The sequence below is a fragment of the Vibrio tetraodonis genome (genome assembly GCF_003350295.1).
GTDB lineage: Bacteria > Pseudomonadota > Gammaproteobacteria > Enterobacterales > Vibrionaceae > Vibrio > Vibrio tetraodonis.
The window spans coordinates 1-230,686 of record NZ_QLYY01000006.1 but is presented as its reverse complement, the minus strand read 5'-3'; the positions used below and the strand labels follow the sequence as shown (position 1 = coordinate 230,686).

Genomic DNA, 230,686 nt, shown 5'->3' with positions numbered 1-230,686 from the left:
TATCTTTAAGTATTTCGGGGTAGACTTCAATAATATGACTCACTTTGTTCGATGTAGAATGGATGGTATAGCCTAGGTAAAATATCGATAACGCCAAAACAAATTGAACAACTATTGCGATTCTTGTAACCATGCCTTCCCCCATATTCATTGTGCATCGATAAAAGCAAAGTTTAGATATAAGATAAAAAAAGAGAGACAAAAGCCGCCTCTTCTTAACTTCATATATATTGGTGTCTAATCACCTTTATATATGCAACCTGCCGTGCACGTTTCCTTGATTTCTACTTTACTTAACATTGGTAGTAACGGCTTCACTTTATCCCAAATCCACTTTGCTAGTACTTCACTAGTTGGGTTCTCTAATCCCTCGATTTCATTGAGATAGTGATGGTCGAGCTGATCGTATATAGGATTAAAGATACTTTTAACTTCGGAAAAATCAATCAACCATCCAGTGTGCGGATCAACCTCACCGGTAAGGTAAAGACGAACTAAAAAAGAGTGGCCATGTAAACGTCCACACTTATGCCCTTCTGGGACATTGGGCAGGTGGTGCGCTGCTTCAAACATAAACTCTTTATACAACTCAGTTTTCATTCTGGCTCTCGGGCAATACAAAAGACATGCAATACTAAGGAAATAGTATAGTAGTGACAAGTTTTGCCAACCGATTTACAGGATTATTTCTTCAATGCCATTTGAGCAATGGGTGTACCAGCTGGTGAGTTGCTATATTTATGCACTTTTTACTTCACTTGCGGCGAATTAAAGGTTGAAGCCTTAAATTTGAAAGGTAATATGTGGTACTTAACATATACAGTTCTGTGTTACCTGCTTTTCATTGATGTTTGGCGTCTAAAACACCGGATTGACTTTTTACTTACTGGAGAATATTTACAACATGACTTACGCGCCTGTATCCGACGTATTACGCGGAAAGCTACCAGTGGACAGTGAAGTAACTGTCCGTGGCTGGATCCGTTCACGTCGCGATTCCAAAGCTGGAATCTCTTTTCTTGCCATCTACGACGGCTCTTGTTTCGACCCGATTCAGGCCGTGGTCCCAAATAATCTCGATAATTACTCTGAAGAAGTCCTCAAACTTACCACAGGCTGTTCTGTCGAAGTCACTGGAAAAATAGTCGAGTCTCCCGCGAAAGGACAAGACTTTGAGCTGGCAGCAACCGCCGTACAAGTGGTTGGGTGGGTGGAAGATGCTGACACTTATCCAATGGCAAAAACTCGTCACTCAATCGAGTATTTGCGTGAAGTCGCCCATTTGCGCCCAAGAACGAACGTTATAGGTGCTGTGGCAAGAGTACGTAACTGCTTATCTCAAGCCATTCACCGCTTCTACCATGAACAAGGTTACTATTGGGTTTCAGCTCCGCTTATTACTGCCTCAGATGCTGAAGGCGCTGGTGAAATGTTCCGCGTTTCAACTTTAGATATGGAAAATCTTCCTCGTAATGATGAAGATCAAGTCGATTACAATGAAGACTTCTTCGGTAAAGAGACATTTTTAACCGTATCAGGTCAGCTAAATGCCGAGGCCTATGCGTGTGCCTTGAGCAAAGTATATACGTTTGGTCCTACATTTAGAGCAGAGAACTCGAATACGAGTCGACATCTAGCGGAGTTTTGGATGGTAGAACCTGAAGTCGCATTTGCAGACCTTGAGGATATCGCCAAGCTTTCCGAAGATATGCTGAAATATGTCTTCAAAGCAGTTTTAGAGGAGCGTCGTGACGACCTTGAGTTCTTTGCACAGCGTATTGATAAGGCAGCCATTTCTCGTTTAGAGGCATTCGTTGACTCTGACTTCGCTCAAGTAGATTATACAGATGCCATTCAAATTCTCCTCGATTCTGGTCGCGAATTTGAATTTCCTGTTGAGTGGGGAATCGATATGTCATCAGAACACGAGCGCTATCTAGCTGAAGAGCACTTTAAAGCGCCTGTTATTGTGAAAAACTATCCGAAAGACATTAAAGCTTTCTACATGCGTTTGAACGATGACGGTAAAACGGTCGCAGCAATGGATGTACTAGCGCCAGGTATCGGAGAGATTATTGGTGGCTCTCAACGTGAAGAGCGCCTAGAAGTACTAGATTCACGTATGCGTGATATGGGAATCGACCCAGATCATATGGGTTGGTATCGAGACTTGCGTCGCTACGGTACAGTTCCTCATGCTGGTTTTGGCCTAGGGTTTGAGCGATTGGTTTCATACGTAACAGGTATGGGCAATGTTAGAGACGTTATTCCATTCCCACGGACACCGCGCTCAGCAAGCTTTTAAAGGCGTATACAAAAAAACCTCCCGAGGGAGGTTTTTTTATTTCATTGGACGAATAACATCAGCATTATGTGAAATTCTTTCGGTCCAAAGCTGTAAACGATGGTCAAATTTGGCTTCAGCATGGTCATGGTCTAGTGCACCGACTTGTTTTCGAGCAAAACCACCCAAATACCATTCAAGTACATAATTTTCTTTCGCACCCTTTGCAAAGAAAGGGTTGTAAGAGGATTTCGCGGCTAATACTTCCCCTGCGTAGTAATAAACTTCCTTATCCATGAGCCGACCAGTCCTGCTTTTTTTTGTAATTTTCAGCATGGCGTTTCTTACATGGCTATCACAAGCTTCGTATGACTTAAGCTTGTGTTGATTTAGATAAATCATTGGGTACGTGTCAAACGAGATCCGCATTAGCGAAGTTCTATCTCTGAAAGAAACCATTGGCTAGTGAAGCGCTATGGATGCTATGTGCGATACAGTGTTTAACTTTAGTGGGCACAAAGCTAACACCATTGATATGAAGTTACAATTGGCATGATAAAATAAGAGAAATAATCACAAAAGATCATATTTATGACTCAGTGATACTTTTAATTTAACCTGCAAAAAAGTCAAGTAATTACTCTACAAAATCAAGATGACATATTTTTAGAAAAACTTTAAGCTTCTGAGCTTTAAAGCATAATACACAGGCTAATGCGAATGGGACTGATAGAATGAGAATATCAGCCCCTTGGGGGTAAGTAACTAAAGCATAACCAATTAACCATTGCTTACTCTTCGTATTATTACGAGCTTTCTTCCTCTTTTATTGCATACCTAAAACCAAAAATACAAAGAAAGAGTAATACAAAGGGAATAGCAGCTGCTGTGTACTCAACCCATACTAGGCCAGCAAAAGACTTAGCCAAAATCAAATGACCAAAGATGAGCAAAAAAGCGCTTATCATAGCAACAGTAAATAACAGGTACTGACGGGTGTAATTAGGTGTAATCATACATACTTCTCTACGCTGAATAACTGCAACCATTGCAACACAAGTTCGGCATATTCAATCAGTACAGTTGCCCCAATAAATACACAAACAGTTGCTTATTTGTTGACCTCCATCGCAATATGTTTAATCGCTTTAGCTAGCTCTGGTGTCATCTCATAAGAAGTATTTAAGCGCATACAATCTTGGAACTTCTCTCTGGCACTGAAAAGGCAACCATAGGCGATAGTGATCCCCTTCATTTGTAGATTTCGATACATTCGATAAGTATCAATTTTTTCCCCTAGCTTAAGCCATATAAAATAGCCTCCTCTGGGAAGAGTCAATCTAACATTAGCTGGAATGTGGCGTTGAAGCACTTCAATAAAAGTCTGTTGACGATAACTTAACTCTTTACGAAGTTTTCGATAATGGCTGTCTAAGCTTTCATACTGCAAGAAATGAGCAATTCCCTCCTGCACCGGCACGCTTCCTGAAAGCGTTGATACCAATTGGGCTTTTTGCAACTGCTGATGAAGCTTTCTATTTACTACCCAACCAATTCGATAACCTGGACACAATGATTTAGAAAAAGAACCGCACAGGAGTACCCTATCTTCTTCGTCCCAATACTTGAGAGGAATTGGGCGTTGTTCACCAAAATAGAGTTCTGAATAAACGTCATCTTCCACCACAGCTAGGTGATATTTCTGCGCTAACTCAATAATCTTTCGTCGTTTTTCAGTCGATAAACAAGTACCTGTTGGGTTATGAAAACTTGGCATAAACCAGCACGCTTTTATGTTGTTCTGGCTGATTACTTTTTCAAATTGGTCAACAAGTAATCCTTCCTCCAAGTCGACAGGTACTTCAATGGCCTTAAGCCCCAACCTCTCGATGGCTTGTATTGCACCATAAAACGCAGGAGCTTCAATCACTACCGAATCACCCGGATGAGTAACAACTTGCAAGCTTAGATTTAGGGCTTCCATCGCTCCAGATGTGATGACAATGTCATCATGAGAAACCGATAGTCCTTGATTAATATATCTCTGCGCAATATGGCGCCTCAAGGATTCATTACCCGGAGGCATGTTATTAAACACGCTGTGAGTTGGCATTTTACGCCCTGCGCTTGCCAAATGGCGATTAAGTGACTGCAGTGGAAAAAGATCGGGATCCGGGAAAGCGCAGCCCAGGGCTACGCCGACGTTAATATTACTTTGCAAAAACTCATAGAGTTTGTCGTTATATTTAGGCCTAATGAATTTCTCACAACTTTCTAACGGCACTCTATCCATGATTGAAGTGACAAAAAAGCCAGATTGTGGTTTTGCGACCAGCCACCCCTTAGATTCAAGCAGTTGGTATGCTTGCAAAACAGTTGATGCGCTGACCGAGCAGTTACGGCTGGTCACTCTGACAGAAGGGACTTTCTCCCCTGCACGCCAAATTCCACTTTCAATCTGTAATTTGAGTTGTTCCGCAAGCTGCTGATAGCGAGTCATATGTCCCTCACCCTTCAATCAAAAAGCATAATTTAATTATGCACTTAGGCAATCACACTAAGGCTTTAGCCTAATAGATCAACATTTACATGTCCCTCGCTATATAAAGTGTGAGGCCATCGACACTGATAGTAGGTATTAGCAATGTAGAAAGGATACATTCGCGCTTATGTCAGTTATATCTGCTAGGTTTGATTAATATTGCATTTTTTTACGGCGTCTATTCCACTCGCACTATTTTATAACGTCTATTATAGCTTTGGACTAGAGAATAACTTTAAAGTGATCCTAGGGATGACTTTGTTTGGCTTCTTATCCGGTCTAATACTACAACTGTCGAGCAAGATCGAACATTTTTCCGAGATGAAAGACAATGCTGAAATATTCAAACTCAGTGGACAGCGCCAATCTATCGTTAAGCAAATGGGTATCATGATTACAGCATTAATCATTACTTTAACAACTTTGCTCAGTATGGTGGCGGTAAAAGATATTTTTTGGCTAGAACATAATCCCGAACGCTTGCTCGATGGCAGTGGCACAATCAGCGTTCTCAAAGAGTTTTTATACATTTCGGTAGTAATGCTATGTTACGTTGTAACTATACTCATACTTTGGGCAAAACTAGCTCGTCAGATTCTACTCTCTCAAGAATCTTCATTACTTGAAGTGACCAAAGGAAACATTGAAAAACGTTTGCCTGTTTTTGAGCATAACGAGCTTGGCTCCATGGCCTCACTGACTAATCATATGCTTGACAGCTTGCAATCGAGCCAAGACGAGGTAAAAACAACGAGAGACGTGGCGATTGTTTCTTTATCGGCATTAGCTGAATCTCGAGACAACGAGACCGGGGCACATATTCTACGGACTCAAGAATATGTGAGAGCTCTTGCCACCTATCTCAGTCAGTTTGATAAACATAAACAACTGCTAACACCCAGTTATATAGAACTGCTTTATAAATCCGCGCCCTTACATGATGTGGGAAAGGTCGGTATACCTGACAATATCTTACTTAAGCCGGGTAAATTAACCGAAGAAGAATTCGAAATCATGAAAGGGCATCCAGAAATAGGTTCAAATGCTCTTTCTATTGCAGAAAAGCACCTTGGAAGCAATTCATTCCTGCGTCTTGCGAAAGAAATCTCCCTCACACACCATGAAAAATGGGATGGTAGTGGATACCCAAAATCGCTTGCTGGAGAAGAAATACCTATTTCTGGGAGACTTATGGCAATTGCAGATGTTTACGATGCTCTCATTTGCGAGCGGATATACAAGAAAGCTTTCCCTCACGAAACAGCCAAAGCGATTATCATAGAGGGGCGAGGATCTCACTTTGATCCCGAAATTGTTGATGCATTCTTAGCCATCGAGCAAGAGTTTATCGATATTGCTGATAAATACAGACGTATTGAGAGGGAAGAAAATGCTCAAGCCGAGGAAGAAATGCGTGCTCAGGCCTATAAAAACTTTCATGTCTATCCCTTTGACACAGACTTGAACGTCTCTGTATTTTTGCGATTTTAGCCCTACTCCAAGGGTAACCAGACAAAGTTAGTTGAATTATGCATTTTATTGCTCTCCAATCTTGTTTCCACAAGCCTACATAAGGTATAAATAAGCACACTATTACTATCCCTTCCTTCGATTAACACGGATGACCATTATGTTTGAAAAAGTCGCTGCTGCACCTGCTGATCCAATTCTCGGACTAACAGAAGAGTTCAAAAATGACTCTCGTGCAGACAAAATTAACCTCGGTGTCGGTATCTACAAAAATGAGCAAGGTGAAACTCCTGTACTAACAACAGTCAAAAAAGCAGAAGCCGCTTTGCTAGAAAACGAAAAGACTAAGTCTTATCTGACCATTGAGGGGACAGCTGAGTATGGTCTGGCAGTACAAAAACTCTTATTCGGTAGTGACGCTGATATCGTAACGAATAAGCTTGCCAAAACAGCGCAAGCTCCTGGTGGTACTGGTGCATTGCGCGTCGCAGCTGAGTTCATCAAACGCCAACTAGGTGACGTGAAAATTTGGATCAGTAATCCTACTTGGGCCAATCATAATGCCGTGTTTACCGCCGCTGGTTTAGAGACTGCCCAATATAGCTATTACAATGCGCAAACAAAAGACAAAGACTTCTCTGCCATGCTAGCAGATTTGGAACGCGCAGAAAAAGGTGATGTTGTTCTTTTACATGGTTGTTGCCACAACCCGACGGGTATTGATCCTACAAGCGAAGAATGGGAAACCCTAGCTAAACTCATTTCCTCTAAACAGCTCCTCCCACTCTTTGACTTCGCCTATCAAGGTTTTGCTATAGGCGTGGAAGAAGATGCCGAAGGGCTGCGTATTTTCTCTAAACATAACAGAGAAATTTTAGTCGCAAGTTCATTCTCTAAAAACTTTGGACTTTATAACGAACGTGTTGGTGCCTTCACTCTCGTCGCTGAATCAGAGTGCGTTGCAACAACAGCATTCTCTCAAGTGAAAGCAATCATACGTTCAATCTATTCAAATCCTCCAGCTCACGGCAGTGCAGTCGTTACCCACATTCTAAATAACCAACAACTACGTGCTGAATGGGAAGCCGAGGTGAAAGAAATGCGCGACCGTATTCAGGACATGCGAGAACTTTTCGTAACAACACTCAAAGAACGAGGAGTAAGTGCGGACTTTAGTTTCATCGAGCGTCAAAATGGTATGTTCTCATTCTCAGGTCTGACAAAAGAGCAAGTTACTCGCCTCAAAGACGAGTTTGGCATCTATATTGTTGGATCTGGGCGTATCAGTGTTGCAGGCATGACTCGTTCAAATATGCTGCCACTTTGTAAAGCAATAGCAGCTGTTCTGTAGACAAACATAATGATAAGAGCCAGCTTAAACTGGCTCTTATCATTACTCGTGAAAGTAGCAAATCAATACATGTACTTCAGACTAATACCCATTTCATTTGTTGTCGTCTCACCATAGTTCTTATGGGTGTAAAGCCCTGCAATAACGAACATTTCATTTATTTTGTAGCCAGCACGCATATTAAAGATATCCTCATCCAAAATATCACTACGTCTTAACTCCCCTGTTAATGAAATTTGCCAATCTTGGTTTACTTCATACTTCAGACTTATATCGCCGCCCCACATAAAATCATTATCGCTAAAGAGCTTCTCATCGGTCGTGTCATTGGTCTTAGATGACCAAACATAGCCTATTTTTACACCAGCAATGATGTCCCACTTGTCTTCCAGCGAATAGCTCAATGCCATACCAGGAAGCAAAATATAATTTTCAGTTGTTGTGTTGTCATTGGGATGAATAAACCTTGCCTCATAATCAATGGTGGCAAGGATTTGATCTTCAACAATCCTTTTCCCTCCAACGGCCAAGGACGTCACACTGCTGTTCGTACCAAGATCATCGTTAAGAGAGCCCGCCGCCAAATCCGCATAGAGATAATTGTAATTGAAGTTGTTACTGGCGTTGGCATTGGTAGGAAGGAGAAATAGAGCCCACCACAATGTCACAGAAAGTCTGGTAAAAGAAAGTTTGTCATCCATGGGCACCTCTACAACACAAGTTAACCACGCCATGTACTTGATAGAAGACATTGCCAAAACATGTCAGCTTTATCTGTGTTGATAGTATAGCCCACTGACTGAAGCTGATGGTCTGTTTACAGAATCACAAGTATTGAAAAGCCCGTTTTTCTTCTCTTATAATAACTTCGAACTGAGCCACCACTAGCGAACATCAACAACTCTACTCGCCTTCTTGTATTGTATCCGCCAGCCAGACCACCTCGGCAGCTCCCACCTTTTGGGATCACTTTTGCGAAGTCCAGATTGGTATTTGACATGAACCAATTTCTTGTTTGGAAAATATTCAACGGTTAAGTTTAAATCACCAATAAAGAGCTCAAATGGGAATTTGGATGCAAAATCTTCATATTCCCACGCAGGAACGCCCTCAAATGGGAAGTCATCATAATTGAACAGTTCTAAATCCGATAGGTCAGTCAACTCAAGTTCCTCTAACTGACCTAAAAACCAGGACTCAAAACTAAGAGCTTCCACTTCTTTTGATAGCGATTTATTTGCTATAGCTTGATACAACTTCCAGTGCTCAATCTCTTCATTTCGTTGTTTAGCAAAGCCCGGTAGTACTTGTTCCTGCTTAACCGCTTCTAGTAGTATTTTGCTCGCAGCCTCTCCTTCCGCTAATTGGATTTTTGTGGCAACGCTACGTCCGGCATACATCAACTGCATTTCAACATGTGGTACGTCATCATGTGACACAATATTACCTTCTGCCCATTCGCCAATATTGAGCTTTTCAAATATGGCCAACCTCACCGGTAGAGTGTGGGTTGCAATATTAAGTGTCTGCTTTACTCCTCGCCCCGGTAAGCTATGAGTATCCATAACCAAAGTCGCCTCTACTCTGTCTTGTAGACGACTATTGCGGCCCAGTGTAATCTCCATTTGACCGTTAGAGAATGCATCTCGACGCTTTTGACGACGCACAAATAGAAGCTCTGGGTGTAGCTTTCCAATAGCTTCAACGAATTCTTCATGGTCAAAACGAGAAGCAACCTCAAGTTTGGGTAACTCAAACACGACTCTCATTTGTTCAGCGAGTTTTTGAGCTTCCTTTAACACTTGTTGATCAATAGTCACACCAGTAAAAGTCCCCCCTCTTAACACTCGGATCATCAACTGGCCATCACTACCCAAAGGCTCTTCGTTAGCAAGCTGCTGCTGCAATTCTTCAGCAGGAGAAATTCGACATATAGTCCCGGGTGTTGCTAATACAGAAGTTAGATCCACCATTGCTTCCTGAAGGTTACGTTTTGGCATACGAGTAGCAAGATCGGCATACAATGCGTCAATCGGAAGTGGATACAAACGCTGCCCATGTTGTGTTGCGTGCCCCTGCGAATCTATTGCGCCCATCTTTTCAAGCATGGTATGTGCTTGATGGAGCGATTTCTCGGGTAAAGAGTCTAAAAAGATCAAATCGGATAATCGGTATCCACAGCATGCGGCTGCAAGCATGGGCTCACTGAGAGCTTCGCGATGAAGCTCTGGTGGCGTTACCTCAACTAGTGCTGCGTGTTCGCCATACAGTCTTATACATAATCCATCCATGACTCTTCCTGCACGACCACTGCGTTGCCGGGCACTTGCTTTAGAAATATGCTTCAAACACAAAGTAGTCTTGCCATTTCTCTGCTCTGTTCGACGCTCTAACCCCGAGTCTATTACTGCGACAACATTAGGTATAGTTAACGACGTTTCAGCAACATTGGTCGCTAAGACAATTTTTTTTCGGCTCTGAGGCGTTAGGGCAAGATCTCTTTGTTGATCGGTTACTGATGCATGAAGCGGAGCGACTATCACATCCGACATATTTGAAAGCACACTTTGGCATTGAGCAATCTCCTTACGACCGGGTAAAAAAACCAGAATATCGCCATCTATATCCATTAAATATTCGACTTCCTTTTTTACTCTCAACTCTAGGTTTCTGCCGTCTGGAAGTTGGCGAGAATCTCCACCTCGGTATTCGATTGACACGCGGTAACTTCTTCCCGTCGACTGCAATCGCTCGGCATTCAGATAATTTGCCAGCTTCTGTCCTTCAATTGTTGCCGAGGTAATAACTAGCCGGTGGCTATTGTATTCTTTCAGCAGCGCAACAAGTAAATCTGTATCCCAACGGCGTTCATGAAATTCATCCACAATAACGATGTCAAAATCAGAAAGCTTATTTTCAGCGAGCCAACGTAGTGCAACCCCCGGGGTGACAAAAATAATCCGGCTATCATCAGTAGAGCAATTTTCAAGCTTAATGGAGTAACCCACTGATTGTCCGACAGACTCGTTTTTCTGCTCTGCAACATACTGCGCAAGAGACGTACAAGCTATGCGCCGTGGCTCTACCACTAGTACTTTTCCCTCCGTTTGAGCCCAAACGGGTAACCTCGTCGATTTGCCGGAGCCTGTTTCGGCTTCTACTATCATATTGTGAGTAGATAAACGGTTGAGAAAGTCAGATTTAAGGATATCTATGGGTAAGCTGAGCATAGTGCGCATCGAGATCTTGGAAAAGGTGGAAAGTATATACTTATTCTGGTCCATAATGCAGGAATATTCGGTTTACAATAAGGTTAGTAATCCCTATCATTTTCTGGTTCCCGTTCCTTAAGACCCTACATTTTATAGGCAAGTGATGAATAACGATAAACGCCCCTTATACATTCCGTACGCTGGTCCAGCCCTTCTCAGTACGCCGCTTCTCAACAAAGGCAGTGCCTTTACCGCCGAAGAACGTGCGTCTTTCAATCTAGAAGGCCTATTACCGGAAAAGACTGAAACTATTCAGGAGCAGGTGGAGCGCGCGTACCAACAGTACCAAAATTTTGAAAGTGATATGGCCAAGCATATTTATCTGCGCAATATCCAAGATACAAACGAGACTGTATTCTATCGGCTACTACAAAATCATGTATCTGAAATGATGCCGATTATATACACACCCACTGTTGGTGCAGCATGTGAGAATTTTTCGAATATCTATCGCAGAGGTCGAGGCCTCTTTATCTCATACGCAAATCGAGACAGAATCGACGACCTACTAAACAATGCCTCAAACCATAATGTAAAAGTCATCGTGGTGACTGACGGCGAACGTATCTTAGGTCTAGGTGACCAGGGCATAGGCGGCATGGGAATTCCAATAGGTAAACTGGCACTTTACACTGCTTGTGGTGGTATCAGTCCCGCCTACACACTGCCTATCGTGTTGGATGTAGGTACAAACAATCCACAACGTCTTGCAGATCCAATGTATATGGGCTGGCGCCACCCTCGCATAACAGGTGAAGAATATGATGGCTTTGTAGAAGATTTTATCCAAGCCGTCCATCATCGCTGGCCCGAAGCTTTGATCCAGTTTGAAGACTTCGCTCAAAAGAATGCGATGCCTTTACTGGAGCGCTACAAAGACCGTATTTGCTGTTTTAATGATGATATTCAAGGCACGGCAGCAGTCACCGTTGGTTCACTCTTAGCGGCTTGCCAAGCAGCTGGAACTAAACTTTCAGAGCAACGCATCACTTTCCTCGGCGCAGGTTCTGCTGGCTGCGGAATAGCAGAAGCCATCATAGCTCAGATGATTTCCGAAGGCATTTCAGATCAGCAAGCTCGATCTCAGGTATTTATGGTTGATCGCTGGGGTCTGTTACAAGAAGGCATGCCTAATTTGCTCGACTTCCAACAGAGATTGGTTCAAAAGCACAGCGTAACCGACAAATGGGAAGTTGAAGGAACTGGGTTCTCTTTGCTCGATGTGATACGAAATGGACAGCCAACCGTACTAATCGGGGTATCTGGTGCACCAGGTTTGTTTAGCGAAGATGTTATCAAGGAAATGCATAAGCACTGTCCTCGCCCAATTGTTTTCCCGCTCTCAAATCCAACCAGTCGAGTTGAAGCAACTCCTCACGATATTATTGAATGGACGAATGGTGAAGCACTTGTTGCCACAGGAAGCCCATTTGATCCCGTAGTACATGCAGGCAAAACTTACCCTATTGCCCAATGCAACAACAGCTACATTTTCCCCGGTATTGGCTTGGGAGTCTTGTCTGTACAAGCCAAACGGGTTACAGACGAAATGCTGATGGAGTCAAGTCGTGCACTAGCAAAATGTTCTCCAATGGCAGTCAACGGCCAAGGCGCTCTACTACCACCATTGGAAGCCATTCATTCAGTATCGAAGAAGATCGCCTTTGCGGTGGCCAAAAAAGCCATAGAAGAAGGTGTAGCATTAGAGATTCCGGACGATGCATTGGAAGAATCCATTGAACATCACTTCTGGCAACCTGTATACCGCAAGTACAAACGCACTTCATTCTAAATTCTTAACGGTACGAGCCCCTGGCAACAGGGGCCTTTATATATGATGTTTTTTGACTTTTTTGCCCCTGCGGGTCAATACCTTCTGCCCTACTTAAATGAAATATCCATTGCGCTGATAGCTTGCCTATTGGTTGTATTCGGCGGTGAAATCAATACCTTACTTAGAAGAGTTCTTCGTAACCAGCACTTCTTAATGCGAACGGCAGCTTTTATTTTAATCAATGCATTTGGATACGGTTTAATTATCGTAAAAGCAACACCTTACCTAACTCGGACATTGCATAGCTTAGATACAGGCATCATGTTCTCTATTGTTGTTGTATGCTTTATATTTATCGGCTCATGGGCGCAACGGAATCGACAAATTTAGTGAGAAGGCTTTTCCATCAACCTAAACCCTCGGACCATTATTTGGCATACTTGCTAAAGGGGTTCAAGTGCTTGCCAATTATTTTGGTTTTAGGCTCCGCAGTACTTTTTGCTATCGATCGTTGGGTCTCTTATCAAACCAGAGATCAGCTATATAGCGTTTCAGAGGAAATTGGCAAGTTTGATGTAGCTGTTGTACTCGGTACCAGCAAATATCTAGGCAAGGTTTTAAATGATTATTACAGTAATCGAATCGATGCAGCGATAGATTTATACAAAAGAGAGAAGGTTGATAGCTTTCTTCTTAGTGGTGATAATGCCCATCGTTCCTACAATGAGCCTTGGACCATGAAAAGAGATTTGCTCAAAGCTGACATTCCTGAATCGAGCATTTTTCTTGATTACGCAGGTTTTAGGACTCTTGACTCCATTGTTCGAGCTAAAGAAATCTTCGAAACTGATAACTTCTTAATCATCACCCAAAAATTTCACTGTGAGCGCGCACTGTTCATCGCTAATTTTCATCATATCAAGGCTAAGTGTTTTGCCGTTCCCGGACCTAGCGCGCACTCGGGATACCAAATCAGGCTACGTGAGGTTTTTGCCAGAGCAAAAGCCGTTCTTGATCTTTATATCATGCGTGAACGACCCAAATTTCTTGGCCCCAAAGAACCCATACACGGGGATGACGCGGTTCAAAACTTTAATAACTGAACGAGCAGCTACATACTTACCCCTAAGTTCTATGGCTTGACTGAAATTATTTTCAATACTCCAATCAGATAAACTGAAATTACACTTAAAATAAAGAGCAATGTCTATGTCTTCCATCGCGAAAGGTACATTAAAAAAAATGCGTGCCTCACTAGATGAACAGGTTCACTATCAATTGCCTGTAGGTGAGCAAGTTATAAATCTAAAGCCATTTATCGGCAAAACTCTTACTCTAACCCATACTGGCAATATATTTTGTTGTTCATGCGGCAAGAAAACGAAGAAAAGTTATTCACAGGGCCATTGTTTCGTATGCATGAAAAAGCTTGCTAGCTGCGATATGTGCATAATGAAACCAGAAACATGCCACTATGACCAAGGCACTTGCCGAGAACCCACTTGGGGTGAGGAAAACTGTATGGTCGACCACTATGTGTATCTGTCTAATACTTCAGGCGTCAAAGTAGGCATTACCCGACATACACAAATCCCCACTCGATGGATAGATCAGGGGGCTACTCAAGGATTGCCAATATTTAAAGTCCAAACCCGCCATATATCCGGACTCATTGAAGTTGAGATCGCCAAACATATTGCCGATAAAACCAATTGGAGAACCTTACTCAAGCAAGATGGCGAACCTTTAGCCCTAGAGCAAAAATTCTCTGAGCTTTTGCCTTTAATTGAACCCAAAATAGAAGAAATCAGACAAAAACTTGGTGAAGATTCAATAGAAATACTTGATGGTGCAACCACGTCAATCGGTTATCCAGTGCTTAAGCACCCAAGTAAAATCACATCACACAACTTTGATAAAGATCCCCAAGTCACGGGCGTACTTCAAGGTATCAAAGGGCAATATATGATTTTTGACACCGGAGTCATCAATATTCGTAAATTCACTTCCTATGAAGTGGAAATTTCCGACTAACGGTCACAAACAAAAAGCCCTTATGCTTACCATAAGGGCTTTGTTGATATTGAGTTAACTTAAACCCTTTATCTGCTTAATCTAACGGACTCAGGATATACCTATAAGACTCTGTATCTTGCCCAAAGGACTCATTGATGCGGACTTTAACCTCCTCTATCGAAATATCGGATATGACGCCCTTAGTCCCAACCAACGTATCTTTACCTAAGTCGTTTACCATGTATAGGGCTCTCAACCAAGCAGTGCTATCTGCGCTACCGATAATATCTTCGACTTTGGTATAGAGCTGCTTTTTAGCCACTTTTAATTCTTCTCTTGTAATTGATTCTCGAAGATCGCGTACAACTTTGTCTATAGCCTTTTCTACTTTAGGTAAATCCTCTACCGCCACTTGAGATTCAATTGCCCAATCAGTCACAGTTTGATTAAAGCTCATATTTGAATAACTAGCCGGAGAATAATCTAGGCTCATTTCCTCTCTAACATAATTGTGCAAACGATCTGCCAATATGTGTTCTATGATCTGGTCGACGATATCAAGCCTCGGATTTTGCGGCCTCGCCTGTTTGTTATGGATTCTTAACACAAATCCACCCTTCCTTTCATTATTGATAGCAAGGTTAATTCTAGTGTCTGGTCGAGAATTATAATCTATCTGATATGCTGGCGTATCTACAGTATGTAAGGGTAATGTTGCTACATAGTTATTTATTGACTCTGTTATATCAGTAGGCTTCATATCAGCTATGATCACTAGCTTATTGTTGCGTGATTGTCTAAATAGCTGTTCAAACGCTTGCTGAACCTGATCAACGGTTACCTTATTAAAGTCTTGAGCGTAGATTGGGAAATAAGCACTACTCGGAGCATAGGTATTGGTTGCAATTGCATCGTACCACTGCCCTAGGGGGGATTTGAGGTATGAGAGCGCTTGATCCGCAGACTCTCGTTTTATCGCATCGACTTGCTTGGGATCAAACTTGGGGTATGCAATGCTTGTGTACAAATACTGAAGCGCTTTATCAAGGTTTTTGCGAGGGACATGAATGGAAAATCCATGCTCTGTACCATTAATAAAGCCCTGTATATCAATCGAATTTTTACGCGTAAACGCTTTCATTTGTGGACCATCAAAGTTACCAACGCCACTTCGAGCAATGACAGGCAACAAGATTGCAGCTGCGGGTAATAAATCTCTATCTAGAACCGTTAAGCCTCCAGCTGACATATAAACAAGATTAACAAAGTCACTCTTCACATCTGGATCTAACAATACTTCTACGCCATTGTCTAAGGTCCAAAGATCTTCGCCGTTCTCAAATTCAACCGAGTTAGGCAATGGACTGGAGGATATCACCTCAGCCAATCCATTAATGTCAAAATTAATTTGGTTATTTACCACTCCTGTCATTCGATACATGCTTTTCCACTCTGGTAGCGCTTGCTCAATATGCTCGACGGATTCCTCTGCACCTGCACCAACGAACATCCCATAAGAAGAAGATAGCATATTGTAAAGGTACTGATTGACCGTATTGATATCTGCACTTTGAATCACATGCTCAAGATTGAGTTTATAGTCTTGGCGTGATTGAGTGGGCTCACCAGTTATTCGCTCACGATTTTTTTCAAAAACAAAGTTTTCTGGAGAGTAAGTTTGCCAATATTCATCAGCACGGTCCAGATGGTTCTGATAACTAGCAAGTACTGAATCTAATTCAGATTGACTAACACCATGATCTCTTAGAGAGGCCAATGTTGTCAAAAATAGCGGCTGCACTAGGTTTCTATCATGCCCAGAAAACGCGATTCCAACTTCATAAACTTTCAGGTTTTCCAAACGAGACGTATCTGAATAAATTGTCTGTAGTGGCAGTGCTTGCTGGTCATATACTGCGCCCAATCGAATACTTATTAACTCTGCTACGATAGCGTTAAGAGCACTGTTTAAATTCTGTTCTTGGTTTGTTACTAGGTTGCTACCTCGATCAAACCTTAAACCCAATAAAGCAGATTCTCCATCGGCAACCCTAGCGATAAAATCATCTTTTTTTGCTTTCAGAGGTGGTAATTTAGGAGCTTGCTCAGAGTTAGTCGCTATCCAATCAGAAAACAACTTTTCAACTGCAGCTTTGGTTTCAGATCGTTCGATATTACCAGCGATTATTAGTTCAGCATTTTGTGGTTGATACCATTTGTTGTAAAAAGTTTTTAACGAATCAGACGTCGCTGCTTGAATCATTTCCGTTGTCCCACCCGGCGATCTTTGAGCCTGCACACTTCCTTTTATCAGAAAGTCATAGTATTTATCGCTAAAAGACTGATGTTCGGGGCTTCGATACCGATTTTCTGACAATAAGATACTTTTTTCTTTATCTACCTCCTCAGTCGAAAAAGTGACTCTACTTGCGACATCTCGAAGCCACAGCAACGCGGTATCAAATTTCTTTTTATTAGGTAGGTTTAGTTTATATACTGTCTGCCCATAAGACGTATAGGCATTCACACCATGCATTTTCTCTGCACCGGTCGCATCGATCAATCTTTCAATCTCTGCGGTCGTAAAATTTTCGCTCCCCTCAAAAGCAAGATGCTCAACATAATGAGCATATCCTAATTGATTAGGTTCTTCTGCTCCCGAGCCAACTTTGATCAACAGTTGCATGGATACCTTATTTGAATCCATGGGGTAAAGGTAGTACTTCATACCATTATCTAGAATTCCCGAAGACCAGTTAGTATTCGGTTGAATGGGAGGAGACTGAGAAGGAGTATTCTGGGCACATCCGACAAGCAGCAGCCAACATAGGGCAAACGTTTTTTTCATTATGTTACTTCTTTGTTTTCTATTCACACGAAATATACCGTCAAGAGCATCAATGTGGATAGTAAATAATTGGAATATGTGTAACAAAAATAACTCCCACCCAAAGACTAACAAACCATTAACAAATTCAATGCTTTGAATTTGTGGCCAGCGGCAGCTAAATTGAGTAGTGCACCTTAGATGTGCTTCAATATAACTAATAAGTGAGTAGAAACATGACGTCGATTAATAACAACAAAGTTGGCTTTGTCTCTTTACTGAAAAAAAGTGCTACTATCACAATTTGTAGTACTCTTGTTGCCTGCGCTGGCAACCCCTATGTCAGAAATGCAGAGCGAAATGATGTAATTACCCTCGGAGATTCAATCTTCGACCTTTCTGGTGAACTTCAGCAGTTTCTTGAAGGGCCTGATATGGCCAATACTACATTTCGCGATTACACATTAAGTGGTGCCAAACTTACCGGAGGTATTGTCTCAAAACCCGTAGTAGAGCAGTATCAAGATGCGCAAACCGACGATTCAAATATCAACATAATCGTGATGGATGGCGGCGGTAATGACATCTTGTTACCAGCGATGATTTTTGATCCCTATGAATGCAAAACCACTTGGTATCGGTCAGAACTTAGCGAAAAATGCACCAGTTTGGTTGATGACGTCTATGTTGATACTGTAAGCCTTCTCAATCAAATGAAACAGAATGAAGTTCAACAAGTCATTTACTTAGGCTACTACTATACGACTGGTGAAAAAACAGATCTCCACCAAGCCATCGATTATGGCGATGAACGACTTGCCGATGCATGTAACAATACAACCGTATCCTGTCAGTTTATCGACCCTAGATCTGCAATCAATTCAAATGATGTATTACCTGACAATATACACCCAAATACTTCTGGCTCTCAAAAGCTAGCTCAGCTTATCTGGCCATACCTTGAAACCGTTCTGTAAACCAAAGACAGCACCTAACCCATAACTATCATGGGTTAGGTGCCTTTAACCATAAGGAAAAGTTCATGAGCAAATGGGTATGGGTTTACACTATCAGTGCCTTAGCTGTCTTGGGCGTTTGGTTCCTTCCTATAACGATACCAAACCCGGTAGACTCCTCGACCGAAGAAGTCATGATTCCATCTATAGAATTTCAGCAAGAAAATGGCCCTCTCACTCTACATGTTGATAACACTGAACTGGTAAAAGAGCTAGCTCAAAAATTACGCCAAGAATTAGGCGAAAGTATCTCGCATATTGAAGTACATATAGGTCTGGAGGATTTTCGCCAATATCTGCGCCAACAATACCAGGATAATACCGATAGCCTATTCCGCTCTGTCATAAGACAAGCCTTCCCAGCCTATGCTGAGTCTATTTTTGCTAATCTCTCACTGATGGAAGAATACGAAAGTTGGCTGCTGACAGAGATGAAGTCTCTACTTGGTATGAGTTTTGAGCAAAAACAGGTTGCTATTTGGGCAAAACGCCGTGAGCTTTTCGCTTCAGATGCCGATATTATTTGGTCTGCAGAACTCGCCGAGCGTGAACAGAGAATGGCCGATACGCAAAAATCCATCGAACTCTTAAATCATGCCTACGATATGGAGATAAATCAGCGTTTATATGCACTCAAAGCAACAGTAGAAACCAATTTCTCGGAGCAAGTCGGAGGTAATATATTAAGTCCAGCCATGCTGGCTAGTACATTTTTTAGTCTTGACTCGGTGCAGCAAGACCTAGAAAAAATGTCACCTTATGAACGCTCACAGCAACTTGCAAATATACGCAGAGATCTCGGGTTTAGCGAACGGCAAATAGAAAAAGCGGCGCTAAAAGATGAAAAAAACGAGCTTAGATGGCAAGTGGGTTATCAGTATATGGGCGAAAGACAGGCACTGCTAGATAGCCTGACTGGAGAAGAGCTTGACACTGAACTCCATCATTTAAGAATTAGCTATTTTGGTGACGAAGCGTCGACACTTGAAAAAGAAGAGCAGCAAGGGTTTTACCGATTCAAGCGCCCAAGGGTTTACGGCAGAAACTAGACCTTTTCTGCCGCTAACAGTCTATCGCTTAATAAGGCTTTAACTCTTCTCCTCGCACGGTAACACGATGCAGTCGACGTGGCTTATCACCATAATCTGTCACAGCAAAATGCTGGGTGGATACGTTGTCCCATATTGCTACAGACCCAGGCTGCCAAGAAAATCGAACCTGAAATTCTGGCAGTCTTGCACGCTGATAAAGCTTATTTAGTAAAGAGTCACTTTCCTCACTCGAGAGGCCATCAACCTCACGGGTGAACTGTTCGTTAACATACACTGTTGGGTTTTCCGTTTCAGGGTGACGAACAATAAGAGGGTGTGTTACAGGTGGGTACTGGGTAGATATTTTCGCGACACGACTCTGGCCATCTTCGCCTACTGAGTCATAACGACTTCCTTCAAACGCATGTAAAGCATGAGTCGCCGTTAACCGTCTAAGTGCATTTTGTTCATTCAGCGTCAAACTTAGCCATACTGCTTCCATTGATGTCCAAATGGTATCACCACCAGCCTCTGGACATAACTGTGCATGCAAGATAGAACAGCGACAAGGGATTGATTGCCAGGTCAGATCTGTATGCCAATAACTTTTGCTTGGAGGACTACCTGGTGAAGTTTCGATCACCACAACTTGTTCTTGCTCTTCCAAGTGAGGGAAAAACGGATGGACAGGTTCAAGTTGACCAAATCGCTTAGCAAAGGATATATGCTGCTCTGGTGTCATGCTTTGGTTATGGAAAAATAGTACCTTGTAATCAAGATAAGCTCGATAAAGCGCATCAAACTCACCATCATTTAGGTCAGCAAGCTCAACGCCTTCAACCAAAGCACCGATGTGAGGTGATAAAGGAGTTATATTCACATTACATCCTTATTTTCTATGATTCTGAACTAGACCCTACTAAAGCATTATTTATTACAACATGGCTATCCATTTTGGGTTAGTCATGAAATGGCCGAATGATCTAACAGACTATCGAAATACTTGTTCAAGTAACACTTGTCACTTGTATGAGCAAAGCGATATCGTTTGCGTTCTAAGCTATAACCATTACTTACATTTAGGAGCCTTGATGGCTCTTTCATTGTAAGCCCATATTCCATACAATCGAAGAGTATTGTTTAGTCTAATGATCAGCGGAGCACTAATGAGCGAAATCAAACACAGCAAGCTTCTTATTCTTGGTTCAGGCCCTGCGGGTTACACAGCAGCTGTATACGCTGCAAGAGCAAATCTAAACCCTGTGCTTGTGACTGGTATGCAACAAGGCGGTCAGCTTACAACGACAACAGAAGTCGAAAACTGGCCAGGCGATCCTGAAGGGCTAACAGGACCAGCGCTGATGGAGAGAATGAAAGAACACGCTGAGCGCTTCGAAACAGAGATTATTTTTGACCACATCAACCAAGTGGACTTAAGCCAACGCCCTTTTAGATTAAAAGGGGACAGTGGTGAATACAGCTGTGATGCACTTATTATCTCCACTGGAGCTTCGGCAAAGTATCTCGGCCTAGAATCTGAAGAAGCATTCAAGGGACGAGGCGTATCTGCCTGTGCAACTTGTGATGGTTTTTTCTATCGAAACCAGAAAGTGGCCGTTGTCGGTGGCGGTAATACTGCAGTTGAAGAAGCTCTCTATCTTTCAAACATTGCTTCTGAGGTGCACCTAATCCACAGACGAGACAGCTTTAGAGCTGAAAAAATTCTTATACGTCGATTAATGGACAAGGTAGAGAATGGCAATATTGTTCTTCATACCGACAAAGTGCTAGAAGAAGTGGTCGGTGACGATATGGGCGTCACAGGGCTTCGCATCAAAGATACCAAGTCTAGTCAGGTTGAAGAACTTGACGTAATGGGAGCCTTTATCGCCATCGGACATCAGCCAAACACAAGTATTTTCCAAGGCCAGCTTGAAATGAAAGATGGTTACATCATTGTTCAATCCGGACTCAATGGTAACGCAACTCAAACCAGTGTTCCGGGTGTGTTCGCCGCTGGGGATGTAATGGATCACACTTATCGTCAAGCCATAACGTCGGCCGGAACAGGATGCATGGCAGCACTCGATGCTGAGCGATATTTAGATGCCCTTGCAGAAGGTAAATAATATTTTTCACTTTTGAGTCAAAACCTGAAAGCCTTATGGTATGACCATGAGGCTTTCTTTTGTATAATCGCCTTCTTAGAGTCATCAAAAATAATTATCATTAAGCCTCATAATGGACAAAAATAAACAGCGCAGCTTGAACAAATGGCTCAAGCAGCAGAGTAAGCTAGCAAAACGCTGGCTCATTACTGCTGTTGGTCTAGGTATTCTTTCAAGCCTATTTTTACTGGCTCAAGCCGCTTTATTGGCGACTATCCTTCAGCAATTGATCATTGATCAGGTTCCGAAGCAGCAACTCATTCCACTCTTTTTCGCGCTTTGTGGTGTCATAGGTATTCGAGCTTTATGCTCTTGGGGCCGAGAACTCGCTGGCTATCGCTGCGGTGAACAAGTTCGTCTCTATATTAGACAGTTGATCCTCGATAAACTGCGAGAGCTAGGTCCAGCCTATATCAAAGGTAAGCCTGCCGGAGCATGGGCAACCCTATTACTGGAACAAGTAGAAGATATGCATGACTTCTTCGCTCGTTACCTACCCCAAATGTCGCTCGCTGTTATCGTACCCGTAGTGATTCTAGTCATGGTTTTCCCTGTTAATTGGGTCGCAGGTTTAATCTTTTTGATCACAGCGCCACTGGTGCCATTATTTATGGCTCTAGTCGGTATGAAGGCCGCCGATGCAAACCGTAAAAACTTTAAAGCGCTACAACGTTTGTCAGGTCATTTTTATGACCGATTACAATCAATGACCACCATCCGATTGTTTGATCGAACTCAAGCCGAAACAGAAGTAATGCGAGGGGCCTCCGAAGTATTTCGCTCTCGTACTATGGATGTTTTGAAAATCGCATTTCTGTCTTCTGCCATCCTCGAGTTTTTCACATCAATTTCTATCGCCCTCACTGCTGTCTACTTTGGTTTTGCCTTTATTGGAGAAATCAATATTGGCGACTATGGGTTAGGAGTCACTCTCATGGCAGGATTATTCATATTGATCCTAGCGCCTGAGTTTTATCAACCACTGCGTGATTTGGGGACATTCTATCATGCAAAACAACAAGCAGTTGGGGCTGCCGACAGCATAGTCGAGTTTTTAGAGACGGAAGCAACCAGCGTACGTTCAGGTAATAATAAGTTAAGTGTCACGGATGGCGTAACTATTTGTGCCAACAACTTAGAAGTCTTTTCACCGCAAGGACAAAAGCTACTTGGCCCGATAAACTTTGAGATCAAATCAAACCAGCACACGGCTTTAGTTGGCCCAAGCGGTGCGGGAAAGACAAGTTTGATCAATGCCATATTAGGGTTTCTGCCCTACGAGGGATCGTTGACGATTAACGGGGTGGAAAGAACACAACTGGATCTCGCTGATTGGCGGGACAAGATCAGCTGGGTGGGTCAAAACCCTCTACTAGTCCATGGCACTATTCGCGAAAATATTACATTAGGCAAAAATGATGTCAGCGAAGACGAGATTCAGAATGCACTAAAAGAATCTTACGCATCAGAATTTGTTGAACAACATGGACTTGACTACCCAATTTCAGATCGTTCAGGCGGCCTATCCGTCGGACAAGCGCAACGAGTTGCTCTGGCGAGGGCCATGATGCAAAACGGCAACTTTTGGCTACTGGATGAACCAACAGCAAGCTTAGACGCTCGCAGCGAAAGATTAGTGATGAAAGGCTTATCTAATCAAATTGAAGGCAAAACCTCATTAATGGTGACTCATCAGCTTCAACCACTAAAAAACGTCTCTCAAATCTTAGTTATGGAAAATGGTTTAATCGTCCAACAAGATAGTTTCAGCGTACTGAGTAATCAAGAAGGCCTATTCAAGCAGATGCTTGCGGCCAATCAAGCACTTTGTGACACTAGTAAGGGGAATCTCGATGCGTGATTTAGTACCCTATCTAAAGCTTTATAAGAAACATTGGTTCGGTTTGTCGCTCGGTATGCTACTGGCATTACTGACACTACTTGCTTCCATTGGTTTGCTGACTCTCTCTGGGTGGTTTTTGTCTGCAGCAGCCGTTGCAGGGTTAACCATCGCGCGCGAAACCTTCAATTATATGTTACCTGGCGCCTTTGTTCGTGGCTTCGCTATGGGCCGTACAGCAGGACGCTGGGGAGAGCGAGTCGTCAGTCACAACGCTACCTTCAAACTGTTGACTGACTTACGTATCTTTTTCTTCTCTCAGCTTGCTCCATTGATCCCAGGGAAAGTTTCTAACCTAAGAGATGCCGATATACTCAATCGCCTCGTTGCTGATATCAATGCAATGGATCATGTGTATCTCAGGCTGATAAGTCCTATGATTGTAGGTTCGCTGGGCATATTTGGGCTTACTGCACTTATCAGCTGGTTTGATACCAACCTCGGTCTAATACTTGGCGCCATTTTGATTAGCCTACTCTTGATTTGGCCTGTTTTGTTTTACAAACTCGGCAAACGAAATGGACATGAGCTTACCAACAATAAAGCAGCTTTACGTATAGCTACCTTGGATTGGTTGCAAGGCTATAGTGAGCTTACTCTTTTTGGTGCAGAGGAACGTTACCGAAATGCTATCTATACCATTCAAAAGCGCTTGCTAAATAATCAGCGTTTCAACGCCCATTTCACTGGCATTGCTCAGACATTACTCATTCTCGCCAATGGTTGGACGATTGCCCTTATGCTGTGGCTTGCCGCTGATGGTGTGGGCGGTCAACTGCCTAACCCAATGATTGCACTCATTGTCTTTGCTACTATGGCGAGTGTTGAAATTCTCATGCCCATTGCAGGCGCGTTCCAACACCTTGGACAAACCATCACTTCAGCTCGTCGGCTCAATGAGATTGTCCTGTCGACTCCTGAGGTAGTGTTCCCATGCGAGCCGACACAAAACGCACCATCATATTCCATCGAGTACAAAAATGTTTGTTTCCAATATCCAGACAGCGGAGTCAATGTACTCGATGATGTAAACCTTGCTATACCGGCAGGACAAAAAGTCGCCATCGTAGGTCAAACAGGTTCAGGTAAGTCAACGCTATTACAGTTACTCAATCGATTCTGGGATGTCCAAACAGGAAGTATAAAAGTCGCGGGACAACCTATTACTGACTGGAGTGAAAGCCAGCTTCGTAAAGCTATTTCAGTAGTCAGTCAAAGAGTGGACATACTCAATGGTACCCTGCGTGATAACCTACTTATGGCATCACCTGATGCGACTGACGAGCAATTGCACGAGACCTTATCAAAGGTTGGTCTATCCAAGCTTATCAGTGAACAAGGATTAGATAGTTGGCTTGGAGATGGTGGAAGACAGCTATCTGGCGGAGAAAAGCGCAGAATTGGCATTGCTCGTGCGCTATTGCATGATGGCCCTATTTTGCTTCTTGACGAACCGACAGAAGGTCTGGATAAGCAAACAGAGCATCAGATTATGCAGTTGTTCAATCAACACTTTGAAAATAAAACGGTCGTATTTATTACTCATAGACTGGTTGACCTCGACAAGATGGATGCAATTTGCCTGATTGAGCAAGGCAGAGTCGTTGAATACGGACCCCATATAAAACTAATGTTAGATAAAGGCCGCTATTTTGAGCTAAACCAAACGCTTTAAAGGCAATGATTGGGAATTTCATAAAATGGAACTAGACATTTACCAGGTTGACTCATTTACAAGCGAAACTTTTAAAGGAAATCCAGCTGGTGTGTGTATAACACAAAAACCACTAAGTAATGTCTAAATAAAATATAAAAAAAGCAGCGTACGCTGCTTTTTTTATGTTTCCGATTTAGCGCTGTTTATTACGAGCTCCCTGCTCACCTGCGCTTCTTCGAGTCTTTCTTCGAGCGGGGTTATTACTGCGACCACCACTGTTTACTCGCTCTTCATGGCGTTTTACCGCACGGCGGATCTTCTGGCTACGAGAGCGCTCACGCTTACGTGACGTATTGGCTTTATTTTCGTCCAATAATGTTTCTTTCTCTGGACGCAGTTCTACAAGCTCACGCAAGTAGTTTACCTCTTTAAGATCAAGCTCCATCCATCCCCCACGAGGCAACTTCTTATCAAGGAAAATCTCCCCGTAGCGAACACGCTTTAAGCGGCTAACTGTGCAATCCTGAGATTCCCACAAACGACGTACCTCTCGGTTACGCCCTTCATTGATGACAACGTAAAAGGTGTGATTCATTCCATCACCACCCGCATAAACCACATCTTCAAAACGTGCTGTGCCATCATCCAGTTCTACGCCACTTACAAGGTTACGGACTTTCTTCTCATCAACGTCACCAAAAACGCGAACCAAATATTCACGTTCGACTTGACGACTGGGATGCATCAATCGGTTTGCCAATTCACCATCGGTAGTAAACAGAAGTAACCCAGATGTATTCGCATCTAAGCGACCCACAGAAATCCAACGAGAACCACGAATCTTCGGCAGACGGTCAAAAACAGTGCGACGGCCTTCTGGGTCATGACGAGTACAAAGCTCTCCCTCAGGCTTATAGTAAGCGAGTACACGACAAATCACTTCTTCCTGCGCTTTGGCAGAAACAATATGTCCATCGATACGAACGACAGCATTTTCATCTTCTAGTCGCTCACCAAGTTTAGCGACGACTCCATTCACACTCACGCGACCTGCTTTGATTAAAGCTTCGAGCTCGCGTCGTGAACCATGACCTGCTCTCGCGAGTATTTTCTGTAATTTCTCGTTCATTCATCTACCTATGTGTCGTCTTCTCAGACGTCGATTCTACATTGCGACCTAAAATCGCGGCCGCGTATTATCGCAAAATCCTGTAAGGAACGCATGCTTTATTTTTACTTTTGATAGCTAACATATTAGAACATGTTACCTTTACACTCAGCTCTTGTGTACAAGGGTGCGACACAAGAGCATTAAGGTATCTAACATTACTCAAACGCAGTTGGATCGCCAGAACCCACGCGAGCAATAACGGGCTCATCTTCACTAAAATCAACAACCGTTGTCGGCTGCTCACCCAAGTAACCACCATTTAAAATACAGTCAACAGCATGTTCAAGCTTGTCTCTAATTTCTTCTGGGTCAGATTCGGTAATGTCATTGCCAGGCAATATCAGCGATGTGGACATTAATGGTTCACCTAAGGCTTCCAGTAAATCGAGTGCGATTCGATTGTCTGGTACACGAATGCCTATGGTTTTACGTTTACTGTTCATCAAACGTCTAGGTACTTCCTTGGTCCCCTTAAAAATAAACGTATAAGGACCAGGAGTATTATTTTTTAACAGACGAAAAGCACCATTATCTATACGCGCATAGATAGAGAGCTCAGATAAATCACGGCATAACAAAGTGAAGTTATGCTTTTCATCCAATTTGCGGATCTTGCAGATCCTTTCCAACGCTTGTTTGTTCTCTAATTGACAGCCAAGCGCATATCCCGAGTCTGTGGGATAAATAACAACACCACCATTACGAATGATGGCCACAGCCTGATTAATCAAGCGAGCCTGAGGGTTTTCTGGATGCACATAAAAAAACTGGCTCATTATAATTCCTCATCACTGAGTCTCTCGACTCTATAATTTTTATTAATGCTATGGTCATACGACCGCGTAAATTTACAGTCGGACATGAAGTTAATCTGTGACTTCATACTTTAGCTTGGAAAGTCTAGCTACTTATTGGCAGATTGGCATATCTTTCCATACTGGTTCGACACCCGATGGTAACCATAGGTTTCTGCCCAGTTCTGTCCAAGGAGAAGGATAATGAAAGTCGCTTCCCTGAGAAGCCAATAGATTGTATTGTATCGCATAATCTGCCAGATTACGCCTTTCTTGTTGCCCTTGCTGTGGCAGAGCAACTTCCATGGCATCTCCTCCAGCGTCAGAAAAAGCGCCAATTAATCTTTTGAGCCACTTAGCGGTCAAGTTGTAACGCCCTGGATGGGCAAGCACCGCTAGTCCTCCAGCTTGATGTATCGCATCGACAGCCTCGTTGATAGAGCACCAATTCGGCGGCACATAACCCGGGTTATTACGGGTTAGGTATTTTTTAAATACTTGCTGCATTGTTTTGGCATAACCGTTATCAACTAGCCATTTCGCAAAATGAGCGCGGGTAATCGACGCCTCTCCAGCAATAGCCTTAACCTCTTCATACACCCTATCGTTTGTTGCCTTAGCCAAACGCTCGGCTATTAACTCAGCACGAACTTTACGATGTTGCTTCTGTTTGTCGATCAATTCGCTCAATTGCTTAGACTCAGGATCAATATCAAGGCCAACAATATGAATATCTTTATTTTGCCATACCGTCGATATTTCTATCCCATTAATAATGGTGATGGGTAACTGATTTGTGTCCACATAATGATGCGCATGTTTCAGGCCATCTACTGTGTCATGATCCGTTATGGCCAATACATTAATATCGAAGTCGATGGCTCTGTCTATTAGTTCGCTTACTGATAGCCGTCCATCTGAGGCAGTCGTATGGCTATGTAAATCAATTTTCATAAACTTACTTTTTTAGTTGACTTTTTATGCATGAACTAGTTTACTAGTACACAAATACAAAGTGTGTCATTTAAGGCTTACCATGTTACAAGAGTTTAACCCAAACCAAAAAGTGAATCTTGCAAAGAAAGGACAATTTGATCTTTCTGCAAACCTTTCTTGGTGGCGTACTTGGGTTATTGCTAGGTGGGCTTATACGTACTTGTGATTTACTAAATAAATAGTATCAAGCCCGCTTTTAAAGCGGGCTTTTTTTTTGTCGAATATACTGCAGTTAACTGATTAGACAACAACCAATTCGGTCAAATTCAACATTGGGTGAACCTTTTGTTTGTGCGACTATGTGAGGCGGGAAGAAGAAATGAACAATATGAAAGGAGGTCTTGTGAACAAGGCCATTGAGATCAAAAAGCTGGGTGACTTAAAGGTCATTCATGCTAACGCACCCTACACACTAGACCCAACTCGTCTGTTTCACACTCTGTGTGAAAACAAAACCGATAGCTTACTACTTGAATCTGCAGAAATTGACTCTAAACAGAACTTAAAAAGCTTGTTAATTGTCGATTCAGCGGTCCGTATTATCTGCTTTGGGCATACTGTCACCATGCAAGCGCTGACCAATAACGGTCGTTCATTACTGGCGCATTTAACCCAGAATATCCACACTAATATCACTCACGTCTTTGATGGTGAGAAACTCACCATAGAATTTGAAGAGCCATGCAACACGCTCGATGAAGACTCTCGACTACGTGAAGCTTCTTCCTTCGATGCGCTTCGTCTGATACAGCATAGTTTCGACATCAGCGAACAGGATAAAAATGCGGTCTTTCTTGGTGGCTTGTTTGCCTATGATTTGGTCGCAAACTTCGAACCTCTTGGTGGAACATCAAGCGAAAACCGATGTCCAGACTACGTATTCTACGTCGCAGAAACGCTTATTGTGGTCGATCACCAGCGCCAATCGTGTGATATACAGGCAAGCTTATTTGCAGGATGTACAGAAAAAGACAAGCTAGAAGCACGTATACAAGATATCCAGCAACAGTGTGCGGACCTAAAGCCATTAGCCATCGCCGATAAACACAGTAATATTTCACCTCAACCTAGTGTTAGTGACCAAGATTTTTGCCAAATTGTTCGTGATCTCAAGCAATATGTGGTTAAAGGTGACATTTTTCAGGTTGTCCCTTCTCGCCGCTTTACTTTGCCTTGTCCATCTCCTCTTATTGCCTACAAAGAGTTAAAACAAAGCAACCCCAGCCCATATATGTTCTACATGCAAGATGAGCTATTCACTTTGTTTGGTGCATCGCCTGAAAGCGCCCTTAAGTACGAAACTGACACTAACCAAGTGGAAATTTACCCGATTGCAGGCACACGAAAAAGAGGCAAAAAGCCGGATGGCCAAATTGATTTTGACCTAGATAGCCGCATCGAACTCGAACTGCGCAGCGACAAAAAAGAAAATGCCGAACACATGATGTTGGTTGATTTGGCACGAAACGACGTTGCACGTATCTCGCAAGCAGGTTCACGTCATGTGGCTGACTTATTAAAGGTGGATAGATATAGCCACGTAATGCATTTAGTCTCTCGCGTTGTAGGCCAACTACGCGATGACTTAGATGCACTGCATGCTTATCAAGCCTGTATGAACATGGGCACTCTAACTGGCGCGCCTAAAATCCGGGCTATGCAGCTTATTCGCGACGTAGAACAATCTCGCCGTGGTAGTTATGGCGGCGCAGTAGGTTATCTAACAGGTGAAGGCACATTAGACACCTGTATCGTTATCCGCTCTGCTTATGTTGAAGATGGAATAGCACACGTTCAAGCAGGTGCTGGAGTCGTATTTGATTCTGACCCTCAAGCAGAAGCCGATGAAACTCGCAGTAAGGCACAAGCCGTGATTTCTGCTATTCAAGCAGCACATATGGAGCACTAAGCAGATGGCTAATATAGTATTTATTGATAACTTTGATTCATTCACCTACAACCTAGTTGATCAGTTCCGCTCTCTAGGCCACGACGTCACCATTTACCGCAATAGCCTGTCTGCTTCAACCATTGAGGCTGCGGTAGAAAAACTTGATAACCCTGTTCTGCTCCTCTCTCCTGGACCCGGAGCACCCTCAGAAGCAGGCTCAATGCCAGAGGTGATCAATAACCTCAAAGGTAAAGTGCCTATGATAGGGATTTGCCTTGGTCATCAAGCGATTGTTAAGGCGTATGGCGGTCAAGTCGATGGGGCTGGTGATATTGTCCATGGTAAAGTGTCTATGATGGACCACCAGCATCATGCCATCTATAAGAATTTACCTTCTCCCATCGCAATCGCGCGCTATCACTCCCTTGTCGCAACCTATGTACCAGAGTCATTAACGGTTACTGCAGAAGTTGATGGTTTAGTCATGTCTGTGGTGCAAGAACAAGATAAAGTCTGTGGATTTCAATTCCACCCCGAATCAATAATGACCACACAAGGTGCTACCTTGTTGGCTAATGCCATTGAATGGGCATTAGAAAGCTCAGATACACACGCATTGCAGCAATAGGGAAAGAGACATGGATAATATAATTAGTAAACTCTACCAACAGAACTCTCTGACCCAAGAAGAAAGCAAGCAGCTGTTTGATTTGATTATTCGCGGCGAACTGGACCCGATTTTGATGGCTTCGACACTCACTGCGCTAAAAATCAAAGGCGAGACACCCGATGAAATTGCTGGCGCAGCAACGGCATTGCTTGATAATGCAAACCCATTTCCTCGTCCCGACTATGATTTTGCAGATATTGTCGGCACGGGTGGCGATGGCCACAACACCATTAACATTTCAACCACAGCAGCCTTTGTTGCAGCGGCTTGCGGCCTAAAAGTTGCCAAACATGGCAACCGCAGTGTTTCGAGTAAATCCGGCTCTTCGGATTTGTTAGATTCGTTTGGTATTGACCTTGCGATGAGCGCTGAAACAAGCCGCTCTGCAATGGATAACTTAGGCGTAGCTTTTCTCTTCGCCCCTCAATATCACAGTGGGGTTCGCCATGCGATGCCCGTTCGCCAAACAATGAAAACGCGAACTATCTTCAATATTCTTGGTCCACTTATTAACCCCGCTAGGCCAAACATTGAGCTTATGGGTGTATACAGTGAAGATTTAGTTAGACCGATTGCTGAAACCATGCTCAAGATGGGTATGAAACGAGCGGCAGTGGTACATGGTAGTGGCCTTGATGAAGTTGCGATTCATGGTCAAACCACTGTGGCAGAGATAAAAGATGGGCAAATTATCGAGTATACTCTACTCCCAGAAGATTTTGGTCTCGCCACGCACCCGTTAGAAGCGATAAAAGGCGGCGCTCCCGAGGAAAACAAAGCCATCATCACTAATATTCTAACGGGCAAAGGCACAGATGCTCAAATCGGAGCGGTCGCAGTTAATGTCGCTCTCCTGATGCGTCTTTTTGGTCATGACAATCTGAAACAAAATACCAAGCAAGCTACTGATATCATGAATTCAGGCAAAGCGTTTGAACTCGTGAAACAGTTATCAGCCCATAAATAAGTACTCTAGGATAAGGTAAAAATCCATGACTCAAACACAAGATAAACTTTCTGAACATATCTCCATTAAAGAAGCTCAAATGGCGGAAGTATTGGCAAAAATTATCCGTGATAAATACCTGTGGCTAGAAGAACACAAATCGTCTTTACCTCTATCTGAGTTTAAAGAGGCACTCACGCCATCTGATCGCAGCTTTTATCAAGCTGTGAGCGGTGAGAAAACCGCATTCATAACCGAATGTAAAAAGGCTTCGCCTTCCAAAGGGCTAATTAGAGAAGACTTCGACCTTGATTACATAGCCTCTGTTTACAATAAGCATGCAGACGCTATTTCAGTACTGACTGACGAAAAGTATTTTCAAGGCAGTTTTGATTTTCTGCCACAGGTAAGAAGTCAAGTTTCACAACCTGTATTGTGTAAAGATTTCATCATCGATGCTTATCAGATCTACCTTGCGCGCCATTACTCAGCCGATGCTATTCTGCTTATGTTGTCGGTACTTAACGATGAGGAATATAAAGCACTCGCCGCCGTCGCCCACTCTCTCAATATGGGTATTTTAACTGAAGTCAGTAATGAGGAAGAACTTCAGCGAGCTGTCGAACTTAATGCAAAAGTGATTGGCATTAATAATCGCAACTTACGCGATCTGACAACCGATCTTAACCGCACCAAAGAGTTGGCACCCAAAATCCGAGAGCTAGCACCACAAGCGACCATAATTTCGGAATCTGGCATCTACACACATCAGCAAGTACGTGACTTGGCCATGTTTGCCGATGGTTTTCTTATCGGTAGTTCACTAATGGCTGAAGATAATCTTGAATTAGCAGTACGCAAAGTGACACTCGGTGAAAATAAGGTCTGTGGTTTAACCAATCCAGATGATGCTGCCAAAGCTTACCAAGCCGGCGCCGTCTTTGGCGGATTAATTTTCGTCGCTAAATCTAAGCGCTGTGTTGAGCTTGAAACTGCTCGCCAGACAATGTCTGGAGCCCCTTTGCAGTATGTGGGTGTATTCCAAAACCACACAGTTGAAACAGTAGCAGAAACCGCCAATCAACTGGGGTTAAGTGCCGTTCAATTGCATGGCGATGAAGACCAAGACTATGTTGAAGCCCTGAGTAATCAATTGAGCGAAGGTATAGAGATTTGGAAAGCTTACGGCGTTAATGATGCCTTACCTAATATGCTTAAAGCACCTGTCGATCGTCACTTGCTTGATACTAAAGTAGGAGCGCAAACTGGGGGCACTGGCCTTGTTTTTGACTGGTCTCTGATTGAAAACGCCCAACAAGTCATGCTAGCAGGTGGTATTTCGCCTTTTAATGCTAAAAAAGCCGCTGAACAAGGCTGCTTAGGTTTAGATCTAAACTCAGGCATTGAAGTCTCTCCAGGTAAAAAAGATGGCGAGAAATTGCAGCAAGCATTCCAAGCGATTCGTAACTACTGAGTCGCTAATAAGAATTGAGCCTATAACAAATAACGATTGTGCTGGGGTTTAAAACGACGCCAGCCAAGATTAAAGGAATAGAACCATGGCAAAACTTGATGCCTATTTTGGCGAATATGGTGGTCAGTATGTGCCCCAGATCCTTGTACCTGCATTAGAGCAGCTTGAGCAAGCCTTCATCGATGCCCAAGACGATCCCAACTTTCGTAGTGAGTTTATGGGCCTACTGCAAGAATATGCGGGTCGCCCTACCGCTTTGACCCTAACACGCAATTTAACAAAAGGGACAAAGACTAAACTTTACTTAAAGCGTGAAGATCTTCTCCATGGCGGCGCACACAAAACCAACCAAGTACTTGGCCAAGCCTTGCTTGCTAAGCGTATGGGCAAGAACGAGATCATAGCCGAAACCGGAGCGGGCCAACATGGCGTAGCCACTGCCCTAGCCTGTGCCTTATTGGGCCTAAAATGTCGAGTGTACATGGGCGCAAAAGACGTAGAACGTCAAAGCCCTAATGTGTTTCGAATGAAGTTGATGGGAGCAGAAGTGATCCCCGTTCACTCAGGTTCCGCCACACTAAAAGATGCGTGTAACGAAGCCCTTCGCGATTGGTCAGCAACCTATGAGCAAGCCCATTACCTACTGGGCACAGCAGCAGGGCCGCACCCATTCCCAACCATAGTACGCGATTTTCAACGCATGATTGGGGAAGAGACCAAAAACCAAATTTTGGCCCGTGAAGGTCGCCTGCCAGATGCCGTGATTGCCTGTGTGGGCGGAGGCTCAAACGCCATTGGTATGTTTGCAGACTTTATCGAGGAAGAAGATGTTCGTCTAATTGGGGTTGAACCTGCTGGCAAAGGCATTGATACCGACCAACATGGCGCGCCACTAAAACACGGGAAAACAGGCATCTTCTTTGGTATGAAAGCGCCACTGATGCAAGATAGCAATGGCCAAGTCGAAGAGTCTTATTCTGTTTCTGCTGGCTTAGACTTCCCATCTGTCGGGCCGCAGCACGCGCATTTAAATGCGATTGGTCGCGCCGAATATGACAATGTTACCGATGATGAAGCCTTAGACGCATTTCAGGAGTTGGCTCGCAGTGAAGGTATCATCCCTGCTCTTGAGTCTTCTCACGCTCTTGCTCACGCCCTTCGTATGGCTCGTGAGAACCCAGAGAAAGAACAATTATTGGTTGTTAATCTATCAGGACGCGGCGATAAAGATATCTTCACCGTACATGCTATCTTAGAAGAAAAAGGAGTGATCTAATGAGCCGTTACCAATCAATGTTTGCGCGCTTAAACGAGCAAAACCAAGGCGCATTTGTTCCTTTTGTTACGGTTTGCGACCCTAACCCAGCTCAGTCGTTAAAAATAATGGAAACGCTGGTCGAAGCGGGAGCAGATGCACTCGAACTCGGTATTCCTTTTTCCGATCCTTTGGCTGATGGCCCTACCATTCAAGGAGCGAATATTCGTGCGCTTGAATCTGGCGCGACCCCAGAGATCTGCTTTGATCTGATCGGAGAAGTTCGTGCCAAGTACCCTGATTTACCAATCGGACTGCTCATGTACGCAAACCTTGTGTTTGCACGCGGCATTGATAACTTTTATCAACGCTGCGCAAATGCAGGCATAGATTCTGTATTGATCGCCGATGTACCCACAAACGAAAGCGCCGAATTTGTAGAAGCTGCGGCCAAACATGGCATTGAGCCTATTTTTATTGCGCCGCCTACCGCCTCAGACGACACCTTAAAATCAGTAGCGGAATTAGGCAGCGGATACACCTACTTGCTCTCACGCGCTGGAGTGACAGGGGCTGAAACAAAAGCCAATATGCCAGTCAGTGATTTACTCGACAGGCTCAATCAATACGATGCCCCACCCGCCCTACTCGGCTTTGGTATCTCAACACCAGAGCAAGTAAAGCAAGCTATTGATGCAGGTGCCGCAGGCGCGATTTCAGGCTCAGCAGTGGTCAAAATCATAGAAACACACACAGAAGCCCCAGAAGAGATGCTAGTGCAGCTATCTAAGTTTGTTTCACCGATGAAAGCAGCCACCAATAAATAGTACTCCTGCGAGAAAAAGATAACGTGCCCTAATAAATTGGCAGTGCTGATATAGCGGCAATGCCATTTTTAAATTTAAAATGCCCCTTTTCGTGTTAGGTGTCGAAATGGGGCAAAGCCCATCGGGTAGATTTGGTATAAAAAAACTAATAGTTAGTCAAAAGCAAATTCTATCCCTGACAATTCCTCATCCCCAAGGGTTGAAGGTAGTTGATTAAACTAGCAACTATAATTTTTTCTTCTTTAAGAGACGACTTAAAAAAGTCAGCTTAGAAGGCGGTATTGTAAGAACCGTCACTATCATCAATGCTAATGCAATATAGCGATACAAATCCGTATAGGCAGAGTTGTCTGTCTCGAATAAGAATAACCAGTTTCTTACAAAGGTTTTATCGAACGTTAAAGTATAATGCTGACTACCGAATTGACCCAAAACAAAAAGATAGACAATAAATACAATGACTTTATCTTTGCGAAGATACAGTTCAGATAGATAGTGACATATAATCACACCGAGTAGACTGACAAATACGTACAGCCAAATGGACATTATTCGTCACCTTCAAAATAGGGGTTTATGGCAGATTCAGCGGTTACTGTGTTACTTAAAAATTCAAAGCCCAGAGCTCCTTTTGACATCGAACGCCATCCTTTGGCATAGTCTCGTTTAGCGTATCTAAATAGCATAAGCTGTTCAGAGTCTGGCATATTCGTCCATTTTTCAGCTACTCGCTTTTTGGAGATAAGGCCATACCCACTTGTAGCAAGATCAACAATAGCATAAGCTGCGTCACCATCTCGTTTATTTAACCCGAGAGATGCTGCAGCTTTGTGATATTGCTTGCGTAACATACTATTACTGTTTCCATATTTGCCAGTGTACTCTCCTTTCCAGTTTTGAACTATGTTCCCTGTCATATTGTATGAATTCTCATAGATGTTGTTACCACCATGTGCCATCATGGTTGTACCTACTGTACTACACCAAGACGCCCCCGCGATAGAAAAAATAGAGCTGGTAACACATCCTCCATAACCGACCGATAATTGCCCAATACCTGCCACTAAGCCTATACCATACTTACCTAATTCAAAGGCCTGATCAATTAGGCTTTGACGTTCTCGTCTTGCTAGTCGGACAACCCTATCTCCAACTAAAATACCACTCTCGTAGTCTCGTAATAAACATTTTCCAAGAAAACGATATTGATCTCGAAACTCATGCTGAATCGTAGGATCAGACAAGTGCGTCTGACTGTATGTATTGGCTTGTTGTAGAAGCCCACGGACAATCATTTTCACCTCATCATCGCTGATTTCACCTCGACTTGAACTCATCTCTCAACCTTATCCCTAGCTTCTGAGAATGCTTGAAGCCATGAGGAAAAGGCCCCAGTATTTGCTCCTATGTGTCTCCAACTGATATCTCGATATGAGATCAGCATTGTTTCATTCATTTCGTTATCATTGAAGTCAATCACATGTGGCATATGTGTCGATACAGAACGTATGAGCGCACCTGTCAGCTTAATTTCGTAAAAAAGTTCGCTTCCACCTTTGGGGCTTGGTCGATAGAAAGTTAAGCAACATTTTAATTCATCACCGTCGGAACATGCCTGAGCCAGCATCGGACTTGCTTTGTCTATCTTTTTAACTATTTGAATTGGGTTATGAATGGAATTGTTATCATAAGCTATTGAATGAGAAAAAGATAAAACAGTGATTTGATCTTCATGACCTGATTGGTAGCTATTCCCCATAGAAAGAGGGGTGTTGCAAGCACTAGATAAACATCCGTTGTTGATGCTCTCGATTGAAAGAAAAGCTCTTGTTGACATGTTCTACCTCCGATAAAAAAGGGAAGGGTAGCAAACTAGGTGCTCACGTTCACTCCTGCATATTACCCAGGTAAATAGTTGAAATATAGAGCCTTATGTTCTTTATGACTGCATAATAGAGTGGAAGGATAGATTTAGTGTCAATATTGTCTGGCATATTCACAGATAGAGCCGTTTTGGATAAAAATAACTTTTTTACTACGTGATATCGATAGAAATAAATGGGTTAAATATCACGATAATTAACACTATCGGGAATCATGAAATTGTCCCTTTTCAAGTTGTAACTCGTGATTGCAACTGCATTTTTATCACTATGAAGTCTATATAATTTCTAGCTAATAACTTCCATCGCTAGGCGAGCACTATAAATGACGCATATTTTGAAGGCAAAAATCAAAAACTTTAAGAAATTCCGAGAGTATGAGATCTATTTTGATCCAAAAAGAAACATTCTGATTGGGGATAATGAAGCAGGGAAGAGTACTATATTGACGGCTATTGAGCTTGTATTGAGTGGCAGTAGAAGCAAGGTAGAGAGTTTGGGCATCGAAGCTTTGCTTAATGCCAGTGCTGTTTCAGAATTTCTAGCGAGTGAGAAAAATATAGACCGCCTTCCTACTCTTCACATTGAATTATTTCTAAACGAAGCAGATAACCCAGACCTTAACGGTAGAAACAACAGTGATGGAACTTATGCTGACGGGCTTCAATTGATCTGTGAGCCGAACGAAGAGTTAAGCGCAGAGATACGGCAAGTTTTGGATACTGAAGGTGATAACTTTCCATTCGAATTTTACGTCGCCAAGTTTATTACGTTCAATGGGGACGCATACTCCAGTTATCGGAAGTTTTTGCGCTTTTTGTCTATTGATAGCACTCAAATTAACAACGAGTACGCAAACAGTCAATATGTAAAAGCCATGTATGAAACAACCGTGGAGCAACCTGTACGTTACAGTCTAAAGAACGAATACAGACAGCAAAAAAATGCCTTCAGGGATACTCAACTGAATGTGATAAATGATGCTATAGAAGGTTACGATTTCGCTATCCGCTCTGGATCTAAGTTCAATTTGGAAACAGACCTAACCCTCACAGAAGAAGGGATTCCCATTGAAAACCGTGGTAAAGGAAAACAATGCTTTATTAAGACCGCGTTTGCATTGAGAGAGCGTGATGAAGGCAAGACAATAGATGTCTTATTACTAGAAGAACCTGAGAACCACCTAAGCCACACCAGCATGTATAAGCTAATTAGTCAGGTAGAGAAGGCTCATGATAATCAGGTCATAATTGCTACCCATAGTAGCCTAATCAGCTCAAGGTTAGACTTAAGAAAGTCAATCTTGCTGAATAGTGCAGCAACCAGACCTGCTATATTAACTGATCTTACGGGGGACACAGCTAAGTTCTTTGCGAAAGCTCCTAACCATAACATCTTAGAGCATGTCCTTTCTGAAAAGGTAATCCTTGTTGAGGGTGATGCGGAATATATTCTAATGGAGTGCTTATACGAGCGCACTAAAGGTCATCTGCCAAGCGACGATGGAATTCATATTATCTCAGTTGGTGGTACTAGCTTTAAACGATATATGGAAGTTTCTAAGCTGTTGAACATTAAGACAGCGGTAATCCGTGATAATGATAGTGACTATCAGAAAAACTGTGTAGATAATTATCATGATTATCAGGCAGATTGCATATCCGTATGCGCTGATACAGATAATACAAGAACCACTTTTGAAATATGCATGTATCAGGATAATAAAGAAATTTGCGACGACTTATTCTCAGGTGGAAGGATTCAATTAGAACCGCAAGAGTATATGTTGAAAAACAAAACTACCGCAGCATTTAGGTTACTTAAGGAGAAGGCGAACGAAATCACGGTGCCTTCATACATTAGAGAGGCTATAGAATGGATAAGCGAGTAGTACTTGCAGTCGCAGGATCGGGTAAAACACAGCATATAATTGATAAATTAAACATAAATAGTCGTGCGCTGATTGTTACTTACACTGTAAATAATACTACTAATCTAAAGAAACGAATTTTAAACAAATTTGGGGTCATGCCTAAAGGTGTGCGTGTTTACACCTATTTCTCATTCCTAATATCGTTCTGCGTGCGTCCAATAGTTGGTAACGACATGAAGATAAAGGGGGTTAGCTATAGTGATCCGCCTAGATTTGCGAAACGCAACACTCATGAGCATTACGTCAGTCAAGGAGACCGACTTTACCATAACCGTATTGCGAAGATGATGATGGATTGTGATGGTGTATCTGACATCACTGAGCGTATTGAAAAGTACTTTGATTTCTTCTGCGTAGATGAAGTTCAAGATTTCGCAGCTAATGACTTCAACTTGCTTTGTCAGTTGTCGAAAATGGATGTGGAGGTATTATTCGTTGGTGACTTTTTCCAACATACTTTTGATACTAGCCGAGATGGTAATATTCAAAAAAGTCTACATAGCAACTATGAAGCATATCTTCCCAAGCTCAAAGATTCAGGATACACAATCGACTTAGATACACTCTCCCACAGTTATAGATGTAGCCCTACAGTTTGCAGATTTGTTACCGAGCAAATTGGCATCACAATAGGCTCCCATCGGCAAGATGAGGTCAATATTGCCCTAATTGATGATACTGAACATATTGAGAGGTTATTCTCCGACGATTCCATCGTTAAATTATTTTTTAAAGAAAGCTACAAGTACGTTGGAAGGACTGACAATTGGGGAAATACAAAAGGCTTGGATGATTTCGCGGACATCTGCATAGTTCTAAATCCGACAACATTCACAGCCTATACAAAAGGACGATTGACTACTTTGGCACCATCGACGTTAAATAAGTTATACGTAGCTTGTACAAGAGCTAAAGGTAATGTGTATTTTGTCTCACAACGTTTGTTAGACGAGTACAAATGTTAAACCAGCCCTGTCTTTTGACCTAAAGGCTAAGTTAGCGTTTTGTACCTAACTTAGTTTTGTCCAGAAACGAGCTAGCGTTCGTGGCTAGCCCAGATCGCGGCTAGCTCATTTTTGCCCTTTTCTTCCCAGAGTGAAATTCATTCATAAGCTCTGAATATTCGTTTCCTTTCTAAAATTATTCGCTATTTTGCAATCTAAAACCCCTTTTTGTCTTTCTTTAAGGTGTTGATTTTTAATTGAATTATGATAAAAGAATTACATCATGGCCGGATGCAAAACGGCATTTAGTCGTCGAATAAGCCTCAGGTATCAAGGAGGATGAATGAATCGTAGAGAAAACAAATGTCTCATAGCATCTTCAGGGTGTTGTTTTTTAGCCGCATTGGCTCATTTGGGATGTATTGTATTTGGAGCTGATTGGTATCGACTGTTAGGGGCCGGAGAAGCGATGGCACAAATTGCGGAGCAAGGACTTTGGTACCCTACACTTATCACGCTTACAATAGCAGCAGCTTTGTGTGTCTGGGGTACTTTTGCCTTAGCAGTAGCTGGCGTAATAAGGAAACTTCCATTTACGCGCTCCATTTTAGTTGTGATTACCAGTGTTTTTCTCCTGAGAGCCTTCTCCTTTTTTGCACTAATGCCAATGTTTCCAGATAATTCCTTGACTTTTTGGCTGGTAAGTTCAGGTATCTGTTTGTTTATACGCAGTTTGTTTGCAGTCGGTACAAAACAAGAGTGGTCGAGGCTAACTCAGGCAAATGCCTAACAAACCGCTCAGACATGATTTAATCCTAAGATAGCTCTTAGCCATCTTATAAGTCCTACATACTCTTATGGTGTTTTGTTAGCTCAATACACCAACAAATTGGTTATCAATAGTAAGACATTTTGTGCCGTGATTCTCAATAACATATTTTACATAAGTTAAGCGTTATTAATTGCTAACAGTGAGTCAAACAGATACCCCAAAAGAGAGTACTATGACTGCATTACCTTGCTGAGGGTATTTCTTACCTTGAATGATAGTTAATAAACTCAATATGAATCTCAAACGTTATAATATTACCAATATCTGTTTATTTATTTCCTGCGTTATTATCTGGTCAACGTCGTGGTTGGCTATAACAACACAGATCTCTAACACGGCCCCAGCCGTGTCTTTATTCTGGCGGTTCTTTCTTGCTTTTATTACTTTGTGTATTGTCGATTTCTTTCACTCTTCTCAGAAAATCAATAGCAAACGAGCATTGTTCGAGTCAGCATTGATTGGCATCAGTTATTATTTTTTAGGAATCTGGCTAACGTATGAAGCAACCTATTATATCCCTAGTGCATTCTTGGCATGCTTAAGTACCACAGCGATTTTCTTCACACTTTTAATAAAAAAGATTTTTTGGCAACAACCACTTCTCAAGGTGATGATATTAGGTGCACTCATTTCAACTACTGGGCTAACAATATTCTTTTTTGACCAGCTCTCATCGCAAGAGGGGGCAAGCAAAGGTGTCGCACTTGCTCTATTAAGTTTCTTTTTAATTGCTGTAGGCTCAGTAGTCACTGAACGGGTTAATAAAAAATATCAACTGTCATCGATTAAGATTAATAAAATCGCGATTTTTACTGCTTGTATTGCTTTCATGATTACTTGCGTATTTCAGAATCAGTCCCTATCAGTCCCGTTGTCAGCTGAGTTCCTGCTTCCATTATTCTACTTGGGTATAGTCTGTTCAGCGCTAGCTTTTGTCTTGTTTACTAGTATGGTCTCGAGAATGGGGACTGAATACGCTCAATATGTTGTGTTTATTTACCCACTTGTGGCAACTTATATCGCGTATGCTGTAGGAGAAATCAGTCTAAGTCTTAATATGGTGCTAGGAAGTGTTCTCGTCATCATTGGATTTGCGGTTGGAATGCATAAGAAACCAAGTAATTCACCCCAGCAGCAAAAAAGAGAGCTTGGTGAAGCGAAAAGCCCAAGCTGAATATAGAAAAAGCAACGCCTCTATTGGGCGTTGCTTTTGTTCCACTCATTGATATTTCGCCACCCCAGACATAAAGTTGATGATGATTTCACAAGCAACTTGGCTTGTCATTGACTGATTATCAAGCGGTGGACTAACTTCTGTGATGTCCATACCTGCAAAAGAGAAGCTCTCGGCTAACTCAAATATTGTGTCACTCACTTCCCAAGGCATTAAACCAGAAGGATTGGGCACACTAGTTCCTGGTGCCACAGACTGATCAAACACATCTATATCGACCGAAAAGTAAATTGCATCCACTTTCCCATCAAAATGTTGAATAATTTTTTTGAGTAGCTCTCCCCTTCCCTTGCTTCGAATTTCATAGGGTGTAACAACAAGTACACCTCTATGCTCAAGATCTCGTAGATATTGTTCAGAATAGATATTGGCATTAATTCCTATTTGTGCAACGGCTTGATAATCGATGATATCTTCGAGCGTTTTTACCCAGTGGCCTGAGTGCTCTTTCCCTTTAACGGGCTCTCGACAATCAAGATGTGCGTCAAATACAACAAGTCCGACTCTATGATTATATTTGTGTAGAATTGCGCGAAATATTGGGTCTGTGATTGAATGATCTCCGCCGAGTATAATAGGCGTAACATGAGATGGAGCAGACAAGACTGCCTCTTCAATATTTCCATGTGAGCACACAATATCATTCGATATGTCCACAGTACCCAGATTTTCTAAAAGATAGCTAGAGAAGTCGACTCGTTTATCGATACAATACGTCGAATACCCGTCCAGTTGTTCTAAAATGGCCTTTGGTCCAAATCGAGTTCCTGGCCGGTAACTGACGCAGTAATCAAAAGGAATACTCAAAAATCCAAAAACACGTCCTTCTGTTGATGGTTGGTTGAGCCATAAATCTTTTATCCATGTCACTGTAGCATCTTGTACTACACAGTTGCTTGTCGAATCTAACATAGTTACCTCAAAGAAAATTTCAATTGACCAGCAGCATTTTTTGCAATTTGATAGGCATCCTCAGCACTGTCACCCTGTGTGATAACTAACGCAAGAATGTCCCCGTTGTTGCCAATGCCATCAATCGGATCTCCCGCTAATTTTCTTGGTACAACATGATGCACGCCCTGAATTTCAAATAACTCACCGAGATTATCGAAAGAATGAAATATCCCGTTTTCTTGGGTTGTGACTGCCACCCAACCTGTACCTCTTTGTAGAGACTCAGGTAAAGATTCGAACGTATCCATAGCCACATCAACTACTAAATGAGCGGGATTATAGCCAAGAGCCAGAGGCATTGCGTGGCTGCCAAAGTTGTCACCTATGAGTCGAGGATTCACTTCCAAAATCTTCACTTGGCCATTCACAACCCGACATTCGGTATGAATAACACCGCAATCAATATTTAAACAATCCAAGGCGCGAAAAACCTGTTCATGAAGCTGATTTGCATACTCTCCTTGAAATGGGAACATTACCCCTACTTCAGCAAAACCTTCATCCGGGTTCGGCTGATTTTCTTTGTAAGTTACACCCAGAAGGTATCTTTGAGTACCTACCCCTTGCACGGACTCCACACTGAACTCTTGCCCAACTAAGTACTCTTCAAGGAGGACTTGATCAACCAATTGATAATCTGAAAGCTGTCCTTTTAGTTGATTAAAAGACTCAAAATAGTCGCTCAGATCTTCAACACTATGGATAAGTTTAACGAGAATGGAATCATTTCCGTTACTCAACTTGGCAACAAAAGGAAAGCCCTTGTCATCGGCAAATTCTACCGCATCATCGAAACAGTCAACCACTTTGAAATACGGATTGACGTCTGGATAAGCCTTCTCCAGAGTTTGACGCATTAAATGCTTGTGCCTAACACCGTTTGCAGCGTCGTATGACATGGATGGCAAGTGCAACAACTGGGCTGCAAAACAAGCTTGCGGAACATGGAGATCTGAGGTCGTTGTTATACCATTAATCGGGTGTGTTTCGTTCAAGCTTAATATTGCATCCCGTATGGCGTGCTCTTCATGAGTGTTACAAATAATAATTTTATTTGCATAGCTTATAATTTCTGGCGAATACAAATGACGGCTCTTTGTTAGCAATGTTATAAAATAGCCCTGCTCTTTGGCATATTTAAAACTAGCTTCCCCTGCACCGGAGGGAGAAGATTCTATAAATGTTATATGCATTATCTTTACCTATAACGAATTACTATAATCGGACATCTTTTGGGATTGTGCTCTGCTGCTCAACTTGCCTAATCGGAAACATTGAACACTGCAATTTGCTGGCTTTCACGCCATTGTTCAGGAATATCTTTAAGCTTTCTGTCTATTCCCTTAGACTCGACACCTTTCCATACTCTCTCTCGAACAAGGCAGTATCCATCTTGAGGGTGTTTTCGAATCGCTTTTGCCAACCTTGAATCCCACACTTCCTCCAGGGTCTGCTTGCCTATCGAACCTAGCGGTCGTCCCAAGCCATTACAGTCGTATACTTCACCATACAAGTTAACAAACAGGCCAAGGTTAACCTGACGACATTTATAACCACCAGCCATCGGCCGACTCATATCGTATACCAATCCATACTCTTGATTATCAATATTCCTTATCATATTCAGCAGCTCATCTGAACGCTTCCACTCCTCTTGTCTTGTTCTTTTGTCCGCCATTCCTTCGGGAATCAAAGTGCTTATATAGTGATGAATATTGTTATCTCGGCACCAACGATGTGTTTCTGCTATATCTTCATCTTTATGGCGTCGACTTACCACCATATCGATTGCTATTCGAGTCGGAATTGATTTATTGAATCCTCTAGTAATGAGCTTTTCCAGTACGACTTTAGCCTTATCGGTATACCCCTTTACACCAACCAACTTATCATTTACTTTCGATTCAAATGTAGTGAACTTTAAGAAAATGGAAGCATTCAGATCATAAAGTCTGTCGATGGATTCATCATCAAGCAATGCACCATGTGTAAATATCACTGGTGTCATATCGAGTGAATGAATATATTCCAAAATTTCCCAAAAACTGGGGTCTAAACTTGGCTCTCCAGCACCTGGAATTTCAACTGTTTTGGCTCCGAGTTTATATGCCTGGTATATTACCGATTTTCTTTGTTCTGTTGTCAGAGGATTGCGGTCTTTGTCATCGAACCTATCTGGTGTTCTATCACAGTAATAACACTTTAAGTCACATTCGTTTGTTAAATCCAAGTCTAAATGAAGTAACCTGTTCTCCTTCATACTTTTGTCCGTTAAGAGCGCATCATAGTCTGTACCGGCAAGCCAAAGATTCTCAATTCTTTCTTTCGCTGCGGTTAAATGTTTTTTCTCATATTCCATCATATCGGCAATAGCTCATTGTTTATGATTTGAAATGCCACATATAAAACGTCAAAAGTGGCACGCGCATATACTATCTTTCAGAATTTCTTGAACTTTGTGTTTATAGATTTAAATCATAACTGTACAATTTTTAATATTATCTTTAGTGCTTCCAATATTTATATTTATCAATTTTTAAATAGGTTTCCTACAAGTCGATTTAGGGCTTTGTTTATACTACTGACTATTTAAGAAATTCAGGATTACTCCTAATTTAAAAGCCATACAAAAAAAGTGGTTATAAGATTAAATTTAGAATCAATAGAAAACAATATGCATAATGTTTTTTTGTGATGAGGTTCTGTTAATCCATTTAAACTTCTAGGCAAAATAGTAAAGACAATGAAAATAGTTGTGCATGGAGAAATTTAAGGCGTGTTAGTACATATTAATGCAGGCTTAATCTTTCCTGTACCTTCGACATACAGTCGTATCAAGCTTTGTTAAACGCTTTACAAGTGAATCACCTATATCATCAGACAAACCTACAAGCCTGAATAAATCAGTGGTTTGGACAAGGTAACGAAACTTGGCCGTTTGGCTGAGTAAAATAAGAATCGTGATGGGACGTTCCTACGGAGAAGGTTCAGGTCTTTCGTTTCGCCCTAACAAAGTTAATCGGAACGCCCAACATTCATCAGAAACCGTAATGTTGAGCTGCACAAATCCTTCACAGGTGGAATTGTCAAAATAAAAGCTTGGCCACAAACAGCCAAGCTTTTATTTATGCGTCGATGTTATGAAAAGTGAATATTACAAAAAGTGGATGGTCGCATTCAAAGAGAAATTAGTAATATCATCTTCTTTCAGACCAAATACATTGTAACTTGCACCAAAAGAAATCGGTACAGGTCCAGGGGCAAAGTACTCGGCACCGACACCATAGGTCACATCGACCTCATCTTCATCAAAGCTACCATCGGCTTTCAGATTGTACGAATGCACACCCGCCTTTCCGTACACATGAAGGGGACCGAAATCAATGCTTGGCTTTACAGCAAAATAAATAGCGCTACCCGTTAGGTTAGTTTTAATGCCATTGTAGTCAACGCGATCGAACTTACCGAGATCTTGATAACCCGCTTCAATGCCGATAAAAGGCAACAGGCCCGTTCCGACATGAACATTATAAGAAGTCGTCGACTCTCCGTTTAAGTCTGTTTGTCCAACGCTAGCCCCGCCGTAAATCAACGAGTCTGCCGATACCGCTGCTGAAGCACTTAGCAATGCCAGCGCTAATAGTGATTTTTTCATAGTTAGCCTTCTCTATTATCCTTGACAGAAACTGCTGCGGCAATCCTCTGCCTTCCCAGTCAAAAACTTTACTCTGTACTACAACTAAGCAATTTACATACCTAAAACGCTAGTGAGCACTTATTCTCGCTAGCACTCACTGATCGCATTCTTGACTCTTTTATCCGATACCGGATATGGCGTGCCTAACTGCTGAGCAAAATAGCTCACGCGAAGCTCTTCAATCATCCAGCGAATTTGCTTCACCTTCTCAGGCACCATTACCCCTTTAGGAACCTTATTTAATAGTTCCTTGTATTCATCTGCAACAGACTCAATCTTAAGCATATGTAAGCGATCTTTGTTTGGATCGATTGGCAATTTCTCCATACGCTTCTCGATCGCCTGCATGTAACGAAGAATATCGGGTAACCGCTTCCAACCGCATTCTGTCGCAAAGCCTTTGAATATAAGCCCTTCTATTTGCGTTTTTATATCAGATAAGGCGAATGCCATGGAGAAATCAATTTTCCCTTTCAACTTTTTGTTAATATTGAAGGCAGTCGTCAAAATTACTTCCACTTGTTTAGCAATCTCAACAACGGTATCGCCAAGTTCAGCACGGACATGCTCTTTGAGTTTTTCAAACGCCTCAGACTGCCAAACCAGACCACCTTGCTCTTCAATTAACTTATCAACACCACAAGCGATACAATCATCAATCAAGTCCAAGACTTTTCCATAAGGGTTGAAATAAAGTCCCAGCTTGGATTTGTTCGGCAAGTTGCTGTGCAGATATTTAATCGGTGACGGTACGTTGAGTAAAACAAGTTTACGCTGCCCAGCTTGCATCGCTAAATGTTGCTCATCAGCGGTTTCAAACAACTTAATTTCAACGCTGTCTTTTGCATCAACAATCGCAGGAAAGGCTTTAACGTCATAGCCACCACGCTTTTGTTGGTAGACTTTAGGCAGTTCCCCAAAGCTCCAAGTCTTTAGATCTCTTTGCTCAATATCATCGTCAGCCACTTTTGACAGTGTCTCCTGAACCTTGTCTTTTAGGCTCTCTTTCAAAAGGTAGAGATCGCGATTTTCTTTGAGCTTACGGTTTCTATGGTCAACAGCACGAAATGTAACCTTAAGATGATCGGGGACCTGTTCAAGGTTCCAGTCTTCACGCAGCACTTCAACACCTGTCATACGGCGTAACTCTTTTTCTAGCGAGTCCAAAAGCGGGCTTTCCATTGCAATGGCTCGGGCGAGAAACGCATCGGCGTAGTTTGGCGCTGGAACAAAGTTCTTACGTAAGGTTTTTGGCAGCGCCTTAATAAGGCTGACTACCAATTCATGTCTTAAGCCCGGAATTTGCCAATCAAAACCAGCAGGTTCAACTTGGTTAAGAACAGGCAGAGGCAGATGAACTGTGACACCATCATTATCCTCGCCCGGTTCAAATTGATAGCTGAGCTTGAGTTTTAACCCATTCTGATACCAAAAATTAGGGTAATCCAATTCCGTTACATGGCTGGCATCTCCCTTGAGCAACATCTCTTTTTCAAAATTCAGCAGCTCACTATCGGTCTGCGACGCCTTCTTCCACCAAGAATCAAAGTGCTTTCCAGAAACGACCTCTGTCCCGATACGCTGATCATAAAAGTCGAATAGCTCATCATCATCAACCAATATATCACGCCGACGAGATTTATGTTCTAGCTGCTCCACTTCCTGTAATAACTTGCGATTAGTCTTAAAAAAAGCGTGCTTGGTTTCCCATTCACCTTCAACCAAGGCACTGCGAATAAACAACTCTCGGCTAACGCTTGGGTCAATGCTGCCGTAATTGACTAATCGCTTGGGCACAATTGGCACACCGTAGAGCATGACTTTTTCATGTGCCATTACTGCTGCTCGTTTCTTCGACCAATGGGGCTCGCTGTAACTTCTTTTAATTAAGTGTTTAGCCAGTGGCTCAATCCATTCTGGTTGCACTTTAGCAATGATACGGCCCCATAGTTTGGAGGTTTCGACCAATTCCGCCGACACTATCCATTTGGGCTGCTTTTTAAATAACCCCGAAGCAGGAAAGATATGAAAACGCGCATTACGTGCACCTTGATACTCATTCTTCTCCTGATCTTTAACACCAATATGGGATAAAAGGCCGACAAGAATCGCACTGTGAACACTTTGATAACTGCTCGGCTCTTCATTGAGCTTGTACTCCATCTCTCGCATTGATTGATGGATTTGAAAGTAAACGTCCTGCCACTCTCTGACTCTGAGGTAGTTCAGGTAATCTTGCTTGCACTGCTTGCGAAATTGATTTCCCGACAGCGATTTTTGCTGCTTTTGTACGTAATCCCAAAGATTGACAAAGGTTAGAAAGTCAGACTCTTCGTGGAAGAAGCGTTTGTGTTTATCATCCGACGATTGCTGTTTATCGCTTGGTCTTTCTCTTGGATCCTGAATGGATAGCGCCGCCGCAATAATCATCACCTCTTTCAGGGCACCATATTTTGGCGCTTCAAGTACCATCCGCGCCAAACGAGGATCAATGGGTATCCGTGCAAGTTGCTTACCGATTGAGGTAAGACGTTTTTTGGCGTCCTTGGCACTTTCATTAATAGCACCAAGCTCTTCTAACAAACGCACACCGTCTTGGATATTGCGTTTATCTGGAGCCTCAACAAATGGAAAAGCTTGAATATCGCCAAGACCCAGTGCCGTCATCTGCAAAATAACCGACGCTAGGTTGGTTCGCAGTATTTCAGGATCAGTAAACTCAGGACGAGATTCAAAGTCTTGTTCAGAGTAAAGGCGGATACATATCCCCTCTTCAACACGGCCACAACGACCTTTACGCTGATTCGCACTTGCTTGCGATATAGGCTCGATGGGAAGTCTTTGCACCTTGGTTCGATAGCTATATCGACTGATTCGAGCTGTTCCAGGATCAATAACATATTTGATACCCGGAACCGTTAAAGAGGTTTCGGCCACGTTAGTGGCTAATACGATTCGCCGCCCTGCATGAGGCTGAAAAATCTTATTCTGTTCGCCTGCAGAAAGGCGAGCATAGAGGGGAACAATTTCCGTACTCTTTAAATTCCGTTTACTCAGAGCATCGGCAGTATCACGGATCTCGCGTTCCCCATTCATGAAAATGAGAATATCGCCTAGCCCTTCATCGCATAGCTCATCTACCGCCTCGAAGATGCCTTCTAGCTGGTCTCGATCAACATCATCGTCTCCACTCAGTGGACGGTATCGAGTTTCAACAGGATAAGTTCGGCCCGAGACTTCAATAATCGGCGCATCGTCGAAGTGTTTTGAAAAACGCTGCGGATCAATCGTCGCCGATGTGATAATGACTTTTAAATCAGGGCGACGAGGCAAGAGCTCTTTGAGATAACCTAGAATAAAATCGATATTGAGGCTTCGTTCGTGCGCTTCATCAATAATGATGGTGTCATACTGATTTAAAAAACGGTCGTGCTGAATTTCAGCAAGCAAAATACCGTCTGTCATCAGTTTGATCTGAGTTTGGTCTGAGATTTGATCGTTAAATCGAACTTTATAGCCGACAAAATCACCCAACTTAGTGCCCATTTCCTCAGCGATTCTGCTCGCCACAGACCTTGCTGCCAGGCGTCTGGGCTGAGTATGACCAATCAAGCCATATTGCCCTCGTCCAAGTTCAGCGCAAATCTTAGGCAACTGAGTGGTTTTACCTGAGCCGGTTTCCCCAGCAACAATCACAACTTGATTGTCTTGTATTGCCTGAGCGATGTTGTCCCGTTTCTGGCTAACCGGTAATATCTCTGGATAGTCGATGTTAGGTTTGAAGCTCGCTCTTTGCTCTGCTTCCATTATTGACTTAGCAATATCCAATGCAATTTCATCAAACACAGCATGACGTGGCTGCTCTTTTTTTATTTTACTCGCACCAGAGATACGCTTACTAAGGCGAAACCTATCTCTTAACATGCATTGATTCAAAGCGCTGCGCAAAGAAGAGGGTGTATTGGCTTGTACTGTGTGCTCTGCGGTAGGGCGTGTTTTGGGCTGTGACGATGTCAAAGCGTTACCTATTCTTTTTACTCCATAAAACTGAGCACATGGTACCACAACGGACAATAAAAATACCCCAAACCAATGGGATTAAAGAGACAATAAGATTGGCTTACCTATAACGTTTAGGATCAGAACTCAAATTGAAAATAAATCGTGTTGTAATTACTTCCACCCTTGATTCGGCCATACTGGGACGCTTGCTCAAATATTGCGCTTCTGTGATGAAGTGAATACCCAAACCACACTTTGTTGAGCTCAGAATAACCGACCAGATCTCCTAGATTCACATCAAGTGATAAATCCAAGTAATTGAGGAGATTACTGGCGTTGTAGCCTTTTTCATCCATTTCTGTCTGCTCTATGTAGGTAATGCTATCAATAAAAGACATACCTTCAGCAAAACCCAGCCGCCATTTAAAAGGCCATTCAATCGTGTAATAAAATTTAATCGCCGCAATATATTCTGTACTGGCAGATTGCACTTCAGAAGACCAATGGTGAGCAATACCTGGTGTGAAATACACATCGATCGGTACGCCGAACAAATTATCTGTTAGCGGGTGACCATAAAACACAGAACTCATTTGGTTGTTATATTGATCAGATTGAGTGTCTAGCGTGAGTATTTCACCTATGTTTGACGGCGTAGCCCAGCCATGAGCCAAGCGTATGTACTTAGAGTTGCTTAGTGGTTCTGTCGAGTCATGAAACTTATTATTAAATATACCAAAGCCAACAAACACCTCACCCTGATATCTGTCGTCAACCGTCGAAGAGTCGTAAGCGTTGCTGTCAAGACGACGAACACTGGTTGAGCCCAACAAATAGAGGTTTGAGTACAAGTGATAACGGGCATCAACCCCTATTCTAAAATCGATACCTGCGCCGAGTTTTTCATCCTCTGAAGCCGAAAAAGTATAATACTGAGTATTAAAGTCAGCATCTTTATACCTGAGCTCGGCAAAGGGACTCACCTGCCAATCTTGGTTCTCATACTCTCCTTTAAGGGCAAAATTGGCATGAAACCGAAACTCATCGTCTGTCATTAACTCAGTGTTGACTCGCCACGTATCGTTAAAGGCATACCCCAACTGGGCGCCAAAATCGACCGCATCACCGCCGTTGGCATTTTGGGCAGAAGCAGGAATATCAACAAACCTTAAGCGCATTAGCGCGTTAAACTCTAGAGTCTCATCTTCTGATTGCCAAAGATAAACACCACCTTGTAATCCATCAATAAATACCTGCTGATTATCAAAGTACATCATGGGAACAAAGGAGCCGACAGCTTGGTCATTATCAGGCGTCACAAAAGGAATCGATGCCGAGCGGTAAACCGCAGCAATGCCCCAAGTTTGATCTTGTGCAAAAGAAAAGCTGGTAGGAGTTGTTATTAAAATCATCAGCGCTGAATATGTCTGTATGCCGTTCATTTTTATGCCTTAAAATTACAGAGCAGACGAAATTGTACAAAGCTGATAAAACTAAATGCGTTTTTACTTATCGCTTAATACAATTCACCATTACTATAAGAGTATACCTTTACTTAAAATTGAAAAAATCGTGAAAGCTTCAGACTTAAAGAAAATTATCGACTCACTCGATGAGACTCAAGACCCAGAGCTGGTAACTGGCGATATATGGCTGCCAGAGCGTTTGGTTAGCACTCAGCTTGACCAAGAAATGTTATTCCTTGAATTCGACAATGCTCCAGAAGAAATGCAAGGCGATGAGGAAGGACGCGGCTTTGTTGAGCATGAGATTGATATGATTCGTCAAAGATTTGAGCACATTATCGATGAAAGTTCCGATACAAAAACTAAAGCAGATGCTATGCTGGCCCTATTTCTTATGGGCCATGAAATGTCGAGCTCTGAAATCATAGAGATCCTAGAAGACCCAGAAGTACCTAAGGACCCAACAGATATTTAATGAAGACAGAACATGAACTCCCTTTTCTATTGGCTGGCCCAATCTTAAGAAAGTCCTCCGCCAAGGGTTTGGTTTTTTGGCTTGTGACTAGCGAACCACTGCAAGGACAGTTTTCACTCAATCATGAACCCGATCGTGGTGTTATTTTTGAACAGTCGCTTGAACAATGCCATCAAATTAAGGTTGGAGAGCATTGCTATGTCACTCTGGCTCATTTCGAGCACCACTTTCCAACCAATGTTGCGCTAAGTTACGAGTTCCTTACTCAAAATGGCCCACTCAGTCAGTTATATCCGCATTTACTGCATGATAATGAGCAAGCACTGACTTTTAAGATTTCCACTAAAGCGGACTACGTTTTACACGGCTCATGTCGTAACCCGGATCATCCCAGTAAAGATGCTCTGGTCGCTATGGATACTAAGCTCGCATCGCAACCTTTGGGCGAGAGAGCCGATATGCTGATGATGAGTGGTGATCAGATATACGCAGACCACGTATCAGGCCCTTTGCTTGACGCCATACTTCAGACTATCGAGTTATTAGGATTACCCGACGAAACCTTTCCTGACGGACCACTCAGCTCTGCCAAAGATTTATATTTACACCCAGATAGCTTTTATGGGCGAGATAGCATACTTCCTCACCACTTTGGCGAAGAGACTTGGATCCGCAAATTCTTACCCAAACGGCATATTCCCATATTCAGCGCGCGTGAAAGTGAAAACCACCTCATCACATTTGCTGAATACTTTGCCATGTATTTGCTAGTCTGGTCCCCTACTCTGTGGCCATGCATCAATCGAGATCGCCTCAGCGACCAAGCCTTTACCCCCAATGGCAAAACGATTTCTGAACATTATCAGCAAAAATGGCAAGGCGAATACGAGAGACTGGGGGCTTTTATCGAAGGACTGCCTAAAATCCAACGACTTTTTGCTCATATTCCCACCTATATGATTTTCGATGATCACGATATAACCGATGACTGGAATCTTACTATAGGATGGGAGCAAGCGGCCTACACTAACCCGTTTTCGCATCAAATCATTGGTAATGCCCTGATTGCTTATTGGCTTTGTCAAGGTTGGGGGAACGAGCCTGATAACTTCAATCAGGAATTTTTATCTCTTGCTCTCGGGTATTTCAAACAGCCGACTGAGCAACACCATAGAGATCTTATCCGCTACTTATACAGTTTTGAACGCTGGCATTACACAATTAATACCTCACCTAAAGTGGTGGTACTTGATACTCGTACTCGTCGCTGGCGCTCTGAGTCCAAGATGAACAAGCCCTCTGGCTTAATGGATTGGGAAGCCCTTATCGAGTTTCAACAAGAGTTGATGTACCAAGATAAAGTCATTGTGGTCTCTGCTGCCCCTATTTTTGGCGTTAAATTCATAGAAGCTTTACAAAAAAGCATGACCATGATGGGCCAACCCTTAGTGATTGATGCAGAAAACTGGATGGCGCACAGAGGCAGTGCCAATACCCTACTAAGTATTTTTACTCACACCAAAACGCCGAGCAATTTCGTTATCCTCTCCGGTGATGTGCATTACTCTTTCGCTTATGATGTTAAGCTTCGTTTTCGTCGCTCTAGCCCCAACATTTATCAAATTACTTCGAGTGGCTTTAAGAACCAGTTTCCAGAGCCCTTACTTGGATGTTGTGATCATATAGACAGAGTGCTCTACTCACCTAGCTCACCATTAAACTTCTTTACCAAGCGTAAACGGCTCAAAGTTAAAAAACGCCAACCAAATATTGATGGGTCTCGATATCTAGTCAATGCCAGTACGGTTGGGGAGTTAAAGCTTGATGAGCATGGTAAGCCCAAACGCATCTCGATATTGACTGGTGAAGGCAATGAAATCGACTTTCCGCCACTGGATGAAAAGTCATCTTTTTGTCAAAGCACTTGTGCTCATCGAGAATAATCACTATCTATAGAAATAACACAGAATTTCGAGGCAGATAACATGTTGAATTCCATATCGGCGCTTTTTAAGCAGTTAGTCGAGGGAAATGACCTCAGCAAACATGACAGTGCGGACCCAAATCTAGCAATGGCATGCTTGCTGTGTGAAGTTGCCAATGCTGACCATAAAACGGATGAGGCGGAAACTCAGGCTAAAAATACCTTACTTGCTCGTTTGCTGGATACGAGTAGTGAAGAGGCCGCAGAACTTATAGCACGTGCGCAAGCTAAAAGCCGTCAATCCGCATCACTCTACGAATTTACTTCTCAGCTGAGGGAATTAAGCCAAGCAGCACGTTTTGATCTGATTAAATCGATGTGGGAAGTCGCCAATGCCGATGGTGAAATAGACCCGCTAGAAGACGCCGTCATTCGCAAAACTGCTGAGCTTATTTATGTCGACCACAGCGAATTTATTCGCGCAAAACTGCAAGTCCTAGAAAACCAAAAGCCCTCACCCAAAAACTAACAAAACTCAATGAACCCCAAATGCTGGCTTTGGGGTTCAATAGACAAGTCAAAATCAGTAAGCACTTTCTCGCTCAAGCAACATAAAACCATCCATCTCTGAGCTGATTTCAAGGTAGTGCTCCTGCTCATATTTATTGAGTAGTGCGAGAATCGCCGCCATGCTCTCAGGAGTCACTTCACCACTGATTAACCAGGGTGTAAAGTGCGTTTGAAATGCTTTAATCACATCGGTTTTGTTCTCATCCGTTACTTGGAGATATCCGTAATACTCGATAGCTCTATAGAAAATGTCCGGATTGACAGGTTGGGATACAAGCTTGCTGTATTCTCTCAAGTAATCATCACTGTTATACCATGCCCCATAACCTTTGCTGTAGACGTACTGCCAAGGAAACTTAGGTCCAGGATCGCTTTTTCTCGTTGGCGCAATATCCTGATGAGCGACAACGTTTACAGGCTGAATATCAGGATAAGTCTGATAAATTTTATCCAGCACCTTAATCAAATTTTCTATCAATTTTGGTGGGTAATCAGGATACAAACACGTCATGGTCTGAGTCGGGGTTCCTGGATTTTCCAAACGATGACAATCCACCTCGTAGACTAATTCAATGCCGACTGACGTGTCATTAAGACCACTCCTTCCGCGCCAAAAACTTTTCCCTGCGTGCCATGCGCGCTGGTTAAGTTCAGCAAGCTGATAGATGCTTTTTTCAGTGACCACAAAGTGGGCGCTGACATTGGCTTCAGGGCTACTAAAAAGCTTGAGCGTTTTTTCTTCTGTCTCTTGGGTGTAATGGATAACAATAGACTGAACCCTATCATTTTTATTCGGTGTCTCCAAACTAACAAATGATGAGCAAGCAGACACACTCATCAGGCCCGTTAGGCAAGCCGTTCTCGTTATTAGTTTACGCATTGATTTTTTTGCCATCATTTCTTTTTACTCATCGGGCCAGGTTCATTCACCCATCTATGAATTACAACCCTTACTTATAGTCGATTCGCCTATCAAACTCTATAAAAAGTATAAATATCATTAAACAAATCAACACACATTCTCTTAGAGATTAACTTTGCATCAAATAACAGTAAAATACGATTTTTCACTACCCGTTGATTACCCTTCCTGTTACCGTAAAACCAATATTAGTCACTTTTGGTAGTATGAAATGGATAAAAAGTCTCTGAATGTAGCCATCGTGGGAGCGGGTCTCAATGGGCTTGCCTTAGCCCTATCTCTGCGTATGTTTGGTATTGAGGCTAGCGTTTATGAAAAGTCTGATAAACCGCGCATTGATGGGACTGGTATCATCATGTGGCCGGAAGGTATGCAAGTTCTTGCTTCACTAACCGACGCCGCCAAAGTAAAGCGCATTGGTAATACGGTCGATCTTCTCACTACCGCGACGTTTAATGCTGAAGTGCTAAACCAGCTTTCAATGCAACAAGTCAACGGCAAAGTAAATGCAGATGTTGGTCTATTCCACCGCCGCGACCTTTACCAGCTGTTACTCGACGCCTATGGCGAAGAGAACATAATCACAGGGCAACATTGTACCGTTGAAGATGACACCATACTTGTTAACGGTGAACCATTGGTTGCGGACGTTATTGTCGGTGTCGATGGGGTATTTTCTCAGGTAAGAAAATTTGTTGATTCTAATGTCATTCTTCGCCAACCTGGCGTGTATTGTTGCCGAGGCATGGTTGATTACCACAGTCCTTCGCTGAGCGATGAAGAATGTTATGTATTTGCTGGAATGCAATCACGCATTGTGACCTACACCTATAATCGTGAAACACAAGGCAAGTACTGGTTTGCAGCCTGCAAAATGGAATCTGGTGAAACATTAGACAAACAAAAAATACTCGAACACTTTGCTCACTACTCGCCTTATCTACTAGACATGATTGCCCAAACACCTGACGAGCAAATTATTCCCTCATCTCTGGTCGATATCGCCCCATTTGAACAATGGTCACGCGAGAATGCCGTACTGCTTGGTGATTCGTGCTGCGCCGTTTTACCCACCATGGGCATCGGCTTTAGTCTTGGTATCGAGAACGCCTTTATTCTCGCCCAAAGCTTAGCATCGAACTTTTTTGATATTCCGAAAGCGTTCGAACGTTACCAGCATAGAGCACAGAAACGCTCCCATGATTTGCAAAACATTACTCACCGCCTCAGTGAACTAACTTATACAGAGGCATTCAATCCAGAAGAAGTTGCTGAGCTCTACCAGCGCTTTACCCAAGTCAACAGTCAGTCACCGTTTTAAATAACTAAAGCACACTTGGTGGCAGCAATACACTCAAACACCCTGTGTGCTTTATTGTCTTCACATCAGACCGCTTCTTTGCTGCTAATAAAAGAACCCTATTCAGCTTAACTCGCTCACCCATAGGCCCATATATGGTTCTTTTCACCATTTATAAGCTAACTTTCTTTTTGCCTAGTGATATAGTAGTTAGTCTATTCAACTGTAAGGAAAGAGATAAATGGACAAGTTTCTAAAGCGACTGGCTAGCACACCCAACGAGGTTATGTTTGAACAGTCAATACAGGTGATCGACGAACACTTTGACTTTCACCCAGTCAGCTTTGTAAACGGAGAAACTCAAAATCAAGCGGGGCAAAACAATGGCTCTTGTAAGATCTTTGCCTTCGCACAACTGCAAGGCTTAGATGAATCATCAACCTTGGCTTGTTTCGGCGAGTTCTATCGTGACGATGTGTTAAATAATCCAAATGGCACCGATCACGCTAACATACGTAATTTTATCCAACACGGCTGGGCTGGCATTCACTTTGATGGTGTTGCATTGATTGCAAAGGAATCCATTTAAGCAAACTCAGTTAAGCCTGTGCATTATAACAAAAATCACCAGGCGCTTAATTAAAAGAAAGTCTGGTGATTAGTGAATGCTTCGAAGGTATATAATGAGCTTAAAGTCTCTGTGGCTAACGCGGGCACGGACTCTTTATCCTTTCTCAATCAGAATGAGTCGACAACCATTGAAGTCACCTTTGGTTAGCTCGAGCATATCTGATTATCTTTCGACAACCCTGAAATAATCAAGCCAAATCACTCTTTTCTACTGAATCCCAGTCAATCATGTCAAAAACTGCGACTGGTTTAGTTTGAGTCCCCGGACACTTAAGCAACTGTTCAGCATTGTCTCGCCATGTAGGCAAAACATTCTCTTGAATCCATACTTTTGCGCGCCCCAAAGCTTGCTCCCCCATTCCGAATAATGGTATTGAAGCGTCTTCGTCAGCTCTATTATTCTCATCAAAAAAAGACCCTGTCGTAGCCTCAATTATCGACTTAAGCACCGCGTAATTATCATGATTTCGACTCGCATGGTCTTTATTATCACCAAACCCAATATCGTTCAGCAGATGTTGAGTAACATAGTATGGTGAACATACTATGCCTTCATCTCTTGTGTTGTAGCCTGGTGCAATAAGGTTCTCAACATCAATATGCCTGACTATTTTATCGTCGAATGTTAGATTCTCAGGTTTAATGTCGTGGAAATAAATAGATTTGTCGTGCAAGTTTTTTAGGTCACTTAACAACGTTTTAAATGCAAGAATCTTCACAGATTTACCTTCATCGATGAGAGAGGCGACTTCCCTTCCACCATTTTGTGCAATCATGGTCGTAGGATTGACGTACTGAGCCTTACATATGGATTCGTAACCTTGCAAAGTACTATTGGCTAATTGGTTGTAGCTTCGCTGGTTAAGATTTTCATCTAATCTGTGAATATGAAGTTGAACAAATTGGTCATCTCTTCGTACAAGCTGCTTAAAGCCACCCTTTCCTCCTTTCTGGAAGTTATCTGGCGTTCGGCTAAGAAACTGGCCTTTCTGATCATAGAAATAACTTCTACTTGCTTTTGAATTAGTTAATGTCTTAATACCAAGCTCATTCCCCGCCTTAGCTTCTTTTCTTTGCTTATATGCTTTGAATGTCTCTCCAATTAAGTTAGCGGCATGTTTTTCTTGATTGATTTTGTTGAGTGAGCGAGATGCATTGGCCTCTAATTTAATATTTTTTATCGGCTTTTCTAGCTGACCATTGAATTTACGAATAAGATATCGAACGCTAGGGACATCACCCTGGTTAATAAAAACGTTAGAGCATTTTTTGATAGTTATACTTCTCGTTATGTCTTGAAATTGAGGCACTCTGGCTGCCATAGATGTCGATGTTATTTTCATACTGAGATCGTGATTAAGTTTTTGGTGACAACAATTATTACTATAAAACTATCAATGCCCACGCGACTTTTCATGAGTTTTAATGCCAATCTCTACCGCATAAATAAACGCAAATTGGAATATTTTGTCACTTTTAGAACAAATCACATCTCTAGCCAAGATCTTTCATCCTGTTTAAAACTCCGCCCTGCCGCCCATAACACACCACATAATCTTTATTTGGATAAATTCTGCTAGCCCAAAAATGACAAGTCTTTGGCGAAGGAGAAGAGAACGGTTTAGGGCACATACTTAAGAGCTCAAACAATTAGCGACAAAGGTGGGTTATATAAAGTGCTTTGGATCCTCAGATGGTTGTTATGGAACAACTTTCAATGATGACCATCTAGCTAACCAGCCTTTTGAATGTACTCGACTCCATGGGTATGCTGATTGATGACTCTAATTGAGTCGTCACCATGGCTGATCACCTCTCCTGTCGTAGCGTACTTGGGAATCGACCGCCAGTGTTCGTTGTTGTCTAATATTTCAAGTAATTCGACGCCATCTAACACTGGCATTTTTAAATCGGTCAGAATAAGGTCAAACTGGGCTTGGTCCATTTTATTTAACGCATCGGCACCATTTTGCGCGGTTGTAATCTTACACCCCAATGCAGAGAGGAGAGCGGTCAAAGATTCTCCGACCGCCACATCATCATCCACAAGCAAGAGTAAATAAATCACATAAGTATTGGTATACAAATCTACAAGACTAAACGTTTTTTGTTCGCGCTTTATTTTAAAAGCGCTGAGCATTCTTCGTAAGAAGGGCTATCTCCTCTTTGAATGCCCCATAACTGCTTTGCAGCATAATAAGAAAAGCTGGTATCTGCAGAAGCTCTCTTCTGTCTCTCATGTTTTTTTTCCACATGAATGGCTTTCATTTCTTGAGCTTGGGCACCAGATATCTTTCTTGAAGTCGCACAGATACTGGCGAGCCCTTCATAAGCATAGGCATTAACTTCTGACATATTAATGCCCGCTAGCCCGTTAGAGGTGTACAACACACTGCAAGTTACAATCAGCACCTTCAGACGCATAAACACCATTTCCACCTCGTAAGCATAATCGTCACATACAGCCATTAACTTGACGTTATTAATGGCTACCAGCGATACGTTATTAGTGCTCAATACACGACAAACACACCTATAGTGACCGAAAGATTAATAGATATAAATGTAAGTGTAGTTGCTATCTGAAAGAGCGATTAATATTTAGAAGAACAAACCGACTTAGGCGTTGGCAGGATTGAGACACAGCGTAACAAGCAGCGCTGAGAACTCAACCCTGCTTCACCCCTCAATCAATAGTGTGTATTAATTTTTGTAAGATAGTTTAAATCAAACATTAGAAGTAGGTTTTATGTTATTGATTAATATAAATAGATCAATCAGCGATTATAGCGACTCAACTTTCTTTTCACCATTTATCATTGAGGCCAAATGCGGTAAGCTAGTTTTTCGGCCATTGGGGATAGTTGAACTTGCTGACTCGATTTTCATCATATATAGTTGCGCTTTTTTGCTTCACATTTATCAGTGTCAGCGTCGCTTTTGCTTCTCAGCCCACTCAAGAAGCTTTGGTCATAGTGCCAGATAGTTCGCTTACCCATGAAATAAAATGCCCCGCCGAAAATCAAAGTCACAGCAAAACCAATGCAGCACACCACTGCTGCGCAGCCTTTTGTGCTCTAAAAGAGCCCTATCTCACTGAGCTCAAATTGACAGATACTCGTCAAAGTTCTCTCGCTTTAATCAGACCAGACAAATCAGAAAAAGCGGTGGCCCGTATACAAACCTTGTTTCGACCTCCTATTGCTTAGTTCTTAATCATTTACTCATTTATTACCGACTACAATAGTCGGAGTCATTTGTATTTATTAGGAATTATTTGATGAAAAAGTTATTTGCTTTACTTACAACCGCTATTATTTCGCTCAGTACTCAGGCAGCAAAGTTTGATGAAGGCACATATTATGAAGTGCTAAAAACAGAAAAATCAGCCACACCAAAAGTGACCGAGTTTTTCTCTTTCTACTGCCCACATTGTTACAACTTCGAACCAGTTATCAATCAAGTGAAAACTTCACTTCCCAAAGATGCGCAGTTTGAAAAGGTTCATGTCGCGTTTATGGGTAAAGACATGGCTATTCCTATGGCTAAATCCTATGCCACTATGGTAACTCTTGGGGTCGAAGATAGTATGGTACCAGCGATGTTTAAACAAATTCATCAGCTGCGCAGCGCACCAAAAAATGAAAAGGCTCTGCGACAAATCTTTCTAGATAATGGAGTAGATGCGAAAAAATTTGATGCGACTTATAACAGCTTTGTGGTTAGCTCGATGCAGAAAAACTTCGATAAGCAGTTTGAGAAAAGTACCTTAACTGGCGTTCCCGGTGTTCTGGTCAACGACAAGTACATAGTCAAATCAGAAAAAATTAAATCAATGGAAGAATACAGCCAGCTGATTAACTACCTACTGACATTGTAAAGATAACCGAAAACAAAATAAGGTCAACGTACAACCCGTTGGCCTTCATTGCTACACTTATCAAACTCTCCAGTCTTCAATACTCATATAATTAGAATCAAACCCTTGTGTCATCGAGCTAAGCTGAAACATTGAAATACCTGTCAATCTGAAACCGAATGAAAATCTGTGAGTGTTAGACAGAACACAGTGCCAAAGGCGAAATCCATCGACCTGCACATTTCCGCAATAAAATGCTCTAATATTCCAACCTTTTTTGTCCCATGAGGTATATATTCTCCCGTCCGCATCTACATAACGAAAGAAAGATTTTTGGTCTTCCGGCGTATAAACAAAATAAATTCTGACAGGTGCTAAGGACGCGCTTTCATTAGTGTGCCATGACATCATTCCATCATCAGGAGGATAAATAAATGAGCCTGAGTTTTCGATTAACTCTATATCTGGAAACGCCATGGATAGAGTAGATTCTATCAAAGACACTGCTGGATGATTAACTAGGTGGTAGAGATGGTTATGGTTGCTCAATACAACGTCTTTACTCTTCATAGCCAAGGCAGACTTCAAACAATCTTCTTGTGTGTACCAAGAGTAAGGACGCAGCTTAGGCTGTTTATTATCCACGGCATTTTTGATGATATATGGTGTATCGCCTAATTTTTTCGTAACACTTCTATTGAACTGCTTAAGTTTGTCACGGCTCCAACCTTGCATGTCCACGACCTGCACCGAGCCACGACCTCGAAGTAAGTCGACATGGATTGAATCAAATGCCACCGCCAACTCATTCATAGTCTTTGCGTCGAAATAACCCTCTCCTAAATGTAAATAATAAGGTTCCTTTTGCATCAAATCTCCCTTAGTATCAATGAGATTGTAGTAAAGAAACCCTTAAGCTAGTTGGGCTAATTGGGTCAATCTTCAGTACTAGAATCAAAGCTTGTATAAGTCATTTTAGCAGCGGCTAGCAAAGAAGATCGTTCCTTTGCATACATAGAAAACTCGTATTTCCTAATCGGAGAAAGTAGCATTGTCACTAGAAAAATTTGCAGATATTTATCATAGAGCGAGTGAACGCAAAGGTGGAAAACAACAGCTTGAATCCATGCTTTCAAGCCCACTGAGTCAGCAGCAAATCGCTAACATTGCTAATGATCGCTGGCTGGCGGCTTTCAGTATGAAGGTTTTTCAAAGTGGCATCTCATGGAGTGTGGTGAGAAAAAAGTGGCCGCATTTTGAAGAGGTTTTCTTTGGTTTTTGAGGTTGAACCTTTACTTATGCTCTCTGAAGAGCAATGGGACAAAAAAGCATCCGATAAACGTATTATTCGCCATCAGGCCAAAGTAAAATCAATCTGTGAAAATGCCCAAATGATCCATGAAGTGACACTAAAACATGGTTCATTTGGTAAGATGGTCGCCAAATGGCCAAGCGACGAAATCACTGAACTATGGCTCTTTCTTAAAAAACATGGCTGTCGACTAGGTGGTAATACTGGCCCCTACAGCCTCCGTCAAATGGGCATCGACACCTTTATTTTATCTGGCGATGTTGAATCTTATCTAAGAAGCTATCAAATTATTGAGGGCGGAAAAGACACTAAACGCTCTCTCAAAGCGATAAACCAAGCCTTTGCACAATGGCAGCAAGAGAGTGGCCGTAGTCTAACTCAAATTAGTCAGATCATCGCTTTCAGCCTTGGGGATAACCAGGTTTAACCGTATTAGGTGAGGTTAGAAAGGACTTTATCGCACAAGCGTCTGAGAGAAATTAACTCATCGGCATCGAGATTGATTTTGCACAACATATTGCTCGGGACAGATTTGGCTTGTTCTTTAAGTGCTCGACCTTGGTCAGTTAGGTTGAGTACTCGTACCCTCTCGTCTTCTTCACTTCTTCCTCTTGCGACAAAACCCTTAGCTTCTAGGCGTTTGAGTAATGGCGTTAAAGTTCCAGAATCAAGATGTAACCGACTGCCTAAATCTTTAACACTGGCCCCATCTTTCTCCCACAACAGCATCATGACCAGATATTGCGAATAGGTAAGATCTAAGCTCTCTAATAAAGGTCGATAAGCTCTGGTCACTGAGTTAGCTGCGCTATAGAGAGGAAAGCAAATCTGCTCACTTAAAAGAAGCATGGATTTATCTGAGGTCGGTTTAGGTTTGTTGGGTGTGTTCATCGTCTATTTTCATTGTGCACAACATGGTTGCATTATAACTAATTTTTGACGGCTGGTGGCAAACTTATGTGAGTTATAGCCAATAATGCCGACCAAAGTAGTCGGCATTTTTACCTTCACTCAGTTTTATGAATATTCAGCACGCAGCTTTTTAGCTGCAGACACCATGTTATTCAGTGAAGCTTCCGTTTCAGCCCAGTTTCTCGTTTTTAAACCACAATCAGGGTTTACCCATAAGCGTTTAGCTGGGATTTTCTCCGCTGCTTTGTTAATCAAGCCTTCAATCCATTCTTTACTGGGGATATTTGGAGAGTGGATATCATAAACGCCTGGGCCAATCTCATTAGGATAATTAAACTCCTCAAACGCTTTGAGTAGTTCCATATTCGACCTCGACGTTTCTATGGTTATCACATCAGCGTCCAAAGCTGCCACAGAATCAATAATTTCGTTAAATTCGGAGTAACACATATGAGTATGGATTTGGGTTTCTGAGCTTGCTCCTGCCGCAGAGATTTTAAAGGCGTCGACTGCCCAATCAAGGTATTCAGAATGGGCACGCTTTTTCAGTGGCAGACCTTCGCGAAATGCGGGTTCATCGATTTGAATAATATTGATCCCCGCCGCTTGTAAGTCTGATACTTCATCTCGAAGCGCCAGCGCTAACTGATTAGCGATCTCTTTACGGCTGATATCTTCCCTAGGGAATGTCCAACATAAAATGGTCACTGGACCAGTAAGCATGCCCTTCATTTTCTTGGACGTCAGTGACTGAGCATACTTTGACCATTCAACGGTAATTGGTTTTTCTCTTTCGATATCTGCAACCACAATCGCTGGCTTTACACATCGAGAGCCATAACTTTGCACCCAGCCAAATTGCGTAGTCTGGAAACCAGCCAAGTTTTCTGCAAAGTACTCCACCATATCATTTCGCTCAGCTTCACCATGAACCAAGACATCGAGATCCAAGGCTTCTTGACGCAGTACCGCTTCTTTTATGTGACCTTGTAACGCGACATTATAGTCCGATTCGGACAATTTCCCGGTACGATAAGCACTACGTTGTATCCGGATCTCACTCGTTTGTGGAAACGATCCTATTGTGGTCGTCGGAAACAAAGGTAAATCCAGCGCTTTACTTTGGGCAAGCGCACGCTCCTCATAAGGAGCACTTCGCCGAGCAAAAGCTTTGGTTATTTGATTAAGACGCTCTTGAACTTCTGGTTTATTAACATGCGTTGCGTCTCTACGAGACTTTACTGGCACACTGTAGCTGTGACAAGCTTCAATCGCTTGTTGGTCGCCATCAAGCGCTTTAGCTAATAGAGCCACCTCAGAGACCTTTTGTTTTGCAAAAGCAAACCAACTACGCACCTCTTCAGATAGTGCGGATTCCAAGTCAAGATCCACAGGGGAGTGAAGTAATGAGCATGAACTTGCAACCCATAGGCGATCGCCTAATTTGTTTTTGATGGGCTTTAATCGCTCTAGCTGAGCGGCAAGATCTGCGCGCCATACATTTCGGCCATTCACCACTCCAGCAGAAAGCACCCACTGCTGGGGAAGTTTAGACACAAGCTGATCGAGCTGCTTAGGAGCCGCAGAGAGATCCACGTGCAAACCATCAACATCGAGTTCCACAACGTTATCAAGTGAATCTTCTAATGAATCAAAATAGGTGGTCAAAAGTACTTTCACATCGCAACGGAGGACTTGGTAAGCAAGCTTGAATGATTTTAACCATGGTGTCTCAAGCTCTAAAGATAAAATCGGTTCGTCTATTTGAACCCACTCAACGCCTTGCGCAGCAAATTTAGACAATATGGTTTGATAAGCAGTAAGAATGCGTGGTAGCAAACTCAAACGATCGAATCCGTCCTCAACTTCCTTCCCTAAGTAGAGGTAACTTATAGGGCCAAGCAAAACAGGTTTAACCTTATGACCTGCTTTAGTTGCTTCACTCACTTCTTCAAATAGCTGAGGCCAACTGACTTCAAACGTATCTTCTTGACTAAATTCAGGAACAATATAGTGGTAATTGGTGTTAAACCATTTGGTCATATCCGAGGCTGCTGCGCCTTTCTCACCCTCTTTTTGTTGGGAGCGTCCTCGCCCAACTCGAAACAAAGTATCCAAGTCAGGAAACCCAGTTTGGTGCCGCTTTGGGACGTGGCCAAGCAGCAAGGTGGTGGTTAATACATGGTCATACCAAGCAAAGTCCCCAGCAGTGACATAACTGAGTTCAGCATCAGACTGTGTTTGCCAATTCTTATGCCTCAGTTCAGAACCTACCGCTTTTAAAGCCGCTTGATCAATGTCGCCACGCCAATACTTTTCAAGCGCAAATTTAAGTTCACGTTGCTCACCTATTCTTGGATAACCTAATATATGCGTTGTTGTCACCATCTTACTCGTCCTTTTATATTTGAAGTTTTTAAACGGGTGAGATTGTTTACAAAGCTCAATCTCATTCATCATCACCCTTGGGGTTTTGTATAGAACACCTAAAGGCGTCTAGATGGCTAAACTATCTCGTCAAAGTAGCAAAGTGACAATCTCCAATTATTCAACTTGTTTATGAAAAAAATTCATGTGTAACACAGCTCGTTCAATTCAGGGATAAACACGCAAATGCAAATAAATAGACGTCTAGATGTTTACACATCTTTTTTTAAAGCGTAGATTAGTTATATTCACACAAAACTCGCGTAACTGAAGAAAGCTAATGATAGAGTTTAAGCATCTGAAAACAATTGTAACTTTGAGAGATACAGGCTCACTCACTGCAACGGCGACAGCATTACACCTGACACAGTCAGCACTCTCTCATCAGATAAAAGATCTTGAGGCAAGACTCGGGGGACAGCTCTTTTTACGCAAAACTCGCCCAGTTAAGTTTACTTCTGAAGGCAAGATTCTACTCGACTTAGCTGACCAAATTCTGCCTCGGTTAGCCAAAGCAGAAAATGATTTGGCCGGTTTGAAAGAAGATGTCAATGGACGATTACATATGGCCATTGAATGTCATTCTTGTTTTCAATGGCTAATGCCAGCTCTTAGGGATTACCAGCAAACGTGGCCAAGCGTGACGCTAGACTTTTCATCAGGCTTTGGTTTTGAACCCCTTCCAGCATTACTCAGTGGGGAGTTGGATTTAGTCATAACTTCAGATATCCAACCCCGCTCGGAAGTCCACTACGAGCCTTTGTTCGATTTTGAAATGCGCCTTATCACCGCAGTAAATCACCCAATAGCAAATAAAAACTGTGTTCAAGCTGACGATCTAAAACAAGAAACTATGCTCTCTTATCCTGTGCAAAAGAATCGCCTTGATGTGGTCAAACACTTCCTCCAACCAGCAGGAGTAGAACCGGCTAAATGGAAACAAGCCGATAACACGTTAATGCTGGTGCAAATGGTATCCGCAGGACTTGGTGTTGCAGCCCTGCCTAACTGGGCGATTCACGAGTTTTCTCGTCAAGGGTTGATCAGCAGCTTACCGCTTGGCAAAGGGCTATGGCGCCGTTTATTCGCTGCCACTCGTCAATGTGAAAAAGATAAACGTTATTTACAGGCGTTTTACAGCACTGCAAAGCAGCAATCTAAAAACCACTTGGAAGGGATCAAACCTGTTTAGCCATAATGTATAGCGGTCTTTGGTTGGTTTATCTGTCGAACGACTTAAATTGATTAGTCAAAGGGTCATAGTGATAGCCTAAACTGTCTAACTTGTCAGTCACAGTATCGGTATCCATCTCATACATAACTATCAACTCTTCAAAGCTATTGCATTCAAGCCTTAGCTTTTCGTTAACAATACCAAGCAAGATATTGCTATCCAATCTAGCGACATTACTTAGGTCCATAACAACGCCCCAACACTACTCCTATTCCTGTAAGCTTAGCGTCAAATGGGCAAAATAAGAAATAGGCATCAGCTACAAGACAATAAACTGCTCAATGAAACTCATAGACACCAGCATAGTAATAAACGCCACCCAAAGCTGAATTTTATGCACTGTTTTCGAGAGCAAAATATGCCAACACCAGATCAGAACCGCGGTAATCATTAATGCGAAGCCACTTAGCAACATATTAGTATGTTCAGCCAATAGATTTGGATCTATCTGAGCACTTTTGGCCAGTACAACAATGCTCAATAGCATAGCTGAAACTATACCTGTAACTGGCAAGATACGGTGAAAGGCCTGTAAGCGTGTTTTAGCAATAGTGAGAAGGAGATGAGAAAATAAAGCGCCAAGCAAAAATATCTCTATGACCTTCAAGGCGGAGCCAGCAATACTGGGCTGCTCGCTAATCACTATGCCGACATAGGCAAAAGCAAGACCATTGGCGAGGTACATCAGCCAAAGAGGTCCTTGCACACGCGTTTTTTTGGTTTGAACTTGCGAGTAAAAGTACAGGATGGCGAATACCAGCATTATCGCTTCAATTTTTAGCGATGCTACCGCAAGCCATAGAAGCGCTACAACTGGTAAAACTTTATGAATTCGCCCTCTTTGCCCAGGACAAATATCCCCTTTAACCAAAATAAGAGTTAATACTAATTGGGCACCTAAAAGCATAGGAGCAAGAAGGGATAATAGTTGCTGAATCATCACTGCGAGAATCGTCGGTATAATATCTTGGTGCGAATAGTAGCAAAACTATAGTGCTTTCGGCTACTGGTGTCACCTTTAGGCAAAAGCAAAATAAAACTTTACATTTATCCTATGAACTAAAACTTCAACCTTCTCGGCACTTTGCGTAACAGGCTTGCTAGGGTAGATACACAACGAACAAGTCGCTATAATTCGCGCTCCTTGAAGTAGAGACAATAATATGTACGCTAAGACCACTCCTATTCATGAATACAAAAAATACTGGGCTGAATGCTACGGTACCGCTCCGTTTCTCCCAACAAGCCGCAAAGAAATGGATGCATTAGGATGGGATAGCTGCGACATTATTATCATTACAGGTGATGCTTACGTTGACCACCCAAGTTTTGGTATGGCGATTATCGGTCGATTGTTAGAGGCTCAAGGTTTCAGGGTTGGTATCATAGCGCAACCAGAATGGCACGACAAAGAAGCATTTACAAAGCTTGGCCAACCAAACCTATTTTTTGGCATCACTGCAGGCAATATGGACTCAATGATCAACCGCTACACGGCAGATCGAAAGTTACGTCATGATGATGCCTATACTCCAAACAATGAAGGCGGAAAGCGACCAGATCGAGCGACTCTTGTTTATTCTCAACGTTGCCGCGAAGCTTATAAAGGCGTTCCAATTGTACTTGGTGGTATTGAAGCAAGTCTGAGAAGGCTAGCTCACTATGATTACTGGTCAGATAAAGTGCGCCGTTCTATTTTGTTCGATGCCAAAGCCGATATTCTTTTATTTGGCAATGCCGAACGAGCATTAGTTGAAGTAGCCCATAGGCTCGCTGATGGTGAGGATATCGCCAGCATGACCAATATACGTGGTACAGTTGTAAACTTAGCTTCAGAGCCTGACGGCTATAAGATTATCGACTCTTCTCGGATTGAAAAACCACGTAAAGAAGCCTTTATTCCGCCCAACCCTTATGCTGTTGAAGAAAAATGTGATATCAAAGCCAAGGATAAAGACGAGCAAGCAAAGCCAATCACAATTCGCCCCTCACGTCACGATGCTGCGACAACCGCGGTACGTATCCCGAACTTCGAGAAATTGAATAACGATCGTATCCTTTATGCCCATGCAAGTCGTATTATGCATTTAGAAACCAACCCTTATTCGGGCCGTGCCTTGATACAACGTCATGGTGATCGCGAGTTGTGGGTCAATCAGGCTCCGATTCCTCTCTCTATTGAAGAAATGGATTATGTGTTTGGATTGCCTTATGCGAGAGTACCTCACCCTCAATATGGGAAAGCAAAAATTCCTGCCTATGACATGATCAAAACGTCCGTTAACATCATGCGTGGCTGTTTCGGTGGCTGTTCGTTTTGTTCAATTACTGAACATGAGGGCCGTATAATACAAAACCGCTCTCAAGAGTCGATTCTAAATGAGCTGGAAGAAATCCGAGACAAGGTCCCGGGCTTTACCGGTACCATTTCTGATCTCGGCGGCCCGACTGCTAATATGTACCGTTTAGGCTGCAGTGATCCTAAAGCAGAGGCGAATTGTCGACGCCCATCTTGTGTCTTCCCAGGAATTTGTAACAAGCTCAATACAGATCACAAACATACCATAGACCTGTATCGCGCCGCTCGTAAGGTCAAAGGCGTTAAAAAAGTCATGATAGCATCAGGTGTTCGCTACGACTTAGCTATTGAGTCACCTGAATATGTCAAAGAACTAGTTACCCATCATGTGGGCGGCTATCTAAAGATCGCTCCAGAACATACCGAAAAAGGGCCGCTTAACTTAATGATGAAACCAGGAATGGGGACATATGATAAGTTCAAAGAAATGTTCGAAAAGTACAGTGCTGAAGCCGGAAAGAAGCAGTATCTGATCCCTTATTTCATTTCCGCACACCCCGGCACAGAAGACGAAGATATGCTTAACCTAGCTTTGTGGCTTAAGAAGAATAACTTCGAATGCGATCAGGTACAGAACTTCTACCCTTCTCCTATGTGTAATGCAACCTCTATGTATTATTCAGAAACTAACCCACTCAAACGCGTAAAGTATAAACAACGCGAGGAAGTGCCTGTAGCCAAAGGAGAACGACAACGCCGATTGCACAAAGCATTACTGCGCTACCATGATCCAGCGAACTGGCCAATCATACGTGAAGCGTTAATCAAGATGGGCAAAAAACATCTGATTGGAGATAAGCCGAGTTGTCTGGTACCAGAAGAAGATGTGCAAACCTTAACACCCGCACAACGTAGAAAGTCTGGCCGTCATGGTGCAAACCGGTTTGCGACTAAACACACCAAAAGTCAGCCTGGATTTGAAAAAATGCATGGTAAAGGGGCTAAGCCTAAAGGTAAATTTGGTTCTGGAAACAAGAATAGCTCCAATAATTGTCAGAATGATAGTAATACGAAGCGCAACAAGAAAAGAAGATAAGAGCGGTCGATACTGAACTTGAATGAAGAGCACTTGATAACAGAATCTCGTGCTCTAAATTTGATGGAGGTTTAAGCGTTATCTGCCGCAAAATCTCTCATAAACTCAACCAAGGCTTTTACACCTTCTATCGGCATTGCATTATAAATTGACGCCCGCATTCCTCCTACAGCCCTATGCCCTTTAAGCGAAACTAAGCCTCTCTCAGAAGCTTGTTTGAGAAACGCTTCATCCAATTCAGGTTTTGCAAGTTGGAAAGGGACATTCATCCGCGACCGATTTTGAGGGTGTACATTATTACTATAAAACTCTGAGCTATCGATATAATCATACAGAATTGTGGCTTTCTCGATGTTCATTTGCTCGATGGCACTTACCCCGCCCTGCGCTTTAAGCCACTTAAAAACCAGCCCAGATAGATACCAAGCAAATGTAGGAGGAGTATTAAACATTGAGTCTTTTTCTGCCAAAACCTTATAGCTAATAAAACTAGGTAAAAGGTCGTGAGCTAAATCAAGTAAGTCATCACGCACAATAGCAATACAAATACCTGCGGGGCCGATGTTTTTTTGGGCTCCCGCATAAATAACACCATATCGTGAAACATCTATCTTACGCGAGAGTATATTAGAGGACATATCAGCCACAATAGGTAACTTGGTATCGGGCAGATCAGAGATTTCAATCCCATCAATGGTTTCATTAGGGCAAAAGTGGACATAAGCAGACTCAGGATCAATCTTCCAACCCGAAGCTTGTATCACTGCCATTCTGCCTTCTTTTGTGGTTTTTGCATCAACAAGGTCTACTTGGCAGTATTTTTTTGCTTCTTTCACTGCGCTTTGAGCCCAGTAGCCCGCATCAACATAGGTTGCTTTTAGTGAGCTTCCAAGTAAGTTTAGAGGCACTGCTGCAAATTGTGCGCGAGCACCGCCTTGGCAGAATAATACTTTATAATTGTATGGAATATCGAGTAAATCCCTTAGGTCCTGTTCTGCTTCTTCGGCCACTTGAATAAACTCTTTGCTCCTGTGACTGATTTCCATCACTGAAGTACCGAGCCCATTCCATTCAACAAACTCCGCTTGTGCTTTTTGCATTACTTCTTTAGGTAACCCAGCAGGGCCAGCACTAAAGTTATACACATTCTCCATTCCCAAGTTCCTTGTCTACGCTTTTAATAGAGGTTTTATTGACTAATACCACGTTTTTTTGTACATAAAAAGCAAGAAAAGAGGTCTTAAGACCTCTTTTCAATTAAACAGCAAAAATTTAACGGTTAAGGCTAATTTACTGCTGGAAAGAACAGTGCTATTAGGGATATTTTTTGCCCACTTTCAAATACTAAATTACCATCTTTAAGCTCAGCTTTAAGCTGGTAACCCTTGTCATCTTGACCAATAAATTCCTGAACTAAAGCCTCATCAATGCTTTGTTTAATGAATGGGTATTGCTCTACAAGGCCATTAGAGAAGAAGGTTTCTATATCACCGCTCAAGGCAGACAAAAGTTTAGCTGGGTTTTTCGTAATTTCACTCGTACCCTCGGGAACAGACACTTTACCCACACTATTAAACTCACCAGCATCTCCCAGTGTCAATGTTGCTTTATTCACCGATAGGAAGAAACCTTTGTCGAATAGAGTATCCACATAAGGCATAGCGTTCTGGATGTCTTCAGGTGTCAAAGTCGGGCTATTCTGATACAAGCTAATCAGGTGGTTAAAAGCATTACTGTCTAATCCACCAAACTCGACGTCAAGTCCTAAATTTTCTGCTTTACCTTCAGGCATTTCTAATTTAAATATATTAACAACATGCTGACTATCTACGCGAGAAGAAGCATCATCTATCGATGAAGAGAATTCATACTGGGCCTCTTCCATATTAAATACGGAAGACTGCTGCGCATCGGAGATCTTTATGTCAGATATACTTATTTCTTGGTCACCCAACCAAAAATTATCCTGCTTTCGGCCATCTCCTACGCCTTTAATTCCAGAAATCAACATTTTCTCTCCAGAATTAAAATCAATTTCAACCGAAGGTACATTGAGGTCATAGCTAACTTCACCGAGCACGGTTAAATGCCCTTTAAGAGTGGAAGCGGTCACAGAGATCATCGCAGCATCTTCACCTTCAGAAGACTGATGCCAATTACCCAGTTCTAGTGAGTAGTCTGTGTTACCGTTGAGCTGGGTAACGGTAGTCAACTTTAATGGAAAGCGTTCATTATCGTCTAACGTCGACTCAGCTTTTAAACTCAAAAGCCCATGAGTAACATGGCTATTGACAACAAATTCCGTTGGAAAGCCATCCAATTCGAGTTCTTTTGCTAGGACGGGGTCATGTACTGTATAACGTGTTGTCACCTCTGAAGATAAATATCCCCTATCATAAGAAATTACTTCCGCTTTCAATGATTCATTGGTTAAATGCGCGACACCGTCCTTAATAACATTTTGGCCAATTTGACCAACAGCCAAAGGCCAACATAATGCTAACGCAATTGCGCCACCAACAGCGCCATATTTTTTTAATTGATGCATGTTTTATCTTTACTCAAGTATTTATTACAGTTTACGCCAAAAAACTCTCTATTAAATCATAGCATTGGTGTTTTACCATATTATAAGTTTAACGATCGACACGTTAAACTCACTGATACCAGTCTAGTCCACACGATCTAAAAGTGGGTCAATTCACTGTGAGGTTTTATGCCACCTCATAGCACCCAATTTCAAAACACATTGTCTCCTTGCACAAATTATCCTGCCACTCAAAGTCAAAAATAAACGATAAAGATGGGTAATGAATCTCTTTTTAAAATTCATTTTGGTGTAAATTTTGCTATTTAATATAAAGAGTGACAAAACAATGACATTTTAGTGGTGTCATACCACGAGAATGCATTATGATGTTATGGTATGACAGTGCTCAGTCGCAATAGACCGAGGAAATTAACAAGAAAAGGTTTTTCTTTCATATGCGTAATAAAATCTTAGCTGCTGCCATAGTGCTAGCATCCGGTCAAACTCTTGCAGAGACGGACCCAAACAGCCCCGCCGTAATGAGTAACTTTAGCTACGATTACATAGAAGCCAGAATTGGAGCAAGCCCTGTGACTTTCGGTACCGCTGTAAGTAAGTCTGTCCACCCAAATGCTCACTTCATCGGTAGAATCGACTCTGAGTTCGAAGGAGATTATGATGCAGCTGCAGGTTTTGGCTTTCATGCTCCGATCAATAACTGGGCGGACTTTACTGGTGAAATGCTTTTCCGTGTAGTAGATTTTGACGGCAGAGAAGGTAAAGGTAGTGATACTGGTATGGAACTGAATGTGGGTGTTCGCCAGTGGCTGGGGCCTCAACTCGAAGTCGGTGGTAAAGCTGGTTACGTAAATATCGATAATGATGACGATTGGATTGGTTCTGCATACGCCCGCTTTCATGCGACAGAGCTATTTTCTATCGGAGGTGAAGTTAGGATCAACGACTTCTATGGCGACCAGCTAATGTTTACGACACGTTTTAAATTCTAATGATTGAAAGCCGAGTGAAGCTCGGCTTTTCTCTATCCTCTCATTTTTTAAATGCAACTTGCGAGCAGTTGACGCTTACGCGGTTCTTGAATCAACTTCCAGTGTACGCCATCTATTGCACCGGCAAACTTCCAAAGTAGCTTCACATCAACATCATTGCCATATGTAGCTTTCACCTTTGAAAACACTTTAGGAGCACCAAGCTCAACAAACGTATCTACATCGCCGATACCGGATTTTTTAACCATACGCTCTAGCGTTAGTTGCATATTAGGCAAGTCACGTAAACGACGACTGGCGGATGATTTTTTATGATGTCGCTGAGAAACAGAAAATTGCATTGATTGCCGCACAATATCGTCAAGCTTTGCGCTTCTCGACACAAAAAGGCGCGTTACATCATAATAGTTCACCGTTGCTGTCGTCTGTTTTTTTACGTGACGGTATTTGGTACACCCCAACTGCATCAATTGCCTATCGAGTTGTTCTCCACCTCGAATAAACACTTGCCCAGAACTAATCAAGGCAAACATGGCATCTTGTTTAAAGAGGCCCAGCCCACCAAACATTGAACGCTTTTGGAAACTCCCGAACTTATTTACATACGAGATAAAGTTTTGCTCTGTCATATCCATGATCCTTTTAAACCAGAAAACCCCGATTATTTGACGATCACCAGATAGCAGCAGATATAAGCGAAAAAATATACCTGTGTCAGAGAACCTCTAAGTTATGATTTGTTTTGACCTCTAACTCCAAGTCCATAAATGGTAGTTAACGATAAAAAATATGTCTATGCACAGATCACATCAATCCGGCTAGACTAGCTCTAAAGCGCGACTAAAATCACATAAAGTATCTTTCCATACTGAGTCAACATCGATATACACATATGCAGATCCATATGTTATATCAATGATTTGCATAATGATTACTATGCTAGGTAAAATACATACGGTAGAAGATAACGCTTAATTAGAATGAACCATCTGTCTTTTTTCTGGCTTCCCGAAAACGAGGAGCTCTTGATCAAAGGTATTGAGTCTGAATTCAATACCTTGGTCAAACATGCCATTACATCTGGTAAAATCACATTACCTCCAATCCCTGAAGTCGTACTAAAAATACAAAGGCTCTGTACTAAAGATTGCACGACTGTATTTGATATTGCTGATTGTTTGTTTGAAGATCCTGGCCTTGCCGCTATCGTTATCAGAGTAGCAAACTCAGTGATTTTTAACCGTCGTAATATTACCTGTACTGACATTGTCACAGCCGTTTCACGTCTGGGAATCTTGAGAGTTCGCGATATAGTCACAGCCCAGGCAATAGAACAACTTAAACATTCCGTGAATTTAAGTCGCGGATGCAATCAAATGCTCATAAATAGCGCTAGCACTTCACGAGAGCTTGCTGCAACTATGGTGATGGTAGTAAGGGGTTTCAAAGAAATCTCCCCCAGTGATTATGAGTACCTAGAAACAGATAAGGCGTTACTGACAGGGTTACTAGCCGATATTGGATTTTTCTGCATTGTTAGCGAATACCATACTTATCTAGAAAAAGGGAATTACCTAGATGAAGATATCGCATTTCAGGTATTTAATAACTTATGTACCAGTGCGAGTGAACTGGTATTAAAACAGTGGGGTTTTGACAATGACTTTATTGATGTTGCAAGTAACCACGCCACTCAAACAAAGAAAGTTAATGTCAGCTACCTCGATGTAGCCCGTATTGCTAATCATATTCTCATGTTCCGCCGTCAAGATGATCAAATCGATGAACATACTGTCGAATTTGATGTTACGGGGGCAGATATACTATACAAATTGAGTAATTTGAGTGATATTGAGTTCAAATCGAAAATCAATGAACTCATCAGCGCTAGCGGGTTATAGACTAGGCTAGCCATTACTCAGGAATATCATGCCTACGGGAATACTTTTTATTTTTGCCCCACTCCTTGTGGGGTACCTTATTCAAACGTCAAACACCGCTTTTCTCTCCGGAGTTAATCGGACAACTAACTATTTAATTGTTGTTATCTTGGCCTTAATGGGTTTGAGTCTGGCTTCACTCGATAATCTGGGTCAAAATCTACAGTTGATACTTGAGTATGTTGTTGTCTTCTCTGTATGTATTGGACTAAGCAACTTAGCGGCACTTCCAATCGTTGATAAGCTCTTCCCAATTAGGGTTGAAAGTAAAAAAAATACCCTTTCACTTTCAACTATGGCTTTAGAGTCAATAAAACTAATTCTCTTTGTTGGCATAGGTCTAGCTGCGGGCAGGCTTCTATACATAGATCTAAGCTGGGTGGATATAGCAAGTGAATCTGTTTTATTCATTCTCTTATTCCTGATTGGGATTCAGCTCAGAAATAGTGGGCTCTCCTTACGTCAAATTTTGCTCAACAAGCAAGGTATGATCATCGCAGTCACTATTATTACAACTTCAATTTTGGGAGGAGCTGTGGCTGCAAAGATACTTGACTTGGATCTTTATCAAGCGCTCGCCATGTCTTGTGGGTTTGGTTGGTATTCTTTATCAGGGATTCTAATAGGGGATGCTTTTGGACCAGTATTTGGCGGAGCGTCATTTATGATTGAACTAGTTAGAGAACTCGTTGCCTTAGTTATGATTCCACTGATTATACATTCACGACCTAGTGTGGCTATAGGTTACGCAGGAGCTACAGCAATGGATTTTACATTGCCAATTATTCAGAGTACTGGAGGCGTTCGCTGCGTACCGATTGCCATTGTCAGTGGATTCATTTTGAGCTTATTAGTACCTTTATTGATGCTGTTCTTTGTCTCTCTTGCAGAGCAGATCGCATGATTTTATCTTTCAGTTCATTATATTAATGACTCAGCCATGCTATACAATTTAATGAATCATATTGAGTGGCTTAATAATATATAACCTTAGAAAAAAGGAATAATTATGACACGTCTACTGATTGCATTGTTGTTAGGAGCAACCTCTACCATGGTTGCCGCAGCCGACAATGCATGTTTATCCAAGAAATACGATGCTTACATTGATGCTTCTCTTCATTGGTATGAAGATTTAGCCAAGCTAACTAGCGAACAATACCCCGACCTAAAAGAAGTCAGTGAATGGTTCTTAGAAGGTCGAAAAAACCATTTTGAGCTCAACAGAGCGGCTGTCCACTACTATTTAGAAAATGACCCTTCGAAGATTGCCGTAAACCAACCAGTCGAGTCTTGGCTCTTACTCGAGCAGAAAGATATTAAAACTTTATCGTCTCGCAGTGATGAATTAGGTCGACTGGCTCAAGTAACCTACAGTGACCGTCAATCAAAACCACATGATCAAAACTATGATCTTAGGTCTGCCTTTGCTGATTTGTTGAGTCATCCAACCAAAATTGATAGTGCACTTAAACGTTATAACCAAGCTATCAAAGACTTAGAAAGCATGTCATGTGAAACCTAGCCTGAATGTCACTGCCGAGAATATTATCAAAGCAGTGACATTTCGCATTGCCAGAGAAGATCAAGTAATTAACTCGAGACTTTAAACCATTTTTCGTTTAGATTGGCGCGGCAACAGAGTGACAAGAGCAAAGTAGTTGTATGATAACCAAACATAAAACGGCTGACGTAAGCTTCGACAGTCTGCTTAAAATATTTACTGTCCCTGAAGGGCCTGATTCAACACTGACTAAAATCGAAGAAAGGCTCTCGCAAAACCTTAATCAATTTTTACGTGAACATATTGTGGCAGAAGAGAAGCCCCTAAAAGAGATTGAAAAAGACTTCTCCTATTCCGCTATTCCAGAGAGTCCAGAGTTTGTCTCTGAGCATACTCAGCACCTCCTTGATACCTTAGTCTCGCACTCGGTTCATACCTCGGCACCAAGCTTCATCGGACATATGACATCAGCACTGCCCTATTTTTTGATGCCATTGTCAAAAATCATGATTGCTCTCAATCAAAACTTGGTAAAAATAGAAACATCCAAAGCCTTTACCCCGTTAGAGCGTCAGGTACTGGGCATGCTGCATCGATTGGTATATAACCAAAATGACGATTTCTACACAAAGTGGATGCACAGCGCACAACACTCACTAGGTGCTTTTTGCTCGGGTGGAACAATCGCAAACATCACCGCCCTTTGGGTTGCGAGAAACAATGCATTAAAAGCACAAGGAGAATTTCAGGGTGTAGAGAAAGAGGGTCTTTTCAGTGCAATGCAACATTATGGTTATCAAGGCCTTGCCATTCTAGTGTCAGAAAGAGGACATTACTCTCTGAAAAAATCTGCCGATGTGCTTGGACTTGGTCAGCAAGGTTTAGTCGCGGTCAAAACCGACCGTAACAATCGTATATGCCCACACGCATTGAACGAAAAAATCGTTGAGTTGAAGAAGAAAAATATCAAGCCTTTCGCGGTTATCGGAGTAGCAGGAACCACAGAAACAGGATCAATTGACCCTTTACCTGAGATGGCCGAGATATGTCGTGAGCACGACTGCCATTTTCATATAGACGCAGCTTGGGGCGGCGCTACCCTAATGTCAGATAACTACCGTTACCTGTTACAAGGTGTTGAAAAAGCCGATTCAATTACCATCGATGCCCACAAACAGCTTTATGTTCCTATGGGGGCTGGAATGGTTCTCTTCAAGGACCCCGAAGCGATGAAATCTGTAGAGCACCACGCACAATATATACTTAGAAAAGGCTCAAAAGACTTAGGCAGTCATACCTTGGAAGGCTCTAGGTCTGGTATGGCGATGCTGGTTTACGCCGCAATGCATATTATTAGCCGTCCGGGTTATCAGCTACTTATCGATGAGAGTATCGAAAAAGCCAAGTATTTTGCCACACTAATACAATCGCAAGATGATTTTGAGTTGATATCAGAACCAGAGCTTTGCTTACTAACCTATCGTTATATTCCCGCTGAAGTACGTGAGGCGCTTAAACTTGCTTCACCAGAGCGCAGAAAACACCTCAATGAATTAATCAATGAACTGACTCAATTTATCCAAAAACGCCAACGAGAAACAGGGAAATCATTTGTTTCGAGAACACGTTTAAACCCGGCTCGCTGGGGTAAACTTAATACGATTGTATTTCGCGTCGTTTTGGCCAATCCACTTACGGGACACGATATTCTCAGTTCAGTACTAGAAGAGCAAAGAAACATCGCTCAGCAAGCACCCAATTTGATGGCAAAAATCCTAGCAACATCCCAAACCATTGAAGCTAGTTGAAAATTTCTTTCTAGATAAGTGTAACTTGCATACAATCGGACCTCTTTAAGAGTAGATTTATACAAGGATAAAGATTATTTTATCTCTTTGAGACATATTTAGTTTGAGGCCTGTCATGTTTACACCTATCGAAGAGTGTAAATATTACAGTAAACCTTAAGCTTGGGTTTATACTGGGCCACATGGCGCTGGTTGGCAATTGTACGCAAGTAATGACGCCTTAAATTATCCAGCAAGTTGTTCTCTATACCTTTGTGAACACTATGAATACAATAGAAAAAATTCAGAAAAATCTAGAAAACTTCAGCAAGTCGGAGCGAAAAGTTGCTGAAGTCATAATGGCATCGCCTCAAACCGCTATTCATTCTAGTATTGCTACTCTTGCAAAAATGGCCGATGTCAGTGAGCCGACCGTAAACCGCTTCTGTCGTAGGTTAGATACTAAAGGCTTCCCTGACTTCAAGCTTCATCTTGCTCAAAGCCTTGCTAACGGAACTCCTTATGTCAATCGTAATGTTGAAGAAGATGATGGCCCAGATGCCTATACACATAAAATTTTTGAGTCCACTATGGCCTGCTTGGATGTTGCAAAAAATAGCTTAGATTCTATGCAGATCAATCGAGCCGTTGATCTTCTCACTCAAGCCAAACGCATCTCTTTCTTTGGTTTAGGTGCATCTTCAGCCGTTGCCCGTGACGCTCAAAATAAGTTCATTCGCTTTAACATCCCTATCACCTGTTTTGAAGACATAGTAATGCAGCGAATGAGCTGTATTAATTGTACGGATAACGACGTCATTGTTCTGATATCACATACTGGTCGTACGAAAAGTTTGGTTGAGATTGCCAACCTTGCACGTGAAAATGGAGCTACTGTTATCGCAATCACGGCTAAAGATTCTCCGTTGGATCAAGCGAGCTCTCTTTCCATTTCACTGAACGTACCCGAAGACACGGATGTATATATGCCAATGGCAAGTCGCGTCGTGCAAATGACAGTGATTGATGTATTGGCAACAGGCTTTACTTTAAGGCGCGGCTCTGGCTTTAGGGATAATCTAAAACGCGTTAAAGAAGCGCTTAAAGATTCGCGCTACGACAAATTGTCTCACTTCTAAACAAATAGGTTTAACCTATCGAAGCAACAGGTAAATGCCTCTTTATTTTCCAGCTCGATTCGGGCATAGTGGCGCCTATCAGAATAAAGGAGAATGACAATATGTTCGTAGTTATCTTTGGTCGTCCAGCTTGCCCTTACTGTGTTCGTGCAAAGGAACACGCTGAGACATTGAAAGCAAAACGTGATGACTTTAACTACCGTTATGTAGATATTCATGCAGAAGGCATTTCAAAAGCTGACCTTGAGAAAACTGTCGGAAAGCCAGTGGAAACTGTTCCACAAATCTTCATTGATGAAAACCATATCGGTGGCTGTGATGACTTTGAAGCGTATGCAAAAGAACATTTAGGTCTGTTTGACGCATAATCAGAATTTGTTGAAGCCGCTTAATAAAGCGGCTTTTTTGTGCCCGTAATTTAATCCTATTGCAAAATATTTGGCACAAGTCAGTAAATCGTCAATTATACAAATTAACACTTATCATTTCTCTTTATTAAGTTACAATTTGCTCACTTAATCTATGGCACCGAAGTAAGAGCTGCCCTGTGAACATTGATGTTTTATCCCTGCTTGAGCAAAACCCTATTCTACTAATTTTTGTTGCACTCGCTATTGGCTTAGCCATAGGAAAAATTCGCTTTGGCAATCTCCAACTCGGCAATTCCATCGGTGTTTTGCTTACTTCATTAGTCATGGGACATCTGGGTTTTACATTCAATGCAGACGCATTGACCGTCGGGTTTATGCTATTTATCTACTGCGTTGGCATAGAGGCAGGTCCCAACTTCTTTGGTATCTTTTTTAGAGATGGTAAGCATTATTTCATTTTGAGTATGGTGGTCTTATCTAGCGCTATTTTTATCACCTACTTTGCCAGCCATAACCTAGGTCTTGATTTCGGACTTTCTGCCGGAATGATGGCTGGTGCACTTACGGCAACTCCTGTTCTGGTTGGCGCTCAGGATGCTCTTAACTCTGGCCTTGCCACCACGCCACATGCTATGGACTTTTCTGAGGTGATTGAAAACTTATCTGTTGGTTATGCCATGGCTTACCTAGTTGGTTTGATCAGCATGATTGCCTTTGCCAAATTGCTGCCAAAGCTTCAAAAGCAAAATTTGTCCGACTCCGCACAGCAGATAGCACAGGAACGAGGGCTCGGAAGTAATGGACAGCGTAAAGTTTATTTGCCCATCATTCGCGCGTACAGAGTTGGACAGGAGCTCATTGACTGGAGCGATGGAAAAAACCTTCGCGAATTGGGTATCTATCGCCAAACTGGTTGCTATATAGAGCGTATTCGTCGCAATGGGATCCTTGCCCACCCTGATGGCGACGCAATTTTGCAGCAAGGTGATGAGATTGCACTGCTTGGATTCCCTGATAGCCACGCGAGGCTCGATCCTAGTTTTCGCAATGGCAAGGAAGTGTTTGACCGCAACCTCCTAGATTTGAGGATCGTTGAAGAAGAAATTGTGGTAAAAAGCGATGCCATGGTAGGTAAACGCCTCTCTGATCTCAACTTATCCGAATACGGTTGTTTCCTTAACAGAGTTGTCCGAGCTCAAATAGAAATGCCCATGGATCTCGATATCGTACTGGCTAAAGGAGATGTTCTTCAGGTGAGTGGAGAAAAGAGCCGCGTACATGGATTAGCAGAAAAAATTGGTTTTATTTCCATTCATAGTCAGATGGCCGATCTGCTGGCTTTTTGTAGCTTTTTTATCCTAGGGATTATGTTTGGATTGATCACCATGACTTTTGGTCAGGTGTCGTTTGGCTTAGGAAATGCCGTAGGCCTTCTCCTCTCAGGAATTTCGCTAGGTTTCTTACGAGCTAACCACCCAACTTTTGGTTACGTACCTCAAGGTGCTTTAAACATGGTCAAAGACTTAGGCCTAATGTTTTTTATGGTTGGGATAGGCCTAAGCGCGGGTGGGAAAATGTTTGAACACCTTGCCGATTTCGGTCCACAAGTGATTGGGCTTTCGTTCTTGGTCAGCGTTGTTCCGGTAGCTCTTGCTTACCTTGTGGGCGCTTATATCCTAAAGATGAACAGAGCACTGCTGTTTGGCGCTATCATAGGAGCTCGAACCTGCGCCCCAGCCATGGACATAGTCAATGACTATACTAAATCGACTATTCCTGCGCTTGGATACGCGGGTACATATGCGATTGCAAATATATTAATGACATTAGCCGGTACTGTACTGATTATATTGAGCTGAAATTTCAGACATAAAAAAGCTTCCAATAGGAAGCTTTTTTATATTTAGCTAAGCGGCCTCAAATAGGCGAGAAATCGCTTTTCAGCCTGTTTAAAGCACCAAATAATAGTAAAGGTCAGACACATATAGAAAAGGCCAGCAGTCAGAAACGACTCAAACGGCGCGTAGTAACGAGAATTGACAAGGCGAGCAGCACCAGTCAAATCCACTATGGTCACAATTCCAGCAACTGCGCTGCCATGAAGCATAAAGATCACTTCGTTACTGTATGCTGGTAGAGCACGGCGCAAAGCACTGGGTAGGATGATACGTCGATACGTCATCAATGTACTCATTCCATATGCTTTTGCCGCTTCCACTTCCCCTTTAGGTAGCCCATTTATCGCACCTCGAATTATTTCTGCGGTATAGGCAGAAGTATTGAGAACAAAAGCCACAAGAGCACAGAACCATGCATTTTCCCAAAGAGTATCTTTGACAGGAAAAAACTGATCCATACCGTAATAAATCAGGTAAAGCTGAACTAAGAGTGGAGTGCCACGAAAAAAGTAGATAAAAGCCCAACTCGGCCCTTTGAACAAGTAGTGAGTACTATTACGAGCGATACCTAATGGGATCGCAACAAATAGACCAATAATAAGAGAAGCAGCCACCAGCCAAGTCGTGGTCCAGAGCCCCCCGAGATAAATTGGTAAACTTTCAATGATCAGTGAAAAATCCATCAACTACCTCGTATGGATACTGAATTTACGCTCAACAAGTTTGAGTAACCCTGTTGAGACACTGGTAAAAAATAGAAAAATGACAGCAACTGTCATGTAAAAGGTAAATGGCATTTTTGTTGAGCCAGCAGCTAGTGCGCTCATACGAACCATGTCTTCTAAACCAATAATCGAGACAAGTGCCGTGGTTTTAAGAAGCACCAGCCAGTTGTTTCCAAAACCTGGCAGAGCATGGCGAATCATTTGTGGCAACAAAATACGACGAAAGGCGAGTGCTGAGCTCATACCATATGCTTTGGCCGCTTCCAACTCCCCTCTATCGACCGCCATGATGGCACCACGAAACGTTTCCGCCATATAGGCTCCAAAGATAAACCCAATGGTAAGAACACCTGCTATAAATGGGCTTACGTCGATATAGTCGGGTAAATATGAGGTCCACTCATGACTAGGGTCACTTGCAGTAAACCATTCATTTAGCCATTCGTTGATTGAATACAAACTATTGTTGAGTAATATTTGCCCACCGAAGAATATTAACATCATTAATACAAGATCAGGGATACCGCGAATAACAGTGGTGTATAACGTCGCAATCGCTCTCGCCCAGCGATAAGGTGCCATCTTTGCCAAAGCCCCCAACATCCCTAGCACCATAGCAAGCAACAAAGAGAGCAGCGCGACTTCAATAGTCACTATGGCCCCTTTCAATATAGAGGCTTCGTATCCTTGTAAATCCAACATAGGTAAGTTCCTAAGCTCTGGGGTTTAAATCATTGGTTAGTCTAAATAACAGTTAGAATGAAAAAGACCGCTGACCTACCCCAGAAAGCACATCAGCGGGCCTTTTAGACAAGATTATTGCCCGTACACATCGTAGTCGAAGTACTTAGCAGCAATCTTTTGGTATTCACCTTTTTCACGAAGTGACGCAATCGCTTCATCTAGCTTTTCAGTCAAATCTTTGTCTTGTTTACGTACTGCAATACCAAAACCTTCGCCAAACCATTTAGGATCTGTCAGTGAAGGCCCGACAAACTCATATGCCTCTCCACCCGCTTTGTTTAATACGCCTTCCTCAAGAGCAGAAGCATCGCCCAAAACAGCAACAACTCGACCATTTGCTAAGTCAAGATAGGCTTCATCAAACGAGCCGTAACGGACAATTTCCACTTTATCGCCATAATTATCAGTCAGATACTTATCATGCGTGGTCGCTCTTTGTACCGCAATTTTTTGCCCATCTAGTTTATCAAAGTCTAGATTAGCCCCTTTTTTGGCAATGAATTTATTCGGGATGAGCGCATATTTTCCGGTAAAGTCTACCTTCTTCTTGCGCTCTTCTGTAATCGACATAGCGGCAATGATTGCATCATATTTACGGGCTAATAGTGATGGAATAATGCCATCCCAATCTTGTGCAACAATCTTACATTTCACCTGCATTTCATTACATAGTGCATTGGCCATATCAACATCAAAGCCCTTCAAAGAACCATCGGCTTCTGTCCAACTAAATGGAGGGTAAGCCCCTTCAATCCCAAAGCGAACCGTCTTCCATTCTTTCGCTTGAACAAGCCCTGTCAATGCGGTCGCAGCGAGAGCCGCTACTGCTAGCCACTTTTTCATTTCATACTCCTTTAAACATGATTTCTTAATATTTGCAGAATCTGTGGTACTGATTACAACAGACTCAGTAGATAGATGAGATAAATTGTTGTAAACGCTCTGAATCTGGATTAGTGAACAGCTTAGCAGGCTCACCCTGCTCTTCCACTAGACCTTGATGCAAGAACATGACATGGTTAGAAACATCGCGTGCAAATGCCATTTCGTGCGTTACAACTAGCATTGTCCTGCCTTCTTCAGCAAGATCTCGCATTACACCAAGAACTTCACCAACTAGCTCCGGATCAAGCGCTGAAGTGGGTTCGTCAAACAGCATCACTTCAGGATCAACGGCAAGAGCTCTGGCTATTGCTGCTCGCTGCTGCTGGCCTCCTGAGAGGTGACCTGGGTAATAATCTTTCCGCTCATAAAGGCCGACTTTTTTTAGAAGTAGCTCAGCATTCTCTCTAGCTTGAACTTTAGGAACACCAAGTACGTGTACTGGCGCTTCAATAACGTTTTCGAGCACCGTCATGTGCGACCAAAGATTAAATCCTTGAAACACCATAGCCAATCTAGAACGTATACGTTGGACTTGTTTTTCACTTACAGGCACTGACTCGCCTTGACGATTGGTTTTCATTTGGATCAACTCTCCGTTGACCCAAATTTCACCGTTAGTAGGCGTTTCTAAAAGATTTACACATCGTAGGAAAGTGCTTTTGCCTGAACCAGATGAACCAATGATAGAAATCACGTCACCTTTGTGAGCTTGAAGAGAAATTCCCTTTAGCACCTCATTATGGCCAAAGGTCTTATGCAGTTCCTTTATATTTAGCGCGGCTGCATCATTCATGCGCTCATTACTCCCTGTTTTATTATCGCTTATCCAAACAAAGAAGCTTGGCACTGAAAGTGCTAAATTCAAGCCTTATCTCGCTACAAACTAGCACCGCACCGCTTAACATGCAACAAATCATTAACGATGTAAAAGTGAATTTATAATCAAACAAAATGTTTTTTGATGCATATATTAAGCAAATAAAATCCATTATTCGCATAAAAACAAAAACGTAAGAATCGTTAACCACCAAAAGAAATTAACATTTTTATAAAAAACCGGAACCATCTCAACAATTTAATCAATAGATAGACGAATTGCACAATTGGTTGCTGAACGCCTCTCATCAGTTTGAAAGTCACTTTCATTTTTCAATTCTCAATTCCCTAAATCATCTGATATGTAGTTAACTTTCATATCTATTTATAAGGTGATCTAAATCAATTCACCCCCCCAATATTGGGGTTTACACTCACACAAAAGATAAAACTCTCAATAAGAGAGAGGTCTTTCTCAACTGTTGGCCCGTTACTATTTATGGCCTCAGAAAAGTAGTTAAGCACATCTGTGTATCTACACAATTTGCTTTCTTAACTACAAACACTCTCTATGCTAAATATGAGGAATCTATGTCAGACGCAGCCAAAACATCGCATTCTGATTCAGATATCGAAGCCAAAAGCTATCGTGATCTCCACCGTCCAGCCTCCCAGTTTAGGTGTCGCTCAGGCTACTTAGACCATGAGCTACAGATAATGAAACCCCGACGTTTCAGCTTGAACTTACCCTTTCGAGATTTCAGGTTTGAACTTGAAGACCTTGTGCCCGCTCTGGCAGGAACACTGGGTATTATCGCTATGTATTCAGCGGTAATGATGTCTTGGGCTGAAGGACTCACCGCTGCTTGGGACCACGTCAACTTAGGCAAAGATTTTGCCATCGAGGTCTCACGAGTTGAGATGCTTATTCCAGCGTTTTTATTCTGCATATTGGCTTCAGGAATAGTAAACCCCAAAGCAAACTTGGCAGGTAATCATGGCCCTATGATCCCACTGATAGGAACCATTGCACTCGCCGGTGCCCACCCTCTCGCCTTAGCCATTTTAATTGGTGTATTTGGCCTACTACTCAGTTGCTTCAAAGGTGGTTCTAAATTGGTCAACCTAACTTCGGAGGGTACGGCGGGTGGCTTACTCATTTTTCTCGGTCTAACCGGTACCATGAGCCAGATTAACGCCATCCAAGGTTGGGCGGTGGGACTTCAATCTCCATCTATTGCCGCTGGCGGTATGGGTTATGTAGGATTAGTGGTGCTAGGCATTACTATTTCTTTATACGCGTTATTAGCAAAACTTAACAAACGATGGCTGGCGATACCTGTTTGCGCCTTTACTGGCTTAGCCGTTGCGCTAACATTTGGGGCTGGTTTTGACATAGAGTTTGTTACTGACCCGGGCCTGCCTAACCTAAACCCAGCTTATTGGTGGGGCAATACAGAAGAAGGATGGATGCTTGGCCTTCCAAACGCCGAACATTTTATCGCATCTTTGCCTTTTGCAATTTTAGCTGTCGCCATGTGGTCACCAGATTTTCTTGGTCATCGAATTTTCCAAGAATTAAATTACCCTAAGAAAACCGAAAAAGTACTCATGGATGTTGATGACACTATGACTATGTGCTCGGTTCGTCAAATGGTCGGCACAGCAATAGGCGGTGGTAACATTACATCGTCATGGGGTACCTATATGATCCCTGCTGCAATTGCCAAACGCCCAATCCCTGCTGGCTCAATTCTTCTGGGGCTGCTTGTAATGCTTATCGCTATTTTAGGGGTTCCAATGGATATTGCAGTATGGCCACCTGTTATGCGCGTCGCTCTATTGGTGGGTGTATCTCTTCCACTTTTAGAGGCAGGCATGCAGATGGTCAAAGACTGCAAAGACTCACAAGCTGCAGGGATTTGTATATTTGGCTCTGCGATTGTCAACCCTGTTTTGGCTTGGGCACTGACCATGCTCCTAGATAATAATGGCCTAATTGGCGATAAAGAGCGGGCAAAGCGCCTATCCTTTGTAGATAAAATCATTATTCCAGTCGGCGTATTGGTTATCTGCTTAGCCGCCATGCTCTCAGTAGGCATGCTTGAAGGCCAATACGGTATTCAAGCTTGGCTTTAACACACTACCTTCTGAGGGCAACACTATTGTTGCCCTTATTTTTGTGTAAAAAGTTTATCATTTATTGATTTAGTTTAAGGTTTGCAGTTTTTTTTTAAATTATTGTAGACCTCGAAGACAAATATCATTCACGAGTAGCAATATCTATGGTGACACTAGATCTAGAAAACTTTAGCCCACTATACATATTGTTATTCAAAAATAGAGTGCCGTTCTTGTGTTAGAACTCTGGTTAGCTCAACTACCAGAAAGTGCTCGTTTACATTAATAAGGTAGGTATGTCATGGCAGAGCAATTTGCTAAAGCTTGGGAAGGTTTTGCTGAAGGTGATTGGCAAAATGAAGTCAATGTTCGTAATTTCATTCAAAAGAACTATACCCCTTATGAGGGCGACGAATCTTTTCTAGTATCAGAAGGGACTGAAGCAACAAATGCTTTGTGGTCCAAAGTCATGGAAGGAATTAAGCAGGAAAATGCAACCCATGCTCCAGTTGACTTTGATACGTCCGTCATTTCAACCATAACTTCACATCAAGCTGGCTACATCAACAAAGACTTAGAAACCATTGTTGGCCTACAAACTGAAGCCCCGCTAAAACGCGCCATCATTCCTAACGGTGGTATTCGCATGGTAGAAGGCTCGTGTAAAGCCTACGATCGCGAACTCGATCCTCAAGTTAAAAAGATATTTACTGAATACCGTAAGACACATAATGAAGGTGTTTTCGATATCTATACTCCTGACATTTTAAAATGTCGAAAATCCGGCGTGCTTACTGGTCTTCCTGATGCTTATGGTCGTGGACGCATTATCGGTGACTATCGCCGCGTCGCACTTTACGGTATAGACTACCTAATGAAAGATAAGTTGGCCCAGTTTGCTTCGCTGCAAAAACGTTTCGAAAACGGTGATGATTTACAAATGACGATGCAACTTCGCGAAGAAATCGCTGAGCAGCATCGTGCCCTTGGCCAAATGAAGAAAATGGCAGAGTCTTATGGCTTTGATATCTCTCGTCCGGCAGAAACAGCGCAAGAAGCGATTCAATGGACTTACTTTGGGTACTTAGCTGCGGTTAAATCACAAAACGGTGCGGCTATGTCCCTAGGTCGAACTTCTACCTTCCTAGATATCTACATTGAACGTGATATTGCTGCGGGCAAGATTGATGAAATCAAAGCTCAGGAAATGATTGATCACTTTGTCATGAAGTTACGCATGGTGCGTTTCCTTCGTACGCCTGAATATGATGATCTTTTCTCTGGCGATCCTATCTGGGCAACAGAGTCTATGGGCGGTATGGGGCTAGATGGTCGCACACTGGTAACCCGAACTAACTTCCGTTTCCTCAATAGTTTATACACTATGGGTCCATCACCTGAGCCAAATATTACCGTACTTTGGTCTGAGCAATTACCTGATGGATTTAAACGATTCTGTGCCAAGGTTTCGATCGATACGTCTTCTATTCAGTACGAGAACGATGACCTGATGCGCCCGGACTTTGAGTCAGACGACTATGCTATTGCATGTTGCGTGTCACCTATGGTGATTGGTAAACACATGCAATTCTTTGGTGCTCGCGCTAACCTTGCAAAGACACTACTTTATGTGATCAATGGCGGTGTCGATGAAAAGCTTAAGGTCCAAGTTGGTCCAGAGATGCCTAAGGTTACAGACGAAGTCCTTAACTTTGACAGTATTTGGGAAAAACTAGACCTGTTTATGGACTGGCTCGCTAAGCAATACGTGACAGCGCTAAATAGCATTCATTTCATGCATGATAAGTACAGCTACGAAGCAGCTCTCATGGCCCTCCACGACAGAGATGTTCGTCGTACTATGGCTTGTGGTATCGCAGGGTTATCCGTGGCGGCGGACTCATTATCTGCTATCAAATATGCCAAAGTAGAACCCGTTCGAGACGAAGACGGCATTGCCATTGACTTTGAAATCGAGGGTGACTATCCAAAATTTGGTAACAATGATGCGCGCGTGGATGACATTGCCTGTGAATTAGTCGAAGTGTTTATGAACAAAATTCGCTCACTAAAAACATACCGCAATGCTATTCCAACTCAATCTATCCTAACGATTACCTCTAATGTCGTATACGGTAAAAAGACTGGCAATACACCCGACGGACGACGTGCTGGTGCACCCTTTGCGCCCGGTGCTAACCCAATGCACGGTAGAGATGAAAAAGGCGCTGTCGCTTCGCTAACGTCAGTAGGAAAACTGCCTTTTGCTCATGCAAAAGATGGCATTTCATATACTTTCTCAATCGTACCCAATGCTTTGGGTAAAGAAGAGAGGTCACAAAGAGCAAACTTGGCCGGTCTTATGGATGGATATTTCCACCATGAAGCAGGGATTGAGGGCGGTCAGCATCTCAATGTTAATGTTTTGAACAGAGACACTCTTGAAGATGCGGTGAAACACCCAGAGAAATATCCGCAACTGACTATCCGCGTATCAGGCTATGCCGTTCGTTTTAATTCTCTAACGGCTGAGCAACAGCACGATGTAATAGCAAGGACCTTTACCGAGTCTTTGTAAACATTTGCTAACCCTATGACTTAAAGCCCCATTTCGGGGCTTTTTTACTCAACCAAATTATCTCCACTTCCTTGATCTCTTTAGCAAATAAGAGACACATTGCACAAATGTCTATGCCAATCATCGATTAATCCAGGCTATCCTGTACTATCAAGACTCTTATTAAATTATGAGCAAGCCAATGAAAATCAAAAGCATTCTTTTTACCCCTCTCCTGCTGATTTCATCTCTCTGCCTTGCATCGGAAAAATCTACGTTGGCATTTACTATCGATAATGATGGTATTTTCGGTGTGGACAAAGATTACACTAGCGGGCTATTTCTGACCTATTCCACAGGGGCGATTACGCCTTATGCTATTTTCAGCCCTCTTAGCCTGTCATACTGGGGTGGTACATCATTAGATAAATTAGAATTTCTTATTGGCCACAAGATGTATACGCCGTCAGATATAGAGGCCACAACCCCACAAATCAATGACCGGCCTTATGCCGGATACTTTCACGGCGAGTTTAACTACATCAGCTTACATCCGCAGCAAGCCCAAAGATTTAATCTCACCATAGGAGCTACGGGGGAAGATTCATTAGCGGAAGAGTCTCAAGACATTGTTCATGGCATTGTAGGATCGGATGAGCCCAGAGGATGGGTTTATCAGGTTGATGAGGGATACGTCGGCAGTGTAGGGTATTTGACTCATATTAACCTATGGCGAGATAACGCAATAGCTAATACAGACTGGGAAGTATCTAGTGTTTCAGAGGTCAATTTGGGCAACTTTCGTAGTGATATATCAACGGGGTTGATGTTTCGCTGGGGAGCAGATCTCGCTGGCAGCATGGGAGCAGCAAACATAGATAATGAAAATCCGTTCCGAGCTAGCATGCTCGGCGCTTCAAAGTCAGGATGGTTCGTGTATGGTGGTATTGAAGCAAGGTACAGATTTAATGATGTCACTATTGAAGGTTCTCGTCCCGGTGTAGATACCTATGCAAACCTAAATGGACATAACGCTAATATTTATGATGTCACACTAAAGGAGAACCAAGCGACGGCTGTTGCTGGGATAGCATGGTATAACGACCATTTTGGCGCCACTGCCACTGCCACTGTAAAAACACCAGATTATGAAGAAGCAGATAAATCTGTCTACCGCTCGGGCAGCTTATCACTGTATGCTTTTTTCTAAATTGTAAATCTCTGGCAGTCACTATTTAGGCTGCCGGCTCTCTCCTCAACGACTTGGCTAACAGAACGTAACTGCTCATTGTTTTTTTCCAACTCTTTCATCGCACTAGAGAGCTGATGGTACTGCTCACTCGTATCAGTCAGTCGAGAAGAAGTAAACACCGCTAGCGTAATAAAACCTATATTGCCCCTACTTTTTGTAATAAAATAACGAAAAATAAATCGCCAGAGAAGAGTCTATGTCAACGATTGGTCGTATCCATTCTTTCGAATCTTGTGGAACTGTTGATGGACCCGGAATTCGCTTTATCGTGTTTATGCAAGGGTGCTTAATGCGATGCATGTATTGTCACAATAGAGATACTTGGGATACCCACATTGGTAAAGAAATAACCGTTGAAGAAATCATCAACGAAGCAAAGAGTTATCGCCATTTTATGAATGCATCGGGTGGTGGTGTCACCTGCTCTGGTGGAGAAGCCATGCTACAGCCAGAATTTGTGCGGGATTTTTTTCGTGCTGCTAAAGCTGAGGGTATTCACACTTGCCTAGATACAAACGGCTATATTCGTAAGCACAGCCAAGTTATAGATGAAGTGCTACAAGCAACGGATCTCGTCATGCTAGACCTAAAGCATATCAATGACGAGGTGCATCATGATTTTATTGGTGTCTCAAATAAACGTACGTTAGATTTCGCTCGGTATCTACAAAAGATTGGGCAAAAGACATGGATACGATATGTAGTCGTACCAGGCTACACCGACAGCGCAGAGGATGCCCACCTTTTGGGACAATTCATCAAAGATATGGACAACGTAGAAAAAGTGGAACTACTGCCCTATCACAAGTTAGGTGCCCACAAATGGGAGGCTCTAGGCTTAGAATACCCCCTTGAGGGTGTTGAGCCACCATCCAAGCAAACCATGGATAATGTGGTATCAGTTATTGAACAATATCACTCTAACGTAAAATACTGATTCCAAAAGATCGTTATTTCATCAACAATGCCAGGACTATCTGGACTGGTATTTTGAGTGAATTGCTTTGCAACTATCAGAACTATGTTTCCTAACCATTATTCTGCTCTCTATTAAGTGGGTGTGGAAGGATATTACATTAAACTTAATGCCTAAGCTGCGCCTTGAAATGAGTTTTCAGCATGTTACATGTGGCGCCATCATTTTATTGGGCCTCTTATGGTCACTTCAAGCCAGTGTAAAAGATAACCTAACCATTCATTTTTTAGCGCTCACAACTTTAACCCTTATGTATGGCTGGCAAAGTGCTTGTGGTCTAACCATTGTAATTTCAATATCACTTTGTTTTTTCGGTCAAATTGATCCTTATCAGTTACCCAGCTACATTGTTTTATCAGGCTTTATACCCATATTAATCAGTCACAGCGTTTTCTTGCTGAGCTACTCATATCTACCAAGAAATATTTTTGTGTTTATTTTTGTAGCAGGCTTCTTTAACGGCGCTTTCACTGGCAGCATGCATCTGTTAACGAATGCAGTTTATCTGCTATCTCTTGGCGCTTACGACTGGACGACCATATCAGATAACTACATAATATTTATGCCTTTACTTGCATTTCCTGAAGGGCTACTAAATGGTATGGCGGTTGCCATTTTAGTTGTCTTTAAGCCAGAGTGGCTGCGTGTCTTTTCCGACCGAGATTATATTTACAATCATTACCGAGATAAGTAGCCTGTAGGACGCCATAAATTCTCTACTTTTTCATAGAAAACATGTGTTGAGATCATATTTATATCATTACCTGATCGAATGTTGGATGTTTGACGTACATGTCCACGCCAGTATCACTTGTGTGATAATGAAATTACACGAATAATAAATGCATGAATCACAGAGCGCTGCCGCTCGGCAGCACTCCACCTCAACAAGCCCACTTTCGAACAATTTCAAAAACTAACAAATCCATCAATCAGTTCATTACCACAAGACGAAGTTTATTACGTCTCAATGACCTTACTTGAAGCAAGTGGTCAAACATCACAATTTGCAAATAAATATATATTTTTTAAGCAAAATTCTAAAAACCAACTACTCTTTACTATGAAGGGATTTGTTTTTTTCTATGCGGGTTGATTGTCTGTAAAGGCAGGTTCAGAGGGGAAGTCATTATGAGTATTTTCGACCATTACCAATCACGCTATGAAGCAGCCAAGGATGAAGAGTTGTCCTTGCAAGATTTCTTGGCGCTTTGTAAAGATGATAAAAGTGCTTACGCGAACGCAGCGGAGCGCCTACTGATGGCTATTGGGGAACCAGAATTAATTGATACTGCGCAAGACCCTTGCCTAAGCAGAATTTTCTCTAACCGAGTAATATCTCGGTATGAAACGTTTAAAGACTTTTATGGTATGGAAGAAGCAATAGAGCAAATTGTTTCTTACCTAAAACATGCGGCTCAAGGTCTTGAAGAACGTAAGCAGATTATTTATCTACTTGGACCTGTGGGTGGTGGTAAATCATCACTAGCAGAAAAGCTAAAAGCACTCATGCAGCAGGTTCCAATTTATGTCCTATCAGCAAATGGGGAGCGAAGCCCTGTTAATGATCATCCATTCTGCCTCTTTGATGTGACAGAAGATGGTGATCTACTTAAGCGCGAGTACGATATTGAGAAACGCTATCTTCGCTCCATTATGTCGCCATGGGCAGCGAAAAGACTTCATGAGTTTGGCGGTGACATCACCAAATTTAAAGTGGTCAAGGTACGGCCATCTATCTTGGATCAAGTCGCAATTGCCAAAACCGAACCTGGAGATGAAAATAATCAAGACATTTCCTCGCTGGTCGGAAAAGTCGATATTCGTCAGCTAGAGCACTACTCGCAAGATGATCCAGATGCTTACAGCTATTCGGGCGCACTCTGTCGAGCAAACCAAGGGCTGATGGAGTTTGTGGAAATGTTCAAGGCACCAATCAAAGTGCTCCATCCTCTACTTACTGCGACACAAGAAGGTAACTACAACGGTACTGAAGGCTTATCAGCACTTCCGTTCGACGGTATGATACTTGCGCACTCCAATGAATCTGAGTGGCAAACCTTCCGCAACAATAAGAACAACGAAGCTTTCTTGGACCGCGTATACATTGTCAAAGTCCCCTATTGTCTTCGAGTTTCTGAAGAAATCAAAATCTACCAGAAACTGCTCGACCACTCAGAACTCTCGAAGGCCCCATGCTCTCCAAGTACACTAGAGTTGCTGTCTCAATTTAGCATTCTTTCGAGACTCAAAGATCCAGAGAACTCTTCAATTTTCTCCAAAATGCGCGTTTACGATGGAGAAACATTGAAAGATACGGATCCAAAAGCAAAAAGCTATCAAGAGTATCGAGACTTCGCTGGTGTGGACGAAGGAATGTCTGGATTATCAACGCGCTTTGCGTTCAAGATTCTTTCTCGCGTGTTTAACTTCGACCAAACTGAAGTTGCAGCTAATCCAGTTCATCTTTTCTATGTTATCGAGCAGCAAATTGAACGTGAGCAATTCCCGCAAGAAACCGCAGAGAAGTACCTAGAGTTTCTCAAAGGGTATTTGGTGCCGAGATACGTTGAGTTTATTGGTAAAGAAATTCAAACCGCATACTTGGAGTCTTATTCAGAATATGGGCAGAATATCTTCGACAGATATGTCACCTATGCAGATTTCTGGATTCAAGATCAAGAGTATCGCGACCCCGAAACCGGACAACTGTTTGACCGTTCCGCTCTTAATAACGAGTTAGAAAAAATCGAAAAAACCGCAGGGATCAGTAATCCTAAAGATTTCCGCAACGAGATTGTTAACTTTGTACTTAGAGCGCGTGCAAGCAATAACGGGCAAAACCCAGTGTGGACTAGCTACGAGAAACTACGTACAGTCATTGAGAAGAAGATGTTCTCAAACACAGAGGAATTACTACCCGTTATTTCCTTCAACGCTAAAACCTCTTCTGAGGATCAGAAGAAACATGATGACTTCGTTGCTCGTATGATGGAGAAAGGTTATACCGAGAAACAGGTCCGCTTGTTATCAGAGTGGTACTTGCGAGTACGTAAATCGTCTTGATAGCTAGGAAGCGTTTCCTCTTCGAAAAAGAGGAATACGGCCAATGAATTAGCAGCCAGACTTGACCATCTGGCTGCGTATTGGATGTGAGAACATACTCTCAATGTGAGTGTGTAAGATACGAGGGATGACTCATGGCGCAATTTATTGACCGACGACTGAACGGCAAAAATAAAAGCGCGGTAAACCGCCAACGATTTTTGCGTCGTCATAAAGAACAAATCAAAGAATCCGTTGCAGACGCTGTCAACCGCCGATCAATTACTAATACAGAAACTGGCGAAGACGTTGCAATTCCTCACAAAGACATTAAAGAACCTATTTTCCATCAAGGCAAAGGGGGAGTTAAAGAACGCGTTCACCCCGGCAACGACCAGTTTATCACTGGTGACAAAATAGAACGCCCTAAAGGTGGAGGTCAAGGAGGTTCAGGCGAAGGAGACGCAAGTCCTGACGGTGAAGGCCAAGACGAATTTGTATTCCAAATATCCAAAGATGAATATCTGGATATTTTATTCGAAGACTTAGAACTTCCAAACTTGGAAAAAAACCAAATCAACAAAATCACGGAATGGAAAACGCACAGAGCGGGTTATCAAACCGCAGGGGTGCCTGCAAATATAGCCATTGTGAAATCGCTGCAACAGTCACTCGCGCGGCGAACGGCAATGACGGCAGGCAAAAAACGCATGCTTAGAGAACTTGAGGAAGAGTTAGATCAAGTTAAAATGAGCGAGCCAGCTCAGCTACTGGAGGAAAAGAGGCTCAAAAAGGAAATCAAGGACCTTCGCAAACGCATCGATACGGTTCCCTTCATCGACACTTTTGATCTTAGATTTAAAAACTACGAACGCAGGCCTATCCCTTCTAGCCAAGCGGTCATGTTCTGCTTGATGGATGTTTCAGGTTCCATGGATCAAGCTACCAAAGATATCGCCAAACGTTTTTATGTACTGCTGTATCTCTTCTTAACTAGAACTTACGAAAACGTTGAAGTGGTATTCATTCGCCACCACACTCAAGCAAAAGAAGTGGATGAGCATGAGTTTTTCTATTCACAAGAAACCGGTGGCACCATAGTATCTAGTGCATTGAAATTAATGAAAGAGATTGTCACAGACCGTTACCCAATCGGCGAGTGGAACATATACGCAGCACAAGCGTCAGATGGCGATAACTGGGCTGATGATTCGCCTAGATGCCGTGAATTACTCACCAAGAACTTACTACCTAACTGCCAGTATTATTCGTATATAGAGATTACTCGCCGCTCTCATCAAACTCTGTGGCACGAGTATGAAAAATTGGAAGATGCTTTCGATAACTTTGCAATGAAAAACATTCGAAGCGTAGAGGATATTTTCCCCGTATTCCGAGAGCTTTTCAGAAAAGAAACGGCTTAGGGAGGCTATGATGGCAACGAAAACCAAAAAAGCGACTAAGAAAAAAACTCTGCCAGACGGCCCTGATTGGACCTTTGATATACTTGACCGGTATCATGCCGAGATTAAACGTGTAGCAGACCACTATCAGTTAGAGACCTATCCGAATCAAATCGAGGTCATCACTTCCGAGCAGATGATGGACGCTTATTCAAGCATCGGCATGCCGATTAATTACAATCACTGGTCGTTCGGTAAAAAATTCATTCAAACCGAGCAGGGCTACAAACATGGTCAAATGGGGCTAGCCTACGAAATCGTTATTAACTCAGATCCTTGTATCGCCTATTTAATGGAAGAAAATACCGTAACCATGCAAGCACTGGTAATGGCTCATGCATGTTATGGACATAATTCCTTCTTTAAGGGCAACTACTTGTTTCAAACCTGGACAGACGCGAGTTCAATTATCGATTATCTCTTGTTCGCTAAAAACTATATTGCGGAATGTGAGCAAAAGTATGGGGTTAAAGAAGTCGAAGAGTTACTGGACTCCTGCCACGCGCTGATGAACTTTGGGGTAGACCGCTACAAGCGTCCCGAGAAAATCTCGATTGCTGAGGAGAAGATGCGCCAAGAAGAACGTGAGACTTATCTTCAATCTCAAGTCAATGACTTGTGGCGTACTGTACCCAAAGGTAAGGTAGAACAGGAGGAGTCTAAAATTCGCTTCCCCTGTGAACCACAAGAAAATATCCTCTACTTTATCGAAAAGCATGCTCCATTACTTGAGTCATGGCAGAGAGAAATTGTTCGTATTGTGCGTAAAATCAGTCAATATTTTTACCCGCAGAAGCAAACTCAGGTTATGAATGAAGGCTGGGCTACATTCTGGCATTACACCATTCTCAATCATTTGTATGACGAAGGACTAGTCACGGATCGCTTCATCTTAGAATTTCTTCACAGCCATACCAGTGTGGTTGCACAGCCTGCATACAACAGCCCATATTTTAGTGGTATTAACCCTTATGCTCTGGGCTTTGCCATGTTTCGTGATATAAGAAGGATATGTGAAGAGCCGACTGATGAAGACAGAGAGTGGTTTCCAGAACTCGTTGATACAGACTGGCTTGAAGCCGTACACTTTGCGATGAAAAACTTCAAAGATGAGAGTTTTATTAGTCAATATTTATCACCTAAGTTAATGCGAGAGTTTAAGTTATTCGCGATAACTGATGATGATAGGAAGAACTACATTGAAGTCACCGCAATACACAATGACACTGGTTATCGAGATATTAGAGAAAAACTGGCAGGACAATATAACCTAAGCAGTCTTGAACCTAATATCCAAGTCTTTAATGTCGATGTTCGAGGGGATAGATCACTTACTCTGCAATACGTGCCACATGATAGGATCCCTCTCGATGAGAGCTATGAAGAAGTCCTAAAACATCTTTATCGTTTATGGGGTTTTGATGTCATTTTGGAAGAAGTGAAAGAGTCAGGACGAAGAGAAATTCTGACAACTTGCCCTAAAAGAAACGAGTACGATGGACAAATATAATCCCTTTAACATCTAACAAAAGAAGGGAGTACACCTATAATGCACTCCCTTTTTCATCTCATCGTTCAATAAACATAGAAAAATAAAAGGACCTAAAGAAATAAAGCTAGATCGTTTGCACGATTCGGCGAACAGCCTCTAGATCTTCTGGTGTATCGACACCTGCTGGCGGGACCTGCTTAGCAATCTCTACGTGAATTTTCTCACCATACCAGAGCACCCTAAGCTGCTCTAAGCTCTCAATTTTCTCTAACGCTGTCGGCTCCCAGTTAATATAGGTATTTATAAAACCAGCTCGATAAGCATAAATACCGATATGCCTCATCAATGGCTGAACTATCGCCTTATCAGCATTTGCAAAGTTATCACGATCCCAAGGAATAGTAGCTCGACTAAAATAAAGCGCATAGCCTTCACTATCTGTAACAACTTTGACTGAATTGGGATTAAAGACCTCATCCTGATGAGATATTTCCACAGCTAACGTTGCCATCGGAGCCTGACTATTCGCCAAATTATTCGCGACTTGAGCAATAGTCACTGGTGGGATCAAAGGCTCGTCACCCTGTACGTTAACAATCACTTGATTGTCATCTATACCCGTGGTTTGGATAACTTCAGCTAAGCGCTCCGTACCTGACTGATGCTCAGTCGAAGTCATACATACTTTACCACCAAACGCTTTAACGGCAGTTTCTACTCGTTTATCGTCTGTTGCGACAATAACTGTATCTGCTCCAGACTGAGTCGCCTGTTCATACACCCACTGAATCATTGGTTTTCCAGCGATATCAGCGAGGGGCTTACCAGGTAAGCGTGAGGAATCGTACCTAGCTGGAATGATAACTGTAAAGGCCACTACCTTCCCTCTTCCATACTCATTTGGCGCGCTTCTGGCTCTAATAAAACAGGGATACCTTCTTTTATTGGGTACGCCAAACGATCTAACTTACAAATCAGTTCTTGTTTATCTTTATCAAATGTCAGTTTTCCTTTGCAAACTGGACATGCAACAATCTCAAGCAGTCGGTGGTCCATACTGTTCCTTAACCTCTTTAATTTTATTTATAATCTGCACTTCATCTTGGTGACAGAATGTCGCTGTTACAGGGAGATACCACCAGTTTTCTTCGGCATAATCACTGCACTTCACCGCATCTTTTTCCGTCATGATAAGATGCTGCCCTTGAGATGCCAAAATTTGTAACTCACAAGAGTCAAAGTCTTGGTGATCGGCAAACCCTTGAGTTAACACTGGCTGAGCACCTAAGCTTTTGAGCGTATCAAAAAAGCGGGGGGGATGACCGATACCGGCAATAGCAACAAGTGACTCCAACTGCCCAACAGGAGCCTTGAAGTTCGTTTTTAAATTAACTGCTAGGCTGGGTGTTAGACTCATCATCATTTCACCAGCTTTTGATTCACCACCATTAGCTACGATAAAGTCAACTTCTGATAATCGAGCGGTCGACTCTCGTAAAGGCCCTAATGGAATCAGATGCTCATTACCAAAACGGCGATGACCGTCCACCACAACCAGCTCAATATCTCGCTCAAGAGCATAATGTTGTAGGCCATCATCTGTAATAATAATGTCTACACCCAAAGGTAACAGCGCTTTCACCGCATCACAACGATTTGGAGAAACGGCAACCGGTGATCCAGTGCGCTGATAGATAAGCTTGGGTTCATCACCACAATGCTTAGTCGAAGTTTGCTCTTCAACCACTAAGGGATAATGAGGTGCCTTGGCACCATAACCACGTGATACTACTCCTGGCTTATACCCTTGAGCTTGAAGTTGCTCAATCAGCCAAATGACAACAGGTGTTTTTCCGTTTCCACCCACCGTAATGTTCCCAACCACAATTACAGGGACAGGTGCTCGATAACTCGCCTTCTTTCCTGATAAAAAACCATGGCGTCGCCTTCGGCTAAAAAAACCAAAAAGTCGGCTAAGTGGCCAGAATAATGGCCACACTATATAAAAGAGAAGTGATTTGCCAAACCAGATTTTTTGAATCATGGTTTAACCACCAAACTGAATTCTATGCAACTGAGCATATGCTCCATCTTTTTCCAATAAGCTAGCGTGACTACCTCGTTCTATGATGTCACCTTCATCAACCACCAGAATTTCATCAGCACTTTCAATGGTTGATAACCGATGAGCAATAACGAGTACTGTCTTGTTTTTTTGTAACTCATCCAACGCAGATTGGATGGCTTTTTCAGACTCAGTATCTAATGCTGATGTTGCCTCATCCAAAATCAGAATAGGAGCATCTCGTAACAATGCTCTCGCAATTGCAATTCTCTGGCGTTGTCCACCTGAAAGACTAGCACCATTTTCACCAATTACCGTGTCAAGGCCATGTTCCATGTTTTCGATAAAATCCATGGCATAAGCTAGACGTGCTGCTTGCTCAATTTGTTCACGGCTGTACTCCTGCGTTGCTGCATAGGCAATATTATTGGCAATTGTGTCATTGAAAAGATGCACATTCTGTGACACTAAAGCGAAATGATTACGCAGATTGGTCAGTTTATAATCTCGAACATCATGGCCATCAAGTTCAATGCATCCAGAGTCTACATCATAGAAACGTGTAAATAGGTTTGCTATGGTACTTTTTCCTGAACCAGACCGACCAACAAGTGCCACCGTTTTTCCTTGAGGTACTTCAAAATTCACATTGCGCAGAGCAGGCGCATCTTTCCCGTCGTAAGTAAACGTAACATTTTTTACCGCCAACTCGCCGCGAGCTATGTCAATCTCATACTTTCCTTTGTCTTGCTCGGTCTCTAGGTCCATGAGCTCAAACAGCGTCTGGCTTGCTGCCATACCACGCTGAAACTCTGAGGTCACATTGGTCAATGCTTTAAGAGGTCTCATCAAAGCAAACATAGCAGAAAATACGACCGTAAACGTACCAGGCGTCAGCTGCTCTTTGATTGAATCAACGCTGGCTAAGAATAGCACCACAACCAAAGCAATAGAGGCGATAGTTTGAATTACTGGATTGGCAATCGCTTGTGCTGCCACCAACTTCATTGACTGTTGGCGCATCTGATTACTCACGATATCAAAGCGCTCGCGCTCGACATCTTGACCACCATAGCTCAATACAACTTTATGTCCCTTTAGCATTTGCTCAGCGGAAGCCGTTACATGCCCCATAGTATCTTGCATATTCTTAGATATTTTACGAAAACGTTTCGAAACGATACTAATGCCCCATGCAACAATGGGAGCGACAATAAAGAGAACAAGAGATAATTGCCAACTATACCAAAACATTAATACAAGGAAGCCAATTATACTGGCTCCCTCTCGTACAATACTCACCAAAGCCCGACTTGTAGCACCAGCGACTTGCTCTGAATCATAAGTAATACGAGACAACAAACCTCCAGTGGACTCCTTGTCGAAATAGGAGACGGGCATATGCATAAACTGGCTAAAAATCCGACGACGCATTAGCATAACAACATTACCCGATACCCAGCTCAGGCAATAGGAAGAAACAAAACCACTCGCGCCTCTTAAAAGCATCATACCGAATATAATAAACGGCAGTACTCGAAGGAAATTGGACTCTGCATCACCAAAACCTTCATCAAGCAGAGGTTTCAATAATGACACCATATAGGTATCTGCCGCAGCATTAATGATAAGAGCAACAACAGCAACTGAAAGGCCCGCTTTGTAAAGGCGAATATAGGTCCAAAGGCGTTTAAAGGTTTGCCATGTTGTTTCATCTTGATTTGAAGACATAAAACAGCTTTATTTAAAAGTATTATGGGCGCTATTCTACTCCCTTACGTAGCATCTGCCTATACCAAGACCGCCCTTTCACCCACCTTAATGGCTCGACCTGCCAAGTGGAATCATAAAAGCTGATACTAATTTGCCCATAGTCCCCCGTATCTAACCAAGCTACACCTGATTTCTTGTATCGTTCAACGACCCTTGGGGCCGGTAAATGCCACTTTCCAGCTTTGGCTGTTGAGGCAATGGCCAAGTCTGGACCAACCACTTTTATAAATTGAGTCGTTGACGACGTCCGGCTGCCATGATGAGGAACAATGATCACATCACTACTTAGTAACCTTGGTTGCCTAATCAATATCCACTCTACAATGGCATCGATATCACCAGTTAGTAAAATTGACTGTTCACTATTTGATTGCGTGACTCTAACAACACACGAATGTGGATTATAAGCTCTGGGCACAGCATTATGCGGCCATATAAACTCTATATCTAACGCTCCCCACCTCATTTTTTGCCCAGCAAGGCACTCCTTACCGTCCTTCAATACCTGGCTACTTATTACCTGTTGAGGGCGCCATTGATCAATGAGTTCAGTCATTCCACCAGCATGATCATTATCTGAATGGGACAAAATAAGACCCTTGATTTGGTGTACCCCATGATAGTGAAGAAAAGGTGTGATGACTTGCTCTGCAATACTGCTTTTCTGCCAAGCAATCCCCGTATCATAAATAATCGCTTCTCTATCTTGTTGAATAATAACGGCCAGGCCATGGCCAACATCAAGTACAAAAACTTGCCATATGGGCTTAACTCGCCATTCGATTAAAACCGTTAACAGACATAGAAGAGATAGAATTCTCCCGTAATTACTTAAGTAAGGTGCTAACAAACATAGGGAGAAAAGAAGGCATAACCAAGTCACTTGCTCGTTTGATAAAGCAAACCAAGTTTCTTCGGCAAAGCTCATCGCATATAAGGCAGGTTGAATCGATAAGTCTGCCAAGCACCAAAGAAAAGTAATGTTAGCCCCAATATCGAGGATAAGTGCCATTAGGGACACGGGAACCACAAAAAAACTAAACCATGCTACAAATACAAGATTGTAAATAAAACTACTTAAGCTAACTCCATGAAAAAATACCGCTATTGCTGGCATCATACCCACAACCAAAGCGCTCTGAAGTATCAAGGCTTTTTTCCAATAGGATACGTGAGCGCTTTTTTGCGTTGAAAAGATCAAAATCACAGCAACGGCCCACATAGTAAGCCACAAACTCATTGACGCTGTTGAAAAAGGGTCCAGAAATAATAAAAAGGAAAAAATGAGTAACCATTGATAACTTTTAGGCACTCGATTAGAAGACATGGATAAGACAGACACCAAGCAACAGGCAATGACCGCCCTTTGCGTTGGAATCGAAAAACCTGCGAGCCATGCGTAACAAACGCTACACAAGATCGCCACAACCATCGGAGTACTTCTCCAACGAAAAAAAATCCGAAAAAGCAGTTTGCCGACAAACCAACCAATACCGAACACAATCCCAATGTGCAATCCAGATATCGCAATTAGATGACTGAGACCACTGGCTTTGAGTTGACGCTTTACCTCAGTGGATAATTCATCTCTTATACCAAAGGTCAAAGCCAGTATTATTCCTTTGCCCATCAAGGAATCTATTGAGTTTTTCACTTGGTTGTACCAAGAAAAGCGCACAGACCCTGAATTTATAATCCAATAGCTATAGTCAGCTAATACACTGCCTCGGCCTACCACGCCCTGCTGCAAAGCAAATTTCTCAGCATCAAATCCAACATCATTAAGGTATCCAGTTATGGGCTTTAGTTTGACTTTTGCTCGGATTTTGTCATTAGAAACAAGAAGGATAGGTGACACTAACCATATGCTGGGTCTAAGAGGGCCTAAAATAGACTTTCCGTTAATAGCAGTGACAGTTATTTTACCGTGAAAACCGTGATTTATTTGCTTAAAAAAGCTGTCAACCTCCGCATTTATGGTAATATTTGGACCATCTTGGAAAAGGATCTCTTGCTGATAGTACACACAGTTAATGCGTATTATGAGTATTAAGCAAGCAATGAGCAATCCAACACACCATTTTAGCAATTTTAACCTTATACTGAGTATCAGAATCAATATACAGGGAAACACCCATGGCCATGATGGCGCGGTCCACCAAAACTGGGCGGTCGAGATAAGGAAACAAAACGAAATGAGTGTCCAGTAATTTAAAAAGAGAGTCATATTTCCCTATGCCAAGAAAACTCATAAAACGTTTTATGCCTGACCATGAAGTCATAAAACGCCAGAAAGCATTGAAAATTTTTGGTAACGTGCTTTACAACCCTAACCTCTGGTGCCTGAATCGTCGTTCAGCTTCAGGGGCGTTCGCTGTTGGTTTGTTTATGGCTTTCGTACCTTTACCAAGCCAAATGATTATGTCAGCTGGCTTAGCGATTGTATGTGGTGTTAACCTTCCTCTGTCTGTCGCACTTGTTTGGGTAAGCAACCCGATAACCATGCCCGTACTGTTTTACTTTGCTTATAAAGTCGGCGCTGTGGTCATGCATACCCCTCCGCAACCCTTTCATTTCGAGTTATCGTGGGACTTTATCATGCAGCAAATGAGTACCATTGGTCCTCCTTTCATACTCGGCTGCATGATTTGTGGCATTGTCTCAGCCATTGCTGGATACTTCGGTATTAAAGCACTTTGGCGCTATTCTGTTGTGAGAAGCTGGCAGCAAAGAAAAATCAGATTAGGTAGGTTACTAAAGAAAGGAAAGCGCAAAGATTAGGTTTTCGATGAATGGTTAGATTTAGTAAAACTGACATGTCATACAAAGATTAAAGGGCCCAAGTGGCCCTTTAATCTTTGTGGCTTTATTTAGAGCTCAAGACTAAGGCAGGATTTAGTTTAGATGCACGTGATGCAGGATACCAAGTCGCAAGTAAACTTAAGATAATCGCCGTTCCTGAAACAAGAATTATGTCTGTCCAGACAATTTCGGAGGGTAAAAAGTCAACAAAATAAATATCACCAGAAAGAAATTGATGCCCAATGGCTTTTTCCAATAACGTGATGAGATAAGTCAAATTCGCTGCAACCAAAACACCGAATACGCTGCCTACTAAACTACCTAAGACTCCAGAAAAAACGCCTTGCCAAATAAAAATTCGCTTCACCAAGCCATCCGTCGCCCCCATTGTTCTTAATATCGCAATTTCTCCCGCGCGATCTTTTACCGCCATCATGAGCGTCGATACAATGTTAAAGCTAGCAACACCGATTACCAGAACCATAACAAGATACATTATCGTCCTAACAAGTTGAATGTCTCTATACAAGAAGCCATATTCTTGTTGCCAACTGCGCAGATACACATAAACATCTAAGGTATTGCCTGCTTCACGCACAATTTGTGTTGCATTGAGAACATCAGAAACTTTCAAGGCTACACCGGTAACAGCACCAGTAAGCTGAGCGTATTTCTGAGCGTCTTCTAAAGGCACGATTGCAAGATTATGGTCAATCTGCCCGTTGAGTTTGAGCAAACCAGCAACCTTAACTCGAACTCGCTTTGGCGCTTGTACTCGAGTAGTGGAACCTGATGTCGGGATCATAAGTGTAAGATAATCGCCTTCTGACACTCCTAAATACGTCGCGACTCCTTGACCCAGAATCACCTGTTGTTTGCCAGGCATAAAGTCTTGCCATGCCTTGCCATCTACATAACGATTGATGCTAGACACCTTAGATTCCAACTCTGCGTCCACTCCACGAACTTCCAGCGCTTTGACTTTATTGCCTTTTTCTGCCAACGCTGTAATGGTTACATAGGGAGCTGCCGCTTCAATTTTGGGGTGCTTTTCAGCTTGCTGCATCACAGATTGCCAATCGAAGATAGGTCCTCTTACCCCTTCAAACTCACCATGAGCAATGACTGATAGAACGCGCTCCTTGAGTTCTCTCTCAAAGCCATTCATTGCCGACAACCCTATGATAATGACCGCGACGCCAACTGTGATACCGATAGTGGAAGATAATGAAATAAACGACACCATTTTATTTCGCTGCTTGGCACGACTAAAGCGGCTACCAATTAATAATGATAATGAAGAAAACACACTAGACTCCCCCCACATCAAGCAGCAAACCATCTTGCATGTGCAACTGCTTATCCATTTTTGCAGCTAACTCTCCATCATGAGTCACCACCAGAAATGCCGTTCCTGATTCTTGGTTTAACTCGCGCATTAGATCGTAAATTGACAGCGCCGTTTGGTAATCAAGATTGCCAGTTGGTTCGTCAGCAAGCACTAAAGAGGGGTTGTTAACAAGTGCACGGGCTATGGCAACGCGCTGGCGCTCTCCCCCAGACAACTCGGAAGGCCGATGGTCCAAGCGGTGACTTAATCCAACTTTATCTAGTAAAGCTTTAGCAGCCTGTTTAGCTTTGGCTGATTTTTCTCCGCCAATTAAAAGCGGCATGGCGACATTTTCTAGCGCGCTAAAATCGGCCAAAAGATGGTGAAATTGATACACAAAGCCAAGATGCTGATTACGAAGCTTGGCTTGCTTGTTCGAACTTAAAGACGCGACGTTCTGCCCAAGAATACTTACCTCTCCTTCTGTTGCGTCATCAAGTGTCCCCAGAATATGAAGCAATGTACTTTTACCCGACCCTGATGAGCCAATGATCGAAGCCAGTTCACCTTTTTGTAACTCAAAGCTAACCCCTTTGAGGACTTGAGTGTCAATCGATCCTTCTCGGTATGTTTTACAAATATTATGACATTGAAGGAGTTTATTCATATCTCAAAGCCTCAGCAGGTTTAATAGAAGATGCACGATAAGAAGGGAAAAGCGTCGCCAATAAACTCAGAGCAATGGCCATTATGATCACAGTTCCGATTTGGAAAGGGTTCACTAATACAGGCAGTTGCCCGCCAACCGAGAGCAAAGCAACACCGGCACTGTCGAGTATAGAATTTAGGTTAGAGGCCAACAAAACACCAAGCCCTCCCCCAATAATTGATCCAAGAACACCACTGCTCGCCCCTTGAACCATGAAAACACCTATCAGCTGAGCCTTTGTCATACCTTGAGTCTTCAATATGGCTACTTCTGATTGCTTTTCCATTACCACCATAATAAGAGCAGATATAATGTTAAACGCAGCAACGCCGATAATAAGACCAAGCATCAAACCCATCATATTTTTTTCCATCCGAACCGCTTGGAATAGCTCACCACGTTGATCCCGCCAGTCTTGCCATTTCCAGCCATCTGGCAAGGCTTTACTGCCTAGATCGCTGACAACAAAAGGATCATCAAAGAATAATCGCCAACCTGTGATTGTGTTTGTGGGTAATCGAAGCAGACGAGCTGCATCATCGATATGGGTCACTATTAGCTGGGAGTCGACGTCCGAGCCTGTATTATAAATACCAGCTACGGTAAAAATTCGTTGACTTGGAATGCGACCGAGTGGGGTAAACTGACTAGCACTTGTGACCATAAGACGCACTTTGTCGCCAACCGAGACTTTCAACCCTCGCGCCAAACTTTGGCCAATCACAACTTGGTATTGCCCTGACTTCAGAGAGGAAAGCCTTCCAGCCACCAAGAAAGATTCTATCGGATCATACTCGTTAGGCTTTACGCCTATCAACAAGCCCGCTGATAGCGTGTTGGCACTTTGAATAACCGCTTCTCCTTGAACAATAGGTTCTGGTAAAGCTGAACTCGGCAATTGCTCAAGAAAGTCAGGAGGGGAGGTATTCGGTGTTCTTCCGTCGGCATAAGACACTATCGCTTGGGGTAAAACGCCCAAGATGCGGCCTTTCAATTGCGCTTCAAAACCGTTCATTACCGAAAGTACCGTCACCAGAGACATCACACCAATGGTGATGCCCGCCGTCGACATATAGGAAACAAAACGGCTGAACCTATCACCCGAGCGTCCACGTAAATAACGAAGACCAATAAAGGCAGATACAGGATGGAACATAGTTATTACCAAAAACGTTTGATAGCCGTTACTGTAACGATTTATCGCCCTAGGTTGTAGTCCTTATTCGCTAAAATGGCGTCAAATTATGCACGAAACAATGAGATATCTTGATTAGTTGCTGCTTATGACGATAATCAAGACATAGCTTTAAGGAATTTGCGTATGTCTGAGCAAGAATATTTTACCGTACATCATAAAATGTCTGTTAACGTCGAACCTTTACCCAGCACTGAGGTTTTACCAAGTTATGAGCAGTTCGAACGTGAAATTCCTGCCCCTTTCCTTGTCGCAAGTGAATTCAGTCATCTCGATATTTTAAACGATCATGCTCGAGCCGAAATGAAAAGTATTGATTTTAAATACGTGATTGATTTACTTGATGCGCAAAACTCAAAGCTTAATTTGCTCTTGACCTTTATGCTTTCTCAGCAAGACAACGAGCAGTATCGCTATCAAACCTTGTCGTTCGGTGCCAGCAAATTCTGCTATAGCGCCGATTCTGCTTTATCTGTGGGAACAAAAGTTAGGGTGAAGATGTTTATTGAACACCCTGCAACCGCTGTTTACTGTTATGGACACGTTGAAAGTAACGACAAAGATGGTGATGATTTCCTAATAACGATAAAATATGATTTACTGCGTGACCAAGACGAAGATCTTTTGATAAAAGCAGCACTCTATCAGCAACAGAAATTACTCCGTCAGCGCTCAAGAGATCGCGACAAAAAATAATCTTACTATGCCTATTACACCACTCTTCCATCTGGCCCGTTCATCTGGAGCCGGAGACAAAAAACAGGTCGGTAATTTGCAAGGTGCCAGCCTGGCACTTGCGGTTGCTGAACTCGCTAACCAGCATGATAGCCATACCTTATTGGCTGTCGCGGATCCACAAACGGCCCTTAAGCTGTTACAAGAAGTAGAACAATTCACCGATCAAGAAGTGTCACTGTTTCCAGATTGGGAAACTCTTCCTTACGATAGTTTCTCACCCCATCAGGAAATTATTTCTGATCGCATTGCCCGTTTGTATCGCCTTCCCGCCCAGAATACAGGTATCACAATTGTGCCAATCAGCACATTATTGCAAAGACAGTCTCCTCGAGACTTCTTAATGCAGCATACCTTGATGGTAAAAGTCGGCGACCGCTATTCTTTAGAAAAGCTGCGCATTCAGCTTGAGAAATCCGGCTATCGTCATGTCGACCAAGTGTTCGGTCCCGGAGAATACGCAAGCAGAGGCTCGATTCTTGACCTTTTCCCAATGGGTTCCAATGACCCATTTCGGATTGATTTTTTTGATGACGAAATCGATACTATACGCACTTTTGATCCTGAAAATCAGCGCTCTATTGAAGATGTCAAAGACATCTGCTTGCTCCCTGCTCATGAGTTTCCTACCTCGGAAGGCGCGATTGAAGACTTTCGTATCCGCTGGCGCCAACGCTTTGAAACCAGGAGAGAGCCCGAATCTGTTTATGTCCAAGTTTCAAAAGGGATCTGGCCTGCTGGGATAGAATACTGGCAGCCTCTATTTTTCGAGCACACCGAAACCTTGTTTGACTATATCGCAGATGACAGTCAGCTGATCACCGTCGGCGATTTAGAAAGTGCGATCGATCATTTCCTATCAGATACAGAATATCGATATGAGCAGCGTAAAATCGATCCGTTACGCCCCCTACTTCCACCTTCAGAGCTGTGGCTTAAAAAAGATGAGTTGTTTAGTCACTTTAAGACCTTGCCTCAGGTGCATTTATCAACCGATGCCATCGTAGAAAAGCAGGGCCGGATAAACCCAGCTATTCAAGCTTTACCTGCACTTGCTGCCCAGCATCAAAACAAGGAGCCCTTGGCCGCACTGCGTCAGTTCAGTGAATCTTTTTCTGGCAAGGTCGTGTTCTCTGTCGAATCCGAAGGACGCAGAGAAGCTTTGTTGGAGCTTTTACAGCGCATCAAACTCCGCCCTGTTGAGTTTGATAGCTTTTCTTCAGCAATACAGGCTGACAGTAAATTCGCCTTGGTCCTTGGCGCGGCAGAACATGGGTTTCTGTTTGGCCAACAACAACTGGCGCTAGTATGCGAAAGTGACTTATTAGGCGATAGAGTGATTCAACGTCGCCGAAAAGATCGCAAAACCACCAATAGCGATGCCGTTATTCGTAACCTTGCAGAGCTCAAATCAGGCCAGCCCGTTGTCCATATCGATCATGGAATTGGGCGTTATATCGGTTTGCAAACGCTTGAAGCCGGTGGTTTAAAAACCGAATACGTCACCCTAGAATATCAAAACGAGGCAAAACTCTATGTGCCAGTAGCGTCTCTGAATTTGATCAGTCGCTATTCTGGAGGCGCTGAAGAATCGGCTCCTTTACATAAGTTAGGTGGAGAAGCTTGGGCTAAAGCTCGGCGCCGCGCCGCTGAAAAAGTGCGTGATGTTGCCGCAGAGCTGCTCGATGTCTATGCCAAACGCGAGTTAAAGCCAGGGTATAAATTTGCGCTCGATCGCGACCAATACGCCACATTTAAGGCGGGTTTCCCGTTTGAGGAAACCGACGACCAATCCATGGCGATCAACGCCGTGATGTCAGACATGTGCCAAGCCAAAGCAATGGATCGCCTCGTGTGTGGTGATGTCGGATTTGGTAAAACAGAAGTTGCCATGCGAGCTGCGTTTGTCGCCACAGACAATGGTAAGCAGGTGGCGATTTTGGTCCCGACAACACTGCTTGCCCAGCAGCATTTTGAAAACTTTAGAGATCGTTTTGCCAACCTACCAATTCGAGTCGAAGTACTCTCTCGTTTTAAAACTGCCAGAGAGCAAAAACAAGTCCTTCAAGATATTGAAGCAGGGAAAGTAGACTTAGTAGTTGGAACACACAAGCTTTTATCCGATGATATTAAGTTTAACGATCTCGGTCTTCTAATTGTTGATGAAGAACATCGCTTTGGTGTTCGTCAAAAAGAGAAAATGAAGGCAATGCGAGCAGATGTCGACATACTGACCCTCACCGCAACGCCAATTCCTCGAACACTGAACATGGCCATGAGTGGCATGCGTGATTTGTCTATCATAGCCACGCCTCCAGCCAGACGCTTAGCGATCAAAACTTTTGTTCGCCAGCACGACACGGCTGTTGTTAGAGAGGCGGTTCTGCGCGAAATTATGCGTGGCGGCCAAGTTTACTTTTTGCATAATCAAGTCGAAACCATTGAAAAAGTGGCGGCCGATCTAGAAAAGTTAATCCCAGAAGCGCGGGTCACTGTCGCACATGGTCAAATGCGCGAGCGCGAGCTTGAGCGGATCATGAATGATTTCTACCATCAGCGTTTTAACCTCTTAGTGTGCACCACCATTATTGAAACTGGTATCGATGTCCCAACAGCCAATACCATCATAATGGATAGAGCTGATAACCTTGGGCTGGCTCAATTACATCAATTGCGCGGCCGAGTTGGGCGTTCACACCATCAAGCTTATGCCTACTTACTCACCCCACATCCAAAGGCCATGACCAAAGATGCGATCAAACGCTTAGATGCCATCGCCTCTCTGGAAGATCTTGGGGCAGGTTTTACACTCGCGACACACGACTTAGAAATCCGTGGCGCTGGTGAATTGCTTGGTGATGAGCAAAGTGGTCAAATCCAGTCTGTTGGTTTTACCCTATACATGGAAATGCTTGAGCAAGCGGTTGAAGCACTTAAAGACGGCAAAGAACCCTCTCTGGATGAGCTGTTGCGAGAGCAAACGGAAGTGGAGATGCGCCTGCCTGCTTTGCTTCCTGACGACTACATCCCAGATGTTAATACACGTTTATCTATGTACAAACAGATAGCAAGTGTCTCTGAACACTCAGAATTGGACGATCTCAAAATTGAGTTAATTGACCGCTTTGGCCTTTTACCTGACGCAACCAAAAACTTACTCTCAGTGTCTGAAATTAAACTTGAGGCAGGCAGCCTGAAAGTGAAGAAAGTTGAAGCCCATGACAAAGGTGGATTCATTGAGTTCTATCCGGATGCTGACATTAATCCGACCTATTTAGTTAAACTATTGCAATCACAACCACAAAAATTCGCAATGGAAGGCCCAACTAAGTTTAAGTTTACGGTACCATTAGTGGACAGACGTAAGCGGATTCAATTTGTCGGTGATATGTTGGGAGAATTCCGCCATAACCTTCTACCACAAGCCTGATGAGTTCAGGCTTAACTAATTCAAGGTGATCGCACCTTATTTTGGAGTTGCAATGAAAAAGCTGATCCCACTACTACTTCTCGTTGTCGCTATGCCTTCATGGGCAAAGCGACAATTTGATATAGAAGTGATCATTTTTAAACGCGCCTTAAATCCGGAGCAAACTGCCGAGTCTTGGCCAGATTCTCTTCCTGAGCTATCAATGGATAACTCCGGCTATTTGAATGATACCAATTATCGTAGTCGAAAAGGAGTCACTCGTTTACCTGCTTCCTCATACAAACTGACTCCTCAAGTGAAGAAATTAAGAAATCATGCTGGCTTTGAGGTTCTCACCCATATGGCTTGGCGACAAGGAGACGGTAATCGCTATCGTGCACCTACCTTCCGTATTAAGGCAGGGCGAGATTTCTCTGGACAATTTAACTCCGATGGCAGCTCTAAAGGCACAAACTCAGGGACCGAAGTCATTGATGGCGTAACAGAAGAAAATATTTCTCGGCCTTTGTATGAGCTTGACGGCAAGTTACAAATCTACGTTGAGCACTATCTCTATGCGGATGTTCAGCTAGACCTCAAGCAGTCCACGACTCGTGAAGTGAAACTGGAAGACAACCCACTGGTGTTCACTGAGATCAGTAACCTAGAAGGCGATGATACTGTACAAGCAGGTATGATGGAAAACATCACACCAACGATTCATACCGAGCAGTTTCTTAAAAGCTACCGCATGGATCAAAAAAGACGTATGCGCAGCACTGAAACTCACTTTTTGGATCATCCACTACTTGGGGTCATCATTCAAGTAAGACGCGTACCTGAGTAATTGTTGTACACTTAACCTGCTGTTTGTTCATCTAAAAGGGTGTTATGAAACCAGACTATCAGATTATTACCGCCAGATTGGTTTTAAAATTGATGCCTCAAGAAGATGACGAGCTGCTTACTCAGTGTGTCCTCTCCTCGCCAGGTTTACACCGATGGATAGACTGGTGCCATCCAGCTTTTTCACTCGATGATGCAGAAAAGTTTATTCTCGCTACTCGCCTCAATTGGGTAAAATCCGAAGCCTATGGATTTGGTCTTTACACCCGTAAAGACCATACCTTTATCGGCATGGTTGCAGTCAATGAGCTTTACCACACTTTCAATATGGCCAGCATAGGCTACTGGCTTGGCGATGCTTATCAAAAGCAAGGTTACGCGAAGGAAGCGGTAGACGCATTGGTTGAATTTTGCTTTTCAATTCTAAAGGTCACTCGCATCGAAATCGTATGCGACCCCGATAATGTGTCAAGTCAAAAGCTTGCCGAGTCTTGTGGGGCTAGTTTTGAAGTCAGCGCGCCTAATCGATACATCTATAATGGATTACCCAAACAGGGCTTGGTTTACGCTATCCTTCCACCCGAATCTTAACTGTCGCAAAAAAATGACCCAAAAAGCGCTTTCTTCACGTCATTAACGAGCACATCGTTTATTTTATCAAGTTCTGTTTTGATTGATGCCCTAAAATATAGGCTAATGCTTTGTCAGCATCGACCAACCCTAGCCCTGTATTGGATGCGCCCAAGTCAGAAGCACGAGTGCTTATCTTAAGCGCTTGAGTGACCTTGCTGGCTGCATTGGGCATTTGTTGAGGATGGTGTTCTCGATAAGCCTGCCATAATAATGCACTTACCGCGGCAAGTTGCGGGGCTGCAAAAGAGCTGCCTGATTCAAAGTTGCCTGTCGACCAAGTATAAACTGCATCAGCGGGTGTGCTGAGACTTGTCGATACAGCCAAAGCGTTATCGCCTGGAACCGTTGCGCTTAATGCGATTTGATGAGAAAAAGTGTCTAGATTGATGGCCAACAACAGGTTATCGTTATAGGTATAAAGGCTGGGCAAAAATTCTTTAATTAAGCCCAAATCATAGGAAAACAAATTTCCGGTCGCCCCTAAGCCAAGACTTTGCCTTAATGGAGTGACATTCGACTCTAAGTCTGTCCCTGTATTACCGAGAGATTTGGTGACGATTGTGTGACTGAGAACATGGCTTAACTGCTGCGAAAATTGTGGATCTAACTCGTTATCAAGAGCGAGAAAAGCGCGACTCATATTGATGATGTGGATATCCGTTCTATTTTCGAGATAAGCCATAGCTTGATGGTAAGTACTCGATTCAGCACTAATGGGAATAATGGTGGCCTGAGGCGCAATGGCAAGAATAACATCAATCACAGAGTTGCCATGGTTAAGCTGTACTGGATCGCCAAAACTTTGTATGGCTTGTATATTGGCATTTGGATAGTGCTCAACTTGCTTGGCGAGCAATACAGGATCAAATAAATCAAACACAGCAATTTTAATATTTGACCCTTTATATGCATTTGTAAGCGCATAGTGATTTAAATCGAAGCTCGGATGTACGCTGAGTACGATCTCATTGATCCTATACCTAAGATTATTGATGGTAGACTTTGCTTGGTCGAACTCTGCTTGATTACTTTTCTGATATTCTTCTGATTGAAACGATAATAACAATGTCGCCAAATCTAAGAAATCAGTTATTTTCTGCCCCCAGCGATGCATGTCAAGTTCATTAAAAACATAATTAGCATTTATCTTACGATAATCGATATTATTGTAGTTTTGTAATAATAAAGAAACTTCTTCTTCCCACGTCCATAAGGTAATACGCTTTAATGTTTCCAGCGCAGATTTATACTCGGCTTGATTATTTGAAGACGAGTATTCACTTGCTGATATTGGAAAGGCATTAAATAACAAAAACAACAATAAAAATTTGGTGAAATAATTTATTTTTTTATATTTTAGTCTATAGAACATACACTAGTCCTTGTGCGTCATTGTTCCAATTATGTTATATGGTTATATCTCGCTGTCAAATTTAGATAATAAATGGCGCTAAATAACACCTAATTTATATATTTGTCAGGCGGAGACCTTTTTGGATTTATTCCATTTCATTAAAGACAGCATATAACAGTAACACTTTAATTTTAATATCCCTAAGTAAATTTTGATTATGCTCTGAATTTAAATTAAGTTCACACCAACCATCCATTCCCGTAAATTCGGCAGAAGTACAGCTGATTTTAAAAACCACTTTCATTGTAGAGGATGCCAGACAGTCGGAAAACGCCTAACAGAACCAACCAAGATTAGTGTGCCGATGAAACAGGAACGCTGCATGATGCAACCAACCTTTTTGGAACAAGTACTTATGGCGGGATTGATGTCAATGGTCAAATATCAACCATTCATGCGGACACCCTGGTGTGTCCCCCAAGTGAAAGACTGTCCAGAAATGGATGCCCAAAGCTTGATGGCTGAAACTGTGTTTGAATAAACGTACCGATATTCAACCAGAAATACTTTCCTTTAATATAAATCGACGACAGTATTGCTCAAGATCTGCAGTACATAAAAACAAACCTCAAAGTGACATGGATAATTTATCTTTCTCTTTACTGATGTGTCCGATATTATTGTTAGATCCTTGATATTACTGGGAACTGGTTGTCACCTCAGGCGGCTGCAAAACTAAATTAACAACTAACTTAGTAAATCCAGCGACAACGCTCTTAACCACAACACCAGAGTGAAACCAAACACTGGTATCAAAATCAACAATTAATGATCAACTTGCAGTTTGAGCGCGCAAGTGCAGTGAGTCGGGTGGCTTTGATTGTTATGGAGTTCCACACCTATAATTAGTTTGGTGTGTGCTTAATAAAATAGTGAGAACTTCCGCCTTCACGTAACTTAATATCATAGTAAATAACACCTTCAGAGCTATTACCCATTTTTCCAAAGGCCACCGACTCAACGAGCCCACCTTTTTTATCTTCAAGCTTCCACTGTACACCTACCCAGGGCCCTGTTGGAGAGTTTCTGTCTTGCTGATTTATTTTACTAACAGTTCTAAGAAAGCCCCTAGAGGTTTGAATTACATTATCTTTAGGATAGTATCGGAATTCTTTTTGTATTCCTGCCCCCTTTATTAAAATTTGCGTAAATCCAGATAAATTCTTAACGGAAACACTCACATCACCTAATCTAACTAAATGCCACCTGCCTTTTGAGTTTAGAATTTGATGATACTCTGCTTCACTAATACCCATTTTCTTGTGATAGGGTAATACCTCCCCCAGTTCCATACCTGAGCTTCTAAAGTAGTTTTCCCACCATATTTGATTAGCTCGAATAGCAGATGAAAACTTATTTGAGATAGCTTCAAGTTCGGGATCTGCTCCCACATAGTTAGCTTCCCCATGAACGCTGGATTTGGGGATAAAATTAGCCGATTCTATAGAGTGAGCACAAGCACAAATAAAGAACAACCCCAAAATAAACACTTTATTCATCATCAAATTCCTATAATCCTAATGCACCTTGAAAAATACAACGCCTATTTAAGGGGCTGATAATTGTTTGCTAAAATGTGTAGCGAAGCGAAACCGAGCAAACTGTTGGTAGTCTCACTTTACATTCTTGTTATAAGCAGTTAATTCTCATACTTGGTTTTCATCTGTATAGCTACGTGTTCAATTCCTGGAGAAATTGTTGATATCATTGTTCCTAAAAGATGCTAGCTATTCTAATATTTTATGCTTGTGTTCTCTCATCACAGTTAGCCTTAGCAACTCAAAAATGGGGGATTTTAACTAAAACAGCGGCATACCGAGGTATACCGCCATTAAGTCTTTCCCTGTAATACTAGTGTGTTCGCGTATCAACAGATGCTTATTAGTGAAGCTTTAGATTTGGGCGTAGAACTCGGTTAATCCTACCCATAAGAATAATTAACGCGGTTTTGAATACGCCGTGCAGGGCCATTTGGTGCAAGCGATAGAGGGAGATATACACCACTCTAGCGATTCGACCCTCAATCATCATTGAGCCTTTGGTCAGATTCCCCATCAAGCTGCCGACTGTAGAAAACTTACTTAAAGACACCAAAGAGCCTTTGTCTTTATAGACATAAGGCTTGAGTTCGCGGCCATTAAGCTTGGCAACAATATTTGAAAATGCTCGGCTCGCCATCTGATGCGCGGCTTGCGCTCTTGGCGGAACGAAGGAACCATCGGCCTGAGTGCACTGGGCCAAGTCACCGATAACAAAAATATCGTCATCTAAAGTCGTCTGCAGAGTTTCTTTAACAATCAGTTGGTTGATACGATTGGTTTCAAGGCCAGCGATATTTTTAACAAAATCTGGCGCCTTAATTCCTGCCGCCCAGACCATGATTTGTGCAGGGATTTTTTCACCCTCTTTGGTCATCAGTCCATCAGGGCAGGCTTCGGTAACCATTGTTGTGGTGCGAACATTGACGCCAAGCTTAGTTAATTCTTGATGCGCTGCCGACGAAATACGAGTTGGCAGTGCTGGTAGAATGCGCTCTCCAGCTTCAATTAAGTTGACGTTTAGCTTGCTTGAATCCAAGTCACCAAACCCATAAGTACGAAGCTCTTTTACTGCATTATGAAGCTCAGCAGATAGTTCTACTCCGGTTGCACCCGCGCCTACAATGGCAATATCAACCGAACCATGACCATGCTTCGCATGCAGCTTCAAGAACTCATTGTTCATTTCCGTTCTGAATTTAGATGCTTGGTCTGTGCTGTCTAGAAAAATGCAATGCTCGCGCACGCCTGGAGTATTGAAGTCGTTAGAGGTGGAGCCCAGCGCCATGATCAGAATGTCGTATTCTAGTTCACGACCTGGCATCAACAACTCATCATGTTCATCTTTAAGTTCGCTAAGGGTGATCACCTTACGCGTTCTATCGATGTCTTTAAGACTGCCCATTTGAAAATCGAAGTGATGATTTTTCGCATGAGCGCGATAGCTCAGTGCATCTACCCCTTCATCGAGTGATCCTGTTGCTACTTCGTGCAACAAAGGTTTCCATAAATGACTGGCTTTGCGATCCACTAGCGTCACTTTCGCACGCCCTTTACGGCCTAAGGTCCGGCCAAGTTTGGTAACAAGCTCTAAACCACCTGCACCGCCGCCCACTACGATAATTCGAGTCACAGCAACTATCCTCTAGAAAAATAAAATAGGTGTCGAGCCGATAGTTCGCCTCGATAAAATTTGCTTAATTTCTCGCCAGCCTGCTCTCATTAGAGTGAGTCTTACGGCAATCAAGGCGTGTAGAGGTTTTATTTATCAAGTAAGCCACGTTATTCAAACAATGTTTCGCCTTCGAGAGGCTTTCAAGATTTAGGTCTTGCTTGGGCAAGTTTTGACTTGCTCTCATTTTTTGATTTTTATCAACATCCTTGTGATAGAACTCATTATATAGGGCAGGATAGGCCGCGCAACTAAAGATTGTCTTAAGGAGTGTGAAATTTCATTGATTAACCTATAAAAGCTTCACTTACTATTTACCTTTGTTGAGAGACAAATGTCTTCACTGATTCCATTTCTACATTCATGGTTTTTTGCTATTTAATTATTTAGTATAGTTGGAGGCCACCAACCTTGAGTTCACTCCATAATGAAACCATACACGCTAAAAGTACTGCTCATTTTGTCTTCTGTTGGGCTTGGCGGATGTGCGCAAAGCTTACAACCTGTCGAATCAAGCCAAACAGAACTCAGCACTGAAACACAAAACTTAAAAGAGCCTGGCGGAACAAAAAGAAGCGCTGCGTATATGTCCTGCTCTCAAAACGCCCTAGATAGATTGGCCTATACTCTCTGCCAAAATGCCGAGTTAGAAAGGGAAGACGTTCGCTTAAATCAAGAGTACCAATCGGCAATCAAGCAAATCCAAACGTTTAGGCATGAAGATCTAAAACATATGCAAAACTTATGGATTAAGTATCGTGACGCAAAGTGTAATTTCTTCTATCACAAAGAGAGTGGTTCTGGTGGACAAAATGACGCGATGGATTGTTACATCAATATGACCCAACAGCGCGCTGATGAACTCAGAGCACTCTTCTAAAGTCTCGTGTCGACCGACATACGTTAGCATCCAGACGTCAAGTAAACTAATGAACATTCGGAGTGTAAAGTGAGCTCATCCAATATAGCCATACTCAAGTCTCGGTTGACTCCTATGCTTAGACCAAGTAATACAACGATGAGCATTTATGCGATTGCCGCTATTATGTTTGTTTTTGTTTCCTTTCCACAGGTCACCATTAGCTATCTCGCTCATCTAACTCAATCAGCTATCGACCAATTTGGCCTTGGTCTGCTGCTTATCTCAAGCTTTATGGTATTGCTCGTTATCGGGCTCAGTATAAGCCCAGTAGGCAAAATACGTTTGGGTGGGGAGTTAAGCTCGCCTGAATTTAGCACGTCAAGTTGGCTCGCAATGTTGTTTACCGCCGGGATGGGCTCTGGCCTTATCTTTTGGGGAATTGCTGAACCCTCTTTTCATGCCGCTAACTTGCCTGTATTTGCACAAAACTTAGGAGATAATACCGACACAGCCTTGGCGATTACTTATTTCCATTGGGGGCTACATGCATGGGCGATTTATGCCATCACAGCACTTGCTATCGCGTGGTTTAGTTACAATAGAAAGCGAACCTTACACATATCATCGACATTTACTTCTAAATCAAAGCGCGGTTGGTACTCAGTCGTCGATTGGATGGCCGTCATTGCGATAATATTTGGTGTTGCTGGCACGTTTGCTAACGCTATTGCACTGATTCAAACCGGCTTAGAGCAAACGTTTTCAAGGTCCATAGATTCATTCTCTTTTCGATATAGCTTGCTTATCGCCATTGCAATCTTGTTTACTGCATCATCCTTATTAGGACTGCAAAAAGGCATTAAGCGGCTAAGCCTTTTCAATACAGTAATTATGCTTGCTATGGTTATTGCGGTATTCGTTCTTGTCGACCCGATACAAACTCTAATTCGAATCACTTCATCATCGCTCGCTTATATCCAGCTTTTACCAAAAGTCTCTTTTTCAATCGAGCCTCAGTCTCACAGCTGGAGCCTAGGTTGGACTATCACGTATCTAGTATGGTGGATTGCATGGGCTCCTTTCGTTGGGCCTTTTATCGCAAGGATCAGTAGAGGTAGAACCATTCGGCAGTTCTTAGCCTGTGTCGTGCTTATTCCAACCCTAGCCTCTATTATTTGGTTTAGTACTTTTGGAGGCGCTAGTCTTGACAGTGATTTTAGCTCACAGGTCGTCGGCTCTGTAAGCAAAGACTACACTCAAGGTTTATTTGTTTTCTTTGAGCACTTGCCCTTGAGTCAAATATTTTCAATCGCAGCCTTAATCTTATTGGTGACTTTCATCATCACAAGCGCTGACTCAGCATTGTTTGTTTGCTCTATGCTAACCAATACTGATAGTAATAGAGCCAAGCTGATATGGGCAATCATTCTAGTCTTGCTCTCGGCGTCACTACTTTATGACAATGATGTTGAACTAAACAAGCAAATAGCTATAGCCGGCGCACTACCCTTTACTTTAGTTATAATGCTGCAAGTCATAGTTATGCTTAGAGATATTATTATTGTCAGAAATAATAAAGGTAATTAAAGCTTCACTGAAGATAAAAGAATATTATCTAAATAATATTCTTTTATCTTACATCGGATAGTAATATATTAACAAAATTTATCACACTTAGTTAAATTAGCATAAACAATCATAATTATGTCCATTGATTTAATTATCGACAGATAAGAAAATATATATTTCAAATTAATTAAAATTCTAATCAATTTAGGAATATATTATGAACAAATTTTTACTTATCATTTTATGCTTGTTGTTTCCACCTGCTGCCGTTGTGTGCAATCGAGGACTAGGAAAACATTTTTTTATTAGTTTTGTACTCACTCTATTCTTTTTCATTCCTGGTATCATTCATGCATTTTATTCTACTATGGAAGTTGCTAGACGAAGACGCCGCAGATAAATTTAAATAGCGTACAGATAGTAAAAGGCACAAAATTAGTGCCTTTATATAATTATCATTCGTATTTCCCAAACGTTTTTATCGCTTCCAAATGCTGAGAAATTTTTTTAAATTTATGGCTCTGAGTAGCGTCCCATATAATATCGTAATAGCTTTCAAGTTCTTCTGACGTTTGGAGGTTATCATGTATTTCATCGTTTTCTGACAAAATAACTAAGCACTGGTTTTTGTTCTTAGTACGAAATTCTTGCACGCACTTAGTCGCAATATCTTGATACTCTTCAGGTCTGTCGATACGACCTTGCATAGTGAGTTCTGGATGAAGGTTAGGATTAAAGATCACTTGCTTAATTCCACATAGAAATCCAATACGCTCGGACCAGTAACCTCCTAGACCAACACCACAAATGATAGTCTTATTTCTGTCTTCTGATTGTTCAATAGCCTTGTGTACTTCCTTGAGAAGATGCTGCATATCATGTTTAGGATGTAATGTACTGTAGTTAACAAAACGAACATCTTGATCAATAAATTGTAGTTGCAAGACTTTTTCGTGGTTGCCAGGGCTGGTAGAGTCAAAACCGTGTAAGTAAATAATCATTCTAAGATCCTCTGTTCACCCAACAAATCTAACAAAAAAAGTAAGGTTATAAGGAGACTTAAATCTAAAATATACCGAGAAGTTAAGCTTGGTCAGATTGTGAAACCAGCAAATCACCAAGCGCTTGTGCTTCAGTTAAATACCTTTCTTGCCCCTTTAACTGATAAGCTAACAGATACCACAGCATCGCCATCACCTCAGCTCTTGGTTTCCAAGCCATAACCCCATTAACCCAGTCATCAACACTTTCGATACCTCTAAACTGACAATATCGATAAACCGACTCTAGTGGTTTCTCATTTGTCACACCTATAGTTATCGCTAGATCGAGTCGAGGATCAGACACACAGGCGTATTCCCAGTCAATCACCTTATGTCCTTCAGAGTGTTTAACCATGTTATAACCAGCAAGATCAAAATGACAAAGCGAGTGGATAGTGTTATCTAAACTTGGTACGTTACGCCATTGTTGATACAGGTCTCGGTACTGGTCTAACTGCAACTCTTCGCGCAGTAACATCCAATAATGATCGACCCGAGCAGTATAATTAAAAGGGACGGTCGGCACTTTGGTGATATCGAAATTATGAATCTTGGCCAATGTTTTCAATAAGGAGTCAAAAGGTAGGTCATCAGTCAGTGGCTCTCCTTCAATCCATTCAACCAATAAACCGTATTCATTAAGATAAACGGGCTTAGGAGCAATACCAGTATCTTTGATGAGAGAGAGGATTTGTTGTTCATGAAATCTAGAAATCGACAAAGCTTTGGTGATGTGGGTGCTAGGCCGCCAGACAAAACAATCGCTACTGTGAGTTTTGACTTTCCAGCAGCGATTTGTCAGCCCTCCGGTCAGCGTCTGAGCATATTCCGGAGGAGTCGAAAAGAAGTGATCTAATGATCTCAGTGAAGTATCAAGCTGACAGGCTTCCTGCCAGGCCATTATTGCCATTGATCACTCCTATAGAATTACAGCCCCAAGAAGCTTTTCGACTCTTGTTTACGGATTTCTGTTTCATCCGCCCATTCGATTAAACCAGTTTTTAAGTCCATAAGACGCATGGTCATCTTATAGTATACATCTTTATCACTGCCTCCGGTTTTCGCTATGCTCGATAGGTTTCCATACAGCATATATTGTGCGCCAACCATCTGACCAAACTGGATCGCCGTGCTCTGATTAACTAACTCATCATTATTTTGGAAGTTAAGTTGTTCACGAACCGCTTCCACTCTGTCCATATCAACAAAGCGGAATTTACCCGAATTGAGCATTTTAGTACTGATAGTATCAGTGATAGACTCAGTATCGATATGCTCGCTCGTCTTGTTCTTAATCTTCTCGACAAAAACGATCGGGCGAGAGTTATTGGTAATGGCCGCAACCGATCCGGACATCATCATGCTATCAACCATTTCTGCAGCAATCTTTTGCAAATCTGTTGAGCCAAAATCAATCGTTGTGGTTTCAACAGCTTGTGCGTCACCGTAGCTAACTTTATTAGAACAGCCACCTAGTAACACAGCTAAGCCAAGTAATGCTATAGCGCTTTTTTTCATTATTAGTTCCTCAATTTCATTCAATAGTTTGAAAGTAGATTAAAAGGTAGAATACCGAAGTCTTGGGCTTTAGTTATCGCTTTCTCGAATCTGAATGCGGAACTGTGTACCATTCGGATTCACTGAAACTTCTGAGATAGAAATAGTTTCCATTCCTCGTACAACGGTTTGTCGCCAAGGGCCAAGCTTAGTGTTGACCTCTAACCCACTATCATCGTACCAATAGAAGCGATATTGAATGTGCTGATCGCCTTTATATTGGCTAGTGACTCTCACCACGCCTCTCGCTCGTCCGTCAACCTGAGCGGTCGATATGTCGTCAATGTGTAGACGTCCAGCTAACACGTTATCACCAAATAAGACGGTTTGCGATGCTCCGTCTATACGCAAGCCCGCGGTGTTGTTCGAACACCCTACCATGATAAAACCAGCCAACGCTGCAATAAGCCATTTTTTCATCTAATGTTTCCTAACTGTTTATGCCATATAATGGCATTACCTCCCTGCCGAGAGACCCAAACCAAAGCAGTTCGACCTGCTTTCAACTCAAATTGGTAATCTTGCTCATTCACCGTCACCGTTTGCTGACCAGGTTCGACTGTCATGCTACTGCTTTTGATTTGTCCTGGAAGAGTTAACCAACTTCTGGTATCAGGCTGTTCTGTCAAGGTATTCCAAATATTCACTAATGCACTACCCAATTGGTCTTCATTAGTGGCATTTCTGCGCAATTCATCTTTCGCCCAAACGCGAAGTGCTTGGCGAATAATGATCGCTGGCATTCTCTCAGATAAATCATATTGAGCCATAGCATTGACGTCCGTCATCAAGTCACTATTGAGCTTGGTCTGATTCAACTGAGTCGCGGGAAAATACTGGGTATCATGGCGCCCATAGTGCGGTAAGGCGATAGTATATAATGCTAGATTATCACTGCTATCGAACAAAGGAAGAGTTTGTTTCCATCCCTGCAGGGCATCCACAACCCCCAGCTCTTCAATGACGATGACTCTTGCTTTGTCACTTTCAATGAAACTCGCTTTACCATAACGTTTTTCTAACATAGCTAAGTCTTCATTCATGCCTAATCGTTTCGCGACACGCTTAGCACCATCAATAACGGCGGCGTTATCAGGCATCACAGCCAATGCTCGTCGATAATCGACATAAGAGTCATTGAGTGCCTTATCTGCCTCATACAATAATGCAGACAGATAAAGCAAATAGCCATTTTGTACCGCTTGGAGTGTTTTTCCTGCATCTGGATAATTAGAAAGTACGCTTCCAATGTTTGGAGTTAAACCTTTGGATTGCATATCTTTTTGAGCGGATTCTAGTTCCTTTTCTCTTTCTTTTCTCGCTTGTTCTTGAACCTGATTTGCGCGACGCATTTCAATAATCGCGCCCTCAAGATCATTATTTTTAAGGTAATTTAAGCCAAGGTATAAATGTAAGAAGCCAAGTTCATAATCTGCTGGGCGGTAAATATCCAAGTTATCGTTAACAGCGAGTGAACCAACACTAGTCGCGGTCTCTGTAATGGAGATAGTCGCTTTGTCTTGCTGAGCTCTCACAGCTTGATCACTAAGCTCAAACGCAGACTTACTCTCGCTATATTGTTGGTTAAGCAGGTAAACACGGCCTTTTTCCATATTGTCCAAGATATCCCCAGCGACTTGCTCAGGTAAAGCTTGTTCTGCTTCTTGATACTGGCCTTGCTTAACTGCTTGATAAAGCTCGTTATTTTGCGCACTATAGTGGCTAAATAGATTGCCCGCTGAAAAATTAGCGCAGGCAGTAAGAACTGTTGAGCCTAATACCACTAATGCGATTCGAACCTGTTTATGCACTTGGTGCTCCGAATGAGTTATTAGTTTTTGTTATCGTCGCTTCGACAGTGGCAATCATAAAAAGTTTAAATGATTGCCATTATTTTTTGCCTAATATCAAATTTAACTGACCAGAATAGGGCCGAGTGGTCTTCCACCTAACAAGTGCATATGTATATGGTAGACTTCCTGACCACCATGTGGATTACAGTTCACAATTAGGCGATAGCCATCTTCAGCAATACCCTCTTCCTTTGCCAATTTGCGTGCTACGGTAAACATTCTACCCATAGTAAGTTCATCAGACTCTTCGATATCGTTGGTAGTAGGAATAAGCTTATTAGGAATGATCAGAATATGACTCGGTGCACGAGGGTTAATATCTCGAAAAGCAGTCACCAGATCATCTTGATACACCACATCGGAAGGTATCTCTTTACGAATTATTTTACTGAATATGGTCTCTTCAGCCATGAAGCACTCCATTACTTTTAATTAGCTTGAAATAATGTCAGGGAGTATGCGCCAAACGCAAAAAAATCACAATAAAAACGGTGTTCACTACCTTCTGTCTAACTGATAACAATCGATAGAACCACATTCCTAGGATATGAAACATATACTTTTCGTATATATGAGAAGCTGAAGCGTTTTAGTTCGAACCCCATTCGTGTCGGTACAACACGCTAGTAAAACTATCAAATTGCTTGCATGAATTTAAACCACTCATTTTGTCAGAACTATGCAAATTATCCATTTGTAGCGGTCAATTTACCCTTGGGCTCTTGTTTTTTAGACTCAGCATCTTTATATCGTTACTAAGGCTTGTGCTCAGATCTATTTCACATTTTTACAAGCCAACCATAAGGAGACTATATGGCAGTCCATGTTGGCATCATTGACCAAGACCCAATTCGTTTGGTAACTCCTCTATTGGATAACCGTACTATCAGTAATCACATTGTTTTTATTGGCGTGAAAAGTCAGATAGCTATGTACCAAAGACTTGAGCATGTTCTTGCCAAAAGAAATATCACAACCGAGTTTTTTGAGATCCCTAATGTAGCCAATACATCAAGGATTAAGCGTGCTGTGGGTATCTTAGCCGACGATCTAAGTTCACGTGGAGAAGAAGTCAAACTCAATGCTAGCTGCGGGCTAAGACATCAGCTCCTTTCAGTTTATGAAATTTTTCGTACATTCCATTGGCCAATCTTCGTCGTTGAACCAAATACCGATAGGTTATGTTGGCTCTATCCAGATGGCAAAGAGGATACGCAGCTTGAAGACCGCATTACGATAGATGACTACCTAACAGTGTTCGGCGCTCGGGGTGAGTTCAACCAACAAGAATTGCCTGCACAGCTTGATCAAAAACTCTATGAGCTGGGAGAGAAGTGGGCAAGTAATGCTCTAGAACTAGGCCCAGGTCTTGCGACACTCAATTATCTCGCAACAACCTGTAGAAAAGAGCAAAAGCTTAATGTCGAGTTATCCGAGAAACAGCAAGGCTACCGCGAACTGAATATGCTTCTTAGTGATTTAGTAGAAGCAAAAATTGCCAGTTATTGCGATGGCGTACTTACCTTTGCTAATGAAGACGCTCGCCGATTCTCAAATGGTGAGTGGTTGGAAACTCTTGTTCATAGGACAGTACGCGACATTCAAAAAGATATTCCAACTATTCAAGATCATTCTCTCAATGTTCAAGTATATCGTCAGCTTGGAGACCGAGAAGTAAGAAATGAGTTGGATGTTGCTTCTGTCGCAAACAACAAGCTGCACATCATCGAGTGTAAGACCAAGGGTATGCGTGACGATGGTGATGATACTTTGTACAAGCTCGAGTCCTTGCGCGACTTACTGGGAGGATTACAAGCGCGTGCTATGCTAGTCAGCTTTAGACCTCTACGATACAACGACATCACTAGAGCGGAAGATCTAGGGCTTGCTCTCATTGGCCCTGAAGAACTCAAAGATTTAAAAACGCACTTAACCTCTTGGTACAAAGAGGCCGGCGGCTATGACGACTCGGATATTGGCTAGATAAAAAACAGGCCGCTTTTGCGGCCTTTTTTTAATTGAACATGAAAGACTATCAAGTATCATCTTCTGTAAAATTGGTAGGTAGTGAGTTTTTCATCTCATTCCAAATCTGCGCACTTTCCATACCATAGTGTCGGACAACAACAATGATGCGATCTCGGTTACCTGTCTCACAAACCTCCAAGAGGTCACGATAAAACTGCAATGCGAGTCTTCTAGATTCTGGGTTGGAAAAGTAGTAGCTGCCAACACGATCGTACAGCTTCTTCAAACCATTAAAAATCAAACCATAAATCTGATTGCCAGAGTGGAACGCCAAGCGTTGAAAAAGCATATAATCATAGAAGTTAAATGTTTTCGCGACGAGAGTTGCATGGCGTTTTGCTTCATCGCGCTCGCCATCATCTTTAACAAATTGTTGGATCTTCTCTGCATAGGGTGACGAAGCCATAAAATCTTCCCAAGACTCTGACGCGAGAAGGCTTTCACAAGACTCAATCACGCTGCTTATCGTACGCTCGGAGCTCTCTTTATTCGCTTTAAATGCATAACGCATGAAGATAGGGCTGATGTTAGTCCGTGCAGCAAGAAGGTCTTCCACGATGGAAGTGGCGTTATCCGCATCCAGAGTCATCAAGGTATCGAGGATATGTAGCCCTGATGTTTCCATAAATTGATTCACTTTAGTTGGCTTACCATGCTGAATGGTCAGCCAACCATCGCGAGCAAGGCGTTGTAGCACTTCGCGAAGTGTTGTTCGAGTCACCCCAATCAGCTCGGAGAGCTCACGTTCAGCGGGTAAAATAGAACCCGGAGGGAAACGCCCTTTCCAAATACTCTCAATGATGTATTTTTCTGCAAAGCCTGCTGGGCTCTTTGCCTTAATGACCATTTATATAGCTGTCCAATATTCTGATTTATAGGGTCTAATAGTACTCATCATACCACTAGTTTTTATGTATCGGAAACAGGACAATCGCAAAGAAAGTGTAAAAATGCGTATAGAGCAAAAAATCTAATGTTAATTATGCAATTATAAGTTTACTTGTTTATTTCAACACGTATTAAGTGGTAATTTGCTATGCACAAAATTAATATTATCCGTTGATTTATATGGAATTATTTCCTAGAGTCTCGATATCATAGTTACAATCTATTAAGCATAATTCTGCCAGAGTTACCTATCAAGACTGCATTATTTGGACTTCTGGTTACATAGCTGACATGAATTGTTTTTTTTCACAACTCTTAGCCCTTTTTAACGCAACTGGGATCCCGTTTTTAGATAAAAGTCCGCTATGATTTTTATCATTAGCGTGTTTATTATTGACTAAATTAACGTGAGGAGTAGAGTTGCGACCAAAGTAAGGAGTGCTTGTTTTTCTCGGGAAATAGCTTAGCGGGATCAAATGATAGAAACCATCATTTTCAAGCTAAGTAACTGATGAGTAATGTCTGTTGAAACATTTATATTGTCAACACCCTACCTTTTTGGGGACGAATACGAACCAATGTTCTACAGGCTCTGAGTGATAAGCACCCAAAGTGTCTATTCATCACAACATTTAAGAGTATCAATATCATGCCAATGTCGCTCGGCAATGCTTTCATTAAGAACTTCTTAGGCAAAGCACCAGATTGGTATAAAGTTGCCATTATTTTATTCCTGTTAATAAACCCTATTGTTTTTTTCTTTTTTGACCCTTTTGTAGCAGGATGGCTGCTGGTAGCTGAATTCATTTTCACCTTAGCCATGGCATTAAAGTGCTATCCACTCCAGCCTGGAGGGCTGCTCGCTATAGAAGCGATTGCGATTGGAATGACGAGTCCTGAACAAGTTAAGCATGAGCTGGTCGCTAATATTGAAGTTTTGCTTTTGCTGATCTTTATGGTGGCAGGCATTTACTTCATGAAGCAGTTGTTACTATTTATCTTTACCAAGATCTTACTCGGTATTCGCTCTAAGAGCCTACTTTCTGTTGCTTTCTGCTTTGCTGCAGCATTTTTGTCAGCATTTTTGGATGCATTAACCGTGATTGCAGTTGTGATTAGTGTGGCTGTCGGCTTCTATGCTATCTACCACAAAGTTGCCTCTGGCATACGCTCCAGTGCTTCTCATGACCATACCAAGGATGACCATCTATGTGAGTTAACTCGAGACGATTTAGAAAACTACCGAGCTTTTCTACGTTCGTTGCTAATGCATGCTGGTGTTGGTACGGCTCTCGGGGGCGTGATGACCATGGTTGGGGAGCCACAAAATTTAATCATAGCTGATCAAGCAAGCTGGCAGTTTGGTGAATTTATCATTCGCATGCTGCCTGTTACCGCACCTGTATTTGTATTTGGCCTTTTGACTAGCATCCTAGTAGAAAAATTAAAAATCTGCGGATACGGTAGCCAGTTACCTGATAACGTACGCAAAATATTGGTCGATTTTGATCGACAAGAGCGAAAAAGTCGCACAAAACAGGACGTTGCCAAACTTTGGATTCAAGGCATCATTGCCATCTGGTTAATTCTAGGCCTAGCACTTCACCTAGCGGCGGTTGGCTTGATAGGCTTGTCTGTTATTATTTTAGCTACATCATTTACTGGTGTTATCGAAGAACATTCACTAGGTAAAGCATTTGAAGAAGCGCTCCCTTTTACTGCCCTTCTTGCCGTGTTCTTTTCCATTGTCGCTGTCATTATTGACCAACAGCTTTTTAAGCCAGTGATCGATACTGTATTGCATGTTGAAGATAAAGGAGCACAGTTAGCATTGTTCTATATTGCCAATGGTCTTCTCTCTATGGTTTCAGACAATGTTTTTGTGGGCACAGTTTATATTAACGAAGTTAAGACTGCTCTAGTGGAAGGTATTATCACACGTGATCAGTTTGACCTACTTGCTGTTGCCATTAACACAGGAACAAACCTTCCATCAGTCGCCACGCCAAACGGCCAAGCCGCATTTCTATTTTTGCTGACATCAGCACTCGCGCCATTAATCAGACTTTCATATGGACGCATGGTCATAATGGCGTTGCCTTATACTGTGGTGTTAACACTGGTTGGCCTCGCTGGAATCGTTTTCTTTGTAGAGCCTATGACAGCTTGGTTCTATGAATTAGGGTGGATTGCTCCGCATTCAGAAGTCCCGACTCAAATCATACCAAGTGGGCACTAAAAAACAGTATGGTTGCATATAGCGTTCAAATCACTGAGTGTAAAAGTTTTAGTTGAACGTGAAACTTTTACGAGGTAAAAAGCTCTGATTAGTCAGAGCTTTTTTATAACAGGACAGATCTGTGAACATCCTTCGTATCCTCAATACCTTTTCTAAAACTCGTCTTGCTTGGCTTTTGCTGTTAGCCTCGGTCATTTTTTTTGAAGCCAGTGCCCTATTTTTTCAACATGTTATGCTGTTATCACCTTGCGTGATGTGTATTTACGAACGGGTCGCAATGTTTGCGGTTGGCGGCGCTGCATTGATTGGCCTTCTAGCGCCAAGTAATACTTGGGTTCGCTGGTTAGGGCTTATCGCTTGGGGTGCGAGTGCATATAAGGGTCTAATGTTGGCATTAGAACACGTGGATTATCAGTTTAACCCTTCTCCTTTTGCAACTTGCGATCTATTTGTGAGGTTTCCTGATTGGGCTCCAATTAATCAATGGGCGCCATGGCTATTTGAAGCCTATGGTGATTGCAGTAAAGTCGTGTGGCAATTATTGGGATTATCTATGCCACAGTGGTTAGCAGTTATCTTTGCAGGTAATCTCGTTGCTCTGGCGTTAATCACTATTGCTCAATTTGTGAAAGAAAAATAGCTCAACCAGATTTGAAAAAGAAAAAGCAAGAGCTTCACAACTCTTGCTTTTTCTATCAAGCCATAACTTAATCCGTCACTAACTAATTGACTTCTCTCCCCGGCGCAGGAGCCAAAACTTCACGATTGCCATTGTGTCCTGGTGCGCTAACAATTCCGTGAGACTCCAACTGTTCCACAATTCGAGCCGCTCGGTTATAACCTATCTTAAACCGACGTTGAACACCAGATACCGAGCCTCTGCGAGATTGAACGACGTGCTCAACTACTTGGTCGAATAACGGATCCATTTCTTCTTCACCTTCAGGTTTCTCACCCGGTAACAATGCTTCTGGGCCTTGATCTCCATGGGTTATCTCATCGATATAATTCGGTTTACCTCGGGCTTTCCAGTTACTCACCACAGCATGTACATCGTCATCAGATGCAAACGCCCCATGCACTCGTACCGTATGACTGGACCCTGGGGGTAAATAAAGCATGTCACCCATCCCGAGAAGGGATTCGGCTCCTCCTTGATCCAAGATGGTCCGTGAGTCAGTTTTAGTAGAAACAGTAAAGGCAACCCGCGTCGGAATATTCGCTTTGATCAAGCCTGTAATAACATCAACGGAGGGGCGCTGTGTCGCTAGAATCAAGTGAATACCGGCAGCACGAGCTTTTTGAGCTAATCTAGCAATAAGTTCTTCAACTTTTTTGCCAACGACCATCATCAAGTCGGCAAATTCATCGACAATAACAACAATATAAGGAAGCTTCTCTAATAACGGAGGAAGCTCGTCCATGCTATCACCATCTTGCCATAGAGGATCATGGATTGGATGGCCCGCTTCCGCTGCCAGCTTCAATTTATCATTAAAGCCTTTGATATTTCGAACCCCGAGTGCCGACATCAGTTTATAGCGACGTTCCATCTCTCCAACACACCAACGAAGTGCATTTGAAGCATCCTTCATATCGGTGACAACTTCAGATAGTAGGTGAGGTATGCCTTCATAGACCGACAGTTCGAGCATTTTGGGGTCGATCATAATAAAACGCACATCTTCTGGCGTCGCTTTATAAAGCATACTCAGAATCATGACATTCACCCCAACCGATTTACCGGAGCCCGTAGTGCCCGCGACAAGCACATGTGGCATTTTGGCTAAATCTGCCACGACAGCTTCACCTGCAATATCTTGCCCCAACACAACCGTTGTTGGTGATTTAGCGTCAGCAAACTGAGTACTGGCAATAACATCAGAAAAATAAACCGTCTGACGACTCATATTCGGCAGTTCTAGTCCAACGTAAGGTTTGCCGGGAATAACCTCTACAACACGAACTGCCATTGCAGACAGCGAACGTGCCAAGTCCATCGATAAGCCTGAAATACGGCTGACTTTAACACCTGGCGCCAGATCCAGCTCGAATCGAGTAATCACTGGACCTGGGAATATGCCCACAACCTCTGCTTTTATTTTGTAATCCGCAAGTTTAGATTCAACAAGCCTCGCAATGTTTTCTAGAGCTTGACGATCTATAAAATTTTCACGCTTTTCTGGATGATAAAGCAGCTCTAATGTTGGCATAGGCTCTGCCGGTTTTGGTAGATTTACTTCTTGCTGAACAAGGAAAGGATTTTGCTTAGCGGCAACCTTAGCTTGAGCTTCAGCGACAATATCTTGAAAAGCGGCAGAATCATCGTCAACATTTTGATTCAATGAAAGTGGCTCGGCCTCCAAAACATCAAGGTTTTCTTCTTCAGCAACATCAAATGTAGAGATCTTTGGCTCCATCATCTCTAATTTGTCATCTATATCGAGCTGTTCCAATTCTGTGGATTCTATGATCGGAAAATCTTGCGGGTCATCTTTGAACGGTTCAGAGAGCTGCTCATTTTCTACTTTCGCAACTTGTGATTGTTCTTGAGTACCCACATCATAGTGCTCTGATGGAATAGTACTAACATCCTCACTTTCTTGAGGCGCATAATCATTCTCATGTTGAGCGGCTGCATCTAGCTCTTCAATGGTCGCATCTAGCTGTTTAGTCCGCTCGAACATAGGCTCAATATCGTTATCAAATACATCAGGTGCAGCTTCTACCTCAATAACCTCTGACTTAGCAGGCTCAGAATCAGGTATATGGATATTAAATTGCCTTTCTTGCCGCTGTTCTGTTTCGAGAACAGAGCCAGTCTTAAGTTCAGGCTCTTGTGCAGACAAACCATTATTTTCTTCTGGTTCTGTCAGTTGAGGTTGAATAAGCTCATCTTTTTCCCGGCGCACTTTATTAGCTGCTACCGTAAGAAGATAAATTGTCCACTCACCGAGCCTGTCAACAATCGTCAGCCATGAAATCCCTGTGAGCAGGGTAAAACCCGCTCCCCATAGAAATAGGAATACCAATGTGGTTCCAAGGATGTTGAGTATAGGTAGCGACAAGCTTGTTAGCACATCACCTACCACGCCGCCCGAGGAAAAGTACCAAATATCATCGAAATTGATATCAGCAAGCCCACAGCTGGTCATGACCAGAACCGTTAGGCCTAACAATCGCGTTCCCCACAGCAAGAGATCAATCGGATCGCTCTCTTCACGTTTACTGAAGACAACCCAAGCAGTGGCTGCTGCAATAATGGGGATTGTGTATGCTAAGGAACCAAAAGTGAAAAATAGGGTATCAGCAATCCATGCCCCCACAATACCTCCCGCATTGTGAATATCTTCTCCCCATGCAGTCTGCGACCAAGATGGGTCAGCTGGACTAAATGTTAATAGTGCCACTGACAACAAGATTGAAGCCAATACTGTCACAATGAAGCTGCACTCTTTTAAGCGCTGGGGGCCATCGAGGCGTGATACTTGTGACTCATCCCCAGTTTTAATGATGGTTTCAACTTTATTTTTGCTGTCTTTGAACATAACCTACTTATACTTATCAAATGCTTGGTACCAACCTAGGTATCATGAGCAATAAAACCTACCTATTTGGTTAACACTTTAAGAAAAAAATAGCCCGAGAAGCCACGCCCCCCGGACTATTAATTTAACCATATCAGGACTTAAAACCCAATTGCCTTAAGTCAGAATACCGAAAGGCCTATGCCAATACCTAAAGCTTAGCGTGTTTTAATCACTAACTGATTTGTTTGCTTCACTTCTTCCATAACGACATAAGTTCTTGTGTCATTAACTCCGGGAAGGCGTAAAAGTGTATCACCCAACAATTTCCGGTAGGCACTCATATCCGATACGCGAGTTTTCAGTAAGTAATCAAAATCACCTGAAACTAAGTGGCACTCTTGAATATCATCAAGTTTTTGTACCGCTGTATTGAACTGCTCGAACACGTCTGGTGCTCCACGGTTCAATGTAATCTCAACAAAAACCAATAGTGACGCATCAAGAAATTGCGGATTAAGTAAGGCTGTGTAGCCTGTAATGTACCCTTGACGCTCCAAACGACGAACACGTTCTAAACACGGTGTTGGTGAAAGACCAACTCGTTTGGACAGTTCAACGTTTGAAATACGACCATCTTTTTGCAACTCATTAAGAATGTTGCGATCAATACGGTCAAGATCCTTAGACGGCTTCTTATTGTTGTCTGCCATTTTTTATTCCACCTTATTACTTCCTTGCAAAAAAATATACTACAACTTTTTAATATTCAGTATCAAATTTTATTCAATCATATCTATACTAGATATTAATTCGATAGAATTCCCCTACACATAGTTAATATAACCATTATAGTTAAAACAACCAATATAAAATGAGGAGTCAGGATGATCATTGGCGTACCAAAGGAAATCAAAAACCATGAGTACCGTGTTGGCATGATCCCAGCGAGCGTTCGTGAACTAGTATCGCAAGGCCATCAGGTTTTTGTCGAAACCAAAGCCGGTTCAGGCATTGGTTTTTCCGACGATGATTACATCGCTGTAGGCGCATCCATTCTTCCTACTGCTGCTGACGTTTTTGCGCAAGCAGAAATGATTGTAAAAGTTAAAGAGCCTCAAGCTGTTGAACGTGCAATGCTCCGTGAAGGGCAAATATTATTCACCTATTTGCACCTAGCACCAGATTTTCCACAAACTGAAGAGCTAATCAAGAGCAAAGCTGTCTGCATAGCGTATGAGACTGTAACAGATAATATGGGTCGCTTACCACTACTTGCACCTATGTCTGAGGTAGCAGGCCGCATGTCAATCCAAGCTGGCGCACAAACTTTAGAAAAATCTCACGGTGGACGCGGTCTACTTCTTGGTGGCGTCCCTGGTGTTGAACCAGCAAAAGTTGTTGTAGTTGGTGGTGGCGTAGTTGGCGCTAATGCGGCTCGTATGGCTGTTGGTTTACGTGCAGACGTAACCATCTTAGACCGCAATGTTGATACACTTCGCCGTTTGGACGAAGAGTTTCAGGGTCGCGCTAAGGTTGTCTACTCAACTGAAGATGCAATAGAAAAACATGTATTAGACGCAGATCTTGTTATCGGCGCAGTATTAATTCCTGGCGCGGCAGCTCCAAAACTCGTCACTAAAGAACACATTGCGAAAATGAAACCTGGGGCAGCCGTTGTTGATGTTGCGATTGACCAAGGCGGCTGTTTCGAAACTTCTCATGCCACAACACATGCGGATCCAACCTACATTGTGGATGATGTTGTGCACTATTGTGTTGCGAATATGCCAGGTGCTGTTGCTCGCACTTCTACATTCGCTCTCAACAATGCCACCCTACCATACATTGTTAAGTTGGCGAACAAAGGCTATCGCGAAGCATTGCTAGAAGATAAAGGTTTCCTAGAAGGGCTAAATGTCATTCACGGTAAAGTGACCTGTAAAGAGGTTGCAGAGAGCTTCGACCTTGAATATGTAGAGCCTGTCGATGCGATTGCAATGTTCAACTAATTTAGTTAGACAGTAACAAAAAAGCGCTCAAACTAATGAGCGCTTTTTTACATCAAATACATTCAAAAAAGCTAACTTAAAACCACCTTTCAAGTGCACTTTTATCAAGCTGGCGAAATGCGCGATTTAGAATATGGGCAAGTTCTTTATATCTAGGTTGCTTTTTCATCGGCTCCAACGCAAGACCACTCTCTACAATTTTCTCATGGATCTCTCTATACCACCCCGCTAATGCTGGTGGAAGTTGCGTATTCGCCCGACTTCCAAGCCACCACATTCCTTGAATGGGCAAGCTAATTGCGAATAAAGCGATAATAACCGCTTGGGGCATTGACTGATAATTGCTAAATACCATCTGTGTGAGCACGCTGATTGCTGCGATGGCTGGCATTACTTTCACCCCATATTTGGTGGCTTTTATAATTCGCTGTTCTGGGAACAGCAAATTAAGTTCCTTGCGCATAGGCCAAGTATCCATGTACTTTTGTCCATCTCTAAGGTTATGCACTAAACCGACTTTGTTACTCATAGGGCTCTCTCACTACACTAACCTACCTGCACTAACCAAAAAAATTTTAAGGATTAAAATTTTATCGTAATAAGTTGACAAAAATTAATATTCTTTCAAATTTTTTTGTTATCATTGACTATTATCGTCATCCATTGCAGGCCTACATACTCATTGTTGCTGTTATTTAGCATTTAAGCAACTATTGAGGCCTATCTGCAAGGGGTGCATGGGCAGTGACAGGCAGCACTGCTGTCTTTATATATGGAAATTGACTTTTTACTCAAGAATAGTACGCTTCTGAACGAGCTTCTTCTATTCTTGTGATTGATTTTTATCCTAACTGATTATTACAGGTAGCCACTCATGTCTAAGCTGGTTTTAGTTTTAAACTGCGGTAGTTCTTCCCTTAAGTTTGCGGTTGTCGATGCCGAAAACGGCAACGAGCACTTAACAGGTCTCGCTGAATGCCTTCTCCTTCCAGAAGCACGTATAAAATGGAAGCTTGATGGTAAGCACGAAGCTCAATTAGGAGAAGGTGCAGCCCACGATGAAGCCCTTTCATTCATCGTTGAAACTATCCTTGCTTCCAAACCAGAGCTTGCTGAGCAACTCAAAGCGATTGGTCATAGAGTCGTGCATGGTGGTGAGAAATTTACTCAATCAGCATTGATTAATGATGATGTATTAAAGGGAATCGAAGATTGTGCGACATTGGCACCACTTCACAACCCTGCCGCAATTATTGGTATTAAAGCGGCTCAAAAGGCCTTCCCTAACCTACCAATGTCAGCCGTATTTGACACAGCCTACCATCAGTCTATGCCTGAAGAAGCATACCTATATGCGCTTCCATATAGCCTATACAAAGAACATGGGATTCGCCGTTACGGCATGCATGGTACTTCTCACCTTTTCATTGCGCGTGAAGCAGCAAACCGTCTAGGTAAAGCAGAATCTGAACTGAATATCATCAACTGTCACTTAGGTAATGGTGCATCTGTGTGTGCGATTAAAAACGGTAAATCTGTAGATACTTCAATGGGATTGACACCCCTTGAAGGCTTGGTAATGGGCACTCGCTGTGGGGACCTAGATCCTGCGATTATCTTCCACCTGCATGATACTCTTGGATACTCGGTAGACAAAATCAACAATATGTTAACTAAAGAGTCAGGCTTAGCTGGCCTGACGGAAGTAACCTCAGATTGTCGCTTCGTCGAAGATAACTACGGGACTAAAGAAGAAGCAACACGCGCGATGGACGTATTCTGTCATCGTCTAGCTAAATATGTTGCAGGCTATACATCAACACTCGACGGCCGATTAGATGCTATTGTATTTACAGGTGGCATTGGTGAGAACTCAGGCCCAATTCGTGAGATGGTATTAAACCGTCTAGGCGTATTTGGCATTAAAGTCGACTCAGAAGCAAACCTTAAAGCTCGCTTCGGCGGTGAAGGCACGATTACCACTGCTGACAGCAGAATACCAGCCATGGTTATCTCTACCAATGAAGAGTTAATTATCGCTGAAGATACAGCTCGCCTATCAGGTCTTTAATTAATGTAACCGGCTGGCATAAGTGTCAGCCGGTTTTTTACTAGACTTAACACCGATTTCAATCAGGTAATACGGTATTTAAGTCTTATATAGATAGAAAAAGGTATTCTAAGAATGTCTCGTACTATTATGCTTATCCCTGCCAGCGCTGGTGTTGGCCTAACAAGTGTTAGCATGGGCATCTTGCGTGCAATGGAACGTAAAGGTGTTAAAGTTTCCTTCTACAAGCCTATTTGTCAGCCCCGTTCAGGTGGCGAACAGCCTGACCTAACATCGACCATAGTCGCACACAATAGCGACATGAAAATAGGCCAATCATTAGCCATGTCTGTCGCTGAAAATTTAATCGGCAACGATAATATGGATGAACTGCTTGAAACAGTGGTCGAGCGCTATAACCAAATTAACAAAGACTCTGATGTAACTTTAATTGAAGGATTAGTCCCTACGCGCAAGCATCCATTTGCAAACCAAGTCAACGCAGAAATTGCGGCAACACTTGGCGCTGAAATTGTTCTCGTTGCGACACCGGGTACAGATAACCCTGCCCAGCTTAAAGAGCGCATTGAAGTTGCCTGTTCAAACTTTGGTGGCACTAAAAACAAAAATATTTCGGGTGTGGTCATTAACAAGCTAAATGCGCCCGTGGACGAAGCAGGACGCACTCGCCCTGATCTCTCAGAAATATTTGATGATGCAGACAGTGCACAACAAAATGAAATGAAGGTGATGGAAATTTTTAATACATCACCCATTCGCGTACTAGGTTGTGTTCCTTGGAATATCGATCTCATTGCTACTCGTGCCATTGATATGGCCAAGCATCTAAAAGCCGATATTGTCAATCAAGGCGATATCTATACTAGGCGTATAAAGAGCATTACTTTCTGCGCTCGCTCATTACCCAATATGATTGAGCACTTCAAGCCAGGATCTCTACTTGTCACTTCTGCAGACCGTCCTGATGTTATTGTAGCGGCCGCACTAGCAGCCATGAATGGTGTTGATATTGGCGCCGTGTTACTGACAGGTGGCTACGACATACCTGAAGAAATTGGTGATCTCTGTAAGCCAGCATTTGACACGGGATTACCAATATTTAAAGCTCAAGGTAATACTTGGCAAACATCGTTAAACCTTCAGAGCTTTAGCTTAGAAGTACCTGAAGATGATAAAGAGCGTATTGAATTTATTAATGAGCATGTTGCGGGACACATCGACGGTAACTGGATTGAATCACTCACTGAAGGCACACACAAATCTCGCCGTTTAAGTCCTCCCGCTTTCCGCTATCAATTGACGGAATTTGCGCGCAAGGCAGCAAAACGTATCGTTCTTCCCGAGGGTGATGAGCCAAGAACAGTTAAAGCAGCGGCGATTTGTGCAGAGCGTGGCATAGCTGAATGTGTTCTGCTTGGTAATCCAAAAGAAATTAAGCGTGTTGCAGAGCAGCAAGGCGTCGAGCTTAACTCTGGCGTACAAATTATTGATGCCGATGCAATACGAGAAAATTACGTCGCTCGACTAGTCGAACTACGTGGTAAGAAAGGCATGACTGAAGTCGTTGCTAGAGAAAAGCTGCAAGACTCCGTATTCTTAGGCACCATGATGCTGGAGAATGATGAAGTCGACGGGCTTGTATCTGGTGCAGTGCACACCACCGCAAACACGATAGTACCTCCATTCCAAATCATCAAAACAGCTCCGAACGCTTCTATTGTCTCGTCGGTATTCTTCATGTTGCTTCCTGACCAAGTACTGGTTTATGGTGACTGTGCGATAAACCCAGATCCTACGGCTGAGCAGCTCGCAGAAATCGCTATTCAGTCGGCAGACTCTGCAGCTGCATTTGGAATTGAGCCTCGCGTTGCGATGATCTCATACTCCACTGGTGAGTCAGGTAAAGGAGCAGATGTCGATAAAGTTCGCGAAGCAACCAAGCTTGCTAAGAAGAAACGTCCTGACTTAGTTATTGATGGCCCTCTTCAGTACGACGCGGCAATTATGGAAAACGTTGCGGCTTCTAAAGCACCTAATTCTCCAGTTGCAGGTAAAGCCACTGTGTTTGTCTTCCCAGACCTCAATACGGGTAACACAACATACAAAGCGGTACAACGTAGTGCCGATCTTGTGTCTATCGGTCCAATGCTGCAAGGCATGCGTAAACCCGTCAATGACTTATCACGTGGTGCATTGGTCGATGATATTGTCTACACAATTGCGCTAACTGCGATACAAGCTGATCAAGAGCACAACTAACTTGGTTAGTTGCATGAAAAAGCAGTTGCTAAAGCAACTGCTTTTCTTTTATTGCTACACTTTACCCAAAACGTCTTTTTGGGCTTTATCATGCTATCCAACCTACTCGCCTCAAAAGTTTATCTTGAGCAAAATGTCCTCAAGATCGCCAGCTTCTTTTTAGCCGCCATAGGGACAGGCTTCACGATAGTTAACTTCTTTTTTTGGGATTTGCCCAAATTTGGCATAGTAGACTCAATTTACACTCTCGTTTGTATCTACATCTTCATTAGTATTCACTATGGAAGACATAACAAGTGGTACTCGGTTATTCTGGTCGCTGGCCTCAGTGCTGTTTTGATATACAGTTTGACGGTTGCAGAAGGATACTCCGTTCTAGTTTTCTGGGCTTTTTGCTTCCCTGCCCTTTATCATATATTCTTTAATCGTGTTGCCGCATCAATAGCCACATTGGGCTTTTATCTCATTACCATTTCCATACTCGCATCTTACCCTCCGCTGGTAAGCTCAACCGCCTATACACTTTTTAATTTTACCATTCCCTATTTTCTAATTTGGGCAATATCTTTCGTGCATGAAGATGCGCAAACAAAAATAAGAGATAAACTCAGTCATGCTGCCCATAGGGATCCATTAACCGGAGCGAAAAATCGACTGGCGCTAGAAACCGATGTCGCCACCAACCCATTACTGGCTCACAACCACTATTTAGTCCATTTCGATCTCGATCATTTCAAACGAGTCAATGATACCCATGGACATGCAGCAGGTGATGCGGTTCTTAAAGCAGTAACTGAAACAGTTAGCCACTCGGTAGGCGATGAATCCCTGTACCGAGTTGGTGGAGAGGAGTTTTGCATTATTTTTAATTCTGACAACATGCAAAGCGCATTTGGAGTAGCGGAAGAGATAAGAAGAGCACTAAGTAAAACAGCCATTCCAATTGAAGCAAATGAATTGTATGTCACACTAAGTGGTGGCCTAAGTAAATTGATTGTCATCGATAATAAAATCTCTATCGATGACACGATGAAAAAGACAGACGTTGCCCTATATCAAGCCAAAGACCAAGGACGTAACCAAATCGTCACTGCTTGAACTCAGTCAAACAGCAGCGCGACCATGGGGAGTTTCTAGGTCTAGTTCTGGGCCTTTAGGAACAACTTGAGTGGGGTTGATGCCCTTATGGCTAAAGTAGTAGTGACGTTTTATATGGTAAAAATCCACGGTTTCAGCCACACCGTTCATTTGATAAAGTTCTTTCATGTAACCATAAATATTAACGTAATCAGCAATGCGTTGTTTGTTGCATTTAAAGTGTCCAACGTAAACGGCGTCAAAACGAATTAACGTTGTGAAAAGTCTCCAATCTGCCTCTGTCAAAACCTGTCCAACAAGATATCTATGGGTTGCTAGGTGCTTGTCTAGGCGGTCTAAAGCATTGAACAGCTGTTCGAATGCCTCTTCATAAGCGTCTTGAGTAGTGACGAAACCACATCGATAAACCCCATTGTTGATATTCACATAGATATCAGCATTCCATTCATCAATGGCCAATTCTTGTTCTTTCGGGTAATAGTCTCGGTGGTTTCCCGTAATCTCGTTAAATTCGCGGTTAAACATACGAATAATGTCTGCAGACTCGTTACTTACAATCGTTTGATGCTTCTTATCCCATAACACTGGCACAGTGACACGCCCAGTGTAGGTACTGTTAGCATGGGTATAAATTTGATGCAGTCGAGTATATCCATACAAGGGTTCAGGAGTTGCAAAAAGCCAACCTTCGCTCATCATATCTGGGCTCACTACAGTAACATCAATATGGCTTTCCAAATTTTTCAGTTTTCTAAAAATTAACGTTCTGTGCGCCCACGGGCAAGCAAGTGATACATATAGGTGATAGCGCCCAGATTCTGCTTGAAATTTTGCACTCGAGTCGTTTTTAACCCAGTCTCTAAACCCAGCATCTTCACGAATAAAACGCCCACCACTTTTGGTCGTGTCATACCATACATCATGCCATTTTCCATCAACTAACTTTCCCATAACTCAGTGTCCATTTTTATGTTAACTAGGTTGAGTATAAAAAAAGCCAACCGATTCAAAAGCAGAATCAGTTGGCTTTGTTGTTCGAATAATTTGAACTTTAATAGACGGTTATGGGTTAATCAGTGTCATACACTCTCTTGTAAACAAGACACGGCATGCACATCGTTTCCTTGAATTGATGGTTTTCTTTCAGCACAAGCCTGAGTAGCTTGTGGACACCGAGTACGGAATACACAGCCAGAAGGTGGATTTATTGGCGAAGGTAAATCGCCTTCAAGCATCTCAATCTCCTTACTGCGCTCAAGTTTTGGATCAGGAATAGGAACGGCTGACATAAGTGCACGTGTGTATGGGTGTTTAGGGTTGTCGAACAAGGCTTCCGCCTCTCCAAGCTCAACTGCATTACCTAAATACATAACCAAGACTCGATCAGATATATGCTTCACAACCGATAAATCATGTGCGATGAACACTAACGATAGCCCAAGCTCTTTTTGTAACTCTTTGAGCAAGTTAACCACCTGTGCCTGGATCGACACATCTAAAGCAGATACTGGCTCATCACAGATGATCATTTTAGGCTTTAGAATTAGAGCACGAGCTATACCGATTCGCTGGCATTGACCACCAGAAAATTCGTGTGGGTAGCGATTGATTACGTTAGGTAGTAAACCTACTTTTATCATCATTCGCTTGACTTGATCTTTCACTTCTTGCTTTGAAAGTTCAGGATAAAAAGTCTCTAGTGGCTCAGCAATAATATCGCCTATGGTCATACGTGGATTCAATGATGCCAAGGGATCTTGAAAAATCATCTGAATTTCTTTGCGCGTTTCGCGGCGCTGAACTTCCTGCATCTTGGTAAGATCTTGACCTAACCAAACCACCTCACCATCGGTCGCTTCAACTAAGCCAATAATTGCCCGAGCAAACGTCGATTTACCGCAACCAGACTCTCCGACAACACCAAGAGTCTCACCTTCGTACAACCGAACATTTACACCATCAACTGCTTTTAAATTGGCGGGTTTTGCCCATGGCCAAGCTGACTTGGCTGCAATACTAAAATGAACTTTTAAATCAGAAACGTCTAAAATTACCTTCTTGTCTGTACTCATCTTTTCCAAGCCTCCCATTCTGAAAAACATGCTCTTTGACGACCATTTTCAAAAGCTGTCAGGACAGGAGCTTCTGTCTTACAACGATTCATCACTCGATGGCAACGCTCTTGATAAGGACAACCAGCGGGCAGGTTAAGAAGGTTGGGGGGATTACCAGGAATAGTTGGTAGGATATCACCTTCAGTATCTAGACGAGGGATCGCTTTGAGTAGTCCCTCTGCATAGGGGTGACTCGGTTGATAGAAGATTTCATCGACCGTGCCGTACTCCATGGTTCGACCTGCATACATCACCAACACTTTATCACATGAGCCCGCAACAACACCTAAATCGTGAGTGATCATGATGATTGCCGTATTGAACTCGTGCTTAAGCTCGTTTAGCAAGTCCATAATTTGAGCTTGAACCGTCACGTCCAGCGCTGTTGTAGGCTCGTCAGCAATTAACAGCTTTGGCCGGCAGAGCAGAGCCATTGCTATCATAACACGCTGCCGCATACCGCCAGAAAACTCATGCGGAAACATGGTAATACGTTTTCGTGCTTCTGGAATTTTAACCGCTTCTAACATACGCACCGATTCTTCAAACGCTTCCGCTTTTCCCATCCCTTTGTGCAGCATCAATACTTCCATTAATTGATCACTCACTTTCATGTATGGGTTAAGGGACGTCATAGGGTCTTGAAAAATCATTGCGATTTGTTCAGCTCGCACCCTGTTCAGTTCTTTTTCTGGCAAATTAAGGATTTCTTTACCTTCGAATAAAGCGCTACCTGAAATAATGCCATTTTTCGCCAAAAGGCCCATGATGGCGAATACAGTTTGAGATTTGCCTGAACCTGACTCGCCAACAATACCCAGTGTTTCTCCCTGATTAAGAGAAAAATTCAAATCATTAACTGCAGTAACAATGCCATCTTGAGTGGTGAATTGAACACGCAGATCTTTGACATCTAATAAGCTCATCATTGCTTCCTTAATCTTTATAGATTTTATAATTTATTGCTTTTTAATTATCTGTCTTTTGGATCGAGCGCATCACGCAAACCATCACCAACATAGTTGAAACAAAACAGTGTTACGACCATAAATGCCGCAGGGAATATTAGCTGCCAAATGGCGATTTCCATCGTTTGGGAGCCTTCTTGAAGCAGTGCTCCCCAACTCGTCATTGGTTCCTGTACGCCCAATCCCAAGAAGGATAGGAACGACTCAGTTAAAATCATGCTTGGAATGAGTAAGGTAGAGTAAACCGCAACAATACCAAGTACGTTGGGTACAATATGGCGCGTAATAATTTTCCATTTACTCACACCAGATACATGAGCAGCTTCTATAAACTCTTTGCTACGCAAACTCAAGGTTTGCCCGCGAACAATACGAGCCATATCTAGCCAAGCAATGGCACCTATGGCAACGAAAATTAAAATAATGTTTCGGCCAAAAAAGGTGACTAAAACAATGACCAAAAACATAAATGGCACAGCGTACAAAATCTCTAATATGCGCATCATAACGCGGTCGGTTCTACCACCAATAAAACCTGATGTAGCACCATAAAGAGTACCAATCAATACAGCGACAAATGCGCCCATGACACCGACCATGAGTGATATTCGTCCCCCTATTAAGGTCCTGACATAAAGATCTCGACCCAAACTATCCGTGCCAAACCAATGCTCTGCACTTGGTCCTACATGCATCGCATACCAGTCCGTGTCATCGAAGGTATAAGGCGCTACCATAGGCAAAAAAATAACGGCTAGAGTCATAATAAATAAGATAAGCAGGCTCATCATAGCTGCACGATTTCGCATAAAACGAATACGCGCATCCTGCCAAAGACTGCGACCTTGAATTTCTAGTTCTTCAGAAAATTTCTCTATCGCTTCTAGGTTTTCTTTTTTTGTTAACATACTTCCAACTTCCTTGTTAGTAGCGAATTTTTGGATCTATCATCGCTAGCAAAACATCGACAACCGCATTAAATAAAATGAATAGGAAACCAATTAAAATCGTTATTCCCATCACAAGCGAATAGTCTCGGTTAAAAGCAGCATTGACGAATAGTTTACCAATTCCCGGCAAACCAAATATGGTTTCAATCACCACTGACCCTGTAATAATACCGACAAAAGCAGGCCCCATGTAGGAGACAACTGGGAGAAGCGCAGGTTTCAATGCATGTTTGATGATGATGTATCTATAACTTAAGCCTTTTGCTCTTGCAGTGCGGATGAAGTTACTGTTGAGGGTTTCAATCATAGAACCACGTGTGATACGAGCAAAGGTAGCGATATAGAGAAACGACATGCCCAGAACAGGAAGTACCATATATTGTGCAGCTCCACCATTCCATCCTCCAGCAGGAAACCATCCTAACCAAATAGAGAAGATATAAATGAGCACCGGAGAAAATACAAAAGACGGCAATACAATACCAATCATAGAGGTCGACATAATGGTATAATCGAGCCAAGTGTTCTGTTTGAGCGCTGCCATGGTTCCAATGAAAACTCCCACGATCACGGTAAAGATAAAGGCAACTGTTCCCACTTTAGCCGATACTGGTAATGCATCAGAGACCAGTTCATTAACACTATAATCTTTGTATTTAAAGGAGGGGCCAAAGTCACCTTGAAGAATATTACCTAAATATGTGGTGTATTGCTCAAAAACAGGCTTATCTAAACCGTATTTTTCGTTGATGTTTTGCATTACTTCTGGGGGGAGAGTTTTCTCAGAAGAAAAGGGATTACCGGGCGCAAAACGCATTAGGAAGAATGAAACTGTAATAAGCACTAATAAAGTGGGTATTGCTTCAAGAGCACGGGAAAAAATTAGCTTTAACATAAGACAACTCACATCTAAAAAACCAGTGTGCCAATAACACGCGTTATCAGCACACTGGGTTTGTTACTCAGAAACTATTTTTTGATAAGGTATAGGTCTTTCGAGTAGACATTATCCTGAGGGTTCTTCTCTGGATACCCACCGATTTGAGCACTGACCAAACGTGATTTAACGTATTGGTATATGGGTGCTATTGGCATGTCTTTAGCTAATTGTGCTTCGGCAATTGCGTAAAATTGGTTACGCTCCTCGTCAGTTTTCGCAACAGTTGCAGCATCATTCATCGCTTTATCGTAAATGGCACTTGAATACTTTTGATCGTTTGAGCCATTGTCTGTCATGGCGACACTTAAGAAGGTTGATGCTTCGTTATAGTCCGCACACCAGCCCGCTCGGCGAACATCAAAATCTCCTTGCTTAGAGCTCTCTAAATATGTTTTCCATTCTTGGTTTTCAAGTTTTACATTAACAAACCGACCCAGTGATTTCTTCCACATTGACTGTACTGCAACCGCAATCTTTTTATGGTTATCGTCGGTATTGTATAGCAAAGTAAAATCAAGTGGGTGACCACTATTAAACCCAGCCTCTGTGAGCAACTCCTTTGCTTTAGCCACGCGCTCTTTTTGAGTCATTTGGGCGTACTCTGGCACATCAGGAGAAAAACCTGTAATTCCGCTATGAGTCAACCCATAAGCTGGCTGCTGACCTTGGCCTAAAATAGCTTTAGTCACAATATTTCGATCAATGGTATAAGAAAGGGCTTTTCGTACACGTGCATCGTCAAAAGGAGGACGCTTGTTATTGAAACCGTAGTAATAGGTGCATAGATAAGGTGAAATTGCTACATTTTGTGGGTAGTCTTTAACAAGGCGACGAAACTGTTCATTCGGCAATTCATCTGTCATATGAATTTCGCCAGATAGAAAACGGGTCATTTCTGCATTCTGGCTTTCAATCGGGAGATACGTGACTTGATTAATCACCGTGTCGCTATCATCCCAGTAGTTTTTATTGCGCTCAAGGACAATCTTTTCGTTAACAACCCAGTCTTTAAGTGCGTACGCACCGTTAGACACATAGTTTTCTGGCTTTGTCCAACTATCACCATATTTTTCAACCGTCGCTTTGTGTACGGGATACATAGTGGTATGAGCCAGCATCTTAACTAGATGCGGCAACGGTATTTCCGTTTCTAGGACTAAAGTTTGAGCATCAACCGCTTTTACCCCAAGCTCATCTTTGTCTTTTTTACCTGAGATGACATCCTTGGCATTTTTCATTTTGGTATATTCAATGTACCAAGCATAGGGTGAAGCCGTAGCAGGATCTGCAGCACGTTTGAAACTGTATTCGAAATCGTACGCTGTAACTGGATCGCCATTTGACCACTTCGCATCTTTACGAATTTTAAAAGTAAATGTTTTGTTATCTTCTGTTGTCCAAGATTCAGCCGCGCCAGGGATGGTTTTACCCATATCATCCTGAATAACAAGTCCTTCCATCAAATCACGCAGCACATTGGATTCTGGAACACCTTCGGTTTTATGGGGGTCAAGTGATGCAACTTCTGCACCGTTACCACGTACCAATTCTTGTGTTTTTGCTAGTTCAGTGCCTGGTGTTACATTTGCGGCAAAAGTTGGGGTGGCGGCAAGGGTAATAGTCGCCCCAAGAAGAAGGGCTTGAGTAATCTTATTCTTGTACATGCGTAAACTCCGAATTTTTCAATTTGCATCCATGACGTCTTCGTAAGTCTACTTGTAAGAAATAGTGATTTAGCATTGTTTAGTGTAATAATTAAGCACAAAACACCAAAACCTTACGAAGATTGCAGCACACATTATCAACCCTCGATTCGATTTGCCATAAAAATGTAGCAAAAAACCGCTTAATTCTCCGATCAATGCAACATTTTGAAAAAAATATTACAAAAGATATAAAAGCTGACTCATTACGAGACTTTATTATTTAGACACAAATCACAGCATCAACATGTATAGTAAAATGTCTCTATTTTGGACCAATCGTCCAAATAGAAAACAACAAAGACAACAATATAAAAACATAAAACTCGAAGGGTTGTAACTTTTATATATTTTTGTAAATTAAAATCAGAAGATATAGATATTCAATAACCTTGCTTTCCAAATTACATAAAAGCATGTCAATCGAGTTGAATTCATGTTTCTGGAGGCTCTATGTTGGGGGTTGGTGTATTTTAGCGGCAGTCAATATCTTGTTGAACCTGACGAACGTAATCGTTTCTTTGCACCATCCACTCTTTCGCGGCACTTGGCACATCCAATTTATTTATGTCAACTAACGCCGCCGCGAGAGCAACATCACTATTGGTCAATTGAAATTTTTGCACCGCCTTGTAAGCACAGTGTGAACGCTCTTTAAGCTCAGTAGAGACAGCAATTTTTAACCAACCTCCTTTGGGGTTACCACAATCCCAAGGATATTTGTCATTCATGCCCCATTTCGGATCTTTCTCACACTCTGCACTATAGGGAGGAAATTCGACAAAGCTTCCCGAGTAGGTAGACTCAACCCAATTAGGAGTCCAGTTAAAAATGAGCAGTGGTTTCTTTTGAGAAACATACTGATGTATTTTTTGATTGATTGAGTCGCCATCAGGGAGTACCACGACTCTAAAATTAAGCTGCAAGGCTCTTATTCTCGCGTTATCAGGCTTTTCCCAAGGACCTGTGTAGAAAGTGCCAAATTGCTCCCCTGGTTCCGCGAATATCTCATGACATTGCTCCAGCGCTTTCCAATCAGGTAAACCCGGACAAAGAGCCTCTACATAATCAGGGTACCACCATTCTTCTCTCGTTTTTGCTTTGTGAGTTCCCCCCTCCTCTATAAGCGCCTTATCCAGCAACGATTGGTACTGTGGCCCCATAGACCCTTCCCATACTTCAACCTGAATATCTGCTTTTCCTGTACTCAAATACATCCATTGTGGCGTTGAAGGTATCGCAATAATTTCTGTTTTGACATTTTTCGATTCTAAAATGTCTGCAAGAACATGGGTGAGAACGCGTTGACTTGACCAATCTAGCTCTAATAGTTTGACCGTCTCGGCAAATGTCGAGCAAGAAAAACTCAAGATGGTAACGACCCAACCTAGACGTACATTCTGAATCATAAAAAGCTCCAAGCTCTACCCTATTTATAGAATAGGCTAAAGTCACTTCCTATGGGGGCTAACGTCACCCCTGCTATAAACCATCAGTAAAACAAACGACAGAATTCATCAATGTCAGTTCTTGAGGTATAAGGGTTGAGAAAAACCGCCTTTTCACCCGGTATAGCCAAACAATTACCAGTGTGATTATACTCGGTGTGAGTAATAGAATTTACCCAATTTGTTTTAAGACCTTTTCCTCTTCTATGAGTGAAATGTTGCCGATGATAGCAAGATACTTGGTTAATTTTATCCTCATCAGCCTTATTGGCTTTCAGCCCGATTTCGTTTAAATACACCTCTGATATCGGCCCATTCAGTTCTGGATATAACCGAAAAGCTACCGACGGACCATGATTCGAGGGACACACCACTTTACAGCCATCTATCTTTTCGAGTTGCGCGCGCATGTAATTGGCATTTTGTAACCCATGAGCCAAGATAGTCTGATAACCTTCTTTACCGAGGAATTGTAAAGCTGAATAGGCAGAAAATACTCCAGTTGCTCCTCGGGAACATTCGATCGTTGACTGAAGATATGTTTTACTCTTGAGCTTATCTTCAAAGTAAGAAAAATAGCTTGATTGCTGACGTAATGCCTCAAAATCTTGGCGATCCCTAACCATAAGCAGACTGGATGTATAGGGCGCATATCCCCACTTTTGAAAATCGACCGTAAAGGAATCGGCTTCTTTTAACCCTTTCATCATGCTCTTCAAATACGTCAAGCTCTTTAGCGTGGCAGGATTAATCGCCAAAGGGTTAGTACCAATATCATAATCAAGAAAGAAGAGTAAACTCCATCCCACCGCTGCATCGACATGAATGTGAGGAGCACGGAGAATATGATATTTACGACATAAACGTTCAGTAGTTCGGCGCACCGAGCTAATATCATCGATAGCAAAAGTATCTGTAGTGCCACATGTTAACATTATCGTCGGGACCATAACCCCTTTCTTAAAGCATGCATCCAGTTGGCGCTCGAAGTCATCGAGACAAATTTGGTTGTTTCTATTGATACGAATCCGAGTAACTTGATTGCCAATATCGATTCCCATCAAAGTTAAATTAGTCATGTTTGAGTAATGACCCGATTCAGTATTGAACATACAAAAACTTCTACCCGCAATACCCTCGAATTTAGACGTTGGAAACGTCTTGCGTAATCCAAACAAATAACCGTAAAGGTTACAAAATGTTCCTCCCTGAGTGAACAATCCTCCAGCATGTATTGGATCATAACCAGCAAGAGAAGCTATCTGACGAATGACCATGTTTTCCAACTCAACGGCCATACCCGCGTATTCACTGTAAACTAAATTGGGATTTTTGACTGTGGCTAACATAGCACCGTGTATCGCGGGATCACAGGGTGTTGAAATGACATTTTCAACCGATTTTGGATCCTGCCAATCCTTGCAATGGTGAGCGACGAATAACGCAAGGGGATCAAAAGCATGAATCTGGGCCTGCATTTCATCTGGTATCTCTTCCCGTTGCTTTAATGCCTTACTAAGGTGTAGGGATTTTTCATTAGAAAAAGGACTCTGACCATTAACCAACATTTCAATATCGGGAGAAGAAAACACGGGCCATAGTCGTTTATCGCGACTAAAGAAGCATCGTATCACCTGCTGATATTTATCGATGAAACCTCTGGACAAAGTATTTTCACCTACAGGATTTTTAGGGAATGTAGAAACATAAACCATGCTTACTCTCCTTCTCTCATCGATAATGATCCATTTATCATTTACATACGCAGAGCAAAATAAGTCAGCCGCAGCCAAGCGGCTTAAAAAGCAATGCAATATGAGATTTAGGCCCTAACTTGAGCCATAAGGACTCGGCAACGACTATGCAGAGGCCCCGCCTTCAATAATGTGGGCCACCATCTTCTGGCGCAGAGCACAGTTTGCCGAGCATGTTCTTACCTCAAGAGTTTATCCCTAAGACATAAGATTATTTCAGTTTGAAGTTGGCTACTAACCTTTCAAGTTCATGGTTTGAATCGCCCAAAGACTCTGTGGCTGATACCGTTTGTTGCCCACTACTTACCAGAGAATCGACGATTTCGCGAATGGATAACATGTTACGACTCAACTCTTCTGCAACCGTGCTCTGCTGCTCTGTTGCTGCCGCGATTTGTGTACTGACATCATCAATCTCTTTGACTGAAACTGTCATAACACCCAAGCTTTCTGATACCTCAGAAGTTTTTTCAGCGGTTGACTGACATTGCCCTTTAGTGGCTTCCATTGCACTCACCACGCGATCAGTTCCATCAAGCAATTGGCTCAACATATCCGAGATTTCAGAGGTGCTATTTTGTGTTCTTGCAGCGAGAGCCCTGACTTCATCGGCGACAACGGCAAACCCTCGACCTTGCTCTCCCGCCCTAGCAGCTTCAATGGCTGCATTGAGAGCGAGTAAATTGGTTTGTTCGGAAATCTCACCAATCACAGTGAGTACGTCGCTAATACGATTGGCATCTTTCTTCATACTTCCTATACGACCAGCCATATCCTCAACTTCAGTAACCAAGGTACTCACCGTTGAAACAGCGTTGTTGACAATACTTAATGAAGATTGTGCTTCTGAACTGGCTGCATCAGTGATTTTATTTGACTGTTGAACACTCTCCGCTACTGTTCGCGCACTTTCACTCATTTGAGTGATAGCGGTCACGACTTGTTCCGTTTCGCTCGAATGGTTAAGAAGCTTAGCCTCATTATCTCGCGCAGTATCTCTGAGTTCACTGACATTGGTGGATATATTTTCGCTCGCTTGAGAGATATTGATCATCATGTTTTGTAGGCTTTGTACAAACTCGTTAAACCCCTGACTAATCTGTCCTAAATCATCCCTGCCGGTGACTTCAAGACGCTGAGTAAGATCTCCATTTCCTTCAGAGAGGTCAAGAACCGCTGCTTTGAGTATGAGTAAAGGTTTATATGCATAGTGGATGATAATAAAAATAGCTCCAAAGCTTATAACAAATAACGCAGTCCCCATAACAATCGCTTCACGCTCAGCTTTATCAACTTCAGCGAGCGCTGTTGCCTTATCCACAAACACCATCAAGGTCCAATACATATCATCAGCTAAATTGACCCTTTGAAAATAGCCGTCAAATTGTATGCCGAGGTATGGAAAGCTCAGGTGCCCACTTTGCTGATTGGCGAACATCTGTTCCATCTGAGAGAAATTAGCACTGACCTGTGACGGTGTTTTTCCTATATCATTTGGATCATCACTAGCAAAAAAGACCGCATTCCTATCGGTCAGCGTTGCAGCACCGCCCGCAAAACGCATATTGCTTACCCTATCAATAATTTCTCCAAGTTGAATATCACCGAGAAGCACCCCGACGACAATATCATCTTGTTTTATCGGCATAGTCACACTAACAACCCGGTCTCCTGTCACTTTATCCTGGTATATATCCGTTAGGGCAGCAGATGATGCATTCTTCGCTGCTTTGTACCAACCCCTAGTTCGAAAATCAAAGCGACTGGCGTTTTCAATCGACATATAATTGCGACCATCTTCGTAAGTGACAATCACATTTGCGAAACCTGCACTTTGAGCCAATAAAGTAACTAACTTCTGATTCTCTTCTCTTGTTAACTTCGTACCGAACTGCTCTGCACCTGAAGCAATTGCATCGATGCGAAACTTCATCATCTGCTCAAGTTCGGTAACATGAAAATTAAGCTTGTTTTGAGTTTCACTCACCAATCCAGTGATCATTTTTTCTTTCATGGAGAGTATGTTCAAAGTGCCCAGCACGGTAAGAGATAGAGTGACGAGTAACCCCACCCCGAGATAGATACGAGTTTTAAAACCAATATTCATTACGCTTCCTCACTATATGTACGAGCGAACAAAACAACGTAAGGATGCGATCAGGTCTGTTATTATTTGTAGGCTATTCACTTTTGTTCCGTGAATACTTGAGTCTAAGCTCATAGTCAAACCATCAATACACCCAGCCAACACTATAACCTTAGCTTTATATCACAATTATATGCAATAAATATTATACTGTTTTATTTTTCGCTGTGAGAATAGATAGTTAGGAGAGGTTCAAGTGAAGGAAAACTTACTAATTTGACTAAAAAAACACTTTAATTGGTGGGATGGCACAACCTAAAGCCACCCACACATCAAAACTACCGAGTCGATGCCTCTAATGTCATACCGGAAAATGACGAATAACCATTCAACAACACGTAATATGTCCCTGGAGACGCATTCGTAAAGGTGCAAGTTTCATTATTACCGTATCGATATGGACGACAATCCCAATTTTGCTTGCTGGCTTTAGAACCAAACTTTACATACAGATCCATGTCGCCAGAACCACCAGATGTTTTGATATCTAGGGTTCTAACAGAGTCCAACTCGAAGGTGTAAAAAGTTTCACTTCCTGTAGCGCCTGTTAATCCAGTGACCGGTACACCGTCTTTTAACACCTTATCTGTTGGAGGATTATCACCACTAGCATTACCCATCTCAACTGCATACGCTAAACCCAATTTGGTAAACTTGGTCGCATGGGCCCCTGTAGGGTCTGAGTTCTCAAGAGTATCTCTGTAGGTATGAATATGTCGATTAGAATCACTAAACTTTGATTCAAACGGCATAGCAGCTGAGTAGCCCGCATTATGCCATGAAGCATGGTCCGAACATGCATATCCACAGCGATCATAGCCGTAGCTTAGAGATGGCAAATACTCATCAAGCAAATTGGTAAGTAACTGAGTTAAGCTGCTATCGGTATAATCCGTGATGAAAACAATGTCCTGTGCAGAGCCTTTGTGGTTAGTCATGTCTAGCTGCAATACAGATACCACATTTTTGCCTTGCGAACGATAGGTATTAGCAATATCTTGCGAGCCCCTTAAACCGACTTCTTCAGCCGCATAAGCCATAAATGCCATAGAACGCTTTGGAGCAAAATTATTTTCTGACAATACTCGTATAATCTCAGTGACACTAGCGATACCCGATGCATCGTCATCTGCACCTGGCGCAATTGAGTTTTCATTGGTTCTTGGGCCAATGGTAGAATCTAGATGGCCTCCCATGACCACCCACTCATCCGGATATTCTGTTCCCTCAATAGTTAAAATTACCGATTTCTGGTTATATCCACGGTGAGAGAACTGAATTACATTCGAATTTGCAAGTCCTGACGTTAAGGTTCTCCATTCATTCGCAATCCAATCAGATGCTTGCGCACCAGATGTGGTGGTGTAAAACCTATTGTTAAAGCTCATCAAAGAGCGAATGGTTTGGGTAATTTCAGCCGAGCTTACCTGCGAAAGCCAAGGTAAGACAAGCGCCTGTTGAGATAAGGTTGGGATGGTAAAGCTATCCATAGTTACAGGCATAGCGCTTGCCAACATCGCACTTTGTAGTGATGGGTGAACCATGTAACCACCACAACGATGGTGCTCTTCATGCATATCATGCGATAGACCCGCTAACTGAGTTTCATCCAGTTGCCCCACCCAAGCATGACCATTATTAGCCAAAGAGGCGGGCAATACAGATGTTGCTCCAACTGCTGTAATGGTCTCCGCTGCATCTGAACCTATAGATACCCATACTTTATCTGCCGAGATTGCGCACATCGAGGTAAAAGAAAGTGCTATCCCCAAGCACGTTTTTGAGTATTTCATTATCGCCTCCACGGGACTTTAGAAAACATTCAAAACTTAGGATAATTATTTATATTTTGAGAATTATTCCATTTACAGCAGGGTGTTAGCTAAAATTGTCACATTTATATCATTAGACAAATAAAAAAAGGGTGCCAAAGCACCCCCTAACCATTAATCTATTTTTTAGAGACCGAAAGTGTCACTCCAGAGAAACCGCTGTATGCTCGAAGCATCACGTAAAGGTCTTCGCCCGCATTCACAGCGTCACAAGACTCCGTGCTTCCCGAGCGATACGGTCTGCAGTCATAGGTACTGGTTGTTGGTGGTTGTCCTGTTCGTACATACAAGTCCGCATCCCCTGTGCCAGAAGCGATCGAAACTGTTACATCAGACGTCCGATTTGCCGCACGAAGAACAAACATTTTTTCTTCACCCATAGTCATTGAAAGGTTTGAAAGTGGCGTATCCAAACTTAGTTCAGTAGCACCGTCACCTGGAGGCTGTCCCACAGAACCGTCAGGTAAAACACCGTTAAAATAACTGGAAACTTTCGGCCAAATCTTACTGATTTTCACACCTTGGTTCTCACATCCACCGAAGTGATGCAGCGCGATCGCCTTGTTGTTCGCCGTTGTTAATACTGGTGATCCCGAAGAGCCCCCGATGGTGTCACAAAAGTAACCCGTATCTGTATTGGAACCACGCCCATTCGCGGAGGCCAGATCGATTTGACACATTCCTGAGCCATTTTTATCACTCTCAATTGAAAGCTCTTTAGGGTTACCTGCACCATGCTGAGGAATATAAATACCATCACCATAAACGGGCTCAGATGCATCTAGCCCAAGATAACCAAACGAAGATATTTTAGCGAAATCGTCGACAGTAAATAAGGTGTAATCTAAGGTATAATCTGTGCTGAGTATTTCATTACCCATTACTTTGACGGTTGTTGCCATAGAACCATTACAGCTGGTTCGCTGGTAGTTAAACCAAACTTCAGTATTTTTTAGTTCAGACGCACTTTCCACACAATGGTTATTGGTGAACATATGATTATTTGGTCCAACACGCCAAGCTGTACATAGACTTCTACCGTTGATCAATAAACGCGCTACAGGCGTACTCCAAGCAACTTTATCTGGGTGGGAATCTTCCCAACAAGCAACATCACGACGTTCGTTGACACCACAAGTTGACTCTTCCCCTATGACTTCCCGGCCTGCCATATAATGGTCCAATTCAAATCGCCCATACTCTCCATTCGAATTTGCAACTAACTCGATAGTCAAGGATTCGCCTGAAATCGATTGAGCGTACCAGTTACTTTGACTTATATCGTACTCAACCATTTCTCCTGTTGTGGGAGATTGGATTCTTATAGATGTACCTTTGGGTAAAATAAGCTCCTTGAAGTGGAGCTTTACAAATGTAGCCCCCTTATGTTCGATCAGTTGAGTCGATTTAAACCCATCTACCGCTTTAAGCTCAGCCTGTGTTAAAGAGTATTTAATCTCATCTGCGATGACAGGTAAGCTTGTGTCTGCGACTCCAAATGTAGGTGTAGATAAAAACGTCAAAGCCAACGCGACGCTGCATAAGTTCATCTTCATCGATAAGTCCTTTTTTTGGTTTATTTTTATATTCCCAAATTCAAACTTATGCTCTAAAAAACATTACGCAACAAATTTTATATTCTAAATTTTGTAAACCTTCATATACAGTCAACTTATCAGCCATGAATAAAAAGGCACTCAGAGAGTGCCTTGATTGATTAAAATATATTTGAAATCAGAGCTTAAAGGTTGACACTTTTGTCATCAATTCACCTGATAGCTCCCTAACCGAGCCCGCTTCTTGTGAACTTTCCTGAGCGCTATTAACTAATTGATCGGAAACTTCTTTAATAAGTGTGACATTCTGCGTTATCTCATTAGTAACATGAGTTTGCTGTTCTGCGGCAGTCGCGATTTGAGTTGCCATATCGCTGATGTTTTTCACTGAATTGTTAATCTCTTCAAGAGCAACACTCGCTTTGTCAGCATCTTCAACAGAATGTGTAGCGAGTTTAGAGCTATTCTCCATCAATTTTACAGCATTAGAGGTTGTTGCCTGCAGTGTGTCAATCGTCGCTTTAATTTCCTCGGTCGAATCATGAGTTCGTTGGGAGAGTACGCGCACTTCATCAGCAACAACAGCGAAGCCTCGCCCTTGCTCCCCAGCCCTCGCCGCCTCAATCGCAGCGTTGAGCGCAAGCAAATTGGTCTGCTCGGCAATCCCTTGAATGGTGGCTAATACAGTGGATATCTCTTGGGAATGACGATTGAGTTCTCCAACAACATTACTTGCTTCGTCTAACTCTTCAGCTAGACGATGAATAGAGTTCTTGTTCTCCAGTACCACTGTTCTACCATTTTCAGTGTTCTTTGCAGAATCTTGAGCTGACTGTGCGGTCTGCTCTGCATGAGAAGCAATCTCTGCTGTCGCCGAGGCCATTTGAGTCACAGCAGTCGCTACCATGGTAATCTCTTCTTGCTGTTGGTTAATCTCGTCGACATTTCTGTTTGCCCGCTGGTTGCTAATGTCTGACTGTTTAGTTAGGTGATCAGATTGCTCACGAATATGTCCGATCAAGTTCTGCATGCTACCAACGAACGTATTGAAGTTGTTGGCAAGTTGGCCTACCTCATCATTACTATAGATATCGAGCCTTTGGGTAAGATCACCACTACCATGAGCAATCTGCTCCAATGCATGAGACACCCTTGTCAACGGCCTAAATAGTATTCCACACAGCATGTTAAAGAGGAAAGTACACACAATAACGACCAATATTGTGACGAAAACCTGACCCCACATCGCGCCATACAAAGGGGATACCAGCGATTGACGATTAAGCACTGTCACCGTGATTAATGAGGTTCCTTTTACTTGAGAAGCATAGACGACGCTCAATTCTCCATTAACCTCAGTGTATATATCGTTACCTGAGTTCATCGCACGCTTAATATCATCAAAGCTCAAGCCGAGCTGCTCAACTGATTGGTTAAGTAGCTTAGTATTGCTGTGTGTAAATACGTTGCCTTGTTCATTGGCAATAAACATATAACCTTCGCCAGGTAATATAACTTTATTCAGGCCCGAGATGATATCGGTAATTTCTACATCAGCACCGAGAACTACTTTACCGCCACCAAGGGTCACTACGCCACCTAGAGAAACGACATTTGCTCCCGTAGCTGCGGCAACGGTAGGGTTGTCCATAAAGACCCTGTCAGGCGCCTTCATCGCATTGATATACCAACCCCATTTGCGAGGATCATCGTTACCTGGTGGCAAAACGACACCATTAGCATTTTTTTGTGAGCCGTCTGGGAAGGCAAGGAATACATTATCAAGACCAGCAGAGTTTTTAACCTGCTTGAGGTTACTGACAATAGAATCCATGTTCGCGTCTGGCGTGATTGATGTAAGCGCTCGTTCCTTTGATTCTATCCAGTCAGAAACGTATTGATTATAGGAAGCTGTAGAACTTTCTAACCGTTGTGTGACTTCAATATCTAGCCTTTGCAGAGAAGCCCTAAAGGATACAAGTTCTACCAGCATCCCCCCTACAATAATGGCCGCACTTGCAGACATCGCTAATTTTTTCTTTAACGACAAGTTTTTAAACATAACACTACCTTAATTAGCTGCTTTTAACCTGCACACCTATTAAGCTTTAGCTGTTAGTCTAATCAATTGCAATGAGCGGCAATTGTTTAACGTCTTTATCCGATAAGATAATTTGAATTTGAAGTGACTCGAGTCTGATTGAATATTTCAACAAACATTTCCATATCTCTGAGTACAGGCTTCCAAATTAGCAGAGTAAAAAGATATTAATTGAGTTTTACCGAGATAATCGTGGCGTTACTGCTAGGTTGAGATCGTTGAGTACACATATATTGTGCTTTCAGGCAATAATAATATTTGCAAGGAGATATTATGAAACCCTGCACAACGACCTATCTTACTATTACAAGCCTATTGACCTTCTGTTCGTTAACCGTACGCGCCCATGGCTGGGTAGAATATCCGAACGCTCGACAAAATATTTGTTACCTTGATGGGGGCTTTTGGGAGGACAGCATCCCAAACGCAGCATGCCAAGCTGCATTCGATCAATCCGGAGCTTTTCAGTTTGTCCAACGTAACGAAATTGCGATTAACGTCAGTCAATATTGGGATATAGAACAGGTAAAAACATCAATACCAGATGCAAATTTGTGTAGTGCAGGTGACCCTGCCAAATCAGGACTCAATATCACATCACCCGACTGGCAAAAGACGCCGATAACACTTGATCCAAACCATCAATTCAAACTCATATTTCATGCAACGGCCCCTCATAATCCCTCATATTGGGAGTTCTACCTGAGTAAACCCGAGTATGACACTACCTACCCACTAACATGGTCAGATTTGGAATTAGTCGATACAGCGGGAAATATTGCCGTCGATTCAAACCGCAATTATGAAATCACCATTACCCTGCCACCGAATAGAAGTGGGGACGCTATTCTGTTTACCCGATGGCAACGTGAAGATCCGGCAGGAGAAGGCTTTTATAACTGCAGTGATATTTCGTTTACCTCTAATAAGAGCAGTCCTGAACCAAATTCACTGGCTAATGAGCTAGATGATACGCTCTCCGTGCTCAGCTACTTCATTCCCTCTAACTTCGGCCCTGCAGAAGTTGGAGACACAATACGTTTACGTATATTCAATTTAGAAGGCCAAGAACAACACGATATCTCTCTAGTTATTACCGACCAACATATTCAGTACAGCACTTGGCCAGCAGAACTTGCTGCCAAGTTTAATAGTCGTAACAATCGAGAGTGGTATATCGGCATTTGGCACAAAGGAATGAATCATTATATGTTTGATTCTCATAACTTATATGCTAATCAGGTTCATGGCCCATCCGCCAAGTTTAACTATCAACTATCTCTGATTAAAAGCCGATAGTCTTGCAAGCGTTGATGACATGCGCCGATTCATCAGATGAATCAGCGCATGTTGATTTATATTTCCACGGCAACAGGTTTTCTATCAGACACAAGTTTACCGTCTTTAATAGTGATAACACGTTTGGTACGCTCGGCTAGGGAGTTATCATGAGTCACTATAATCAAAGTCCGGCCCTGTGAATGTAATTGATTGAATAAGGCTTCGATTTCTGCGCCAGACTTTGAATCCAGAGCACCCGTAGGTTCATCAGCCAATATAATTTGCGGGTCGTTAACTAGGGCTCGAGCAATTGCCACCCTCTGTTTCTGGCCACCAGACAATTGGTTTGGCTTATGCTCCATACGATCGCCCAAACCTACCTGCTTAAGTAGCTCACTAGCACGACGCTTACGCTCCTTAGCTGAGATACCTGAATAGACCAGGGGAAGAGCAACATTATCTAACGCCGTCGCGTATTCGAGAAGATTAAAGCTTTGAAATACAAAACCCACTTTCTGGTTACGAATTTCCGCCAACTGGTTACTCGTCAAGGAAGCAACATTTTGACCATCAAGCTGGTAACTTCCTTGGGTAGGTTTATCCAAGCAACCCAAAATGTTCATCAATGTCGACTTACCTGAACCTGATGGTCCTAATATGGATAAAAACTCTCCTTGAGCAATAGTTAGACTTACTTCGTCCAAAGCTCTAACTTCCGTATCTCCACTGGAATAGTATTTACATATACCATTGAGTTTAACCAGTAAATTTTCAGCCATATCTGTATTACTCTCTGAGTTATTCACTCTGCAAGGCCTCCATTGGCGTGACTTTAGCTGCTCTGTTGGCCGGTAACCAAGCCGACAAAACACCTGTTACGACCAAAGTGCAAACCACAATGGCTACAACTAACCAAGACAGTTGCGGGATTGGATTACCAAGATGTTCGTAAAGCATGTTGCCTTCGAGATCAATCGCGGCAATAGTCCATACGAGTAAATAAGTGGTGATGAGCCCGAGCCCTCCTCCAGTCAACATAGTGGCCAACGACTGAACTAAGTAGTGCAAGCGAATTGCGGTCGGCGTTGCTCCTACAGCCATACGTACACCGATATCTCGCGTAGAACGTTTTACTGTTGCATACATAACATTAGCGATTCCTACCCCAGCTACCGCCAGAGTAACAAATCCAATAATGCCTAAAAAGCTCTGCAGACCCACAAGAAACTGACGCATGCTTTTTTGGTCAAGGAACCTATCTTCCACCTGAACAATCTGTCTGTCTTCGACGCTTGCGCCATGCTTACGAGCCAAAACTTGACGTATAGTATCTGCAAGCCTGATGCGATCGGCCCATTGATGGGGCTCAACATTGATTGCAGAAATATCACCGCCAAGGTGATAACGCTTCCACGTTTCAAGAGGGACAAAACTTGAATAGTCGATAGGGTAACCCTGCTCTATATCAGCACTATTTTTTTTCAAAACCCCAATTACTGTAAATTCCTCATCACCAATTTTAACTTTTTTACCCACTGGGTTTACTTCGAGCGTCACAGTATCAAACCAGCTTTCGCTCTCTTCTGAGTTAAAAAATTCGGCAGCTACTGTATACCCTAGTACAACCACTTTACGCTGCTCTCGCTGATCAATAACATTAAACCAGCGGCCACCGTTAAGAAGTTTAAGATTGGTCATGGACTGAAATTCATTGCTAACAGCCAAAGGCTGACGCCATGTATATTTATCCCCAACGGTTATATCCTCTTCCCACATTGCAGTTGGTGCTACTGATTTTACCTCTGGGAGAGACTTCACAATCTCGGAGTCATCGAGTTTTAGCTCCAAAGGCTTGCCCATATAAAAACGGCCAAAGTCAATAGTAGCAATGCCTCCCGTCAGATAGATGAGGTTGCCATTACCATTTTGCGCGGTTTTCATTACACCAAGGCGGATCCCTTCACCCACAGCCAGCATGCCTGCAATACATAAGGTTGCCCACGCAACCGCTAGAACCGTCAAAGCAAATCGAATCTTCTCTGACGCCATTTCTTGAAAAATTTGTCTTATTGGCAGCAACATGATTTAAGCCTTTGCACTTAAAGCAACAACAGGGGTCAAACGCGATGCACGTCTTGCTGGAAAATAAGAGGCAAGAAACGCAAGACAAAAAGTCACTAGCAAAGCAACTATAATTGCCTGTGGAGTAACAGCAGGGTCACCTATCCATTCTGGTAGGGTCACCATAGACAAGATTCCTACTAAGCCCAGCGAAAGCCCAAGTCCTACCGTGGTTCCTATGGCTACAAGAATTAGCCCTTCAAAAATAAATTGACTGAGAATAATGTTTGGGGTCGCCCCCACTGCAAGTCGAACACCAATTTCTCTTGTCCTCTCTGTTACAGACAAAAACAGAATATTTGCAACACCAAGCGCTCCTACCGCCATGGTCATCACACCACTGGCAGCAAGAAATATCTGAATGCCCCTCAAGATATTGATGATTACATCAGAACTATCACTCATATCTAAAAACGACAAGGCGTCTCGGTCCATTGGATCAAAATGGAGTCGCTGGGCATAAAATGCGATGATATTTTTCCTAAAATAAGTCGTTTCTGCATCATAAGCAGACTTGGCTAAGATCATCCAAATTTTATCATTCCATAGGTCACGGTAAGTGGTTTGAGGGATGAAGACTCTCCGACTGTCACCAAATGAAATACCACTGCTTTCATCATCCAAAATACCAATCACCCGAAAAGGAATCCCATTGACTTTCACATCATCACCGACACTCAATCCACCCATTTGCGCAAGCTGATCACCAATAATTGCTACTCTGGTGTGATTTTTAATGTCACTTGGAGAAATATTCCTAGATCCCAACCTGAGTTTACGTTTCATTAAAGGGAAGTAAGCCGAGTCAACACCTCCAACACCTGTTGCAAGTTGCTGTCCCATCATACTAGACACGTTAGCATCCCATTTTGCATAAACCGCAGCAGCATCGGCAACAAAATCAGCGTGTTTAAGCTGGTCCACATTGTCTTGTGATAAGCTAATTTCTCGTCGCGTTGGCATTCCTTGCCACGGTTTACTCGTTCTTGAAGGGAAAATGATTTGAGTATCATTGATCATAAAGGCAAATGACTGACTCTGCTTGCGGTAAAAGCCCTCACCTAACGCCATTAAAGTAACAACTGATATCATACCCCAAGAAATAGCCACCACTGCCAAGATACTCTTAGTACGATGAGCCATTATGGTCACCCATGTTTGTAACAATAAGGTTTTCATTAATGAAAGGCCTGTGAAATGGTCAGAATCGTTCCATCATCAAGCTGACCAGATGTATGTAACAGATCAATTCTTTCTTGCCAGTAGTTGTATAGGTTCGTCTCCAAACCAACCTTGGCCTCATATAAGCGATTGTGAGCGTCAATCACATCAGAGGCTTCAGATTTACCAGCGTCATAAAGAGTCTGCTTACTTTTGAGCACTCTAGCATTAGAATCAACCAGAGAACTCGCCATCAATACACGCTCCCAATTAATGCTTACTTGGTTGTATTGCTGCCTAATTCTTTTCTCAATATCGATTTCTATCTTACGCTTGTATTGCTTTGCTTTCAGTACATTAAGTGATGCCGCCTCGACTTTGGCTTTCGTCGAGCCGTTGAGGTCAATGGGAAGATTCAAGGTTAGCCCAGCGTTAAATTCTCCATCTGAATTGGTATCATCATCGCGATAACCCAAATTACCAGAGACGGTAGGATAATAGCCGCCTCGGGCTGATTGGCGAGCAAACTCGCTTGCTTTCACACTTTGTGTCGCTGCCAACAATTCTGGACTCTTGTCCATGGATAACTTCATCCATTGAGATTCAGATTTAACCAACATCTTCGGCTCTACAAGAGAGTCCGTCTTAATCTGTTCTACATGTTCTGGAGTTTGATTAACAAGAGCAGCCAACTGCGCTATCTGAGAATTTAGTTTAGCTTTCTCTTCAAGAATCCTTGATTTTTCGGCGATCTGAGTCGCTTTTATCTCTTCAACGTCTACTGACGTCACTTTACCAGCGCGATAACGCTTCTCTATTATTTTGAGAAGTTTATGGCCCTCGGCAAACTTCTTTTCCGCCAATAATAATTGACTTTGAGCACTGGCAACATTTAAATAAGCTGCGAGTACCTTTTGTGCCAAATCACCTTGTGCTTTCGCCAATTCAAGCTCGATTTTGAGATAGTTGGCCTGTGCTTGATCAAGGTTTGACCACAAGCTGCTATCCCAAATTTTTTGAGATAACTCCAGATTATATGAGTTGGTATTATCGCTATCTTGGTTCCAATTCGATGAAGCATTGGCATCAAGTGATGGAAGTAAAGCACTGCGGTTTACTGAAACATCCGTTTCCCCAATTTGGAGATCTATCTGAGCCATTTCATAATCAGGATCATGTTTTTTTGCCAGTTCCCACGCTTGATCCATGGTTAAAGAAAAGCAGGAAGCGCTTGACGTAATCGCCAAAAACAAACTCGTTATGCTAAAAAGACGTTGACTAGCCATGATCGCTTCCCATCATACTATTATCAATGACTTCTTCTCCCAAACTCACACCTTCAAGCACTTCGACCTTGATGCCATCCGATAAACCCAACACCACTTCCTGTTGATGAAAACCTTGTTCTGAATTATCTGCAATCAAAACATTGAGTTTAGAACCTTCAAATTTCAACGCTCGTTCAGGTAGCGTTAAGACATCTTGAGACTTTTTAAGTGTGATTTTCGCCGTCGATGAAAAGCCTGATCGCAAAGTCACATTGTCTGGAATGTTGAGTTGACCAACTTCTATTTCAAAGCCATTGTCAAAACTCTTTGTAGTGTCCGTATTATCTGGCGAGTTGAGTTTTTCAGATTGAATAGCAACCTTAGTAATAACACCCTTAATTTCTATATCGGGATAAGGTGCGACCGATAAAGAAACCGGCATTCCTGTAATCAGCTGAGCCGCATCATGTTCACTGACACTGCCTTTGAATATCATGCTATTCATATCAGCCAGAGACATAATTTCTGTCGCAGCTTGACTGGACTCTGTCGATATAATCGGCTCCCCAACCTCAACTTTACGATTCAAAACCGTGCCACTTATTGGTGCCAAAATGGTAGAGGTCAAATGTTCATCACCAATTAAAGCTTCACCACTTTGAATTAACGCTAGATTTTGCCGTTTTTGTAATACCGTCGCATTGGCAGATTTCACTTGGGAACGAGCGCTTACATACTCATCATAATTACTCGGAATAACACCTTGTTTTAGCAACTCAGCCAAATTTGACAGCTTTTGTTTGGCGGATTCCAACTCCGCCTCACTGAGCATCAACTCAGTAGACGCGTCCGTGAGTGCCTTAGGCGTAGGATTCGGACTGACTTTGACCAAAGGTTGGCCTCGTTGAACGTCTTGTCCTACTTGAGCGTATATTTCGCCAACAATTCCTTCGATGGGAGATTTAATCGAAATGGCATGTGATGGCACTATCTTACCCACTGCCATTGCCTGTTTTTCAATCGTTCCTTTTTCCACATTTAAGATAGGAAATGGATCTGTACTACTTGAAGAATGTAAATAGACCCAGACACCACTGCCTATAAATACAATGCATGCAGTTGATATCAGCCAAGATTTAGCCATGCGTTTGTTCCATTAATTATTTGTGTAGCACTGTGACTACTTAGTTATAAGTTCCACCATGATAACCGTTAACGCGTTGCATAGGCATAGTAATGAATTTTTTTTACATAGTTTTAACGTGACCGAATTTTTAAGACCCAGCAATCGGCATCAGAATTCATCCATTATTTTACTGCCTGTGTTATACAAAATCCTCAGAATAAAATAAAAAATAACAATAAGTTAAAGAATTATTAATAGTCAGATTAAAATTATAAATATCTATCTTAGAACCAAGATCTCATTCGAAATAATAATAAGTTAAACATTTTGAACCAATCGCCCATATAAAATTAATTGCAGTTATTTTTGTTGAAAATGAACACTACTCTGGAAGCGCAATTTTTACCCCAACTAACTGAAATAATTACAAAGGTGAAGTATGCGTAATGTTCATTTACTTCTCTTGCTACCAATAACATTTGGCTCGCAAGCGGCAAACATAGTTGATCACTCGCGGATCGACCTCTCTCATATACTTAATCAGACAGCGTCTAAGAATTATTCACCCTCTAGCCAACCGCTGGCATATCGAGAAATTAATCATGTACAAGCAGGAAGCAACACTCTACTGCGCAAGCAGCAATTACATTTTGGTGTTCCGGTATACGGTCAGTCTATTGTTGCGCAAGTTTCCAATCAGGGTGATATAACCCCTCTTGATGGACAAGTTCTCACAGGTATTAGCTCAGACATTGGCTCTACCATGCCTATGTTTAACGCCGACCAAGCCATAGACCTTGTAAAAGGCGCCAATACAGGCTTTGCATCTCGCCCGATTGGTGAGCCAAGGGCCAATCTAATGATCTGGCAAGACAAGCAACAAGTGGCTCATCTTGTATATAAAGTTGATCTTGTTGAAATGAAAGGCATGTCGCCATCAAGACCAATTACATTAGTCGATGCCAAAAATGGGGAGATTCTTGATCAATGGGAAGGAATCGCATTTATCGAAGCAGAGGGCCCTGGCGGTAACCAAAAAAGCGGTAAATATTATTTCAGTCCCACGACACATTATGGTGGTTTTGAAGTGAATCAGTACTGTCAAATGGACAGCCAAAACGTCAAAACTATTGATATGAAGAATCAACAGTATGGTGGACAAGTACATCAATTTAGCTGTAATACGAACAGTAACCGAGCAGTCAATGGGGCGTATGCTCCGATGAATGATGCTCAGTACTTTGGGCAACGTGTGTTTGATATGTATATGGATTGGCTAAACACTAAACCATTACAACAACAGCTAACCATGCGTGTGCATTACGGAACAAACTATGGCAACGCATTTTGGGATGGACGGCAAATGACATTTGGTGATGGCAACCAGTCCATGTATCCGCTTGCGACATGGGATGTCATTGCTCACGAAGTCAGCCATGGTTTTACCGAGCAGAACTCTGGCCTTGAGTATAGGGGTATGTCTGGAGGTATGAATGAGTCTTTCTCTGATGTTTCTGCCGCCGCACTTAGCCAATACGTAAATGGAAGTTTTAATTGGAAAATAGGTGAGCACGTAATGAAGTATTCCGATGCGATGCGATACTTCATTCAACCGAGCAAAGATGGCAGCTCCATCGATCATGTCAACCAATATTATAACGGAATTGATGTCCATAATAGCTCGGGTATCTTCAACAAAGCTTTCTATCACCTAGCAACGAGTTCTGGTTGGGACATCAAAAAAGCTTTCATTGCCTACGCAACCGCTAACCAATTATACTGGCGAGCAAACTCTAACTTTCAGCAAGGTGCAGAGGGAGTCTGTAAAGCAGCTGAAAAACTTGGCTATGAAAGCTCAGCAGTTCACAGCGCTTTTGCACAAGTCGGAGTTCAAGTAACAAATTGTACTTCAACCCAACCAAACCCCAATCCCAAACCAACGCCTACTCCAGGTATAAGTGAATTGGAAATCAATGTACCTACACCTGTCGACGCCAATGGTAATGACGAGCAACACTTTGTGTTGAAAAATGCGCCAAGTCAGGATATTTGGGTTCAAACCTATAATGGTTACGGTAACGTTGACATGTATGTTGCGATTAATCGACCTGCCTCTCTAGCAGACAATGATTGTGCATCCACAAACGCTGACAATGGTGAATATTGTGGCTTTAGTGGAGTCGGCCAAGCCGATGTATATATTATGGTTACAGGCGCAACGGGCTCATCGGATGCTTACGTGGGTGTCAGTGCTTATTTAGACGAGCAAGAACCAACTCCGCAACCACAGCCACAACCGCAGGATCTTTGTTCTGCACTCAATGAGTGGTCAGCCAATGACTATTATCCGCAAGGTACTCAAATCCAATATTATGGCAATAGGTTTACCGCCACCCAAGATAGCTGGGGATTAGACCCATACAGCTACTCAGATCCATATGGCCATTATTGGTATTGGGTACTTGAAGGGAGTTGTTATCAGTAAACATAAAAAATGGAGCTCGTTATCGAGCTCCATTGTTCATTCAGCTAATAGACTTTACTTCCAAGCCCATTGACTGCCATTCACATCAGCTTCTACTAGCCAAGTGTTTTCGTTCCATCTTAGTGCATTATCCAAAGCATTTTTGAGCTGGCCATTTTCGAAACGCCATTTTTGGTTAGGACGATCACTACACTCTTCCATGGTAATGTTACGACTGTTTTGATCAAGACACATGTCCGGTGCTGCTTTGCTAATTAACTTGCCAGCCGAGGTTAGCTGCCAATGTTGGTTGTCGCCTGTATGACAACTCCAACCAAATACCTTAGCACCTGCTGAACCAGAACTATACTCAACATCTAGACACTGATTGCGATGTGTTAACAGCTGCTTCCATTCCTGTGCAGGTTTCTCATCGTTTGAAGAGGCTTCAAACAGAGTCGTCACAATCGATGTCATAGGTTGAGTATGACGAGACGCTCTTGGTGCTTGAGATTGCCAGCTAGTGGGTACAGATTGAGTTACATCCCAGCTTCCTCTGCCGTCATAGTATGATTTGGCAACGGCTTGAGGCGTTGGAGTCCACAAGAAGTCAGGGTGACGATTTTGGTACCATTCACCACCAATAACATTCCCCGATGCATCCAACTCTAAGTCATAGTAGTATCTTACACGTGATACACCATCTAACTGAGGCTTATCATAATTTCTATGTGTCGGGTTAGTTTCCACCATGTAATCAACGACCATTTCTACTCCCACTACTGAAACCGCGCGCGATGAACGATACTTGGTAAACTTATCTTGTTTATAGTCATCCATGGCAATCGTCACTTCTGCCGGATCATTCGATGCACGATTGGTTTCTGGGTTAAAGTACTTCACTCTATAGCCCAAAATTGGTTGGTTCCATACTTGGTAGTCATAAGTCGCATCCATGATCATGCTGCGGCCTGTAATACCAATCTGGTTAAGTACTGATAAATGCCAGCTCGCTGGGTTGTTATCGACACAATCTGGTTCGATAACTCGACCATTCTCATCTTTCGCTGGATCTTTAATGTTACAACGGCCGCCAATGAATCGCGTATTAAACGGCGCTTCAGACCAAAGTAAAGTACCTAACGCTTTGATATCAGAGGGATAGAATTTGATCATCTCACCGTTGGTATCGGGTACATTGATTGATTTTTCAGGTCGAGGAAGCATATAAGCTGCTGCTGCCCAGCCATGGCAAAGTCCCATCCAACGTTCTACTCTGCCTTGAGACTCATAGTAGCCTTTGCCCGAATCCCAAGAACGCTTTGTGAGGGTAAAGTTATTGTCTCCGACTAATAGATCGTATTTTTCAGCTGGTGACAATAGATGACGATTTTCAATTGAGTAGCTATCAAGAGGTTTTATAGTATGCGAAAAGTCATAATACTCTTGCCAATTTGATGCGTTGAGCTCTCTGTCGGCAAACCGCCACGCTGCTGCGCCAGAATAGAGCGGCCAGTAGGTATCAGACCAAGGTTGAACCGATAGGCGTTTCGAGTCTGGTGCTGCGTTATCCAATTCTGTTAAGTTACGGATAAGGGCATTGCCGACGTCGACTAATCGAGCTGGGTTATCATTACCCAAATTCGGTGCAAAGCGTGGGGCAAGCATAGGTTCTGCCCTATCCATAACAGTATCACGCATTTCAGTCCGAACTCGTTCAATGTCTTCAGCACTCATTGTCTGATAATCATCACCTTCTTTAATCGGTAATCTATCCATAACTTCTTGAGGGTTTTCATGAAATGCTTTCATGAACTGTTCGATTTGCGCGTCGTCAGCAAGCGCAGCAAACGGCACAGCAACAGACAACAATGTAATTATTTTTTTCATTTTAAAACTCTACTCCATCAGATTTAGCACAAAAAAGTTGTATAGACATTCCAACTTTGCCAGCGGGTAGATTGAAGATATACATTCAGCAAATCAATAACAAACTAGCATGAATTACTTAAAACGTGAGTAAAACTAGCAAAAAATACTCTCATTAATCCAATGATTATGTATTAAATATTTCCTTACAAATCATTGATTTATAATAAGAAATTATCTCGATTGAGCATATTAATTTATATTGAAGTAAACAATTAGATTTTAATTGAGTTAATATGGGAGACTTTTTTTAGAGATAAGTATCAACATTTGAGTATGACTTTTGATTACGATAACGTTATCGTATATCTATATGTATTATTTAAACTATATGGATAAATAAGCATTTATCTTTGCATACTTAATCAACTCAAATTTCGAGTTACGAATATTGAGATAAGTCAACATTAATATTTGAGTCTCTCACTAAAAACTCCTTAAAATTTTACAAATTTGTCACAGTTAGCAAAAATAGGTTAACAAAGCAAATAAACATAGGTGCACTTAGTAAAATGCTTTAACTAAAATAATAAAAAGTTGAGCAGCAATGAAAAGACTATCTAATACCATAATATTACTATTACTCACATTCACTGCAAATGCAGATACTAGTATATATATATTAAATAACACAAACAGTGAAATTGATTTCAATGTCATCGGTCTCACTAGTTTAATAAATAGAAAGCACATAGAACCGCTCCAGCCTTATAAACAGACCTATGCGGCAGAGCTTAGCCGCTATTCTGGTGTAAAGGCAGGAGAAGTGTTTGATTTTTATATACTCTTAGGTAAATCACATCTATCTTTAGCAATAAAGTTGGAAGGAACTATTTGGGGATCAAACATTTCTTATACTTTCGCTGATCCGGAGTCCAGTGAATTGGATGAATATCATACCGACCGAAGTATTTATGCGCAATTTAAGGGAAACTATCAATATTATTTTAAAGCGAGTTACACGGGTGGGTACGATAAAATTACTCTCGTCATCGATGAAATAAAACCACCACAACCTAGAAACCCAAACACTCTCAGTATAGTCACATACAATACTTGGATGCTTAGCTATGTCGGTCGATACATGAGCATAAGAGACAAATTGATCGCCAATGCAATACACAACCATGATGTGGTCTTTATGCAAGAAGTATTTAGGCGCGAGAATGAACAAGACATCATCTGGACTATGCAACAGTACTTCCCTCACATGAGCAATAAATTAAATGGTGGCGGCAGTAATACGTATGATGGTGGTGTGCTAACATTCAGTAAATATCCCATTGTTCAACAAGCTCAACATGTATTTCAAAACTGTAAGGGTACAGACTGTTCAGCAGATAAGGGGATACTTTATACAAAAATTATGAAAGGAGATTCACCTCTCCACCTTTTTAACATCCATCTCGGCGCGTGGAACTCTCAGGCTTATCGAAACATTAGAACACTGCAGGTCGGTGAAATATTTACTTTTATTGACCAGCTAGATTTACCTAATAATGAACCCGTGATCATTGGAGGTGATTTCAATATTGCTAAAAACAAATTCCCTTTAGATTTTGAGCAAATGCAAAGAGTAATCGATATGGAAGAGCCTACATTAGAGGGCTCACTTGAATACAGTTTTGATCCGTATCTCAATGAGCATCTAAGTTATTCTGAGGAATCAGACCGAGAGCGTCTCGACTATATCTTATATCGAAACAATGGAAGTATCTCGAACAGCTCAAGTCAGATTATTGTACCACGCAATTTTCAAGAAGATATGTGGGGAGTTTGGGATTTATCCGACCATTTTGCCGTTAGTGCTCAATTTACAATAGCGGACTAAACTATAACTTCATTGAAGTAATATCTTTCTTTCATGTAATCAGTTAGTTACATAAGTTACTTGGCTGTAAACTGAGCTTGCAGCCTCATTTTATAAAAAAAGAAAAGCGACAAGAGGCAAAGGTAAGACTTTTCTTCAACTTTCATTTAGTCTAAACGCTCCATTATAAGTTATTGAATTACAATAATTTTTAGCAATAACACTATCAGTAAAAAGGAGTTTAAATTGAAAATGAAGTTGTCTATTTCTGCGCTACTTGCAGCATCAAGCACGCTATTAACTACTAATGCGTTTGCTGAAATTGAACTTGCCCAACTTGATCCTTCTCAGGTAACCATCAAAAGCCTTCAAAGCTCAGGCAGTGGCTGTCCTTTTGGTACTGTATCTTCAACCATCGCACCTGATGGCAAGTCATTTGTACTTGGTTTTGATGAATATATAGCTGAAGCTGGACCTGATATTTCAAGACGTGAGAATCGTAAAAACTGTCAGATCACTGCAGTACTCGGAATTCCAAATGGATACGCATTTACGTTTGCAGACGTTAACTATCGCGGATATGCCGACCTAGATGAACACGTAATGGCACAACAAATCTCGACTTATTTCTTCGCGGGTGAGCGTCAAGAAGCTCGTCTACGTTCAGCGTTCTCGGGACCAATTTCTGAAAACTACCAAATCAGTGACCGCCTTGGACTGCCAAGTTTAGTTTGGTCTTCATGTAACGCAACAGAGCCCGTCGTGATAAAATCAGAAATCAAGGTGGACAATCGTCGCAATCGTCAAAATAGTGGACTAATCACTCTCGATACCATTGATGGCAAACTGACTCATAGCTATGGTCTAATGTTCAGAAAATGTGGTGATGTCGGTCCGACTGGAGAAAGAATCTAGTCCACACATAAAAACCAATAATGGGGGCACAAGCCCCCATTCTTACTTATATATCGTCAAATATTTTATTGGGTCGCGTTGTACGTAACTTGTCTTTCGCTATAACCCATATTCGCTGGGGTATGGTTTATATCAATCTGTATATTACCAGAAATATCACCTTCAGAGCCATAAACTGGGCATGTCGCTACATGAGAAAGGTAAGTGGCTTCTTGTGGTTTCATAAAATAGTAAATTTGCTGAAGATTACATTTACCAACAGTCATACCTTGTGATTGCAAACGAGCTCTTTGCTTATAATAATGAGGCGCTACATCAAGTAAGTAAGCAGGTTTAAGCGTGTAAACATTTACCTGGTATTCATCAGTATACACATTTCCTGACTTATATAAGCCCGTATCATGACTGTAAAGTACGTTCAGGTGCCAATACGCAAGCTCAGATTCATCACTTGGAAGCTCACCCGGTTTGGAGTATAAACATTGAAATTGGCTATGCGGAATATCTATCTGCTGCTGCATAGGCCCGCCTTGGCGTATCGATTGAACGCCGCAGCGGTGCAGAGTAAAGCCATTTTCAACCATACTTTCACCAGTTTGGTGCGCAGCTTCGAACTTATTGAATACTCCCTCTGGTGTTGTATCTGTAAACACTTGAGGGGTTTCAGTCTGAGGGGTTTCCGCTTGTACTTGGGCAGCTAAACAAGTAACGAAGCAAGCGGTTGCTATTTTTGTTTTCATCATTATTTCCTCTTATAAACCGCCGACAAGTTACCTCACAAAACACATACTCTATAGTGGTCATATTTATTTTTGTGATACAAAACAAAAATGATTTTTTTTATTAAAAAGAGAAATTCCACATAAAGAAATATAATTAAAAATACAATTTAAACAAGTTAATGCCAAATGTAAAAATCGACATTAAAATTATATTTTTATATTTAATTGATAAAGAATCTGGAATCAACCTCATTTTCCAATCATGTCATAGTCACAGTTATGACTGGAGTTTTATAAGAGTGTTTTATCTCTAAACATTTTACCTAATAAAACCTTCTCTTATATCATAAATTGAACTATTTTCCAGAATCATTACATCACTTTCCATGTACATATCATTTAAGTTTTATTAAGAATAAATGAAACCTTGACAGAGATATGATGAGTATAATTGATCGGTAATAACGGTTGTATTTTTAGATATAGGGTTATAATTTAAAGTAGACAATATAGTACAAAGGATGAAAGGCTCTTAAAAAGACAACAAGATCTCAATTGGTGTGAACAGAAAAACATGGTGCGACAGTTTCAAACTGCACTGTCACACCATAGGGGAAAAGTTTATAGCACTAGCGTCTTAGTGACCGACATTTCTCTTATTGCATACTTTATTCCTTCTCGGCCGATACCGCTGTGCTTAACGCCACCAAAAGGAAAATGCTCAGCCCTAAATCCAGGGCCATCATTGGTCGCGAGGGTACCAACATCCAGCTCATCGAATAGTCTATGTATTGTTCTCAAGTCATGAGTAAAGACACCAGCTTGAAGGCCGTAATCGCTGCTGTTTATGACAGGAATAATTTCATCGATAGACTCAAACTCACGCAATGGAATAACAGGGCCAAAGACCTCCTCTGTCATCACCGGACTATCATCTGGCACATTCTCTAATATAGTCGGAAATACAATATTGCCTTCTCTTTGTCCTCCAAGAGCAATAGTAGCGCCCATTTTCACACTTTGATCAATCACATCCTTGATTTGGATAGCAGATTGCTCATTGACCAGCGGCCCAACAAACGTGTCTTCTTTAGCAGGATCACCGACAACAAGTTCACTGCTGGCCTTAACCAGTATATCGCGGAACTCTTTATAGACATCTTGATGGACAAACAGACGTTTCGCAGCTGTGCAACGCTGGCCTGCGGTTGCGAAACGCTGTTGAATAGCGGCATTAACAGCTGCGTCAAGATTAGCATCAGGCATTACAATAAGTGGGTCACTACCTCCTAATTCAAACAGCATTTTCTTGTAGCCAGCATGTGCAGCGATAGCTTCAGCTGCCGGATGTCCCCCAGTAAAGTTAACCGCGTTGACATCAGGATGACTCACTAAGCCAGCCATTTGATCAATATCAGGCACAACAAGTTGCAGCACTTCTTCTGCAATACCTGCTTCGTAGCAAAGTTCGACCAACTTTGCTGCTGAACCACGATTAATCGGTGCTGGCTTAAGTATAATGCGATTTCCTGCAGCAAAAGCAGGGCCGATTTTGTGCATCGCTATATTGATAGGAAAATTAAAAGGTGTAATACATAAAACGGTTCCAATGGGGGTGTAACGAACCACACCCGTTCTTCCTCTCGCAGGTGCATAAGCGTCTGAATCCAATACTTCCCCCTGGATTTGACGTGCTTCTTCACTGCAAGCAATGGTGGTATTAATCGCACGTGTTAACTCGACTCGGCTATCTGCGATCGTTTTGCCGGTTTCTTGAGTTATCATCACTGCTAAAGATTCAGCATGTGTTTCTAATAAACCCGCTAATTTGCGCAAGATATCAGAACGCTGAAAAGCCCTCAGATTAGACTGTACTTCACGCCCTTTCTTAAGAGTTTCAAGACAGTTTCCAATTTCTTCTTTTGAACTAAAGTGAAATTCACCAATACTCTCTTGTGTATAGGGATTTTTTACCTGATAAGCCAACGTCATAAGTCTTTCCTATTATTCTATTGAAGGTGTAAGGTGATAATTTGATAGGTTAACTGCCCGCCAGAAATAAACAGTGCCCACCACATCAAACGTAAAAATAAGGCTGTATTTACTTTAGTCAGCAAGAATACTCCCAACTTTGTTGCTAAAAAAGCTGCCACAGCAAAAATTATAATCAGACCTGCATTATCGGAAAATGAAAAGCCCAGATATAGAAACGCAGGTATTTTAGTCAAGTGGACAAAAAGCTGCATGATAGACTTGTTGGCAACAATACTCTCTTTTGATAAGTCATCACGCATGAAAAATGCCGTGAGCAAGGGATCAACCGCACCTGCAATAATTCCTAAACTACCTGCTGCCAATCCTACCCAAAAAAAACTCTTATCCTTAATCTTCAACATCGGCAATTTTTTAGGTCTAAACAATGTATAGGCAATAAGTAAGAGTAAAAGATATAAAGCAAATAAATCACTGACTAGCTCCACAAGCAACCGAGTCGTTAATGCTGCACCTATCAAAGCACCAAAACAAAATGGTATACACATTTTGACCGAGACTTCACGGCGCAGTAGCCAAGCTCGAATTCCATTTCCCACAATCTGAATGGATGCATGAATCGCAATTAGTGGCCTCACTGGAATGAATATACTCATGCCAGTGAACATCAAAATACCGCCTGCACTCCCTGTCAAGCTCGATAGCACGGAAGCCAAAACCACCACCAAGGTAGATAAGGCTAAGGTTGTGGTTGACAGAGAAATAACGTCCATTGCTTGTTTTACTACCCAGTCATAAATAGAACCATTAATGTAGGTGACATAAACCATTGTTCGTAGAGCCAACAACCAGTTTTTTTGGTACCAGTACTGGACTTAAAATCTGTCTAAATCTGGCTCTATTAACCTCATCTCATAGGTCTGTAAACTTTATCTGCATACACAACACCTTAACTAAGCAAGCGGTGAGTTAGCCGGATCTAATGGTTCATTCATCGAGCAACAGAGTTAAGCCGTTATAAAAAGTAGTAATCTTAAGGAGCTGATGATGAACGACATGGATATTCAATCACTGGTTGACAGCAATAATGAACACGTCTGGCACCATATGAAGCCGCACCAAGCTACGCCTATGATGATCGAAAAAGGCCAAGGCATGTATGTCTGGGATGTTCACGGTAAACAATACTTAGATGCAGTCTCAGGGGGCGTGTGGTGTGTCAATGTTGGCTATGGCCGCGAAGAAATCGCCAATGCGGTTAGAGACCAACTAGTGACGATGAACTACTTTGCTCAAACAGCCGGCAACCTGCCTGCTACGCGCTTTGCAGAAAAGCTTCTTGAGAAAATGCCTGGACTGAGCCGCGTTTATTACTCCAATTCGGGTTCGGAAGCCAACGAGAAAGCATTTAAGCTTGTCAGACAAATTGCTGCAAAAAAATATGGCGGTAAAAAGCACAAGATACTTTATCGCGAACGTGACTACCACGGCACAACCATCGCTTGCCTAAGCGCGACAGGTCAAGAAGAAAGACGCGATCAATACGGTCCATTTACTCCTGGATTTGTCAGTGTCCCTCATTGTTGTGAGTATCGTTCTCAATGGGGCGAGACGGAAGATTATGGTCTTAAAGCAGCTAATGAAATTGAAAAAGTAATACTTAGAGAGGGGCCTGATACGGTTGGTGCCATTTGTCTTGAGCCTATAACAGCAGGAGGCGGCGTTATCGAGCCACCAGCTGGCTACTGGCAGCGTGTACAAGAAATATGTCGCCAGTATGATGTTCTATTACATATCGATGAAGTAGTATGTGGCCTTGGCCGAACTGGTAAGTGGTTTGGTTACCAACACTACGGAATACAACCAGATATCGTCACTATGGCCAAAGGTGTGGCATCAGGTTATGCCGCTATCTCATGCACAGTGACAACAGAACGCGTTTATCAACTGATCCATGATCAAGATACAACCAATCGTATGGATTTCTTCCGCGACATCTCTACGTTTGGAGGCTGTACCGCAGGACCTGTCGCAGCACTTGCTAACCTAGAGATCATAGAAAGAGAGAACTTGGTTGAAAATGCACGTATACAAGGCGAATACCTGAAAGAAAAGATGCTTGAATTGAAGAAAAAGCATCCCATCGTTGGCGATGTGCGTGGCAAAGGACTCTTTGTTGGCCTTGAGCTTGTGCAAGACAAAGCAACCAAGCAGCCTGTTGACGAGAGTGTAAGCGTTGCAGTAGCAGCTCATTGCCTAAAACATGGCGTTATTATTGGCAGAACGAACCGCTCGTTCCAGACACTTAATAACACCCTGTGTTTAAGCCCTGCGCTTGTCACTCAGCAATATGAAATAGATCTGATCGCACAGGCAATCGACAAGGCACTGACCGAAGTCGAAGAGAAATTACTCACACCAGCTTTGTAGGCAAAAGCACTTGCTCAATAGCATGAGATAATAGGCGGATCCCATCTTGGATGCGGTCCGTCTTAATCAGCGAAAAACCTAACCGGAAATATCGACTTGCCTCATATTTACCGTTAGGAAGCTGATGGAAGTGTTGGATTCCAGTCTCGATATAAACACCATGTTTTAGTGCTTCTTTTTGTAAACGGACACAATCTAAACCTCGAGGCCCTCTAAGCCATATCGCACTGCCACCCAAGGATGGTGCCATTTCAACACTTGGCATGAACTCTTGCAATGCTGTTTTCAGCAATTCATAACGCTCAGCATATCTAAGTTTCAGTCTATGTACCAAGGTATCGTGGTAACCACCGGCTAGGAAAAGCGCCAATGCGCGTTGGTTATTGGCCGGCGTGTGGCGCATCATTAATCGCCTCAACGCACGTGCTTCCCGTATTAGATGCTCTGGTCCAACCAAGTAACCCACTCTCAAACCCGGAGCTAGTGTTTTCGATAAACTACCGACATAAATCACTCTGCCTTCGTTATCTAAACTCTTTAGTGCCGGGGTTGGCGTTGAATAGAAGTTAAGCTCGCTCTCATAGTCATCTTCAATGAGCACAAAGTCATGGTCAACAGCTTTCTGTAAAAGCTTAAGGCGACGCTCCAGCGGCATGGTGACTGTGGTGGGTGATTGATGGCTAGGCGTTACAAATACATAATCACAATCATCAATATTTTGGTTCACAACCAACCCCTCTTTGTCTACGTCCAACTCACGAAGTTTTGTTTGGTTAAGATCAAAAATGTGACGGACATCGGGATAACCAGGAGTCTCTACTCCGAGGCAAGTGCCAAGACCTCCAAGCAATTGGCTCAACAGGTAAAGTGAATGCTGAGTACCTACTGTAAGCAAGATCTCATTTTTGTTACAGCGAACCCCTCGGCGCGCAAGAATGCGAGTCCTAAGCTGATCAATTAATAACGGATCATCTTCATCGATGCGGTCTTGCAACCACTCTTTTGCTTGCAGAGTCTGCGCTGCTCGCTGTGTACACTCCCGCCACTCCCTAACAGGAAAAAATTCAGGATCAGGTTGCCCATAAATAAATGGGTATTCACACTGCCTCCAAGCATCCGGTTTATGCCAGTGACGTTGCCGAGACGGTACAAGTTTTAGTTTATTATCCCAATTAACACACGCTTCTCTTGGCGGTAAAGAAGAGTGGCTTGCCACTAGATTCTCGTCATAGGTAAAATGAACAAAGAATCCCTTTCTCTCTTTGGCAATCACATATCCTTCCTCAATCAGCTTTTCATAAGCTAGAACCACAGTATTGCGGGAAACACCTAGCGTTTTTGCCAGTTCTCGACATGAGGGGAGCGGTTCGCCGGAACGAATGTGACCATCGAGGATACTCGTACTGATCATGTTCTTAATTTGGGTTTGTAAACTGGCACCCTTGCCGAACTTCATGTAAAATAGATGCTTCATTTTGTTATTATTATCAACAATTTATTAACTTATTGGCCCTATTTTTAACACACTTCTGGCTCTAAGAGTAATCCGACCTTTTATCTATGATGAGTCCTATGCAGTTAATAACGCAGGACTTTATGCCATGCATCTAAATCCGCCTAATTCACCCCTTCGGGTGCTACTTTGGTTTATACTATCCACTTTATCTTTTCCCTCTTTCGCCACAGAACCAAACCAAGCGCTTAACTTCGACCAAAAGGTCAATTCCTTCATTTCTCCTATTGCACAACAACTGTCTTCGATTGTTTTCTACAAAATTAGCTTGTTCGGTTATTCCGTACCCATCATTGTTCTATGGCTAAGCATGGCCGCTGTTTTTTTCACCTTTTACTTAAACTTTGTCAATTTACGCGGTTTGGGTACGGCATTTCGCTTAATTCGAGGTGACTACACCAATCCAAAAGCGACCGGAGAAATTTCTCACTTTCAAGCCGTTGCTACCGCGATATCAGGGACTGTCGGGATTGGTAATATCGGTGGTGTTGCCGTTGCGATTACCATAGGTGGACCAGGCGCAACTTTCTGGCTCATCATGGCTGGCTTTCTTAGCATGTCGACCAAGCTGGTTGAATGCACTTTGGGTGTTAAATATCGAAAAGTGAATCCAGATGGTAGTATTTCCGGTGGTCCCATGTATTACCTTGAGCACTACTTAAAAAGTCGCAACTACCCAAGGTTGGGTAAATGTTTAGGCGGCTTTTATGCACTCGCTCTGGTTATTGGATGCTTGGGAATTGGCAATATGTTCCAATCTAATCAAGCCTATGCTCAGCTTCTAGTTGTAACAGGGGAAAGCCAAAGCTTCTTTGCTGATAAAGGCTGGCTATTTGGCGTGATTATGGCTGTATTGGTCGCTTTGGTCATTCTTGGCGGTATTAGTTCCATTGCCAAGGTTACCGCCAAGCTTGTTCCTATCATGGCGATTCTCTATGTGGTTTCTGCCTGTGTGATTCTGACCATGAGCGCAGAGCATCTACCCAATGCTGTATCACTTATATTCTCGCACGCTTTTAGCCTCGAAAGTGCCACGGGTGGTGCGATAGGCGCCATTATAGTTGGATTCCAGCGGGCGGTGTTCTCTAATGAAGCCGGAATAGGTTCATCATCCATTGCCCACTCTGCCGTACAAACTGATGAGCCTGCTTCTGAAGGTCTGGTTTCTTTGTTCGAACCACTGATTGACACCGTGTTTATTTGTACTCTCAGCGCCTTGGTTGTCATCTCTACGGCTTATCCTACCGGTCTTATTCATGGTGAACTTGTCGGTATTGAACTTACTTCAGCAGTCTTCGCCCATCATATTACTTGGGCCCCTTACCCACTAGCCATCGCGGCTCTGCTGTTTGCTTTTTCCACCACCATTGCTTGGTCATACTATGGATTGAAAGGATGGACTTATCTGTTCGGTGAGAAGCGTCACTCAAAACTCTTATTTAAACTTATGTTCTGCAGTTTTGTCGCTCTGGGCAGCATGATTCACCTAGATGCTGTGCTTCAATTCTCCGATGCCTTGGTATTTTTAATTGCAGTACCCAACGTCCTCGGTCTGTACTTATTCGCTCCACTGGTTAAACGCGAGGTCGAAGACTACCTATACCGAATTAAGCTTGGAGAAATTGTAAACTATCGTCTTATGGGCGACAGCCTAGATAGCCAACCAAGCCATAAGAGACTTTGGTATCGCATAACCAATCGCGCCCAATATAGCTCAGAGCAAAGTTAAGTTAAGAAGACAAAGAGCCTATTCAACAATAGGCTCTTTAAAGACTCTACCCTCCATCACGCATAGACTCAACGGCGCCTTCAGAGGTTTTATTCTCCGGTGCCACTAAAGGTAAAGTCAATGTAAAACAGCACCCTTGCCCTAGCTCACTAGTAACCTTGATATCTCCGCCCAGCAAGTCATTCACCAAGTTGTAAACAATATTCAAGCCCAGTCCTGAGCCACCTTGCCCTAAACGTGTAGTAAAAAATGGATCGAAGACTTTGCCAATATGCTCAGGTGCAATACCTTGGCCATTATCGGTTACAGTAATAATCGCTTTATCTTCAATTTGCTGCCCTTTGATCTCGATAGTGCGGTGCTCATGACCAGTAAAAGCGTGAACTAAAGCATTGGAGAGTAAATTCATCAAGATTTGCGTCAGAGGCCCAGGGTGACTATCCATATGAATGGCTTGTGGACATTCCTCAGTAAGTACCACTCGGCTTCGAGACAAGCTGGGCATCATAGTCACTCTTAATTCATGCAAAACTTCATCCAGCTCGAACTCACGGCGTTGGTAACTCGATTGATCAACAGCAACTTGCTTAAAGCTTGAAATTAACTCTGCAGCTCTTCTTAAGTTACGTTCAATGCTATCAGCTGATTGAGCACTTTGATCAATATATGCATCGAGAGTTGAACGTCTAATTCCCTCTTTCGTTGACTCGATAAAAGTATTGTTAAACTCTTTTAAGCTGCTCGCTACTACAATGGCGTTGCCAATTGGCGTATTAAGTTCATGGGCAATACCTGCCACCAATGAACCAAGGCCTGAGAGTTTTTCTGACTGTACAAGTTCCTCTTGAGTCGCTTTCAAAACTTCAAGTGCCTTTTGCAGCTCTTGTGTACGCTCATCGACTCTGTGCTCGAGATCTATGTTTTGCTGCTGAGTTTTTTCAAGGTTTTCTCGCCGGTCCTTCTCAGTAGCAGCCGCATGTTCAAACCAGTAATACCAACGCTGCGGAATCTTAGGAATAGATAGGTCGCGATTTTCAGGTAACCCCTCAATAAAGTGCGCTAAGCGCATCGCGGGTTGGCTGAAATGCCAGTGCTGATATAAAACCACTATCAATAAGAGCAGCGTAAACATCGTCGCCATAAGGACATGTGGCATGACAATCGTTAAAATATGATCGCTTAATTTTTCTTCCGTGATTTCGAGAACCAGCTTCCAGGGCGTATTGGGCAGATCGTAAGCGCTCCAATATCCGTTTTCGGTCTGATTGAGCACACCGTGTTCGCCTTTGTGAGCAGCGGTGATGGCAACCAAGGTGAGTACTCCCTCCTGCTTCACCACTTGCTTAGCACTAAGAAGTGCACCTCCACTATCAGCAACCACCAAGCCTTGCTTATCAACGATGGCTAAGCGACCAACGTCTATTGGCTGCTTAGCCAATATGTGATCGAGCACTTTTAGCGTAATATCTGTACCAACGGCTCCAACAAACCGCTCCTTATCGTAGACAGGGGCCAATAGTGAGACCATCATCCCCTTCCCCCCCGCATCCAAATAGGGCGTGGTCCAGACGCTCTTTTTCTTAGAGTTATTGCTGGGGCCGACCAACTCAAGAGGGTAAGTGCCACCAGCTTGATAAATGACGTCTATCGCTTTATCCATATCGTCCGTATCAGTCGCAACGAGTAGATCTTTGTAGCTTAACCACGGGTAGAGATAAGTAAGAGCTTGCTCATCATCATAGTAATAGCTCCACTGAAAATCCTTGTGTTGAGAATGAGTAGAAACAATTTCGGGCACAGCCATTAAAATAGTGCGTAGATCAAACGAATAGTCACCAATATTTGACCTTACATAAAGTTGCCCCAGTTCTTGCCTTACCTCTTCGGGTAAATTTTCCCATGGTGCGTTTTTTGCCGATCCTATTGTGTTCTTTTCAAGAAAGGTGAGGGCTGACCGACTGGGACTCAATTCCGGATACCGATACGCACCTTCGACTGCATTTCGCATCTTGTCTACATGATCGAACGACACAGATAAGGTTTTATTGAGGGCAATTAATACTTCAAGCGCTTTATGTTCAAGCTTACTAACTTCCTGAACACGCACCTCTTTACTCAAATAAAATGAATCGCCTAGAGTAAGGAGAACAATGAGTAACAGCACACCATAAAACATAAACTTGTGACGACTAATCAGTGCATCGGCACTCATTTGATCCGTATTCTGGTCCAAGTCCTTCATCTTGCTGCCCAATGGTTAATTTTTCTTGGTGCGCTTATGAGAAAAATTAAGCAAATCCTCCAATATCATTGCTTTGGCAAATAGCCACCCTTGTCCTTCCTCACAACCAAATGCCTTTAACTTCTCAAGTTGCTCCTCTGTCTCTATTCCCTCAGCGGTTAATTCCATACCTAAAGTTTGGCCCAAATTGACGATCATTTTCGCAATGCTGTCATCTTCTAGCATGGGGTCAACAAAAGCTCGGTCTATTTTTAATCGCGTTGCTGGCAAGGTGTGCAGTACGCTCAATGAGGAAAAGCCTGTACCAAAATCGTCTATGGCAATTTTGCATCCCAATTGGCGAACTTTGTCTAACACTTTACATAATTCAGAAATATTTTTGGCAGCCACAGTTTCCGTCACTTCAAGCTCGAGTGTTTCGGGAGCTATGTTGTATTGCTTCATTGCCTTACGCAGTTGTTGAACAAAACCAGGGCCTTCCAACTGAGTCGGTGACACATTAATTGCCATGGTTAATTTTGTGTAACCCGCCTGCTTTAACATCTGAAACTGCATACAACAGTGTTCGATAACAAATGCCCCAATACTAACCATTAATCCTGATTGCTCAGCTAAAGGGATGAATTGATCAGGAGGAACCAGTACGCCCTCTTTATTGCGCCAACGCAATAGAGCCTCTACACCTGAAAGCTCCATGGTAGACAACTTAAACTTGGGCTGAAACGTCATAAACAAAGCATTGTCATTGAGCGCTTGCTTTAGCTCTGCGAGTAAATGCATTCGATCGCGCGCATCTTGTCCCATATCAGCAGAAAAGCTTACCGCGCCGCCTCGGCAATATAACTTAGCTTGCTTCAAGGCAACTTGAGCATCTTTGTAATGCTCAGACGAATCAAACTCCTGATCCTTAAGATCAACAAAACCAACACTTGCAGTGATCTTGAAAGGTTGTTCATCCACCACAAAGCTTGAATCAAACAAAGAAAGGATGCGGTCAGTGACTATATCCTGCTGAGAGCCAAGCAATGCAAACACATCGCTGCCAACTCGAGCTAAGAAGCAATATGGGAAATGTTTCTGTAAACGAGAAGAGACTCTTACTAACAAACCATCACCGGCCGAATGACCGAAGCTATCGTTAAAGGAAGAAAAGTCGTCGATGTCAATCAATGCAAGTCTAGCGTAGTCATTACCTGATATCGCGGTGTAGCGGTACCTACGTAAACTGTTGAGATTTGCAATATCAAGAAGGGGATCTTTAAAGGCTTGCTCTTCCAAAAGATTATACAAAATGACATTATCGAACCCAATAGACAAATTCGCACAAAAGACCTCAAGTAAATGTTTATCTATGTATTCTAACGGTCGACTAACGTCCACATAAGCCGCCATTCCTCGGCCACGTTCGGTAGAAAAATACAAAGTTAGTCCTTGCTCCAACAAACTTTGTTTACTGTCTAAACATTGCATGATGGAGTTTCTAATCGGCTCAGAATCAAGCGTTTCCAAAGAGGTTTGCACCAAGCTACTGTATCGCCCCGAGGCGGCGATAATCACCGGACCTGCCAACTTCTCACCTTGACTTTCTTGTGCGCAAATCAAACCATCAGGCTCGATTTGCATGAGCGCACTAATTTGCTTAACGGCTCCTTCAGCAAACATTTGCATTCCGTAGAAATGAGCGAGTTCCGTACTCGCCTTCACGACTTTTTCTAACCCTTGACGCATGAGTTGCTGGCTGCGAATTTGGTTATAGGCTCTAATGGCACTGGTTAAGATAGTAAACAGTCGAATACGAGTAAGCTCTGGCTTGGTACGATAATCATTGATGTCATAGCGTTGGATTGTTTCCATTTCAGGAGCATAACCTGGCTGACCTGTACGTAATATGATACGTAAAGCATGCATATTGAGTTCTTCACGTATCACTTCAACCAGCTCTAATCCAGCTAACTCGGTTTCCATCACTACATCAAGTAAAATAACACTAATATTGTCTTCAGCAATCAGGACAGCCTTGGCTTGTTGAGCAGAATAAGCATGGAGGAGGTTAAGAGGACGATCTTCAACGATCAGATCTTTCAAGGCCAACTCTGTCGCATGATGCACTTCTTCATCATCATCTACGATCAGCACCTGCCAGTAACGAGCTTGTGTGACGTCCGAGCCTTGCTCAGACACATCCTCAATAATAGGCATTAACTCATCAGAATCATTGCATTGCTTACTCATCGCTCCCTCATATAAATTGCAGTGATCTGAACTATGAGTTTAGTCGTAGTTAGAGACTGTTGCCTAACAAAGTGGACAAAGTAAGACGGCCGCTATTGACCTTAGGTTAATTAGATGGCTACAATTGCGCCATCATTCCAAGAGAGAACCACGCCAATGAACAACTAAGCCTGTTATCCATTTCACCTTACTTATTGGATCTACAGGAATTAGTAGGCGTCGTTCAGCTATACATTTCTCATTTTTTATCTTGAGCTTCAGCTACAAAACTAACGTTTAGTAGCGAGATAGGTTGCGGTTTATAAGTATCTAACCTGTGTTTGATGCCTGCTTTTCCTGTTTACAGGAGGCAAATTTTGACCATTTTTCATTCTCATAATCTCAGTTATACATTCGCTAATGGCGACAACCTATTTAAGAACCTTTCATGTACCATGGACAAACAACGAGTAGGCCTCGTTGGACGCAATGGAATAGGAAAGTCAATCCTCGCTTCTATCATATCTGGAGGAGTCGCTCCTTCAAGTGGCGACCTCGTGGCGCCATCGAACACAGCGATTTTCCACCAGCAATCATCCGTTTTGCCAGAGGAAGATGTTTCTATCGCCGAGTACCTCAATATGCATCATATATTGGAAGCACTCGACCATATTCGAATGGGTAGCTGCTCACAAAAGTGGTTTGATTTGATTGGCCAAGACTGGGATGTGGAATCTCGCCTAGAGAAAGAACTGATTAACCTGAGAATACCACATGATCTTTTATTTCCTTGCCGTCAGCTTAGCGGCGGACAATTTGCACGTCTGGCGCTTTGGAAACTGTTCAAGCAACAAAGTGACTTACTTATTCTCGATGAACCATCAAACCATATGGACAGTTTATCTAAACAATGGCTTATCAACACAATGGAAACGTTTTCAGGCGCCATATTACTCATTAGCCATGATAGAAAACTACTCAATACAGTAGATGAGATATGGGAGCTTTCAAGTACAGGGTTAGAAATATACGGTGGTAATTACCAGTTTTATACCGCCAAAAAACAGAGCGAGCAACTCGCTATTGAAAGACAGTTAGTCAATATCAAAAAAGAAAAGAAACATCTTGATATTCAGACTCAACGTAACCTCGAAAAAGCACAGCAACGCGCAACCAAGGGTAACAAGCTACGTAAAAGTGGTAGCCAAGCCAAAATGTTACTCAATGGCATGAAAGAAAGTGCTGAAAATAGTGCATCGAATCGAAGCAAGTTAGCACACGCCAGAAGTGCACGACTATGCCAACAAGAGATGCTACTCACAGCGAAACAAGATAAGTGGAAAAGCCAAAGGTTCAATATCCAAGATAACAGCTACACGACAACGGCTCGTCATTCTTATCTAAATGGTCAACTCAAATTTGGCAACAATATTCGTTTAAACTTGCAGCTTTTCTATGGTGAAAAAGTACATATACAAGGTCCAAATGGATGCGGAAAATCCACTCTATTAAAGACATTACTAGGCAAACTACCTCTGCGTGAGGGTGACATTAACACTAAGGGTCACTTTTGCTATTTGGACCAGAACTTAACCATCATTGATCCAACTCTATCAGCTTTAGATAACTTCTGCTCACACGCACAAAATGTTCCTACTAGTGAAGTGAGAACATTGCTAGCCGGTATCGGTTTTCGAGGCGACAATGTGTTTAAACCTTCATCTTTATTGAGCGGAGGTGAAACCATCAAACTTGCCATGTTAATCGTTAGTCATCAAACCAACCATCCGGTTTTATTATTGGATGAGCCAGATAATCATTTGGATTTAGACTCAAAAACCGAGTTGGCCAGAGCTCTGAGAAGGTACAAAACTGGCTTTGTGTTGGTGACCCACGATGACAGCTTCGCACATGACTGTGGCATTACACGAAGCTACGTCATGACGGATAGGGGGCTGGGTCAAGAGAGATATTGATCAGTTGGAAAACCGGTAATCTGTTTATGCCTTTACTCAGTTTGCTCTGAGTGAAGGCGCACAAATTCTCGTGCTGAGTCTTCTAGTGGCTGTAAGAGGTGTGATTTGGTCAAACGAATATAATGATATAAATCTTCTGTATCTACCGGAGGGCTGGCAATTTTGATGTCAGGATATTGCTGTGAAAGAAACGCATAACTTTGCAAAGGAGCTAGCCAGACGTCAGCCCTACCAGCCATGAGCATAAGAGCGGCTTGGTCAACAGAATACACTCGATGTAAACTTCTATAACCCTTGAGGGCTTCAATATACCTGGTGCCATGCATAGTCACGATTATCTTATCTTTGGCATCATCTAGTGTTTGGTAATAACTTCCATCTATGGCAAATAAGTGTACTTTGATTTGCTCTAGCGGAACATTAACCTTTACCAAGCCCGCTTCATTATCTAACTGACCAATTCGTAAGTCCAAAGCATCATATTGACCCGTTATTATCGATTGGATTGCTCTTTCGTCAGGTAGGTAAGTCACTGTGTAGGGAATGCCCGCCCCCTTGTACACAGAAGTAATGACACCTTCCACCGTCATGCCATACTTTGTCGTTTTATTCTCCTCTTTATAGCTCTCTCCAATCGCAATATTGATAACCTCTATGTCTTGAGCAAAGGCATTATTTATTGGAAACAACACATTAATGACAAATAAAACAACTAAGATTCTCATCATTACATCCATGGGTCAAAACTGATAATAGCAAGTATAGCTACTGGCCAAATTCTGCTCATATCAAAAGCTTTAATGCATCGTTGATCTTAATTGATCGATCTCGTCTGGTTAAATGCTTTTACCGACATTTCAAGCGGCTCGACAAGATGTGACTTAGAAACATGCACATAATGATATAAATATTGTTTATATACTGACGGACTCGCGATCTTAATATTAGGGAATTCTTCTTTTGCTTTTAGATAAGTTCTGTGGGGTGCTAACCATAGGTCCGCCCTTCCTGTCGTCAGCATCAAGGCCGCTTGCTTTTCAGATTTGACCAAATGACGTTTCTTATAAACTTTTGCAATATTTGAGTAACGGGCTCCTAAGATCGAGACTAATGTTTTATCGTTGACATCATCCAAGCCCTTATAAAAATCATCATTAATAGACAGTAAATAGACATCCATCACGACAATAGGCACATCAATTCGTATCAGTGTTTCTTCTTCATCCAGTGTATCGATACGAAGATCAAGCGCATCATATTGACCTGATACCGCAGTCTGAATCGCCCTCTCATTAGGCAAATATATAAACTCGACGTCAATATCTGCAGCTTTATAAATAATTTTCAAATCGCGTTCTAGTGTAGAGCCTTTGTATATATCTCCCACCGCCACTTTGATCGAATCACTGGCTTGAGCAAACACATAGTTAGGTGCAATCATCGCGCAGAACAGCAGCCCCAGAATCCTTGTTCTCATTTTGTTCCCTACATAATATCAACCTTTATATCAATATAGCTTGTACGGAAACGAAAGTCGCTAGGGTTACATAGTATCGGCTTAACTTTTGGCTCATTTGACCACTGTGAAGCATCAGTCAAGGCTAGCCTTTCGTATTTGCATAAGTTGACTAATAGTTTGCGCAGCCTGTTCGAAGTTTTCACTTCTCGCTTGGGAAACTTTACGCTCCCATCTCGGATTATTAGGCACAGCAAAACCGTGAGTTTTTGCCTGTTTGACGAACTTGGCAAACTCATCGGCACTTTTTATTATATGGATAGGGCTGTAATCAGAAAATCCCTCCGGCATAAATACAGTCAGTGGATAATTAGACTCCGTATCCGTATAGGGATTTGCTGAATCAGTGCTGTGATGCACAACGGGATTCCCCTTCTTACCAACGGTTGCCGCATTGAGAATATCGATCATTTTGGCAACCCTTGGCGTGGCATTACCTATTGCTTGACCAAAGCTACCTTTGGTTTCTCCCTCTTTGGCAAAAAACTGTTTAGGAGTAAAGTCTTCACCCTCTTTTTCTTTAAACCTAGCTTTATACATGGTGGATACATCAGAAAAGTGTACCCGTTTAACTGGTAAATTGTCTTCTGTCGCCAAATCAAGATCTTCAACTTTTGGCGCAATAAACATGAGGTCATAATCGGCGGTTAGGGGCAATCCAGAGACAGGATCAGCAAGAACTTTAAGAGGCTCCTCTTCGTATGAGATCTCAAAATGATCACCCTTTTTCTCTGCTCTGTATTCAAGGCGCTCAGAAAGTAGTTTTAGCACACCACTTTGCTTATGATCTTTTTCAACACTGAACACCCCATTATTTTCCAACCACTCAAAGCGTTTTTGAGAAAGGGTTAAGTTCACAGAAATGGCATCACCGCTTTTTATACACTCCTGTACATTCTCATTGTATGTGGTTACCTGATTTTGACGCATATCATCGTCATCTCGCAGAGTAACATGCAGTTTACTCAACCTCTGATCTACACAGATAAGCCCTGCTTGAGGACCATGATTGGAAGATTTACCTTTAATTGCATACCCTTTGGTTGGATAGCCTTCTTCAATAAGCCCGGTTGACATACGATCTACGGGACGAAAAGCAATGATCTGTTGAGTCTTTCTAGCAACAGCTTGGATTGGGATCAAATGCCTTTTAACTATACCTGTTTTACTTGCTACCTTGCTGACCAAATCAGCTAAAAAGGCCGCATTCGTCTCGATAGACTTGAGAACACCATAAGCCTTGATGAGAGGTTTAGATTGTTCTCTGTTTGGCTTCTCCACAGGGGGATAAAATAAAGACTGCTTGTCGGTCACATTGCGTACAGTCTTAACCTGAAATTGCGGGGATTCTTTTAAGTCGTCACTCGACATACGCCTGACACTATCCGGTTGGTCAACAGAGGGGATTGATACTGGCAAACTTAGTGTTTCCTTTTGTTAAATTTATCCTGTCGATAGTTAATAAACATAAACAGCCAAGCAGTCAATAGTATAACCAAGTAAAATCATTAAGAAAATGTATGAATCACAACCAGACAGTAATGTCTGGGTTTTCTAATAGAAAAGACAAAAATATCTGAACAATACGAGTTTTTGCACAAAGCGTCGCGTTCTAAGTAGGAGGGTATTGTCTCATCAATACCAAGGCCATTAGTACATAACCTGCCCTAATAGCCTTAATACTTACCAAAGTAGACTCCAAATCAATCAACTAAGCATCAATACGAACACACATATTTAGGACCGGATCTTTGTTCTCATTGATCTCTTTTTCTAATTCCCGTTGCTCTTTTCCCATTTTTCTTTCCCATACTCGTGACTCCTCCTGTTAATATCATTAATTATATCTAGGGCTGAACTATCAGGAGTGAAAGTAAATGGATATTCTTGAGGTATATACTCTAAAGGAGTTGAATTGACGCGGGCAACACGGTAGTGAAGCTCGATACTAGTTTTATACGGAAGAGTACCACTTCTAGAAAGAAAATAAGGCGTAGCGAACTTATTATGACTGCTATATCCAACTTGCTCGGCTAATAAAGTGTCCATAAAAAATTGGCGTAGCTGATCATGGTAAGCTGTGTCATATTGGGCCCTCCAAAACTCACGTTTAAAAGAATTTATCTGACCTGTAGTTGGTACATGATAATTACTGCCATGAGCCTGACAAGCCGCTTGAACTCTCGTTAGATCAGTATCATTGGTTTGTAAGTTAATCCATTTCTCTTGAACAAAGAGGCTACCATTAGTGTTGTACTGATTAATGGCATTACTTCTCACCCGCTATTAGACAAAGAATGCTTGGAGCAATTACAAACCTTAGCACTAAGATAAGCTTTGCCCCAGGGCATGATTCATTCGTCCTTGGGTTTATTCTAAGCCATCAGTTAGCTCTTTAATTGTCGATAAATCCCCTTTGTTCTTTAGCTTATCAATATATAGTATGCCGTTGAGGTGATCGGTTTCATGCTGCAAAATTTGAGCTTTATAGCCATCAACTTCCTCTTCTTGCCACTGACCGTTTAAGGTTTGATAACGAAAGTGAATTTGTTGATATCTTGGCACCGCTTTACTGTAAAAATGAGGAACAGAAAAGCACCCTTCCGCCATGGGCGTGGTTTCTTTGCTTATCGGGGTATAACTTGGGTTTAAAGCCACTTCCCAAGCCTCTGGGAATTGCGGTTTACCATCAACAATCTCAGGCACACGGTAAACAAAAGCGGCTTTATTGATCCCCAACTGAGGCGCGGCTAATCCAACCGCGTTTGTTCCTGTACTCGCTTTATTCATCAAGAGGTTGACGAGTTCTTGAGTGTCCTTGTCTTGAGGAGAAACAGGAGTAGCTTGTTTTCTCAGTACTTCTCCCGCATACACATTATCATCTATCGATATCTGCTCGTCTTGCGTAAAAGTATGGGTGGAACATCCGTTGACTAATAATATTGATAAGGCAGTAAGCGTCGATCTAAGCATCAGCATTCATTCTGTTTAGTTGAAAGATCAAAATCCTAACTGTCAATATTCTCTATGGCAACCCATTAAACGAGAACAAAGTGTGTTGAGATTTTAAAAACCTTTTATATACCTTTCCACTCATTTGATAGAACTGACATTAGTACTTTATCGACAAACTCACCATTGCCAAAGCCTGATTGCCGCATCACACCCTCACGTTGATAGCCAGCATTGTCTTTATAAAGTTACCCGAAAATACATACACTATCTATAAGATACTGTTCTACCAATATTAATTTAATATCCTACATTAAGGCCTGTGGGGCTTTTACTCACTGTGATTAGACTTAGCCAAAGCTCATGATAAACAAGGTATACAGACTCATGGCTGCCATCATTATGGTAATCAACCAGCCAAACACCGACATCCAGACTGGGTGTTTATAGTCTCCGACAATAGCCGATTTACGGGCAGCAATCAGCATAATGCTTAATGTGGCAGGAAGAATAAAACCATTCAACGCACCCGCTACAATCAATAAAGTCACTGGCTTACCAATAAAGCAAAATATAAGACTCGACGCTAATATAAAGCCAATAATGAAACCTCGAGTGTTGCGATCAATAAAAGGGTGAAGGGTTTTCAAAAATGATACTGAGGTATATGCCGCTCCGATCACTGAGGTTATAGCGGCAGTCCAAAGTACTAAACCAAACAACTTGTAGCCGATGTTGCCTGCAGCATACTGAAACATTGATGCTGTTGGGTTTTCAGGGTCAAGGATCGCACCTGTACTTATGACCCCAAGTGCAGCAAGAAACAGTACCACCCGAACGACAGATGCCAAGCTTATTGCTGAAATTGAGCCGCTGTTGACCTGTGGCAACGCTTCTTGCCCTGCCACGCCAGCATCTATCAATCGGTGTGCGCCCGCAAATGTGATGTAACCACCAACAGTACCACCAACCAAAGTAACAATAGCCAATACATTGAGCTTCTCTGGCCAAACAGAACGATACAGCGCCTCACCAATTGGGGGTGAGGTGGAAAGCAAAACATATAATATCATTACCATCAGTGAAGCACCCATCACTATGGCAAATCGGTCCATCTCTTTCGAAGCATCTTTTAATAGAAAGAGACTGATCGCAATCACTGCACTAATTGCTGCTCCTGCTACTGGCGAGATCACCGGAAATAAGACGTTCATCCCCATACCTGCACCGCCGAAGTTACCTATGTTAAATGCCAGCCCCCCCAAGGCAACAGTACCTGCGATAACAAAACCTAAACCTGGTAACAGTTCATTTGCAATGTCTTGAGCACGCTTTTTCGAGACTACAATAACCCGCCATATGTTCAGTTGAGCGCCGATATCAAGAAAGATCGATACCAAGATAACAAAAGCAAAACTAGCGCCAAGTGTTTGAGTAAAGACGGTGGTTTGAGTAAGGAATCCAGGACCAACTGCAGAAGTTGCCATCAAGAAAGCAGCGCCCAAAATCAATGACCAGTTAAAGCCCCCTTTAGTTGACGGCTTGAAGATCGAGTCATTCACCGGTTGCTGTTTCACTTTATCTATAGACATGTACTACTCCTGTAATTATTACTCTGCAGAGATCTGGATAGCGCCAAGGGCAATTGCTCCGAGGGCAAGTTACGCTTTTGGCATTCAATGACTTCACCAGATAATCCGTACCTCATCCTATCCATTTGTGGTGTTAGGATATATCTCGCATTGAAAAATCTCTGGCGTTGCTCTGGTGTAAATAGGTCAAACTGATAACAGGAAATCACTTTCAGTGTCACTTATTGGCTATATTGCGCAATAAGCTGAGGGCAGAACTTGCTCGATGTCCCTAATGAACATAGAAAAAGCGTATGGTGAACATAAGATAATTTTTAACTCCCAAGAGAAGTCGTATAATAGGGTTACAGAGGTTATGATGGAGAAAAGCACTAATACAAGCCATGAAGGACGGCTGTAAAAATAGAGAGATAAGTATATTGTGTTAGGTGCGTGACGGTGACGTATAAGGCAAACAACAAATTGTGTTGCCTGCAACATAAGTCTGCATAACAAAAAACCAATTTCAATAAGTTACGAGTAAAATTGCAATATAAGCCTGCATAGTTTTGCAAGATAAGTCTGCAAATATGAATCCTAACGAGCTTTTCCGGTTGTAAATTTACTACATTAAATCTTTTTAGTTGGGGGGTTATCGATAGGTTTCGGATTACTTTAGATATCGCAACTGCGATCTAGTTGCAGTAAAAAATGTGGAAAGCATTAATAAACCGATTTAAAAGAACACACCCACTAACATTGGTAGTGGGTGTGCAAATTATCATGAAAATGCAACCTGGTGATATAGCGGCATTATCTGTTCATAAACTTCATCATACAAATTTGGCTTCAACAAACTGTACTTGTCGGTCATTGTCAATGTTCGGAATTCATCAGTGTCTCGCTCGAAGGATACTGAGCCGATAATCAACTGATTTTTGTTTGATAAACCATCAATGCATAAATCAAATAGCTTTTTAGTTGTGTTCTTGTCAGGGTCTTGCTGCTTTGGTGAATCGATTACAACTGGAAGCATAGCTATCGTCGATTTCTCTTCAATCGTTTTTAGAAGAGCATAGTGATACGCTAGAATTGCTCTAGGTCCACGGCTTCCTGTTTCACTTTTTGTAATATTTCCGTACTGAAGAATCGTCCCCAATACAGGGTCTTGTATTCCCAACGCTGTTTGAGCATATTTCAAAGACTCTTTGAACTTATCATTAATTTCTTGAGTGCGCTTTTTATCAGTAAATTCAGATATCTTCTCGGTAAGAGTATTCTTAGTCGCATTGAGCTGACCTATTTTTTCATGCAGTTCTTTTATCTGCTCATCGAATGTAAACTCAACTTGTTTGCTAGCCTGAGATTTAATGATATCTTGCAACGTTAACTTTTCTTGAACTTCTTGCAGCATTTCCTTAAGTTCCGAGCTTAATTTCTGAGCACTTATAAGTTCTTCTTTGATATTGACTATCTTTTCATCATAAACTGATTTCTGTTCATACAATTCAGGTATGATTTGCAGTAACTTTTCTCTATTTGCAAGAACGGCATATTTGGCATCTAGCCCTACCGATGTAGAAAGTGAGTCAACATCATTATCGTCAAGTTGTCGTTTGCATTCTTCAATCTCAGATACAATCTCGTCCCGATGAGAAAGTAGTTCTATCAGCTTTATTCTGTATTTAGTTTCTTCCTGATGAAGTTCCTGACATATACTCAGAAAACGTCCTAGTAACTCTTCATAGTATTCAACATCTACATCAAACAATACTCTACCAAATGAAGCTTCGAATCGTTTTTTCGCTGCCTCTAGAGCTTTTAGCGTTGCGAATATTTCATCAAGATCAAAGTCAATTAAGTTCATTTCACCTTGTAATTTGTAATATTCTTTAGGCTTAACTCCTGCATGGAAGTGAAGAATATTCTTCTGCCAATCGGCATACATAGCGAGATTGCTAAATGAGTCTAAAACTTTACCCCAACCATTGTCTTGATCAATATAGAAGGGTAAGTAGAGGCTAGCTGGTTGTGCTTGTGCTTGTATAGCGGTTTTCTTTACAACTAATTCTAAGTTGAAGTCAAAAATATTACATACAATCTCAGCTATATCTGAACGCGAGTTAGATGTAACTAAGTGCCTTTGCCCTTCTGTGAGGTCAAAGATAGAAATACGCTTATTATGACGAATAAAGGCATAATCTCGATTTTTAACATGAATGATTACTTTTGATATAAAGTTGTCGCTTTTCCATTTTTTATCAAGGCGAACATCAGCTCCCAGCGTATGATATAAGCTCTTGATGAAGCTAGATTTACCTGTATCATTTTCACCGGATATAATATTCACATTTGGTGAGAACTCAAAAAAGAACCCTTTCTTATCGCGAAGAGACAGTATGTGAGCGCTTTTAAAGTAGATACTTTTCATTTCTCACCTTCCTCTAACAGCTTCTGGATTATTGAATAGACAACGATACATTCTTTCTTTCCTGATTTTAGAGCCATTTTATAATCCGGACAGAGCATATCAATATTCATAATTGTTTCAGTGATATACAGTTTAAGGTCTTTATTTATTTTGATTTGGTCATAAAGGCTGATTGCATGCTCTAAATATACACTTGATGGATTTTTTTTATTCTTATTTAAGTCGATACAGACTTGTGAGAACGATGCTTTCAGCTGTATAAGTTGTAGTGCACCTTTGTTCAAATCTTTAAAAACAGGCTCTGCCATCTCCCAGTCAGGCTTCAGGCTGTTACTGGTATTAAGGGATTCAATAACATTATTGAATGCTTTAGACGAAAAACCCTTTCGAGAAACTAAATCCATAAAGTTAGCAATATCTGCCGATTTGAACTTAGATTTTTGCCTACACTCAGATTCAAGTAAGGTCGCCAATGCGTTAGGACTCAATGTAGTGCTTTCACCATATTTCTTTCCAAGGAAATCACATAGTTTTCCTTTTAGGTGTGTCATATGGTCATCTAAGCTGAGGGAAGACTGAATAAACCTTAAAGTGGACAAATCAATATGTTCTTCCTCTAACTCGACTTGTTCTTTGATTGCTTGTTTAAACTTCTCTTGGTCTGTACTTTCAATACTGTTTACATCGAAACAGGTCTTTCCTCCTGCTTTAGCATAGAAGTTGAACGAAGCATTGGTTACAAAAAGTAACTTGGGTGAATAGCTTGCAAAATTTTTCTGATGTAAGAAAAGCTTACCAATGATTGATATTGGCTTTTTCGCGGTGCTCTTTTGTAAATTATGCACAGTCCGCTTTGACTCTCTGGTCTTAACTTGAGCAAAGGTCAGATCTTGAGGCGCATCTTCACTATCCAAAATTAGTACGTCATCATGATATTCAAAGATAAACACATAGTCCTTTCCATCCAGTTCGTATTCCAACATCTGTGACAACGCCCAACAAGTTTGATAATCAAAACCTCGTTGTGCAATTTCACCGCCTCTTTCAGACTGTGGAATACTGATCAACGCTTCAGCTAAACCCATAAACATCCTTATGCTTCGCCACAACAACTATACGCAATCAAACAGGTATAGAATGGACAAGTACAATAGCATAATTATTGTCACAACGACACACCTCAAGGTTTTTAAGACTATGTTTTTATTATAATTTTTGAGGAATTCGAGGTTTATCTTACGTTGGTAGATATAAAGCTGTCAGTTTGAGTGATACGTATATGGTGTCAATGTTTGGCGTTAGATAACTGTAATGGCACACTGAGTTTGGTCTCGCAGTTAAATTAGAAAAATATGTCAAATGAGGCTTTGGTGATATCTGTGTTAAATCGGTCGAAACAAGGAATGGGGCAGCATAATAAAACCCATAACACAAAATTTTTGTTCACAAATCATCAATATCAATGTCAATTTCTGGAGAGTTTTCTCTTTGCTTAATTAGTTCTCGGTCTTGCTCATCTTCCTCAAATTCAATTCGGGAAGAGTCAATTGCATCTTCTCGTTGAACTAGGAAATCGTTGTCTGCCTTATCAGTGTCTTCGGAATAAGATCCCCAATCTTTATTACGTGCAGTCGCGAGCTCGTCAGAGTGTGCAGTATGACTCGTTAACTCCTCTAAAAGATCTTTTTCTGACAACCGTTTTTTACTCATAATTTGTTTCTCTATTCAGAAATGATATTAGATAGTCTATCGCATAATGAGTCGCTAACCTTAATGAAAGTCACAAATGACATCCTAAATACAATACCTCCTAACCCCACACTGCAAACCCCATCACAAAACCACAATTATATGCTGAGAGTAAAAACAGTCGTTTTCACTGGCTATTTGGTTCTCTTTAAACACCACTCCAAACAAATACACCATTGAGTCAGTCACTTTACCAGCCTCTTTTAACGTTCACTCAGTGGTTTAGCTCAGTGATGATTTCCACATAACTTGTTACAGTTCAGCCATTTAATATGCATGTAGATTGATTACCCGCAGTTATTTGGGTCATAAGAGTGAAGCTGTATGGCGAATGATATTGAGTTTAGCTTTGAGGTCTCTGGGTTTTTAGGGGCATTCAAAGTAGAAAGTTTTCGGGTGACGGAAGCCCTGTCTGCCCCGTTTGAAATGAGCCTGACCGTCTTATCTGAAAATGATGACATTAGCTTCGAGGCGCTGAGCAGAAAAACTGGCGTGCTGAGTGTTTATGGTCAAGGTTTAGCGGCGGCTCGCCAGTTTAATGGCAGCGTTTCAGAGCTGAGTTATATGGGCTCTGGTCGGCGCTACTCTCGCTACCAGATTACTCTAGTACCTCAACTTTGGTTTTTGACCCAGCGCCAAGATTGCCGCATTTTCCAAAATAAAACCGCGCCAGATATTATTCGCCATGTTTTTGATGATGCTGGGATGAGCGATTATCGCTTTGAACTGGCGGGGCAATATCAAGAAAAAGACTACGTGTTGCAATACCGCGAAAATGACCACCATTTTGTTCAGCGTCTTTTAGCCGAACATGGCATGTGGTTTTATTTTGAGCATAGTGATGCTGCGCATACCATGGTCATTGTTGACAGCAATGATACCATTCCTGAGCTTGTCAGCACACCGCTCAACGCCTCTTATATCGGGCCGATGCTATTTCACTCTCAAGGTGGCGGTGTGTCCGATAAAGAACACATTTTCGATTTGGAACAAGTTCACCGCGCCTTAACAGGTTATGTGAGCTACAGCGATTATAACTATCTCACTCCGAGTATACCTCAAGGCCAAGACGCTGAAGACAAGATCAATTGGGACTTGCAGCGCTATGATTACCCCGGGCGCTACACTTCTCCTGACTTTGGCGCTCAGCGCAGCAGTGAGTGGATGTCAGAATACGCGGTAGATAGTCACCAAATTCATGCCTCAAGCAATATTATGCGTTTGGCCTCAGGCTTAAGTTTCGAGATAAGCGAGCATCCGCGCTCCTCGGTCAACCGTGATTATCTGATGCTCTCTGTGATGCACCTTGGTGACAACCCTCGCGTGCATGAAGAAGAAGGCGCCGATGCCCCCACAACCTATCAAAATCAGTTTGTTTGTCTGCCACGTGATGTCACCTATCGCGCCCCCAAAATGGCCTCCCCTGTGGTTGATGGGCCGCAAACGGCGGTCGTCGTTGGGCCTGCGGGGGAAGAAATCTACACCGATGAATTTGGGCGAATTAAAGTGCAATTTCACTGGGACCGTTATGGGCAAAGTGACGAGCATAGCTCATGCTGGCTGCGAGTCAGCCAATCGATGGCCGCACCTAACTGGGGCGCCGTGTATCTGCCGCGCATCGGCCATGAGGTGGTGGTAACCTTTTTAGAAGGCGATCCTGATAGACCGCTCGTCACAGGCGCGGTGTATAACGGCTTACATACCCCTCCTTATGAGTTGCCAGAGCATAAAACCCGCACCGTTTTTCGCACCCAAAGCCATAAGGCAGACGGTTACAACGAAATACACTTTGAAGATGAAAATGACCAAGAAATGGTGCATTTTCGTGCTCAAAAGGACATGAAAACTAAGGTGCGGAATAACCGTTACCGAGATATAGGTAATGATGAAGAGCTCGAAGTAGGCCGAAACCAAGAGAATAACGTCCATGGCGATCGCAAAGAAACCATTCACGGCCATAAAACCTCAGAGACAAAACAAACGTTTATGGAGCGGGTCGAGCAAGATGTGACGGTCACCTATAACGCCAATCAAACCATTAATGTCGGGAAAAACAGAGATTGGTATGTGGATGAGCATCGCGTCACCCACATCGGGAAAAACGACACCTTAGAGGTTGGTGAACGCCAAGGTAGCGTCGCGCTGGCTTCACGCTCAACCAATATTGGCGCCGATGACAGTCTGAGCGTTGGTAATCATCTTGAAGTGGAAGTCAACGGTAATACGTCGGTTCGAGCCGAAGGCAGCACCGCGATTGTGTCTGCGGATGAAATCAAAGTTCAAGTCGGCGCATCAAGCTTGGTGCTCAAAAGCAGTGGCACCATTCACCTTAACGGGACCGCCATCACCATTGACGGGGCAAGTGATGTCAAAGCGACAGGTGGCCGAGTCAAGATTAACCCCGGCGGCGCATCGCACGGTAACGTCAGTGTACACACTCGGCGTCCTAAGGGTCTATCCATTATGAAAAAAGACTTGCCTGTAATGACACCTGCCGCCTACCAAGGCTTGGTTGAAGAAGGCGGTCTTATGCAAGAACTTTGCGATTGCGGGAGTGGCAACACATGTCAAATACACAGTTAATAAGTCAATGGCGCATTCAAAGTGAGAGCGTGCCTCACCTAGTTGAAGGGCAGAGTGTGTATGCCATTATCGAGCCACAGCTTTGGCCGGATTGGAAGACCACACTTAGTGCTTATTTAGAACCCCTTGATGTTCAACTTTTGATGGCAGGAACACGATTATCTCATTTGCCTAATGGCCCAGTATTTATTCCTTTAAACAGCTCTCAAGAGGCACTCAAAGCCTGTGTCGAAGGGATGAGCGCCTCACCTTGCGGGTGCTTAGTGTGGAGCCCAACCACCATTGCCACAGAAGCAGTCGCTACCTCGTTACGCCAGCGCCTTTTCATGCCCACCGGGAGCAGTGAAACGCTATTTCGTTATTACGAACCCAGAGCTTTATTGCCATTAATGGCATCGCTCAGTGACGATGCTCGGCAAGCTCTCTTTCCCTTATTGTCTCGTTTGCAGTGGCATGACAGCACATGGATGAGCGTGTCATTAAACGCTCCCATGGCGCCCACACAGCCAATAAAGCCTTGGACACTTTCACAAGAACAACTCAGTACGATGCAGCGCATCGCACAGCAATGGTGATGAACTCATGAGCACCCAACCTTATGTGATTAAACCCGGCGATACCTTGATTGGTATCGGTATCGCGCAAAACGTTAACTTTTCGACCTTGTTGCGATTAAACCCACAGTATCAACCCAATCCTGACTTGATTGTGGCGGGTGATACCCTACAGCTTCCTGTACCACAAGAGACCAAACCTGCGCAGCCCGACTTTCCTGTTGAGCCAGTGACGGCCATGTGCGTCAAGAAAAAAGGGCGCCTTGTCATGCCCCCTTTGTGCGCGTCCAAAGACATTGACGACGTGGTGTTTGCTACCGGTGATGCTGGTAATCATTTTTACTGTTTAACCGCAGAGGCGGTGGAAAAGCTTGATGAAGAAATTGAGCAAACTCAAACTCTGTTCCAGTGCTATCAAGACGTAGTCAGCAACGCGCCTCAAGGTGCACAAGCTTGGGCTGAGATAGAAAAACACGCTGAGCAGCGCCAAGCATTGTGTGAAAAACTTATCCATGCTGGCGTCTTGCCTGCCCCAAGCACCAAAAATCATGCCTCTTCAAGAGCGAAACAGCAGCGCAAAGCGAATGAAGAAAAAAATAAAGCGCTTGAGAATCAGCGACTCGCGAATGCGAAAGTTACCGAGATAAAAAACCGCATTGACTACATCGAAGCTTATGGTCATTGGTATGGAACGCAAGACTCAACCGACAAACTCAAAGTCCACTTGACCAATACCGTGGTTCCTAACTTAAAACAAGAACTGGCTAAGTGGGAAACCATCGCCAAGCAAGCTCTACCCCCTGAAACGCCCAATGTTCAGTCTGATAACCTAGCTAGGTTAAGCAATACCAGAGAAACCCGTTTGGATGGCATTGTTAATCGCTCTGGGGTACGTGAGCTCTACTCGATTAATCGCGGTATTTATCTCTACGTCAGAGAGGCCTTTTTCGAGCGTGAGACCCGAATTCGCCACTCATGGATGACCCTATCCAGTACCACCCATACCAATCGCGCGTTTACCCAAGGGGATATGAAAGCCCTAGGTCAAGCCATTGCTCAAGACATTTCTGAAGATACGGTTAAAAAAGCCTTAAACCCTGACCTCAAGGCTAGCCTTGCGAAATGGCAAGCGCCGGGTGGAAAAATTGCTGAATGGAAAGCGACCAGCTCACTGCTGCGCGATAGCGATGACAACACTATATTTGCGGTCAGTGCCGAAGCGCAGCTTGGCCGTTGGGGAATGCAAGCGGCGGTGGATGCAGAACTCAACCCGTTTAATAAAGATGAGCACGGCAGAGCGGATGTGCAAGTAGACTTGGGAGTCGGCGCCCAAGCAGCGTTCTCTGTGTTTGAAGCGGCGGTTGCCGCCGAGCTGTTCTTACCCAGTGATGCAGGCTATACCCCTTGCCTAAGCTACAAAGACGCGAATGGTCAGAACGCCACTTACTCATACGGCAGCTTTAGATTTAATGCCAAAGTGAAACTGGGCTGTTTTGTCGGTGTTACGGGGCAAGCAAGAGCAGGTATCAGCAATAAAACTCGTGAAGCCGGCGATGATGTGGGGATTTTGTTTGATCCAAACGTCACTATGGGCAATACCAATGGTCAAGTGGGCTTTAAAGCAGGCATATTTGGTGGCGGGCAGCTAAGCGGTGAATTCTCAGGAGGCGTTCAATGGAAAGAGCCACAAAAAGACACCATCACTAATTTCAGTGCCTTGGCGGAGATAAAACTGGAAGGCAATGTTGCTCTGGGTGGCGGTTATAACGTCGATTTTGTTTTACACTTAAAAGGAGGTCAATTTTTCCTTAAAGTCTCAGCCAAATTGGTTTGGGGGATCGGTGGCGGTGGAGGTTTTGCCATTGCTATAGATGGGCAAGCATTCTGGCAGCTGGCTAAAGTGATTTGGCAAGGGCTGCAATACATCGACTATCGCTTACTCAAAAATATCAGCTCCGAGGCTTATGAGTATTTGGTTGATGCTACCTATTTTGCCTTTACTGCGGTTGACACTATTACTTCACCTGCGAATGCGCTTGAGCTAGCCGTTTCTGCTGGTGAAGATATGATAAAGAAAATCAGACAAGAAAGAAACGAAACATTAAATCTCGAAAAAGAAGCGATTGTATTAGCAGAGCGGGTTCTAAATGACTCGACTCGCAGCGGAGTTCCTTTCAACCAGCTCCCGCCAGAAGCCATAGGCCGAATGCTTGATACCTTAACCCGTACCTTTGTTTTTAATTGGGAAGAAAAACAAGAGCTGGCAATCTGTAAACTGCTACAAGAAAGCACCTACAGCTGGCATAAGTTTGAAGAAATCTTGGCAAGAATGAACCCAACGGGTAGCAAAATGCGCGGTGAAAAGATGCTATTTGAAAGTATTGAGCGAATCAATGCCATTCTTGATAATAAGCAGCAAGAGATGTTTAATCGCTGGGTGGCGACACTCACTGAAATCAACTTGACTGGTAAGGTGGCGCTCGCGCCCTTTGAGGCTTATCAACAAATGGACTTTATTCAAAAGCGGACCCAAATCGAGCAGCAATACGCCGCTTTATATGGCAATCCTACCTCTTACCCTTATGTCTAAAACTGTGGCCCAAATGGGCCACGATTAGTTGATAGGCTTGGTACTTTGCACAGCGCAGCGAAAACTGTCTGTTATAGAGTAGTGTTCAAAAACGAGTTCTTTCCCTACACGTCCAAAAGTCTTTACGCCCCCCCCATCTCGCATTACTTTCTTATCGGCATGTTTGGGTCCTTGAGGGTTAAGCTCTGGTGAATTGAGATAATAATCCTTTTCATACCAATCGTTGACCCATTCGCTAATCCCATTACTCATACCATAAATGCCAAGTGGGTTAGCAGGCCATTGGCCAATATATTCCTCGTCATGTATTCCACTGTTGACCTCTGAGGGTAAGATCTCCACATATTTATCGGTGATAGGATCCACATACCACCCTTCGGCATAAGATCGATAACCGTCATTGGTGGCATAGTAGTAGTGCTGGCCTCGACTTCTTGCCGCGTATTCCCACTGCGCTTCGGTCGGTAAATCAAACGCTAAGCCAGAGATATCACCTAACCATTGGCAGTAGTCTTTGGCTTCTTGCCACGATTTAGTATACGTCGCTCTTGTATGTTTTAAGTTGTACTTCATCGCGTTGTGGTATTTATCATCCGTGCGTTTCATCGGTTTAGCTTGCATCGGGATTATACTGATATAGTATGTCATGGCGGGCGGCAATTGATTAATTTGGCGCATCCACTCCATATCCAAAAAGCTGGTCTCATATCTAGAAATAGAATAAGAGTCGAGGGTAACTTTGTGTAAATGTTGCGCACCTGATAGGTTGGTAGCAAAGTTAAAACACTCGACATCAGGGGACCAATCAAGACGATTTTCTGTTTGGGTAGGGAAATCACAATCCATTTTAAAATCGCCCATATCAAAACTGCCACCTTCGACAAACACCATATTTTCAATGGCGCGTACCACAGCTTCAGCCGCCTTTTGCTTTTGCTCCTCCGTTGCTTCTGGATAACGCGCATCAATGTTCGACACTATGGTCTCGATTTGCTGCTTAGAAACCGTTTCACTAAAGAGCTGTATACTAGAGCCACTGTTGCAGGCGATTAATAAAGGCAATGTACATGTTAAACCTAACCATCTGTTTTTCATTCGGTATTCCTTTCGTTTGATGCGCATATTTTACGCAAAAACACTCCGAGAAAACAGTTGCAAAAACACTATATGACTAGTGATAACGATGGGATTATTGTTGGGAAGTATGAACGAATAAATTATTACTGAAGTATTTTATCTTCCGAACAATGAGGTATTTCATGATCGAAAGTGATGATTGTAAGGGCTTTGGGACAAAAATCAGTTTCGCGATCATGTCATGGATTACGTGAGATATGGAAAAGTCACTTAACTTGGTGTTTAGCATTGATGAAGCAGATCACACGAAGTAAGCACGCATTGTCTTTGACTTGATAATATTGTGATAATTGATATGAGATTTATTTTATATCCTATGTTTTTAACCATCACTATTTTCCAATGTTGAGGTGTGCATGAGAAATCGTTCTATTTTTGGGTGGAAGCTAAGTGAGAGTAGAGTTGTTTCTGTTGTTGAACTCGAAAGTGGCACTCAGGATGACGTTGTCTGCCCTTGCTGTGGAGACTTCATGGTTGCCGCACACAGTAATAAGGGCATAGCTAGCTACTTACGCCATAGAAGTAATGCAGAATGTCGCTATTCGTATGAGACCCAGTTGCATTTGAGTGCAAAGGAGTTCATCGAACGAGAGAAGATCATTCCCCACCCATATTCCAGTGGAATTTTTGATTCTAGTGATTGTGAAATGGTAGGTGTGAAGAATGTCCGTCTAGAGGTCTATCGAGACGGAAGAATTCCAGATATCGTCTGCCAGATCGGTAGGGAGGAGTATTACGTGGAAGTTACTAATACTCATGAAACCACACCAGATAAAATAGTGGAATTTCGAAAGCAGGGCATAAGTGCCCTTGAGTTATTTCTAGTTGGATTGGACTCGGATTCGCTGCTGAACAGCTATGAAAATGTAAAAGTTCAGATAACAGCATTAAATCCTCTAAATCCATTCTGGGATTTTATTGAGCAACAAGCCGCGATTTGCATCAGCAAAGAAAGAAGTATGTTGTTGAGAAAAATAGCAAGGCATCGCAAACAAGTTCAAAGAATTACTGAAAACATTTATGAGCGTGAGGAACAAGCCGAGGAAAGAGTTGCCCGAATAAAACAAAAAGTTGAAAAGTGGCAAGAAAAAGAGCAGGAGCAAAAAGAGCTCTATAAGCAGATAAAGTCCCTAACGAATGACCTTAAAGTTGCGGTACTGCGGCTTAAAGAAGAGAAATCATATTTAAATCAAGAATTAGAACAACTCAAGCAAACCATCAATATTAACAAGTTAGAAGCGGGAAGAATCATTGACAATGCGAGAATTGAAGCAAAACAGCAACGTGAAAAGGTCAGAGTAGAAGTTAGAGGTGATGTTCTAGCTGAGTTATCTTCGGAAATAGAAGATGCTAGAAAGAATGCTCAAATGATTACTGATAATGCTCTAAAGCACGAGTTATCAGTGGTTGAAAATGCTCAAAGAACAGCGCAACAAATATTGGATGGAGCACATTACAAAACCACAAGCGAGCTTGAAGCAGCTCTTGAAAGAAAAGGTCTATCAAATGAAGCGTTGACCAAGTTAGAAGACCGTGTCAAATGGCTGAAACAAGAAGCAGAAAGTCTAGAAGAGAAGAAAGCTGAGTTAGAGAATGGTGTTAATTTAGATAGACTTCGGAGTAAACAGCAAGACTTGCAGAAGGCAATTATTAAGGAAAGAAATCATCTTAATAATCTTAAAGAAGTCGGTGATAAGTATGTCAAAATCATTAACGGTATTGCCCTTGATTTCAAACAGCTAGATACGGCAGAGTATGCCTCTATTTTGCCTGAACGTATTCAAAAGAAAATAAAAGTTAATCGAATGATCTTAGAGATTCAAAACTCAATAGAATACGAGCCGCTATAACTAACTGAATATTTTATGGATTCAATGACTGTTACTGACATTCGAGCAAAAAAGAGTTGTCGAAGTGAATAGCAGGCCGCTCACTAGACATATAGAGACCTACATTATCATATTGAATCATTGTAAAAGTAGGTAAGAGGCTAGATCGTCTTGGAGCGTTTTTAAGTTAATCCTCCTGCCAACCAGCTAAAAAACCATCAAACCTAAATTTGATGGTTTTGATTATTAACTGCTTGTTCAGCAGGTTGGTTGCTTTCTTCCAGACCTATTCTTAACTGCCTATACGGCAGGACACCTCTGCGCCTTTTGGATCATAATATGCAACAAATTCTTGGCTACCTATACGGCAGGACACGTCACACAAATAACAGTTCTTGTCGATACGTTATTCTTGGCTACCTATACGGCAGGACACACGAAAAACTGTTGACGGTAATGGGCGCTTAGATTCTTGGCTACCTATACGGCAGGACACTGTAAAGTGTAGTCTCTAAGCTGTTAATTCCACTGGCATTACGTCACAGAATTCTAAAATACCCTTTTTGTTCTTTTCTCTGTAAATCATTGTTTTGATTTAGTTAAAAGATAGAACTAAAAAAAGGGTCAAAAACGTAAGTCAGGTACTGTCCCTCTGCTTTCTTGATTGGTTGCTAAACCATAGCTATTAAAGTTTGCTGCAACGCACTCTTCAGAACACTCCTTCTGTACAAACAACATATAATCCTGCTCAGATGAACCGCTAGAAATGGGGATTCTATGAAAATGATCAATGACACGATCTTCATTGGTCAACGGTAATGATTGTTCCACACCAAACAATTCAGCTCTAGCTAGACTACGTTTGATGCGCCGTTTCTTTGACCCTAGAAAGTTTTTTCCAATCGTTTGATTACGCACAAACCGCACCTCTTCTGCGGTATCAGGTACTTCACAAGCACTAGAGATCTCAAACAGACCTTCATTTACCATCAAAGAAAAATAGGGTTGAAAAGAAAGCCCGATCAGTATCTCTTTATCGTCGGCAACAAAAGCGATAGTTTGTCCAACAGTAGATTCACTCCAATTAGGAAAGCTCACACCAACTCTTTTCATTGCCTGTTGGTTGTTGACCATAAACAAGTGCATTTGAGAGATACAGCGTCCCGCTAATAGCTCATAGTCGGCATGAGATGGTATGTAACGAATTAAGAAGTAATAACGCTTTCTCATAGAAACCTTACCTAACCTTGGAACAATTAAACAGTCCACCTTTAATCAGTACAGACATAATAAAATGCACATCATTAGGAATTGTTTGGGAAGCGTTCATACTTTCAATCCAACTTTCTGTATTACGGATTAATTGGTAGAAGTTATTCCCATTCACCAAGTGTCGTCTTGCTATGACGTATTCTTTGTCTGCACCATACTCATTAACTCTTAAGGGCTTGTCTGCTTCTTCATGCCACCAATCGTCAATGGATTGTAATGCCGCACCAATTTTTTGCCCATGAAATGCAACGGTTTCTTTACCGTTCAATAGTTCGAGGGTTGCTAGCTGCTTGGTAGGAACACCATCTTCTCGGCTATCTAAAAACTCTTGGCTTGGGTAAATCTCATCGCCCCAACCGACTCTAATTTTAGCCTTAACGTCCATATAGAAGTATTCGGTTGGGTCAGATAGTGCTCGTATCAAATAGGCCGTGAGCCTTTCTAAGCATACGGTTGAATCTTCATTCCAATGCCCATACCAAGAAAGCTTTTGAGCGTGCTCTACAGTGAACGTATCCAATTCACTCGTTGTTACTTCAATGGTTACATCTCTGCATTCACGGTTTCGCCAAAGCCAAGTACCAAGCAAAATATTTTTTGCATAACGATATGCCAGCTCTTGGTACCCGTTGAACTCTTTATAAGTTTTAGCAAGTAATGAGAGTTTACTGCGTACTTCATCATCATTGCATGTATCTGGTTCTAAAGAATTGGCCCGAATGCGAAGTGAAAATGCGCAATAGATATCGTCAACGCCAGGCTTTACGTAGCATTCTTCGATAAACTGGGGGTTAGAATATGCCAAGTCTTGGGGCGCAACATTTTTTGCTGCGAACTGACTACCTTTATATGCTTCCGCATAACCACCTTTTGGAGCACGCAACCTAGTTCTGTCTACCTCAAGGGGGCACATCTCTCCACTTTTGGATAGATGATAAAAATATGCTTTGCCAGCAGAGAGTGAACGCACATAATTCAGCTGAGTACAAAGTTCCATAAGCGATTAATCTCTAAAAATTTTTATAAGAATAGTTTCGCTACTGCATTCTATCGACCAAAAGGCATGTTTTAAAAAGTGATCTCTTCCACCAAAACGTACTTCGATAGGGTTCACCCGTTTAGCAAGCCCTATCGCACTCTCGGCATAAGCGTGGCAACTGGTGATGGAGTTACCCCGTTTAGTTGGATACTCCAACAAATGGTATCCAATGGAAACTGGCAAATAATCGGTATCTTCAATGATGACATGTTCTAGATCATCAAAACCCTTTAGTTGCTTGTTACTTGGGTATAACCATCGTCCGTATGCTGGTAGCCCTTTCAATATATGGAAGAGTTCACTCCTGCTAGTAAACGTTTTAAGCCAATCTATCTTAGACGATAACTGCGGTTGATATAGCGATCCTCCTGCGAAAGCTACTGGAAGTGCAGCTTTAAGCGCGGGTTTAAAATCTGATAGTCGGCTATCACTTTGAACCCTGATAACAAAGTCTATTTCTAAATCAGCTAATCGTTCAGAACGAATGGTTGGTCGTTTCGCCTGAGAAATAGTTCGAGTCTTCGCGACTGAGTTGGGCTCAGTGAGTTTTGCGGCCGATTGAATTCTCTCGTTTCGAACATAAAAAGAGAAACTAGAAAACTCAAACGTGGCCTCACAATTAGCTAGTCGATTAAACGCTCTTTGGTAGTTGTGCATGAACCCCCAGATGGCCGTCAGAGAGGGTACGCCACATAAGTATGGGCTACTCATTGCGACCACATCTTGCACTCTCATTGATGATAAGTAGATATATTGTTCGCCCACGGCTCTATCTTCACTACCCATTGATTTGCTGAGTTGTTTAAGTACCCATACTATTTGAGCTTTTACTACCTGCATAAGCTTGGGATGATAGGCAAATTTTACAGTGAACTTATTGTTCTGAAACGTGAGATGTAGATGTCGATTAAACTCACTAGCTAAAGAGCTGAGTTCCGATTCTGGTAGGGTCAAAAAGGCTTGAACTAATGTGTCATCATGCTCTATCCGATGTTGATTGGGATCAGAATCGATAATATCTCTTAACTCAACCAAAGGAAGGATCCACAAAGCTATCTGCTTTCGCAATATCTTACTTCTAACCTTTCGAAGGCTCTCCCTTTGCTTCTTTGTTTTTAATGGTTCCGACCCAATTAGATGACTTAAAACCTGACACGTTTTTTGATTAGTTACCTGATAATCATCAAAATATTGGCCACTCTTTTCGCGACGTTCAGGTAATGTTCCACCCCTTACTGATTTCACATTCAGAGGGTAATTTAAGACTTTCATATACCCACCTAAACTACCGCACAGATTACCAATACTTGCAGAGTTCGGTAGAGACGAAGAAACAAAGCTGAGTTTACTCTCTCGACTTCGTGATCTCACCTCTAACTCACTTTGGATTGCATGGCTGACGACTGGTGTGACAGACACATAATCATCCCCCCATGGGAACCGAAGTTGCTTACTATAACTACTAACACTGTCAGGAAAACTGTTTGCAGGGAAATCTGACGCCAGTGTTTTTTGCAAACGAGCAACAGCCCTTGTCCCTAAGCCGAATTTTTGAAGCAAATCTAGCCAAATAGCGTTTTCCTGCTGAATTAGTGAAAGAACGCATACAGGCTGAGACTGCCAACTAAAAGGATTCAATAACCACAATATGTGGCGATACACAGCAGAGTTATGAGACCAGCCTAAACGAGGCTCTACTGCTGCACTTGAAATAAACTCCTCATCTGTAGCAAGAGGTTGTGCGATGATTCGCTGATCCTTAACACGACAATCCGGAAATTTCAGGTTATGGGTGTGGAACCATTGGATTTCAGCTAGAGATGCATCTAAGTTTTCAGCATTCTTTAAATACTCTTGAGCACGGGCAACATTCAGCCAATCTGTACACCTATCAGCTTGATGGCTAGAGCTGAGATTGAACAAAATCGTCAACGTTTCTTTTTCGTATCCGTCAACGTAAACATCTTCCGTATAAGGCATGAACATCTTCTTCAGAGCAGCTTGTTTTACCGACTCGTCTTCAATAGATAATAAATCACTTAATTTCGTCATACTTACCACTCAGGTAGATACACACTCAAACCATCACTTTCGGAGCTCATTCGAGCAATTTTTGTTTCAATGACACTTCTCAGAGTAAACGCTGATTCGTGACTCGCTATTTTTGTATGCATTCGAGGCCTGATCGCAGCTTTAATTTCACCAAACTCGTATAGCCGATACACTTCGTCAGTTGTGCAGGAAAGCAGAGTAGAGACCTCTAGAGGGCTCAGCAAAATATTGCCAAAATTTCCTTTGGTGCTTGAAGGCACTGCTGTCATCAGTTCTGTAAAATAGGCTAACACCTGTGTAAGTACGTTGTTTTGACTCAGCTGCCGACTGGGTAACTGGCGGCAATCTTTAAGCAGCGTACCAAAGACTTCATGAAAGAATACCTTGTTCCATTCTTTGACTTGAACAAGCTTGGCTTTCTCTTTCAAGACATCGAGGTCTTGCCACAATAAGGTTGGCCAAGAGCAACAATAAGCAACAAATGACTCGAAACTGAGATCATCAATATCTCCATAGCGATTTACATACCAAAGTAAAAAGCCATAGCGCTCAGATAACGTCATTTCTTCTTTCAATGAACCCAAAGATTTTAAATCGCTCCCTGATAACCATCTCGCGACTATGAGCGCTGCCTCCGGCGCACCTTCTACTGGCGAGTTTCGGAGTTCAAAACCACATTCACATTGATTAATACTCTCGGTAATTTGGTATTCAAGTTTCGATTGGCACTCTGGACATTGGTGAACCAGTTTACATCCATGGTGCTCACAAGCTTGGTGAGAGATAAACTGCCACTGCTGGCGAATGTATGGGGTATCACTTATACATAAAGGGCAAATAGGCGTGAAGCGTTTGCGAAGAAAAGCATAAGGATAATCAGACCCAAATCGATGAACCGCTTTATAATCAGGGGAAAATTGAGCTTTTGAATGTGACAATGCGAAGCGTAGAATCCCTAAACTACTGAGTTTAAGTTTCTTTTCTAAAGCTAGAAGAACTCTTACCCGCATTTGACTTGTTGTTTGAGCATGGTAAACATTAACATGTGTAAGCTCAAAAGGAAAAGCACCGGAAATAGCGCCATGCTCATCGACAGTCTCTAGCCAAAGGTCTTCGGCAAAGTGTGAAAATCGCTCGTAGCCCAAAGCATGCGATAGCCTTAATAACATGCTTTCGAGCGACTCATCTTCATAGTATTCAATACCATTATTCATAAACCAAACACTAAAACTTAGGATATCTAAGCTTTAGTGTTGGCGCTATCTGAATTAAAGCAAATCTAAGATCAACAAATTGTGATTAAAACCAGTATCGTACGTTAGAATGTACCGAGAACAACAAGATGAATCAACCATTGCACTGGTCAATAACTTAGCATTTTCCCCGAGTAAAGCCCGATGCCTTAAGAGCTTTAGACATGGCGTTGATTTTACCCACTAAACGAGCGGAACATTCTTTAGCATCACTAAACAAGGGAAGAAGCAATTCGCGACTGTTTGGAAATCGGTTAATCAAAGATTGGTACTCTTCGACTTCACCAAGAGCAACAGCCAATTTACCTTCATGATGTTTTTTCTCTTTTAACAATACGGCTATATCCTCTTCTGGTTTTCTGTCAGCAGTTATCGAGGGTATTTTCGACATTGAATTTAGATCAAACTGTCGAGGCACAAATTTCGTTTGGTGAAAAAGATCCGTTTTTTTGTATCTTTTAGACCTGTAAATTCCCCTAGCAGTTAGCCATCCTTTGCGTTCAAATGAGTGGACTTGGCGATAGACATACTTTCGGGCTTCATCAGGATCAATTGCCTCTTTTGTTACAGCCATCAATGCGTCCCTCAATTCTATAACCAAGAAGTTATCCATACCTCTTTCTATCAATAAGTAAAACATATACGCGTTTATTTTTTTGGGTTGCATCATTTAAACATTCACACAGCGTAAAACTTAGGATTGCTAAGTATACAAAAATCAGTAAAACTTAGAAAATCCAATTTACCTATAGGTTGACTAGAAATGTGTAAGTGCAAAAAACCAACCCAATACCAGCGAGGCTCAAAGCTGCGCGTAAAAAAGCTCAGCTCACCCAAAAAGATCTGGGGGTGAAAATAGGTATGGAACAGAGCTCTGCCAGCGGCCGAATGAACCATTATGAAAAAGGCAGACATGTACCTGATATTGGTACGCTCGAACGAATGGCTGAAGAACTAGATGTTCCATTGAACTACTTTTTTTGTAGGAACGAATTGAGTGCTGAATTAGCATGCGCAATTGAGAAAATGAGTGATGAGGAAAAGGAGGTATTGCTTGCTAGCTTGAGCAAAAGTAGATAGGTGTGCAATGAAGTTTGGGTTCAAAGTGCATTCAAGAATGCAAGAAGTTTATCTAATTCATTTTCATCCAATCTTATCCATCGTAGTAATTCGCTTCGACTATCAATAGCTTCATTATTCTTAAGTATCATTTGGTCAGAAATGTTGAGGTCTCTAAAATAAAATATTGGACTTATATGATGCTTAACAACTCCTTCTAAGGTTGGAAATATACCATTGTGACCATATGGTGCAGTCTTAGATACTGCAACTAAAGAAGGAGTTCTAAACGTATATCTATCTTCGGTATCTAAAGTTACCAAGGCTCTACCTAGATCTTGACCAAAAAGATGAGGACCTTGCTCCCCTTGAGGTACAGCAATTGAATGAAATGCCATGTCACTCATCAAGTCGCCAGAATGACATGAAGCACAACGCGCCTTTCCGTAAAAAAGTAATGCTCCTTCTTTCTGATCTTTCGATAGTGAGGAATTATTGCCTCTTATATACTTCTGCCAGGGTGATGGCTGACAGTCTTCATTAGTTTTTTTTCTAATAAAGCTTGCCAATGCATTACCAACTAACTGTAAGTTTAATTCTTCTTTGGTTAAATTAGCAGACTCCAAAGCCGCAAGTAAATTGAGAACATCTGGATCTTTTATTTCTTGGAGCCTCTCCTGTATGAATGTATTCTGAGCGGGTATTTTGTCGATGTAATATTGCGACTCAACCAAATCGACATGCCTATTTGCATTGAATGGTTTGCTCGTACCCAAGAATTCGTCTCGAGCTAGTAATGGCAGAACCGAAGCTACTGAAAGTGCAGAATCAAAACCCAACGAAAAACCCTCTCCGATAGGGGAATATATTTTCCCTTCAACTTTTTGAACCTTACCATCCCAAAAGAATGTATTAAATCTCTCATCACCTCGAGAAAAAAGAGTAAAAGCGTTCCGAGGAACCACTGCTCCCTCACTTTTCATTCTATCCTCTCCTTCACCTGAACCGCCAACTCCAATAGCTAAAGGAAGACCATCTGCTAGGGCTTGATTGTCTAGGTGACAATTCGCACACGCAGTATCTTTATCCCCACTTAATACAGGCCTTTCAAAAATAATTTTACCTATCTCTGTTAAAGATGAAGACTTGGGTTCTGATTTTTTTTGGCATAAGTTACCCTCGAGTTCAAAAGCATTGATCGCAACATATAGAGTTTCATCTAGAGTCAGTGCTCTGACATTAAATGAGAGGAGTACGAGGAAAAACCAATTTTTCATTTATCTCTCCAGAAACTTATGTTGCTCTGTTAATGGCTTAATTGTGCGCTGATGTAACTCTATTGCCTCTAATCCTAGATAACCGAGCATCGCCTCTGGTACTCGCATTGCTAGCATTATTTTTCTCGTTTTATCATACTCATGACAAGCAATTAAATGTACTTGAGCTGTTTGGTTTAGCTTGTTTGAGCCAACTTGCTCAATGTACCAAGTTTCATCCATAGCAAGAGAACACTCAGCAGTCTGTACCATAAAATCATTCTTATAGTATGAATATATTGCTATGGGTAGGGTAGGATAATATAAACTCCAACCCATCCTATACACATCATAGATACAGAGAAGTAAAAAAAACGCTTCATCGAGCTAAGATCCCCAGTGAATTTAGTGTTCTGGTATCAAGGGTCTGAGAAACTGGGATATTTTTATCTATGCGATAAGCATTCAAAGCAGCACGAGTCTGCTTACCCATAATGCCATCAATACTGCCTTGATAGTAACCGCTTGTATAAAGTGCAAATTGAATTCTGATGATGAGATCTTTTCGCTTATCTAAATCGTTGGCCTCATTTTCATTAGGTTTTGTTGTAGGAGCGGTATAACTAGGTGTAGCTGGTTGCGTCAATGGTTGCGATTTTTTAGCTGGCGCTCTATACGTAGAGCCAGAAGATGAACGGTGAGAGCTGTGGCTCCTATGACTACTGTGGCTCCTATGTGCTGCAATATACATAGGGATATCGTCATTTAGAGGAGCTAAGACAATACTATTTAGTGACAATTCATCGATTATATCTACTCTATCAGATAGGTTGAAGTTTGGTTCTGCTCCTGAGTTTACAGCAAAAAAACCTGGCAGCAATGCAGCCAAATTAGGTTTCCTAATCATATGATTCTCCTTGGTTGCTGATGATAACTCCCTCGTGACGAAGAGAAATACCCCCCACAAATATCTTGCAGCTGACAATTAGTACATTCACTTGGATAGTAGTTTTTCCAATCTGAGATAGATTTTACAGCGTATTCTCTAACGCATTCAGGTAAGTGACAAAGGGGAAAGTTGAATAACCTTGGTTGTAACCCAACTATAACAGCAGTTCTAACAGCCTTCTTCAATACATCTTGATAGTCTTCTGGTTCGCATTGGAGATCTTTCCAATTTCTTTTTGCCCACCCTGTAGCTTCTAGGTTCATGATCGACAATTGCACAATATTAGAGAAAACTCTGGAGGTATATTCAACTACTAATGGTAACTCCGCTATATTCTTTTGCGTCGGAATAAAACGCACCTCGACGCTTATTCCTGAGTTACCTGCATTTATTATACCCCTCACCGTTTCTGAGAAAGCTCCATTTTTCCCTACTAAATAATCATGAACACTGGCTTTAACAGAGTATAAAGGGATACCAAAAGTTATAAACATTGAACGAGCTTTTGAGGCCACCCTCTCTGTAAACTCTAGGTCCGACAATGCCCTCCCATTTGTAAGAACATGTAGTCTAGTTTTTGGAGTGTGTTGCGATACAAATTCCAAAAACTTAGTAAACGTGTTCCCGTACAAAAGTGGCTCTCCGCCACTAATACCAATCTCTCCATCAAATTGAAATGCGGCAAGCGCTAGGGCTCCATATGACAGTAGCCAATCATCTTTCTCTTCGCGCGGGGGCTGTGAACAAAATAGACAAAGGTTGTTACAACGTTCTGTAACTAGAATAGTGTTGTGGTTTGCTCTTCGAGTCAGAATAACGCGTAATTGCCCAAATTTGTCTATGGTGACAATATCTCCATCGTCAATAGAATCATACAAGAGTTTATTTATGATGACACCGATAAAAGGTGAAGCCGAAGAATCCGTAGAATTAGGCTCGTCAGCCTCTACGATAAAAACCTGCTTTAAGTAATTATTGAAATATTCTCTTTCAGATTTGCGAATTTGATAAAATCCTGATTCATTAAAACTGTTAACAGACAATGCAAATGTATCTTGCCTAATGACATTATTCATACATCCACTCCTTAAACATTTCACCAATACTATCTTCTCTGTAAATATGCCTGAGTACTAATGTAAACATTGCTTTATGATACTGACAAAAACGAGAGATACTTTTATCACCTATGGGTTCACCAAATAGACTTATATTTTGACACGGATCTGAACCACAAAATGGTTGAAATGAACAGGATACGCAGCCTGGATGCTTGGAGGAAAACGATTGAGACAATATTTTTTGGTAAAGAGCGTTAGAGGCAATATTAGGCTCTTCGACTGTACCTAGTGAAAAATCAACATTAGGATTCGACTTTTGGAGCATCCGCGCTTCATCGCTACCATAAATACGACCATCGTAATTGAATAAAAAACTATTTAATATCAAACCACTAGGTGATTTTAGATCAGCGTATCCGTTATAGTCTGAGCCAAATAATCTCCTAAGATGTATTAGAGCAGAGTGCTCTATGATTTTCTCTCCTGCAAGTCGTTTTTGACTTAGGATATCAAGGAGCTGTTCATAGAAGGACATATATTCATCGATATCATACGTAGTTTTTTTACCTTCTCGGGCAAATCCATACGGGCTGATCGGCCGGATAAACATTTCAGACATGCCAAGAGCAGAGTGAATATTTACGATATCTTCTGGGTGCTTCAACAAATTATTCGTCACAGTGGTCACAGTGGCAATGCGATCTTCTCCAAGACTGAGCCTGATTTTTTCTATCCCTTGTTTGACCAACTCAAAAGAGTTACCTTGACTTAGAATTCTATTAGAATTGTGAATCAACTGAGTACCATCAAGAGAGGTGGAAAAGTGAATAGGCTTTTCTGCACTCCATTTCAAAATGTCATCATTCAACAGTGAAAGGCTGGTCGCAATAACTATTTCGAACTGGCCGAAACCTAAAACTGAAACTGCTTCAGAGTAAATTTTTTGCACAAGATCAAATCTAAGAAGCGGCTCTCCACCTTGAAGTTCCAATTTATATGGCGCATTACCTAGTGAACGAATTTGCTTTAATATACAGGGAATTAAGTCAATATCTAAATCGAAGTTGCTTGCTTTGACTGACGCGCGACTCACTTGGCAATAACGACATGTATGATCGCACCTCAGCGTAGGCACAATCATAAATATCGGATTGAAATGTAATGCTCTTATTAGACGTTTGGAAACAGCTGATGCGAAAGCAGTCACTGCTATAGATTTGTATTGGGAGTCAGTGAGGAAAAGCTTTCTTTCAAGTAACTCATCTTTCTCAATGTCACCCGTAGAGCACTTATCTACCAGTTCATTTAGTGCTCTTCTACTCAAATATTCGTGAAATCCTGCCTGGTTGCTGATAAACGCCAAATCTTTGTCAATAAACTCGAAGTTAAAAGGAAGTATGTTCATTTGGACAATTTCTTCTCGATTGAGCTAAGAACTGCGAGAGAAATACCTTCAAGGTAACTGGCTGTCTTACCAGAAAGCTTTTCTCTAAGTACGTAGTCATTTAGCAAGCGTTCAAATTCGAAAATCACATTTTCTTCTTGGGAAGAAAAATCGATAGTCCAATGTGTATCATCAACAGTGAGTTTCCAAGCAGCAATTGGAGACATCCAATATAAGGCACTTCGGACAACAGTTTCAGAGAAGGTATTTTTATCTAGTTTATGAGTCAACAAAACCACACCTTTTTGACCAAATCGAGCTTATCCAAGACCATTGAATACACGCAAAATGGTCTCTTATGGCTTATAAGCAAATCAAAAATGTAACATAATATGCACTTTAATTTATATGGCTGAATTCTAATTTCAGAAACTTGAACGACATTTATTTGCATTAAAATATCGATTACATCTTTCTTTATCTTCGTTGATAATCTCTGCTGTGTAAGGATAAACTTCAGCCAATCACAAAAATTATGTTGGAGCAGCTCACTTTAGTAAGTTCTAGACATTTATGAAATGAAATATCTTGAGAAATTGTTTGATGCCTCTATCTCTTTTCCAAGTCTACAGCAACCTAACTTCAACAGTATCATAGTCCCGCATTAGACTCTGAGAGCATTTTTACTCAACAGCATGTTTAGAGGGATAGCGTCGGTAAAACGTGGCGCAAGTATTTTGTCCTCGGATGTAGTAGCTTGAAGGTTATACGAAGAGCTAGTCTCAATTTGATGAATATCGAGATCTTCTGCCTGACAATCAAAAGGATTGGCTAGTTCTGGGAATTTCAAAGAAAAGGTTGCTGACAGCAAGGCTCTGTTTATCGTATTCGCTTTCATAGTAAAGCTCATGACCAGCGCATCTTTCAAAAAGTGCTTTAGCCTTCTGCATTCTCCTCTACAAGCAACAAATAAAGGAAAAAGAGTTTCATTTTTCGCTAGTTTTGGGGGCTCTTCAAAGCCCATTCGCATAGCAAGACCAGCTACAAACCTAGCAAAGTGTTTCTTTTGCTCTAAATCAAAGCTATAGCGAGGCGCACTTTTCATGGATTGATTGACTTTCAATAACTTAAAGTAATCTATTTTTCGCCGCCAGCTTAAACGAGAATTCCATTGGGGCTCGTTCACAATGACTTCCGCATAAGGCATTCCGACTAATACAAAAGAGAGACTCGCCTCTTCACTGATATACTTGAGTGTATTTGCAATAGTTTGTCTTTCCTGAGCCGTTGAGAACTCAACTAGCTCTTGAATTTCATTCACAATGATCAACTCTACAGATTTACGTTTGAGTTGCTTCACTAATGCTTCACCAAGAGCGATTCCACCTCTTTGTCGGCTGCTTCTTCCTCCAAGTTTTACGTTTAAATCAACACAAAACTGAGAGAGCATATTCTGCTCATTTATCCGGCTGGGTACTCTAGTACTTAGAACAGGCTGCCTATCCCAAGTTGAACCAACATCGAAGCGTGACAAATAGTTTTTAATTAGCGCTGTTTTTCCACTTCCCGCCTCTCCAGTTAACAAAAACGATTCAGGCTCTCCACCAAGAGTTTGGTTAAATCGGAGTTGGTCAAAAATAGAATATATTTCAGTTATTGCAGGATACTCGATAAAACAAGTTTCAAAAGCTTTAAGCCGTTCAATCTGACATGAAGTTAAGTTCAAGTTTAATACCCTTCAACATTTTCAAAATCATCATCGATAAGTTGAGTATCATCTAAGCAGTCCATTACAACAGGCCCTTCATTTATCTTTGTCGTAATGGAATTAGGTCCATCAGACCCCACATCCTGAAATTTTGCCAATTTCGAAGTATTACTCGTTTTGGGTAACCTTGGCTTTTTCTTTTTCGATGCTGATAACCTGTCTGTCTCTCCTTGAATACGATTTTTCATATACATGAAGGTGTCTGCGAGTGCTTCTTCGTTTGCAAGCTCTCTGGTGTTTAGCCTAAGTACTTTTTGTATACGCTCATGTTCGAAAAGAGAGAGGCCTTTTGTATAACCACTGTTATCTACAGCCGGAACCTTGATGTACTTTTTCTGTGGTTCCAGGTACACATGGATATGACTGATATCAGACGGATCTGTTTTTGTCCTTACGAATAATTTCTCATTCGATTTCGTTGAATGATATTTACGATATTCAATAAGTTCATTGGACTGATATCGTAGGTTATGTAACCTAATTCCAGCGATTCCTATGGAACGATGACGCAACAAACCCAGCTCAACTTTAAGCTTTTCAGCTTCTTCACCGTCATAATGTGAGGGGACCCACTGTGACTGCTGCCATTTATGATAAGGAATAGCGCGTTCCCTAGAATCAGACTTCATATGATAAAAATCCACAACCCATATATGTAACAGCTCAAGAAACACTGAAACCCTTACCACAGCATCTTTTTTAGGATCGTAATCATGTAATTGGGTCGGGTTAGTAAAAGTCTTGCCAGGAAAAGCATTGTTCAACCCTTTGTTCAACTGGTCAAACAGCTTTTCGATTCCAGATTTTCGCCAAGGCTTTGCAGCTTGGCTATATTGGATATCCGAAACTAGTGGTCTTAACGAGTCCTCTAAACTTTTACTCCAAAACTCAGCACCGTTGTCGACAACTAAGCAATCTATTTTTCCATGACAAGGCCAATCATTTTTAATCATTGGATACTTTTGTCTGATCCAACTTTTATCCAGTAGAGAATTGAGCAACGCCTTGCGTACAGAATCAAAACTAGGCTCCCTAAAATTAACGCTTAGTCCAACAATACACTTGCTGAATCGGTCATAAAGCATTGTAAGATAGGGTCGCCCTAGCGGAATATCTAACTCATCATCAATCAAAATGACAGGCACGGGTGTATGATCAATTTCAACATACTCCATAGGCTTCGTCGCTATTATTTGTTGACCAACGGCGCGATATTGTCGATCTGCATATCGCTTACCGAACCTTGCTACATCGACCTCATAGGGAGGTAGATCTTTTATTCGATTGTAAAAAGTACGTTCGCTAACTGGCTTGATTTTTCCCTCTATAATAAACCGATTTAATTGAACTACCCGAGCGGTGTAATATCGATATGCTTCAGCGACACTTAAACGCTCACGAGTGAGGTAGACTTTGGTAATCGCTTCATCAACAATAACTTGAGAGTCTATTACTTTTTCTCGATTCCCTTTAAGTAAGTGCTTGGGGATAAGTGAGTATGGATCTCTTCCTGATTCCAAATAGATTTTCTTCCAACATACCAATGTCCTCCACTTAGGTGCTGGAAGTTCAAGGTCACTCTCAACAGAGCTTAAAATCGGTTCAAGATTTTTTTCCGTCCATCCACCTCTCAATCGTTTTTCTACATAATTGAAGACTTTTAGACGTCGGATTAGCTCTTTTCTTACCTCGTCACAATAACCATCGATGGCCAGGTTAATCTCTGGAGATTCCTCGAAAAATTCAAGAGATGATTGCTGAGAATCTTTTTCTGCTTTTTCAAACTCGTCAAAAAAACCTAGGATACTAGCCGCTTGTGAAGACATGGTTAACACCAAACATAGGTATCTAAACCAAAGCCAGCGCTTTTGTAATCGGTTTGGACGTGCCCCGACGAAACCCAAGGTAGCGTCGCAACCAGCGTTTCTGCTTCAGATAGTTCGAAGTAGTGGGCAATTTCTTGGAGTTTAACCATGCCCTTGCCCTGAACATAAGCCAAAACCTGCTTTTGAAACTTTGTGATTGTTCTCATTCCTGAGTAACGATGCAACAACTTTAGGTTAGTAAGTACTGGGCCAAGACGAATTTGTTTTTCGGTCACTAAAATTAACCTTCGATCAAACTCCTGAAGTGTAACGTTCTGCTTCTCTTTAAAACGTGCCCGAAAGTCAGGCTTTAGAATCTGGCTGGAATGTTTTACTTCGAAAAAGGTAGATTGCTTATTCTGATCTATGGCTAAAAAGTCTGGAGTATATCGACACTGACGCTGATTAAATTTATAGTAAAAACCTGTAGGTTGGGAGATAAAGCTCTCGACATCAACGTTGTATTCAAGATGAAAACAAAAATCAAATTCTAAAATTGAGAGTGTTCTAACAACAGCATCGTTTTTAAGACTCATAAACTTACAGATGTTGTGAACATGGGAAGATTTTTTTGTTTGGTCGAACATAATCAGAACGTTTTGTTGTAAACCTACAACAAAAATTAGACTATGCAACCTTATGCTGCAAATTTGCAAAACCTTTTGCAATTTATGCAGACTTATGTTGCAAACAACAAATTGGCGGAGACCCCAGCCACATCTCGGCACACAAGTCACTCGCTGCGGCTGCTTCCTTCCGGACCTGACCGAGTTCACGAGCTATTGTTGCGAGAGGACCAGAGCCTCCATAGATACACAGCCTTGGTATTACCAAGGTGTGGAGAGATTATGTGTCATCGTTATGACCAATTCAAGCAAAAAAAGTGAAATACGGAGGATTTCCTGTTAAGTGCTTAGGAGTTAAACAATTCTTACCGATAACGCTGGCTTTTCGGCCTATTCCTCTGCTCACACAATTGGCTCAGCTTACAGCTCGGTTTCTTCATCAAAGCTGCGCAAGACGTAATCTGTCATCCACGCAGCTCCTAGTAAGCATACCCAAAGTACAAAAACGGGGTTAGGTACATCAAACCAAGGGGCAACAATCAATGTCGCGAAACCAACAGTCGGCAAAGTCCAGCATAATAGCTTACGCCAATTGAAGGTTTTCAATTGCGCCATGCTTTGTATGCAAGCCACCATGCCAGTTAAGCATAAAGCAACCACCACAGAGTCACCATAGCCTGCAATCCAGAGCGGGAGTATCAAACCCAGTGCCCACCAACAATGTTTATCACTTGAAGGCCAGCCCTGCACTGCCCACCAAATCACAATCACCGATAGCGCTTGAACCAAAGTCATCATAGGCTCACCGGCAAGCTTTCCACCAGCTTGGGTGATCATCACGCCAATTTGCAGCGTCACCACAATCAAAGAGACGGTCACTAACACACCGAAACTGCTGCGCTTTGAAAACACCACCATAAGCAGTGGAAACAAAATCCAGTGACTGATCGAAAGCGAAATCGGTTGATAAGCTAATGTCATCCCATAGGCAGACATTGCGGCAACCAACACAATACCGCCAATCACTCGCTGTGGGAACACCCATATCACAGGGATGAGCAAAGCTAGCAGGGCAACGTCTTCTTGACTGGCACTGACTGTCAGTGCACACAATACGGCAAGTAGACTTGTGATCAAAAACTGAAAGGTGGAAAATACCATGCCCTCTCCTTATCCATTCCTTGGAAAATTGAACTAGGACACAATCAGTATGGACCAGTTTTTGATACAAATCTTTGCGGTGATTCACCAAATTCCTTGTGGAAAAGTAACCACTTATGGTGAAATCGCCAAACTAGCAGGCTATCCGGGGTATGCAAGGCATGTCGGCAAGGCGCTAGGCAATCTACCAAAAGACTCGACATTACCTTGGTTTAGGGTCATCAATAGCCAAGGAAAAATATCGCTCAAAGGGGAAAATTTAGCGCGCCAAAGAGCATTATTAATGGCTGAAGATATTGAAGTCAGCTGTGAGGGTAAACTCTCTCTGCGAAAATATCGCTGGCATCCTTAGTCGTTAGTGTTCTTGATTTATGAGGCTTCAGCCTTATCCGCTTCTGCTATAAAACCCAACTCACTATCTTGAAAAGATTTTTATCATTTTTTTGCCTTAATTTGCTGTTTAAGTTATCAATTTGAGCTTAGAATAAAGCTATATTGACCAAATTGTTAAGGTGTAAAATGAGTCAACCTTTAGACGAACTACTTGAGTTACTAAAACTAGAGAAACTGGAAGAAGGGCTGTTTAGAGGTCAAAGTGAAAATCTAGGTTTGCCTCAAGTCTACGGCGGTCAAGTGATTGGTCAAGCACTCTCAGCGGCACGCTACACCGTTGATGACGACCGAACCGTTCACTCATTTCATAGCTATTTTCTCTACCCTGGCGATCCAGAGAAGCCGATCATTTACGATGTTGAAACACTAAGAGATGGTCGCAGCTTTAGCACGCGAAGAGTCAAGGCGCTGCAATCAGGTCGACCTATTTTTTACCTGACCGCTTCATACCACGGCGAGGCGCCCGGTTTTGAGCATCAAAATGCCATGCCTGACGTCCCTGGACCAGAAAACTACCTATCGGAATCCGAACTTGCTAAAGGCATTGCTGATCAGTTACCGAAAAAGCTTCAAGCAGCATTTTGCGGTGAAAAACCGATAGAGACTCGACCAGTTAAAGTGGTTAACCCTCTCAAACCACACAAGGAAGGCCCTAAACAGTATTTGTGGATTAAAGCCAATGGCACAGTGCCAGATAACCAATTAATTCACCAATACTTACTTGGCTATGCTTCCGACTGGGGCTTTTTGGTTACCGCACTGCACCCACACCAAGTGTCACTGATGACACCTAAGTTTCAAGTCGCCACCATAGATCATTCTATCTGGTTCCATCGTCCGTTTAAAATGGATGAGTGGTTGCTCTATGTTATCGAAAGCCCCACCGCCAGTAATACTCGCGGCTTAGTTCGCGGGGAGATCTACAATCGACAAGGCGATTTGGTTGCTTCAGCTATACAAGAGGGTGTAATGCGGTTTAAATAAAAATAACCGCATTTAGTTTATTGGCAGTGCTGTGGTGTATTTAAGTGGCTCCATAGCAAAAGTTGAGGTGACGTTGGATATTCCAGCAACACAGTTAACCAGTTTCTTGTAAAAATTATCAAAGCACTGCATATCCTTCACTTGCACTTTCATCATGTAATCGTATTCACCCGCCATGCGGTAGAACTCCATCACTTCAGGGAAGTCACTTGCCGTGCTTACAAAATGGGTATACCACTCATGAGAGTGATCACTGGTTTTAACTAGTACGAAGGCTGTGAATGACAAATTGAGTTTATCTGGGTTTAGCAGTGCTACGCGCTTTTCTATCACGCCAGATTCTTCGAGTTTTTTTAGTCGCTTCCAGCAAGGTGTAGTGGTCAAATTCACCGCTTCAGCTAGGTCGTTAAGTGATAACGTACTATCCTGCTGTAGCAAAGCAAGGATCTTCCTATCGACTTTATCCAGTTCTATACTCAAAATAGGTACCTTGTGAAAAAATTTTCTCCAAATAAAGCAGAATAGAAGAAAATAAGCAAAGTTTTTTCGCCATTTTATAGGTAATATATCAGCTTCAAGTGGCCAAGGATGGTATAGCATGTGTAAAGATCACCAATGGATTAATGACGCGATAAAAAAAATTGAAGCCGACTTTCAACGCTCGGCCGACACCCACCTCATCAAACTTGATTTACCCTGCTTAACAGACATCGATATTTATTTGAAAGATGAGAGTACGCATCCAACCGGTTCTCTTAAACATCGCCTAGCCCGATCGCTGTTTCTATATGCCCTTTGTAATGGATGGATCGGTCCTAAAACCACTATCATAGAATCATCGTCTGGTAGTACCGCCATCTCAGAGGCGTACTTCGCACGTTTGATTGGTTTGCCCTTTATTGCTGTGATGCCAAAGTGTACGACTAAGAAGAAAATAGAGCAGATTGAATTCTATGGGGGTAAAGCGCATCTTGTTGACCGCTCAGACCAAATCTACGCTGAATCAAACCGGTTAGCCGATGAACTCAATGGTCACTATATGGACCAGTTTACTTATGCAGAGCGTGCAACCGATTGGCGCGGAAACAACAACATCGCCAACTCCATTTTCAGCCAAATGATGTTTGAAGCTCATCCTGAACCCAAATGGATAGTCATGAGTCCAGGCACTGGCGGCACATCCGCAACCATTGGTCGCTTTATTCGCTACCAGCAACATCAAACTAAGTTGTGTGTCGTCGATCCTGAAAATTCCGTTTTCCATGCATTCTTTAAAAGCGGAGATCCCAATCTAACCAGTGATCAAGGCAGTAAGATTGAGGGTATAGGCAGGCCACGTGTTGAGCCTAGCTTTATCCCGGGTGTGATTGATGAGATGCGCACTATTCCAGATGCAGCGTCTGTCGCCACAGCCCATTGGCTAGAAAACATCATTAATCGCAAAGTGGGCGCTTCAACCGGAACCAATCTATTCGGCGCGATACAACTTGCCAGTGAGATGAAATCTCGTGGAGAAACAGGGTCAATTGTCACTTTGCTGTGTGACAGCGGAGAACGGTATCTCGATACCTACTTTAATCCCGATTGGATAAAACATAATGTCGGCGATTTACAACCCTACCTCAGCAAATTAAGCCAGTTTGAGCAAACCGGACAAATTTAGCCACATTTGAAATGAAACGCCGCCTTATCTGCGGCGTTTTAAGCCTCTATTAGTAATGTGAAAACATAACGCTTCTTTGACTACCTATTCCTGCAAATACAAAAACATACACATATCACAACAATATGAAACAACATGAAACATTATTACAGTTGAATATCAACCGTTAGCATATGTATTATTAACAAAATTGATTAACAACAACATTCATATGTAAATCTCCCTTATTTTCAATTAATTAAGTCAAAAGCTCTGCTGCAGCATGAAATGGAGCGCCGTAATAAGCCCCACCAGCTCCGCGCTTGTATATCGCGACTACAAGCCGTGGAGTTATTAGCAAAGAAGAAAACCAATATGCAAAACTCTCTTTTTAAAGATTCCAACAATCGTCATATCGCGATATTAGGTGCTGGATTTTCTGGCTTAGTCATAGCTCACGAATGCATCAAACGTGGATTTACAGTCTCAATTTACGATAAAGAGTCTTACCCAGGTGGTAAGTGTGTCGGGACGGCGAAAGACGGTATTGTCCATGAGGTAACACATCGGCAGTTTTTCGCCAAAAACAGAAATCTTATTGAGCTTTTAAAGGAAATTCCCTCACCCAAAGGAACTTGCTTTAATTCTTTATACCCCCAGAACAAAGTCCAATTTCACTGGGCAAAGAAGCCAAAGACAATGCAGTTTCAACGCGCCTATTTCAGCACTATCGAAAAATTGGTCGACGATGCAAAGTCTGCTTACGCCATGCACTATGCAAATGTCCCCCTTAAAGACATTGTTTGGTTTAAGAAGCAATTAACAAGCGATAAAAGCCAAGAAGAACTGCTGAAAACACCAGTAAGTCAATACTTTGAATATCAATCGAGAGTTAAATTAAGTGAGTTTTTAAGGCCAGTACTCGTTGGCTGGATAGGCGCAACAGACAGTACCCCTGCGCTTTCCGTGTTGGATCTACTCAACAATAAAATAGGTGAGCTACATCCAGAGGCACCGGGTGCTTATAGCCTTGGAATCGATGAACCAATCACTGATGCCATCATTACTCCTTTCGCCGAATACTTAAAATTGCAAGGCGCGCGCTTTCATTTCAACAGTGAACTGGCTCAGCTAAGCACTAATGAGACAGGCACATTACTGGATCACGCTAGCTTAACTAATGGGCACAACATCAAGGCCGATATTTTTGTCTCGGCTCTTCCTGCCCACGTGATGCATAACTTACTTGGAGAACATTGCTCGCATTTTGACTATGACTATGTTTTTAGCCATGGATTTCAGTTTCACTTCTCTGCCATGCCAGAACAGCTAAAGAGCAAAACGGTCGGGATAGTGATCGACTCTCCTTGGGGATTAAGTTACAACATTACACGCAGACAAGTCGCTCAGGGAGAGTGTATTTGCTTATCTGTTACCGCAACTAACATCAGTTGTGCCAAAGGGAGCAAGTATCAACGCCCTTTAATTGATTGCAATCAATCCCAGATAAAAGAAGAGTTACTTATCCAAATATTTGGTGATACCGAACTTCTCAGCAGCACTGATTATCAAGGCTTTCATCCAGGTCCAGGAGCTAAGATAGTGACGCCTGAAGAACTAAGCACCGTCTATTCAAGCTGGTTTAAAGGCGATGTTTTGCGTGATGAAAAAGGTGACGCCAAGCACTGGGTTTTTCAGCATGCTCTAACCCAGCCAACCACGAGAAATAGCCAAGGATTAACCGCTAATAAGTGCAAAAACTTATTCTTCACAGGCGAATATCTCTTCGATCCCAAACAACACTGGCGTGTACCCGTTACCCTAGAACGCTGTGTTGAAACTGCCCGATTATGCTGTGAACTGATCGTAGAAAGGGAGAAAGCAGCATGAAAGCCAAACTAACCTCCCCTCTTTCAACAACGATTTTTCTCACACTCAGCGTGATTTATGCGAGTGGTTACTATGAATTAGTTCAAAGCTCTGTCTGGCTCACCTTGTTGTTGACATTGCTCTTTCCGCTTATTTTTTGGCCTCTGGTTCAACCCGTCGATAATAGTGATGAAATTAAACGAATTCTCTGGTTAGAGTCTGGGTTTAATTTGGTGTGTTTCCTGATTGTAACGCAATGGGTAGACATCCCCTACTTGGACCATGCATTGATTATATTCTTTGCCGTTCAAGCGATCGGCTTTATCGTCGTTCAGTTTAAAAAACGCGCTTATTTGTCGGTTGCCATCTCTCTCTGTCTATCGGTCGCTATAGCACAATGGATTTATGGGAGCTCAAACACTCAACACTTGGGAGACGCGCAACTGTTGCTGTTTGGTACGCCAGTTCCATGGCAGCTCAAAGTGATGTATGGCGCATGGTTGGTGCAACTACTGTTTGTGGAATACAAACACGTTTTACCCAAAATGACGCTAGCGGCGATTCATATTGCCTCATTCGCAGTGGCAATCTTTGCTGATGACTTCTTCCACGCCCGAATCATTACAGCAAGTCACTTCCTGTTCTTGAGCCTTTGTTTTGATATTAAAGCGCCAAATTGGGGAGGAGAATACTTCGCCCATATAGAGAAAATCGCTACTGTTTTATGTGACAACAAGATTCAACGATTCATATCAGGCTTAATGCTTCTGACCTCAGTTCTGAGCACTGTATCGTTACTGAGTTAATACTACGACTTTAAAGCATAGCTAACATAGTTTTATTTTCACACCACAAAAAAGCCCAAGCATATCGCTTTAATCCCGATCGGTTTAGAGACTTGAACGATCCTGGGATCGTATGATAATCCCCACTAACTTTGTTAGTGGGGATTTTTCTATGTTGGCTGAAGAGTTAGTTCTAGCTCATGATACTATTGAAGATGGCAAAAATTATGAGTCTGTAATTAATGCCATTCAACTTGAATGGATAGAGCAAGCTCTCTATGAAACATCTAAAGCGAGTATCAGAAGGCGTCGGCTACCAGCCCAACAAGCCGTATGGCTCGTCATTTGGATGGGATTGCAGAGAAATAAATCCATTAAAGAGGTTTGCAGTTCTC

At 42.3% G+C, this 230,686-nt stretch carries 191 protein-coding genes, 1 other RNA gene, 2 pseudogenes and 1 other annotated feature (1 of these 195 cut by a window edge); of the genes and pseudogenes, 84 read left to right on the top strand and 110 right to left on the bottom strand.

The window, feature by feature from the left end:
• Both DPF90_RS03260 and queD read right to left on the bottom strand, forming a co-directional pair.
• A protein-coding gene (locus tag DPF90_RS03260) for a hypothetical protein (RefSeq protein ID WP_114784642.1) crosses the window boundary here: on the bottom strand, positions 1–133 show its beginning. Its footprint begins 506 nt before the window's first position; only the first 133 of its 639 coding nucleotides appear in the window; its start codon is at positions 131–133; its stop codon lies off the left edge, out of view.
• Positions 134–237: 104 nt separating this feature from the next.
• A complete protein-coding gene (gene queD / locus DPF90_RS03255) occupies positions 238–600 on the bottom strand; it encodes a 6-carboxytetrahydropterin synthase QueD (RefSeq protein ID WP_114784640.1) in 363 nt (120 codons plus the stop codon).
• 304 nt (positions 601–904) lie between these two features.
• Here queD and asnS point away from each other — a divergent pair, with 304 nt between their 5' ends.
• Positions 905–2,305 (top strand): asparagine--tRNA ligase, encoded by a 1,401-nt coding sequence (gene asnS / locus DPF90_RS03250; RefSeq protein WP_114784638.1) that lies wholly within the window; start codon positions 905–907, stop codon positions 2,303–2,305.
• Between the two features lie 36 nt (positions 2,306–2,341).
• Here asnS and DPF90_RS03245 read toward each other — a convergent pair whose 3' ends face one another.
• The 3 genes from DPF90_RS03245 to DPF90_RS03235 all read right to left on the bottom strand — a co-directional run bounded on the left by DPF90_RS03245 (position 2,342) and on the right by DPF90_RS03235 (position 4,784).
• Positions 2,342–2,581 (bottom strand): hypothetical protein, encoded by a 240-nt coding sequence (locus DPF90_RS03245; protein WP_162813988.1) that lies wholly within the window; start codon positions 2,579–2,581, stop codon positions 2,342–2,344.
• A 509-nt stretch (positions 2,582–3,090) separates the two neighbouring features.
• Positions 3,091–3,300, bottom strand: a complete 210-nt coding sequence (locus tag DPF90_RS03240) for a hypothetical protein (protein WP_114784833.1) — start codon at positions 3,298–3,300, stop codon at positions 3,091–3,093.
• 95 nt (positions 3,301–3,395) lie between these two features.
• Entirely contained in the window at positions 3,396–4,784 is a 1,389-nt protein-coding gene (locus DPF90_RS03235) for an aminotransferase-like domain-containing protein (RefSeq protein WP_114784634.1), read from the bottom strand.
• A gap of 201 nt (positions 4,785–4,985) precedes the next feature.
• On the opposite strand from DPF90_RS03235, the gene DPF90_RS03230 reads away from it, so the two are divergent.
• Both DPF90_RS03230 and DPF90_RS03225 read left to right on the top strand, forming a co-directional pair.
• Positions 4,986–6,317, top strand: coding sequence for an HD-GYP domain-containing protein (locus DPF90_RS03230; RefSeq protein WP_240314456.1), 1,332 nt, complete (start codon positions 4,986–4,988; stop codon positions 6,315–6,317).
• A 139-nt stretch (positions 6,318–6,456) separates the two neighbouring features.
• Positions 6,457–7,647 (top strand): amino acid aminotransferase, encoded by a 1,191-nt coding sequence (locus tag DPF90_RS03225; RefSeq protein ID WP_114784630.1) that lies wholly within the window; start codon positions 6,457–6,459, stop codon positions 7,645–7,647.
• 62 nt (positions 7,648–7,709) lie between these two features.
• Here the strand turns inward: DPF90_RS03225 and DPF90_RS03220 are convergent, their stop codons facing one another.
• Positions 7,710–8,399 (bottom strand): outer membrane beta-barrel protein, encoded by a 690-nt coding sequence (locus DPF90_RS03220; RefSeq protein ID WP_240314455.1) that lies wholly within the window; start codon positions 8,397–8,399, stop codon positions 7,710–7,712.
• A gap of 132 nt (positions 8,400–8,531) precedes the next feature.
• Complete coding sequence (locus DPF90_RS03215; protein ID WP_114784831.1) at positions 8,532–10,877, bottom strand: helicase-related protein; 2,346 nt, start codon at positions 10,875–10,877, stop codon at positions 8,532–8,534.
• Positions 10,878–11,022: 145 nt separating this feature from the next.
• Between DPF90_RS03215 and DPF90_RS03210 the strand changes: the two genes are divergently transcribed.
• The 4 genes from DPF90_RS03210 (at position 11,023) to DPF90_RS03195 (ending at position 14,727) form a co-directional block, all read left to right on the top strand.
• The gene (locus DPF90_RS03210; RefSeq protein WP_114784626.1) at positions 11,023–12,711 is read left to right on the top strand and encodes an NAD-dependent malic enzyme; all 1,689 of its coding nucleotides are present in this window, start codon (positions 11,023–11,025) and stop codon (positions 12,709–12,711) included.
• Between the two features lie 42 nt (positions 12,712–12,753).
• Positions 12,754–13,083, top strand: coding sequence for a DUF3392 domain-containing protein (locus DPF90_RS03205; protein WP_114784624.1), 330 nt, complete (start codon positions 12,754–12,756; stop codon positions 13,081–13,083).
• On the top strand, positions 13,083–13,796 hold the full coding sequence (locus tag DPF90_RS03200) for a SanA/YdcF family protein (protein WP_240314454.1): 714 nt from the start codon (positions 13,083–13,085) through the stop codon (positions 13,794–13,796). Before DPF90_RS03205 ends, DPF90_RS03200 begins: the two co-directional genes overlap by 1 nt.
• Before the next feature lie 106 nt (positions 13,797–13,902).
• Complete coding sequence (locus DPF90_RS03195) at positions 13,903–14,727, top strand: DUF2797 domain-containing protein (RefSeq protein WP_114784620.1); 825 nt, start codon at positions 13,903–13,905, stop codon at positions 14,725–14,727.
• A gap of 76 nt (positions 14,728–14,803) precedes the next feature.
• On the opposite strand, the gene DPF90_RS03190 is transcribed toward DPF90_RS03195, so the two are convergent.
• Complete coding sequence (locus tag DPF90_RS03190) at positions 14,804–17,557, bottom strand: M16 family metallopeptidase (protein WP_114784618.1); 2,754 nt, start codon at positions 17,555–17,557, stop codon at positions 14,804–14,806.
• A 215-nt stretch (positions 17,558–17,772) separates the two neighbouring features.
• On the opposite strand from DPF90_RS03190, the gene DPF90_RS03185 reads away from it, so the two are divergent.
• The gene (locus DPF90_RS03185) at positions 17,773–18,513 is read left to right on the top strand and encodes an SGNH/GDSL hydrolase family protein (protein ID WP_114784616.1); all 741 of its coding nucleotides are present in this window, start codon (positions 17,773–17,775) and stop codon (positions 18,511–18,513) included.
• A 65-nt stretch (positions 18,514–18,578) separates the two neighbouring features.
• Positions 18,579–19,601 (top strand): hypothetical protein, encoded by a 1,023-nt coding sequence (locus tag DPF90_RS03180; RefSeq protein WP_114784614.1) that lies wholly within the window; start codon positions 18,579–18,581, stop codon positions 19,599–19,601.
• Positions 19,602–19,629: 28 nt separating this feature from the next.
• Here DPF90_RS03180 and DPF90_RS03175 read toward each other — a convergent pair whose 3' ends face one another.
• Positions 19,630–20,463 (bottom strand): TauD/TfdA dioxygenase family protein, encoded by an 834-nt coding sequence (locus tag DPF90_RS03175; protein WP_114784613.1) that lies wholly within the window; start codon positions 20,461–20,463, stop codon positions 19,630–19,632.
• Between the two features lie 286 nt (positions 20,464–20,749).
• Between DPF90_RS03175 and trxB the strand changes: the two genes are divergently transcribed.
• From trxB to DPF90_RS03155, 4 genes and pseudogenes are all read left to right on the top strand, one after another.
• Positions 20,750–21,712: a thioredoxin-disulfide reductase gene (trxB, locus tag DPF90_RS03170; protein ID WP_114784612.1), complete on the top strand. Its 963-nt coding sequence runs from the start codon at positions 20,750–20,752 to the stop codon at positions 21,710–21,712.
• A gap of 112 nt (positions 21,713–21,824) precedes the next feature.
• The gene (gene cydD, locus DPF90_RS03165) at positions 21,825–23,612 is read left to right on the top strand and encodes a heme ABC transporter permease/ATP-binding protein CydD (protein ID WP_114784611.1); all 1,788 of its coding nucleotides are present in this window, start codon (positions 21,825–21,827) and stop codon (positions 23,610–23,612) included.
• Positions 23,605–25,326: a heme ABC transporter ATP-binding protein/permease CydC gene (gene cydC / locus DPF90_RS03160; RefSeq protein ID WP_114784610.1), complete on the top strand. Its 1,722-nt coding sequence runs from the start codon at positions 23,605–23,607 to the stop codon at positions 25,324–25,326. The genes cydD and cydC overlap by 8 nt, the downstream gene beginning before the upstream one ends.
• A gap of 25 nt (positions 25,327–25,351) precedes the next feature.
• Positions 25,352–25,441: pseudogene (locus tag DPF90_RS03155) on the top strand (phenazine biosynthesis protein PhzF); the annotation flags it as partial.
• 60 nt (positions 25,442–25,501) lie between these two features.
• Here the strand turns inward: DPF90_RS03155 and rluB are convergent.
• The 3 genes from rluB to rnm form a co-directional block, all read right to left on the bottom strand.
• Complete coding sequence (gene rluB, locus DPF90_RS03150) at positions 25,502–26,437, bottom strand: 23S rRNA pseudouridine(2605) synthase RluB (protein WP_114784609.1); 936 nt, start codon at positions 26,435–26,437, stop codon at positions 25,502–25,504.
• A 197-nt stretch (positions 26,438–26,634) separates the two neighbouring features.
• A complete protein-coding gene (locus tag DPF90_RS03145; protein WP_114784608.1) occupies positions 26,635–27,255 on the bottom strand; it encodes an L-threonylcarbamoyladenylate synthase in 621 nt (206 codons plus the stop codon).
• Positions 27,256–27,387: 132 nt separating this feature from the next.
• Complete coding sequence (gene rnm, locus DPF90_RS03140; protein WP_114784607.1) at positions 27,388–28,227, bottom strand: RNase RNM; 840 nt, start codon at positions 28,225–28,227, stop codon at positions 27,388–27,390.
• An 82-nt stretch (positions 28,228–28,309) separates the two neighbouring features.
• Between rnm and trpL2 the strand changes: the two genes are divergently transcribed.
• The 7 genes from trpL2 (at position 28,310) to trpA (ending at position 35,332) form a co-directional block, all read left to right on the top strand.
• Positions 28,310–28,435 (top strand): tryptophan operon leader peptide, encoded by a 126-nt coding sequence (gene trpL2 / locus DPF90_RS03135; protein WP_114784606.1) that lies wholly within the window; start codon positions 28,310–28,312, stop codon positions 28,433–28,435.
• Positions 28,382–28,484: a sequence feature (Trp leader region), on the top strand. It overlaps the preceding gene by 54 nt.
• Positions 28,485–28,612: 128 nt before the next feature.
• On the top strand, positions 28,613–30,178 hold the full coding sequence (locus tag DPF90_RS03130) for an anthranilate synthase component 1 (RefSeq protein ID WP_114784829.1): 1,566 nt from the start codon (positions 28,613–28,615) through the stop codon (positions 30,176–30,178).
• Between the two features lie 4 nt (positions 30,179–30,182).
• On the top strand, positions 30,183–30,788 hold the full coding sequence (locus tag DPF90_RS03125) for an aminodeoxychorismate/anthranilate synthase component II (RefSeq protein ID WP_114784605.1): 606 nt from the start codon (positions 30,183–30,185) through the stop codon (positions 30,786–30,788).
• A gap of 10 nt (positions 30,789–30,798) precedes the next feature.
• Positions 30,799–31,797, top strand: coding sequence for an anthranilate phosphoribosyltransferase (gene trpD, locus DPF90_RS03120; RefSeq protein ID WP_114784603.1), 999 nt, complete (start codon positions 30,799–30,801; stop codon positions 31,795–31,797).
• 25 nt (positions 31,798–31,822) lie between these two features.
• On the top strand, positions 31,823–33,250 hold the full coding sequence (gene trpCF / locus DPF90_RS03115) for a bifunctional indole-3-glycerol-phosphate synthase TrpC/phosphoribosylanthranilate isomerase TrpF (RefSeq protein ID WP_114784601.1): 1,428 nt from the start codon (positions 31,823–31,825) through the stop codon (positions 33,248–33,250).
• A gap of 85 nt (positions 33,251–33,335) precedes the next feature.
• Positions 33,336–34,526: a tryptophan synthase subunit beta gene (gene trpB, locus DPF90_RS03110; RefSeq protein ID WP_114784599.1), complete on the top strand. Its 1,191-nt coding sequence runs from the start codon at positions 33,336–33,338 to the stop codon at positions 34,524–34,526.
• Positions 34,526–35,332 carry a tryptophan synthase subunit alpha gene (gene trpA, locus DPF90_RS03105; protein WP_114784597.1) on the top strand — a complete coding sequence of 269 codons (807 nt, stop codon included), beginning with the start codon at positions 34,526–34,528 and terminating at the stop codon, positions 35,330–35,332. Before trpB ends, trpA begins: the two co-directional genes overlap by 1 nt.
• A gap of 225 nt (positions 35,333–35,557) precedes the next feature.
• Here trpA and DPF90_RS03100 read toward each other — a convergent pair whose 3' ends face one another.
• The 3 genes from DPF90_RS03100 to DPF90_RS03090 are packed head-to-tail and all read right to left on the bottom strand — an operon-like array spanning position 35,558 to position 37,169.
• Positions 35,558–35,881 carry a hypothetical protein gene (locus DPF90_RS03100; protein ID WP_114784595.1) on the bottom strand — a complete coding sequence of 108 codons (324 nt, stop codon included), beginning with the start codon at positions 35,879–35,881 and terminating at the stop codon, positions 35,558–35,560.
• A complete protein-coding gene (locus tag DPF90_RS03095) occupies positions 35,881–36,669 on the bottom strand; it encodes a DUF4225 domain-containing protein (protein ID WP_114784593.1) in 789 nt (262 codons plus the stop codon). Before DPF90_RS03095 ends, DPF90_RS03100 begins: the two co-directional genes overlap by 1 nt.
• Positions 36,666–37,169: an Hcp family type VI secretion system effector gene (locus DPF90_RS03090; protein ID WP_114784591.1), complete on the bottom strand. Its 504-nt coding sequence runs from the start codon at positions 37,167–37,169 to the stop codon at positions 36,666–36,668. The genes DPF90_RS03095 and DPF90_RS03090 overlap by 4 nt, the downstream gene beginning before the upstream one ends.
• Positions 37,170–37,540: 371 nt before the next feature.
• Between DPF90_RS03090 and DPF90_RS03085 the strand changes: the two genes are divergently transcribed.
• From DPF90_RS03085 to DPF90_RS03070, 4 genes are all read left to right on the top strand, one after another.
• The gene (locus DPF90_RS03085; RefSeq protein WP_114784589.1) at positions 37,541–39,106 is read left to right on the top strand and encodes an ATP-dependent nuclease; all 1,566 of its coding nucleotides are present in this window, start codon (positions 37,541–37,543) and stop codon (positions 39,104–39,106) included.
• Between the two features lie 215 nt (positions 39,107–39,321).
• Complete coding sequence (locus DPF90_RS03080) at positions 39,322–40,113, top strand: hypothetical protein (protein WP_420855703.1); 792 nt, start codon at positions 39,322–39,324, stop codon at positions 40,111–40,113.
• A 322-nt stretch (positions 40,114–40,435) separates the two neighbouring features.
• On the top strand, positions 40,436–40,882 hold the full coding sequence (locus DPF90_RS03075; protein WP_114784585.1) for a hypothetical protein: 447 nt from the start codon (positions 40,436–40,438) through the stop codon (positions 40,880–40,882).
• 253 nt (positions 40,883–41,135) lie between these two features.
• A complete protein-coding gene (locus DPF90_RS03070; RefSeq protein ID WP_114784583.1) occupies positions 41,136–42,098 on the top strand; it encodes an EamA family transporter in 963 nt (320 codons plus the stop codon).
• Positions 42,099–42,143: 45 nt separating this feature from the next.
• Here the strand turns inward: DPF90_RS03070 and DPF90_RS03065 are convergent, their stop codons facing one another.
• From DPF90_RS03065 to DPF90_RS03040, 6 genes are all read right to left on the bottom strand, one after another.
• Complete coding sequence (locus DPF90_RS03065; protein ID WP_114784581.1) at positions 42,144–43,070, bottom strand: agmatinase family protein; 927 nt, start codon at positions 43,068–43,070, stop codon at positions 42,144–42,146.
• Between the two features lie 2 nt (positions 43,071–43,072).
• Complete coding sequence (locus tag DPF90_RS03060) at positions 43,073–44,305, bottom strand: ATP-grasp domain-containing protein (RefSeq protein WP_114784579.1); 1,233 nt, start codon at positions 44,303–44,305, stop codon at positions 43,073–43,075.
• Positions 44,306–44,373: 68 nt separating this feature from the next.
• On the bottom strand, positions 44,374–45,474 hold the full coding sequence (locus DPF90_RS03055) for a radical SAM/SPASM domain-containing protein (protein WP_114784577.1): 1,101 nt from the start codon (positions 45,472–45,474) through the stop codon (positions 44,374–44,376).
• A gap of 792 nt (positions 45,475–46,266) precedes the next feature.
• Positions 46,267–46,767 (bottom strand): outer membrane beta-barrel protein, encoded by a 501-nt coding sequence (locus DPF90_RS03050; protein ID WP_114784575.1) that lies wholly within the window; start codon positions 46,765–46,767, stop codon positions 46,267–46,269.
• 129 nt (positions 46,768–46,896) lie between these two features.
• Positions 46,897–50,826: an ATP-dependent RNA helicase HrpA gene (hrpA, locus tag DPF90_RS03045; RefSeq protein WP_114784827.1), complete on the bottom strand. Its 3,930-nt coding sequence runs from the start codon at positions 50,824–50,826 to the stop codon at positions 46,897–46,899.
• Positions 50,827–50,948: 122 nt separating this feature from the next.
• A complete protein-coding gene (locus tag DPF90_RS03040; RefSeq protein ID WP_240314463.1) occupies positions 50,949–52,223 on the bottom strand; it encodes a MipA/OmpV family protein in 1,275 nt (424 codons plus the stop codon).
• Positions 52,224–52,383: 160 nt separating this feature from the next.
• On the opposite strand from DPF90_RS03040, the gene DPF90_RS03035 reads away from it, so the two are divergent.
• The 3 genes from DPF90_RS03035 to DPF90_RS03025 are packed head-to-tail and all read left to right on the top strand — an operon-like array spanning position 52,384 to position 55,205.
• Positions 52,384–52,752 (top strand): VC1380 family protein, encoded by a 369-nt coding sequence (locus DPF90_RS03035; RefSeq protein ID WP_114784825.1) that lies wholly within the window; start codon positions 52,384–52,386, stop codon positions 52,750–52,752.
• Positions 52,752–54,695 (top strand): alkaline phosphatase D family protein, encoded by a 1,944-nt coding sequence (locus DPF90_RS03030; RefSeq protein WP_114784571.1) that lies wholly within the window; start codon positions 52,752–52,754, stop codon positions 54,693–54,695. Before DPF90_RS03035 ends, DPF90_RS03030 begins: the two co-directional genes overlap by 1 nt.
• A 42-nt stretch (positions 54,696–54,737) precedes the next feature.
• On the top strand, positions 54,738–55,205 hold the full coding sequence (locus DPF90_RS03025; protein ID WP_114784569.1) for a tellurite resistance TerB family protein: 468 nt from the start codon (positions 54,738–54,740) through the stop codon (positions 55,203–55,205).
• A gap of 54 nt (positions 55,206–55,259) precedes the next feature.
• On the opposite strand, the gene DPF90_RS03020 is transcribed toward DPF90_RS03025, so the two are convergent.
• Positions 55,260–56,126 carry an N-acetylmuramoyl-L-alanine amidase gene (locus DPF90_RS03020; protein ID WP_162813987.1) on the bottom strand — a complete coding sequence of 289 codons (867 nt, stop codon included), beginning with the start codon at positions 56,124–56,126 and terminating at the stop codon, positions 55,260–55,262.
• Positions 56,127–56,379: 253 nt separating this feature from the next.
• On the opposite strand from DPF90_RS03020, the gene DPF90_RS03015 reads away from it, so the two are divergent.
• Together DPF90_RS03015 and DPF90_RS03010 are read left to right on the top strand one after the other, a co-directional pair.
• The gene (locus DPF90_RS03015; RefSeq protein WP_114784565.1) at positions 56,380–57,489 is read left to right on the top strand and encodes an FAD-dependent monooxygenase; all 1,110 of its coding nucleotides are present in this window, start codon (positions 56,380–56,382) and stop codon (positions 57,487–57,489) included.
• 220 nt (positions 57,490–57,709) lie between these two features.
• Positions 57,710–58,057 (top strand): HopJ type III effector protein, encoded by a 348-nt coding sequence (locus tag DPF90_RS03010; protein ID WP_114784563.1) that lies wholly within the window; start codon positions 57,710–57,712, stop codon positions 58,055–58,057.
• A 229-nt stretch (positions 58,058–58,286) separates the two neighbouring features.
• Here DPF90_RS03010 and DPF90_RS03005 read toward each other — a convergent pair whose 3' ends face one another.
• The 3 genes from DPF90_RS03005 to DPF90_RS02995 all read right to left on the bottom strand — a co-directional run bounded on the left by DPF90_RS03005 (position 58,287) and on the right by DPF90_RS02995 (position 60,522).
• On the bottom strand, positions 58,287–59,441 hold the full coding sequence (locus DPF90_RS03005; RefSeq protein ID WP_162813986.1) for a protein kinase family protein: 1,155 nt from the start codon (positions 59,439–59,441) through the stop codon (positions 58,287–58,289).
• Positions 59,442–59,830: 389 nt separating this feature from the next.
• Positions 59,831–60,166, bottom strand: a complete 336-nt coding sequence (locus tag DPF90_RS03000; RefSeq protein WP_162813985.1) for a response regulator — start codon at positions 60,164–60,166, stop codon at positions 59,831–59,833.
• Positions 60,167–60,216: 50 nt separating this feature from the next.
• Positions 60,217–60,522 (bottom strand): hypothetical protein, encoded by a 306-nt coding sequence (locus tag DPF90_RS02995; RefSeq protein ID WP_114784823.1) that lies wholly within the window; start codon positions 60,520–60,522, stop codon positions 60,217–60,219.
• A gap of 446 nt (positions 60,523–60,968) precedes the next feature.
• On the opposite strand from DPF90_RS02995, the gene DPF90_RS02990 reads away from it, so the two are divergent.
• Positions 60,969–61,307 (top strand): hypothetical protein, encoded by a 339-nt coding sequence (locus tag DPF90_RS02990; protein WP_205395154.1) that lies wholly within the window; start codon positions 60,969–60,971, stop codon positions 61,305–61,307.
• A 71-nt stretch (positions 61,308–61,378) separates the two neighbouring features.
• Positions 61,379–61,978 carry a thiol:disulfide interchange protein DsbA/DsbL gene (locus tag DPF90_RS02985; RefSeq protein ID WP_114784555.1) on the top strand — a complete coding sequence of 200 codons (600 nt, stop codon included), beginning with the start codon at positions 61,379–61,381 and terminating at the stop codon, positions 61,976–61,978.
• A 60-nt stretch (positions 61,979–62,038) separates the two neighbouring features.
• On the opposite strand, the gene DPF90_RS02980 is transcribed toward DPF90_RS02985, so the two are convergent.
• Complete coding sequence (locus tag DPF90_RS02980) at positions 62,039–62,827, bottom strand: hypothetical protein (RefSeq protein WP_114784553.1); 789 nt, start codon at positions 62,825–62,827, stop codon at positions 62,039–62,041.
• 181 nt (positions 62,828–63,008) lie between these two features.
• Here DPF90_RS02980 and DPF90_RS02975 point away from each other — a divergent pair.
• Positions 63,009–63,696 (top strand): annotated as a pseudogene (locus DPF90_RS02975) (DNA-3-methyladenine glycosylase I).
• Positions 63,697–63,701: 5 nt separating this feature from the next.
• Here the strand turns inward: DPF90_RS02975 and ohrR are convergent.
• Together ohrR and metE are read right to left on the bottom strand one after the other, a co-directional pair.
• Complete coding sequence (ohrR, locus tag DPF90_RS02970; RefSeq protein ID WP_114784551.1) at positions 63,702–64,160, bottom strand: transcriptional regulator OhrR; 459 nt, start codon at positions 64,158–64,160, stop codon at positions 63,702–63,704.
• Between the two features lie 126 nt (positions 64,161–64,286).
• Positions 64,287–66,569 (bottom strand): 5-methyltetrahydropteroyltriglutamate--homocysteine S-methyltransferase, encoded by a 2,283-nt coding sequence (metE, locus tag DPF90_RS02965; RefSeq protein WP_114784549.1) that lies wholly within the window; start codon positions 66,567–66,569, stop codon positions 64,287–64,289.
• Positions 66,570–66,888: 319 nt separating this feature from the next.
• On the opposite strand from metE, the gene DPF90_RS02960 reads away from it, so the two are divergent.
• Entirely contained in the window at positions 66,889–67,800 is a 912-nt protein-coding gene (locus DPF90_RS02960; RefSeq protein WP_114784547.1) for a LysR substrate-binding domain-containing protein, read from the top strand.
• A 28-nt stretch (positions 67,801–67,828) separates the two neighbouring features.
• Here the strand turns inward: DPF90_RS02960 and DPF90_RS02955 are convergent, their stop codons facing one another.
• The gene (locus DPF90_RS02955) at positions 67,829–68,029 is read right to left on the bottom strand and encodes a DUF4250 domain-containing protein (protein ID WP_114784545.1); all 201 of its coding nucleotides are present in this window, start codon (positions 68,027–68,029) and stop codon (positions 67,829–67,831) included.
• Positions 68,030–68,101: 72 nt separating this feature from the next.
• Positions 68,102–68,782 (bottom strand): hypothetical protein, encoded by a 681-nt coding sequence (locus DPF90_RS02950; protein WP_114784543.1) that lies wholly within the window; start codon positions 68,780–68,782, stop codon positions 68,102–68,104.
• 223 nt (positions 68,783–69,005) lie between these two features.
• Here DPF90_RS02950 and DPF90_RS02945 point away from each other — a divergent pair, with 223 nt between their 5' ends.
• Complete coding sequence (locus DPF90_RS02945; protein ID WP_114784540.1) at positions 69,006–71,237, top strand: YgiQ family radical SAM protein; 2,232 nt, start codon at positions 69,006–69,008, stop codon at positions 71,235–71,237.
• A 71-nt stretch (positions 71,238–71,308) separates the two neighbouring features.
• On the opposite strand, the gene serC is transcribed toward DPF90_RS02945, so the two are convergent.
• Positions 71,309–72,391: a 3-phosphoserine/phosphohydroxythreonine transaminase gene (serC, locus tag DPF90_RS02940; protein WP_114784538.1), complete on the bottom strand. Its 1,083-nt coding sequence runs from the start codon at positions 72,389–72,391 to the stop codon at positions 71,309–71,311.
• A gap of 131 nt (positions 72,392–72,522) precedes the next feature.
• On the bottom strand, positions 72,523–73,785 hold the full coding sequence (locus DPF90_RS02935) for a DUF945 family protein (RefSeq protein ID WP_114784536.1): 1,263 nt from the start codon (positions 73,783–73,785) through the stop codon (positions 72,523–72,525).
• A gap of 437 nt (positions 73,786–74,222) precedes the next feature.
• Between DPF90_RS02935 and DPF90_RS02930 the strand changes: the two genes are divergently transcribed.
• Positions 74,223–74,777: a hypothetical protein gene (locus DPF90_RS02930; RefSeq protein ID WP_114784534.1), complete on the top strand. Its 555-nt coding sequence runs from the start codon at positions 74,223–74,225 to the stop codon at positions 74,775–74,777.
• A gap of 47 nt (positions 74,778–74,824) precedes the next feature.
• On the opposite strand, the gene DPF90_RS02925 is transcribed toward DPF90_RS02930, so the two are convergent.
• Entirely contained in the window at positions 74,825–75,412 is a 588-nt protein-coding gene (locus tag DPF90_RS02925) for a TfoX/Sxy family DNA transformation protein (protein WP_114784532.1), read from the bottom strand.
• A gap of 345 nt (positions 75,413–75,757) precedes the next feature.
• On the opposite strand from DPF90_RS02925, the gene DPF90_RS02920 reads away from it, so the two are divergent.
• The 7 genes from DPF90_RS02920 to DPF90_RS02890 all read left to right on the top strand — a co-directional run bounded on the left by DPF90_RS02920 (position 75,758) and on the right by DPF90_RS02890 (position 83,377).
• Entirely contained in the window at positions 75,758–76,678 is a 921-nt protein-coding gene (locus DPF90_RS02920) for an HDOD domain-containing protein (RefSeq protein ID WP_114784530.1), read from the top strand.
• A 28-nt stretch (positions 76,679–76,706) separates the two neighbouring features.
• On the top strand, positions 76,707–77,621 hold the full coding sequence (locus DPF90_RS02915) for a LysO family transporter (protein ID WP_114784528.1): 915 nt from the start codon (positions 76,707–76,709) through the stop codon (positions 77,619–77,621).
• 105 nt (positions 77,622–77,726) lie between these two features.
• Positions 77,727–78,242: a hypothetical protein gene (locus DPF90_RS02910; RefSeq protein ID WP_114784526.1), complete on the top strand. Its 516-nt coding sequence runs from the start codon at positions 77,727–77,729 to the stop codon at positions 78,240–78,242.
• A gap of 140 nt (positions 78,243–78,382) precedes the next feature.
• Positions 78,383–80,029, top strand: coding sequence for a pyridoxal-dependent aspartate 1-decarboxylase PanP (panP, locus tag DPF90_RS02905; RefSeq protein WP_114784524.1), 1,647 nt, complete (start codon positions 78,383–78,385; stop codon positions 80,027–80,029).
• 263 nt (positions 80,030–80,292) lie between these two features.
• On the top strand, positions 80,293–81,147 hold the full coding sequence (locus tag DPF90_RS02900; protein ID WP_114784521.1) for a MurR/RpiR family transcriptional regulator: 855 nt from the start codon (positions 80,293–80,295) through the stop codon (positions 81,145–81,147).
• A 101-nt stretch (positions 81,148–81,248) separates the two neighbouring features.
• The gene (locus DPF90_RS02895) at positions 81,249–81,515 is read left to right on the top strand and encodes a GrxA family glutaredoxin (RefSeq protein WP_114784519.1); all 267 of its coding nucleotides are present in this window, start codon (positions 81,249–81,251) and stop codon (positions 81,513–81,515) included.
• 179 nt (positions 81,516–81,694) lie between these two features.
• Entirely contained in the window at positions 81,695–83,377 is a 1,683-nt protein-coding gene (locus tag DPF90_RS02890; RefSeq protein ID WP_114784517.1) for an aspartate:alanine antiporter, read from the top strand.
• A gap of 44 nt (positions 83,378–83,421) precedes the next feature.
• Here DPF90_RS02890 and DPF90_RS02885 read toward each other — a convergent pair whose 3' ends face one another.
• The 4 genes from DPF90_RS02885 to DPF90_RS02870 all read right to left on the bottom strand — a co-directional run bounded on the left by DPF90_RS02885 (position 83,422) and on the right by DPF90_RS02870 (position 86,563).
• Positions 83,422–84,099, bottom strand: a complete 678-nt coding sequence (locus DPF90_RS02885) for an ABC transporter permease (RefSeq protein WP_114784515.1) — start codon at positions 84,097–84,099, stop codon at positions 83,422–83,424.
• A 3-nt stretch (positions 84,100–84,102) separates the two neighbouring features.
• Positions 84,103–84,843, bottom strand: coding sequence for an ABC transporter permease (locus DPF90_RS02880; RefSeq protein ID WP_114784513.1), 741 nt, complete (start codon positions 84,841–84,843; stop codon positions 84,103–84,105).
• Between the two features lie 114 nt (positions 84,844–84,957).
• The gene (locus DPF90_RS02875) at positions 84,958–85,728 is read right to left on the bottom strand and encodes an ABC transporter substrate-binding protein (protein WP_114784511.1); all 771 of its coding nucleotides are present in this window, start codon (positions 85,726–85,728) and stop codon (positions 84,958–84,960) included.
• A gap of 64 nt (positions 85,729–85,792) precedes the next feature.
• Positions 85,793–86,563, bottom strand: a complete 771-nt coding sequence (locus tag DPF90_RS02870; protein ID WP_114784509.1) for an ABC transporter ATP-binding protein — start codon at positions 86,561–86,563, stop codon at positions 85,793–85,795.
• Positions 86,564–87,177: 614 nt separating this feature from the next.
• On the opposite strand from DPF90_RS02870, the gene DPF90_RS02865 reads away from it, so the two are divergent.
• The 8 genes from DPF90_RS02865 (at position 87,178) to DPF90_RS02830 (ending at position 99,510) form a co-directional block, all read left to right on the top strand.
• Complete coding sequence (locus tag DPF90_RS02865; protein ID WP_114784507.1) at positions 87,178–88,725, top strand: DUF3360 family protein; 1,548 nt, start codon at positions 87,178–87,180, stop codon at positions 88,723–88,725.
• A 283-nt stretch (positions 88,726–89,008) separates the two neighbouring features.
• Positions 89,009–91,285 carry a formate C-acetyltransferase gene (gene pflB / locus DPF90_RS02860; protein ID WP_114784505.1) on the top strand — a complete coding sequence of 759 codons (2,277 nt, stop codon included), beginning with the start codon at positions 89,009–89,011 and terminating at the stop codon, positions 91,283–91,285.
• Between the two features lie 187 nt (positions 91,286–91,472).
• Positions 91,473–92,474 (top strand): lipid A deacylase LpxR family protein, encoded by a 1,002-nt coding sequence (locus DPF90_RS02855; protein WP_420855710.1) that lies wholly within the window; start codon positions 91,473–91,475, stop codon positions 92,472–92,474.
• 238 nt (positions 92,475–92,712) lie between these two features.
• A complete protein-coding gene (pflA, locus tag DPF90_RS02850) occupies positions 92,713–93,453 on the top strand; it encodes a pyruvate formate lyase 1-activating protein (protein ID WP_114784501.1) in 741 nt (246 codons plus the stop codon).
• Positions 93,454–93,520: 67 nt separating this feature from the next.
• The gene (locus DPF90_RS02845; protein ID WP_114784499.1) at positions 93,521–94,186 is read left to right on the top strand and encodes an energy-coupling factor ABC transporter permease; all 666 of its coding nucleotides are present in this window, start codon (positions 93,521–93,523) and stop codon (positions 94,184–94,186) included.
• A 437-nt stretch (positions 94,187–94,623) separates the two neighbouring features.
• The gene (locus DPF90_RS02840) at positions 94,624–96,558 is read left to right on the top strand and encodes a PrkA family serine protein kinase (protein ID WP_114784497.1); all 1,935 of its coding nucleotides are present in this window, start codon (positions 94,624–94,626) and stop codon (positions 96,556–96,558) included.
• A 134-nt stretch (positions 96,559–96,692) separates the two neighbouring features.
• Positions 96,693–97,961, top strand: coding sequence for a YeaH/YhbH family protein (locus tag DPF90_RS02835; RefSeq protein WP_114784495.1), 1,269 nt, complete (start codon positions 96,693–96,695; stop codon positions 97,959–97,961).
• A gap of 10 nt (positions 97,962–97,971) precedes the next feature.
• On the top strand, positions 97,972–99,510 hold the full coding sequence (locus tag DPF90_RS02830) for a SpoVR family protein (RefSeq protein ID WP_114784493.1): 1,539 nt from the start codon (positions 97,972–97,974) through the stop codon (positions 99,508–99,510).
• Positions 99,511–99,616: 106 nt separating this feature from the next.
• Here DPF90_RS02830 and kdsB read toward each other — a convergent pair whose 3' ends face one another.
• From kdsB to DPF90_RS02805, 5 genes are read right to left on the bottom strand one after another with little or no spacing between them, the layout of a single operon-like run.
• A complete protein-coding gene (gene kdsB / locus DPF90_RS02825; protein WP_114784491.1) occupies positions 99,617–100,369 on the bottom strand; it encodes a 3-deoxy-manno-octulosonate cytidylyltransferase in 753 nt (250 codons plus the stop codon).
• Positions 100,369–100,548 carry a Trm112 family protein gene (locus tag DPF90_RS02820; RefSeq protein WP_006075338.1) on the bottom strand — a complete coding sequence of 60 codons (180 nt, stop codon included), beginning with the start codon at positions 100,546–100,548 and terminating at the stop codon, positions 100,369–100,371. Before DPF90_RS02820 ends, kdsB begins: the two co-directional genes overlap by 1 nt.
• On the bottom strand, positions 100,529–101,536 hold the full coding sequence (gene lpxK / locus DPF90_RS02815) for a tetraacyldisaccharide 4'-kinase (RefSeq protein WP_114784489.1): 1,008 nt from the start codon (positions 101,534–101,536) through the stop codon (positions 100,529–100,531). The genes DPF90_RS02820 and lpxK overlap by 20 nt, the downstream gene beginning before the upstream one ends.
• A gap of 3 nt (positions 101,537–101,539) precedes the next feature.
• Positions 101,540–103,288, bottom strand: a complete 1,749-nt coding sequence (gene msbA / locus DPF90_RS02810; RefSeq protein WP_114784487.1) for a lipid A ABC transporter ATP-binding protein/permease MsbA — start codon at positions 103,286–103,288, stop codon at positions 101,540–101,542.
• Between the two features lie 31 nt (positions 103,289–103,319).
• Positions 103,320–105,356: a DNA internalization-related competence protein ComEC/Rec2 gene (locus DPF90_RS02805; protein WP_240314453.1), complete on the bottom strand. Its 2,037-nt coding sequence runs from the start codon at positions 105,354–105,356 to the stop codon at positions 103,320–103,322.
• A gap of 209 nt (positions 105,357–105,565) precedes the next feature.
• On the opposite strand from DPF90_RS02805, the gene DPF90_RS02800 reads away from it, so the two are divergent.
• On the top strand, positions 105,566–106,111 hold the full coding sequence (locus DPF90_RS02800; RefSeq protein ID WP_114784483.1) for a DUF2062 domain-containing protein: 546 nt from the start codon (positions 105,566–105,568) through the stop codon (positions 106,109–106,111).
• Positions 106,112–106,196: 85 nt separating this feature from the next.
• Here DPF90_RS02800 and lolE read toward each other — a convergent pair whose 3' ends face one another.
• Genes lolE through lolC form a run of 3 tightly spaced genes read right to left on the bottom strand, consistent with a single transcriptional unit; the run spans position 106,197 to position 109,327 of the window.
• Complete coding sequence (lolE, locus tag DPF90_RS02795; protein WP_114784481.1) at positions 106,197–107,441, bottom strand: lipoprotein-releasing ABC transporter permease subunit LolE; 1,245 nt, start codon at positions 107,439–107,441, stop codon at positions 106,197–106,199.
• A 1-nt stretch (position 107,442) separates the two neighbouring features.
• Positions 107,443–108,129 carry a lipoprotein-releasing ABC transporter ATP-binding protein LolD gene (gene lolD, locus DPF90_RS02790; RefSeq protein ID WP_114784479.1) on the bottom strand — a complete coding sequence of 229 codons (687 nt, stop codon included), beginning with the start codon at positions 108,127–108,129 and terminating at the stop codon, positions 107,443–107,445.
• On the bottom strand, positions 108,122–109,327 hold the full coding sequence (lolC, locus tag DPF90_RS02785; protein ID WP_114784477.1) for a lipoprotein-releasing ABC transporter permease subunit LolC: 1,206 nt from the start codon (positions 109,325–109,327) through the stop codon (positions 108,122–108,124). Before lolC ends, lolD begins: the two co-directional genes overlap by 8 nt.
• 165 nt (positions 109,328–109,492) lie before the next feature.
• On the opposite strand from lolC, the gene DPF90_RS02780 reads away from it, so the two are divergent.
• Genes DPF90_RS02780 through DPF90_RS02765 form a run of 4 tightly spaced genes read left to right on the top strand, consistent with a single transcriptional unit; the run spans position 109,493 to position 114,947 of the window.
• On the top strand, positions 109,493–110,062 hold the full coding sequence (locus tag DPF90_RS02780) for a PilZ domain-containing protein (protein ID WP_114784475.1): 570 nt from the start codon (positions 109,493–109,495) through the stop codon (positions 110,060–110,062).
• Positions 110,063–110,069: 7 nt separating this feature from the next.
• On the top strand, positions 110,070–113,531 hold the full coding sequence (mfd, locus tag DPF90_RS02775; RefSeq protein WP_114784473.1) for a transcription-repair coupling factor: 3,462 nt from the start codon (positions 110,070–110,072) through the stop codon (positions 113,529–113,531).
• 52 nt (positions 113,532–113,583) lie between these two features.
• Positions 113,584–114,357: a peptidoglycan binding protein CsiV gene (locus DPF90_RS02770; protein WP_114784471.1), complete on the top strand. Its 774-nt coding sequence runs from the start codon at positions 113,584–113,586 to the stop codon at positions 114,355–114,357.
• A 44-nt stretch (positions 114,358–114,401) separates the two neighbouring features.
• The gene (locus DPF90_RS02765) at positions 114,402–114,947 is read left to right on the top strand and encodes a GNAT family N-acetyltransferase (protein WP_114784469.1); all 546 of its coding nucleotides are present in this window, start codon (positions 114,402–114,404) and stop codon (positions 114,945–114,947) included.
• Between the two features lie 58 nt (positions 114,948–115,005).
• Here DPF90_RS02765 and DPF90_RS02760 read toward each other — a convergent pair whose 3' ends face one another.
• The gene (locus DPF90_RS02760) at positions 115,006–116,361 is read right to left on the bottom strand and encodes a S8 family serine peptidase (protein WP_114784467.1); all 1,356 of its coding nucleotides are present in this window, start codon (positions 116,359–116,361) and stop codon (positions 115,006–115,008) included.
• Between the two features lie 364 nt (positions 116,362–116,725).
• On the opposite strand from DPF90_RS02760, the gene DPF90_RS20235 reads away from it, so the two are divergent.
• Positions 116,726–116,884, top strand: a complete 159-nt coding sequence (locus tag DPF90_RS20235) for a hypothetical protein (RefSeq protein WP_162813984.1) — start codon at positions 116,726–116,728, stop codon at positions 116,882–116,884.
• A 364-nt stretch (positions 116,885–117,248) separates the two neighbouring features.
• Here DPF90_RS20235 and DPF90_RS02755 read toward each other — a convergent pair whose 3' ends face one another.
• Together DPF90_RS02755 and DPF90_RS02750 are read right to left on the bottom strand one after the other, a co-directional pair.
• On the bottom strand, positions 117,249–117,905 hold the full coding sequence (locus DPF90_RS02755; protein ID WP_205395153.1) for a hypothetical protein: 657 nt from the start codon (positions 117,903–117,905) through the stop codon (positions 117,249–117,251).
• Positions 117,906–118,284: 379 nt separating this feature from the next.
• Positions 118,285–119,574, bottom strand: a complete 1,290-nt coding sequence (locus tag DPF90_RS02750; protein ID WP_114784463.1) for an NAD(P)/FAD-dependent oxidoreductase — start codon at positions 119,572–119,574, stop codon at positions 118,285–118,287.
• Between the two features lie 466 nt (positions 119,575–120,040).
• Here DPF90_RS02750 and DPF90_RS02745 point away from each other — a divergent pair, with 466 nt between their 5' ends.
• The 3 genes from DPF90_RS02745 (at position 120,041) to DPF90_RS02735 (ending at position 122,444) form a co-directional block, all read left to right on the top strand.
• On the top strand, positions 120,041–120,493 hold the full coding sequence (locus DPF90_RS02745; protein WP_114784461.1) for a lysozyme inhibitor LprI family protein: 453 nt from the start codon (positions 120,041–120,043) through the stop codon (positions 120,491–120,493).
• A 69-nt stretch (positions 120,494–120,562) separates the two neighbouring features.
• Positions 120,563–122,062 carry a BCCT family transporter gene (locus tag DPF90_RS02740; RefSeq protein WP_205395152.1) on the top strand — a complete coding sequence of 500 codons (1,500 nt, stop codon included), beginning with the start codon at positions 120,563–120,565 and terminating at the stop codon, positions 122,060–122,062.
• Between the two features lie 199 nt (positions 122,063–122,261).
• Positions 122,262–122,444 (top strand): YqaE/Pmp3 family membrane protein, encoded by a 183-nt coding sequence (locus tag DPF90_RS02735; RefSeq protein ID WP_114784457.1) that lies wholly within the window; start codon positions 122,262–122,264, stop codon positions 122,442–122,444.
• Between the two features lie 55 nt (positions 122,445–122,499).
• On the opposite strand, the gene ycfP is transcribed toward DPF90_RS02735, so the two are convergent.
• The 6 genes from ycfP to hinT form a co-directional block, all read right to left on the bottom strand.
• Positions 122,500–123,045 (bottom strand): alpha/beta hydrolase YcfP, encoded by a 546-nt coding sequence (gene ycfP / locus DPF90_RS02730; RefSeq protein ID WP_114784455.1) that lies wholly within the window; start codon positions 123,043–123,045, stop codon positions 122,500–122,502.
• Between the two features lie 82 nt (positions 123,046–123,127).
• Positions 123,128–123,997 (bottom strand): phosphotransferase, encoded by an 870-nt coding sequence (locus DPF90_RS02725; protein WP_114784453.1) that lies wholly within the window; start codon positions 123,995–123,997, stop codon positions 123,128–123,130.
• Between the two features lie 17 nt (positions 123,998–124,014).
• Entirely contained in the window at positions 124,015–124,605 is a 591-nt protein-coding gene (lpoB, locus tag DPF90_RS02720) for a penicillin-binding protein activator LpoB (protein ID WP_114784451.1), read from the bottom strand.
• Positions 124,606–124,674: 69 nt separating this feature from the next.
• Positions 124,675–125,064 carry a YcfL family putative periplasmic lipoprotein gene (locus DPF90_RS02715; protein ID WP_114784449.1) on the bottom strand — a complete coding sequence of 130 codons (390 nt, stop codon included), beginning with the start codon at positions 125,062–125,064 and terminating at the stop codon, positions 124,675–124,677.
• Positions 125,061–126,455, bottom strand: a complete 1,395-nt coding sequence (locus tag DPF90_RS02710; protein WP_114784446.1) for a COG3014 family protein — start codon at positions 126,453–126,455, stop codon at positions 125,061–125,063. Before DPF90_RS02710 ends, DPF90_RS02715 begins: the two co-directional genes overlap by 4 nt.
• A gap of 102 nt (positions 126,456–126,557) precedes the next feature.
• Positions 126,558–126,908, bottom strand: a complete 351-nt coding sequence (gene hinT, locus DPF90_RS02705; RefSeq protein WP_114784444.1) for a purine nucleoside phosphoramidase — start codon at positions 126,906–126,908, stop codon at positions 126,558–126,560.
• Between the two features lie 402 nt (positions 126,909–127,310).
• Here hinT and DPF90_RS02700 point away from each other — a divergent pair, with 402 nt between their 5' ends.
• A complete protein-coding gene (locus DPF90_RS02700) occupies positions 127,311–128,480 on the top strand; it encodes a DUF1887 family protein (protein ID WP_114784442.1) in 1,170 nt (389 codons plus the stop codon).
• Between the two features lie 52 nt (positions 128,481–128,532).
• On the opposite strand, the gene fadR is transcribed toward DPF90_RS02700, so the two are convergent.
• Positions 128,533–129,372: a fatty acid metabolism transcriptional regulator FadR gene (gene fadR, locus DPF90_RS02695; RefSeq protein WP_114784440.1), complete on the bottom strand. Its 840-nt coding sequence runs from the start codon at positions 129,370–129,372 to the stop codon at positions 128,533–128,535.
• 690 nt (positions 129,373–130,062) lie between these two features.
• Between fadR and nhaB the strand changes: the two genes are divergently transcribed.
• Both nhaB and dsbB read left to right on the top strand, forming a co-directional pair.
• Positions 130,063–131,652 (top strand): Na(+)/H(+) antiporter NhaB, encoded by a 1,590-nt coding sequence (gene nhaB / locus DPF90_RS02690; protein WP_114784438.1) that lies wholly within the window; start codon positions 130,063–130,065, stop codon positions 131,650–131,652.
• A gap of 121 nt (positions 131,653–131,773) precedes the next feature.
• Positions 131,774–132,292: a disulfide bond formation protein DsbB gene (dsbB, locus tag DPF90_RS02685; protein WP_114784436.1), complete on the top strand. Its 519-nt coding sequence runs from the start codon at positions 131,774–131,776 to the stop codon at positions 132,290–132,292.
• An 82-nt stretch (positions 132,293–132,374) separates the two neighbouring features.
• Here dsbB and DPF90_RS02680 read toward each other — a convergent pair whose 3' ends face one another.
• Positions 132,375–135,200 carry a DNA translocase FtsK gene (locus DPF90_RS02680; RefSeq protein ID WP_114784434.1) on the bottom strand — a complete coding sequence of 942 codons (2,826 nt, stop codon included), beginning with the start codon at positions 135,198–135,200 and terminating at the stop codon, positions 132,375–132,377.
• A gap of 197 nt (positions 135,201–135,397) precedes the next feature.
• Positions 135,398–135,892, bottom strand: a complete 495-nt coding sequence (gene lrp / locus DPF90_RS02675; RefSeq protein WP_114784432.1) for a leucine-responsive transcriptional regulator Lrp — start codon at positions 135,890–135,892, stop codon at positions 135,398–135,400.
• Between the two features lie 174 nt (positions 135,893–136,066).
• Here lrp and ald point away from each other — a divergent pair, with 174 nt between their 5' ends.
• Positions 136,067–137,191 carry an alanine dehydrogenase gene (gene ald / locus DPF90_RS02670; RefSeq protein WP_114784430.1) on the top strand — a complete coding sequence of 375 codons (1,125 nt, stop codon included), beginning with the start codon at positions 136,067–136,069 and terminating at the stop codon, positions 137,189–137,191.
• 76 nt (positions 137,192–137,267) lie between these two features.
• Here ald and yfbV read toward each other — a convergent pair whose 3' ends face one another.
• Positions 137,268–137,720 carry a terminus macrodomain insulation protein YfbV gene (gene yfbV / locus DPF90_RS02665; RefSeq protein ID WP_114784428.1) on the bottom strand — a complete coding sequence of 151 codons (453 nt, stop codon included), beginning with the start codon at positions 137,718–137,720 and terminating at the stop codon, positions 137,268–137,270.
• A 345-nt stretch (positions 137,721–138,065) separates the two neighbouring features.
• Between yfbV and DPF90_RS02660 the strand changes: the two genes are divergently transcribed.
• The 3 genes from DPF90_RS02660 to DPF90_RS02650 all read left to right on the top strand — a co-directional run bounded on the left by DPF90_RS02660 (position 138,066) and on the right by DPF90_RS02650 (position 142,619).
• Positions 138,066–139,262 carry an acetate kinase gene (locus tag DPF90_RS02660; protein ID WP_114784426.1) on the top strand — a complete coding sequence of 399 codons (1,197 nt, stop codon included), beginning with the start codon at positions 138,066–138,068 and terminating at the stop codon, positions 139,260–139,262.
• A gap of 114 nt (positions 139,263–139,376) precedes the next feature.
• Entirely contained in the window at positions 139,377–141,521 is a 2,145-nt protein-coding gene (pta, locus tag DPF90_RS02655) for a phosphate acetyltransferase (protein WP_114784424.1), read from the top strand.
• A 90-nt stretch (positions 141,522–141,611) separates the two neighbouring features.
• Positions 141,612–142,619 carry a GGDEF domain-containing protein gene (locus tag DPF90_RS02650; RefSeq protein WP_114784821.1) on the top strand — a complete coding sequence of 336 codons (1,008 nt, stop codon included), beginning with the start codon at positions 141,612–141,614 and terminating at the stop codon, positions 142,617–142,619.
• 6 nt (positions 142,620–142,625) lie between these two features.
• On the opposite strand, the gene DPF90_RS02645 is transcribed toward DPF90_RS02650, so the two are convergent.
• The 12 genes from DPF90_RS02645 to DPF90_RS02590 form a co-directional block, all read right to left on the bottom strand.
• Complete coding sequence (locus tag DPF90_RS02645) at positions 142,626–143,570, bottom strand: glutathione S-transferase family protein (RefSeq protein WP_114784422.1); 945 nt, start codon at positions 143,568–143,570, stop codon at positions 142,626–142,628.
• Between the two features lie 128 nt (positions 143,571–143,698).
• Positions 143,699–144,691: a murein tripeptide/oligopeptide ABC transporter ATP binding protein OppF gene (gene oppF / locus DPF90_RS02640; protein ID WP_162813983.1), complete on the bottom strand. Its 993-nt coding sequence runs from the start codon at positions 144,689–144,691 to the stop codon at positions 143,699–143,701.
• Positions 144,688–145,659, bottom strand: a complete 972-nt coding sequence (gene oppD / locus DPF90_RS02635; protein ID WP_240314452.1) for an ABC transporter ATP-binding protein — start codon at positions 145,657–145,659, stop codon at positions 144,688–144,690. The genes oppF and oppD overlap by 4 nt, the downstream gene beginning before the upstream one ends.
• Before the next feature lie 47 nt (positions 145,660–145,706).
• Positions 145,707–146,609: an oligopeptide ABC transporter permease OppC gene (gene oppC, locus DPF90_RS02630; RefSeq protein ID WP_114784416.1), complete on the bottom strand. Its 903-nt coding sequence runs from the start codon at positions 146,607–146,609 to the stop codon at positions 145,707–145,709.
• A 16-nt stretch (positions 146,610–146,625) separates the two neighbouring features.
• A complete protein-coding gene (gene oppB / locus DPF90_RS02625) occupies positions 146,626–147,546 on the bottom strand; it encodes an oligopeptide ABC transporter permease OppB (protein WP_114784414.1) in 921 nt (306 codons plus the stop codon).
• Between the two features lie 74 nt (positions 147,547–147,620).
• Positions 147,621–149,255 carry an ABC transporter substrate-binding protein gene (locus tag DPF90_RS02620; protein ID WP_114784412.1) on the bottom strand — a complete coding sequence of 545 codons (1,635 nt, stop codon included), beginning with the start codon at positions 149,253–149,255 and terminating at the stop codon, positions 147,621–147,623.
• A gap of 512 nt (positions 149,256–149,767) precedes the next feature.
• Positions 149,768–150,703, bottom strand: coding sequence for an ABC transporter substrate-binding protein (locus DPF90_RS02615; RefSeq protein WP_114784410.1), 936 nt, complete (start codon positions 150,701–150,703; stop codon positions 149,768–149,770).
• 83 nt (positions 150,704–150,786) lie between these two features.
• Positions 150,787–152,457, bottom strand: coding sequence for a pyridoxal phosphate-dependent decarboxylase family protein (locus tag DPF90_RS02610; RefSeq protein WP_114784408.1), 1,671 nt, complete (start codon positions 152,455–152,457; stop codon positions 150,787–150,789).
• Positions 152,458–152,707: 250 nt separating this feature from the next.
• On the bottom strand, positions 152,708–154,603 hold the full coding sequence (locus tag DPF90_RS02605) for a methyl-accepting chemotaxis protein (protein ID WP_114784406.1): 1,896 nt from the start codon (positions 154,601–154,603) through the stop codon (positions 152,708–152,710).
• Positions 154,604–154,920: 317 nt separating this feature from the next.
• Complete coding sequence (locus DPF90_RS02600; RefSeq protein WP_114784404.1) at positions 154,921–156,435, bottom strand: M20/M25/M40 family metallo-hydrolase; 1,515 nt, start codon at positions 156,433–156,435, stop codon at positions 154,921–154,923.
• Positions 156,436–156,593: 158 nt separating this feature from the next.
• The gene (locus DPF90_RS02595; protein WP_114784402.1) at positions 156,594–158,030 is read right to left on the bottom strand and encodes a serine protease; all 1,437 of its coding nucleotides are present in this window, start codon (positions 158,028–158,030) and stop codon (positions 156,594–156,596) included.
• 178 nt (positions 158,031–158,208) lie between these two features.
• The gene (locus DPF90_RS02590) at positions 158,209–160,092 is read right to left on the bottom strand and encodes a methyl-accepting chemotaxis protein (protein WP_114784399.1); all 1,884 of its coding nucleotides are present in this window, start codon (positions 160,090–160,092) and stop codon (positions 158,209–158,211) included.
• A gap of 312 nt (positions 160,093–160,404) precedes the next feature.
• On the opposite strand from DPF90_RS02590, the gene DPF90_RS02585 reads away from it, so the two are divergent.
• Positions 160,405–161,430, top strand: coding sequence for a lytic polysaccharide monooxygenase (locus DPF90_RS02585; protein ID WP_114784397.1), 1,026 nt, complete (start codon positions 160,405–160,407; stop codon positions 161,428–161,430).
• Between the two features lie 56 nt (positions 161,431–161,486).
• Here the strand turns inward: DPF90_RS02585 and DPF90_RS02580 are convergent, their stop codons facing one another.
• From DPF90_RS02580 to DPF90_RS02560, 5 genes are read right to left on the bottom strand one after another with little or no spacing between them, the layout of a single operon-like run.
• Entirely contained in the window at positions 161,487–162,191 is a 705-nt protein-coding gene (locus DPF90_RS02580) for an ABC transporter ATP-binding protein (protein WP_114784819.1), read from the bottom strand.
• 19 nt (positions 162,192–162,210) lie between these two features.
• Complete coding sequence (locus DPF90_RS02575; protein WP_114784395.1) at positions 162,211–163,494, bottom strand: ABC transporter permease; 1,284 nt, start codon at positions 163,492–163,494, stop codon at positions 162,211–162,213.
• Positions 163,495–163,497: 3 nt separating this feature from the next.
• Positions 163,498–164,712 carry an ABC transporter permease gene (locus tag DPF90_RS02570; RefSeq protein ID WP_114784393.1) on the bottom strand — a complete coding sequence of 405 codons (1,215 nt, stop codon included), beginning with the start codon at positions 164,710–164,712 and terminating at the stop codon, positions 163,498–163,500.
• Complete coding sequence (locus DPF90_RS02565; RefSeq protein ID WP_114784391.1) at positions 164,712–165,980, bottom strand: TolC family protein; 1,269 nt, start codon at positions 165,978–165,980, stop codon at positions 164,712–164,714. Before DPF90_RS02565 ends, DPF90_RS02570 begins: the two co-directional genes overlap by 1 nt.
• Positions 165,973–167,106 carry an efflux RND transporter periplasmic adaptor subunit gene (locus tag DPF90_RS02560; protein WP_114784389.1) on the bottom strand — a complete coding sequence of 378 codons (1,134 nt, stop codon included), beginning with the start codon at positions 167,104–167,106 and terminating at the stop codon, positions 165,973–165,975. The genes DPF90_RS02565 and DPF90_RS02560 overlap by 8 nt, the downstream gene beginning before the upstream one ends.
• 421 nt (positions 167,107–167,527) lie before the next feature.
• On the opposite strand from DPF90_RS02560, the gene DPF90_RS02555 reads away from it, so the two are divergent.
• Positions 167,528–169,573, top strand: coding sequence for a M4 family metallopeptidase (locus DPF90_RS02555; RefSeq protein ID WP_114784387.1), 2,046 nt, complete (start codon positions 167,528–167,530; stop codon positions 169,571–169,573).
• A 54-nt stretch (positions 169,574–169,627) separates the two neighbouring features.
• On the opposite strand, the gene DPF90_RS02550 is transcribed toward DPF90_RS02555, so the two are convergent.
• Positions 169,628–171,442 carry a ricin-type beta-trefoil lectin domain protein gene (locus DPF90_RS02550; RefSeq protein WP_114784385.1) on the bottom strand — a complete coding sequence of 605 codons (1,815 nt, stop codon included), beginning with the start codon at positions 171,440–171,442 and terminating at the stop codon, positions 169,628–169,630.
• A 586-nt stretch (positions 171,443–172,028) separates the two neighbouring features.
• Here DPF90_RS02550 and DPF90_RS02545 point away from each other — a divergent pair.
• A complete protein-coding gene (locus DPF90_RS02545; RefSeq protein ID WP_114784383.1) occupies positions 172,029–173,312 on the top strand; it encodes a sphingomyelin phosphodiesterase in 1,284 nt (427 codons plus the stop codon).
• 231 nt (positions 173,313–173,543) lie between these two features.
• Positions 173,544–174,206 carry a DUF4360 domain-containing protein gene (locus DPF90_RS02540; RefSeq protein ID WP_114784381.1) on the top strand — a complete coding sequence of 221 codons (663 nt, stop codon included), beginning with the start codon at positions 173,544–173,546 and terminating at the stop codon, positions 174,204–174,206.
• A 65-nt stretch (positions 174,207–174,271) separates the two neighbouring features.
• Here the strand turns inward: DPF90_RS02540 and DPF90_RS02535 are convergent, their stop codons facing one another.
• From DPF90_RS02535 to DPF90_RS02525, 3 genes are all read right to left on the bottom strand, one after another.
• Positions 174,272–174,949, bottom strand: a complete 678-nt coding sequence (locus tag DPF90_RS02535; protein ID WP_114784379.1) for a hypothetical protein — start codon at positions 174,947–174,949, stop codon at positions 174,272–174,274.
• A 600-nt stretch (positions 174,950–175,549) separates the two neighbouring features.
• Positions 175,550–176,920 carry a sulfoacetaldehyde dehydrogenase SafD gene (safD, locus tag DPF90_RS02530; RefSeq protein ID WP_114784377.1) on the bottom strand — a complete coding sequence of 457 codons (1,371 nt, stop codon included), beginning with the start codon at positions 176,918–176,920 and terminating at the stop codon, positions 175,550–175,552.
• A 17-nt stretch (positions 176,921–176,937) separates the two neighbouring features.
• Positions 176,938–177,765, bottom strand: a complete 828-nt coding sequence (locus DPF90_RS02525; RefSeq protein WP_162813981.1) for a sulfite exporter TauE/SafE family protein — start codon at positions 177,763–177,765, stop codon at positions 176,938–176,940.
• A gap of 202 nt (positions 177,766–177,967) precedes the next feature.
• Here DPF90_RS02525 and DPF90_RS02520 point away from each other — a divergent pair, with 202 nt between their 5' ends.
• On the top strand, positions 177,968–179,350 hold the full coding sequence (locus DPF90_RS02520) for an aminotransferase family protein (protein ID WP_275895323.1): 1,383 nt from the start codon (positions 177,968–177,970) through the stop codon (positions 179,348–179,350).
• Here the strand turns inward: DPF90_RS02520 and pdxR are convergent.
• Positions 179,334–180,806, bottom strand: a complete 1,473-nt coding sequence (pdxR, locus tag DPF90_RS02515; RefSeq protein ID WP_205395150.1) for a MocR-like pyridoxine biosynthesis transcription factor PdxR — start codon at positions 180,804–180,806, stop codon at positions 179,334–179,336. The two genes, DPF90_RS02520 and pdxR, sit on opposite strands and share 17 nt — an antisense overlap.
• A gap of 145 nt (positions 180,807–180,951) precedes the next feature.
• Here pdxR and DPF90_RS02510 point away from each other — a divergent pair, with 145 nt between their 5' ends.
• Complete coding sequence (locus tag DPF90_RS02510) at positions 180,952–182,592, top strand: alanine/glycine:cation symporter family protein (RefSeq protein WP_114784371.1); 1,641 nt, start codon at positions 180,952–180,954, stop codon at positions 182,590–182,592.
• A 46-nt stretch (positions 182,593–182,638) separates the two neighbouring features.
• On the opposite strand, the gene DPF90_RS02505 is transcribed toward DPF90_RS02510, so the two are convergent.
• Complete coding sequence (locus DPF90_RS02505) at positions 182,639–184,834, bottom strand: ATP-binding protein (protein ID WP_240314451.1); 2,196 nt, start codon at positions 184,832–184,834, stop codon at positions 182,639–182,641.
• A gap of 15 nt (positions 184,835–184,849) precedes the next feature.
• A complete protein-coding gene (locus tag DPF90_RS02500; RefSeq protein WP_114784369.1) occupies positions 184,850–187,066 on the bottom strand; it encodes a putative bifunctional diguanylate cyclase/phosphodiesterase in 2,217 nt (738 codons plus the stop codon).
• A 356-nt stretch (positions 187,067–187,422) separates the two neighbouring features.
• Here DPF90_RS02500 and DPF90_RS02495 point away from each other — a divergent pair, with 356 nt between their 5' ends.
• Complete coding sequence (locus DPF90_RS02495) at positions 187,423–189,021, top strand: ATP-binding cassette domain-containing protein (protein WP_114784367.1); 1,599 nt, start codon at positions 187,423–187,425, stop codon at positions 189,019–189,021.
• Positions 189,022–189,053: 32 nt separating this feature from the next.
• On the opposite strand, the gene DPF90_RS02490 is transcribed toward DPF90_RS02495, so the two are convergent.
• The 10 genes from DPF90_RS02490 to DPF90_RS02440 all read right to left on the bottom strand — a co-directional run bounded on the left by DPF90_RS02490 (position 189,054) and on the right by DPF90_RS02440 (position 199,201).
• Entirely contained in the window at positions 189,054–189,746 is a 693-nt protein-coding gene (locus tag DPF90_RS02490) for a substrate-binding periplasmic protein (protein ID WP_162813980.1), read from the bottom strand.
• 89 nt (positions 189,747–189,835) lie between these two features.
• On the bottom strand, positions 189,836–190,498 hold the full coding sequence (locus DPF90_RS02485; RefSeq protein ID WP_162813979.1) for a type 2 periplasmic-binding domain-containing protein: 663 nt from the start codon (positions 190,496–190,498) through the stop codon (positions 189,836–189,838).
• A gap of 114 nt (positions 190,499–190,612) precedes the next feature.
• Positions 190,613–191,956: an anthrax toxin-like adenylyl cyclase domain-containing protein gene (locus DPF90_RS02480; protein ID WP_162813978.1), complete on the bottom strand. Its 1,344-nt coding sequence runs from the start codon at positions 191,954–191,956 to the stop codon at positions 190,613–190,615.
• A 354-nt stretch (positions 191,957–192,310) separates the two neighbouring features.
• Positions 192,311–192,817: a hypothetical protein gene (locus DPF90_RS02475; RefSeq protein ID WP_114784358.1), complete on the bottom strand. Its 507-nt coding sequence runs from the start codon at positions 192,815–192,817 to the stop codon at positions 192,311–192,313.
• A gap of 90 nt (positions 192,818–192,907) precedes the next feature.
• On the bottom strand, positions 192,908–193,510 hold the full coding sequence (locus DPF90_RS02470) for a peptide deformylase (protein WP_162813977.1): 603 nt from the start codon (positions 193,508–193,510) through the stop codon (positions 192,908–192,910).
• Positions 193,511–193,839: 329 nt separating this feature from the next.
• Entirely contained in the window at positions 193,840–195,081 is a 1,242-nt protein-coding gene (locus DPF90_RS02460; protein WP_114784354.1) for an NRAMP family divalent metal transporter, read from the bottom strand.
• On the bottom strand, positions 195,072–195,290 hold the full coding sequence (locus DPF90_RS20580; protein WP_420855709.1) for a hypothetical protein: 219 nt from the start codon (positions 195,288–195,290) through the stop codon (positions 195,072–195,074). The genes DPF90_RS02460 and DPF90_RS20580 overlap by 10 nt, the downstream gene beginning before the upstream one ends.
• Positions 195,291–195,841: 551 nt before the next feature.
• Positions 195,842–197,491, bottom strand: coding sequence for an SMC family protein (locus tag DPF90_RS02450; protein WP_114784350.1), 1,650 nt, complete (start codon positions 197,489–197,491; stop codon positions 195,842–195,844).
• Positions 197,488–198,576 (bottom strand): DUF4297 domain-containing protein, encoded by a 1,089-nt coding sequence (locus DPF90_RS02445; protein WP_114784348.1) that lies wholly within the window; start codon positions 198,574–198,576, stop codon positions 197,488–197,490. The genes DPF90_RS02450 and DPF90_RS02445 overlap by 4 nt, the downstream gene beginning before the upstream one ends.
• A 358-nt stretch (positions 198,577–198,934) precedes the next feature.
• The gene (locus DPF90_RS02440; protein WP_114784346.1) at positions 198,935–199,201 is read right to left on the bottom strand and encodes a hypothetical protein; all 267 of its coding nucleotides are present in this window, start codon (positions 199,199–199,201) and stop codon (positions 198,935–198,937) included.
• A 363-nt stretch (positions 199,202–199,564) separates the two neighbouring features.
• Between DPF90_RS02440 and DPF90_RS02435 the strand changes: the two genes are divergently transcribed.
• Genes DPF90_RS02435 through DPF90_RS02425 form a run of 3 tightly spaced genes read left to right on the top strand, consistent with a single transcriptional unit; the run spans position 199,565 to position 204,967 of the window.
• Positions 199,565–201,823, top strand: coding sequence for a type VI secretion system Vgr family protein (locus DPF90_RS02435; RefSeq protein WP_114784344.1), 2,259 nt, complete (start codon positions 199,565–199,567; stop codon positions 201,821–201,823).
• Entirely contained in the window at positions 201,805–202,398 is a 594-nt protein-coding gene (locus DPF90_RS02430; protein WP_114784342.1) for a DUF4123 domain-containing protein, read from the top strand. The genes DPF90_RS02435 and DPF90_RS02430 overlap by 19 nt, the downstream gene beginning before the upstream one ends.
• 7 nt (positions 202,399–202,405) lie before the next feature.
• Positions 202,406–204,967: a LysM peptidoglycan-binding domain-containing protein gene (locus DPF90_RS02425; RefSeq protein WP_114784340.1), complete on the top strand. Its 2,562-nt coding sequence runs from the start codon at positions 202,406–202,408 to the stop codon at positions 204,965–204,967.
• A 24-nt stretch (positions 204,968–204,991) separates the two neighbouring features.
• Here DPF90_RS02425 and DPF90_RS02420 read toward each other — a convergent pair whose 3' ends face one another.
• Entirely contained in the window at positions 204,992–206,062 is a 1,071-nt protein-coding gene (locus DPF90_RS02420) for a formylglycine-generating enzyme family protein (protein WP_114784338.1), read from the bottom strand.
• A gap of 398 nt (positions 206,063–206,460) precedes the next feature.
• Between DPF90_RS02420 and DPF90_RS02415 the strand changes: the two genes are divergently transcribed.
• Positions 206,461–207,954 (top strand): coiled-coil domain-containing protein, encoded by a 1,494-nt coding sequence (locus DPF90_RS02415; RefSeq protein WP_114784336.1) that lies wholly within the window; start codon positions 206,461–206,463, stop codon positions 207,952–207,954.
• 603 nt (positions 207,955–208,557) lie between these two features.
• On the opposite strand, the gene cas6f is transcribed toward DPF90_RS02415, so the two are convergent.
• From cas6f to DPF90_RS02390, 5 genes are all read right to left on the bottom strand, one after another.
• Positions 208,558–209,163, bottom strand: a complete 606-nt coding sequence (gene cas6f, locus DPF90_RS02410; protein WP_114784334.1) for a type I-F CRISPR-associated endoribonuclease Cas6/Csy4 — start codon at positions 209,161–209,163, stop codon at positions 208,558–208,560.
• Between the two features lie 7 nt (positions 209,164–209,170).
• Positions 209,171–210,202, bottom strand: a complete 1,032-nt coding sequence (gene csy3 / locus DPF90_RS02405) for a type I-F CRISPR-associated protein Csy3 (protein WP_114784332.1) — start codon at positions 210,200–210,202, stop codon at positions 209,171–209,173.
• 6 nt (positions 210,203–210,208) lie between these two features.
• Entirely contained in the window at positions 210,209–212,296 is a 2,088-nt protein-coding gene (locus DPF90_RS02400; RefSeq protein ID WP_114784330.1) for a type I-F CRISPR-associated protein Csy2, read from the bottom strand.
• A gap of 2 nt (positions 212,297–212,298) precedes the next feature.
• The gene (locus DPF90_RS02395; protein ID WP_114784328.1) at positions 212,299–213,510 is read right to left on the bottom strand and encodes a TniQ family protein; all 1,212 of its coding nucleotides are present in this window, start codon (positions 213,508–213,510) and stop codon (positions 212,299–212,301) included.
• Between the two features lie 157 nt (positions 213,511–213,667).
• Positions 213,668–214,123: a hypothetical protein gene (locus tag DPF90_RS02390; protein ID WP_240314450.1), complete on the bottom strand. Its 456-nt coding sequence runs from the start codon at positions 214,121–214,123 to the stop codon at positions 213,668–213,670.
• 197 nt (positions 214,124–214,320) lie between these two features.
• On the opposite strand from DPF90_RS02390, the gene DPF90_RS02385 reads away from it, so the two are divergent.
• Positions 214,321–214,629, top strand: coding sequence for a helix-turn-helix domain-containing protein (locus DPF90_RS02385; RefSeq protein WP_114784324.1), 309 nt, complete (start codon positions 214,321–214,323; stop codon positions 214,627–214,629).
• Positions 214,630–214,649: 20 nt separating this feature from the next.
• Here the strand turns inward: DPF90_RS02385 and DPF90_RS02380 are convergent, their stop codons facing one another.
• The 11 genes from DPF90_RS02380 to DPF90_RS02330 all read right to left on the bottom strand — a co-directional run bounded on the left by DPF90_RS02380 (position 214,650) and on the right by DPF90_RS02330 (position 224,618).
• Entirely contained in the window at positions 214,650–215,885 is a 1,236-nt protein-coding gene (locus DPF90_RS02380; protein ID WP_114784322.1) for a His-Xaa-Ser system-associated MauG-like protein, read from the bottom strand.
• Positions 215,886–216,203 carry a TIGR03982 family His-Xaa-Ser system protein gene (locus DPF90_RS02375; protein WP_114784320.1) on the bottom strand — a complete coding sequence of 106 codons (318 nt, stop codon included), beginning with the start codon at positions 216,201–216,203 and terminating at the stop codon, positions 215,886–215,888.
• 40 nt (positions 216,204–216,243) lie between these two features.
• Complete coding sequence (gene hxsA, locus DPF90_RS02370) at positions 216,244–216,771, bottom strand: His-Xaa-Ser repeat protein HxsA (RefSeq protein WP_114784318.1); 528 nt, start codon at positions 216,769–216,771, stop codon at positions 216,244–216,246.
• Positions 216,768–217,889, bottom strand: coding sequence for a His-Xaa-Ser system radical SAM maturase HxsC (hxsC, locus tag DPF90_RS02365; RefSeq protein WP_114784316.1), 1,122 nt, complete (start codon positions 217,887–217,889; stop codon positions 216,768–216,770). The genes hxsA and hxsC overlap by 4 nt, the downstream gene beginning before the upstream one ends.
• Positions 217,882–219,279: a His-Xaa-Ser system radical SAM maturase HxsB gene (gene hxsB, locus DPF90_RS02360; RefSeq protein WP_114784314.1), complete on the bottom strand. Its 1,398-nt coding sequence runs from the start codon at positions 219,277–219,279 to the stop codon at positions 217,882–217,884. The genes hxsC and hxsB overlap by 8 nt, the downstream gene beginning before the upstream one ends.
• Positions 219,276–219,557, bottom strand: coding sequence for a His-Xaa-Ser system protein HxsD (gene hxsD, locus DPF90_RS02355; protein ID WP_240314449.1), 282 nt, complete (start codon positions 219,555–219,557; stop codon positions 219,276–219,278). The genes hxsB and hxsD overlap by 4 nt, the downstream gene beginning before the upstream one ends.
• A gap of 365 nt (positions 219,558–219,922) precedes the next feature.
• On the bottom strand, positions 219,923–220,984 hold the full coding sequence (locus tag DPF90_RS02350) for an ATP-binding protein (protein WP_114784310.1): 1,062 nt from the start codon (positions 220,982–220,984) through the stop codon (positions 219,923–219,925).
• Positions 220,985–220,986: 2 nt separating this feature from the next.
• A complete protein-coding gene (locus DPF90_RS02345; RefSeq protein WP_114784308.1) occupies positions 220,987–222,852 on the bottom strand; it encodes a Mu transposase C-terminal domain-containing protein in 1,866 nt (621 codons plus the stop codon).
• A gap of 2 nt (positions 222,853–222,854) precedes the next feature.
• Complete coding sequence (locus DPF90_RS02340; protein ID WP_114784306.1) at positions 222,855–223,478, bottom strand: TnsA endonuclease N-terminal domain-containing protein; 624 nt, start codon at positions 223,476–223,478, stop codon at positions 222,855–222,857.
• A 118-nt stretch (positions 223,479–223,596) separates the two neighbouring features.
• An RNA gene (ffs, locus tag DPF90_RS02335) (signal recognition particle sRNA small type) lies at positions 223,597–223,693 on the bottom strand.
• 184 nt (positions 223,694–223,877) lie between these two features.
• Positions 223,878–224,618 carry a VP0952 family biofilm-associated protein gene (locus DPF90_RS02330; RefSeq protein ID WP_114784303.1) on the bottom strand — a complete coding sequence of 247 codons (741 nt, stop codon included), beginning with the start codon at positions 224,616–224,618 and terminating at the stop codon, positions 223,878–223,880.
• Between the two features lie 49 nt (positions 224,619–224,667).
• On the opposite strand from DPF90_RS02330, the gene DPF90_RS02325 reads away from it, so the two are divergent.
• A complete protein-coding gene (locus DPF90_RS02325; protein WP_114784301.1) occupies positions 224,668–224,970 on the top strand; it encodes an MGMT family protein in 303 nt (100 codons plus the stop codon).
• Positions 224,971–225,137: 167 nt separating this feature from the next.
• Positions 225,138–225,995: an acyl-CoA thioesterase II gene (tesB, locus tag DPF90_RS02320; RefSeq protein ID WP_114784299.1), complete on the top strand. Its 858-nt coding sequence runs from the start codon at positions 225,138–225,140 to the stop codon at positions 225,993–225,995.
• 12 nt (positions 225,996–226,007) lie between these two features.
• On the opposite strand, the gene DPF90_RS02315 is transcribed toward tesB, so the two are convergent.
• Positions 226,008–226,475: an Lrp/AsnC family transcriptional regulator gene (locus tag DPF90_RS02315; RefSeq protein WP_114784813.1), complete on the bottom strand. Its 468-nt coding sequence runs from the start codon at positions 226,473–226,475 to the stop codon at positions 226,008–226,010.
• Positions 226,476–226,593: 118 nt separating this feature from the next.
• On the opposite strand from DPF90_RS02315, the gene DPF90_RS02310 reads away from it, so the two are divergent.
• The 4 genes from DPF90_RS02310 to DPF90_RS02295 all read left to right on the top strand — a co-directional run.
• Positions 226,594–227,658 (top strand): PLP-dependent cysteine synthase family protein, encoded by a 1,065-nt coding sequence (locus tag DPF90_RS02310; RefSeq protein ID WP_114784297.1) that lies wholly within the window; start codon positions 226,594–226,596, stop codon positions 227,656–227,658.
• A 354-nt stretch (positions 227,659–228,012) separates the two neighbouring features.
• Positions 228,013–229,527, top strand: a complete 1,515-nt coding sequence (locus DPF90_RS02305; protein WP_114784295.1) for an NAD(P)-binding protein — start codon at positions 228,013–228,015, stop codon at positions 229,525–229,527.
• A complete protein-coding gene (locus DPF90_RS02300) occupies positions 229,524–230,312 on the top strand; it encodes a hypothetical protein (RefSeq protein WP_114784293.1) in 789 nt (262 codons plus the stop codon). Before DPF90_RS02305 ends, DPF90_RS02300 begins: the two co-directional genes overlap by 4 nt.
• 151 nt (positions 230,313–230,463) lie before the next feature.
• The coding region (locus tag DPF90_RS02295) for a transposase domain-containing protein (protein WP_205395157.1) at positions 230,464–230,686 on the top strand (223 nt) is incomplete at its 3' end.

What these genes read in the sequence shown, in the direction of transcription:
- cas6f (WP_114784334.1), bottom strand. Translation starts at nt 209,163, where the DNA reads ATGAGAAAGCGTTATTACTTCTTAATTCGTTACATACCATCTCATGCC.
- DPF90_RS03080 (WP_420855703.1), top strand. Translation starts at nt 39,322, where the DNA reads ATGAAGATAAAGGGGGTTAGCTATAGTGATCCGCCTAGATTTGCGAAA.
- DPF90_RS03055 (WP_114784577.1), bottom strand. Translation starts at nt 45,474, where the DNA reads ATGATGGAATATGAGAAAAAACATTTAACCGCAGCGAAAGAAAGAATT.
- cydC (WP_114784610.1), top strand. Translation starts at nt 23,605, where the DNA reads ATGCGTGATTTAGTACCCTATCTAAAGCTTTATAAGAAACATTGGTTC.
- DPF90_RS02650 (WP_114784821.1), top strand. Translation starts at nt 141,612, where the DNA reads ATGCTATCCAACCTACTCGCCTCAAAAGTTTATCTTGAGCAAAATGTC.
- hxsA (WP_114784318.1), bottom strand. Translation starts at nt 216,771, where the DNA reads ATGATTAGGAAACCTAATTTGGCTGCATTGCTGCCAGGTTTTTTTGCT.
- DPF90_RS03090 (WP_114784591.1), bottom strand. Translation starts at nt 37,169, where the DNA reads ATGTCAACAAGAGCTTTTCTTTCAATCGAGAGCATCAACAACGGATGT.
- DPF90_RS03010 (WP_114784563.1), top strand. Translation starts at nt 57,710, where the DNA reads ATGGACAAGTTTCTAAAGCGACTGGCTAGCACACCCAACGAGGTTATG.
- trpA (WP_114784597.1), top strand. Translation starts at nt 34,526, where the DNA reads ATGAGCCGTTACCAATCAATGTTTGCGCGCTTAAACGAGCAAAACCAA.
- DPF90_RS03040 (WP_240314463.1), bottom strand. Translation starts at nt 52,223, where the DNA reads ATGATTTTAATAACAACTCCTACCAGCTTTTCTTTTGCACAAGATCAA.
- DPF90_RS02615 (WP_114784410.1), bottom strand. Translation starts at nt 150,703, where the DNA reads ATGATTCAGAATGTACGTCTAGGTTGGGTCGTTACCATCTTGAGTTTT.
- DPF90_RS02375 (WP_114784320.1), bottom strand. Translation starts at nt 216,203, where the DNA reads ATGGGTTGGAGTTTATATTATCCTACCCTACCCATAGCAATATATTCA.
- trxB (WP_114784612.1), top strand. Translation starts at nt 20,750, where the DNA reads ATGAGCGAAATCAAACACAGCAAGCTTCTTATTCTTGGTTCAGGCCCT.
- DPF90_RS02415 (WP_114784336.1), top strand. Translation starts at nt 206,461, where the DNA reads ATGAGAAATCGTTCTATTTTTGGGTGGAAGCTAAGTGAGAGTAGAGTT.
- lolD (WP_114784479.1), bottom strand. Translation starts at nt 108,129, where the DNA reads ATGAATAAACTCCTTCAATGTCATAATATTTGTAAAACATACCGAGAA.
- DPF90_RS02380 (WP_114784322.1), bottom strand. Translation starts at nt 215,885, where the DNA reads ATGAAAAATTGGTTTTTCCTCGTACTCCTCTCATTTAATGTCAGAGCA.
- DPF90_RS02930 (WP_114784534.1), top strand. Translation starts at nt 74,223, where the DNA reads ATGCGTAATAAAATCTTAGCTGCTGCCATAGTGCTAGCATCCGGTCAA.
- DPF90_RS02305 (WP_114784295.1), top strand. Translation starts at nt 228,013, where the DNA reads ATGCAAAACTCTCTTTTTAAAGATTCCAACAATCGTCATATCGCGATA.
- DPF90_RS02430 (WP_114784342.1), top strand. Translation starts at nt 201,805, where the DNA reads ATGTCAAATACACAGTTAATAAGTCAATGGCGCATTCAAAGTGAGAGC.
- ohrR (WP_114784551.1), bottom strand. Translation starts at nt 64,160, where the DNA reads ATGAACACACCCAACAAACCTAAACCGACCTCAGATAAATCCATGCTT.
- DPF90_RS02960 (WP_114784547.1), top strand. Translation starts at nt 66,889, where the DNA reads ATGATAGAGTTTAAGCATCTGAAAACAATTGTAACTTTGAGAGATACA.
- DPF90_RS02920 (WP_114784530.1), top strand. Translation starts at nt 75,758, where the DNA reads ATGAACCATCTGTCTTTTTTCTGGCTTCCCGAAAACGAGGAGCTCTTG.
- DPF90_RS02605 (WP_114784406.1), bottom strand. Translation starts at nt 154,603, where the DNA reads ATGAATATTGGTTTTAAAACTCGTATCTATCTCGGGGTGGGGTTACTC.
- DPF90_RS02585 (WP_114784397.1), top strand. Translation starts at nt 160,405, where the DNA reads ATGAAACCCTGCACAACGACCTATCTTACTATTACAAGCCTATTGACC.
- DPF90_RS02955 (WP_114784545.1), bottom strand. Translation starts at nt 68,029, where the DNA reads ATGGACCTAAGTAATGTCGCTAGATTGGATAGCAATATCTTGCTTGGT.
- DPF90_RS02910 (WP_114784526.1), top strand. Translation starts at nt 77,727, where the DNA reads ATGACACGTCTACTGATTGCATTGTTGTTAGGAGCAACCTCTACCATG.
- msbA (WP_114784487.1), bottom strand. Translation starts at nt 103,288, where the DNA reads ATGTCTTCAAATCAAGATGAAACAACATGGCAAACCTTTAAACGCCTT.
- DPF90_RS02945 (WP_114784540.1), top strand. Translation starts at nt 69,006, where the DNA reads ATGTACGCTAAGACCACTCCTATTCATGAATACAAAAAATACTGGGCT.
- DPF90_RS02925 (WP_114784532.1), bottom strand. Translation starts at nt 75,412, where the DNA reads ATGGATATGACAGAGCAAAACTTTATCTCGTATGTAAATAAGTTCGGG.
- safD (WP_114784377.1), bottom strand. Translation starts at nt 176,920, where the DNA reads ATGACGTTGGCTTATCAGGTAAAAAATCCCTATACACAAGAGAGTATT.
- mfd (WP_114784473.1), top strand. Translation starts at nt 110,070, where the DNA reads ATGCCTATTACACCACTCTTCCATCTGGCCCGTTCATCTGGAGCCGGA.
- DPF90_RS02440 (WP_114784346.1), bottom strand. Translation starts at nt 199,201, where the DNA reads ATGAGTAAAAAACGGTTGTCAGAAAAAGATCTTTTAGAGGAGTTAACG.
- DPF90_RS03025 (WP_114784569.1), top strand. Translation starts at nt 54,738, where the DNA reads ATGTTGAATTCCATATCGGCGCTTTTTAAGCAGTTAGTCGAGGGAAAT.
- DPF90_RS03005 (WP_162813986.1), bottom strand. Translation starts at nt 59,441, where the DNA reads ATGAAAATAACATCGACATCTATGGCAGCCAGAGTGCCTCAATTTCAA.
- DPF90_RS02830 (WP_114784493.1), top strand. Translation starts at nt 97,972, where the DNA reads ATGGCAACGAAAACCAAAAAAGCGACTAAGAAAAAAACTCTGCCAGAC.
- DPF90_RS02325 (WP_114784301.1), top strand. Translation starts at nt 224,668, where the DNA reads ATGGACCAGTTTTTGATACAAATCTTTGCGGTGATTCACCAAATTCCT.
- oppC (WP_114784416.1), bottom strand. Translation starts at nt 146,609, where the DNA reads ATGTTAACAAAAAAAGAAAACCTAGAAGCGATAGAGAAATTTTCTGAA.
- DPF90_RS02490 (WP_162813980.1), bottom strand. Translation starts at nt 189,746, where the DNA reads ATGAGAATCTTAGTTGTTTTATTTGTCATTAATGTGTTGTTTCCAATA.
- DPF90_RS03210 (WP_114784626.1), top strand. Translation starts at nt 11,023, where the DNA reads ATGAATAACGATAAACGCCCCTTATACATTCCGTACGCTGGTCCAGCC.
- DPF90_RS03205 (WP_114784624.1), top strand. Translation starts at nt 12,754, where the DNA reads ATGATGTTTTTTGACTTTTTTGCCCCTGCGGGTCAATACCTTCTGCCC.
- serC (WP_114784538.1), bottom strand. Translation starts at nt 72,391, where the DNA reads ATGGAGAATGTGTATAACTTTAGTGCTGGCCCTGCTGGGTTACCTAAA.
- DPF90_RS02535 (WP_114784379.1), bottom strand. Translation starts at nt 174,949, where the DNA reads ATGATGAAAACAAAAATAGCAACCGCTTGCTTCGTTACTTGTTTAGCT.
- trpD (WP_114784603.1), top strand. Translation starts at nt 30,799, where the DNA reads ATGGATAATATAATTAGTAAACTCTACCAACAGAACTCTCTGACCCAA.
- DPF90_RS02545 (WP_114784383.1), top strand. Translation starts at nt 172,029, where the DNA reads ATGAAAAGACTATCTAATACCATAATATTACTATTACTCACATTCACT.
- panP (WP_114784524.1), top strand. Translation starts at nt 78,383, where the DNA reads ATGATAACCAAACATAAAACGGCTGACGTAAGCTTCGACAGTCTGCTT.
- hinT (WP_114784444.1), bottom strand. Translation starts at nt 126,908, where the DNA reads ATGGCTGAAGAGACCATATTCAGTAAAATAATTCGTAAAGAGATACCT.
- DPF90_RS02745 (WP_114784461.1), top strand. Translation starts at nt 120,041, where the DNA reads ATGAAACCATACACGCTAAAAGTACTGCTCATTTTGTCTTCTGTTGGG.
- DPF90_RS02340 (WP_114784306.1), bottom strand. Translation starts at nt 223,478, where the DNA reads ATGTTCGACCAAACAAAAAAATCTTCCCATGTTCACAACATCTGTAAG.
- DPF90_RS02395 (WP_114784328.1), bottom strand. Translation starts at nt 213,510, where the DNA reads ATGAATAATGGTATTGAATACTATGAAGATGAGTCGCTCGAAAGCATG.
- DPF90_RS02820 (WP_006075338.1), bottom strand. Translation starts at nt 100,548, where the DNA reads ATGGACCACCGACTGCTTGAGATTGTTGCATGTCCAGTTTGCAAAGGA.
- DPF90_RS02575 (WP_114784395.1), bottom strand. Translation starts at nt 163,494, where the DNA reads ATGTTGCTGCCAATAAGACAAATTTTTCAAGAAATGGCGTCAGAGAAG.
- DPF90_RS02485 (WP_162813979.1), bottom strand. Translation starts at nt 190,498, where the DNA reads ATGAGAACAAGGATTCTGGGGCTGCTGTTCTGCGCGATGATTGCACCT.
- DPF90_RS03220 (WP_240314455.1), bottom strand. Translation starts at nt 8,399, where the DNA reads ATGTCTTCTATCAAGTACATGGCGTGGTTAACTTGTGTTGTAGAGGTG.
- queD (WP_114784640.1), bottom strand. Translation starts at nt 600, where the DNA reads ATGAAAACTGAGTTGTATAAAGAGTTTATGTTTGAAGCAGCGCACCAC.
- oppD (WP_240314452.1), bottom strand. Translation starts at nt 145,659, where the DNA reads ATGAGCTTATTAGATGTCAAAGATCTGCGTGTTCAATTCACCACTCAA.
- DPF90_RS02300 (WP_114784293.1), top strand. Translation starts at nt 229,524, where the DNA reads ATGAAAGCCAAACTAACCTCCCCTCTTTCAACAACGATTTTTCTCACA.
- DPF90_RS02345 (WP_114784308.1), bottom strand. Translation starts at nt 222,852, where the DNA reads ATGTCTTCACAAGCGGCTAGTATCCTAGGTTTTTTTGACGAGTTTGAA.
- DPF90_RS02660 (WP_114784426.1), top strand. Translation starts at nt 138,066, where the DNA reads ATGTCTAAGCTGGTTTTAGTTTTAAACTGCGGTAGTTCTTCCCTTAAG.
- DPF90_RS02875 (WP_114784511.1), bottom strand. Translation starts at nt 85,728, where the DNA reads ATGAAAAAGTGGCTAGCAGTAGCGGCTCTCGCTGCGACCGCATTGACA.
- DPF90_RS02680 (WP_114784434.1), bottom strand. Translation starts at nt 135,200, where the DNA reads ATGTTCAAAGACAGCAAAAATAAAGTTGAAACCATCATTAAAACTGGG.
- DPF90_RS02950 (WP_114784543.1), bottom strand. Translation starts at nt 68,782, where the DNA reads ATGATTCAGCAACTATTATCCCTTCTTGCTCCTATGCTTTTAGGTGCC.
- DPF90_RS03100 (WP_114784595.1), bottom strand. Translation starts at nt 35,881, where the DNA reads ATGTCCATTTGGCTGTACGTATTTGTCAGTCTACTCGGTGTGATTATA.
- DPF90_RS02570 (WP_114784393.1), bottom strand. Translation starts at nt 164,712, where the DNA reads ATGAAAACCTTATTGTTACAAACATGGGTGACCATAATGGCTCATCGT.
- ycfP (WP_114784455.1), bottom strand. Translation starts at nt 123,045, where the DNA reads ATGATTATTTACTTACACGGTTTTGACTCTACCAGCCCTGGCAACCAC.
- nhaB (WP_114784438.1), top strand. Translation starts at nt 130,063, where the DNA reads ATGCCAATGTCGCTCGGCAATGCTTTCATTAAGAACTTCTTAGGCAAA.
- hxsC (WP_114784316.1), bottom strand. Translation starts at nt 217,889, where the DNA reads ATGAATAATGTCATTAGGCAAGATACATTTGCATTGTCTGTTAACAGT.
- DPF90_RS02580 (WP_114784819.1), bottom strand. Translation starts at nt 162,191, where the DNA reads ATGGCTGAAAATTTACTGGTTAAACTCAATGGTATATGTAAATACTAT.
- DPF90_RS03225 (WP_114784630.1), top strand. Translation starts at nt 6,457, where the DNA reads ATGTTTGAAAAAGTCGCTGCTGCACCTGCTGATCCAATTCTCGGACTA.
- DPF90_RS03145 (WP_114784608.1), bottom strand. Translation starts at nt 27,255, where the DNA reads ATGAGCCAGTTTTTTTATGTGCATCCAGAAAACCCTCAGGCTCGCTTG.
- DPF90_RS02310 (WP_114784297.1), top strand. Translation starts at nt 226,594, where the DNA reads ATGTGTAAAGATCACCAATGGATTAATGACGCGATAAAAAAAATTGAA.
- DPF90_RS02865 (WP_114784507.1), top strand. Translation starts at nt 87,178, where the DNA reads ATGTCAGACGCAGCCAAAACATCGCATTCTGATTCAGATATCGAAGCC.
- DPF90_RS02450 (WP_114784350.1), bottom strand. Translation starts at nt 197,491, where the DNA reads ATGAAAAGTATCTACTTTAAAAGCGCTCACATACTGTCTCTTCGCGAT.
- trpL2 (WP_114784606.1), top strand. Translation starts at nt 28,310, where the DNA reads ATGTTACAAGAGTTTAACCCAAACCAAAAAGTGAATCTTGCAAAGAAA.
- ald (WP_114784430.1), top strand. Translation starts at nt 136,067, where the DNA reads ATGATCATTGGCGTACCAAAGGAAATCAAAAACCATGAGTACCGTGTT.
- DPF90_RS02565 (WP_114784391.1), bottom strand. Translation starts at nt 165,980, where the DNA reads ATGGCTAGTCAACGTCTTTTTAGCATAACGAGTTTGTTTTTGGCGATT.
- DPF90_RS02550 (WP_114784385.1), bottom strand. Translation starts at nt 171,442, where the DNA reads ATGAAAAAAATAATTACATTGTTGTCTGTTGCTGTGCCGTTTGCTGCG.
- pta (WP_114784424.1), top strand. Translation starts at nt 139,377, where the DNA reads ATGTCTCGTACTATTATGCTTATCCCTGCCAGCGCTGGTGTTGGCCTA.
- DPF90_RS02460 (WP_114784354.1), bottom strand. Translation starts at nt 195,081, where the DNA reads ATGTCTATAGATAAAGTGAAACAGCAACCGGTGAATGACTCGATCTTC.
- pflB (WP_114784505.1), top strand. Translation starts at nt 89,009, where the DNA reads ATGGCAGAGCAATTTGCTAAAGCTTGGGAAGGTTTTGCTGAAGGTGAT.
- hxsB (WP_114784314.1), bottom strand. Translation starts at nt 219,279, where the DNA reads ATGAACATACTTCCTTTTAACTTCGAGTTTATTGACAAAGATTTGGCG.
- DPF90_RS02620 (WP_114784412.1), bottom strand. Translation starts at nt 149,255, where the DNA reads ATGTACAAGAATAAGATTACTCAAGCCCTTCTTCTTGGGGCGACTATT.
- DPF90_RS03235 (WP_114784634.1), bottom strand. Translation starts at nt 4,784, where the DNA reads ATGACTCGCTATCAGCAGCTTGCGGAACAACTCAAATTACAGATTGAA.
- DPF90_RS03060 (WP_114784579.1), bottom strand. Translation starts at nt 44,305, where the DNA reads ATGCATATAACATTTATAGAATCTTCTCCCTCCGGTGCAGGGGAAGCT.
- DPF90_RS02470 (WP_162813977.1), bottom strand. Translation starts at nt 193,510, where the DNA reads ATGCTTAGATCGACGCTTACTGCCTTATCAATATTATTAGTCAACGGA.
- DPF90_RS03215 (WP_114784831.1), bottom strand. Translation starts at nt 10,877, where the DNA reads ATGCTCAGCTTACCCATAGATATCCTTAAATCTGACTTTCTCAACCGT.
- cydD (WP_114784611.1), top strand. Translation starts at nt 21,825, where the DNA reads ATGGACAAAAATAAACAGCGCAGCTTGAACAAATGGCTCAAGCAGCAG.
- DPF90_RS03085 (WP_114784589.1), top strand. Translation starts at nt 37,541, where the DNA reads ATGACGCATATTTTGAAGGCAAAAATCAAAAACTTTAAGAAATTCCGA.
- DPF90_RS02400 (WP_114784330.1), bottom strand. Translation starts at nt 212,296, where the DNA reads ATGACGAAATTAAGTGATTTATTATCTATTGAAGACGAGTCGGTAAAA.
- DPF90_RS02780 (WP_114784475.1), top strand. Translation starts at nt 109,493, where the DNA reads ATGTCTGAGCAAGAATATTTTACCGTACATCATAAAATGTCTGTTAAC.
- asnS (WP_114784638.1), top strand. Translation starts at nt 905, where the DNA reads ATGACTTACGCGCCTGTATCCGACGTATTACGCGGAAAGCTACCAGTG.
- DPF90_RS03180 (WP_114784614.1), top strand. Translation starts at nt 18,579, where the DNA reads ATGAGCAAATGGGTATGGGTTTACACTATCAGTGCCTTAGCTGTCTTG.
- DPF90_RS02870 (WP_114784509.1), bottom strand. Translation starts at nt 86,563, where the DNA reads ATGAATGATGCAGCCGCGCTAAATATAAAGGAACTGCATAAGACCTTT.
- DPF90_RS02895 (WP_114784519.1), top strand. Translation starts at nt 81,249, where the DNA reads ATGTTCGTAGTTATCTTTGGTCGTCCAGCTTGCCCTTACTGTGTTCGT.
- DPF90_RS03065 (WP_114784581.1), bottom strand. Translation starts at nt 43,070, where the DNA reads ATGTTAGATTCGACAAGCAACTGTGTAGTACAAGATGCTACAGTGACA.
- lpoB (WP_114784451.1), bottom strand. Translation starts at nt 124,605, where the DNA reads ATGAAAAAAAGCGCTATAGCATTACTTGGCTTAGCTGTGTTACTAGGT.
- DPF90_RS03190 (WP_114784618.1), bottom strand. Translation starts at nt 17,557, where the DNA reads ATGAAAAAAACGTTTGCCCTATGTTGGCTGCTGCTTGTCGGATGTGCC.
- DPF90_RS02610 (WP_114784408.1), bottom strand. Translation starts at nt 152,457, where the DNA reads ATGGTTTATGTTTCTACATTCCCTAAAAATCCTGTAGGTGAAAATACT.
- DPF90_RS03075 (WP_114784585.1), top strand. Translation starts at nt 40,436, where the DNA reads ATGAATCGTAGAGAAAACAAATGTCTCATAGCATCTTCAGGGTGTTGT.
- DPF90_RS03015 (WP_114784565.1), top strand. Translation starts at nt 56,380, where the DNA reads ATGGATAAAAAGTCTCTGAATGTAGCCATCGTGGGAGCGGGTCTCAAT.
- DPF90_RS02935 (WP_114784536.1), bottom strand. Translation starts at nt 73,785, where the DNA reads ATGCATCAATTAAAAAAATATGGCGCTGTTGGTGGCGCAATTGCGTTA.
- DPF90_RS02915 (WP_114784528.1), top strand. Translation starts at nt 76,707, where the DNA reads ATGCCTACGGGAATACTTTTTATTTTTGCCCCACTCCTTGTGGGGTAC.
- DPF90_RS02835 (WP_114784495.1), top strand. Translation starts at nt 96,693, where the DNA reads ATGGCGCAATTTATTGACCGACGACTGAACGGCAAAAATAAAAGCGCG.
- lpxK (WP_114784489.1), bottom strand. Translation starts at nt 101,536, where the DNA reads ATGATTCAAAAAATCTGGTTTGGCAAATCACTTCTCTTTTATATAGTG.
- DPF90_RS02390 (WP_240314450.1), bottom strand. Translation starts at nt 214,123, where the DNA reads ATGGCTGTAACAAAAGAGGCAATTGATCCTGATGAAGCCCGAAAGTAT.
- DPF90_RS02900 (WP_114784521.1), top strand. Translation starts at nt 80,293, where the DNA reads ATGAATACAATAGAAAAAATTCAGAAAAATCTAGAAAACTTCAGCAAG.
- DPF90_RS02595 (WP_114784402.1), bottom strand. Translation starts at nt 158,030, where the DNA reads ATGAAGATGAACTTATGCAGCGTCGCGTTGGCTTTGACGTTTTTATCT.
- DPF90_RS02500 (WP_114784369.1), bottom strand. Translation starts at nt 187,066, where the DNA reads ATGAGTAAGCAATGCAATGATTCTGATGAGTTAATGCCTATTATTGAG.
- yfbV (WP_114784428.1), bottom strand. Translation starts at nt 137,720, where the DNA reads ATGAGTAACAAAGTCGGTTTAGTGCATAACCTTAGAGATGGACAAAAG.
- DPF90_RS02760 (WP_114784467.1), bottom strand. Translation starts at nt 116,361, where the DNA reads ATGTTCTATAGACTAAAATATAAAAAAATAAATTATTTCACCAAATTT.
- DPF90_RS02715 (WP_114784449.1), bottom strand. Translation starts at nt 125,064, where the DNA reads ATGAAAAAATGGCTTATTGCAGCGTTGGCTGGTTTTATCATGGTAGGG.
- lolC (WP_114784477.1), bottom strand. Translation starts at nt 109,327, where the DNA reads ATGTTCCATCCTGTATCTGCCTTTATTGGTCTTCGTTATTTACGTGGA.
- DPF90_RS02600 (WP_114784404.1), bottom strand. Translation starts at nt 156,435, where the DNA reads ATGAAATACTCAAAAACGTGCTTGGGGATAGCACTTTCTTTTACCTCG.
- DPF90_RS02840 (WP_114784497.1), top strand. Translation starts at nt 94,624, where the DNA reads ATGAGTATTTTCGACCATTACCAATCACGCTATGAAGCAGCCAAGGAT.
- DPF90_RS02540 (WP_114784381.1), top strand. Translation starts at nt 173,544, where the DNA reads ATGAAGTTGTCTATTTCTGCGCTACTTGCAGCATCAAGCACGCTATTA.
- DPF90_RS20235 (WP_162813984.1), top strand. Translation starts at nt 116,726, where the DNA reads ATGATGCAACCAACCTTTTTGGAACAAGTACTTATGGCGGGATTGATG.
- DPF90_RS03195 (WP_114784620.1), top strand. Translation starts at nt 13,903, where the DNA reads ATGTCTTCCATCGCGAAAGGTACATTAAAAAAAATGCGTGCCTCACTA.
- fadR (WP_114784440.1), bottom strand. Translation starts at nt 129,372, where the DNA reads ATGGTCATTAAGGCAAAGAGCCCAGCAGGCTTTGCAGAAAAATACATC.
- DPF90_RS02330 (WP_114784303.1), bottom strand. Translation starts at nt 224,618, where the DNA reads ATGGTATTTTCCACCTTTCAGTTTTTGATCACAAGTCTACTTGCCGTA.
- DPF90_RS03125 (WP_114784605.1), top strand. Translation starts at nt 30,183, where the DNA reads ATGGCTAATATAGTATTTATTGATAACTTTGATTCATTCACCTACAAC.
- DPF90_RS02725 (WP_114784453.1), bottom strand. Translation starts at nt 123,997, where the DNA reads ATGGCAATAATGGCCTGGCAGGAAGCCTGTCAGCTTGATACTTCACTG.
- metE (WP_114784549.1), bottom strand. Translation starts at nt 66,569, where the DNA reads ATGGTGACAACAACGCATATATTAGGTTATCCAAGAATAGGTGAGCAA.
- DPF90_RS02445 (WP_114784348.1), bottom strand. Translation starts at nt 198,576, where the DNA reads ATGGGTTTAGCTGAAGCGTTGATCAGTATTCCACAGTCTGAAAGAGGC.
- DPF90_RS02435 (WP_114784344.1), top strand. Translation starts at nt 199,565, where the DNA reads ATGGCGAATGATATTGAGTTTAGCTTTGAGGTCTCTGGGTTTTTAGGG.
- DPF90_RS03070 (WP_114784583.1), top strand. Translation starts at nt 41,136, where the DNA reads ATGATAGTTAATAAACTCAATATGAATCTCAAACGTTATAATATTACC.
- DPF90_RS02770 (WP_114784471.1), top strand. Translation starts at nt 113,584, where the DNA reads ATGAAAAAGCTGATCCCACTACTACTTCTCGTTGTCGCTATGCCTTCA.
- lrp (WP_114784432.1), bottom strand. Translation starts at nt 135,892, where the DNA reads ATGGCAGACAACAATAAGAAGCCGTCTAAGGATCTTGACCGTATTGAT.
- rnm (WP_114784607.1), bottom strand. Translation starts at nt 28,227, where the DNA reads ATGAAAATTGATTTACATAGCCATACGACTGCCTCAGATGGACGGCTA.
- DPF90_RS03095 (WP_114784593.1), bottom strand. Translation starts at nt 36,669, where the DNA reads ATGAGTTCAAGTCGAGGTGAAATCAGCGATGATGAGGTGAAAATGATT.
- rluB (WP_114784609.1), bottom strand. Translation starts at nt 26,437, where the DNA reads ATGAACGAGAAATTACAGAAAATACTCGCGAGAGCAGGTCATGGTTCA.
- DPF90_RS02995 (WP_114784823.1), bottom strand. Translation starts at nt 60,522, where the DNA reads ATGCGTCTGAAGGTGCTGATTGTAACTTGCAGTGTGTTGTACACCTCT.
- DPF90_RS02520 (WP_275895323.1), top strand. Translation starts at nt 177,968, where the DNA reads ATGAACGACATGGATATTCAATCACTGGTTGACAGCAATAATGAACAC.
- DPF90_RS02645 (WP_114784422.1), bottom strand. Translation starts at nt 143,570, where the DNA reads ATGGGAAAGTTAGTTGATGGAAAATGGCATGATGTATGGTATGACACG.
- csy3 (WP_114784332.1), bottom strand. Translation starts at nt 210,202, where the DNA reads ATGGAACTTTGTACTCAGCTGAATTATGTGCGTTCACTCTCTGCTGGC.
- DPF90_RS03030 (WP_114784571.1), top strand. Translation starts at nt 52,752, where the DNA reads ATGAAGACAGAACATGAACTCCCTTTTCTATTGGCTGGCCCAATCTTA.
- DPF90_RS02800 (WP_114784483.1), top strand. Translation starts at nt 105,566, where the DNA reads ATGCCAAGAAAACTCATAAAACGTTTTATGCCTGACCATGAAGTCATA.
- DPF90_RS02510 (WP_114784371.1), top strand. Translation starts at nt 180,952, where the DNA reads ATGCATCTAAATCCGCCTAATTCACCCCTTCGGGTGCTACTTTGGTTT.
- DPF90_RS02590 (WP_114784399.1), bottom strand. Translation starts at nt 160,092, where the DNA reads ATGTTTAAAAACTTGTCGTTAAAGAAAAAATTAGCGATGTCTGCAAGT.
- DPF90_RS02735 (WP_114784457.1), top strand. Translation starts at nt 122,262, where the DNA reads ATGAACAAATTTTTACTTATCATTTTATGCTTGTTGTTTCCACCTGCT.
- DPF90_RS03185 (WP_114784616.1), top strand. Translation starts at nt 17,773, where the DNA reads ATGACGTCGATTAATAACAACAAAGTTGGCTTTGTCTCTTTACTGAAA.
- tesB (WP_114784299.1), top strand. Translation starts at nt 225,138, where the DNA reads ATGAGTCAACCTTTAGACGAACTACTTGAGTTACTAAAACTAGAGAAA.
- DPF90_RS02985 (WP_114784555.1), top strand. Translation starts at nt 61,379, where the DNA reads ATGAAAAAGTTATTTGCTTTACTTACAACCGCTATTATTTCGCTCAGT.
- DPF90_RS03020 (WP_162813987.1), bottom strand. Translation starts at nt 56,126, where the DNA reads ATGCGTAAACTAATAACGAGAACGGCTTGCCTAACGGGCCTGATGAGT.
- trpCF (WP_114784601.1), top strand. Translation starts at nt 31,823, where the DNA reads ATGACTCAAACACAAGATAAACTTTCTGAACATATCTCCATTAAAGAA.
- DPF90_RS02560 (WP_114784389.1), bottom strand. Translation starts at nt 167,106, where the DNA reads ATGGCTAAATCTTGGCTGATATCAACTGCATGCATTGTATTTATAGGC.
- DPF90_RS03240 (WP_114784833.1), bottom strand. Translation starts at nt 3,300, where the DNA reads ATGATTACACCTAATTACACCCGTCAGTACCTGTTATTTACTGTTGCT.
- DPF90_RS03050 (WP_114784575.1), bottom strand. Translation starts at nt 46,767, where the DNA reads ATGAAAAAATCACTATTAGCGCTGGCATTGCTAAGTGCTTCAGCAGCG.
- DPF90_RS02765 (WP_114784469.1), top strand. Translation starts at nt 114,402, where the DNA reads ATGAAACCAGACTATCAGATTATTACCGCCAGATTGGTTTTAAAATTG.
- oppF (WP_162813983.1), bottom strand. Translation starts at nt 144,691, where the DNA reads ATGAGTACAGACAAGAAGGTAATTTTAGACGTTTCTGATTTAAAAGTT.
- trpB (WP_114784599.1), top strand. Translation starts at nt 33,336, where the DNA reads ATGGCAAAACTTGATGCCTATTTTGGCGAATATGGTGGTCAGTATGTG.
- DPF90_RS02420 (WP_114784338.1), bottom strand. Translation starts at nt 206,062, where the DNA reads ATGAAAAACAGATGGTTAGGTTTAACATGTACATTGCCTTTATTAATC.
- DPF90_RS02425 (WP_114784340.1), top strand. Translation starts at nt 202,406, where the DNA reads ATGAGCACCCAACCTTATGTGATTAAACCCGGCGATACCTTGATTGGT.
- pflA (WP_114784501.1), top strand. Translation starts at nt 92,713, where the DNA reads ATGTCAACGATTGGTCGTATCCATTCTTTCGAATCTTGTGGAACTGTT.
- oppB (WP_114784414.1), bottom strand. Translation starts at nt 147,546, where the DNA reads ATGTTAAAGCTAATTTTTTCCCGTGCTCTTGAAGCAATACCCACTTTA.
- pdxR (WP_205395150.1), bottom strand. Translation starts at nt 180,806, where the DNA reads ATGAAGTTCGGCAAGGGTGCCAGTTTACAAACCCAAATTAAGAACATG.
- DPF90_RS03245 (WP_162813988.1), bottom strand. Translation starts at nt 2,581, where the DNA reads ATGGATAAGGAAGTTTATTACTACGCAGGGGAAGTATTAGCCGCGAAA.
- DPF90_RS02555 (WP_114784387.1), top strand. Translation starts at nt 167,528, where the DNA reads ATGCGTAATGTTCATTTACTTCTCTTGCTACCAATAACATTTGGCTCG.
- DPF90_RS02755 (WP_205395153.1), bottom strand. Translation starts at nt 117,905, where the DNA reads ATGATGAATAAAGTGTTTATTTTGGGGTTGTTCTTTATTTGTGCTTGT.
- DPF90_RS02505 (WP_240314451.1), bottom strand. Translation starts at nt 184,834, where the DNA reads ATGAAGGACTTGGACCAGAATACGGATCAAATGAGTGCCGATGCACTG.
- DPF90_RS02885 (WP_114784515.1), bottom strand. Translation starts at nt 84,099, where the DNA reads ATGGATTTTTCACTGATCATTGAAAGTTTACCAATTTATCTCGGGGGG.
- DPF90_RS02980 (WP_114784553.1), bottom strand. Translation starts at nt 62,827, where the DNA reads ATGCAAAAGGAACCTTATTATTTACATTTAGGAGAGGGTTATTTCGAC.
- DPF90_RS02880 (WP_114784513.1), bottom strand. Translation starts at nt 84,843, where the DNA reads ATGTTGGATTTACAAGGATACGAAGCCTCTATATTGAAAGGGGCCATA.
- DPF90_RS02700 (WP_114784442.1), top strand. Translation starts at nt 127,311, where the DNA reads ATGGCAGTCCATGTTGGCATCATTGACCAAGACCCAATTCGTTTGGTA.